The sequence below is a fragment of the Rhodopila sp. genome, from assembly GCF_035548095.1.
In the GTDB taxonomy this organism is placed as follows: Bacteria; Pseudomonadota; Alphaproteobacteria; order Acetobacterales; family Acetobacteraceae; genus Rhodopila.
The window spans coordinates 1-229,195 of the sequence record NZ_DASZUV010000015.1; the positions used below are offsets into that span (position 1 = coordinate 1).

Here is a 229,195-nt window from a genome sequence, read left to right on the forward strand (position 1 = left end):
CGACTGGCCCGAGCGTACCCCCGTCACAGACGCCGAGGTGGACGTATTCGAGGCATGGTTCGGCGATCTATTCGACGAGTTCTTCGGACCGTGCCGATGATCTGACGAGGAGACACCTGCCATGATCGTGCCGCTGCGCGCCGCCCTTTATCTGCGCGTCTCGACGGCGCGTCAGGCCGAGCACGATGTCTCTATCCCCGACCAGCGCCGCCAGGGCGAGGCCTACTGCCAGGCGCGCGGCTATCAGCTCGTCGAGACTTACGTTGAGCCCGGCGCAACGGCCACCAACGACAGGCGCCCCGAGTTCCAGCGAATGATGGAGGCCGGCACGGCCAAGCCGCCGCTGTTCGACGTGGTGATCGTCCACTCCTTCAGCCGCTTCTTCCGCGACCACTTCGAGCTGGAGTTCTACGTCCGGAAGCTGGCGAAGAATGGCGTTAGGCTCGTATCGATCACGCAAGAGATGGGCGACGATCCGATGCACGTCATGATGCGGCAGATCATGGCGCTGTTCGACGAGTACCAGTCGAAGGAGAACGCCAAGCACGTCTTGCGCGCGTTGAAGGAGAACGCGCGGCAGGGCTTCTGGAATGGCTCACTGCCACCGATCGGTTACCGCGTCGTCGCGGCCGAGCAGCGGGGCGCGAAGGTCAAGAAGAAGCTCGAAATCGATCCGTTGCACGCCGACACCATCCGGCTGATCTATCGGCTCGCTTTGGAAGGCGACGGCACGAGCGGCCCGATGGATGTCAAGAACATCGCGGCGTATCTGAACCAGCACCGCATCTTCACCCGCGACGGCGGGCACTGGGGCATCGGCCAGGTTCACCGCATCCTGACGCGGACGACCTATATCGGCCGCCACGAGTTTAACAAGCGCGCCAAGAACAAGACGCTTAAGCCCGTCAGTGAGATCGTCACCGTCGAAGTGCCGCCACTGATCGATCAGATAACGTTCGATGCGGCGCAAGCGCATCTGCACGCGCGCAATCCGAAGGTCACGCCGGCGCGCGTGGTGAGCGGCCCCACCCTCCTTACCGGCATTTGCTTCTGCGCCGATTGCGGCGGCGCGATGACACTCAGGACCGGGAAGGGAGGGCGATATCGCTACTACACTTGCTCGATCAAGGCGCGGCAGGGCGAGACCGGCTGCAAGGGCCGGTCGATCCCGATGGAGAGGCTGGACAACCTTGTTGCCGAGCACATCGCCGATCGCTTGCTCCAGCCGGAGCGGCTCGAGGAGGTGCTGGCGTCAGTCCTCGACCGCCGGCAGGAACGCGCCGAGCGCCGCCGCGAACACATTGCCGAACTGAACAAGCGCGCAGCCGAAACAGACCTGCGGCTCAAGCGGCTCTATGACGCCATCGAGGCCGGCGTCGCCGATCTTGACGACCCGGCGCTAAGAGAGCGCGTCGTGAGCCTGAAGGCGATCCGCGACCAGGCGCAAGCCGACGCCGCGCGTGCTGCCGCGATGCTGGAGTCGTCGGGTCAGCAGGCGATCACGCCACAGATGGTCCAGAAGTTCGCCAGGACGGCACGCGAGCGGATCAGGATCGACGGCGGCGGCTACCGTCGCGACCACCTCCGGGCGCTCGCCCAGCGGGTCGAGGTCGCCGACCGCGAGGTCCGCATCATCGGCTCGAAAAGCAATCTGCTTCATACGCTGACCGCCGCGGCCGGCGTAAAGCCGGCTGCTTCCGGCGTTCGCAGTTCTGTTCTGAAATGGCGGAGAGAGAGGGATTCGAACCCTCGGTACGCTTGCACGTACACACGCTTTCCAAGCGTGCGCCTTAAGCCGCTCGGCCATCTCTCCGCGGCGGACACGTCCAATAGCAGCACTGCGCCATCCATGGAACCCCGCAATCTCGTGGCGCCCGCACCGCGTCACGCTCCAGCCGGTGAGTCGATGATCCGCCGGAACAGTGACAGCTGCCCGGCCGTCGTGTCGTCCCAGCTGAATGGCTCCGCATACATACGCGTGGCCGCGCGGGCGGGCAGGGCGGCGAACAGCCGGCGCACGCCCTCGGCGATGCCCTCCGGCGTGTTCGGCTCATAGATCACCCCGGCCGCCGGCTCCCGCACGACCTCCGGATTGCCCCAGATATGCGCGGCGACCACCGGCGTGCCGCAGGCCATCGACTCCAGCAGCACGTTCGCCCAGCCTTCGCGCGACGAGGCCAGCACCGACGCATCTGCCGCGCCATACAGCGCCGGCAGCTCCCGATGCGGCCGCGACCCCAGCAGGCGCACCCGTTCCCGCAGCCCATGTGTCGTGATCAGCGCTTCCAGCCGGGGTCGTTCCGGTCCCTCGCCGGCGATCAGCAGGGTGAAGTCCGGCAGCCGGGTCATTGCCTCGATGGTGCGGTGGTGGCCCTTGCGCTCGATCAAGCCGCCGACCGAAATCAGGGTCGGTCCGGTCAGGCCCAGAGTGGCGCGCGCGGCGGCGCGGTCCACCGGCGGCCGGAACAGCTGGGTCTCAACGCCATTGCGTAGCACCGTCACCTTATCGTCCGGCGCGCCCAGCTCCACCAGCACCTGCTTCAACGAGCCGCTGACCGCGATCAGCGCCGAGGCTCTGCGGATCGCGTCCCGGATCAGGCGGCGGGGCAGGGGGTAGCGGGGAATCAGGTTGACGTCGGTGCCGCGCGCCGTGATGACCACCGGCAGGCCGACCTTGGCACCGATCCAGGCGGCGGCAACGCCGTCGGGATAGACATAATGGGCGTCGATCGCATCGAACCGGTGCCCCTCCGCCAGCAGGCGCCGCACCACCGGCAGCACCGCGCGATACAGCAGCCAAGGCGCAGCCGACATGCCGACCTTTGGGATCACCGGATAGCGCGGGTGCAGGATGTCGATGCCGTGCCGGCTCTCGGCGGCCGGCACGCGCGCATGCACCGCCCAGTCGCCGAAGCGGTCATGCCGGCTGGGAAACCAGGGGACGGGCGCCACCACCAGGCTGGAGGCGCCGCCGCTGGCCAGCAGATGGCGCAGCCGGTTCTCCACGAAAATGCCGTGGTTCGGCCGAGCCGCGTTGGGAAACAGAGTGGAAAAGGTCAGCAGGCGGACCGGCTTGAGGTCCGCCGCCGCCCGTTTGGTCCGGTCGATGGATCAGGAACCTTTGGCGATGGCGTCCAGAAGCTTCTGCGCCTCTTGCTTCTCCTTGAAGTCACCCTTGGCGTTGGTGACCGTTTCCAGCTGTTTTTTGGCCTCGTCCCTGTTGCCGGTGTCCTTCAGGGCAACGCCATAGTGGTAAACGATGCGCGGATCGCCGGGGCTTTCGATCGCCGCCTGCCGCAGCAGCGGCAACGCCTCTCCGGATTTGCCGCCGGTGGCCAGGATCCAGCCCAAGGTATCCGCCGTTTGCGGACTGGGCGCCAGAACATAGGCCTTGTGCGCCATCGTCTGGGCTTTCGCGTCCTGACCCAGCTGCTGATAGACCCAGGCGAGGTTGTTCAGCGCGACCGCGTCATAGGCCTTCTGCGCCAGCAACTGCTCCAGCAGCTTTGCCGCGTCTGGGTATTGTTGCGAGGCGATATAGATTTCGGACAGCTGCTGCTTGGCCAGCGTGTCGTCCGGGTGGCTGCCGATCCAGTCCTGCAGGAACTTCGTAACGTCCGCGGTCTTGCCGGCCCGCAGCATCGCAACCGCCAGACGCTGCGCCATCGCCGGGCTCGGTGCCGCCTTCAGCGCGTCCTGATAGGCCTGAATGGCGTCGACCGGGCGATTGGCGGCCATGTAGATATCGCCCTTCAAGCTGCGCAGGTCCTTGAACTGCTGATCCTGGGCGACCAGACGATCCGCCGTCGCCAGCGCCGCGTCCACACCGGTCGCCTTCAGGTCGATCATCACCAGATCCTGGTAGAGCTGGTAGTTGCGCGGGTTCGCCGCGATCCCCGCGTTGATCACGTTGCGGGCGCTGTCGAAGTCGCCGGCTTCCAGCATCAGCGCGACCAGCTGCCGCCGCGCGCCGACAATATTCGGATCCTGCTTCAGGATCTGCTCATAGGCTTCGCGCGCCGCCTTTTTCTGGCCCAGGCCCAGCAGGGCGGCCGCCTTCATGCTGCGCACCTCCACCGAGTCCGACTGCGGCGGCTTCTCGGCATTGGCCAGGTCGAGTGCCTTCTGCGGATCGTTGGCGCGCAGATACGCATCCGCCAAGGCGGCGGTGACGCGCAGATTGGTGGGATCGGAGGCGTGTGCTTTCTCCAGCAGGGTGATGGCTTCTTTCGGCCGGCCGGTCTGGTGGTACACGCCTGTCATGATTCCCAGCGCGGGCTCCGCCGTTGGCTGCTTGTCCAGGATGTCGTTCAGGATCTTTTCGGCCGTGGCCTGGTCGCCCATCATCAGGTCGGTCCGCGCCAGGTTGACCTTGGCCGGGATGAAGTCGGGCGACTTCTGCAGGATATCGGAAAAGATCTTGTGGGCGCTCGCGTAATCCAGCTGTGACAGCTTGAACAGGCCGTCCAGGTTGGCGACCACGTCGGTATCGCCCTCGGCCTTGCGGATCTTGTCCAGCGCGTCCTGGACCTTGGCCGCGTCACCCGTCGCGAGAGCGGCAAAGAACAGGGCCTCGCTGACCGCCGGCAACTTGGGCGCCAGCGAAAGCGTGTGCTCCAGATCGCCCATCGCAGCGACCGGATCGCCCATGCCCATGCGCACCGAGGCGAGGCGAGTCTGCAGGCCAATATCGTTCGGCGCCATTGTCTGCGCCTTCTGGAACATCTGCAGCGCCTCGGACTCGCGGCCGGCGGTGGCATAGGCGCGGCCCAGAAGGTCGTAGGTCTCGACATCGGCCTTGCCGGATTCGGCGACTTTCGACAGCGTATCGATCACCTGGTCCGGACGGTGCTTGGCCAGTTGCAGCCGAGCCAGCACCTTGTAGGCGGCAAGATCGTTGGGGGAGCGGGCGAGGTATTTCCGCGCCGCATCCTCGGCCTGCTCCGTCTGGCCAAGCTGCTCCTTCACCAGGGCCAGCAGGTAATAGGCGCGCTGGATGCGGCCCAGATAGCCGCTGATGCGGTCCAATGTCGCATCGGCCGCCTTGAAGTTCTTGCCCTGCGCCTGCAGCACTGCCAGCAGGTACAGCGCCTGCACGTTGCCGGGCGTAGCCTTCAGCACGACTTCGATATCCGCCTGTGCGGCATCCGCCTTGCCGGTGGCGAGCTCCAGCGCCGCTCGATCGAGCCGCGCCTGGATGACACTGGGCTGGTCCTTCACCAGCCCGTCCAGCAGTGCCAGCGCGCCGGCGGTATCGCCTTTGGCGCGCAGGAACTGCGCCTTGGTCAGCAGTGCCTCGGCCGATTTGGGCTGGGCGGCAAGCGCCCTGTCGATCTTCGCCATCGCGGCGGTCAGGTCGCCGCGCGCCGCGGCGAACCGGGCGTCGGCCAGCAGCGGCTCGACCGCGTTCGGGGCCGCCTGTTCGGCCTCGGCAAAGGCGCGCTGGGCGTCATCGTTGCGATGCAGGCCGATCAGCGCATAGCCCCGGCTGGTGAGGACCGCGGCATCCAGCTGCGGGTCCTTGCCGTCGGGCTTCAGCGTGTCCAGCACTTGCTGGAACTTGCCCTGCGTCAGCATCGCCTGGGCCAGCAGCGGCACCACCTGGCGCGGATCGAAGCCGCGGTCGCGCGCCGCCATGGCCTCGCGCTCCGCGGCCACGGGATCGCCGAGCTCCAGCGACACGCGCGCCAGCCAGTAATGCGCCTCAGCGTTTTGCGGATCGGAACGAACGGCGTTGCGCAAATCGATCTGGGCCGATTTCAGGTCGCCCTTCTTCATCGAATCGCGTGCGCTGGACAGATAGTCCGCGTGGGCGGCAATGGGCCACGCGGCCAGCCACGCGCCCATCATGATCCAGCCGAGTGACCTGAAACGCATCTTCTTGTTCACCCTTGAACGGTTCCTACAGGGTCGAGTCATCCGATACCGTGCCGGTCTCCGGCACGCCAGAGGCGTCGGTGAGCAGGCCGTGAGCCTCCATCAGCCCGTACAGTGTCGGCCGGCTGACCCCCAGAAGGCGGGCCGCCACGGCCATCGTGTTGTTGCTGCGGGCCAGCGCGTTCTGGATCACCTCGCGCTCCGCCCGCAGTCGCGCGGTGCGCAGATCCAGGTCCGGCAGCTCCGGCTCCTCGGCCTCCAATTCCAGATCGGCGGCGTCGATCATGCGGTTTTCGGCCATCACCACCGCACGCTTCACCCGGTTCTCCAGCTCCCGCACATTGCCGGGCCAGTCATGCGCGTTCATCGCGACGACGGCGCGTTCGGTGAAGCCGCGGATGCCCCGATTGAATTCGCGATTGAAGCGATTGAGGAAGTAGCTGGCCAGCAGGCTGATATCGCTGCCACGCTCCCGCAACGGCGGGATGCGCACCGTCAGGGCGTTCATGCGGTACAGCAGGTCGCCGCGGAACAGCCCCTGCTCGATCTTCTCGTCCAGGTCGGCGTTGGTGGCCGAGACGATGCGCACGTCCACCTGGATCTTCTGCCGGCCGCCGATCCGCTCGACGATCTGGTCCTGCAGGAAGCGCAGCAGCTTGACCTGCAGCGGGTACGGCAGGTCGCCGATTTCGTCCAGGAACAGCGTGCCCTTGTTGGCGCTCTCGATCTTGCCGATGGTCTGTTTCACGGCGCCGGTGAACGCGCCGCGCTCATGGCCGAACAATTCGCTTTCCAGCAGGTTCTCGGGGATCGCGCCGCAGTTGATCGCGACGAACGGGTGCTTGGCGCGCGGACCCAGATCGTGCACCGCGCGCGCCAGCGCCTCCTTGCCGGTGCCGCTTTCGCCCAGCAGCAGGACGGGGACATTCGCGCTCGCCACCTTCTCGATATCGCGGCAGACCTTCAGCATGGCCGGATGGGCGGTGATGATATTGGTGACCGGCGAACTGGCGGGCATCGCGCTCAGGCGCCGGTTCTCCTCCTCCAGGCGGAACAGGTGGATGCCGCGCTCGACGATCGTGCGCAACGTATCCAGCTCGATCGGTTTTTCACAGAAATCATACGCACCCAGCGCAATGGCGCGCAGCGCGTGCTTCCGGTCGCCGTTGCCGGTGACCACGATCACCTTGGTGCGCGGCGCCAGGCGCAGAATCTCCTCCAGCGTCGCGAATCCCTCGCTGACGCCATCCGGATCGGGCGGCAGCCCCAGATCCATGATCGCCAGCGGCGGCGCATCGCGCTTGACGGCGGCGACCGCCTGCGGCCGGGCATGCGTGATCAGCACGTCATAGCCGGGGAAGGCCCAGCGGTATTGCGAGGTCAGCCCCTCATCGTCCTCGACGATCAGCAGCTTGGGCTTGTTGGTCCGGCTGCCGCTCATGCTTCGACCGCCGCCTGCGTGGTGGCGCCTGGCTGCACCAGGGGGATGATGACCCGCATCGTCGTACCCTGGCCGGGCCGGCTGATCACCTGCAGGTCGCCGCCGACCCCCCGCAGCAATTCGCGGGACTGGTAGGCACCGATCCCATGCCCGCCCTTGGTGGTGCGAAATGGCCTGAACAGCGAATCGCGCACGAATTCGGCCGTCATCCCCGGGCCTTGATCGACGATGTCGATGACCAGCGTCAGTCCCTCCCGCCGGATGCCGATGTCGATCGCGGTCCCGGGCCGCGTGGCCTCGACCGCGTTGTCGAGCAGGTGGTCGATAACGGCATCAAAACTGTCCGGGTCGATCGCGGCGCCGGCGCCGTCGCTGTCATCCAGCAGCCGAACTTCGCAGTGCGCGGTGGCACGACGCAGCGCGACCACCTGCCGCAGGCGCGCGCCGGGTGTGATCAGTGAATGGTCGCGTTCCTGCCGTTCCACCTGCAGGCGCGACAGCAGGCGTGAGATCTTGCCGACGGACGCCCTGACCGTCGCCAGCATGTCGCGCTGGAACTCCGGGTTGTCAGCATGAATCTCCGCATTGGTCAGAAGCATGGAAAGCTGGCCGGACACGTTCTTGATATCGTGGATGACAAACGCAAAACGCTGGCTGTAATCCCGCAGTTGTTGTGTCTGCGTCAGGACTTGCGTGGCACGTTGCTCCGCCACACGGCTGGCGATTTCGCGGCCAACCACTCGTAGCAAATCGAAGGCTTCGCGGTCTAGTTTGAAGTGTGCACGCGACCGCGCCAGGATGATGAAACCGATCAACGCGCCCGCATGATTTAGCGGCACCGCCAGCCAGGCCCGCGGCAGTTCCGCGACCGTCAGCGCCTTGCCATCATCGGTATCCAGCCGGACGATCGTATCGCCATCACCGAATGCGGCGACCAGCGCGTGGCCGGGCGGCACCGGCGCGACCACGGCAGGCATGTTCCAGCTCCCCGCCCATTCGAACGCCACGTTCTGCGGCGCCCGTACAAATAGCGCGCCGGCCGGGCTATCCACCACCTCGGCCGCCGCCTTGATGGCGCGCCGGGGCAGGGAGACAAACGCTTCGGGCGCCGTCAGCGTGTCGATGCAGCGCATCCACTCCTTTCGATAATCGTAGCGGTGGCTGTAGAAATTATCGAGCACGATCGAGCGCATGCGGGAGCGTGCGGATCCCGAGGTCAGCAGCACGCCGACAATCAGCACGGCGGCGAAAATCAGCGAGATCTCCAGCACCCGGCCCCATTCGTTGCCGCCCCGGCGGAACGCCTCGCCGATGATCGCGACGGCAACGAGGAAGATGCCGCTGGCGACCAGCGTGAAGCTGTGGAAGGCGACGTCGCGTGACACGTGGATGTCGATGGCCCAGCGCCGGTTGCGCGCCGCGGCCATGACCAGCAGCGGGGCCGCCATGATGGTGACCGGCGCGCGCGCCTCCAGCATATCCAGCGACAGCTGGCGGAACAGGACGGCATCGGCGTAGAGCATGATGTCGTAGACCGCCATGCCGCCCACGGCGATGCACAGCAGGTTCACGTGCCAGCGCGAGTCCGGCGGGGTGTTGAGATAGAGGTTCTCCAGCAGCAGGATCGTCGCGACCGCCAGCCCCAGATGCAGCGCGGTCACCAATGAAGTCAGGCTGGCGGCGGAATTCCCGGCTAGCAGGTCCAGCAGCGGCGTGCCGCACACCACGATCAGCGCCAGCAGGCCCATCGTGGTGAAGGCCCTGGTCAGTTGCTCACCGGCCTGGATGGTCCGTCGATAGAGGTGCAGGACGAAGCCGTACCAAGCCGCGGCCTTGGCGATCTCCATCCAGCCGGCGAGGCGGAACAGCTCGGTATTCCAGGCAGCGGCGAGCGTCAGCGCCCATACCGCGGTACACAGGCAAGCCAGCGCCATCCATGCCCCGGTGCGGCCCAGCGGCGGGCGCAACAGCAGCAGCACGGTGACCAGCGCGTATACCAACGCGCAAATGGCGTGCAGCATCACCATTGCGGGGGGAAATAAGGTCATGGTCCCAGCGGCAATCGCACCCCAGGGTGCAGCAGGTCCAGAGAATTCGGGTGGCCGTCGCGCCAGGTAGGCGTCGCGCCAGTGGTTGGGCAAGACGTCCGGAGAAGCATCTGACCGGATCAGCCCGGCGCCATCAGCCGCGTTCGGCGATCAGTGCCGCGATCAGCGTGCACCCTCGCGGAACAGCACGACACGGATGGTGTCGATCAGGATGTACAGGTCCAGCAGGATACCGCGGTTTTTAACATAATAGAGGTCATAGGCCAGCTTTTCCCACGCGTCCTCGACCGACGCGCCATAGGGGTAATTGACCTGCGCCCATCCCGTGACGCCGGGCTTCACATAGCTGCGCTCATGGTAGAACGGGATCGCCGCGGTCAGCTGCTCCACGAAGTGCGGACGTTCCGGGCGCGGCCCGACCAGGCTCATGTGCCCGAGCAGGACATTTACCAGCTGCGGCAGCTCGTCGATGCGGGAGGCGCGGATGAACCGGCCGACGCGGGTGACGCGTGGATCCGCCTGCTGCGCCCATTTCGGGCCGGCTGCTTCGGCATCCACGGTCATCGAGCGGAATTTGCACAGCGTGAACAGGCGTCCGTGCTGCCCGACGCGCTGCTGGCGATAGAATACCGGACCTGGCGTGTCAGCCTTGATGGCGATGGCGGTGACGACCATCAGCGGCAGGGCGAGGATCAGCAGGATCAGGGCGAAAGCGATGTCGAAGCCCCGCTTCACCACACGGCCCAGCCGGGAGTCGGCGAAGCCGGTGCCGAAGGCAAGATCCTCGGCGCGGAGGGAGCCAGGCTCGAGCCGGCCGAGCAGACGTTCCTGCGCGGTGAGGTCGTTCAGGATGGCGATGCCGCGCAGCTTGCAGTCGATCAGGGTCGGCAAGGCGGCCACGGGCGCGGCGCCGGTGACGACGACGGTGGTGATATCCTGCTCGCGCAGTCGGTCGAAGGACAATTGATCGGTGTCGCCGATCACCACCTCGAACCGGCCGCGACCGAGGCGGGACAGGCGGCTGCCGGTCGCCGCCAGCTGTTCGGGCTGGCCCAGCAGCAGGATGCGACGGACGGGGGCGGAGTGCCGCGCGAGCACGCCGAGAACGGTGCGCGACGAGGTCAGGACGCCGACCCAGATCGCCCAGACCACGAGGGTGGTGCCCAGGTCATAGCGCGGGCCGCCCAGCACCGTGGACACCGCCGAGACCAGCGGCAGCGCCAGCAGGCCCGCCGCAAGGGCGGTGATCAGCAGGCTTCGGCAGCTCAGCACCGGCTCCCCGGAATGGCCGTGCGGCACCAGGGTCGTAGCGCCGATGGCGAAACAGAAAGTTGCCGCGAGCGCATTGCATAGAGCGACCGGGGCCTGCGGTCCTTTGGCTGAAAGAGCCAGGAGCAGATACACAAGCAGAAATGTCAGGAGACACTCGGTCAGCACCAGTGCGGATTTGGCTCGGGGAAGGTAGTGCAAGATTGCCCGCCCCATTGGAAGGTTAACCTCCTGCGTTCCCCACAATAATTCTTTCCTGGAAATCGAAACGAATCAGCCATCCCCGAAGGGTGTGTCTGCCTCGATATCGAAATCCCGACGGAGAGAATAGCTGCATCCAAATGAATGCCTCTGAAACTTTTCAGAGCATGGAACGGGACGACAGGTCAATCAAATTGCGACGCTGATTGCCTGAATGGGCATTTTTGTCGCTTTTTGCAGGCGTATCGCAAATTTGATGCGTACCGAAGGTAATATTGCGATATGTATCAGGCACTTTGGGGCGCAAGGAATGGAAATATACAATCAGAAGTGGTATCCAGCTGGTGTCTGGCCTGGCAGGCGGGTTTTCCCGCATTACAATTGATGTCTTCGTTGAACTGGCTTAGGCAGGATGTTATAGGCCGCAGCAATATCGGAACAGCCGGTCCGCAACGCGTGGGCCACTCCAATAGGGTCTGTGTAAAGCAGTGCGCCGGGGAGCGTGACGCGGAAGCGGCCCGGCCGGGACTCAAAATAACCGGGGGCGACGTCGCGGACCGTGCACGGACTATCGTGGAACCTGCCGCATCGGGCGTTGATCCAGGCCTGTGGAACGTTAGTGCAATTCTCGAGGTTCGCTTGACGGATATGGTTAAAGACGCGCCGAAAGGTCTGGCCAGCTTGGTCCTTCGCTGCCTTCTCGGGACATTTCTGGTGACGGTCGCGGCCTGCGACCGTCCGCTGGGCGGCACCGCGCCGCCACCCAGGATCGATCCGGCCGAGGCGAAGGTCCCCGACAACTACATCATCGGATCCGGGGATCAGCTGTCGATCTTCGTATACCGCAACCCGGACCTGAGCGAGGGTGGGGTGGCGGTGCGGCCGGACGGCAAGATCTCCACCCCGCTGATCGAGGATATCCAGGCCGCCGGCAAGACGCCGACCCAGCTGGCGCGGGAGATCGAGCAGCGATTGAGCAAGTACGTGCAGGAGCCCAACGTTACGGTGATCGTGCGCAGCTTCATCGGCCCGTATGACCGTCAGGTGAAGGTGATCGGGGAAGCAACGGATCCGATGGCCATCGCCTATCGCGATCACATGACCCTGCTGGACGTGATGATCGCCACCAAGGGCCTGACGAAATATGCCGCTGGCAACCGCGCCGTGGTGGTGCGGACGGAGCCTGACGGCACCCAGAAGATCATCCATGTCCGCCTGTCGGACCTGGTGAAATACGGCGATATCGACCAGAACATCGAGATGGCGCCCGGCGATACGCTGATCATTCCGCAATCGTGGTTCTGAGGACCGGCGGTTCATGGACTCGGTACGTCTTCTTGTATCCCAGTATCTCCGCGCCGCATGGCGCCGGCGTTGGCTCGGCGTCATGGTCGCCTGGCTGGTGTGCGGTGTCGGCTGGGTCGGGGTCTATCTGATCCCGAACCAGTACGAGGCATCGGCACGTCTGTTCGTCGATGCGGATGCGGTGCTCACGCCGTTGCTGCGTGGCCTGGCGGCCGATACCGCTGCCACCTCGCAGCTGGACATCCTGCAGCGCACGCTGCTCAGCCGGCCGAACATGGAGAAGCTGATCTCCAAGACGGATCTGGATCTGACGTTGAGCAAGCCGTCGGACCGGGAGCGGATGATCACGCGCCTCAGCAACGAGATCCGGGTGACCCCGCAGACCAAGAACCTGTTCACTATCGCGTACCGTGATACGAGCCCGAAGCTGGCCTACGACGTGGTGCAGACGCTGCTGACCATCTTCGTCGAAAGTGCCACCGGCGGGTCGCGCGTAGATATGGAAAACGCCAAACGCTTCCTGGAGCGTCAGGTGCAGTCATATGAGCAGCAGCTGCGCGCGGCCGAGAGGCGTCGAGCGGATTTCCGCAGCCGGTATATCGATATTCTGCCGGGCGACGGAAATATGCCTGCGCTGGAAGGGGCGCGGGCGGCGGTCTCCCAGACCGATGGGAAGCTGCAGGACGCGATCCTGGCACGCGACGCGCTGAAGCAGGAGCTGGAGCATACGTCACCGCTGATCACCGTCGACGCCGGAATGGCGGCCCCCGGCGGCGGCCCGGCGCCGCGCACCCGCCTGCAGGAGGCTGAGGAGCAGCTGGCCCTGCTGCTGCTGAAGGATACCGAGAACCACCCGGACGTCATCGCCCAGCGCCGGCTGATCGAGCAGCTGAAGAAGACCGGCGGCGGCAAGACGGCGGATGGCGGCAAGACCCTGGCCAATGGCCAGCGGCAGATACCCAACCAGGTCTATGACCAGCTGAAGGTCAAGATGGTCGATGCGGACACGCAGGTGATCTCGCTGCAGCGGCAGCGCGACGAGGCGGTGCGTACCCGGGATAAGCTGGAGAAGATCCAGCGCGAGCAGCCTGGCCTGCTTGCCGAATACGAAAGCATGGACCGCGACTACTCGGTGCTGCGCAAGAACTACGAGGAGCTGCTGAGCCGCCTGCAGGCGGCCAATATCGCCCAGGCGGCGGACACCCAGGCCGACAAGGTCAAGCTGCAGATCATCGATCCGCCGGAAGTGCCGCGTATTCCGGTGGCGCCAAACCGCATCCTGCTGGTCACCGCCGTGCTGATCGGCGGCCTGGCGGTCGGGCTCGGGGTTACCATCCTGCTCAGCCAGTTCGACACCTCCTACTCCACGGTAGATGAGCTGCGCGGGCTGGGGCTGCCGGTGCTGGGCGGCATTTCCGTCCTGGGACTGGCCCCGCTGCGCAACCGGCTGATGATGGTGGCGCGCTTCGGGGCCGCCGTGGCGGTTCTGGTCTGTATTTATGGAGGACTGCTGATTCACATTCTACGAACCACGGCATTCATCTAGTGTCGCGGAACCCTGACCAGCCGCTTGGTTTCGTGTGTGGACATAGTCGCGTGTGGCCGTGGCGCGGTGCCCTTGTGGGGCGCCAGCCGGCACCGTCATCGCGACGGCAAGGAATTTCGATCAGATGACGACCCCGACGGGCTCACTGAAGACACCCCACCTGGTTGAGCGTGCCGCCGAAAAGTTGCTGCAATCCGGTTCGCTGGACGATTCCGCCGCGCAACTGTTGCAAGCCAAGGGCAGGGACGCCGCCCCGGCCGCCTCCCGATCGTCCCTGTTCGCCCCGCTGCCGGCTCCATCCGGCTCGCCGCGGGGGGAAACACCGGTCGAAGCGGTCGCTTACGCCGGCGACAGCGTGGCGGACCTGGCCGATCGTCCAGTGGATCGCCCGATCGATCACCCGCAGGGGCCGCTGCTGGGTCCAGCCGCGCCAGAACCGGTGACACCGGCACCGGTCAGCCCCGTGGCCGCCCCCGCTGTCACCCGCACGGTGGACCCGTCCGGCGCGCTGCAGGCGATTGCCGAGGTGGACGCACTGGCGTTGGAGCGTGCCGGGATGGTCGACTGGTCACGGACGCGCAGCCGCATCTCCGAGGAGTTCCGGCTGGTGCAGCGGCAGATTCTGCGGGCCGCGTTCGGCCCCGGCGCCGAACCCGGCTTTTCCAACCTCCTGATGGTCACCAGCGCCCGGCCGGGTGAGGGCAAGAGCTTCATGTCGGTCAACATGGCCGGCAGCATCGCCCGCCAGGGCGACAACCAGGTGTTGCTGGTCGATGCGGACTCGAAGCGCGACTCGATCTGCTACAGTCTGGGCCTTGCGCAGTCCCGCGGCCTGCTGGACCTCGCCGCCAACCCGAAGCTGGACCCGGCCAGCCTGATCATCCGCTCGCCGATCGAGAAGCTGACCATTCTGCCAGTGGGGCGGGAGCGGGAGCGCAGCGCGGAACTGTTTTCCACCAAGGAAATGACCCGGCTGATCCAAAGCCTGGGGCGCCGCTATGCCGACAGGCTGTTGATTCTGGACGCGCCGCCCTGCCTGTCCACCTCGGACCCGGCGCTGCTGGCGCAGGTGGTTGGCCAGATTCTGTTCGTGGTGGAGGCCGACCGCACCCAGCGTGATGAGATCGAGGCATCGCTGGACCTGATCCAGGCCTGCCCCACCATCACCCTGGTTCTGAACAAACAGCAGATTTCGTCCCGCTACACCTTCGGGGCCTATTCGTCCTACTATTCGTCCTAGGCGCGGCATCGGGGGGATGGGCGCCAGACCACAAGCAAGGCCGAGGATCGCGGTGGGACAAAAAAACAGCGCCAGAACGGTGCGCTCGCTAGCGCTTGGGGCCAGCATGCTGGCCCTTCCGCTAACCGAGGCAAAGGCATTTCCCTTTGTCGATCCGACCAACCAGGGTGTCGGGCCGGTGCCCGGCGGCACCGAACTGGCGGCGCCGGACGCACAGGATCTGGCGCACCAATTGCAGTTGATCAACGGACCCCTGGTGGCGCCGGCCGGCGGTTGGGCCTTCCAGCCACGGATCGACGCGCAGTTTATGCTGACCGACAACGTGTATCAGGTGAATGCACCGCGGCAGTGGGACTTCGTCACCAATTTCGCGCCGGGCTTCACGCTCGCGGGCGATATGTCCCACCTGCAGACCTATTTCACCTTTCAGCCGACGCTATCCATCTACGCCAACGCCTCCTCGCTGAACGCACTGACCCAGCAATACACCGGCACGGCACTGGCCACCCTGGCGGACGACCTGCTGTATCTGGATGTCAGGGCGGTTTCGGGCGTCAACAGCGTGTACGGCGGGCTGGGTGGGTTGGGGGGTGTCGGCTCGACCGCGGTCGCACAGACTTCGGCCGCCAATATCAATGGTGTCGGCAACACCATGGGCCTCAACAAGAACAGCCAGATCCAGAACAGCAGCCTGACGATCTCACCCTACCTGCTGCGCCGGCTGGGCGATTGGGGCACGGTCAAGCTGGGTTACTCGTTCGGACTCAGCCACTCCGACGCGCTGACCGGCTTCGTGGCCTCGCCGTTTCCGACGGGTGGGGCAAACCAGCTGACCTATGTGTCGAATGAGGAGTATTTCCATTACGACACCGGGGACGCGCTCAGCCGGCTGCAGTACGGGTTCGACGTCGATCTGACGCAGGCACGCACGATCACCGGCGATACGTTTTACGAAACGGTGACAGGCCAGCCGCAGATCGGCATCGGAACCGGCAGCTACAACAACAAGAACTACTATGTCACCAATCGGGTTTCGTACCAGGTCAACCCGACGATCCAGGTGTTCGCGACCGGCGGCTGGGAATACATCGATTACGGCAACAGCCTCTACAAGTCGATCAACGGTCCGACCTGGAGCATCGGCACCACACTGACGCCGGGGCCGGACACGTCACTGACCGCGAGCTACGGCTATATGAACGGCTATTATTCGGCCAATGTGGTCGGGTACTACAATGTCACCGCGCGGACCTCGGTGAACGCGTCCTATACCAGTCAGCTGGGCACACAGTTGCAGTACCTGCAAAGTCAACTCAATCTGGCGTCCGGTCCGAACATGACGAACGCGGCGAACGGGGGGCAGCTGTTCGTCGCCAACAACCTGTTCGGTCCGCAGCCAGGCGTCTATCGCTTCGACACATTCAATATCGGCGCCCAGACGACGCTGAACCGCGACATCATCTCGGCCAGCGTGTCCTGGAGCAAATCGACGCAACAAGGGGTCGGCGCCGCGCCACCAAGCTATGCGACGTCGTTCACCCTGCAATGGATCCACCAGCTGCAGGAGGATCTGATCATGACGATCGCGGGCGCCTTCAACACGTCGAACGTGTCAAATACGTTGACATCGTTCAACCCTGGCAACAGCCATGCGTTCATCGGCAGCGCTGCGTTGCAATATCAGATTTCTCCCACACTGGGCGCGACTTTGCGCTATTCCTTCTTCGACCGAATTTCCGATGTGAGTACCTACAGCGTGTACCAGAACCTGCTGGTGCTGGGCATCTCGAAGACATTCTGATGGCAGTCGTGCAAAGGCATCGTGTTCGCAAATTTCTACCACCTCTCCGGCCTGCCGTTCCTGCTGACACCCGATACCCGGTTCTTCTACGGGTCCAGCGGGCATAGCAGGGCGATCTCCCATCTCGTCTACGGGCTGTCGCAGCAGGAAGGCTTCATCGTCATCACCGGGGAAGTCGGGTCCGGCAAGACCACGCTGGTCGAGCAGCTATGGGCGCAGCTCGACCGCAAGACATATGTCATTGCACGTGTGGTGACGACCCAGGTTTCGGGCGATGACCTGCTGCGGCTGGTGATGGCGAATTTCGGCCTGGGCGATACTCCCGGTACCGATAAGTCGACGCTGCTGCGCCGGTTCGAGCATATGGTGCGCGACCAGCGCAAGCAGGGCCGCCGCTGCCTGCTGGTGATCGATGAGGTGCAGAACCTGTCGGTGCCGGCGTTGGAGGAATTGCGGATGCTGTCGAACCTGACGGTAGACGGCAAGGCCAGCTTGCAGACCATCCTGCTGGGCCAGCCGCAGTTCCGGCCGATCATGGCCAGCCCGGACCTCGACCAGCTTCGCCAGCGCGTCCTGGCCTCGTTCCACCTCGGTCCGCTGACGGAAGCCGAGACGCGGCATTACATCGAGCATCGGATGCGCACGGTCGACTGGCAGGGCGACCCGGCGTTCGAGGAGTCAGCCTTCGTCGCCATCCACCAGCACAGCGGCGGCATTCCGCGGCGGATCAACACGCTGTGCTCCCGCGTGCTGTTGCTGGGTGCGCTGGAGGAGAGCCACACGATCACCGCCGCCATGGTCGACACGACCGCCGAGGAGCTGAACCGCGATCTGGGCGCCGAGCTGACGCCGGGGCGCCCGCACGCTGGAGCCAACGTGGCAAATGGCTATCACCCGAATGACCGCAGCCGGGGGGACGATTCGCTGGATGAGTTGACCCGGCGGGTGGAGACGCTGGAACGCCACGCCTTCCGCCAGGACCAGGCGTTCCGCCGTGTGCTGGACCTGCTGGAAGCGAACGCGACAGGGCGCTCATGACAGCGATCCGCAACGCCATGACCGTGGATGTGGAAGATTATTTCCAGGTCCAGGCCTTTGCGCACCGTGTCAGCCGAGCGGACTGGGACGGGTTCCCCTTGCGGGTGGAGCACAGCACGCAGCGGATTCTGGACGCTTTCGCCCAGGCCGGCACGAAGGCGACCTTCTTCACCCTCGGGTGGGTGGCGGAGCGGTTCCCTGCGTTGATCCGCCGCATCGTGGCCGAGGGTCATGAACTCGCCAGCCATGGCTGGGACCATACGCGCGTCTTCACCCAGACGCCGGATGCGTTCCGCGCCGATATCCGGCGCGCCAAGGCCGTGCTGGAGGATCTGGGCGGCACCGGGATCGCCGGCTACCGTGCCGCGACCTTCTCGATCAACGCGCAGACGATGTGGGCCTATCCGATCCTGGCTGAGGAGGGGTACCGCTACAGCTCGTCCATCAACCCGATCCGCCATGACCTGTATGGCATGCCGGACGCCTCGCGGGAGCCATTCTTTCCACAGCCGGACGGCGTGATCGAAATCCCCATGACCACGGTCCGCCTGCTGGGCCGTAACTGGCCCTGCTCCGGCGGTGGCTATTTCCGGCTGCTGCCGGATGCGATCTACCGCGCTGGCCTGGGCCGGGTGAACCGCCAGGGCATGCCCGGGATCTTCTACTTCCATCCGTGGGAGATCGACGCTGATCAGCCGCGCATTCCCGATGTCGGGTTGAAGTCCCGATTGCGGCATTACACTAACTTGTCGCGGATGGAAGGCGGGCTGCGCGCCCTGCTGCGCGACTTCACCTGGGACCGGATGGATCGCGTCTATGCCGCCGTGCTGGCCGATCCCCCACGCGCCGCCGCGCCTGCCGACGTAATCCTGGCCACGACGGTCTGAGGGGTCGGTCATGTCCGTCACCATTCGCCGGCTGGAAGACGGTTCGCGCGCGGCCTGGGACCGCTTCGTGGAGGCGACGCCGGCGGCGACCTTCTTTCACCGCACCGGCTGGGCCGACGCGGTCCAGCGGGCGTTCGGCCATACCCCGCATTACATCTTCGCTGAACGTGACGGCGCCGTCACGGGTGTCCTGCCGCTGATCCGCGTGCGGACGCGGTTATTCGGCGATACGCTGATTTCCAACGCGTTCTGCGTCTATGGGGGCGTGGCGGCCGTCGATGACGACAGCGCCGCGGCTTTGGTCGCCGAGGCCGAGGCATTGCGCGAAAGCCTGGGCGTCAGCGCGGTGGAACTGCGCGATCGCGAACCGGTGACGGAAGCGGCGCGCGGCCGGGGCTGGATCGAACGGCCGGACCTGTACGTCACGTTCCGGAAACCGATCGACGCCGACAATGAGAAGAACATGAAGGCCATTCCCCGCAAGCAACGGGCGATGGTGCGCAAGGCGATTTCCCTGGGATTGACCTCGGTGGTGGGCACCGATGCCGGCGCGTTGTATCCGGTCTATGCCGAAAGCGTGCGCAACCTGGGTACCCCGGTCTTTTCCCGCCGGTGGTTCGATACGCTGATGGCTGTGTTCGGCGAGGATGCCGATATCGTCACGATCCTGAACAAGGATCGGCCGGTCGCCTCGGTGATGAACTTCTATTTCCGCGACGAGGTGCTACCCTATTATGGCGGCGGCACATCCGAAGCTCGGGCCTGCGCCGCCAATGATTTCATGTACTGGGAGGTGATGCGGCGTGCCGCCGATCGCGGCTATCGGGTGTTCGATTTCGGTCGCAGCAAGATCGATACCGGCGCCTTTGCCTTCAAGCACAACTGGGGCTTTCCGGACGCCAGGCTGCATTACCGGTTCAAGCTGGCGCCGGGGCAGGGCATTCCCGATCACAACCCGGCCAATCCGAAATATCGCCTGTTCATCAAGGGTTGGAAGAAGCTGCCCCTGCCGGTGGCCAACGCCGTCGGTCCGTTCATCGTCCGCGGTCTGGGGTAGGGCACATGGCGAACCTGCTGTATCTGACGCAGCGCCTGCCATATCCGCCGATCAAGGGTGAGAAGATCCGGCCGCTGCAGATCCTGAAATACCTGGCGCAGCGCTATGATGTGTATGTCGGCTGCCTGATCGACGATCCGTCGGATGAGCAGCACATCCCCCCCATCCAGGCGATGGCGCGGGACATCCATGTCGCGCACATGAATCGCCGCAGGGCCAGGATCACCTGCCTGACCGGCCTGCTGACCGGCGAGTCCCTCAGCGTCACCTTCTTTCGCGACGCCGGGCTGACACGCTGGGTCCGCAACGTGGTCGAAACGGTCCGGCCCGAGGTCATCTTCGTCAATTCCGGCAACATGGCGCCCTATATTCTGGACCTGCCGCGCACCGGCCTGCGCCTCGTCGATCTGGCGGACGTGGATTCCGAGAAATGGCGTGCCTATGCCGAAACCACGGCGAGGCCGATGCGCTTTGTCTATCGCCGCGAGTGGCGCAAGGTAGCGGCGCTGGAGCGCCGCATCGTTACAGAATGCGATCTGTCCAGCTTCGTGTCCGACGCCGAGGCGGACCTGTTCAAACGCCTCCATCCGGACTGCGTGGCGCGGATTCGCGGCGTCAGCAGCGGGGTCGATCATCGTTATTTTGATCCCGCACAGGATTTCGATCCGGTCTATGACGTTTCGGTACCGAACTACGTGTTCACCGGCACGATGGACTACAAGCCGAATGTCGACGCCGTGACGTGGTTCGCCCGGGACATCCTGCCGCTGATCCGCCGGCATGAGCCCGCCGCCAGGTTTCACGTCGTCGGCAACGCGCCCAGCCCCGAGGTGTGGCGCCTGGCCGAGGATCCCGCGATCTCGGTTACCGGCCGGGTTCCGGATGTGCGTCCCTATGTCGCCCATGCCACCGCCGCCGTCGCGCCGATGCTGATTGCCCGCGGCATCCAGAACAAGGTGCTGGAGGCGATGGCGTTGGCGCGCCCGGTCGTGGTCACCGCCGGCGCGCTCGAAGGCATCATCGCCACGCCGGGGCGGCACGTCGTCCTGGCCGACAGCACCGAGGATTTTGCCGCCGCCTGCATCGCGCTTGCCCGGGACGGCGACCGTGACGGCATCGGCGCGGCCGCCAGGTCTCGCATCCTGGAACGCTATGACTGGAATGCCACCCTGCATGGCTTCGATGATATGCTCCGTCCCCGTCAGGCCACGGAACTGGCCAGCGCGGTGTGATGCCGCACATTGCGCCAGGCACGACTATCCGGAAACGTGAGGAGGTCCGCACCCGATGAACGCTCCGGTCCTGGCCGATACCGCCGCGCCCCGCACCGATCCCGCGTGGCGGCCGCTCGTCGCGCCGATCGGGCTCGGCCTCCTGCTGCTGGGTGTGGTGTTCCAGCAGGAAGTGGCCGCCGCGGTCCAGACCTGGATCGATTCCACCGCCTATAATCACTGTTTTCTGGTGATCCCGATCGCCATCTATCTGTTGTGGGACCGGAAGGAGGAGCTGGCGGCGCTGCGGGCGGAGCCGATGCCGGCCGCCGTGCTACTGGCCATTCCGGTCGGCGTGTTCTGGCTGATCGCCGAGAGGCTGGGCATCATGGAGGGGCGGCAGCTCGCGGTCATCACCTTCGTTCAGGTCCTGCTTCTGGCGGTGCTGGGGCGGCGGCTGTACTGGGCTTCGTTCGGTCCGCTGCTGTATCTTTACTTTCTGGTACCATTCGGCGAGTTTCTCACGCCACGCCTGCAGGATCTGACCACGTGGTTTGTCCGTCACGGACTGGCGATCATTGGCATTCCCGCTTATATTGATGGTTACATTATCGAAATTCCGGAGGGCACCTTCTTCGTCGCGGAGGCATGCGCCGGGCTGCGTTTCCTGATCGCCTCGATTGCCTTTGGCTGCCTCTACGCGCTGCTGATGTATCGCGGCACGCTGCGGCGCGTGGTGTTCATCGCGGCTTCGATCATCATTCCGATCATTGCCAATGGTTTTCGAGCGCTGGGCATCGTGGTGCTGGGCCATGTGCTGGGCAGCGCGCAGGCCGCGGCGACCGACCACGTGCTGTATGGCTGGATCTTCTTCTCCATCGTGATCCTGCTGCTGATCGCGGTCGGACTGCCGTTCCGCCAGGACCTGCAGCCGAGGTCCGTGCCGTTGCCGTCCGAGCCGCTGCGCACCGCCGCCGAGGACAGCCGGTCATCGAGGCGGGCCTATCCCAGGGGCGTGCTGGCGGCGGTGCTGGTGGCGGTGCTGGCGGCGATCGGGCCGGTGCTGACGGCTGGCTTGTCGATGGCGGCGACGCGGGAGGCGCCGGTGCCGGCGTCGATCGCGGTGGCATCCGGCTGCGGCACCGCACCCATTCCGGGCGGGGTGCCCACCGGCACGGGTGGCCAGCGCGTCGTCTGCGACGGCCTCGCGTTCGACATGCGGTGGCGTGCCCTGTCGCCCCGTTCCACCGCGGCGGCACTGATGTCGGTGCGGCGGCAGATGATCCGTCCGGTGCTGGTGGAGAATCTGAGCGAATCCTGGCTACCGCCAGTCGATGGCCATTTGTCCGCCTGGCGGATCATGCAGGCCGACGATCCGCCCTATGCCCTGGCTGTGGCGGTGTGGGTGGACGCCGCATCCGTCCGCCCCGGCCTGGCGACCAGGGCCCGCATGGCGATCGAAAGCATGACCGGTGGGCGTTACGCGCCGATGGTGATGACTGTCACGCCCGCCGTGTCCTGGGATACGCTGACCCGGTCGGAGTTGCAGCGGACGGTGGACCAGTTACGGGCGTTCCTGCGGTCCCAGCCGGGACTGGATCACGAGGTGGGGCAGGCCTCGTTGCTGCGCTGAGCCCAAAGCGGATCGACAGGCGTTACGGGGGCCGGCACAGTTCGACCCGAGGGGCGCGCATATGGGCTCCCCAGAGAGGAATATTCCGTCAAGCGGGTGTTCTGGCGGAACGTCCCGCGCGAACACGCTGGCCAAGGGGTGTGCCGATGCGGATTCTGTTCGCCAATCCCAATACGACAGTCGCCGTAACGGATCGGATCGCCGCGGTTGCACGCGCTGCGGCCAGCCCTGGCACCGAGGTTATCGCCGTCACCGGCGCCTATGGGGTGCCATATATCGCCACCAGGGCCGAAGCGGTGATCGGGGGGCGGGTTGCCCTGGAACTGCTGGCCGAACACGCGCCGGGCTGCGATGCCGCGGTGATCGCCGCCTTCGCCGATCCGGGCATCGGCGGGGCACGGGAATTGCTGTCCATCCCCGTCATCGGCATGGCCGAGGCGGCCATGCTGACCGCCTGCATGCTGGGTCGCCGCTTCTCCATCGTCACCTTCTCCACCGCCATGGGACCCTGGTACCGCGAATGCGTCGATGCCAACGGCCTGGCCGCGCGCCTCGCCAGCATCCGCTGTGTGCCTGGCGGTTTCCGCGACATCCACACGGTCGCCGAGGAAAAAGCGGACGCGCTGGTGGCTGCCTGTCAGGCGGCGGTGGCGGATGATGAGGCGGACGTCGTCATTCTGGGTGGCGCGCCCCTGGCCGGTCTGGCGGACGTGGTCGCCGATCGGGTGCCGGTGCCCCTGGTCGATGGCGTGGCGGCGGCGATGCGCCAGGCCGAGGTGCTGGCCGCGCTGAAACCCCGCAAGGCAACGGCCGGGACGTTCCGCGCGCCGGACCCGAAACCGATCACCGGGGTTCCGGCGCCGCTGGAAAATCTGTTCGGCCGGCGTGACGTTTAATCCATCGCATGCCACATCGTACGCCCTCGGCCATGGCGGTGCAGATCTCCGCGGCCGGGTACATCGGTGACGCTTTCTCATGTCCGTCTTCAAGGTGGTAGGGCAATATTTTTCGCCGGTCGGTCCGGTTGCCGCTGTTTTCTGCATCCGCCCAAGGCAGGAGGCGAGGCACGTTTGTGCGACGGTTGATCCATCCCTGATGCGAGGGTTGGTTACCGCATGACCGTGGTTCGTCGCGGAGCTGCCTCGGTCTAGTGGCGAGCGTCGGAATGGGTCCGGCTCGTAGAGCGCTCGAGGGTCAGTTCCGGCTCTACGAGCCGAAGCGGACTCCTCTGCTCTGGACGATTTCCATGATCCGTCGTGGTGCCGTTTGATGCCGGTTGCAAGCTGATGGCCTCACGATTGTCACGAATCCAGGTATAAGCAACGGAAATCGAAGGTGAATACTCGGCGGAAAATGGAGTGGTTGCGCGCGGCATAGCGTGCGTCGGCGACGAACAGGGTACGGTGGCGTCGTAAAATGACCTGCGAAAATGCCGCACCAGTGGCTCGATGCACCTGGTCTGCAACGCGGTGATGGCGGTGCGACTGGCATAGCCTGTGCCGGCGAGCACGGTCTTGGGTAGCCCGATGGTCTGTTCCATCGCCAGGATGGTGGCGGCAAAAGAGGGCGCATCGGCGGAGAGGCTCGTCGCCTCGACCTGGATCAGTCTCACGCCCAGGGGCGAGGCAGCGTCAACGGTTGGGCTAATATGTACCTTCATGTGTAAAAGTATGAACTTGACCTGACAGACGGTTCATTCCGCCGTGGTGGTGTCCGGCGCCACGACACGCCCGGATACACTTCGGTCGCAGCGCTTCTCATCATTCTCCTTTCCGGCCCATTCTTGGCGACACCGCCAGGCCGAGGAACACCATCGCCGCTTGGTTGAGCCGGCCTAGGTCTTCGTGATCCAGCCGGCCGATCCGTTCGCCGACCTTGGCTTTCGGGACGGTGGTGATCTTGTCCACCATCAGCCGGGAGGGAGAACGCAGACCGTTGCGCTCGTTCGGTTCCACAGGAAGGCGGAACAGGGGCGCATCTGTCGGGTCCGTGGTGAAGGCGCAGATCGTGATGGAGTCCGTCGCGTCGAAGCTGTCGTCCTGCACAATGACGACGGGACGAGGCTTGCCCGCATAATTCTTGCCGCCGGAGACGATCCAAATCTCTCCGCGCCTCATTCATCGTCCCAATCAGACACCGCATCGATGAACGCCTGATCCTCGGCGGCATGGGCGCTTGCCGCCACCGCCAGCGATTGCCGGTGCGCCTCTGCCCGAAAGGACGATGCGCGCACGTCGGGCACCCAAATCTGGATTGGTCGCAGGCCCTGGGCGCGCAGTCGCTCTCGGTGCTCGTGCACCTTGATCTTGGTAGGCTTCGCGCCTCGCGCCTGCGGCATGCTCGGTCCCTCAATATGGTTACATGTAACCTACCATGCGGCGCTCGGCATGAAAAGGGGATTCGATGAGGCAGTTTGGCTATCGCCAACGGGAATGTTCAGAAAATTCTTATTATACAATAGTTTGTAGGAACAGTGGCGGAACGCGTGTCGGCATGTATGACAAGCTGGATCTGATGGCCGAGGCCTTGTCGTAGCTCGGCCCGCTTTCCAAGGCCCGGCTCCAAACATGAGCACCGTCCGGATATTGCCCATCCGGACGGTGTCCCGATTGAAAGCGGAAGGATCGCGTGAATGCTCCAGCTATACCAACCACGGAACCGACATCGCCTTCGCGGATTGTTCAGTCCTTCACGGTTGAGGCTGCATAGATCTCGTCAGTCGACTGTGCGAGCGCCGCATTGAAGGCCGCATCCGTCATCGATACCGTCAACCCCTCGGTGAAGGCGCGGGAGAAGCTCGCAATCACGCCATGCTGCGCCTTCAGACGCTTGCAGGCTTCAGCTCGGGAGTAACCGCCGGAGAGCGCGACCACCCGCATCACGCCTGGGTGGCGCACCAGGGGCGCATACAGATCCGTCTCATCCGGGAGGGTCAACTTCAGCATGACCTTCCGGCCACTCGGCAGCGCATCCAAAGCACGCGTCAACTCCGTCAGCAGGATAGCCTCCGCGCCCTTCTTGTCGGGGCTCTTGATGGATACCTCCGGCTCGATGATCGGGATCAACCCGTGGCGGGCGATCTGGGCGGCAACCTCGAACTGCTGCTTCACGATCGCCGCGATGCCCTGCGGCGATGGCAGATTGATGACGGAGCGCATCTTGGTGCCGAAAATACCCAGCTTGGTCGCCCTCTCCAGCAGCGCGTCCAGTCCCGGGATGGGTTTCATCAGGCTGACGCCGTCTTTCTCCGCCTCCAGCCCCTTGTCCACTTTCAGGAACGGGACAACGCCACGGTCCTTCCAGAGATAGGTCGGCACCGATTTACCCTGTGCCTCCCCATCCATGGTCCGTTCGAACAGGATCGCGCCGATCACCTTGCCACCGGTGAAGGCCGGCGCGGTCATGATGCGCACGCGCATCTCGTGCATCAGCCTGAACATCTCTTCGTCGCCGCTATAGGCGCTGTCCGGAATCCCGTACAGGCGCAGCGCGCCCGGGGTGGACCCGCCACTCTGGTCCAGCGCGGCGATGAAGCCGCCCTTGTTCGACATCTGAGCCGTCATCGCGTCGTCAGGCATGATCTTTATCCCTATGTGAAAATTTCGAGGCCGGGACGGATCAATCCGCCGCCTTGCACCGGGCCCATGATAGAAGGCTAGCACCCCGATTCAGAAGCCTGCAGTGATCTGCATCAGGGTCTTCGGTCTTCCAATTTGTGGAAATCTCTATAGCATATTGATTTGTTTGAAATTTACCGCTTGACACCCGCGCCATTGTCATTGCGTCGAACTGCGGGGGTCGCGCCGCCTTCGCCTGTCTCAATGGCTGGGCAATGGGGTGGGGGTGATTGTGGCAGTGCGCAGGCCGATTGGATGGCGTTTGCCATGGCCGGCGAAAAGGCCGCTATCTGATTAAAAAAACGGCGGTGCCCAAGGGCACCGCCGAAGTTTAGGGAGGAAACGTCCAAGAAAGCAGCGCGCCTCAGCGCTCTGCGAGGCAGACTTTGCCCTTCGCAGACGCAGCGGGCAAGCGGTTTTTGCTGCAATGCAGCACGCATCTTTTTGCAATGGGTGTGTCTGTTGCATTCTGGCCACAGAACACTTTCCCGCTTCCCCGCGCTTATGCCGGACCTTGCCGGTGCAGTCTGGCCAGGTGCCATGGGACAAACGGGACCCTCGACCCCTGCGGTTACCATGGGCTCCCCTGGTGCCGCGCCAGGCGTCCGGGCTCTGCGTAGCATCCATGGCAGGATACCAACCACGGCCCTGTTATGGGGATCGGACCTTCCAGCCGTCTTGCGGGATGTCGCCGGGAGGGTTGGGTGGCCTGATGGACGGGCACCCCGCGATGCCGTCTCCGTCGAGAGCGCGGCGGCCGGTTGCAATGCCGCTTCCGTTCGCTGATGCTGCGCGCAGGCGACGCTCTCATGCTCAGCCACGTCCACAACGCACGCCGCAACAGGGTTTGCCATGGCGCGGTCCAGGCGGGGGCGCGGTCCAGGCGGGGGCGCGGTCCAGGCGGGTGCGGCCGTTGCCCAGGCCTGTGGCTGCGGCTATCCGCTTTCGCCTACAATGGACTCGATGACGACGACCGCCTGGCCACGAAAGTCGCCGCGGTATTGCGGGAGAATGCATCATGACGCCGGAATTCATCGGCATGATCCACCATCGCGAGGCGTCGGAGATCATGTCGCCTCCGCCGTTGGTGATCGATCGGGCATATATCCGTGACTTCGCACAGGCCGCCGAGGCAGGCGGCTTCGACAAGCTGCTGGTCGGCTATTATGCCGACGGTCCGGACGGGTTTCTGATCGCCGCCGATGCGGCGGCGCAGACGGAACGGCTGGGCTTTCTGCTTGCCCACCGGCCGGGCTTCGTTGCCCCGCCACTGGCTGCCCGCAAGCTGGCGACACTGGATCAGATCACCGGCGGCCGGCTGTCGATGCATGTTATCAGCGGCGGCGATGATGCAGACCAGTTCCGCGACGGCGACGTTTCCACCAAGGACGAACGCTATGCTCGAACCGACGAATATCTTGATATTTTGAAACGCATCTGGACCGATCCGGCGCCCACGGTGGACCACGCGGGCCAGTTCTATCGTTTCAAGGGCGCCTACACCGCGATCCGCTGCGTCCAGCAGCCGCGTATTCCGATCTATTTCGGAGGCGCCTCCGCGGCGGCGATCGCCGTGGCGGCGAAGCATGCCGATGTCTATATGCTATGGGGCGAGACTCATGCGCAGGTGCGGGAGATCACCGCCCGCATCGACGCCGAGGCGGCAAGGCAGAACCGCATGATCCGCTACAGCCTGTCATTCCGTCCGATCCTGGCGGAGACCGAGGATGAAGCCTGGGCACGCGCCGAGCAGATCAAGCAGACGATCATCCAACGGCGGAAGGCCGCCGGACTGGGCGCACCGAACCGGACCAATGAAGGATCGAAGCGGTTGCTCGCGGCCGCGGCGCAGGGTGAGCGGCTGGACAAGCGCCTGTGGACCGGCGCTGCGCTGCTGACCGGCGCCAGCGGCAACACCACCAGCCTGGTCGGCACACCCCGGCAGGTAGCCGAGGCACTCGTGGATTATTGGGACATGGGCGTAACGACCTTCCTGGTGCGAGGCTTCAATCCATTAGCCGACAACCGCGAATATGGCCGCTCCTTGCTGCCGCTGACGAAGCAACTGATCGCGGAGCGTGAGGCGGCAAGGTCGCTCGCAAAGCCCGAAGCGGCCGAATAGGCGGCAAAGCCCGTTGCTGCGCGCGGCCGGTTTCGATAAAGCCGGCCGCATGACACGGATTCGAAACTTCACCGCCGTCCTGACGGCGTCCGCCTCGCTGCTTGCCAGCACAGGCTGCACCAACGACCAGCCGCCCCGGCAATCCTATCCCATCGCCCCGATCAGCGGGCCGGAACCGGTGGACGGCACGTACAACGGCCTGAAACAGCTGCTGCGGGGCGATGAGACGAGCTGCGGCAACACCGATGAGTTCCACCTCCAGATCAGCGGCCGCCAGTTCACCTATCGGCTTCTGCAACCGCAGGCGGATTGGCGACCGGTGATCGTATTCGGCGCCACCATCGCGCCGGACGGCACCTTCAACGCCGTCTCGGGTGACAGTTTTATGCGCGGCACCCTGAAGCAGGGCCATATCCACGGAGAAATGAGCGGCGATGTCTGCGGTTTCAGCTTCGACGCGGACCGCACCGGCACCTGGTAGCAAGCCGAACCGTCAGTAGCTCTCGGTCAGATAGGCGGCGATGGCTTTCGCATCCTCGTCGTCGATCGGGGCGTGATAGACCGCTCGCATCTTCGCCACCTCGGCCTCCCAGAACGCCTGACCCTTCTTCGGCGGCTGGGTGCTGATATAGTCAGGCGAATGGCAGCCCAGGCAGTTCCGCTTGGCCGCGTCGAGACCGGCTGCCGGGCCGGGACGCAGTGTGGCGGTCTCCGGCGGCAGCACGTACTCCATCGGTTTGGCGGCGACAATGCTGGCCATTCCGGCGCTTGCAAGGAAGGCGAGGGTGAGTGTGGCGCGCATGATCCGTCTTCTCCCGCTCAGGCTGCCTTGACGTGGACGGTCTCAACGACGTTGCGCATATAGCCGGCCGGATTCCATAGCGGCTGCATTGGCTGCGACTGGCCGATGCGATTGATCGCCCTGACCATCAGCGTGTGTTCGCCCTTCGGCAGGGTGATCGGTGCCTGCCACGCGCGGAACGAATAGCGCCCGAGGTCGTCGCCGAGCCTGGCCTCGGCCCAGGTCTCGCCACCATCCGCGGACAGCGCGGCCCCGCTGATGCCGTAGCCGCCATCGAACGCGATGCCGCGGACCATGGTTTCGGTGTTGGCCGGCACGCGCGCGCCATCGGCCAGGCTGGTGATGAAGGAGCGGACGTTGAACCGTCCGATCGGCACCGTGGTCGTGGGTGGCTTGCCGGGTTCGGTACAGGCGCAGCTATTCGCGGGAATGCGATAGGCGCTTTTCATCCAGAACCCGTCGAAGGCGTGATCCAGCACGGTGATCTCGTGCACGTGCTTCATCCAGTAGGTGCCGTAGTAGCCCGGCACCACCAGCCGCAATGGGAAACCATTCAGCCAGGGCAAGTCCTCGTTGTTCATGCTGTACGCCAGCATGACCTCCCCGTCGCGGGCATGGTCGATGTCCAGGGCCTTCACGAAATCCGGGGTTTCCGGCAGCACCGGCCCGTCCAGCCCGTCGAAGCTGACCTGCACCGCCCCCGCCTGCACACCGGCCTTGTCCAGAACGGCCTTCAGCGGGACGCCTTTCCAGCGCGCATTCCCCATTGCACCGTTGGCCAACTGGCCGCCGGCGACGCGCGGCTCGAAGAAACCCCGGCTGTTGCCCGAACATTGATTGACAGCGACGATCTCGGTCGACTCCATCGCCTTCAGATCCGCCAGGGACAGCGACAGCGGCGTATTCACCTTGCCCTTCACCTCCAGCCGGAATGTGTCCGGGTCGATCTCCAGCGGAATGTTGGCCAAATGGTAGCGGACAAAGAAGGCGTCGTTGGGGGTGATGACGCCATCGTTGAACACGGCGAAGGGGGTCTCGAGCTGTGGCGGCCGGGATGTCATCTGCAGCAGGGGGCGCTTGCCGGCATAGCGGACCAGTGGACGTTCGCCATTGCCGAACGGAAGCTGCACGGCATTCGGCGTGTCCGCCGCCCTGGCCACGCCGCTCAGTCCCGCGGCCCCGATGGCGGCGCCCGCACCACCCAGCAACGTCCGTCTGCTCAGCGATACCATTGAACCCTCCCAGCCACTCTCGCCGTCGATTTTGACGGGGTGCCATTTCGGATCGCAGGCCGCGCCAAGGCAAGGAGGTTTTTGCCATCCACAGGAAATCCACCCTCGCCGGTGGCAAGTATGCGATACAGCCATCGCGTTCAGGCTGGGAATGAGTGTCGGATGCGGATCGGCTGTGATGGGTGTGATCGGGGTGTGGCGCAGCCTGGCAAGGCAACCGGATGGCTGGTTACACGCTGATGCCTCGTCCAGGCCTGTTATTCGTCAGCCCCCGCTTCCTGTTCCCGATGGATCAGGGGGGCAAGATCCGTACCGGCAACATCCTGAAAGGCCTGAAAAATGGCGCCTTTCAAGTCACGCTCGCCTCCCCCGCGCCAGCCGACGCGGCTCGGCATCAGGTCGAGATCGATGCGGCCTGCGATCGGTTCCTGTCCTGGCCCGAAGCGCCCTATTCCCGAGTCCGCCGGCTGGCCGCCCTGGCCAGCGCCCTGCCGGTGGCCGCCGCCACCGATCGCTCCGCTTCCGGGCGCCGCGTGATCGCGGACGCGTTGGCGGAACGGCCGGCGGTGGTGGTGGCGGATTTCCCCCATGCCGATGTCCTGATGCCGAACCGGATCGAGCCGGCCAGCCTGATGTTTACCCATAACGTTGAAGCCGAGATTTTTGAGCGGCATGCCCAGCGCGCGCGTGGCATCTGGAAGCTTCTCTGGGCCGACCAGGCGCGGAAAATGGCGCGGCTGGAGCAGGCGGCGCTGGCGCGGTACGATTCGGTGATCGCGGTGTCCACCCGCGACCGGGACGTGCTGGCGAAGCGCTACGGCCTGGCCGCGGTGGCAGACATCGATACCGGCGTCGATCTGGATTTCTTTCAGGCTCATGCGCCCGGGGCCGCCGAGGATCCCGGCAGCGACGGCGGCACGCTGGTCTTCGTCGCCACCATGAGCTGGGCCGCGAATGTCGAGGGCATCCATTTCCTGCTCGACGAGGTCTGGCCGCGCCTGCTGGCGGTTCGGCCTCGGGTCAAGGCGGTGATCATCGGCCGCAACCCGCCATCGTCGCTGTCGGACAAGGTTCGGGAACGAGGGCTGGCCGTGACACTGACCGGGTTCGTGGATGACATCCGTCCCTACGTCGCCAAGGCGAACGTCTACGTGATCCCGCTGTTCGTCGGCAGCGGCACGCGCATCAAGGCATTCGAGGCGATGGCGATGGGCCGGCCGGTCGTTTCCACCACGCTGGGGATCGAGGGCCTGGATGTCACCGACGGTGAAAATTTCGTCCGCGCCGACAATGCCGAGGAATTCGCCACGGCCATTCTGGGTTTGCTGGATGATCCGGCCGCGCGGAACCGCATCGCCGGCGCAGCGCGGCGGTTGATGGAGGAGCGGTTTTCCTGGTCCACCGTCGCCCGACAGTTCGAGGCGATCTGTCTGCGCGCGCTGCAACGGAAACGGGACCACGGCTGACCGCGATCTGCCGGCAACTGGAATTGCCGCCGTTCGTCAGCGTCAGCCACCCGATGAGCCTGCCGCGTCCGGTTGCCGAAGCGCGGCAATGCTTGAACAGGATCGCGAACGGCAAGGTCGTGGCTCGAACGGCGTATCGGGGAAGTCCGGGCAGGCCAGGGCCGTGCCGTCATGGCACCGGCCCCTTGCCGGTCCTTCTTATCCAGCCTTCGTCTTCAATTCATCCAGCTGTGCCCGCGCACCGGCGATCATGCAGGACAGGTCGGATGTCAGCATGACCATGTCGAAGCCGCGCTTCACCGCCTCGGCGGCGAAGGCGGCGCCGGCACAATGCATCACGCACTTGATCCCATGCTTGTGCGCCGTCTCCCGGATCTTGTCGCACGTGTCCATGTGCAGCTTGTCCGGGTTGTCGGCACGTGGAGCGAGCCCCAGCGCGAAGGACAGGTCGGCCGGACCGATGTAAACGGCGTCGAGACCGGGTGTGGCGCAGATGGCGTCGAGGTTGGCGAGGCCTTCCTTCGTTTCGATCATCGCCATCACGACGATCTCGTCATTGGCCTGTGCCACGTAATTGTCGCCGCCGTAGAAGGAGGCGCGCACCGGCCCCGATGAGCGCATGCCGACCGGCGGGTAGCGGCAGGCGGAGACTGCTTTCGCCGCCTCGGCGGCGGTGTTGACCAGCGGCACGATGATGCCATACGCGCCCAGGTCGAGCGCCTTCATGATCGCCTGCGGCTCATTCCACGCCACGCGGACGACCGGGACCGTGTCGGTCTGCGAAATCGCCTGCAACAGGGGCGTGACATCCTTCATTTCCGCGGTGCCATGCTGCAGGTCCACGCACAGCGCATCGAAGCCCTGGCGCGCCATGACCTCGGCCGTGAAGCCGTGCGACACCGACAGCCAGCCCAGCGTCACGTATTTCCCGTCACGCCACATCTGCTTGATCTTGTTCGGACGCATGGTTTCACTCCCGGGCATTGGTTCGATCGATCCCGCAACCGGGACCGCCCGCATCAAACGCGACCCCGCGGCCGGCTTCAAGGGTGGTCCGGCGCATGTCATCCCCGCGCATGCTGTCACCGTTCGCTGCCCGCTTTCAGATGTCCGCGCGGTTGCCCACCGCCGGGGCTTCGCCTTAAATCGCCGGCGATCGGCGGACCTGCCGCCCCAACCGGAGAGACTCGTCGCATGTGGCCCATCCGTTCCGCGCTGTTTGTGCCCGCTCATCGCCGCGACTGGGTCGGCAAGGCCCTGCGTGTCGGGCCGCACGGCGTGATCCTGGATATCGAGGATTCGGTGCCGCCCCAGTTCAAGCCGCAGGCGATGGACAACCTCAAGAGCGAGATCGCCGAGTTGAAAGCTGCCGGCGTAGCCGCTTTCGTGCGAATTCAGCCGCTGTATGACGGCACGCCGGCCGAGATCGAGGCGGCGATGACCGATGGGCTGACCGCGATCGTGCCGCCAAAGGTGGCGACCCCGGACGAGGTGCGCAGGCTGCACGATCTGATCAGCTATGCCGAGGGGAAGGCCGGCGTCGAGCATGGCAGCGTCGGTCTGCTGGTGCTGCCGGAGACGGCCTTGGGCATGTACGACGCTTATAACCTGGCAAAGGCGAGCCCGCGCGTGCGCGGCATCCACGGCGCGGTGTCCGGCCCGGTTTCCGGCGACTTTGCCCGCGCGTTCGGTTTCCGCGCCACGACGGGGGGTGAGGAGCAGCACTATCTGGCGTCCAAGCTGGTGCTCGACAGCCGAGCGGCCGGAGCCATGTATCCGATGGCGGGAATTTTCGGGACGCATCAGGATGACCACAAGGCGGTCGAAGCTCTCATCCGCAAGGCCCGTGACTTTGGCTACAGCGGTGTGGCGGTGATGCACCCCACCCATGTACCGATCGCCAACGCCGTCTATCGCCCGACATCCGAGGAAGTGGATTATTTCACAGGCCTGATCGCCGCTTTCGAGGATGCCGAGAAGAAAGGCCTTGGCGCGGTCGCCTATCGCGGCGCCATGGTCGACTACGCCATGCTGCCGCTGGCTCGGGAGGTGCTGGCGGAGGCGGCGAGGAACCGGGGTTAAACCCGGGCTCTGGTTGAGCCCGGCTCTCTCGCGCGCCGTCAGGGTTTGCCGTCAGGGTTTGCGGACCACCCCTCGGCGAAACCGGGGCTCAGGCCGACCGGGCGGCCAGGCGGCGCCGCGCTTCGTCGAGGTCGGGGACGTTGCTGGATGAGGCGGCCAGCATCGGGGAATTCGTCACCTTCAGGGCCTCGGCCGCCGCGTCGTTGTCGAGGATCTTCGACATCACCGCATCCTTCGCCCGATCAAAATACTCGCGGTTGGTGGCGACGAACTCCCGCGATTCCCGCAGTTTGGTGACGTAGCCGTTGATCTCCGGCACAACGTAGCGGGCCACCATGTCCCAGCTCCGCATCGTGTCCTCGGGGTTCGCCCAGTCATGCACGAAGCCAACCACGCAGCCGAAGCCGCCGCTGGTGGCCAGCACCGACTTGATCCGTTCCACGAGGTCATCGGGGGTGCCGATCGTCGCCACGGAACCCTTGGAGAAGGCGGTCTTCTCCACCGCCTCATCCGGATCCTTGAACGGCCGGGCGCCCGGACGCTGGAGGGTGCCGGTGATGTATTCGTTGTGATGCCGCATCAGGCCCTTGCGGGCCTGCTCCGCCGCCTTTTCCCGCGTTTCGGCAATGTGCCAGTTCAGCAGCACGCGCCAGTTCGCCCGGTCGACGGTCTGGCCATGCTTCGCTGCTGCGGCTTCCGCGAAGCTCCACTGCGTCGGCAGCGCGCTCAATCCTGCCTCGGACAGCGAGCCGATGGAGATGATGCCGATCCCGTGCTTGCCGGCCAGGGTCATGCCGGATGGGCTGATCTGGGAGGCCACGGCCAGTGGCATGTCTTCCTGCAGCGGCAGCAATTGAAGCGCGGCATCCTGCATGTTGAACCAGTCAGTCTTCATGGTGACGCGCTCACCGCGGAACAGGCGGCGGATCACGCCCAGGGCCTCATCCTGCCGGTCGCGCAGCACCATCGGGTCAATGCCAAAGGTATGGGCATCGGAGGCCAGCGCGCCGGGACCGGTGCCAAAGATCACCCGGCCGCCGGTCATGTAGTCCAGCTGCACGATGCGCTGCGCCACGTTGAACGGGTGGTGGTAGGGCAGCGACACCACACCGGTTGCCAGCTTGATGCGCCTGGTCTGCTCCGCCGCCGCCGCCAGGAACATTTCCGGGGACGCGATCATCTCCCAGCCGCTGGAGTGGTGCTCGCCGCACCAGAACTCGTCGTAGCCCAGATCGTCCAGATGGCGCACCAGCGCAAGGTCGCGGCGGAACTGCAGCATCGGGTGCTCGCCGATCGGATGATGTGGGGCGAGGAAGGCGCCGAATTTCAAGCGAGGCATATGGGAACTCCCGGACGAGATATGAGGCATGGAACCACCGGACGCCTTGTATGGCAATTTTCATGTGCGGCGGGCACGGCACGGTTGCCATGCACGCAGGCGAGGCGCTAAATCCCCGGGCAAAACATTCTCCATCGGCAATCAGTTCCGCTGTGCCGGCGGGGGCGGAGATTTGTATGTGCACAACGTGTTACGGTGGCGCTCCGCCGTTGCGCCGCCGCCATTTTCTGTCAGCCGCCGCCGGACTGGCGCTGGCTGCGTCCGCTCCACTGGCTCACGCCGCCGGGGGCGCTGTCTCGCCGGATGAGGCCCTGGCAAGATTACGGGCGGGCAATCAAAAGTTCATTGCCGGCCCGCAGCTTTGTGAGGCGGATCTGGTCCAGCAGCGCGGCCGGGTTGCCAAAGGGCAGTCGCCCTGGGCCACCATCCTGACCTGCTCCGACAGCCGCGTGTCCCCAGAGCTGATCTTCGGCGGTGTCGGCCTGGGAGAGCTGTTCGTCGCCCGCAATGCCGGCAACGTGCCGGACACGGCGGTGATGGGCACGATCGAGTACGGCGCGGAACACCTCGGCTCGCCGCTGGTCGTCGTGCTGGGTCATCAGCGCTGCGGCGCCGTCGCGGCGGCATGCGAGGTGGTGACAAAGCACATGAAACTCCCCGGCTCCATCGGTCCGATGGTGGAAGCCATCGTGCCGGCCGCGCTGGCGGTGAAAGGCAAGCCCGGCGACTTCGTCGAGAATGCCGCGCATGAAAGCGCCCGCCGCTCCGCCGGAAGGATCGCCACCAGGAGCGAGATCGTCGGGCATCTGGCGCATGAGGGAAAGCTCAAGGTGGTTGCGGCTTTCTACGATCTCGACACCGGCGCGGTCGATTTCATGAGCTGATGTAGAGCACGGTCGTCGTCCCAGGCCGGCGGCCAGAAAGTGCGACCGCACTTTCCAATCAAGAGGTCGTCGAATCCGGCCGCGGCCCGCTCCGCCCCCGTGACGGCTGCGCGGGCCACGCCGTCCTATTGCATCTGGCTGGGCAGCCAGAGTGCAAGCTGGGGAAACAGTGTCAGGATGAACAGCAGCACGAACATGATGATGTGGAACGGAATGGTCCCCATCACCACGTCGCTGAGTTCGCCATCCCAGATGCTTTGAATGACGAACAGATTAATGCCGATCGGTGGCGATATCTGCCCCAGTTCGACATACATGACCAGGATGACGCCGAACCAGATCGGGTCGATACCGTAACTGCTTAGCACCGGATAGATCAGCGGCACGGTGATGACGATCATGCCGATGCTCTCCACCAGGCAGCCCAGCACGGTGTACAGCACGAACAGCGCGGCGAAGAATTCGAAATGCGATAGGTGCAGGCCGACCAGCCACGCGGTCACGCTCTCGCCCACGCCCGCCACGCCGATCGCATAGGCGTAGATATAGGCGGCATAGATGATGAACAGCAGGTTGCCGCAGATCTGCACCGTGCGGTGCATCGCCTCCTTGAAGCTGGTCCAGGTCAGGTCACCCCAGATCAGGCACAGCAGGAAAGCGAACAGGCAGCCGCCCGACGCGGCCTCGGTCGGCGTGGCCCAGCCGGCATAGATGCTGCCGATGATCGCGCCAATCAGCAGCGCGAACGGTACCACGTCGGCCAGCGCGCTGAGCCAGGACTCGGCATTGACCGCATGATGCCGTGGCACGACCCCGCCCCATTGCGCCCGCACGGCGATATAGGCCATGAACATCAGGGTCAGGACCACGCCCGGGATAACGCCGGCCATGAACAGCTTCGCCACCGACGTCTCGGTGAAGGAGCCGTAGATGATCATGGCGATGGATGGCGGCAGCAGGATGCCCAGCGTGCCGCCGGCCGCCAGGGAGCCTGCCGACAGCCGCCGGTCGTATTGCCGCTGCACGAGCTGCGGCAGGGCGACGCCGCCGATCGAGGCCGCTGTGGCGACGGATGATCCGCTGATCGAGGCGAACAGCGCGCAGCCGACAATATTCGTCTGCAGCAATCCGCCGGGCAGGCGGGAGACGATCTTTGCCAGCCCGCGATAGATGCGGAACGACAATCCGCTGCGCTGCATCAGCTCGGCCATCAGCACGAACAGCGGGATCGCAGTCAGCGTGAAGCTGTTCATGCTGCCCCAGGTGACCAGCCCGATCCCCTTCAGGGCGACAAGGCCATTCTGCATCAGCAGATAGATCACGCCGGGGACGGCGATGGCGAACGGCACCGCCATGCCGGCGGCCAGCAGCACCAGGAAGATCCCGAAGGATCCGATCAATTGCAGCGCCAGGGTCATGAATCAGACTCCGCCGGCCTGGAAGCGGCGCCAGTTGCCCCAGGCGGAGCGCAGCACGGAGATCGTCGCCGCGACCATGCCGATCGGCATGATCGCCTGCGGTATCCAGAGCGGTGTCGCCAGCAGGGTGGGCGCGACGTCCTCGGAGCGGTGGCTGGCCATGACGAAGCGCGTCAGTTGCCAGACCAGCACCACGCAGAACAGCAGCGACAGCAGGTCGAAGATCAGATGGGACAGCGCCTGCATGCGCGGTGACAGGCGCGTCTGGACGAACTGGACATGATGGTAGGATCGATAGACCTGACAGACCGGCAGCGACAGGAACGTGATCCCGACAATGATATAGCCGCCCAGTTCATCGGACATCTCGAACGAGTAGTTGAACAGGTTGCGCGTGATGATCTCCAGGATGACGATGGCGCCCATGACGACGATCGCGACCTCGCAGATCCACATGCAGGCATTCTCCAGCAGCGTCGGCGCCGGATGGAACCTGGCCTCGCCGGCCTCCGCCGCGTATTCCGGGTCCTTCACCGGCCGACCGCGGCGCGGATTTTCTGCATCGCGGCGACGGCGTCGGGCCCATGTGCCTTCGCCCACCCATCCCAATAGGATTTCATCGCCTCCGTCCCGCGCTTGATGTCTTCCTGCGTGGGATCAGCCAGCACCATGCCGTCCTTGCCCCATTGCGCGGTCAGTTCGTCCTCGACCCGATCCATCTCCGTGATCGCCCAGGCCGCCCATTTCGTCGCGGCCTCCCGCACGATTTTCTGTTCATCGGGTGGCAGCTTGCTCATCGCGTCCTTGTTGACGATGTAGGTCGAGTTCACCCACGACGTCGGATATGCGTAACGATATTTCAGCAGGTCGTGCCAGGCCATGCCGCCGCCCGAACTGGCGGTCAACGCACCTTCCACCACGCCGCGGTCGAGCGCCGCCGCCACGTCCGGCGCGCCCAAGGTCAAGGAAACACCGCCGAAGCGGCGGATGAACTCGCCCTGCTCGACGCTGGTGACGCGCAGCTTCAAGCCCTTGATGTCATCCAGGCCGGTGATTTTCTTGCGGCCCCAGATCACCTGCACCGGATAGCTGTACTGGGCCAGCACCTCGATCCCACGCTTGTTGTAGGCGGCCTGCAGATAGGGGGAGACGATCTCCATCGCCTTCTTCATCTCCGCCTCGCTCTGGATCAGCATCGGCAGGCGCAGCAGGCCGGAGATCGGGATGGTGCCGGTGGCGAAGCCGTCATCGGCGATCTGCACCACGTTGTCGGCGACCGCGGCGGTGATGTTGTCGGCCTTGATCGGCAGGCTGCCGCCGAGATGCAATGCGATGGTCAGATCGCCATGCGTTTTCTCCTTGATCTCATCGATCATCTTCGAGACGGCAGCAACCGAGGGTTGGGTGACCAGCGGGTTGTAGACGTAGCACTCCCAGGCTGTGGCGGCCTTGGCCGCGACGCTGGAGATGACCAGGGAGGCGGCCAAGGCCGCGCGGAGCAAGACGTGTCGCAAGACGGTTCCCCTTTCTCAACCGCTTCGCCGAGCGGGTTGCGTCCTGTTTAGCCTGGGGTGGCCGTATGGCAAAGGCGGCGGACCTGATCTGTCCCGAGACGCAAGCCGCGCTCCTCGCCCACTGGGACAAGCGGCATGGCCCGGTCGACCGAACAAAAGAAGAACTAATAAATTCTCGCAAATAAATCTCTCACCGTTAACGAAGTATTCGGATTTTCCGCGGACACTGCATCAGCCGGCATCCGTCAGGATCAAAACGATCCGACGCTACCGGTTCCCTGCTGTCCCGGCTCACCGGCGGCATCAATGTCTGCCGGTTCGGCTCACCGCTCAGGAATCCTATCGTGCGCCTCGCGTCATTTCTCTGCCGCGCGTCACTTGCCTCCGGTGCCGTCCTCGCACTCGGTGGCTGTGTCGCTGCCGTACCGTTGGCCCATCTTGCCTCGACGTCGGCGACCTCGTCCGTCGCGCAACCCTGTGTGCAGACGACCGGGTGCACAAATGCCGTGGCCAACCTGTCGTTCACGGACATGGCGAAGCGGTTCAATGAAACGATGCAGACCTGGACCGGGACTGCAACGGATGCGCCGGCCGGGTCGTCAGCGCAACCGGTGTCCAAGGCTGCGGGCCAGGGGCAGAACCAGACTCAGAATCAGGGTCAAGCCGCCCGATAAAGCATGACAGGGCAGGCTTGATCCTGCCACGCTTTATCAACTCTTTGATTCAAGGCCGCGATTCAGGCCCTCTCACCGCCGGCTTCAGGCGATCGCGTTCTTAGGATCAGCGCCGGCTCATATCCACCAAGGCGGCAAAGCCGGTCTCGGTGCCGAAGGCGAGGCGGCTGCCATCCGAGCTCCAGGCCAGAGCGGTCACCGGTCCGTGGTCGGGCGGCGCCACCGGCAGGATGCGGGAGGAGCCGATATCGGCCACCACTACCAACCCGTCGGCGAAACCGCCGGCCACGAATTCCTCCTTCGGGTGGCAAGCCACCTGCCGGCAGATGATGCCGTCGCCGCCGGCCAGTTCCAGCGGCGCCTTGCCCATCGGGCCGCCGCCGAAGAAGGGCCACATCACCATCGCGTCCGCGCCGGACGTCGCCAGCCATTTACCGGTGCGGGTGAAGGACAGGCTCTCGGTCTTCGCCGGATAGCCGCTCATGCGCATATGCTGCGCGTCAGGCAATTTCCAGCCATGCAGCGCGTTCTCCTGCATCGCCGTCACCACCGCCTCGCCTTCCGGGTGCATGATGACGGCGGTGTGGCTGCCCTTCCATTCCAGCTTGCGGGGCGTATCGGTCTTCGCGGCAACGAACCACAGGGTGACGCCGTTGTAGTGCGAGGCAGCGATCCGCTTGCCCTTGCCGTCGAAGGTCAGGCCCGTGACGGTTGATGGATGGGTGAAGGATTTCAGCTCCTTTCCCGCCTGGTCGAAGAGCTTCACCAGCTTGCCGGCGCTGGCGACGATCAGGCCACGAGTCTTGTCCAGCGTGTAGCCGGCGACATGTTCCACCCACTTCATCGCGCCGAGGCTGGCGATATCGGATACGGTACCATCCGCCGACACCCGCCGCACCGCGCCGTCGTCGCCGCCGGTGATGAAGCCATCGCCGGTGGGATCGGTCGCGACGTCCAGGATCGCCCCATCGTGCACGGCGGCGCTGGTCCACGCGGACGGATCGTCCAGCTTCGCCACGCGCATGCTGCCGTCACCCAGGGCGAAGCCGACGGTTCTCCCATCGCGGGAAAACCGCACACCGACCACGAACGCATCCAGATCCCGCGAAATCCCCCGCTGCTTCAGAAGGTACGAATCCTCGACGGCCTGACTCATGAATCCACCGCGCAACTCTCGAACCCGCGCCGCAGTTGCGGCCGGCTCAGGTTGCGGCCGATGAAGACCAGCCGGCTGACCCGCGGCTCACCCTCCTTCCATGGGCCGATGAAATCGCCGTCGGCGATCATGTGCACGGCCTGGAAGGCGAAGCGGCGGTCGTCGCCCGCGTAATTCAGAATGCCCTTGGTCCGCAGCAGGTCGGGGCCCTTGTCCTGCAGCAGCATCCCGATCCAGGCATTGAACTTCTCCGGATCGATCGGCTTCTCCACCTCGAAGCTCATCGAGCTCACGTCATCATTGTGCTCGTGGTCATCCTCTCCGGACAGGAAATCCGGCTGCATGGACAGGATGCGCTGCAAGTCGAAGGCACCGCGGTCCAGCACCTCGGCGATCGGCACCGCCGACCGCTGGGTGCGGTGGATCACCGCGAAACGGTTGATCTGGCGGATCATGCCCTCCACCGCCTCCAGTTCCTCGGGCGTCACCAGATCCGTCTTGTTCAGCACGATGACGTCGGCGAAGGCGATCTGATCGGCGGCCTCATGGCTGTCCTGCAGCCGCTGCGGCAGATGCTTCGCGTCGACGACCGTGACGATGGCGTCCAGGCGGGTCTTCGCCTTCACGTTGTCATCGACGAAGAAGGTTTGCGCCACCGGCGCCGGGTTGGCCAGGCCGGTCGTCTCGATGATGATGCCGTCGAATTTGTCACGCCGCTTCATCAGCCCGCCGACGATGCGGATCAGGTCGCCGCGCACCGTGCAGCAGATGCAGCCATTGTTCATCTCGAACACTTCCTCGTCGGTGTCGACGACGAGGTCATTGTCCACGCCCAGCTCCCCGAACTCATTGATCACCACCGCGTATTTGCGGCCGTGCTGTTCGGTCAGGATGCGGTTGAGCAGGGTGGTCTTGCCGGCACCGAGATAGCCGGTCAGCACGGTCACCGGAACCTGCTGGTCGGCCGTGGCCTGGGTATCCGCCATGGTCTGATCCCTCATTGATGTCGATCTCCCCAACGGCCCGGGCGGGAGGGGGAGGCTTGGGTCAGCAATATAGGCTTCCTCCCCCCGGTCAACCAGCCGGGGAGGCCCGCGCGATCAGCCCGTGGCGCAGACGGGCAAGGCGTTCGCGGACTACGCGCACGTCGAAGCGCTGAGCCCGCGTGCGGCCGGCCTCGCCGAGGGCGGCGCGCTGTGCCGGATCGTTGGCAAGCGTGACGATGGCCCTGGCGATCGTCCCCGGTTCGTCGGGCTCCGCATACAGGGCTGCGTTGCCAGCGACTTCGGGCAAACCGCCGCGCTTGGAGCAGATCAGTGGCGCCCCGTTCGCCATCGCTTCCAACGCCACCAGCCCGAACGGCTCCGCCCACCGGCTGGGCACCACCACGATGCCGGCTCGCGCCATCGCCAGCATGACCTCGGGATGATCGCGGTAACCCAGCATACCGACGCCGGCGCGTTCCGCCGCTGCGCGGACGCCCGCCACGAAGCTCGTGTCCGGGCTGTCCGCCCGAAACCGGTCGGCGCCGATGACATCGGCCCGCCAGCCGTGCAGTTCCGGCAATGCCGCCGCACAGGCGGCAATGAAAGCGTCGGGTGCCTTGTCGTCCACCACCCGGCCGGCAAACAGGATGGACTGCTCGCGCGGCTGCGGTGGCGGCAGCTCTGTCAGGTCGATGCAGTTCGGCACCACGGCCGGTGCCTTGGGGATTGCCTTCAGGCCGTCGATCAGCCTGTCGCGCAGCCAGGCCGAGGGTGTCATCACCAGCGCCATTCGCCGCAGCAGCACCGTGCGCTGCGCCGGGGTCTGCGCCAGGCGCATGGCCTGTGGATCGTTGTGCAAGACCAGTGTCACCGGCACGCCGGGCAGTCGGGCAGCCAAGGCAAGAGCGATTTCCGGCCGGTTATGGGCCTCGATCAGCGCTGGCCTCAGCGGCCGCAGCGCCCGAGCGACGGCGGCCGCATAGCGCAGGTTGCCGTTGCCCAGGACAAAGGTCGCCGGCCGGACCGGCAGGAATCGGACATCGGAGAACGCGGGTGAATCCTGTGGCCCGCCAATTACCAGGGTTTCGCACCCGGGCGTCGGCGCCAGGCGGCGCACAAGCAGGCCCACGGCGCCCGCTCGGCCGGGACCGAAGCCCTCACGCGGCGGCAGGACGACGGCGACCAGGGGAGCGGAGGCGGGGCACATCGCGGCCGCCTATACAGGGGCGGTACGGGCTGCGCCATGCCGTCCAAATGAAACGGGGCCCGCGGGCCCCGTCGAGCGTTCATATCAGAACGTGTCGTCCGTATTGCCGGAATCCCAGCTGCCGCTGTCGTCGACGCCGCCGCCCGACGAATCCCAGCCGCCGTTGTCCAGGTAATCCTGGTTCGCAGCCCCGGCACCAAAGTCCTGGCCACCGAAATCCTGGCCACCCGCGCCGGCGGCACCAGGATCCCATGCCGAATTATCGATGAACTGCTGCTGGTCCGGCACTGGAGTAGCCCATGGGCTCGCGGCGCCGGCTCCCACTCCGCCAGCTCCGAACCCGGCGGCTGAATGCCCGCCAGAGAACAGGCTGGTCAGCGCGTTCGCGGCCAGCACACCGCCGGCCACGCCTGCTGCCGTCGTCAGTGCGGAGCCGAGAAAGCCCGAGCCTTGGCGCTGAAACACGCCTGGCTGATAGCCTGGCGGGTATTGCGGCGGCGGTGGCGGCGGATAATAGCCTTGTTGCGGCCCGCGCTGCGGTCCCGTCTGGCCCCACGGTCCGCCGGGCGGCGGAGCGGCCTGAGGCTGGGACTGGCGGCCACCGCCGAACAGCCCGCTGAAGAACCCGCCGCCGGACGATCCCTGCTGTTGCGCGGCCTGCTGGGCCTGTTGCAGTGCCTGCTGCATCTGCTGCTTTTCCCACTCCAGCCGCTGGATGCGATTCTGCGCCTCGACCAACGCATGCTCCTGCACGAAAGCAAGCTGCGTGATGCGGTAGCGCGCTTCCGGGTATTGCTGAAACTGCTGCGCAATGAACTGGTCGGCCTCCCGATCCACCGGCGGCAGGGCCGGCTGGGTTTGCGGCACGGAGCCGGACGCGAACCCGCTGCTGGCCGGCGAACCACCGACACGGGCAACGAACTGGGAGATGATCTGGCGTTCTTCGTCGGTCATATGTACCCCGAATGGGTCCTGGACCCGATGCTGTCGCGCAGCAGATGTGATGCCGAATCGCCCGCCGTTCAATGGAATTCTGGAGGCGCGGATCGCCGCGGCGTGGGTGGCCTGGACGTGCCGGTTCGCGGCCCGGCGCGCCCTATGGGCCGGGCGGGATTCTGTCCGAGGTCCAGGGAAGTGCCCACAGATCCGCGTTGCACAGCTTCTCGGCCAGCGAGGAGGAGATCGCATCCAGCAGCCGTTCGCCCTTCTCGGCCGATGCCGCCTCCGGGTTGCCGATCACGCCGGAGCCGGAGCGGCTGCCGATGCTGCGCCACATATAAACGCCGCCCCCCACAAGATCGTCGAGGTTCGGCGTGTCGTTCGCCCTGGCAAGCGGAATGCGATCCTTCGCCACCAGCTCCGGCCGGACCGCCATCATCATCGACGTCTCGGCCTCGCAGGCGTGCGACAGGCCGCCCTGGGTTTCCAGGATTTTCGCGATCGGCACCGCGGCGGCATACCAGTAGGTGAATTGCACGATCGGTACTCCCAACCTTGGGGTCAGATCGTCCGCGATGGTGCGCAGCGCGTTCTCGTTGCCACCATGGGCATTCAGCAGCACGACCCGACGGAACCCGTGCCGCAGGATCGACCGCACCACACCCTCGATCACCGCTGTGAACGCCGCATTGTCCAGCGTGATGGTGCCGCCGAAGCTCATGTGATGCTCTGAGAGTCCGGTCCACAGCACCGGCAGCACCAGGATCGGCTGGCCATTGGCCAGCACCTTCTCGGCCGTACGGGCGGCGACGGCCTCCCCCAGCATCGAATCGACTTCCACCGGCAGGTGCGGGCCATGTTGCTCGATCGAGGCGATCGGCAGAACAACGATCGCGTCGCGCGCCGCCTGTTGCCGCAATTGATCCGCCCTGAGCTTCCGCCATTCGTACTGTTGCATTCCGCGCTGCCTCTCATCCGACGTCCGTCAACCGGGTCGCGGTCTATTGTGGACACATCGTGACGCGAACGGTAGAGCGATCGAACTTTTCCCTCCGGCATCCCCCGGGCAGTCCTGCGACCCCTGTTCTCGCCTGGGCCGCCCGACGGGATTGGCTTCGTATCGGTCCTGTTGTCGTTGCATGAGCACACCCTTCGCCACGTTCTCCGCCTCCATCGCGCGCCTGGTGACGGCCACGGCGCCGCTGCTGAGCGCCATCCGGACGGGTTCCAACCGGCACGTGACCGGGTTGCTGGTGTGGAATGATACGATCGTGACCACCGATCAGGCACTGCCGGTGCTCGACCTTTATTCCGTGATGCTGCCAACCGGCGGGCTGGTCGCCGCCCGGCCGGGCCCGCGCGACCAGGGCAACGACGTCGCGTCCCTGCGGCTGGACAAGCCGGTGACATGCCATCCTCTCATGCCCGGCGCGGCCGTGCTGGGCAGCCTGCTGATCGTGCTGGCCGCGGATCAGGAGGCGGCACCGACCGTCCGCCTGACGACCGTGCATAGGATGGTCCGCCATCCGGCCGGCATCCTGCCCATGGCCGACCTGGCCCCGCATCAGATCGATCCGGGCGCCGTCGCGCTGGATGCGGACGGCCGCTTCGTCGGCCTGATCGCCGAAGGGCCGGCTGGCGAGGCCCTGATCGTGCCCGCCGCCGTGGTGCGCCAAAGCTTCCAGGGGGCGTCTTCGCCGGTGCGTTCCATCCCGCCGCAGCTCGACGCGGTGCCCGAGGTGCCGCCCGAACCGGTGACCCGGTCGGCAGCGCCCTGGGGCGGCCAGACCGGCAGCGGCGGCCGCACCTCCGCGGCACGCGGCTGGCTGGGGGTCGCGCTGCAGCCGATCACGATCCCGGATGGGCTGGTCGCGCGCACCGGCCAGAAATCCGCCCGCATGGTGGTAAGCCTGACCACGGGCGGACCGGCCGAGCGCGCCGGATTGCGCATCGGCGACATCCTGCTGACGGTCAATGGCATCAGCACCTCGGGCAATCACGTGCTGCGTGGTCTCCTGTTGCCCGAAAAGATTGGCAGCGTGCTGGAGATCGGGCTGCTGCGCGACGGCAACCGGCTGTCGGCCCGGCTGGTCGTGGCTGCCCAACCGGACGCCTAGACCTGGCGCACAGACCGGCGACGCCGCGATCATCCGGCCGCCCGGTTGCGAAGGGGCGGCGTTGGGTGTTCGATCCCACCACGTAGCAGGGGCATGCCATGAACATCGATTTCACCGGTCGCAAAGCCATCATCTGCGGCGGCAGCCGCGGCATCGGCCGCGCCATCGCGCTCGGGCTGGCAGAGAGCGGAGCCGCCGTCTCGATCTGCGCTCGCGGCGCCGAGACATTGGAACAGACCCGCAAGGAAGTCGCCGCCTTCGGTCACACCGCGCATGCCGCGCCGGTCGATCTGGCCGATGCCGCGGCCATCCGCGCCTATATCACGGAGGCAGCCGCCGCGCTGGGCGGCATCGACATCCTGGTCAACAACGCCTCGGCCTTCGGCTCCACCGACGATGAGGCAGGCTGGGTCTCCAGCCTGGCGATCGACATGCTGGCGATCGTGCACGCCACGCAGGTCGCGCTGCCTTTCCTGACGGAGTCGAAGGGTTGCGTGATCAACACATCCTCGATCTCCGCGCTGCGCTCCGCCGCGCGGCAGCCGCCCTATGGTGCGATCAAAGCAGCGGTGATCCATTACACCAATACGCAGGCGGCCATGTATGCGAAGTCCGGCATCCGGGTGAACGGCATCGCCCCTGGCTCCATCGAGTTTCCAGGTGGCGTGTGGGATCGCCGCAAGAAGGAGGGTTCGCCGCTGTATAACGCCGTCCTGCGATCCATCCCCTTCGGCCGGCTGGGCCATCCCGAGGAAGTGGCCAATGTCGCGATGTTCCTGGCGTCGCCCCTTGCGAGCTGGGTGACGGGGCAGACCATCACCGTGGATGGCGGCCAATTGCTGTAGTCCGGGTCTTCGCCCATTGCCGCGGTTCGGAATCAGGGCCGCGGCGGTATGGGCCCGCCCCCCTTATCCCCCACCCCGTCATCCCCGCCCCCGTCATCCCCGCTCTCGTCATCCAATGATCGCGTCGATATCCGACGGGCTGTAGCCCAGCTCGGCCAGTACTGCGCGCGTATGCTCCCCCAACGCGGGCCAGTAGCGGTGGATATTGGGGGGCGTTTCGGAGAAGCGGGTGGGAATCGCCGGCACCACGACCGTCCCTTCGGTCGGATGCTGGTGACGTTCAAAGAAATTCGTTTCCACCAGGTAGGGATCGGTGAAGAGATCATCCAGGCCGTTGGCACGGCCACACGGGATGTCGGCTGGCCGAAGTTCCGCCAGCCACTCATCCGTGGTGCGGGATTTCATCCCCTCGGTCAGCGTCGCGTAGACCGCGTCGATATTGGCCGTCCGCGCGCTGACACTGTTGAAGCGCGGATCGTCCTTGTAATGGGGAACTCCCATTGCGTCGAACAGCTTGTTCCACTGCGCGTCGCTGTGGGCGATGACGCTGATATGGCCATCCTTCGTCTGGTACGGCCGCCGATGAGGCGTCAGCATCCGCGGGTAGCCCAGGCCGTTTTCCGGCTGATCCAATGTGCCGTGCCACAGGTGCTCGACCAGCATGAAGGACAGGATGGTCTCCATCATCGGCAGATGGATTTCCTGTCCCTGGCCCGTCCGCTCCCGATGAAACAGCGCCATCCCGATCATCGAGGCGAGATAGGACCCGGTCAGCTTGTCGACGACCACGGTGGGCAGGTAGCGTGGTGCGCCGCCCGGGCCGGCATTCAGGGCGGCGGTGCCGGAAACGCCCTGGATCAGGTCGTCGTAGGCCGGGAAATCCTGCATCGAGCTGCCTTTGCGGAACCCGCTCGCGGCCGCATAGATCAGCCTGGGGTTGCGGGCGCGCAACGTCTCGTAGTCCAGGCCGAGCCGGCTGGCGGCACCGAGGCGCATGTTGTGGACAAAGACATCGGCAGTCTCCACCAGCCGAAGCAGCGCTTCCTTGGACGCCGGTTTCTTCAGGTCCAGCACCAGGCTCCGCTTGTTGCGGTTGAGTCCGGCGAAATAGGCCGCCATCCCCGGTGAGCGGTGTGGTCCGATCTGGCGGGTGGAGTCGCCGTCCGGCGTCTCCACCTTGATGACATCCGCGCCCATGTCGCCCAATGTCTGGGAGGCGAACGGACCCAGCACCACGGTGGTCACATCGACGACGCGGATACCCTTCAGCGGGCCGGTTGGCTGCGGCACGATCCTCTCCCTTGACTGAGCAGGCGATTGAACAGGACGGGTTTTCGCGAGGCACCGGCGGCTTGGCAATCCCGCGATGCCGCCGCATTCAGTTGCCGCCGCGGTCGCGGTTCAGCAACGCCAGGGCGATGCCGACGAGTAGCAACCCCGCGCCCAGGCCAGCTCCGGCACCCCAGTATCCCCCCGCATTGCCGCCGGCATAACTGCCATAGGCCGCGCCGGCGGCCAGCAGGACGAATGGAATGAGGCAGCCGACGGCGAGCATGGATGTGTCTCCTCGCTGACAAATTGGCAACCAGTATCGCACATTCGGCGCCGGGATGGACCGTCTTGCTGTCACGTCCTGGCAGCGTGGCGTTTCGCGAAGTGGCCGGCGGGAGCCGTGCTGCGTATGGATGAGGTTTCGACGAACGGCGAGGCGAGGCAGAACGGATGGTGTCCGACGGGGCGGTTGCGGACATTGCCCAGCCGAAAGCGGCTCCGCCGCGGGCCACGCCTCGCACCGTCCTGCTGATCGTCGCCTCCGCCATGTTCATGGAACAGCTCGACGGGACGGTGCTGGCGACGGCGCTGCCGGCGATGGCGCGCAGCTTCAACGCCGATCCGTTGCACATGAACGTGGCGCTGACAGCCTATCTGCTGACGCTCGCCATGTTCATTCCCGCCAGCGGGCGGATTGCCGACCGGTTCGGCGCGCGATCCGTGTTCCGCGCGGCGATCGGGTTGTTCACGGCCGGCTCGGTCGCCTGTGCCCTGGCGCCGACGCTGTGGGCGCTGGTGCTTGCACGCATGGTGCAGGGTGCGGGCGGCGCGATGATGTCGCCGGTCGGGCGGCTGGTGATGCTGCGGGTGGTCTCGAAAGCGGAACTGGTCCGGTCGATGGCCTGGCTGATGATCCCGGCGACCATCGGCCCGATCGTCGGCCCGCCGGTCGGCGGCTTCCTGGTGACCTATCTGTCCTGGCACTGGATCTTCTACATCAACGTGCCGATCGGCGTTCTGGGCATGATCCTGGTGACCATCTTCATCGATGAGATGAAGGAGCCGGCACGCCAGAAGTTCGATCTGCGCGGGCTGGTGCTGGCCGGGTTGTCGCTGTCCTGCCTGATGTTCGGGATCGAGGTGGCCAGCCGCGGCATCGGCGCCCGATGGCTGGTTGCCGCCGTGATCGGGCTTGGGGCCGCCTCGGCGGGACTGTATGGGCTGCATGCGCGACGGGTGGAGCGGCCGATGCTGGATTTCCGGTTGCTGCGGGTCACCACGTTCCGCATGTCCTGGATGTGCGGATCGCTGTCGCGTATCGCGGTGGGGGCGATGCCGTTCCTGCTGCCGATGATGCTGCAGCTGGGCTTTGGCCTGTCTGCGGCGCAAAGCGGCATGGTCACTTTCATCGGCGCGGTCGGGTCCCTGTTGATGCGCGCTTGCGCGCCCTGGTTCCTGCGCCGGTTGGGCTTCAAGGTGGTGCTGACCTGGATCGGCGCGCTGGCGACGGTCTTGCTGGCCGCCAGCGCGGCGTTTCGGCCGTGGTGGCCGCTTCCCGTGATCTACGCCGTCTTGCTGGCCAACGGGTTCTTCCAGTCGCTGCAGTTCATGGCGTACAACACCATCGCCTATGCCGATGTGTCGCGCGAGGACATGAGCGCGGCGACCAGCTTCTATACGACGTTCCAGCAGATGGCGCTGACCTTGGGCATCGCGATATCGGCCGCGGCGCTGGCCGCATCGATGGCGGTGGCGGGCCATGGGGAGCCGCAGTTGAGTGATTTCTCGACGGCGTTCCTGTTCGTTTCGGCGGTGTCATTCCTGGCGCCGCTGTTCGCGACACGGTTGCCGCCCGAGGCGGGCGAGGAATTGTCGGGGCATCGCCGGTAGGGCACGGCGAGCCAGGGATCCGTCGGCGGTTGCGTGCTGCCGAAGGTACCGTTCAGCGCGCCGCCGCCTTTCGATGGGCAAACGAAAATGCTACTCCGCCGGGCGACGTACGCCCGCGCCTACAACCCCAGCGTCTCGACCACGTCGCCGTGCAGGCCGGCGATCTGCCCCTGCACGAAATCCAGGAACGGAGACAGCTTGTCGGCGCCGAGTTGCAGCACATTCGGATAGGTCATGGCGGCGTTCAGATCCTCCAGCCGCTCCAGCGCCTTGGACAGCCGCCGCAACCCATACCGGGTCCGCAACTGTGTCATGTGCCACCCGATCTGCCCCAGGTTCAGTCCAACGGAACGGGGGAAAGCCGTGTTCGCCAGCAGGAAGCCGGCGACTTCCATGGGTACGTAGCCGTTTGGATGCTCCCGCCGATAGGCGTGATATCCCGCCGCGGCGCGCAGCAGCGCATTCCAGTGCCCGGCATCCAGATCCGCGTCACTGGCGGTGAATTGCGGTGCCAGTGAATGAAAGCGCGTGTCCAGCAGCCGTGTTGTCTGATCGGCCCGTTCAAGCGACCGGCCGATCATGTAGAAATGCCAGGCCTGGTCGCGGTAGAACGTGCCCTCCGTCACGCCGGTATGCTCCTGCGTGCCTTCCTTCAGCGTCGCGCAGACATTGGTGAAATGATCCGCGGTGATCGAGGACGGGGTCAGCGCCTTGATGTAGCCGTGGAATACATTGATTTGCAGCCACATCTCGGTGGAGATCAATGCCCGCAGGGTCCGCGCGTTCTCGCGCGCGCAGGCGATGCAGGACTGGACGGAGCTGGGGTTCTCGCTGTCCAGCAGATAGAATTCGCCCACGCTGCGCTGTGTCGCCTGCGGATGCTTCCTGGTGAACTCCCGCAGGTCGCCGTTGATGCGCGGAATCGACAGCCAGTTCTGCGTATCGTCGGCATCGCGCGCGAAGGTATTGGTCACGTCCAGGATACGGGCCGTGTTCTCGATCCGCTCCATGTAGCGCGCCAGCCATAGCGTCGATTCCGCGTGCCGCGCGATCAGGTGGATGGCGCGCTGTTTCGGCAGGGTATCCATCAGGCCAGCACCCACGTATCCTTGGACCCGCCGCCTTGCGACGAGTTCACCACCAGCGTCCCCGCCCGCAGGGCAACGCGTGTCAACCCGCCGGGCAGTACCCAGGTGTCCTTGCCGGTGACGGCGAAGGGCCGCAGATCGATATGCCGCGGCCGCACGCCGTCCTCGGTCAGAGTGGGGGAGACCGACAGCTTCAGCGTCGGCTGGCTGATATAGTTCGACGGATCGGCCTTCAGCAGCGTCCGGAATTCCTCCAGTTGCGCCTTGCTGGCGTGCGGGCCGATCAGCAGGCCATAGCCGCCGGACTCGGCCACCGGCTTCACCACCAGTTCATGCAGATGGTCCAGCGTATAGGCCAGCGCGTCCGGTTCGGCGCAGATCCGCGTATCGACGTTCGGCAGGATCGGCTCTTCCGACAGGTAGTATTTGATGATGCGCGGCATATAGGCATAGATCGCCTTGTCGTCCGCGACGCCGGTGCCGACAGCATTGGCAATGGCCACATTGCCCTTGCGCCAGGCCTCGATCAGTCCGCGCACACCCAGCATGCTGTCCGGGTTGAACATGTCGGGGTCCAGGAAATCATCGCCGATGCGCCGGTAGATCGTGTGCACCGGCGCCTGTCCGGCGGTGGTATGCATCCAGACCTTGCCGTTCTCCACGGTCAGATCGCGGCCTTCCACCAGCGGAATGCCCATCTCCCGCGCCAGGAAAACGTGCTCGAAATAGGCCGAGTTGAAGATACCGGGCGACAGCACCACCACCTGGGGATCGGCCACGCCCGCAGGCGCGATGTCAGCCATCGCATTGTGCAGGCGCAGCCCGTACTCATCCACGCTGCGGACCCGCAGGCCGGTCATCAGGTCGGAGAATACCCGCATGCTCATGTGCCGGTTCTCGACCACATAGGCCACGCCGGAGGGGGTCCTGGCATTGTCCTCCAGCACGCGGAAGGTGCCCTCTTCGTCGCGCACGATATCGGTGCCGCAGATATGGACATAAGTATTGAACGGTACGTCGAAGCCGACCATGGCCTCGCAATAGCCGGAATTCCCCAGCACCAGCTGCTCGGGGACGATCCCGTCCTTCAGGATTGTCCGCTCGTGATAGATATCGTACAGGAACATGTTCAGCGCCCGTACACGTTGGATCACCCCGGTTTCCAGCTGTGCCCATTCCTGTGCCGTGATCACCCTGGGAATCAGGTCGAAAGGCAGGATGCGGTCGATCGCCGTCGCGTCCGAATAGACGGTGAAGGTGATGCCGCGTTCCAGCAAGTCCCGCTCCGCCTCGGTGGCGCGCTGGCGCAGCGACTCGATCGGGAGCGCGGCGAGGCGGGAGAGCAACAGGGTCAGTGACGGGTCGGGGTCGGAGCCCTGCCGCAGCATCTCACAGAAGAAGGGACCGGGATCGTATCCTTGCATCACCCCGTGCGGTTGCAGCGACGACTGGCTCTGCGACTGGCTCGCCCCGACCGCCATGCGGCTCTCCATATTGCACCGCACGATGATGACTTCAAACGATCGGCGGGGGAAGCCGATTTGTCGCCGGATTGGATGACGCGCGGTTCGCTTGTCGCGTCGGATGACGCGCGGTTCGCTTGTCGCGTCGGATGACGCGGGTTGGCGCGTCCAGGCTTTGCCCCGACCCCGCTCGGGCGCTATCCATCGCCACCCATTCGCCGGAGGCCGAAGGTGACAGACCCAGCCCACGCCGCGCCAACCCGCGCTACCTTGGCGCCCGCTCAGCAAGCCGCCATCGCCGAGGCGCGATCGGCCATCCAGCCGACCATCCGCCCGACCGTTCCGGCGCTGGAGGCGATGCTGCACCAGCCCGTCCATGTGCTGGACCATGGCTTCGTCCGGGTGATCGATTACATGGGCGACGATGCCGCGATCGTGCAGGCCGCTCGCGTGTCCTACGGCCGCGGCACGAAACGGGTGCAGGAGGATACCGGCCTGATCCGCTACCTGATGCGACACCGGCACACGACGCCGTTCGAGATGTGTGAGATCAAATTCCACGTCAAGCTGCCGATTTTCGTGGCCCGGCAATGGATCCGCCACCGTACTGCCAATGTGAACGAGTATTCGGCCCGCTACTCCATCCTGGACCGCGAGTTCTATATTCCGGAACAACAACAACTAGCCGCCCAGTCCACGGTCAACCGCCAGGGTCGCGGCGCTGTGCTGGAAGGAGAGGAAGCCGCGGGCGTGCTGGCGATGCTGCGCGACGATGCGGAGCGTTGCTACGCTCATTACGCGGCGATGCTGAATGAGGATGAGACCGATCCTGCCCGCCAGGGGCTGGCCCGCGAACTCGCGCGGATGAACCTGACCTTGAATACCTATACGCAGTGGTACTGGAAGACGAACCTGCACAACCTGTTCCACTTCCTGTCGCTGCGTGCCGATTCGCATGCGCAATATGAGATCCGCGTCTATGCCGAGGCGATGATGACGATGGTTGATGCCTGGGTGCCGGCGGCGGCGCAGGCCTTCCGGGATTACCGTCTGGGCGCAGTCACCCTGTCGGCGCAGATGCTGGCGGTGCTGCGGCGGATGCTGGCCGGCGAGACGGTGACGCAGGAGACCAGCGGCATGAGCAGGCGGGAATGGACGGAATTTTCCCAGTCGGTGCTGGACGCACGCGCCGCGGAACATCAGCACGGCCGGTGACCGCCGCTAAAGCATGGTAGCGGTCGGGCTGACCCTGTCATGTTTTGTCACTCTTTGATCCAAGAGCGTGATTCACACGCCGCAATACAATATGGGCCTGTCGGTCCGCCGCGCCGAGATGGTTGCCGCGGAGGCGGTGCGGGACGGTGTGCCGAAGCAGGAGATCCCGATCCGCGGATTCCGCGATACCCGTCTTCCGGTCCCCCGGGCCAGGCGTGCGGGGAAGCGCCGGGTGGAGATCATCGGGTGGAGATCATCGGGTGGAGATCATCTTGGGCTGACCGTTCCCTGGTTCCCGCACCCGATCCCCTGGACCGCCGCCGCCGCTGCCTTGTTCCCGGGGCAGGGGCGTCAGCGTGCTTGCTGATCCGCCCGCACCAGTCTAAGCACCCGCCGCACGCCGCGAACGATCCATGAGGTCGCCCATTTTGAGCGAGGAACCCGCGCCTGCCCATCCGAAGCCCAAAGCGGGGGTCGGCATGTTGCTGGCGGTCCTGGGTGTCGTCTACGGCGACATCGGCACCAGCCCGCTCTATGCGTTCAAGACCAGCCTGGTCCTGTTTGATCTGGCGAAAACCACGACCACCGAGATCATGGGGGTTCTGTCGCTGATCTTCTGGTCGCTGGTGATCATCGTCACGGTCAAATACGTGATGCTCGTCATGCGCGCGGATAACCGCGGCGAAGGTGGCATCCTGGCCCTGATGGCGCTGGCGCAGCGGGTGTCGGTCGGCCGCGGCATCAAGAGCGCGATCGCCTTCGTCGGCATCGTCGGCACCTGTCTGTTCTTCGGTGACGGTACCATCACGCCCGCAATCTCGGTCCTGTCGGCGCTGGAAGGGCTGGAGGTCTCGGCACCGGAGCTGCAGCCCTACGTGCTGCCTTTGGCCGTGATCGTGATCGCCTGCCTGTTTACCATGCAATATCATGGCACTGGCCGGGTCGGCCGGGTCTTCGGGCCCATCATGCTGATGTGGTTCACCTCGATCGGCCTGCTGGGGCTCGTTGAGATCCTGGGGCACCCTTACGTCCTGCTGGCGGTGTCCCCGGCCTATGCCGTCAATCTGGTCATTCACTACAAGGGAATGGCCTTCTTCGTTCTGGGTGCGGTCGTGCTGTGTGTCACCGGGGCCGAGGCGCTCTACGCGGACATGGGGCATTTCGGCGCCTGGCGGATACGCGTGGCCTGGACGTTCTTCGTGCTGCCCTGCCTGGTGCTGAACTATTTTGGCCAGGGTGCGCTGATGATCGACGACCCCGCGGCGATCGCGAACCCGTTCTTCCTACTTGGTCCGGACTGGTCGCATCTGCCGATGGTCGTCCTGGCCACGCTGGCCACGGTCATCGCCAGCCAGGCCGGAATCTCCGGCTCGTTTTCCCTCGCGCGCCAGTGCATGCAGCTGGGCTTTCTGCCGCGCCTGACCGTGCGCCACACTTCGACGATGGAAGAGGGGCAGATCTACGTGCCGCAGGTCAATGTGGCGCTCGCGGTCGGATCGATCCTGCTGATCCTGTCGTTCAAGACGTCGGACGCTCTGGCTTCGGCGTACGGCATCGCGGTGACCGGCACGTTCATGTGCACGGCTCTTTTGGCGACGGTGGTCTTCAGGCGGCAGTTCCGCTGGCCGCGGACCGCGGCAATCGGCGTGTTCGGCACGCTGTTCCTGATCGATACGGTCTTCTTCTCGGCCAACACCGTGAAGATCGTCGAGGGCGGATGGGTGCCGCTGGTCCTGGGCGTGTCCCTGACCGCGATGATGATGTCGTGGAAGGAGGGGCGGGAGATTCTGCTGTCCCGCTGGAAGCAGTCGAGCATGCCGCTGGCGCCGTTTCTGGCCCGGCTGCCGCAGTCCCGCATCATCCGTGTGCCGGGGCTCGCCGTCTTCATGACCAGCAACCCGGACTATGTGCCAACCTCGCTGCTACACAACCTGAAGCATAACAAGGTCCTGCATGAAAGTGTGCTGTTCGTCACCGTGCAGACCGAGGACGTGCCGGAGGTGCCGGCCGACCGCCGCGCCGAGGTATCGGAGCTGGCGCCGGGCATCCACCGCGTGATCCTGCGCTACGGCTTCATGGAAAGTCCGAACATTCCTCGCGAACTGGAGGATCTCACCGACCGGATCGGCGTTCGGGCATCGCAGGCGAGCTATTTCCTCGGCCGCGAGGTGCTGGTGCCGGGCCTGGCCCCCAAGCTGCCGTGGTGGCGGCGCATGCTGTTCCTGTTCATGGCCCGCAACGCCGTGCCGGCGACCGAATTCTTCCGGATTCCCAGCGACCGTGTGGTGGAACTGGGCGTACGGATCACGATCTGACCGGGTTGCCGCACCGCGGGGGTTGCGGATCCTGGCGGGCCGGTCTCAAGCCCCGAGCTCGCGCGCTGCCTTCAGCACCGCATCCACATGGCCGGTCACGCTCACCTTGCGCCAGGCCTTGGCGATCTTGCCCTCGGCGTCGATCAGGAACGTGCTGCGGTCGATGCCCATGTATTTGCGGCCATACATCGACTTCTCCACCCAGCATCCGTAGGCCTCGGCCACCGCGTGATCCGCATCGGAGGCGAGTGGAAAGCGCAGCGAGTACTTGTCGGCGAATGTCTCGATCGGCTTCATCTTGTCAGGCGACACGCCGATCACGTTCAGCCCCATCTTGCCCAGCGTCACGCCGGCCTCCTCGAAGGCGCAGGCCTCCTTGGTGCAGCCTGGCGTGTCCGCCTTGGGGTAGAAATACAGGATGAAGGGCTTCCCCTTCATCGCCGACAGGCTGACGGTCCGGCCGCCCGAGGCCGGCAGGGTGAAATCGGGGGCTGGATCCCCTTCCGCAATGCTCATCCGCCTGGCTCTCCCACATGGCGTACAAAGATCGCCCGCACCTGCCGGGCGATGGCCTCGAGTTTACGGAGCAGGTCGGGCATGTCCACACTTGGCACGCCGGCCCTGGCCACCGCTTCCCGCAGCAGGCACGCCGGCGCGGCCGGCAGTTCCGCCGTCGTCACCCGTCCGACCGTCAGGCGCAGGATTTCCTGGATCGTGCGCCAGACCAGGTTGGCCTGCAGCAAAATCGCCGTATCCTCCGGCGGCAGATAGCCGGCCTCGCGAAGCCGGGTCAGCGCGACCGCCGTGGTCTGGCTGCACAGTGCCGGATCGGCCGGCGCGTGAATGAGCTGCAGGACCTGGGCGATGAACTCCACATCCACCTGGCCGCCCGGTCGCAATTTCACATCCCACACACCATAGGCAGGATGATCGCGTCCCATCCGCGCCCGCATCGTGGCGGCGTCGGCTCGGATCGTCGCCGGATCGTCGCCGCGGCGGATCGCCTGGCCGATCGCTTCCGTGATCCGCGCACTCAGCTCCGGCGGCCCGGTGACGACGCGCGCCCGGGTCAGCGCCATCCGTTCCCAGGTCCAGGCATCCTGTGCGTGGTAGCGGATGAAACCGTTCAACGACACGGCGACCGGCCCTTTATTGCCGGACGGCCGCAGCCGCATATCGGTTGCGTACATCTGGCCTTCGGGTCCAGGCGCCGTCAGCGCGGCGATACAGGCATGCACGGCCCGCACGAACCACTGGCTTGCGGCCATCGGCCTGGCGCCGGTGCTTTCGGTAACATCGGGCGGGTGGTCGTAGATCAACAGCAGGTCGAGGTCGGAGCCTGCCATCATTTCCCGCCCCCCGGCCTTGCCCATGGCCACCACCGCCATGCCGCCGCCCGGCACGGTGCCATACCGTGTGCTGAAATCCGCCAGGACGCGGGGGATCAGTTCGGTGAGGGTTGCATCCGCCAGGGCCGACCTGGCCTGTCCGGATGCGTCGGCGTCCATGCGCCCTTCCAGGGTGGCGACGGACAACAGGAAGTCCTGTTCCATCACGGTACGGCGGATGATCTGGATGCTGTCCTGCAGGTCTACCGTCGTGCCGAGCCGCGACTGAAGCATCGGCAGCGGCGCCTGGCCGATGTCATTTGCGATCAGCCCTTCCAAGGCGCTCGGGTACCGCGCCAGGTGCTCCGCCAGGCGCGGTGCGGCGCCCAGCACGGTCGCCACACGTTCCAGCAGCATCGGGTTGTGCTGGAACAAGGACATCGGCTGTACACCGGATGGTAATGCGCCGATGAAGCGATCGAACCGGCGAAAGGTCTCGTCAGGATCGGCCTGTTGGCTCAGGCTTGAAAGGATGGTCGGCACCATGGTCGTCATCAGGGCGCGTGCGCGCTCCGACCGCAATGCCCTGACATGGCCGGCCAGCCAGGCCCGCACGCGTTCCACCACATGCTCCGCATCCCGGTAGCCCATCGCCTCCAGGGTGGCCACCGTTCCGGCCACGCCGTCCTGGCTGGGTCCGAAATCAAGCACCGGCCCGGACGCGGGCCCGTTCGGCAGATCCAGCTCGGGCACCCGGTCGAACAGGGTCTGGTAACGGGCGCGCACCGATGCGACACAAGCCAGGAACGCCCGCGCCAAAGCGGCAAGGTCCGGAAAGCCGAGGAAGACGGCCACACGCTCCAACTCATCGGCGGCTTTCGGGAAGGCATGCACCTGGCGGTCGTTGATCATCTGCAGCCGATGCTCGACGCGGCGCAGGAAGGTATAGGCGATCTTGAGCTCGTCGGCCGTCTCCTGCGTCATGTGTCCGGCCTGCACCAGGGCACCGGTCGCCGCGAATGTCGCGCGGACACGCACCGTTGGATCGCGGCCACCCCAGACGAGCTGGAGTGTCTGCACCAGGAATTCGATCTCCCGGATACCGCCTTCCCCCAGCTTCACGTCCCAGCCGGCCAGAAGCGCGACGGGGTCCTGTGCGTCGCCGAAGCCTCGCGTGCCGATCTTGGCGTCGATGCGGCGCTTCATGGCATGGATGTCGGCGATAGCGGCGAAGTCCAGCCCGCGGCGCCAGACGAACGGCCGCAGCGCATCCAGGAATTCCTGGCCGACCGCCAGGTCGCCGGCGATGGGACGGGCCTTGATCATCGCCGCCCGTTCCCAGTTCTGTGCCAGACTCTCATAGTAGGTCATCGCCGAATCGAAGGCGATCGCCAGCGGAGTCGCCGCGGGATCGGGGCGCAGCCGCAGGTCCGTCCGGAACACATAGCCCCCGGCATCACGATCGGCCATGAGCGACACGAGGTCGCGCGTCATGCGCACGGCCAGGCGGCTGATCCCGTCGGGCGGCGTCACGGAAAACGCCGGCGCCGTGGGATCATAGATCACGATCAGATCGATATCGGACGAATAATTCAGCTCCCAGGCGCCCAGTTTTCCCATGGCCAGGATGGTGATGCCGCAGCCGGTTTCCGGATCGGCGGGATCCGGCAGCCGCACCTGGCCGGCCGCATGGGCCTGCACATACAGATGACGCATCGACAGCGACAGGGCCTCCTGCGCCAGGTCGGACAACGCTCGGGTGACCCGCTCCAGCGGCCACAGGCCGCCGATATCGGCGATGCCGGTGCACAGCGCCACGATGCGCTTCGCCTGCCGCAAGGCGCTCGCGACCGCTGGGCGAGGGCTGTCGGCCGGCAGGGTTCGCAGCGCCGCCAGCGCGTTGTCGACCACCGGGTCCGGACCCACCTCCACCAGGCTTGCCACCGCGGGAAATTCGCGGATTGCCAGATCGGCGAGATACGGACTATTCCCGCCCAGCGACCGAATCATTGCCAGGAAGGCTGGATCATTCAGCAGTTCGCGATGGGCGGGTTCCAGTTCGCTGACCCGTTCCACCAACAGGTCGGCGGCTTTTGCATCGTAAGGGCCGGGCCATTGCTGTGGCAGTGTGAAGACCGTGGGTGGCATCGCGGAAGAGTCTCCAGATGATTCGTCGCACAGGCCGGGTCGTCGTCCGGCACTGTACCTGGCTGCTTCATTATCTTATCGTGGCGCTGATCGGCGTATCGTTTGCGATCGTGATCGGCCTGACCGCGCTGACGCTCCGCCTGTCCACCGGGTCGATCGACCTGACCTGGATCGCGGCGTTGTACGGCAACAGCATCCAGGTGACCCGCGGCGGCGTCCATCTGTCGTTTGACCGCGCCCTTCTGGGTTGGGAGGGTTTTCAGCACGGCGTCGGCGTGCCGCTTGATATTCGTCTGACCCAGGTCCGGGTCACGGACGCCGAAGCGCATGTGCTGGCCAGCGCGGATCATGCCTACCTTGCCGTCGCGCTGGGGCCGTTGATGCTGGGTCGATTCGTGCCGCACGCGATCGACCTGGAGGATGGGGACATCGCGCTGATCCGAGACCGCGAGGGCTCGCCGGATCTCCGCCTCTCATCCGAGCTGGATGCCGATGCGCCGGAGGTGCCGCGGCGGCTCGCGGCTGACCGGCGAAGCATTCGGGACATGCTCTTCGGGTCCGACTTGCTGAGCCAGCTGGACCATGTCCGGCTGCGGAATTTCCGGCTGGGTCTGCGCGGCGGCGCGCCCGCCACAAACTGGCATGCGGATATTCGTGACCTGCTGCTGCAGCGGCAACCCGGTGGCGAAATCGCCGGATCGGCTCATGTGCCGCTGACGCTCGGCGACCGGACCGCGGATCTGGCATTGCACGTCAACCTGCCGCGCAACGGCATAGGGGATATCGGGGCGAGCCTCGGTCCGATCGAAGCCGCCGCGGTGGCGGATATATTTCCCGCCCTGTCATTCCTGTCGGCGGTGGAGGCGCCCGCCACAACCGATGTGACCTTGCGGCTGGATCACGAGCTCGCCTTCCTCGGCGGCTCCGCGACGGTGTCGCTTGGATCGGGCCGCGTTTCGATCGCCCGGGCAAGCCTGCTGATCGGCGGCGGAATCCTGCACATCCACGCCGTGCCGGAGCGCGTGGTGATCGATGATGCCAGCCTGCGCGTCTGGGCCAGCAGGCAGAATGCCACGACCACGGTCTCGCTCAAGGGCACGATCGACCGCATGGGCGAGCGGGTCAGCGCGTCGGTCACCGCCGGCCTCGAAAATCTGGACGTCGCGGATCTTGCGGACTTCTGGCCGGGGGACGTCGCGCGTGGCGCACGCAGCTGGGTCGTTGAGAATGTAACGGCGGGCCTGGTGCCGCGCGCGACAGCGGCATTGGTGGCCGAGGGCGATGCCGACCTGAAGGACGTCACGGTGACCAAGGCGACCGCGGATGTGGACGCCACCAATGTCACGTTGACCTGGTTGGACCAGATGCCGCCGATCGAGCACGCGCAGGTGCACCTGCATCTGGCCAATCCGGACAAGCTCGTCATTACGATGCCGAGCGGGCGTCAGCGCATCCGCGGGGGCGCCGAGCTGGCGATCCGCGACGGGGAGATGGAAATCACCGGCCTGTCCGTGCCTGACCAGTCTGCGAGGATCACCCTTGGTGTCGACGGCCCGATCACCAGCTCACTGGCGCTGCTGCGCGAACCGCGGCTGAAGATCCTGAGCAAGCATCCGATCGACCTGCAGGATCCATCCGGTACGGCCTCGACGAATGTGTCGCTGGCGTTCCCGCTGGATAGCAAGCTGCAAGCAGAGCAGGTGGAGTTTCATGTCACCTCGCGTCTGGAGAAGGTGCGTGTGGCACGTCTGGTCGCCGGTCGCGATCTGACGGATGGTACCCTCGACCTCACCGCGGATCCCGGCGGGCTCACCCTTAAAGGGCAGGCCGTGCTGGCTGGCATTTCGTTGACCGCCGACGGGTTCTTTGATTTCAACAGCGGCCCGCCGACGCAAGTCCTGCAGCGCGTGAATGCGACGGCCCGACCGACCGCCGCGCAACTCGCCGCCGCCGGGTTTCCGGTCGATGCCTACGTAACCTCCGGTGACGTGCCCCTGACCGTGGCGCTGACGGAACGCCGGAATGGTGACGGCAATGTCGCCATAACCGCCGATCTGGGCAGTGCGGCGATGCAGGTCAGACCGCTGGGCTGGAGCAAGCCGGCGTCGGCGCCGGGCAAGGCATCTGCCACGCTGGTTCTGACGCACGACGTGCTGAAGGCGGTCCGGGATATCACCGCGGATTCGCGCGACCTCGCGATCGCGGCCAACGCCGACATCGTCGACGGGTCGGTCCGGACATTGACGCTCAACCGCGCGAGGATCGGTCGCACTGATACGCGGGGCACGATCCGCCTTCCCGCGCGCGGGTCGACCGAGGTGACACTGACCGGCGGAACGCTGGACCTGGCGCCGGAACTGGAACGCCCGTCGGAGCCCGGCCGGCCACGCAATACGGATGTGCCCGACCTGATCATCCGGGCGCGTCTCGACCGTGTGATCCTGGCGCGGAACATCACCGCGAACGGCGCATCCATCCAGGCCACGACCCAGGATTCCCAACTCCGCGGGCTGGATGCCTCCGCGACCTTGTCGCCCGGCGCACCCTTCCAGGCTCGGATCACACAGTCGGGCGCCAATCGGCGGTTGAGCGTACAGACCGCGGATGCCGGCAGCCTGCTGCAGGGGCTGGCGCTGACCAGTTCCGTCCGCGGCGGGCGCCTGCAAATCAACGGCGAATACGATGATCGGCTGCCCACCCGCCCGTTGAGCGGCCAGGCCCAGATCGATGACGCAAGGCTGGAGAACGTCCCGCTGCTGGGACGGATTCTCCAGGCCGCCACCCTCTACGGCGTGGCCGATCTGTTGAACGGTCCTGGCATGGGCGTATCCCGGATCATCGTGCCATTCCGATATGAACGGACGCAGCTGAGCATCAACGAGGCGCGGATGTTCTCCAGCTCGCTGGGATTGACCGCGCAGGGTGTCGTGGATATCGGCGCCGGGCGCATGAACCTGACCGGCACGGTCGTCCCCGCCTATGTGTTGAATTCAGCGCTGGGGCGCATTCCTTTCGTCGGGCGGATATTCAGCGCCGAGAAGGGCGGTGGATTGTTCGCTGTCCGCTATACGGTGGTGGGACCGTTCGGGGATGCGTCCATCTCCGTCAACCCGTTGAGCGTGCTGACCCCTGGCTTCCTGCGCGGTCTGTTCGACGGTGGCGGTTAGGCGCCCCACCAAGGTCGATCCCTGTCGCCAGACCGGCTTGTCTCCGTCCGATCGACACTCCGACCGATCGAGGGCGGTCCAGGAGACGCTACATGGTGGCACCCAGTACCCACGGCGCGAACTCGGCTGCGCCGAAGTCGAACTGCTCGCTCTTGGTCCGTTCGCCGGATGCGACCCGCAGGATCAGGTCGAAAATCCGCTGTCCGCATTCCTGCACCGTCTCGTCGCCATCCAGGATCGTGCCGCAGTTCACGTCCATGTCGTCCTCGATGTGCCGATACATGGGCGTATTGGTTGCCAGCTTGATGGAGGGGGCCGGCTTGCAGCCGAACACGCTGCCGCGGCCGGTTGTGAAGCATACCAGGTTTGCACCCCCCGCGACCTGGCCGGTCGCCGCGACGGGGTCGTAGCCAGGCGTGTCCATGAACACGAAGCCGCGCGCCTTCACCTCTTCCGCGTAGCCGACCACATCGACAAGGTTGGTGCTGCCGGCCTTCGCCATGGCACCCAGCGACTTTTCCAGGATGGTGGTCAGGCCGCCGGCCTTGTTGCCGGGTGACGGGTTGGCGTTCATTTCGGCGCCCTCGCGCCTCGTATAATCCTCCCACCACGCCATCAGGTCGACCAGCTTCCCGCCAACCGCGGGAGAGATCGCGCGCCGGGTCAGCAAATGCTCGGCGCCGTAGGTCTCCGGTGTCTCCGACAGGATCACCGTGCCGCCGTGACGCACCAGCAAATCACTGGCGGCGCCCAGGGCGGGATTGGCCGATACGCCGGAATACCCGTCGGAGCCGCCGCACTGCAATGCCACGGTCAGGTGGCTGGCGGGCACGGTCTCACGCGATGCCTGGTTGGCCTCGGCCAGTACCTCCTTTACGAAATCCACGCCGGCGGCGACGGTCTTGCGGGAGCCGCCCATCGTCTGAATGTCCATCCCGCGCAGGCGGCCGGCCAGGCGCTGCTCCTCCATCAGGCCGCCGATCTGGTTCACCTCGCACCCGAGGCCGAGGACGATCACGTGCGAGAAATTCGGATGCCGCGCGTAGCCGGCCAAGGTGCGGCGCAGAACGCGCAGCGGCTCATCCTGCGTCATGCCGCAGCCGGTCTTGTGGGTCAGCGCGACGACGCCATCGACATTCGGGTAGGCCGCCAGCGGGTCGTCGCCGGTGAACGGGTTCCGGCGAAACATGTCGGCGACGACGCTGGCGACATGGGCGGAACAATTCACGCTGGTCAGGATGCCGATATAGTTGCGCGTCGCGACCCGGCCATCGGGGCGCACAATGCCCTGGAAGGTGGCCGGTGGATCGAACATCGCCGTCGGCTTCCGGTCCACGCCGTACGCATAATCCTTGGCGAAATCCCCCATTTCACAGTTCTGCACATGTACGTGCTCACCCGGCACGATATCGGCCGAGGCAAAGCCGATGATCTGGCCATAGCGGCGGATCGGCTCCCCCTTGGCGATGTGTCGCACGGCGACCTTGTGTCCGGCGGGAATTCGCTGGGTAGCCGCCAGGTTGTCGCCGATCGGTGCGCCGGGCAGCAGGGCGGCGCGGGCGATCACCACGCTGTCGTCGGGATGGAGCCGGATCACGGGCGGCGGAGCCATGGCGGATGTCTCTCTTGCAGGTGATGTCTCTCTCTTGCAGGTACCGGCGGCGCCAGCCTCCGACGCCGCCGGTTGCCAGGTCGGTGACCTAGTTGGCGGCGTCTCCGGCTGCCTTACGGGTCGCCTGCACCGCCTCGCGAGCCGCCTTCGCCATCAGGCCGGAATCGTTGGCGATGGTCGTCAGCTGGAAGCCCATCTGGATCATCCGCGCGGCATAGGCCGCGGAGCCGTTATGCAGGCCGGCGAACTTGCCGTGCTTCCTGCAGGCCGCCAGCAGCTTTTCATAGATGCCCAGGATCACCGGCTCCTCACGGTCCAGGATCGGGATCATGCCCAGCGACAGGCCCATGTCGGACGGGCCGATATAAATGCCGCTGATCCCGGGGACCGAGAGGATCTCCTCGATATTGTCGATGCCGGCCTGGGTCTCGATCATCGGGATCACCAGGATCTCGTTGTTCGCCGTGGCCTGGTAGCTGCTGGCCTCACCATACATGGCGGCGCGGATCGGGCCGTTGGAGCGCTTGCCCAGCGGCGGGTACATGCACGCATCGGCCAGGGCCTTGGCCTCCGCGGCGTTGTTGACCATCGGGCAGATCACGCCCATGGCGCCGCCATCCAGCACCTTGCCGATGATGCCCGGCTCATTCCACGGCACGCGCACCATCGGGGTCACAGGGTGCGCCTGCATTGCCTGGAAGCACTGCACCATCGACTGGTAGTCCTGGACACCGTGCTGCATGTCGACGGTCACGCTGTCCCAGCCGCACTGCGCCATGACTTCTGCCGAAAATCCCGATGGGATCGCTAACCAGCCGTTGACGGCCGCCTTGCCCGCGGCCAGCCGCGCCTTGAGCTTGTTGGACATTTGAAGGTTTCCTCACTCTTCAGGAATCGAGGCGCGACGCTAGGCGCCGTCCCACGGGCGGTCAATGGTTCGGCAGACTGTGTCCGACCCGCCGGAACCCGCCGTGGCGGACCCGCGCGGCGTGGCTACAGACCCATCGCTCGGCGCATGAACATCCGCTTCAGCGGACGCGCGCGGTCCACCGCGGCAATGCCGACATCGCGTGCCAGCCGCAACACCGGATTGTCGTTGCTGAACAACCGGTCGAGCTGGTCTGTCAGCCCCAGCATCAGCAGGATGTCGATCTGGCGCGCGCGCTGGTAGCGCTTCAGCACATCCTCGCCGCCCAGGTCCTGTTCGGCCCTGGCCGCGGCAACCAGCAGGTCGCCCAGCGCGATGGCGTCCTGGAAGCCCAGGTTGAGCCCCTGTCCGGCGATCGGATGAATGCCGTGCGCGGCATCCCCCACCAGCACCAGGCGGGTGTCCGTGTAGCGATGGGCCAGCATGGCCGACAGTTTATAGGTCCAGCGGCGGCCGACCGGCTGAACGCGTCCCAGGTGATCGCCCAGGCGTCGCTGGATCTCGCGGGCAAACCGAGCGTCATCCAGTGCCATGATCATCGCGGCGCGGGCATCCGCCTCGCTCCAGACGATGGCGGAGACATGTGGCGCGCCGCCGGGCAGGGCATCCGCGCTGGGACCCATCGGCAGGCTGGCGAACGGGCCGGCCGGCAGGAAATGCTCCAGCGCCAGGTCATGATGCGGCCGTTCATGGGCGACGGCGCAGACGATGCCGCTCTGGCCATACGGCAGGCGCGTGACCGGAATCCCCGCCTGCTCGCGCAGCGGGGATTGCCGGCCCTCGGCCGCGACGATCAGCTCGCTATGGATTTCCGTGCCGTCCGCCAGCTGCACGGTCACCCGATCGGCCCCGCGTTCGACCGTTGCCTCGGCCGGGGCGAACAGGTGCAGCGCCGGGTGCCGCGGGAAAGCGGCGTTCAGGGCGATGCGCAGCGACCGCGCCTCGATCATCCAGCCGAACGCGGCGGCATCCTCCCCGGCGTCGCGGGAGTCGAAGTGCAGGTGCAACCGGGAGGCCGGGCGGCCGACCTTTCCGTCGGTGACCCGGATATGGCGGATCGGGTGGGGCGGGACAGGCAGGATGTCCCACAGGCCGGCATGTTCCAGCAAGGTCCGGCTGCCGGCGGCGATCGCATAGGCGCGGCCGTCGAAGGCAGGGTGCTCCATCGGCGGCAAGGCCGCCTTGTCGACCACGGCGACGGACAGGCCCGCGCTGGCCAGCCGACAGGCCAGGCTGCCGCCGACCGGGCCCGCGCCCATGATGCAGACCTGGACGCACAGCGGCGATGCCACGATCAGCCCCCGGCCTTTGCGGAACCGGCCTTGCTCCAGGCGGAGGGAGGTGGCGGCGCGCCCTCTGCCGGGTTCCACATGCCGGACTTTTTCAGCGCGTCGGCAACTTCCTTGGGCATGTAGTTCTCATCGTGCTTGGCCAGCACCTCGGAAGCCTTGAACGTGCCGTCGGGCTGCATCGCGCCCATGGCCACCACACCCTGGCCCTCCCGGAACAGGTCGGGCAGCAGGCCACGATAGGTCACCGGGACGCTCGCGGAGCCATCGGTGATGCGGAAATGTGCGGTGGGGTCGCCGGCGGACGATCGCCGCAGCGTGCCTGCTTCGACCAGGCCGCCCAGACGGACGGAGCGCGTGCCGGGGTTTTCCTTGGCCAGATCGGACGGAGTGACGAAAAAGACCAGGTTGTCGCTGAACGCGGCCAGGCTGAGCGCGGTGGCGGTACCGACGCCCAGGCCACAGACCAGCAGCAAGGCCAGGCGGCGGCTCTTGCGCGTCATTCTCCCCCTCCATGCGCCAGGCGGCGGTTCTGACGCGGGTCGATTGCGGCAAGGCGGCGCGTCGCCAAGCGTAGCCGTGCCACAGCCGCCAGGGTGAAGGCCAGCGGCACGGCAATGCCCAGGCCGTAGGCGGTTGCGACGAAGCCAAGATGGGTCACGCGAAAACGTCCTGATCGGTGGCGGCGCGCGCCATCAGTAGCGCGCGGATGCGGCGCTCCATCACCGCCGCACGCATGCGGGCGATGGACAGGGCCGCGAACAGCAATGTGTAGCCGATCGCGGTGACGAGAAGGGGCCACAGCATTGACGGCGCGATGGTCGGCGAGCCGGTCAGGCCGATCGAGGCCGGCTGGTGCAGCGTATTCCACCAGTCGACGCTGAATTTGATGATCGGCAGGTTGACCACGCCCACCAGCGCCAGGATCGCCCCCGCCTTCGCCCCGCGCGTCGGGTCATCGAAGGCGCGCACCAGGGCGATATGGCCCAGATACAGGAAGAACAGCACCAGCACGGAGGTCAGTCGCGCATCCCAGACCCACCAGGCGCCCCAGGTCGGCTTGCCCCAGAGGCTGCCGGTGGCCAGGCACAGCGCGGTGAAACCCGCCCCGACCGGCGAGATCTCGGCCGCGGCGACATCCGCCAAGGGGTGCCGCCAGACCAGTCCCATCGCGCTGCATACCGCGATCGACAGGTAACCGGCGGAGGCCAGCCACGCGGCCGGGACGTGGATATACATGATCCGCGATGTGTCGCCCTGCTGCCAGTCGGCGGGGGCGAAGGCGAAGCCCCAGACCAGGCCGGCAAGGGTGATCAGCCACCCGCCGGCCAGCAGCCAGGGAAACACGACCTTGGACAGCCGAAGGAAACGCCCGGGGTTGGCGAAACGGTGCAGCGACCGTCCCGGCCGAACCGGCGCGGCTTGCAGGGGTGTGTCCATGGTGAGTGCCATAGCGGATCGGCCAGATGGTTGAAAGCGTGCGACCATTAACGTATCGACCCTTAACGCAGCGGTCCCGGAAACGGGTTGACCCGGCGCAAAGACGGCAGAGGTGATCGTGCCCCATTACTGGCTCGTGAAATCGGAACCGGATGCCTTTTCCTGGGACCAGCAGGTTGCCAACGGTGTCGAGCCGTGGACTGGCGTTCGCAACCATGCGGCGAAACAGAATCTGAGCGCGATGAAGAAGGGCGATCTGGCGTTCTTCTACCACTCCAATATCGGCAAGCAGATCGTCGGTGTCGTGGAGGTGGTGCGGGAGGCCTATGCCGATCCGACCGCGGACTCCGGCAACTGGGTATGCGTGGATATGAAGGCCGTGCGGCCGATGCCAAGACCGGTGACCCTGGTGGAGATCAAGGCGGATCCGGCGCTGGCGGACATGGCGCTGGTGCGGCAGTCCCGCCTGTCGGTGATGCCGGTATCGAAACAGCATTGGGACCGTATCTGCCGCATGGGCGGCCTGACCCAATGACCGGAGCCGGCAGGGCGCTGACCAGCCTGGACGCCTTGGCCGATGGCGAGGCCAAGGGGTTCGAAGGGCCACCGGGCAGCTTCATCGGCCTGGTTGCCGTCCGCCAGGGCGGCACGGTCCGCGTCTATCAGAACGCCTGCCCGCATATCGGCACGCCGCTGGACTGGACGCCTGACCGCTTTCTGTCGCCCGATCGCCGCTACCTGGTCTGTGCGACGCACGGCGCTCAGTTCACAATCGACACCGGGGAGTGTATTGCCGGCCCCTGTCGTGGCGATTTCCTGGAACGGGTCGAAGCCGTCATCCGCGACGGCATCGTCTACGTTTACGACAATACTGAACCAACCAACTGAGAGGGAGCGTACCGTGGCTGATGACCAGGTAACCCAGCAGCAGGTTTTCCCCGTTCGCCCCGAGATTGCTGCATCCGCCCATCTTGACGCCGCCGGATACCGCAAGGCCTTCGAGGAGGCCAGCGCCAGCCCGGACACCTACTGGGCGCGTGAAATGAAGCGCATCGCCTGGATCAAGGAACCGACGAAAATCAAGAACACGTCGTTCAAGGGCGATGTCTCGATCAAGTGGTTCGAGGACGGCGTGCTGAACGCGACGGTCTCCTGCCTGGACCGCCACGTCGCGGCGCACGGAGACCGCACGGCGATCATCTGGGAAGGCGATGACCCCGATGTGAGCCGCCATGTCAGCTACAGGGAATTGCATGACTCGGTGTGCCGGCTGGCCAACGCGATGAAGGCGCTGGGCGTGAAGAAGGGCGATGTGGTCACCGTCTACCTTCCCATGGTTCCTGAAGCCGCCGTCGCCATGCTCGCCTGTGCCCGGATCGGTGCCATCCATTCCGTCGTGTTCGGCGGGTTCTCGGCCGAAAGCCTGGCGAACCGCATTCAGGACTGCGGGTCGCGGTTGCTGATCACCGCCGACGAAGGACGCCGCGGCGGCCGCAAGGTGGCGCTGAAGACGAATGCCGACGCCGCGCTGAAGGAATGTCCCTCGATCCAGAACGTGATCGTGGTGCCCGTCACCGGCGCGCCGGTGCCGATGCAGGAGGGGCGGGACCATGAGTATACGAAGCTGATAGCGGCGGCCTCGGCCACCTGCCCGCCGGAGCCGATGAACGCGGAAGACCCGCTGTTCATCCTGTATACCTCGGGCAGCACCGGCAAGCCAAAGGGCGTGCTGCACACGACCGGTGGCTACATGGTCTGGGCGAGCTACACGCACCAGCTGGTGTTCGACTACAAGGACGGAGACATCTACTGGTGCACCGCCGATGTCGGCTGGGTCACCGGTCATACATACATCCTGTATGGACCGCTGGCGAACGGCGCGACCACGCTGATGTTCGAGGGGATTCCGAACTACCCCGACAGCAGCCGGTTCTGGCAGGTGGTCGACAAGCACAAGGTCAACATCTTTTACACCGCGCCAACCGCGATCCGCGCGCTGATGCGGGAGGGCGAGGGGCCGGTGAAGAAGGCATCCCGCGCGTCGCTGCGCCTGCTGGGCAGCGTGGGCGAACCGATCAATCCGGAGGCATGGCTCTGGTACTACAATGTGGTGGGTGAGCGGCGCTGCCCGGTCGTCGATACCTGGTGGCAGACCGAGACCGGCGGCATCCTGATCAGCCCGCTGCCCGGGGCGACGGCGCTGAAGCCCGGGTCCGCGACGCTGCCGCTGCCGGGCGTGGCGCCGTTGCTGGTCGACGGGGACGGCAACGAGCTGCACGGCGCGACCGAGGGCAACCTGTGCATCCGTGATTCCTGGCCTGGCCAGATGCGCACCGTGTATGGCGACCATGCCCGCTTCGTGCAGACCTACTTCTCGACCTTCCATGGCCTGTATTTCACCGGTGATGGTGCCCGGCGGGATGAGGACGGGTATTACTGGATCACCGGCCGGGTCGATGACGTGATCAACGTCTCGGGTCACCGCATGGGCACCGCGGAGATCGAAAGCGCGCTGGTCGCGCATCCGAAGGTCGCCGAGGCGGCGGTGGTCGGGTTCCCGCATGATCTCAAGGGACAGGGCATCTACGCCTATGTCACGCTGAACGTCGGCGAGGAGCCGAACGAGGATCTGCGGAAGGAACTGGTGGCCTGGGTACGGAAGGAGATCGGGCCGATCGCCTCTCCGGACGCGATCCAATGGGCGCCGGGGCTGCCGAAGACCCGCAGCGGCAAGATCATGCGCCGCATCCTGCGCAAGATCGCTGCAAACGAAACGGACGGGCTGGGCGATGTCTCCACCCTGGCCGATCCCGGCGTGGTGACGGAACTGGTGGATAATCGGGTGCGCTGAAGCACGATCGCCCGGCCAGAGGTCAGACGGCTGGATCGCGTTGTGGTATCAGGCGGGATCGGCGTCGGTCGTTCCTCTTCGACGTGGCGGGTTCGACGTGGCCGGCGCAAGGCCCGCCACTCTCGTCTTTGCCGGAACGATACGGTGGCGGCCGGGGACGCGGCCGCGACGCGACCCCAGGGTTAGATCACTGGTCAGATCACCGCGACGACCTTCACCCGAGCGCGGCGATGGATCTCGGTCTGGGCCAGGACCGGAACGTTCATCCGGATGCGGTCCACCACCGCGTGTATGTGGTAGCGAATGCCTGCGCTGGTCAGGATCACCGGCTGCTCGCCCGCCTGCATCGCTTCATCGATGGCTGCCCGGGTGCGTTCGATGAACGCGTGCAGCTTGCCCTGCGGCAGCGCCAGTTGCCGGTCGTCCGGCGGCCCCACCAGGCTCTCGGCGAAGGTGTCCTCCCATTCCGCTGACAGGCTGATGATGGGCACATAGCCGTTCGGGCCGACATAGCGGTCGGTGATCTGCCGCGCCAGCCGGGAACGGACATGGCCGGCAATGGAGATAATACCCTTCGACACCATGCCGCAGGCCTCCTGGATCGCTTCCAGGATCGTCGGCAGGTCGCGGATGGAAACGTGTTCGGCCAGCAGGATCTGCAGCACGCGCTGCACGTTGCCCATGCTGATGGTTCCCGGAATGAGATCGGAGACCAGGCGCTGATGCTCCGATGGCAATTGCTGGAGCAGCTTGTCGAGTTCCGCGTGCGACAGCAGTTCCGCGACATTCTCCTTCAGGACCTGGGTCAGATGGGTGGTCAGCACGCTGGCGGCGTCCACCACCGTGCAGCCGCGGGCGCGGGCATCGTCGGCCGCGGTGGCATCGATCCACCATGCCGGCAGGCCGAAGGTCGGCTCAACGGTCCGTTCGCCTGGCAGGTCCAGCTGGCCGTCATCGGTGCTGACGGCCAGCATCATGGCCGGCCGCAACTCACCTTTCCCGGCGATGATGTCCTTGACATAGATACGGTACTCATACGGTTCCAGGTCGACATTGTCCTGGATCCGGACCGAAGGCAGAACGAAGCCCAGCTCCTGCGCCATGCTGCGCCGCATGTTGCGGATACGGTCCGATAGCTTGGGTCCGTCCCCGCTGGCCAGGGACAGCAATCCATATCCCAGCTCCACCCGCACCATGTCGATGGCAACCAGGGCCCGGCCGTTCGGCTCTCCGGCCGCGGGCGGAGGAGTGGGGGCCGCATCCTGCGCCTCTATCTGGCGGGACCGCAGGAAGGCACCCCCCGCCGCAAGCCCGGCCACGCCCAGGAAGGGCAGTGTCGGCAGGCCGGGCATCAGCGCCAGCACGGCGCCGGCGCCGGCGGTGATGGACAACGGGGTCGGCTTCAGCGTGACCTGTCTCAGCACCAGGCTGGACATGCCGCCTTCGGCCGATCCCTTGGCCACCACGATACCCGCCGCGGTTGCCACCAGCAGCGAGGGGATCTGCGACGCCAGCCCGTCGCCCACCGTCAATGTCGTGAACGCGGCGACCGAATCCGCCAGCGACATATGCGCGCGCACCAGCCCGATGATCAGGCCGCCGATGATATTGATCGTGGTGATGACGATCGCTGCCACCGCGTCACCGCGGACGAACTTCGCGGCGCCGTCCATCGCACCATAGAAGGATGCCTCGGCGTCCAGATCGGCGCGGCGTTTCCGAGCCGTCTTGTCGTCGATCGCGCCCGAGGACAGGTCGGCGTCGATCGCCATCTGCTTGCCCGGCATCGCGTCCAGGAAGAACCGCGCCGACACTTCCGCGATCCGGCTGGATCCCTTGGTGATGACGATGAAGTTGACGATCAGCAGCATGATGAACATGACGCCGCCGATGGTGACGTCATCGCCCATCAGGAAGCTGCCGAAGGCGGCAATGACATGGCCGGCGGCATAGGGACCTTCGGCGCCGTGCGACAGGATCAGCCGCGCGGTGGCGACGTTCAGCGACAGCCGCAACAGCGTCGTCAGCAGCAGCATGGTCGGAAAGCTGGAGAAATCCAGTGGCCGTTGCAGGAAGATCGCCACCACCAGCATCAGCACGGCGGTCATGAAGGAGAAGGCGAGGCCGATATCCAGCAGGAAGGTCGGCATCGGCAGGATCAGGATGCAAAGCAGCAGCAGCACGCCGCAGGCCAGCGACACGTCGCCGCCCGGCGTTCGTTGCCGCAGCCAGCCAAGCATGGGTGCCAGTGCCTGCATGCCGGAGGCGGCTATCCGCTCATTATCGGCCGCGTGTCACAGCGGCATGTCACGGTGCCGGCGACTTCGACGGCCGCGGCACCGTGATACCCGAGGCGGCGTAATCCCGCAGCTTGTTGCGCAAGGCGCGGATCGAAATTCCCAGCATCGCCGCGGCATGCGTGCGGTTGCCGGACGTATGGGCCAGGGTGCGCAGAATCAGGTCCCGCTCCATGTCCCCCAGCGACTGGGCGACGAAGCTCCGGGCCGTCGCGGCCGCCGGCGCCGGGCGTGGTGTCATGCCCGCTTCCTGGTCGGGCAGTTCCAGCACGGCGGCGTCGATCAACCCGCCGCCGGCCAGGACGACGGCGCCATGAACGATGTTCTCCAGCTCCCGCACATTGCCGGGCCAGGCGTATGACAGCAGGCGCGACCGGGCCGCCGTGGAGAAGCTGGGCGGCGGCAGGTCGTTCAGGGTCGCGTATTTGCGGGCAAAATGATCCATCAGCACGGTGATGTCCTCAGGCCGCTGGCGCAACGGGGGGATCGCCATGCGCACCACGTTCAGGCGGAAGAACAGGTCATGGCGAAACTGGTTGCGTTCCACCTCACCCCTGGGATCGCGGTTGGTCGTCGCGATCACCCGGACATCGATCTTCACCGGCGCCCTTCCGCCGAGCCGGTCCACCTCACGTTCCTGCAGCACACGCAGAAGTTTCGCCTGCAACCGAAGATCCAACTCGCTGATTTCGTCCAGCAGGATGGTCCCGCCGTTCGCGGCCTCGAATTTACCGATCCGCCGTCCGACCGCGCCGGAAAAGGCACCTTTTTCGTAGCCGAACAGCTCGGACTCCAGCAGCTGGTCGGGGATCGCCGCGCAGTTCACCGCCACGAACGGGCCGCCGGCGCGGCGGGAGCGGGCATGGATGTGCCGCGCCAGAATCTCCTTCCCGGTCCCCGACTCGCCGACGATCAGCACGGCGGCGTCGGACCCGGCGATCTGTTCGGCCCTGCGCACGACGGCGGCCATTGCGCCATCCCGCACCACCATCAGATGCCGCGTGCCGTCCGATCCGCCCGCGTGAAGGCCTGAGACGGACGGCCGTGCGGAATTCAGGCCGAACACCGGCACTCGGGTGATTGTCTCCCGTGCCGTCCGATCGATGTCAGGCCATGACCCGGACAGATCGCTGGCCATCAGGACCGTTCCGACTTCACGATTTCAGTCATCGTCACGCCCAGCCGGCTGTCATCGACCATCACGACCTCGCCGCGCGCGACCAGACGATTGTTGACATAGATGTCGATCGCTTCTCCCAGCTTGCGATCCAGCTCCACCACGGCGCCGCGGCCGAGCTTCAGGAGCTGGTTCACCTGCATCGTGGCCTTGCCCAGCACGGCGCTCACCGTGACCGGAATGTCGTACACCGCTTCCAGTTCCGTGATCGCGCCGCTATCGGTCGTTTCCGGGTTATCCGACATCGTCCACTCCTGCTGGCCGTACCACGCTGAACAGTCGCTCCGCCTCCGCCGCGGGCGGCACAAGGAAGGGCTGAAGGGCCGCGATATCCCGCCAGTTCTGTTGCGGATCGATCCGCAAGCGCCCGCTATCCCAATCGATTGTAATCGGTGCGTTGACGGCGGACTCTGATCGCCACGCGCCGACCGCCCGCCAGGCTTCCTCCAGGGAGCCGCATTCGGCCACCACCTCGTCGGCCGCCTTCACCGTTATTCCGGTGGCCTTGCTCAGCAGCCCGCTCAACCGCTGCGCCGCGACGGCGATACGGCTATCCATGGCCGCGGTTTCCAGATCCGGCAGCGCGGCGATGAACAGGTCGCCAAGCCATGCGGCCACCATCCGCGCGTTCCGTTCCGCCAGGTGCTCCAGCCGCCGGTCCATGGTTTCCGACTGGCGCAGCAGGTCGTCCAGGCCGCGCCGCGTCTCCTCCGCGATGGCGCGGAGCTGCGCGCGGCAGGCCGCGATATAGCCGTCGTTCCATCCCGTCTGGCGCGCCTCGGCCATCTGCGCGGCGGTGAAGACGGGTTCGATCGGTGGCGGCGGAGTCGGCTCTTCCGGTGGCGCACCGAAATTCTCGAACCAGCGGAGCGGCACCACCACGTTATTCGATGGTCTTGTCATCACTGCCTGCGTTGATCTCGATTTCCCCAAGAGCGGCGAGCTCCTTGGCGGTATTGGTGATGTGGGCCTGCGCTTCCTCCACGTCGCGCAGCTTGACCGCACCCAGCGCGGCCATGTCATCGCGCAGCATCTTGGCGGCGCGTTCCGACATCTGGGACATGAACAGGTTGCGAATGGGATCGGCTGTTCCCTTCAGAGCGATCGGCAGCTTGTCCTTCTGGATCGTGCGCAGCAGTGTCTGCAGGGCCTGCGGCGTCAGGCGTTGCAGGTCGTTGAAGGTGAACATCAGGGACTTCACCTTCTCCGCGGCCTCACGGTTGCGTTCCTCCAGCCCCGCCAGGAACCGGGCTTCGGCCTTGCGGTCGAAGTTGTTGAAGATCTCCGCGATCATGGCATGCGCGTCATGCTTCGATGCGCGAGCCAGGTTCGACATGAACTCCGACCGCAGGATGCGTTCGACGCCGTCCAGCACGTCCTTCTGGATCGACTCCATGCGCAGCATCCGCATCACCACCTCCATGGCGAAGGAATCGGGCAGGATCGACAGGACGCGTGCGGAATGGTCGGGCTTGATCATGGACAGCACGACCGAAACGGTCTGCGGATATTCGTTCTTCAGATAGCTTGCCAGGATCTCCTCATTCACATTGCCCAGCTTGTCCCACATCGTACGGCCGGCGGGGCCGCGGATTTCCTCCATGATCTGCGCCACGCGGTCCTTCGGCAGTGCCTTCAGCAGCATGGTCTCGGTATTCTCGTAGCTGCCCAGGATGCCGCTGCTGGCGCCGAAATTCTGGACGAAATCGGTGCAGAGCTGTTCGACGATGTCTGCGGGCACGACGCCGAGCTGGGCCATGGCACCGGAGATCATGCGGATCTCGTCCTCATGCATCATGGTGAACAGCCGCCCCGCATGTTCCGGCCCCAGCGCGAGCATCAGGATCGCGGCCTTCTGTGGACCGGTGGCGGCGAGAGGTGAGCCTTGCCGGGTCATGGCTCAGGCCCCTTCGGCTGCCAGCCACTCGCGGATGATCGCAAGCGCCGTGTCGGGATAGCGGTTGGTGAGGTCGACCAGCTTCCGGATCGAGGATGCCTTGATCTGCCCTTCGATGTTCGTCAGGCTGACGGTTCCCTCATCCGCCATGTCGGCCTCGGTGCCGCCGGATGATCCATCCGGCCCCGCCAGTGCCGGCAGCGACGCGCCATCCCCGGATACCGATGTCATGGAGACCGCGTCGCCGAGGGGCGGGTGACCCTGGCCGGCCTGGGCCACCACGGCCAGCTCCGGCGGTTTCAGCCCTTGTATGATGGAGCGGGTCATCAGGCCGATGATCGCCAGGGCGGTGATGCCGATCGCCACCGCCTCGCCCAGCATGATCAGGTCACGGCGCTGCTTGACCCCCGGCACGGCTATCTCGGTTTCAGGCGGCGCGATCTCGTTGATGAATGGCATGCTGACGACTTCCACCTGGTCGCCGCGCTTCTCATCGAAGCCGATCGCGGTCTTCGCCAGCCGCGCGATCTGGTCCAGCTCCTGCTGGGTGCGGGGGCGCCAGCCATGCTTGCCGTCGGCGGCGGTCTCATCCACGCCATCGACCATGACGGCGAGGGTGATGCGATCGACCCGCGGCTGGTCGCGCGTGCTGGTCTGCACGGTCTTGCTGATCTCGTAATTGGTGGTCTCTTCCTGCCGCCCCTCCTGGTTGCCGGTGGTCTGCGATCCGCTGTCGGCGTTCGGCAGGTTGTTCTGCAGCGAGACATTGGCGGCCCGCTCCGTCGACTTGGCGTTGGAACTGACGGTCTGCGTGCTGCGGACCACCGAGCTGTCGGGGTCGTACCGTTCCTGGGTCTCGGCGGTCTTTTCGAAATTCAAGCGCACGGACGCTTCGGCGTGTACATGTCCGACGCCCAGGGAACGGCTGAGCATGTCTTCCACGGCGCGCTCCATGCGCTGCGCCATGGCGCGGCTGAGATCCTCGGTGACCTGCGACCGTACCCGCAAATCGTCGGGATCGCCCGCTTGCGCCAGCAGGTGCAGATGAGAATCCACCAGGGTGATGTTCTGCGGCTTCAGCCCGGGCACTGCGCCGGCAACCAGGTTGACGATCGCCTGAATGCCTTCCGGTGCCAGGCTGCGCAGCCCGCCCAGGGTCAGCATCACGCTGGCCTGCGCCTCGCCGCGCTGCCGTTCGAAGGGCTGCTTGCGCGGCAGCACCAGATGCACCCGGGCGTGCTCGATGCCGCGCATGGCCTGGATGGTGCGCTCCAGCTCCCCTTCCAGGGCGCGCGTACGTTTTACGTCCTGCTCGAATTCCGTGATCGTCAGGTCATTGCCGCGGTCGAAGATTTCGTCGCCGACGATGGTGCCGGATACCGGCAACCCTTCCTTCGCCAGCGCCGCGCGCGCGGGCAGCACCTGGCCTGACGGCACCATGATGCGCCGTCCGTCCGCCTCCATCCGATACGGGATTTGCCGGTGGTCCAGCTGTTCCGCGATCCGGCTGGCGTCGTGCTGGTCCAGATCATCGTACAGCAGGGCCATCCGCGACGTATCGCCACCGACCAGGCTGAGCCAGGCGACGATGCCGATCATGCCTAGGGCAACCCCCGTCAGCGTCAGCAGCGGTGCGAGACCCAACTTCCGAAGGCTGTCGAGAAGGCCCTTCATGCATTTTGCTCAGGATCGCCGCGGGTTATCACGCCGTCGCCCGTCGGGGGCGACCGCGACCAGAGCTACAGGACAATGGTTGCGAGTTGGTTAACGGCGCCGGATCGGCATAACGCGCCGGGGTAACCTGTTTGCTTCACCACGCGGTCACCATATGCGAGGGTACCGCATTGCTCCGAGGGAAGCCGTCGACGTGTCCGATCCAATCCAAGTCACCCGCCTGCCGAACGGCCTGACCATCGTTACCGAACGGATGGAGCGGGTGGAGACAGTCTCCTTCGGCGCCTATGTCGGCACCGGCTCGCGCAGTGAGACCGCCGCCGAGAACGGCGTGTCGCATTTCCTGGAGCATATGGCGTTCAAGGGCACGGCGTCCCGCAGCGCCGCGCAGATCGCCGAGGAGGTGGAAGCCGTCGGCGGCCACATCAACGCCTACACCGCCCGGGAGCAGACCGCCTACTACATCAAGGTGCTGAAAGAGGACGCGCCGCTGGCCGCCGACATCATCGGCGACATCCTGACCCATTCGACCTTCGAGGTGCAGGAGCTGGAGCGGGAACGCGGCGTGATCCTGCAGGAAATCGGCCAGGCGAACGACACACCGGACGACATCATCTTCGACCATTTCCAGGAGGTCGCCTATCCGTCCCAGCCGCTGGGTCGGCCGATCCTGGGGTCGGAAGACGGCATCCGCCAGATGCCGCGGGCGACGCTGACCGGCTACATGCAGCGGCACTACGGTGCCAGCAACGTCGTGGTTGCCGCCGCCGGCAATCTGCACCACCAGGCCATCGTCGACCTGGTCGGCCGCCATTTCGCCGATCTGCCGACGCTGACACCGCCGCCGACCGAACCGGCCACCTATCGGGGCGGCGAGTTCCGGCAGGTACGCGACCTGGACCAGGTGCATGTCGTGCTGGGCTTCCCCTCGGTCGGCTACGGCCATCCCGACTATTATCCGACGATGCTGCTGTCGTCGCTGCTGGGCGGCGGCATGTCGTCCCGGCTGTTCCAGGAAATCCGCGAGAAGCGTGGCCTGGTCTATTCCATCTACTCCTTCAACGCCCCGTACGCGGATGGCGGCCTGTTCGGCGTCTACGCCGGTACCGGTGAGCAGGAGGTCGAGGAACTGGTTCCAGTCACATTGGAAGAACTGCGCAAGGTGCAGACCCAGGTGACCGAGGTGGAACTGGCGCGGGCACGGTCCCAGGTGAAGGCCAGCGTGCTGATGTCCCTGGAGAGCACCGGCAGCCGCTGTGAACAGCTTGCCAGGCAGATACAGATTTTCGGGCGCGTGATCCCGACGCCGGAAACCATTGCGAGGATCGAAGGGGTGACGGTCGCCGATGTCCAGCGCGCCGCCGCCGCGCAGTTCCGGGGCGCCCCGACCCTGGCGGCACTGGGGCCGATCGGACGGTTGCCGAATCTGGGCAGCGTCACCGATGCGCTGGCCGCGTGAACCCGAGGTGACACGCGATGAATGATCCGCTGTCCCTGCTCTCCGACCTGATCGCCCAGGCGCGCAAGGCCGGTGCCGATGCCGCCGATGCCGTCTTCATCTCCGGCACGTCGCTGTCCGTCTCCCGCCGGCTGGGCAAGACAGAGCACGTGGAACGATCGGAAGGCCAGGACCTGGGCCTGCGCGTGTTCCTGGGGCAGCGTGCCGCGATCGTCTCCTCCACCACCATCGATCCGGGCGCCTTTGCCGGACTGGCGGAGCGGGCGGTGGCAATGGCCAAGGTGGTGCCGGAGGATCCGTACACCGGCCTGGCCGACACCGCCGCGCCGCCGGAACCGGTGGACCTGGACATGGTGGACGGCACGGTGCCGACAGCGGAAATGCTGGTCGAACGCGCCGCCGCCGCCGAGGATGCCGCCCGGTCCGTTGCCGGGATCACCAATTCGGAAGGGGCCGATGCCGGATATGGGCGATCGGAACTGACATTGGTGACCTCGGCCGGCTTTGCCGGGCGCCGCGCCGGGACCAGCCATTCGGTGTCCGCCACGGCCATTGCCGGCAGCGGCACCGATATGCAGCGGGACTATGACTACCACAGCACGGTGCACCTGACGGATCTGGATGATCCGGTGGTGATCGGTCGCAGGGCCGGCGACAGGGCTGTCGCCCGTCTGCATCCCGCCCGTCCGAAGACGGCGCGGATTCCGGTTGTCTACGACCCGCGGGTTGCCGGCGGGTTGCTGGGGCATCTGTCGGGCGCCATCAATGGCAGCGCGGTCGCCCGCGGTACCAGCTTTCTGAAGGACAGGATGGGCCAGCGCATCTTTGCCGCCGGCATCGCCATCCATGACGATCCGCGGCGGGTGCGCGGCCTGCGCTCCCGCATCTTCGACGCCGAAGGCACGCCGACCCGGCCGCACGCCCTGATCCAGGACGGTGTATTGACCACCTGGCTGCTGGACTCCCGCGCGGCTCGGCAGCTTGGCCTGCGCTCGACCGGCCATGCCGCGCGCGGCATTGGCGGTCCGCCGTCACCCTCCGCCACCAATCTGTATCTGGCGCCCGGCACGGTGACGCCAGCCGAGCTGATGGCGGACATCAAGCTGGGGCTGTACGTGACGGAGCTGATCGGCATGGGGGTCAACGGCGTGACCGGCGATTACAGCCGGGGTGCCGCCGGGTTCATGATCCGCGACGGCGTGCTGGCCGAACCGGTCGCCGAAATCACCATCGCCGGCAACCTGTTGGCGATGTTCGCCAGCCTGACGCCGGCCAACGACCTGACCTTCCGACGGGGGACGGATTCGCCGACCGTGCGCATCGACGGCATGACCATGGCGGGGGCATAGGGCAGGGACCAGGGCGCAACCGGTTGGAGCCGATGGTCGGACGTCGTGAAGCGGGTTCCCGGATCAAAGAGGTGTCAGAGCAGCGCTTTCCCGCCTTGGGCGATCACGCTCCCGGGACCCTACCGCGGTCAGACCTCGACCTCCACGCAGACGGGGACGTGGTCCGATCCTCGCTGCCAATCGCGGGCATCCTTCAAGATGGCATGCCGCCGCAGCCCGGGCATGAGATCCGGTGTGACCCAGACATGGTCCAGGCGGCGGCCCCTGTCGGATAACCGCCAGTCCCGGTTCCGATAGGACCACCACGTGTACAGCTTCTGATCGGCTGGCACGAAGTGGCGCACTGCATCGATGAAACCGGCCTGCATCCATGCAGTCAGGCCCGCGGTTTCCGGCGGCGTGTGGCTGACCACGTCCAGCAATTGCTTGTGGCTCCAGACATCGTGCTCCAGCGGCGCGATGTTCAGATCGCCGACCAGCACCGCGCGCGACAATCCCGGACGGATGGCGAACCAATCCCTCGTTTCCCGGATGAAGGCGAGCTTATGGGCGTATTTCGGGTTTACCGCCGGGTCCGGAATGTCCCCGCCCGCGGGGACATAGAAATTGTGCAGTTCGACCGGCCCGGACGGTGTCTGCAGCGAGACCGCGACGTGGCGGCAATCGCCCTTGCTGCACCAGTCCGGAATGCCGTCCGGCTGCGGCTGCAGCGGGATGCGCGACAGGATGGCGACGCCATTATAGCCCTTCATCCCGCGGAACACCGTGTATGGGTAGTTCAGCGGCACCAGCGCGTCCGAGGGGAACAGCGCGTCGGGAACCTTGGTCTCCTGCAGGCAGATAACGTCGGGGTTCAGGGCCGCCGTCAGTTCATGCAGGAGTCCGTGGCGCAGGCGCAGCGAGTTGATGTTCCAGGTCGCGACCCGGAGAACGGGCATCAGACGATCCGGGTGCGGACGGTGCCGACGCCTTCCACCACGCCTTCCAGCAGGTCGCCGCGCTCGACGGCGGCCACATTCTCAGGCGTGCCGGTATAGATCAGATCGCCAGGGGCGAGGCGCACCAGCCCGGACAGGTAGGCGATGGTTTCCGGCACGTTCCAGATCATCTTCGACAGATCGGAGGTCTGACGGATCTTTCCATTCACCTTCAGCTCGATCAGCCCCTTCGACGGATGGCCGATCTTCGCGGCTGGCACCATCAGGCCGATCGGGGCGGAATGGTCGAAGCCCTTGCCCATGTCCCAGGGCTTGCCTTCCTTCTTGGCGGCATTCTGCAGGTCCCGGCGGGTCATATCCAGCCCGGCGGCATAGCCCCACACATGGGCCAGGGCGTCCGCCTCGGCGATGTTCGCACCGCCTTCGCCGATGGCGACGACGAGCTCCATTTCATGATGGAGTTGCTTGCTTTGCGGCGGATAGGGCATGTCCGCATCGTTCATGAGCAGGGCATCGGCCGGTTTCATGAAGAAGAAAGGCGGCTCCCGATCCGGATCGCTGCCCATTTCCCGCGCATGCTCCGCATAGTTGCGGCCGACGCAGAAGATGCGGCGGACGGGAAAGGCGCCGCCGCCGGCGACCGGAACGGCCGTGACGGCCGGAGGGGCGATGACGTAGTCGGCCATGGCGAGGCACCTCGGTGCTGGGAGGAAAGCGCGGAAATACGGGAAAGACGCCGGTGTGGCAATGCCGGCTTCGGAGCGGTGTCAAAAGAAAACGGCCCAGGGAAGCCCTGGACCGCTTGCTTCAAACCGCAGTCCGGCTGATCAGACCGGCGTATTGGGCACGTAGAGATAATGCCCGTTGAGCTGGCTCTGATCGGTCAGGTTGGTGAAGGTGATCGTCGTCGAGTCCGACAGCGTCATGGTCAGGCCGTTGGAGCTGGTGCTGAACGTCGTCGCCGTCGAGTCATAGCCGGTCAGGAACAGCGAGTCATCGGAACCGAAATCGGTGATGAAGTCCTTGCCGCCATTCGTGTTGCCCATGATGAAGGAGATCGAGTCGGCGCCCGCGCCGCCGGTCAGCGTGTCGGAGCCGCCACCCGCGAAGAAGACGTCGCCCGCGGAGCCGCCCACCATGGACACATTGGCATTGTCGGCCCCGCCGCTGAAGGTGACGGATGCCGAAGCTTGCGCGGCGGTCAATGTCTCATTGCCGGCGCTGGCCACCATGTAGCCACCGGCCAAGCTGCTGTTGAACGTGACGACGCTGCCGGATCCACCGAAGATCGTCGTGGTGCCCATGCCGCCGGTGACGGTGGAGTTGCTGCCGACATTCGCCGAGAACAAGACGCCGCCGTCGCCGCCGGTGATGTCGTTCGAGCCGCCAGCGCCGCCCAGGATCGAGGACGTACCGGCGCCGCCCACGAAGGTCAGGAAGCCGGTATTGCCGAAGACCACATCGCTGCCGGTTGCGTTCACCGTCGTCGCGGCGGTGGAGCCGACGAGCGTGTTGTTGGTGCCGGTCAGCGTGACATCCATCGGTCCGGTGCCGGGGAACACGACATTGTCGCTGCCGCCAACCGTGCCGGTCACCGACATTCCGTTCGGCATGACGGTCTCACCGGCGCCTTCGATATCCAGCGTCAGGTTGCCGGTGCCGCCGATGATCGTGCTGTTGCTGCCGAAGCCATCAACGGTGCTGTCGCCGGCCACCAGGTTGATCATGTCGCCGGTGCCGAAGGACTGGATCAGGTTGCCGGCACCGGTGCCGATCGCCACCACCGTGCTGGCCCCGATACCCGTCGCGACCGTGCCGCTGCCGTCGGCGATCACCATGTTGTCGCCCGTCCCGAAGGACAGGAGATAGGTGCCGGTGGCATTGACGGTGTTGTTGCCGCCGTTCGCGGCCACGGTGCTGTTGCCCGACACGTTGAACGTGGCGCCGACGGTGCCGGAGAGGATGCCGACGTCGGAACCCGTCAGGGTCGTCGGGCCGCTGCCGATCGGGACATAATAGGTCCAGCCGTTCGTGCCGCTGGGCAGCGTCGCGTTCAGGGGGCTCGAATTGTCAATGACCAGCTCGCTGGCCGACGGAGACCCCACACCCGGGCCATCCGGAATCGGCGCACCGGTCACGCTATCGACCGTCAGATTGCCGGCGGCCTGAACAGTGGCCAGAAGGGCGCCAATCTGTTGACTAAGCTGTAGGACGTCGCCCGTTCCCAGCGACAACGTAATGTTGGGACTTGTGGTGGAGGAGCCCCCAGGAATCGTTACCGCCACTGTCTTCTCCGATCTGTTCCGTCACCGCAAAAACACAAAGGCGTTTAGCAAGCCTTTTTTCTTTAGGCTGATTAAATCGCTCAAAACGCCGATTTCATGCGCCGCAGCATATACATCCAACCCGGGCAGGCAAGCTAAAAATGCTGGTTACAATTTGATCCAGCAGGAGATTTCAGCAGATTCCCGCCAATCCCGGTCATCCAGGCCGCTTTGTTACGGCTGATTGCTGCAATACACGCAATCGTGAGGAATTTCTTTGCAAGAAGCAAATGACCGTGCCCCGGTCAAGCCGCGCCCGCTCGCAAAGCTGATAGCCCCTGGGACAGATCGGCAATCAGGTCATCGGGATCCTCGAGACCGACATGCAGACGTACTATCGGCCCGGCAAACCCCGCGCCACCAGCGGTCCGCGTGACGAACCCCGTCGTCGGGACCGCGAGACTCTCATATCCGCCCCAGGATGCCCCGATGCCGAACAAGTCCAGTGCTTCGACAAAACGGTGTGTATCGGCCACGGAGAATGCCGGCTTGAACTCGACACCGAACAGGCTGCACGCGCCAGTGAAATCCCGCCGCCAAAGCTCGTGGCCTGGTGCACAGGGCAGCGCCGGATGCAGCACCTGCGCGACCTCCGGCCGGTTTCGCAACCAATGCGCGACGAGCAGGCCCGCTTCCATCTGAGCCTGCAGCCGCACCGCCATGGTGCGAATCCCGCGCAGCGTCAGCCAGCAATCGTCCGGGCTGGCATACTGTCCCAGGGTGCGGCCGGCGGCATGCAGAACCTGCCAGTCTTCCTCATTGTTCACCGTGATCGCACCCAGCAACACGTCGGAATGACCTGCCAGATACTTCGTCGCCGCCTGGATCGACACATCCACACCATGCCGGAACGGCTGGAAGTGGTGAATCCCCCAGGTGTTGTCCATCATCACCTTCGCCCCATGGGCATGCGCGGCCCGCGCGATCGCCGGGATATCCTGCACTTCAAAAGTGTGGCTGCCGGGGCTCTCTGTGTAGACAACTTTGGTATTCGTCCGCAATAACGCGGTGATCCCGGCCTCATCGATCTCCGGCAGGTAGAATGTCGTCTCTACGCCGAAATTCCTCAGCATGCCCGTGGCAAAGGCGCGCGCGGGACCATACACGCTATCCGGCATCAGCATGTGGTCGCCGGCCTTCAGGAACGCCAGCAGCGGTGTGGTGACCGCGGCGAGGCCGGTCGAGACGATGTAGCATCGCGTGCCGCCCTCGATCGCGGCGATCGCATCCTCCAGTGCCCAGTGCGTCGCCGACCCGCCGGTGCCATAAGTCAGCACCTGCTCGCCGCGCCGGGCCGCCAGCGCCTGGCGTTCGGCGACAGTCGGCACCAGGACCGTGGAACCCCGCAGCAGCGGCGGATTCACAAACCCATGCACCCGTTTCCCCGCTCGGCCGACATGCGACAGCGTGGTCCGAAAGCCCTGTTTGCGGGTCGTCGACTCCGTCGTCATCGGCTAACCAACCTCCACCGGGGTATCTGGGCGACCGCCCCATTCGGTCCAGGATCCGTCATACACCGCGCCCTCCGGCAACCCGGCCAGCACCAGGCCCAGCGTCAGGATGCACGCTGTCACCCCAGAGCCGCAGCTGGTGACCACCGGCTTGCGGCCGTCGATCCCCGCGGCGGCGAAACGCTCGCGCAGCGCGGCCGTGGACCGGAACGTGCCGTCGGGATTCAGCAGCTCCGTGTAAGGCAGGCTGAGGGATCCAGGAATATGGCCACTTCGCATGCCTGCCCTCGGTTCCGGCGTCGCGCCCGTGAAGCGTCCGGCCGCCCGTGCGTCCAGCACCTGTTCGGTGCCGGATGCCAGGTTCGCCAGCAGGTCGCCGATCCCGCGCAGCCGCAGCGGCCGATAATCTGGCCTGAACGCGGCCGCGGGCCGGGGCGACGGCTCTCCCGCTTGGGTCGGACGCCCTTCCTTGATCCATTTTGGCAGGCCGCCATCCAGCACGGCGGCGGATTCGTGGCCGAACAGCCGCATCAGCCACCAGCCCCGAGCCGCCGAGGCAAGCCCTTTCTGGTCGTAGAACACGATGCGTGATGCGTTGCCGACCCCCATGCCGCCCAGCAGCTTGGCGAACCGGCCCGGGGAGGGCGCCATGTGGGGCAGCTCGGTGTCCGGGTCCGCAACGGCGTCGATATCGAAATAGCGTGCGCCAGGGATATGCGCCGCCAGGAACTCGGCCCGCCCGTCCTTGGGTTCGTTCGGCAGGTATTTGGTCGCGTCAAAGACCACGAGGTCGGGCGTCTCCAGCGCGCGCGCCAGCCACTCGGTCGAGACAAGCGGGGTCATGGTCGTTTCCATTGATGTCGGCAGCCCAAACATTCAGCGGCCCGGATACTACGATGCGCTTGCGGCGCAGCGATAGACCCGGCGGCGGTCTCGCGGCCCGATGCCCCCGCGTCCACCGATGGTCTGGGACGCCATGGAGGCCGCTCGCGACCGGCGATGGATACGCTATAAGAAAAGACAACCCGCTGTGGTGTGCCGCCGCAGGGATCGGGAGGGACGGCAGCTTCGCCGCGCATGTCGCGCAGGGGGCCGCTTCGTCACAATACGGAAGGACTCGAGTACCGTGAACGTCGCAGATGTCATGACCCGCAACGTGATCTCCATCCCCCCCGATGCCTCGGTGGAGGAGGCCGCGCAGTTGATGCTGGATCGCCGGATTTCCGGGCTGTTCGTCGTCGACGCATCGGGAGACATGGTGGGAATCATCACCGAGGGCGACCTGTTGCGCCGCGATGAACTCGGAACCGAGCGGCATCGCTCATGGTGGTTGCGGCTGTTCGTGTCGCCGGCTCAGCAGGCGCAGGATTTCACCCTGGCGCACAGCCGGCGGGTCCGCGATGTCATGACGGCCGATGTCATCTCGGTCGCCGCCGATGCCTCGCTGGAAGCGGTGGTGTCCGTCATGGAATCCCACCACGTGAAGCGCGTGCCGGTGACGCGGGACGGGCGCGTCGTCGGCGTGGTCAGCCGCGCGGACCTGCTGCGTGCCCTGGTCGGCCATGCCCGTCACGCCACACCGACGCAGGCAACCGATCCCGAGATTCGGACAGCCATACTGGATGCGCTGGAAGCCCAGTCCTGGGCGCCGACGACCACCCTGAATGTTGTGGTCAACCACGGGATCGTCGATCTATGGGGCACGATCACCAGCGAAAGCGAACGCAACGCGATCCGAGTCATTGCCGAGAACACGGCCGGCGTGACCGGCGTGCACGACCATCTGGTCTATATCGAGCCTTATACCGGGACGGTCATCGACGCTCCCGGTGACCAGACGCTTCCAACGGTCAAGAATAGCGAACGCGGATAACCGGCGAGGCAGAGGGCGCCGGCAATATCCGGCGCGAGACTGCGAGCTTACTGTGTCGTACCTTTCTATATCGTACAGAAAGCCGCACCACGCGGCCGAGGCCAACGGCCGGAAGGCGACAGTCGCAAGTCGTGCTTCGGCGGGAGCGCGGCGGCCGCGCGTCCGTGGTCTCAGTGTGCAAGGGGCGTCGGGCTGCCTTCCAGCAGGCTGGTGATCCTGTCGACGAGTTGGACGCCGGTGACCGGTTTGCGCAAAAGCGAGAACGTGCCGCTGATGGCACCGCCGATCGCCAGCGCCGCCCCGTCGCCCGCATAGCCGGTCAGCAGTACGGCGGGCAGGCCCGGGCGCAGCGCCTGGACTTCCCGAATCAGCGTCAACCCATCCATGCCCGGCATCGTCAGGTCGGTCACCAGCGCGTCCAGGCGCGGTTGCCGGCGCAAGAGGTCCAGGGCCGCCTGCCCGCTCTCGGCCACCAGCACGGTGAAGCCCGCGTCCTCGAGGGAGTCCGCCAGAACGGTCCGCACGATCGGGTCGTCGTCCGCCAGCAAGACGAGCGGTACCAGGCTTCTGGACTCGGTGGACGTCTTCTGGTGGGCCAATCCGCTGGCGCCGCGCGGTGCCTGTGGCAGCCACAGATGGACCGTCGTTCCCTTCCCTTCGGTGCTGTCGATGGCCAGCCGTCCGCCGCTCTGTTCGACGAACCCCTTCGCCATTGCAAGACCAAGACCGGTGCCCTTCCCCGGCTCCTTGGTGGTGAAGAACGGCTCGGACACCCGCGCCAGCACCGAGGGACTCATGCCGGCGCCCGTGTCGGTGACGCTGATCCGCACGTAGTCGCCCGGAGGAAGGTCGGGCGGCGCGCCGGTATCCGACACATGGTCGTAACCCGCCGTCTCGCTGCGCGCGGACAGCGTCAGCGTCCCACCATTCGCCATGGCATCGCGGGCATTGGTCGCAAGGTTGACCAGCACGGTCTCCAACTGCCCCCGGTCCGCGAACAGCGGCGGCAGGCCGGATGGCGCATCCACCTGGCAGCAGACCGATCCGCCCAGCGTATGGCTCAACACGTCGGCCATGTCGGACAATAGCGCGGCCGGGTCGACGATCTCCGCCCGCAGGTCTCCCCGCCGCGCGAAGGCCAAAAGACGGCTGGTGATCGCCGCCCCCCTGCGGGCGGCGTCGGCGATCATGCGGACATGGCGCAGAACCCGATCCGGCTGGTCCAGGCGCCGTTCGATCAGCGCCGCGCCGCCGGTGACCGCTTGTAGCACGTTATTGAAATCGTGGGCGATTCCGCCCGCGATCTGGCCCAGAGCCTGCACCCGTTCGGCCTGCGCGGCGCGCTGTTGCGCGGCTTCCCTGGCCGAAACCTCCTCCCGCACGCGCTGCTCCAGCCGCGCATTGGCACGCCGTTCCAGATCGACCAGCCGGCGTTCGGCATCGATGTTCTGCAAGACCAGCAGCACTTCCTGAATCGTGCCGCCGCCAATTCCATCCGCCGGCCGCAATGGCAGGCAGGCGACGCGAAACCAGGTCGTAACCCCGTCAGCCGCCGTATGGAGGAATTCCTGACCGGGCAGCGTCGCCTCCCCGCGCAATGCCTTGGCGACCGGATACTCATCCGCGGGCAGCGGGTTGCCGCCGGCATCCCGGCCCGTCCAGCAGGCCCGCTCCGGGCTGCTGGCGTCGGGCGCCTGCGGGCCCAGATAGCGGCGCATCAGCGCATTGCTGAGGGTAAAGCGCCTCGAAGGTCCGACGATGCCGACGCCGACCGGCAGCGCCTCGATGATCTCGCTCAGACGGCCTCGCTCTTCCTGCAGCAGCCCGATCAGGCGGTCGCGAGCCTTTTCGGCTTCGAACCGTGCTGTCACATCCAGGGTGATGCCGACGACGCGGAGCACGGTTCCCTGCTGGTCGCGGATCGCTTGCCCGCGGCTCAGCAGGCGGCGCGCACGGCCATCGGCCGGGCGCACCGTGTATTCCGCGGCGAAGCGATGCTCCGGCTCCTTCAGGGTGCGGCGGAATTCGGCCCGGACCGCGCCGCGATCCGCGGGGTCGATCAACGCGCGGATCTCCGCCAGCTGCGGGCCGGTCCCGGATGGCGCCAACCCGTGCAGGGCATAGGCGTGGTCGCTCCAGATCACCTCGCCGCTGACGAGGTCCCAGTCCCAGATGCCAAGGTTCGCACCTTCCCGGGCCAGGTCCAGCCGCTCCCGGTTCAGTCGCAGGTCATCCTCGGCGCGGCGCAGCTCGGTCACATCGATCTGGCTGACCAGCAGGACGGTGCGGCCGGCGACGCGGATTGGGCCAACCGCGACGAACAGGTCGCGCGGGCCCGCGCGACCGCGTACGCGGGCTTCGTAGCGCATCACCTCGCCGGAGACGACGGCGCGGGAGATCTCCCGCAGCCGCTGCTCGCTGGATGAAAGGCGGAGGTCCATCAGCGAGGAGCCGAGGAATTCGCCGCGACTCAAGCCCAGGAAGCCGGCGGCGGTGTCATTGCAGTCGATCACCCGCCATGTGTCCGGGTCGACGAGCATGACGCCGCTGGGCGAGCGTTCGAACAGGGCACGAAACCGCTGTTCGCTTTCCGCCAGGGCTTCAGCGGCGGCCTTGCGATCGGCGGCGGCGGTGACCAGTGCGCGCGCCACCGTGTCGGTCTCGGGAAGGCCGGTATGGAGTGCGGCCGCGGCCGACGGGTCATCGCTTTCGGCCAATTGACGCAGACGGGAAATCGGTTCCGTGATCCGCCGCGCGGCGAAGGCGGCCAGAACCAGCCCCAGGCCCAGCAGGATGGTCGCATCCAGGGCGATGCGAAGGATTCCATCGCGCAAGGGAGCCAGCACCAGGGCTTGCGGAGCGCCGATGGCCACGGCCCAGTTCGCCGGCGGCAGACGGGTGAACGCCACGATAACCGGCGTTCCTTCCAGGGTGCGGCCCTGGGTCAGGCCCTCGATCCGCGTTTTAACAAGCGCCCAGAGCGCGGGCACCATCGAGCGTCCGACGAACGCCTCCGGATGCGGTGTGCGCGCGACGATGGCGCCCTGGGTGTCGACGATGGCGATCGTGCGATCGGGTGGCACGTGCTGCTGGGTCAACAGATCCTGCAGGGAGCTGGGATGCAGCCGAAGAAACAGCGCCAGGACGACGTGACCCTCGTGGAAGACCGGTACCTCGATGGTAAATCCGAGGTTGCCGGACAATTGGCCGACATGCAGGTCGGTGATCACGGGTGTTCCGCGCCGGAACACGTTGTCTCCGTCGCCGGTCGCCTTGTGCAGCACGCCGACGGCACCGGCTGGCGCGCCGTAGGCTTTGATGATCCGGTCATCCGGTCCGACGACCGCCAGCATGGCCGATGGCGGCTGGCGCGCCAGGAACAGGCGCGCTTCCGTGTCGAAGGCGGACTGGTTCTCCGACCGCAGGGCGGGTGACATGGCAAGCGCTTCCAGCGCGGTGGTGCGCAGCAGCAAGTCGCGCTCCACCGCCACGGTGATGCCCCGTGCCGTGGTCAGCAGGCTTTGGTAGACGTTGTTCGCCTCGCTGCGATATTGGGCATATTCCCGAGCGGCCCCCATGCCGATCAGCGGCAAGGCGCTGGCGGTGACCAGCAGCAGAAGCCGCGCGCGAAGCGGCAGCCGGGATAACCGTTCTGAGAGGAAGCCCGCCATTGAACCCTTATGCCACGCGCCAGTACTGAGCATAACCACCGGGAAAAGCGCAATCCAGCCCGCCTGTCCCGACGGCCTTCAACGGCCTTCATCGGTGCCGCTCGGCATTACGTACCGGCCCGGCGCCGGGACAGGCAGGGCCCGCCCGGGTCACTCCGGCCCTCGGGTCACTCTGGCCCTGGTGTCTCGTGCCGTGCGAGAATGCCCTACATTGCCCCTACCCATACAAGCCGCTAAGGGAGCAGGCTTCGCCCAACCCGCCGGACCCTGTGCCGGCGGCTTCATGGAGAAAGAAATGGCCAAGGCGATCCGCATTCATGCCAATGGCGGTCCGGAAGTGATGGTTTGGGAGACTATCCCGATGCCCGAACCCGGCCCGAATGAGGTGCTGCTGGAGCAACGGGCCGTCGGGCTCAACTACATCGACGTCTATTTCCGCACCGGGCTCTACAAGGCGCCCAGCATGCCGCTGGTGATCGGTCAGGAAGGCGCGGGGACGATCACGGCGGTCGGATCGGCGGTGACCGGCCTGAAACCGGGCGACCGGGTCGCCTATGCCGGAGCGATCGGCGGCTACGCGACGCACCGCGTGATTGCGGCCGACCGCGTGGTGAAGGTGCCGGACGCGATCGATTTCCAGACGGCGGCGGCGATGATGCTGCAAGGGATGACCGCGCAGTACCTGCTGCGCCGGACCCATCGTGTGCAGGCCGGCGAAACCATCGTCGTGCATGCCGCTGCCGGCGGTGTCGGGCTGATCATGTGCCAATGGGCGAAGCATCTTGGCGCCACGGTGATCGGTGTCGTCTCGACCGAGGCGAAGGCGGAGATGGCCAGGGCGAATGGCGCGGCGCATGTCCTGGTCGGGCATGAGAACCTGGCCACGCAGGTGAAGAAGATCACCGGCGGTGCCGGCGTGCCGGTCGTCTATGATAGCGTTGGCAAGGAGACCTTCGGTGCCAGTCTCGACTGCCTCGCGCCGCTGGGGCTGATGGTCAGTTTCGGCAATGCGTCTGGCCCGGTGCCACCGGTGGATATCTCCATTCTGGCCGCCAAGGGCAGCCTGTTCCTGACCCGGCCGTCACTGGCGACCTACATCGCCAAGCGCGCCGATCTGGAAACGGTGGCGAACGATCTGTTCGACGTGGTCGCCAAGGGCGCGGTGAAGATCCATGTCAACCAGACCTTTCCGCTGCAGGACGCGGCACGGGCGCATATCGCGCTGGAAGCCCGCAAGACCACGGGCAGCACCGTCCTGATCCCGTAAAATCGGCAGCGGGGCGGCCGATGATGCCGCCCCGCCGGTTCATTCTTCTACCGGTTCATTCTCCGCCCAGGCTCATTCTCCGCCAAGCGGCTTCATGTCCCGTTCCGCCGCCCGCCGCAGCAGGGCGGCGGCGCGATACAGCCCGTGCACCATCTTCGAGTATGGCAGCACCAGGAAGAACGCCAGCACGAAGCCCAGGTGGATGGACAGCGCCAGCCCCATCGCGCCGGTGGCGCGGACCATCAGCAGTACCAGTCCGGTGACGGCGATCAGTGCCAGCAGCAGCAGCATAGCGACGTCGCCGCCCAGCAGGCGGCGCACCGCCGGCATCGGATCGTCGACCAGTTTCATCGCGAACAACCCGACCGTGCCGATGGTCAGCAGGATGCCGCCGGCCGTGCCCAGCAGCACGGGCAGGCTGAAGAACGGGTAGGGCGCGGGCCAGCCCAGGAAGCTGTGATAGATGAAGCCGACGCATGTCGCCGCGAAGCACAGCATGAAGCCGTAGAACATGGCATGGTGCAGGCGGCGCCGGCGCATGGAGAACGCCTCGGAATTGTCGTTGCAGCCGTTACCGCCGCCGCCCAGGTATTTCAGGCTGAACATGTCGTGCAGCGCGATACCGATCACCGGGAACGTGATCTTTTCCCGCGTGCCGGCCTCCCGCCAGAAATTCCGCAATCCCATCAGCATGGCGAAGATCGCGAACCCGAAAGTCAGGATGCCCATCACCTGCATCACCGCCAGCGGAATGACCTTGTAGAACGAGTTCGGCGCCACGCCGTGCGCGCCCCAGAATGTCTGGCTTTCGTTCAGCACCGTGGCCAGGAACAGCACCAGGGCGATCGCGCCCGCGGTGATCAGCGAAACCACCGTGCCGTTGCGCTCGAACGCCTGGGCCAGGGCGGGCGGCCACGCATATTCGGCGTAGCTTTGTGCCCGCACCTCGGCCAGCGTGCGAGGCACGTTGATGCCCCATTCGTGCGGCGGAGCGTATTGGCAGGCGTAGTAGCAGCCGCGGCAGTTGTGGCACAGGTTGGCCAGGTAGCTCAGGTCGCCGCCGGAAAATTCCCGCCGCAGCTCCACCGCCGGGAAGACCGCGCAAAACCCTTCACAATAGCGGCACGCATTGCAGATCTCCATCTCCCGCCGAGCGGTGAGGACGGCGTCAGTTTCTTGCACGTTGGGCGGCCTCCTGTCCGGCGATCCGGCCGAAGACGGTGCCGATGGTCATTCCGAAACCGGCAAGATAGCCCTTGCCGAGGATGTTGCCGGCCATGATCTCGCCGGAGGCGAACAGGTTGCCGGCGGGCTGTCCGTTGTCCATGAGGACCTGCGCCTTATCGTTCACGCGGACGCCCAGATAGGTGAAGGTGATGCCGGGCCGCAGCGGGTAGCCATAGAAGGGCGGCCGATCGACCGCGCGGGCCCAGTTGGTCTTCTCCGGCGTCAGGCCTTCCGTGCGGTTGCCGTCCAGCTTCAGGTTGTCGAATACCTGGCCGGGCTTCACCGCCTTGTTGAAGGTGTCGATGGTGGCACGGACCTTCGCCGGGTCCAGCTTCATCCTGACGGCCAGCTCCTCCAGCGTATTCGCCCTGATCGCCGGGTAGACCGACGGCATGAACAGCGGGAAGGCCTTCGAATCGCAGATCGAATAGGCGATCTGACCCGGCTGCTGGGCAATCAGCCGGCCCCAGATGGCATAGCGTTTCGGCCAGACATCCTCGCCTTCGTCATAGAAGCGGTCGCCGTTGCGGTTGACCACGACGCTGTAGGGCACGCTGTCCAGGCGCGTGGTGATGCCGCCATCGAATTTCGGGGCACGCGCGTCCAATGCCACGGCATGGCACTGCGTCGGATCACCGATCGCCGCGACGCCCTGGTCCAGCAGGTTCTTCAAGACGCGGCCCTTGTTATAGGGCGTGCCGCGGATGACGAAATTATCCACCGCGTCGCCCCAGTACTCGCGCATCCAGTCCAGGTTGGCCTGGAAGCCGCCGGCCGACGCCACCACGCAACGCGCGTGCAGGGTTTCCGGAAACCCCTTGTAGGTGATGTCGATGGACCGGACGCTGCCGTCCTCCATGTTCAGCGAAATCACCTCGGTATCATACAGGATTTCGACCCCGAGACGTTCGGCGGTGAGGTAGTAGGCGTTGACCAGCGCCTTGCCGCCGCCCAGGAAGAAGGCGTTGGTGCGTCCCAGGTTCAGCGTGCCGGTCAGGGATGGCTGGAAGCGTACGCCGCATTGCTGCATCCACCCGAATACCCCCGATGACGCCCTGATGGTCATCCGCGCCAGCGCCTCGTCGGTCTGGCCGCCGGTGACGCGCAGCAGGTCGTCCCAATACTCGTCTTCCTTGTAGGCATCGGTCAGGACATCGTTCGGCGCGTCGTGCATGGCGCGCAAGTTCCGGGTATGGCGGCTGTTCCCGCCACGAAACGCCTTCGGCGCCCCTTCCAGCAGAAGCACGCTGGCGCCGGCCTGGCGCGCGGTGATGGCGGCACACAGCGCGGCATTGCCGCCGCCGGCAACCAGCACATCGTAGGTCTTTGTCCGATCAGGCATCCGTCCCCTCCAGGCCCGGTTTTGTCTAATCGATCCCGGTCCCAGCGCAAGTGGGTGCGTCCCGGGCACCGCCCCCCGGGCACCGCCCCCCGGGCGCCGGCGGCCGCTGCCTGCGCCATTGCCGCGGCGCGGATTTCATGACACACGGCACCGTCCCATGCGTGGGAGGGGAGCCGATGAACGCCGACACCGACGGGCGCGCCTGGTACGAAATCGTCCGGGACGTCCTGAAACGCCACAATGTCAGCCTGGTGGTGTATGTGCCCGACAACGTCCTGCGGCCGCTGATCAGTGCCATCGAGGCCGACCCGTTCTTCACGTCCTTTGCCGTGACGCGGGAGGAGGAAGGCCTTGGCATCACCGCCGGCGCCTGGATGGGCGGCACGCGCGGCATCCTGCTGATGCAGACCTCCGGCTTCGCCACGCTGCCGAACGTGATTGCCTCGCTGTCCGTGCCGTTCCAGATCCCGACCCTGATGATGGTGTCGGAACGCGGCACGCTGGGCGAGTTCAACATCGGCCAGATGCTGGTGGCTCGGACGATGCGCCCGGTGCTGGACGCCCTTGCGATCGAGCATCACACCATGACCCGGCTCGACGAGGTCGAGTTCATCGTCGATCGCAGCATCACCCAGGCCGTCGCGACGCTGGGGCCGGTCTGCTTCATCCTGTCGCCGCTGCTGACCGGCGGCAAAGTCTTCGCGAAGTAGGAGCGTGTGATGGCGAACCTCGCGAACCACCCGGCAACCCGGGATCAGGCCAAGGTGATGAACCGGTTCGAGATCACCAGGCGGCTGGTCAGCCTGCTGAAGCAGGATGAGGCGGTGATCGGCGGCATCGGCTACACCAATTTCGACCTGTGGGCGGCCTCCGAGACCCCGTCCGGCCGGCGCCAGCAGAATTTCTACATGCTGGGCAGCATGGGCCTGGCGGTGCCGATCGCCCTGGGCGTCGCCATCGCCCAGCCGACGCGCAAGACCTTCGCCCTGGAAGGCGATGGCTCCATCCTGATGCAGCTCGGCGCCCTGTCCACAGTGGCGGCGCGCGCGCCGAAAAATCTGTGCATCGTCATCATGGACAACGGAACCTACCAGATTACCGGCGGCCAGATGACCATGACGGCGCGGGGCGCCGACATTGTCGGCATCGCCCGGGCATCCGGCCTCGCGCAGAGCGCCTGGGCGGCGGATGAGGATGCCTTCGCGGAGCTGGTCGGGCGCGCGTTGAAGGAAGATGGTCCCTGGCTGATCGGCTGCCGGATCGACACCGGCAAGCCGGTCGATACGACGGAGCGCGATCCGTCCCGTATCCGCGATCAGTTCATGCGCGGCCTGGGCGTCCGCAAGTAGCGGCACAGGCTGGCGGCGGAGTCCGCCGCCGGCTTCCGGTCCCTCAGGGCGCCTGCCCGCGACGTCCCGTTGATCAAGGCATGCCTGCGCGTGCCTGCCCGCTCATGGGCGCCGGCCCGACCGCAGGCCGTTGGCTTGATCCTCACCAGCTCCATCTTCACCGGCGCCGGCGGCGTCGCAAAAAAGCGACTCACCTCTCTCGCACGGCTCGGCCGGATTGAGCCCGCAGGCCCGAAGGCCAGGGTCCGCACAGACCAGAGTCCGCACAGACCAGAGTCCGCACAGACCAGGGTCCACGCAGGCCCCCACGCAGGCCCGATTCCGCGCGCTTCATAGCACTACAATTCATTGCAATTTTGTTGCAACGGCAATAATTTGCCTTTAGGCCAATCGGGTAATCCAAAAATCAGTCCTTTGACTAAAAATATCAAGTTCTGTATCTGCTCGACGGTACCAGCGCCCTGGTCGACCGGTCGCGTAAGGGGAATGAGCAACCGCATGCTGACGGCTCCCGGGGATCGTGGGACGGCGCCGCCACCGCGGCGCGAGCCGAGCGAAGGTCACGGGTCGCGATCTTCGGTGCGCAGCCCCAGTTCGGTGCGTGGCCCCAGGTTGTGCAATCTGCTCATCATCGCATTTCTGATTGTGGTCGCCCTGCCGATCGCCGCCTTAGCGTTTTGGGGGAGCCGGTCGAGCTTTCGGCTCGAAATGGAGTCGGTGCCTGAGCGGCATCTTCTGATCGCGCGCAATCTGGCCGCGGCGATGGGACGGTATGGCGAGGACATCAAGGCCGCCTTCGGCGTCGCCGTCGACGGCAATGGACTGGCCGCGCCGGCACCGGCGCTGGTCGATCTGCTGACGTCGCTGGACTTCCTGCATGTGTGCATCCTGGATCCCGATGGCCTCCCCGAGACCGGGTTGAAGGGATTGGACGGCCGCTCGCACCCGCCGGGCGCGCCGGTTCTGGCCCGGCTGCGCGACCTCGTGGCCGCCAATCCGGGCCAGGTGGCGATCAGCGCCGTCTATCATGACGACGATGGTCGCCCGGTCTTCTACCTCGTCCGGGCACTGCCGAACGGACGCATGGGCCTCGGCGTCGTCAGCACGGCCTATCTGGTGTCGCTGCAGCGCTCCGTCATGTTCGGCGACAAGGGGTACGCGATGATCGTCGACGGCAAGGGCCATGTGATCGCGCACCCGCTTCCCCAGTGGGTCGCCACCGGCCGCGACCTGTCCGGCGAACCTCTGGTGGCCGCCATCCTGAAGGGACAGACCGGCGTCGGCTCGTTCCATTCCACCGCCTATGGAACGGACATGGTCGCCGGCTACGCGGCCGTGCCGAGCGTCGGATGGGGCGTGCTGGTTTCCCAGCCCATCACCGAATTGAGGGAGCACTCCGATGAGGTGAGGACGCTCGCCGTGATGATCGCCGCATCCTCCTTCATTGGCGTGCTCTGTCTGACCTGGATGTTCGCGCTGTCCCTGACCCGCCCGCTTCGCCAGGTCGCCGCGATCGCCGAGGCGGTGCTGGCCGGCAATGACGAGGTATCGGTTCCCCGGTTCCGCGGGCTGGTGCCGCAGGAGATCCGCCGGCTGGGCGCCGCGTTCAATCAGATGCTGGCCGGCCTGCGCCGAACCGCCGCGGAGACCCGCCAGGCATTGCACCAGGCCGAGATGTCGAGCCAGGCCAAGACTCAGTTCCTGGCGAATATGAGTCACGAGTTGCGGACACCGCTGAACGAGGTGATCGGCAGCATCGAATTGATGCGCCTCACGGACCTCACGCAGCCGCAACGGCGCTATCTCGACAGCGCCCTCGCCTCGAGCAAGGCATTGCTGCGTGTGGTCGACGACATCCTGGACCTGTCGAAGATCGAGACCGGCAAGCTGGAGCTGGAAATGGCGCCGTTCCACCTGCCGACCCTGGTGCACGATGTGCGCCTGCTGCTGGCGGATCAGGCCCGCGCCAAGGGACTGACCCTGGCGGCGGTGGTGCCGGACTCGCTCAACATCGTCGTGCTGGGCGATTCGCATCGGCTGCTGCAGATCCTCAGCAACCTGGTCGGCAATGCGGTGAAGTTCACCGCCAGCGGCAGCGTGACCATCCGTGTCGCGCTGGAACAGGAGCTGGGTTCGGGCCTGCGCCTGCGCTTCGAGGTGTCGGATACCGGCATCGGCATCGCCGCCGGCCAGCAGGCGACGATCTTCGAGGCGTTCGCGCAGTCGGACAATTCCATGACCCGCCGGTACGGCGGCACCGGCCTGGGATTGTCGATCGCCCGCCAGCTCTGCCACATGATGGATGGCGACATCGGTGTGCGCAGCGAGCCGGGTCTTGGCTCCACCTTCTGGTTTACCGTCTATGTGCAGCGATCCACGGCACTGCCGCCAGAGGTGCAGGCGATCGCTGCGGAACCCGGTCCTGAACATTCGTCTCCGGCGGCGCCCGTGTCTGGCCCGACCATTGCCGCGCCCGCCCCGTCCTCCCCGCCGCCGGCGGTGTCCACGCCGGCGGGTCGCGCCTTCCAATCGGCACTGCGACAGCTGGGGCTGTCCGCCCCATCGATCCTGCTGGTGGAGGACAATCCCGCGAATATGCGGGTGACCGTTGCATTGCTGGAGACCCTGGGCTGCACGGTGTCCACCGCCACGGATGGGCTTCAGGCGGTGGCCGCGTACCGGTCCCGGCGCTTCGACCTGGTGCTGATGGACTGTCAGATGCCGGAAATGGACGGCTATGAAGCGACGAGGGCGATGCGCCAGTTGGAACACCTCACCGGCCGGCGAACACCGATCATCGCGGTGACGGCTCACGCCATGCCCGGCAGCCGGGAAGCCAGCCTGGCGGCGGGGATGGACGACCAGCTGACCAAGCCGCTGACGCTGTCGGCGCTGACCGATATGCTGCTGGCACATCTCGTCCCGGCGGAGACGGAAAGGTCGGCGGAACGATGATCCCCGCCTGACAGCGACCTGCGTCGCCCGGACGGCAGGTCCCGCGCCGGCCTGCCGTGGCCGCCGCTTTGATTCAGCGCATGGCTGGCCCGGCGGCTTGGTGCCCCCATATCATTCCAGCCTCCGCGGCGACGCGGTTGCCTCCTCGCCCGCGCTGTGGCATCCGCAGCGCGCCTCGCTCGGCCATACGCGGCCCGCCAAATCGCGGTCCGGCATTTGCCGCCGGCCCGCCAACAACAGATGGTTCTCTGCCGTGACCTTCATGGAGTCCCCCCGGGAATTTACCCGGCTCGGATTTGGCTTTTCCTTCGCCGATCTTGCGACACGCGATGGGCTGATCCGCCTGGACCAACGCTTCCTGCGGGAACTGGAAGCCCAGGCGCCCGACCTGCATCAACGGCTGCTGGCGGCCAGAGCGGCGCCGGAGGCGGTGGCGAAACGGGACGAGTCCGACCTGGTGGTGGCGCTGGGGCCGGTGCTCGACCGGTTCCTCGCCGCCCTGTTCGGCGTGGAGACGGAAGCCCAGGCGCTGATGGACGCCACGCTGGCGCTGGACCCGATCCATGCCTGCAAGCGCCTGTTCGTGCAGCGCCAGGCGGTGAAGAAATATCCCGATCCCGCCGGTTTCGATGGCGCCGCCTTGCGCGCGGAGCTGGAAGCGGCCCTGGCTGGCTCCCTGGCCGGCCCCCTGGCCGACCCCCTGACCGAGGCCGGCTTCGCCCAGGCGGTCACGGCCTGGGAAGGCGATGCCGAGAAGCTCGACCTGGCGATGCGCTATGCCGCCTGGGCAACGCTGACCGAGGCGGGCCAGCACGCGCATCCCGGCTGGACGCTGTTCGGCGTGCCGAAAAAGATCGATCCGCACCATTTGGTGCCGATCGAGACGGTCGTGCGTGACGGCGTGACGATGATGCGCCTGCCGGAACATGACTGGCGGCACCGCGAGGGCTTTGCGCTGACCGATGCCGGGATGACGCCGCAGCAGGCGCTGGACCAGATGAACTACTGCATCTGGTGCCACACGCAGGGGAAGGATTCCTGCTCGACCGGGCTGCGCGACCGCAAGACCGGCCAGTTCCAGAAATCCGTGTTCGGCGTGACCCTGAACGGCTGTCCGCTGGACGAGAAGATTTCCGAAATGCACACGCTGCGCGCCGGCGGGCATGTGCTGGGCGCCTTCGCGACGATCGCCATCGACAACCCGATGATGGCCGCGACCGGGCATCGCATCTGCAACGACTGCATGAAGGCCTGCATCTACCAGCGCCAGACCCCGGTGGACATCCCGCAGGCCGAAACCTCGGTGCTGAAGGACGTGCTGCGCCTGCCCTGGGGGTTCGAGATCTATGCGCTGATGACGCGCTGGAACCCGCTGAACATCCATCGGCCGCTGCCGCGGTCGGACAGCGGGCGGAAGGTGCTGATCGTCGGCCTGGGTCCGGCCGGTTTCACCCTGGCGCACCACCTGATGAATGACGGGCACACCGTCGTCGCGGTGGACGGGCTGAAAATCGAGCCGCTGGGAATCGACCTGACCAAGCCGATCCGCGATGCCGAGACGCTATTTGAGAACCTGGACGACCGCGTCATGGCTGGGTTCGGCGGCGTCGCCGAGTACGGCATCACGGTACGCTGGAACAAGAACTACCTGAAGCTGATCCGCGTGCTGCTGGAGCGGCGGGCGGCGTTCGCCATGTTCGGTGGCGTGCGCTTCGGCGGCGGCGCCACGCTGGGGATCGACGACGCCTGGGCGATGGGGTTCGACCACATCGCGCTGTGCATGGGCGCCGGCAAGCCGACGGTGCTGGACATCCCGAACGGCCTGGCGCGCGGCGTGCGGCAGGCTTCCGACTTCCTGATGGCGCTGCAATTGACCGGCGCGGCGAAGATGTCCTCGATCGCCAACCTGCAGATCCGCCTGCCGGTGGTGGTGATCGGCGGCGGCCTGACCGCGATCGACACCGCCACGGAAAGCCTGGCCTATTATGTCCGGCAGGTGGAGAAATTTGCCCTGCGCTACCACGCGCTGGTCGCGGAGAAGGGCGAGGCGGCGGTGCGGGCGTGCTGGAACGCGGAGGAGACGGCCACGGCCGACGCGTTCCTGGTCCACGCGGCCGCCATCGCGGCGGAACGCGCGGCGGCGAGGGCCGAGGGACGGGAACCGGCGCTGGCAAGGCTGCTGAGCGAATGGGGCGGGGCGACCATCGCCTATCGCCGCCGCCTGGTGGACTCGCCGTCCTACACGCTGAACCACGAGGAAGTGGAAAAGGCGATGGAGGAGGCGGTGAACTTTGCCGAGGGATTGACCCCCGCCGCGGTCGAGATCGACGAATATGGCCACGCCGCCGGCCTGCGCGTGAAGCGCGCCGATGGATCGGACGTGGTGTTGCCGGCGCGGGCGATCCTGGTGGCCGCCGGTACGCAGCCGAACACGGTGCTGGCGCGCGAGGACCGGCGTATCCGCCTGGACGGCCGGTATTTCGAGGCCATCGATGAGACCGGCGCGAAAGTGGAGCCGCAGCGCGGCCTCGCCAAGCCCGATATCGTGCGCGTGCTGATGCACCGCGCCGAAAACGGCCGCTTCATCAGCTTCTTCGGCGATCTGCACCCCAGCTTCTTCGGCAATGTCGTGAAGGCGATGGGCGGGGCGAAGCAAGGCTACCCGGCCGTGTCGCGCATCCTGGAGGCGCATGCGGCCACGCCGGTCAACGGTGCCGAGGTGATCGAGGCCGCGCGCGACGCGCTGACCGCCCGCGTTCATGCGGTGAACCGCCTGACCCCCACCATCGTGGAGGTCGTCGTCAAGGCGCCCGCCGCCGCGCGGGCATTCCGTCCGGGCCAGTTCTATCGTCTGCAGAACTACGAAGTCCTGGCGCCGCGCTTCGATGAGCCCGGCATCGGCCGCACCGTCCTGAACATGGAAGGCCTGGCGATGACCGGCGCCTGGACCGACCCCGAGGCCGGCCTGGTCAGCGTCATCGCCCTGGAGATGGGCGGCAGCTCCGACCTGTGCGCGCTGCTGAAGCCGGGGGAACCGGTGGTGCTGATGGGCCCGACCGGCACGCCGACCGAGATCCACTCCGACACCACCGTCGCCCTGGTCGGCGGCGGCCTGGGCAACGCGGTACTGTTCTCCATTGGCGCGGCATTGCGCGCGGCCGGCACCAAGGTGATCTACTTCGCCGGCTACAAGGCGATGCGCGACCGTTACAAGGTGGATGAGATCGAACGTGCCGCCGATGTCATCGTCTGGTGTTGTGACGAAGCGCCCGGCTTCATCCCCAACCCCGCGCGGCCGCAGGACCGCAGCTTCGTCGGCAACATCGTGCAGGCGATGGCCGCCTACGGCGCCGGACGGCTGGGCGCGCAGGCCGTGCCGCTGAAGGACGCGGAGCATATCATCGCCATCGGCTCCGACCGGATGATGCAGGCGGTCGGCGTCGCTCGGCACGGCGTGCTGGCGCCGTATCTGAAGCCGGGGCATTCCGCGATCGGCTCCATCAACTCGCCGATGCAGTGCATGATGAAGGAAGTCTGCGCCCAGTGTCTGCAGCTGCATGTCGATCCCGCGACCGGGGCGAAATCCGTGGTGTTCTCCTGCTTCAACCAGGACCAGGCGCTGGACTGGGTGGACTTTCCGACCTTGCATGAGCGGCTGATGCAGAACGGCACGCAGGAGAAGCTGACGGCGCAATGGATCGACCGGACGCTGCGGCGGATGGGGATGCGGGCGGCGGCATAGGGGCAGGCGCCGGCGGTGGCTATGCCGGCCAGAAGACCGGCACCACGACTATGGCGATGAAGAAGAACCACAGCATCAGGGGCCAGCCCAGCTTGGCATAGTCGCCGAACCGGTAGCCGCCCGGTCCCTGAACCATCATGTTCGCCCCGCCGGCGATCGGCGTCAGGAAGGATGCCGCCGCCGCGACCGCAACGGTCATCAGGGCGGTACGCGGCGAGAATCCGATTTCGGTTGCCGCGGCCGTCGCGACCGGGATCATCATCAGCGCCGTTGCCGTGCTGCTGAGCAACTGCGCCAGGCCGGCGGTCAGGATGAACAGCGCCGCCAGCAGCGAATACTGGCTGCGATCGCCGCACAGACTGACCAGCGCGTCCGCCATCCGGCCCGCCGCGCCGGTCTGGTACATGGCCGTCGCCAGCGGCATCAGCGAGGCGATCATCACGATCGCGGTCCAGTTGATCGCCCTGAATGCCTGCTCGACCGTCAGCACGCGCAGCAGGATGACCGCGCAGGCGCACAGCAGTCCCGCAAAAACGGGCGGTGCCGCACCGGTTGCCAGCATCACCACCAGCGCCGCCAGTACGAACACGGCGCGTTTCGATCCGGCGCCCATCGGCACCGCCTGGCGGCGTACCAGGTCCGGACTGTTCACCACCAGCACGTCCGGATCCTGCAGGTGCTTGTCCAGCGCTTTCCAGTTGCCTTGCAGCAGCAGCGTGTCCCCGGCGGCCAGCACGGTCTCCCCTGATCGCAAGGTTTCGCCGCGGCGCTGGATCGCCAGCACGATCAGGTCGCCGCTGGAGGTCACCATGCCCGGGAACATGGATTCGCCGATCAGCCCGGAGCGTGGCGGGATGACCACCTCCGCCAGCCCGGCCGTCGTATTGAACAATGCCCCGTCGATCACGCCCGAGGTGTCGCGTTCGCGGACCTGCAGGCGCATCGCCGCCGCCAGATGGTCGACCTGCTTCGCATCGCCGCGCACCAGCAGCAGGTCGCCGGCCGCCAGTACCGGCTGACGCGGCGGGCCGCTGCCGTCCGGCCCCTGAACGGCGACGAGGCTCAGTCCGGGAAAGTCCTCCAGCCAGATGGCGCCTTGCGGTTGTCCGACATACGGCGAACGAGGCCTGATCTCCAGCCGGAACAATCCATCCGACAGGTCATACTGCTCCACCAGCGTCTTGTAGTGACGGCTGAGATCATCCGGGATCATGCGGCCATGCCGGACCGGCAGCAGCCGCTCACCCAGGAGGACGACGATCACGATGGTTCCGGCCACCAGCGGAATTCCGACGAGCGTGGGTTCGAAGAAGCCCAGGGGTGGCAGGCCGATCCGGGTGGCGGCATCCGAAATCACCAGGTTTACCAGGCTGGATGTCAGCACCAGCATCGATCCCGCATGGGCGGCGAAGACCATCGGCAGCAGCAGCTGAGACGGCGGCCGGCCCAGCCGGACCGAGACCAGGATGGCCACCGGCAGCAGGGCGGCGACGGCGCCGCTGACCCCGACCAGGGCGGTGAAGAAGGCGGCCGCCACGGTCGTCAGCGCGACCAGCATCAACCGGCTGCTTCCCGTCCGTGTGATCAGTGCCTGCCCCGCCCAGGCGGTCACCCCGGTGGCATCGAGGCTGGCACTGATCACCAGCAGCGATGCAATGAACAGGACGGTGGGATCGCCGAAGCCGCGCAAGGCCTGGCCGAGGTCGAGGATGCCCGTGGCATACAGGGCCAGGGTGACGAGCACCGCCGTGACCGCGGTCGGGATCAGGTTGGTGACGAACAGAACCACCATCGTTGCGATGATGATATAGGTAATGAGGCTGGGGCTCATGCCGTCTCCCGCATATCCTCGGCGGTCAACGCCTCCGGCTTGTAGGCCGGCAACCAACCGGCCGGCAGGATCGCCAGCAGCGCAACCCCCGTCAGCGCCAGCAGCCCGATCTTCAGCGCGCGCAGGCGGGCGTCGATATTGATCCGGGTGACTTCCCGCACCTGATCCGGCGTGGCCGCCGTGCGGCTCATGATGTCGGCAAGCTTGTCGTTGCTGATGAAATTGATTGCGCTCAGATCGAACTCGCCCCGTGCGGCCCACTGCGTCACCGGCGGCAGATGCGGGTTATCCGCCAGCTCGCGCATGACCGCGCCGCCCAGCACGGCGACCACCAGCGCGCCGATCACGGCGGTTCCGACGGCGGTTGCCAGATTCCCGGTGGTGCCGCGCAACGAGCCGACATCGCCCGCCAGTTGCTTCGGGGAAGCGGAAACGAGCACATTGAACAGCAGCGTGACCAGCATCCCCTGGCCGATGCCGAACAGACACAGGCCGGCGATGACGGGCAGCGTCTCCCAGTCGTTGCCTATAGAAAACGACAGCCAGAGCAGGGCGACCGCGCACAGGGCGAACCCGCATTGGCCGATCCGCCGGGGTGTCATCCTGCCGTATAGCCGCACCACCAGGGTCGCCGTGAAGAACACCGTCAGGTTGAACGGCATCATGGCAACTGCGGTCGCCAGTGCCGAACCGCCCTGCACGATCTGGATATACAGCGGCACCAGGAAGTTGAGCGCCGCCTCCAGCGCGCCAATCGAGAACATCGCATAGACCGCGGCGCGTTCCTGCCGCGACTCGATCACCGACAGCGCCAGCAGCGGGGTCTTCCCCGCCGCCTCCCGCCGTCTGGTCCAGGCGAGAAAGCACTGCCCGAGGAAGCCGCCCAGCAGGATCATCGGCGCGGCCGGGGACAGGCCGAACAGGCTGAATGGCGCGGCGGGACGCGCGATGCCCAGGCCCCATCCGTTCAGGTTGTTGAAGCCAATGCTGATCAGCATGATCGCGGCCGCTGCCAGCGCGGCACCGACGCCGTCGATCCGCACATCCGGCCGCCCGTGATCCGGCCGCAAGCTGCGGCTGAGGACCAGCACCACGGCTGACAACACGACCAGCAGGGCGAAGGCCACGCGCCAGCCGACATAGGTGCCCAGGAAGCCGCCAACCAGGAATGCCATCAAGGCAGCGCCTGCCGCGGCGGAACCGAGTGCCCCCAGGGCGGTTTCCTGCTGGCGTCCGCGATAGTTCTCCGCGATCAGCGCGACCAGCCCCGGTACCAGCAGCGCGGCGGCCAGCCCGCATAGAAGTTGCGATATCAACATGATGGTGGCGGTCGGGCTGACGGTCATGACCACTTCGACAATGCCGAACGCCGCCACGCCAAACCGGAACATCCGCAGGGCGCCGAATCGCTGGTTCAGCTTCGCGCCCAGCATCACGAACGCGGCGACCGCGAGCGAGTAGACGACGATGCTCGTAGCTATGGTCGTCGGCGGAACCTGGAACGATTCGACCATGCCGCCCAGCGCCACCGGCAGCGATACGACGTTGAAGGCCAGCAGGACCTGGGCGAGAACGACGGTCAGCAAGGGTTTCCACGATGTCCGCGTCCCGGACGCGATCGATACGGCCGTCATGGATCAGGATGGTTATTGATAAGGACCGAACGCGGCTTGAACCGCGCCGACCTCACCGGGGGGAAGTGGTCTTCGCAAGGCCAGTCCGAGCAGCAGGCGGGCCTTCAGGCCGGACAACATGCCGGCCGGGACCGCGCCGCGCTGAAGAAGATCGACCTCGGACCCCGGATAGGCATAGGTGCGGGTGAACACCGGTCCCGCGATCACGCGGCTGGCCAGCACCACCGGCAATCTTGCGGCCAGGGCGCCAACCGCCGGGGCGGCGCCGGCCGGGACATGGCCGGCGCCCATGCCTTCGATCACCACGCCACGGTAGCCGAGGTCCGGCAGCGCGGCGAGCATGCGACCATCGTCTCCCATGGCCCATTTTATCAGCGCAACGGGTGGCGGCGCGCCGTCTCCGGCCGGCCAGGCCGGCAGCCGCGATACGCGCGCATGAAACCGTGGCCGACCTTCCGCCACCACGCCCAGCGGCCCGCAACCCGGTGAATCGAATGCCGAAGGCAGGGTGGTGTGGGATTTCTGCACGAAGCGTGCGGCGTGGATGTCGTAGTTCAGCACGACCAGGGTTCCCTGGCCTCGGGCGTCCGGGCACGCGGCGACCCGGGCGGCGGCCAGCAGGTTGGCCGGTCCGTCCGCCCCCGGCGCGTCGGCGCCGCGCATCGCGCCGACCACCACCACGGGCTTGTCGCCGGCGACCAGCAGATCGAGCAGAAACGCCGTCTCCTCGATCGTGTCGGTGCCCTGGATGACCACCGCGCCGTCGGTTCCGGATGCGAAACCGGCCTCGACCCCGCGTGCCACCTCCAGGACATCGGCAATCGCCAGCGACGGGCTGGGCAGGCGGAACAGGGAGCGCGCCTCGATCTCCGCGACCTCGGCCAATGCCGGCACCGACGCAACCAGGTCCGATGCGCCCAGCGTCGGCGTCAGCCCGCCGGCATCGCCGGGCAGCATGGTGATCGTTCCGCCCAAGGACAGGATCAGCAGCCTTGGCTTGGTCATCGCGTTCTCCGCCGTGGCCTCACGTCTTCCTGGTATTCAGGTCGGGCGGCATCTCTCCCGGCCTGTAGCCTGGCAGGCGTCCGGCCGGCAGGATGGTCAGCAATGCCAGCCCCGCCATCGTCAGCAAGCCGATCTTCAGCGCCCGCAGCCTGGCCTCGGTATTGACGCGGATGGCTTCCTGGACCTGCTCCGGCGTCGCCGTGGTCTGGCTCATGATCGTCGCCAGGCGTTCGTTGCTGACGAAATTGATGGTGTCGAGATCGACCTGGGCCTGGACCTCGGCCGGCAGGCGCGGATTGTCGGCGATGCCGCGCAGGACGGCCCCGCTCAGCAGGCTGACGACCAGCGCTCCGGCCACGGCGGTGCCGACCGCCGCCGCCAGGTTCTGCGTCGTGCCGCGCAGCGAACCCACGTCACTGGCCAGCTCCTTCGGTGAGGAGGTGACCAGCACGTTGAACACCAGCGTGACGAGCGAACCCTGGCCCACGCCGAAGACGAACAGTCCCAGGATGACGGGAAGGGTTTCCCAGTCATTGCGGACAACCAATGACAGCCACAGCAGGGCGGCGGCGCACAATACGAAGCCGCATCGAGCGATCTGCCGTGGCGAGAGCGTGTTGTAGAGCTTCACCACCAGCATCGCGGCGAAGAAGACCGTCAGGTTGAACGGCATCATGGCAATCGCCGTGTCCAGCGGTGTGCGGCCTTGCACGATCTGGATATACAGCGGCACCATGAAGTTCAACGCCGCCTCCAGCGCGACGACCGAGAACATCGCGTATACCGCGGCGCGTTCCTCCTTCGACTCGATCACCGACAGCGCCAGCAATGGTGTCTTGCCGGCTTTCTCCCGCCGCCTCGTCCAGGACAGGAACACCTGGCCCAGCACGACGCCGATGACGATCATCGGCACGGCCGGCGACAGTCCGAACAGGGAGAATGGCGCGGCCGGGCGGGCGATGCCCATGCCCCAGCGGTTGAGGTTGTTGAAACCGAAACTGATCAGGATGATCGCGGCGGCGGCCAGCACGACGCCGACCATGTCGATATGGACATCCGGCCTTCCCTGGTCGCGCTTCAGCTGTCTGCTCAGCACCAGCACGATCACCGACAGGACGATCAGGATGCCGAAGGATGGCCGCCAGCCGACGAACGTGCCCAATATGCCGCCGACCGTGAATGCCGCCACGCCGGCACCGGCGCGCGCGGATCCCAGCGCGCCGACAGCGGTGGCCTGCTGCACGCCGCGATAATTCTCCGCGATCAATGCCACCAGCGATGGCACCAGGGCGGCGGCGGCCAGCCCGCACAGCAACTGTGCGGTCAGCATCAGGCTCGCCGTCGGGCTGAACGTCATCACCACCTGCGCCAGGCCGAACAGCGCCACGACGCAACGGAACACGATCAGCGCGCCGAAACGCTGGTTCAGTTTCGCGCCCAGCATGACGAAGCCGGCGACGGCCAGCGAATACATGACGATCCCCGTCGCCACCGTCGTCGGCGGCACCCCGAACGAGGCGACCATGCCGCCCAGGGCGACGGGCAACGAAGCGACATTGAACGACATCAGCACCTGGCCCAGCGCGATGGCGATCATCGGGACCCAGGAATTCGTCACGTCCTGGTCCGTGAGGGTGGAAGAGCCCGATGGGAGAGTGGAAGAGCCCGATGGCACGGCGTCTTGACTCCTGCAGCGAGAGGATCCCGGCAAGCCGGCTTCAGTGGTCGGGTTTTGAGGCGAACAGGTTCAGGCCCAGCCGACGCGACAGGAAACGGGTCGCCAGCTGGCCGCGGATGCTGTTCCCGGCATGATCCAGCGGCGGCGAGAAGGTGGCGAGGCCGCATTTGCCGGGGGAGATGGTGACGATGCCGCCGCTGACGCCGCTCTTTCCCGGCAGGCCGACATCGTACAGCCAGTCGCCGGACAACTCGTACAACCCCGCCGTTGCCAGCGCCGCCAGCACCCGCTTGCAATGGGCGGCATCGATGACGCGTTCCTCGGTGATCGGATTGATGCCACCATCGGCCAGGGTGGCGCCCATCACCGCCAGGTCGCGGGCCGTCACGCTCAAGGAACATTGCCTGGTGTAGATGTCGGTCGCTTCCAGCGCGTCGAAATACATCCGGCCGTAACCTTCGAGCAGTTTCGCGATGCCCCGGTTACGGAAGTTCGTTTCCGCCTCCGACTCGTAAACCTCCTGGTCCAGTTCCAGCCGGCGGCCGGCGAAGCGGGACAGGCCGTCCTGGATGAAGGCCCATTTCGCCTCGGCGGACTGGCCGGGCGCCAGGCTTGTCGTGGCGATCGCGCCCGCATTGACCATCGGGTTCATGGTTCGGTGCGCATTCAGTTCGATCGCCATGACCGAGTTGAACGGCAGGCCGGTGCTGTTGACGCCGATCCTGTCGCGCGCCGCGTCGGCGCCAATCGCCTGACAGATCAGTGCGAAGACAAAAGGCTTGGACACGCTTTGAATGGAAAAACCATAGTCCGTGTCGCCCACTCCATGGACCGTTCCGTTCGGCTCGACGATCGAGATGCCGAACAACGTGCGCGGCACCCGCGCCAGCGCGGGGATGTAATCGGCGACGTCGCCATCATCGACAGCGCCATAGCGGGCCAGGGCTTCACCCAGCAGCGCATCGACATCGCTCGGCGGCGGAAGGTGGCCGGTCGAAACATACGAAACATCCGCGGCTTCATCGTCGACAGACGGACACACGGGACCCTCACTGCATCATGGCTTCCGCGGGCGGGCGGCAAGCAACGGCGATCTTAGCACAACATAACATGCTATGGCGTTCGCCGCCCCGTGCGATCCGTCTCACGGCCACCCCGGGTATCCCGTACCGTCCACGAGACGGAGCGGCTCCGTCGGGCTGCCGATCAGACCTTGCGGCCGGTAGCCGGATTTCTGGCAGCCGGCGATGGCGGGGGCGGGCCGCAACCGGGATGTGCGGATATCGGCACGACGCATGCGCGGCCACGGCCGCCGCTCACCCGCGATGAACCGGTCCGCCCGCGCCGCCGCTCCGGCCACCGTAGACCGCGCCGCGCCGACGCGGTTAGCATGGGTGCCAACCATCAAGGCAGCCGGGGAAACCCGAGGAGGCATCCATGATAGACCTGCATTACTGGCCGACACCGAACGGCAAGAAGGTGACGATCCTGCTGGAGGAGGCGGCGATCCCGTACCGGATCGTGCCAGTGAATATCGGCCGCGGCGACCAGTTCTCGCCCGAATTCCTGGCGATGAACCCGAACCACCGCATGCCGGTGATGGTGGATACAAGCCCGGCCGGCGGCGGCGACCCGATCGTGGTGTTCGAATCCGGGGCGATCATGCTGTACCTGGCCGAGAAGGTCGGCCGCTTCTACCCGCAGGACATTCGCGGCAAATACGCGGTGACCGAGTGGCTGATCTGGCAGATGGCCAACCAGGGTCCGAAGCTGGGCGAATGCGGCCATTTCCGCCGCCTGGGCGACAAGCAGGGCGACCAGTCCTATGCGGTGCGCCGTTTCACGGACGAAGCGAACAGGCTCTACGGCGTGCTGAACAACCGGCTATATCAAAGCCGCTACCTGGCCGGCGACGACTACACGATCGCCGACATGATCTGCTACCCCTGGACCGTGAACTGGAAAATGCAAGGCCAGGACATCGAGGAATTTCCCCACTTCAAACGATGGCAGCAGGAACTCGCCGCTCGGCCCGGCGTGCAGCGCGGCATGGCGGTCGGCAGTGATCTGTCCGAAGACGTGACGAAACTGCCGCCCGAGGAGCAGGAGCGGCGTGCCAGGATTCTCTACAACCAGCGCGCTCGCCCCGTGCCGGCTTCCGTGCCGGCCGCGTAACCAGACTCCCGGAAAGGACACGCCATCATGGCCGAAGTGGAATGCTTCTTCGATCTCTCCAGCCCCTGGACCTATTTCGCCGTCCACAGCCTGCACGAGATGCAGAAGGAGATCGGCGTCACCGTTGACTGGCGTCCGCACCTGGTCGGCGGCGTGTTCAACGCCGTCAATCCCAGCGTGCACAACTCTCGGGAGAAACCGGTCATCCCGAAACAGGCTTATGGCAAGAAGGACCAGATGGACTGGGCCCGCTTCCTGGGCATCCGCATGCACTATCGCCCCACCGTCTTTCCGGTAAACAGCGTCAAGGTGATGCGCATCTGCTGCCTGCTGGAAGGCTCCGACAAGCTGGTGCCGTTCATGATGGCAACGTTCGAGGCGTACTGGGGCGACGACAAGGATATCTCCCAGGTGCCGGTGATCGCCGAGATCTGTGAAAAAGTCGGCCTCGACCCGAAAGCGATGCTGGAGGGGATCGAGCAGCAATCCGTCAAGGACAAGCTGCGCAACAACACGCAGGAACTGATCGATCGCGGCGGCTTCGGCTCGCCCACCATGTTCGTCGGCGGCGACGACATGTATTTCGGCAATGACCGCATGCCATTGGTCAAGGATGCGGTGCTGCGCCGCCGCCAGAATGATTGAAGCCGCGCGCGACGATCGCGGCGTCGTCACGATCACGGTGAACAACCCGGCCCAGCGCAATGCGCTGGGCAATGGCGGCAAGCGCGAACTGGCCGAAACGATCGAACGGGTCGCACGCGACCCGGACCTGCGGGTGGTGATCCTGACCGGCGCCGGCGACACATCCTTCATCGGTGGCGCCAACATCTCGGAAATGTCCACCTTCGTGCGGCACGAATCCGATGAGGGACCGAGCCTGACGCATCGTGTCTGTGAGGCGGTCCGCCGCACGCCCGTGCCGGTCATCGCCCGCGTCAACGGCTGGTGCCTGGGCGCCGGGCTGGAAATCGCCGCGTCCTGCGATATGCGCGCCGCCGCCGATACCGCCCGGTTTGGCATGCCGGAGGTGCTGTTCGGGCTGCCTTCGGGGATGGAGGCGTGCCTGCTGCCGCAACTCATTGGCTGGGGGAAGAGCCGCGAGCTGGTGTTTACCGGCCGGCACATCGACTGTGCCGAAGCGGCCAGCTGCGGCCTTGTCGAGCGGGTCGCCGCACCCGCCGACCTGGATCAGGCGGTGGAGGCCTGGGTCACCGACATCCTCCGCGCCGGTCCCAATGCGATCCGCGCGCAGAAGGAGCTGATCCGTGACTGGGAGAGGATGTCCATCGCGGATGCCGTGCAACAGGGCATCCGCGCCGTCGCCGCCGCGCACGGGACCGAGGAGGCGAAGCGCCTGATGGGCGCCTTCATGGCACGCAAGAAGACGCGCGCCCCGGGTTGAAGCCGGGCGCCGGCCGGCTGGGCGGCGTCAGGCCGCGTCGGCGGAAAGCCGCCGAGGCGCCACGCAGCAGGCACACCCGCCGGGATGCGCCCGAGCGGGCACGGCGGCGCCGGGTTCGGCTGTCCCGCCACCGATTGCGGTGCAGGCCAGCAGGCGCGGCGCCAGCGCGCCGCAATCCGGACATGGCTGCGGCTGATCGTATTCGGACATCGGCCGAACATCGGTGAACGGGCCGCAATCCGCGCACTCATACTCATAGGTCGGCATCAACGCCCTCCTGTTCTTGCCGCAGATATGGCATTTTCCATGCCCTCCCGCCACCCCGGGACGAGCGACGCCGAGACGAGGAACCCCGTTCCCTTGGCCGGTGGAAGGGCCGTTTCTCCGCGCTGGCGCGGCGCGCGCGTTACGTCCCGCGCCGGCGGAATGTCACCACCAGGACGTCCCGATGCGCCGGCTGTGCCGGTTCCACCGGCTCGACCGGCGTGACGCCGTGCATCACGCGCTGGTCGTCCACCAGGGCCGCGTCGAACGGCTCCGTCAGGGTGAACTCGCCCAGCATCCGCCCGGACAGGTCATGGACTGATGTCACCCCGCTGGCGATGTTGCGCCGCCCGATCAGCAGCACCAGCACATAATCCACGCCATCCCGGTGCATCCCCTCGGGGGTCGGGCGCCCGGCCTCCCCGCTGCGTGCCTCGATCCGGAACTGGTGCACTTCCACAAACCATGCCTGCGCGCCGGCCAACCGGTCGAACAGGCGCTGACAGAAGCGCAGGACCGTGGTCAGTGTCTCGCTCTGGCCGACCGCCGGCAGCACCGGCTGGAACCAGCGTTCGATACCGCCATTCAGCGTGTTGTAGTCGCGGCTCTGATAATGCGGCTGGGCGGGCTGGCGCGCGATCCCGGTCGACGGCCCGACATGGAACACCGCGTGGCGCCGTTTCCGGTAGCGGCCGCCATCGGCCATGTAGGTGTCCTGGCCCAGGTCATCCCAGCTGGCGGCAAAAGCCGGCCAGTCCGCCAATCCGCCGATCCCTTCCAGCGCCGCGCGCATCGCGGCCGCCGTGACGAAGGCAAAGCCGTCCCGCCGGATTACCTCAGTCAGCGGCATGAGAGTGTTCATGGCCCAACCTTTTGTCCTGTCCCTGGTCCGCTCCCTGGTCCTTGGGCGGAAGTGCCGGCCGCGAGCCGGCCGTCGCGGTGCCGGCCGTCGCGGTGCTGGCCGTTGTGGTGTCGGGCGAGGGAATCATGGCGGACACCTCGATCCGCTGCAGCGGATTGACCATCCGGATGCCCTTTTCCTGGAACCGCTTCTTCATCCGTCGGTTGAACTCGCGCTGCACTGGCCAGCGACCGGAATCGGTGCAGACGATCTGCCCCAACACCGTAACGCCCGCCCCATCAACCTTGTCGACCCCCCAAAGTTGCAGGTCTCCCAGCATCTGCGCGGACAGCGTGGGCTCCTCGCGCATCTCCGCGGCGACGGCTTTCAACTCCAGCATCACCTGGTCGATGTCCTCCTGATACGCGACCGTGACGGTGACCGACGCATTGCCCAGGCCACGGTTGACGTTGGTGACGCTGGTGACGGCGCTGAACGGGATCAGGTGCACCGACCCGTCCGACGCCCGCAGCCGGATCGCCCGGACCGACAAGGCCTCGACGGTGCCGGACAGGCCGGAGACGGTGACGAAGTCGCCCACCTGCATGGCGTTCTCCAGCAGCAGGAAGATGCCATTGATCAGGTCCTGCACCAGCTTCTGCGATCCGAAGCCGATGGCAACGCCGACGATGCCGGCGCCCGCCAGCAGGGGCGCGACATTGATGCCGATCTCGCTCAGCACCGTCAGGCCGGCGAAGATGCCGATGCAGATCAGCAGCGTGGTGCGCAGCAGCGGCAGCAAGGTGCGCAGCCGGGCGGAGCGGCCGTACTGGGCCTGGACCTGCAGGCGGTCGAGATGGCGATGCACCGATGCGTTCGCCGCCTCCCAAACCACGAAGGCGGTGATCACGGTCAGCAGGATGGTCAGGCCCGCGCCCAGCATCCGCTGGCCCAGGTTGCTGGTCATCAGCCAGACGAAGGTATTCGCGCCATAGAGCTGCAGCAGCCCCAGCAGGCTCATCACCCAGATGACCGCCCGCACGGCCAGGGCGGCGACGGGATAATAGACGCTCAACCGCGCGTTCAGGCTGCCCGTGCGCTCGTCTGTCGTCTCCCGGCGCATCGTCCGTTCCAGGACGCCCAGCAGCACGACGACGGTCAGCCGCGCGCCGATCATCACCGCGCCGGTAATCACCGAATAGCGCAGCAGAACGGTGAAGCCGTGCGGGACCTCGATCGCCCAGACAAGCCAGACACCGAACAGAAGGAACAGCGCGATCCAGTGCCAGGCCGCGGCCAGGCGGTTGCGCAGAGCCGCGCCGAACCCGGTCCGCCCCGGCGGCGCGCGCAGCACCTGCCGCACCGCGCGCCGCTTCTGGATGATGATGATCGCGACCATCACGTGCAGCACGAGTCCCATCGCCTTCTGCAGCAGGTCGTGCGCATCCTGCGACAGGCCCAGCAGCAGGCCGACTTCCCCGATCGCGTAGCCGAACACCGCCACCAGGATCAGGCGGCGCACCCAGTACATCAGGTAGGCCGCGGCGGTATCCGGCAGGTGCAGAAGCCGGAGCCGCGACTTGCCGGGCGACAGCAGCATGCGTGCGATGCAGAGCAGCCCGGCGCACAAGGCGTAGGAATCGACGACCGCCAGAATGATCAACCGGCTGACCTCGTGCCCGCCGAGACGGGAGGCGGCGATCACATGGCCGGAGACGATGATGCCCAGGACCGGGATCAGCTCCAGCACCAGGCGCGCCAGCACCAGGGGCAGACGCCGCAGCAGGACCCAGGCGGGCGGACGGGGGGGCGTGTCCTCATAGGTGTCGGCATCCTCGCCGGTGCCGATCTCCTCGGCAGCGGCGGTGTCCGGGTCGGGCGCGGCAACGGCGTCGGCATCGGCCGGCGGTTCGGCGATCCCCGGCTGCGCCGGCAAAGGCGGGTCCGGCAGCGTGACGTCGATGCAGTCGGGGGCGGCCGCATCAGCCGGCGGCGGCGGATACTGTGCCGGCTCCGCCGCCGGGGCGATCACCTCCAGCGACCGGATGGGCCGGCGCATCGCCCAGCGGAGCGTCATGTGCACGGCCACGGCCAGCGCGACGGCCAGGGCGAGGCGCCAGACCACGTCCTCCAGCAGGTCCCGCGCGGTGGGATTGGTCGCCATCACCACCGCCCAGCCCCATAGCAGGGGCAGGCTTTGCGCCGCGTTCAGCGCGTCCATCGCCTCATCGCCCAGATGCGTGGCGAAGTTGGACGCGGACACCAGCACCTGCGCGCCCAGGCTGTCAGGGGCCAGCGGGATGGAGATTCCCTCGACCTTGGTCTGGGTGGCGTCGGCCGGAGGGGGGGCCGCGGCCGCGCCGCCGGCCTTCAGCAACGCGGTCAACGTGGCGGTGAAGGCGGCCCGTTTCGCCGGGTCGTTCAGGACCTCCAGCGCCGCCTTCGCCTGCTCCGGCGTGATGCCGTTGAGCGCGGCATTATTGGCCGCGACACTGTTGGGGGCGGGTCTCGCGGCCGGTTTCGCCGCCGCGCCACTGGCTGGCCTGTCGGCTGCGGACTTGTCGGGCGCGGGTCGGTCCGCATGGGACTTCTCCGGCGCGCCGGAATCCTGCGGGGCGGCGGCCGGGGGCCGAAGGCCGCCGGGCCCGTTGTCCGGGTTGGCGTCGGGCGCCGCGGCGAAGGAGCCGGTCACCAGGGCGCCCAGCCAGGCCGCGACCCAGACCAGGACAAGGACGGTGCGCATCATACCCGGCGTACGATCACGGATGGCGGACCATCGTCAACGACTATTGCGGCCGGTGGGGGCGGGGCGTACTGAGAAGGCATAACGCCGGCGATCCTGAGCCATATGCATACCTTCTTTTCGTTCCTGCTGGGTCTCATGTTGTTGGCGGTGCTCGGGGTCCTCGCCGCGGGCATGATCGGCATGGTGCGCGAAGGCGATCCACGCCGCTCCAACCGGCTGATGCGCTGGCGGGTCCTGCTGCAGGCCCTGGCCTTGCTGTTGTTCGCCGCAATGATGTCCTTGATGCGGCCGTAGCCGGGATGCGGCCGTGGCGGTTCACCGCCGAGAGCCGACCCCGACGAACCGGCCTTATGAACCGGCGAAGGCGCCCGCGGTTCCCCCGACGGGCAGGGCTGGCCGGTGTGGGCCGGCCGATTGTCGAGGCGCATGGCTACTCACCGGTTTGACACACGGAAACCGCGTCAATATGGTCCGCCGCCTCTATCGCAGATGCGAGACAGGCAGGCATGTGGAGCGACGCGGGGCAACCGTGCGTCGTCATGAACGTTGCGCCCGGTCTGCCGGCTCGTGAGGGTATCCCTTCAACTCGTCCCAGGAAGCGGTCTGGTTCCCCATGAAAATACTCGTCCCCGTCAAGCGGGTGGTTGACTACAACGTCAAGGTGCGCGTGAAAGCCGACGGGTCGGGCATCGAGACGAACGGCGTCAAGATGTCGATGAACCCGTTCGACGAAATCGCCGTCGAGGAAGCGGTCCGCCTGAAGGAAAAGGGCGTGGCGACCGAGATCGTCGCCGTCTCGCTGGGCGTCGCCCAGTGCCAGGAGACGATCCGCACCGCGCTGGCGATGGGCGCCGATCGCGGCATCCTGGTGGAGACCGATGCCGACCTGCAGCCGCTGGCGGTGGCCAAGCTGCTGAAGGCGATCGCGGAGCAGGAGCAGCCGAAGCTGATCATCCTGGGCAAGCAGGCGATCGACGACGACATGAGCGCGACCGGCCAGATGCTGGCGGCGCTGCTGGGCTGGTCCCAGGGCACCTTCGCCAGCAAGGTCGAGGTATCGGGTGAGACGCTGACCGTGACCCGCGAGGTCGATGGCGGGCTGGAGACGGTGGCGCTGCAGTTGCCGTCCATCATCACCACCGACCTGCGGCTGAATGAGCCACGCTATGCCTCGCTGCCCAACATCATGAAGGCGCGCAAGAAGCCGATCGACACCAAGAAGCCGGCTGATCTGGGCGTGGATGTCACGCCGCGGCTGACGGTGCTGAAGGTGGAGGAGCCGCCGAAGCGGAAGGCCGGCGTGAAGGTCGGGTCCGTCGCCGAACTGGTGGCCAAACTGAAGAACGAAGCGAAGGTGATCTGACCATGACGAGCCTGGTCCTGTTGGAATTCGACGACGCCGGCATCAAGCAGCCGTCGCGCAGCGCCGTCGCCGCCGCCGAGAAGCTGGGTGAGGTGCATGTGCTGGTCGCCGGCGCCAATCTCGGCGCCGCCTCGGCCGCCGCTGCGAAGCTGCCCGGCGTCGCCAAGGTGCTGGTGGCCGACAATCCCGCGCTGGATCACCTGCTGGCGGAACCCACCGCCGCCCTGCTGGTCGCGCTGGCGCCGAACTATTCGCACATCCTGGCCGCCACCACGGCGGTTGGGAAGAACATCCTGCCGCGCGTCGCCGCGCTGCTGGACGTGCAGCCGATCAGCGACATCGCCGCCGTGGTGGACGCCGATACCTTCGTCCGCCCGATCTATGCCGGCAACGGCATGGCGACGGTAAAATCCTCGGACGCCAAGAAGGTCATCACCGTGCGCGGCGCCAGCTTCGACCCGGTGGCGGCGGATGGCGGCAGCGCCCCGACCGAGGCGGTGAATGTCGGCGACCTGCCGGGCCTGTCGAAATTCGTCTCGGCGGAGCTGTCCAAGAGCGAGCGGCCGGAGCTGACGGCGGCCCGCGTGGTGATCTCCGGCGGCCGCGGGATGCAGGCCGGCGAAAATTTCAAGCTGCTCGACCCGATTGCTGATAAACTCGGGGCCGCGGTCGGGGCGTCCCGCGCCGCCGTGGATGCCGGCTTCGTGCCCAATGAGTTCCAGGTCGGTCAGACCGGGAAGATCGTCGCGCCTGAACTGTACGTCGCCGTCGGCATTTCCGGTGCCATCCAGCACCTTGCCGGCATGAAGGACAGCAAGGTGATCGTGGCGATCAACAAGGATGAGGAAGCGCCCATCTTCCAGGTCGCCGATTATGGCCTGGTGGCAGATCTGTTCAACGCGCTGCCGGAGCTGGCGGCGGAACTGGAGCGCTCCTGAATGAACATTGACGTCGTGTCCACGGCCGGGGTGAGCCGTGAAGGGCTCTCCGTCGCTTCCCTGAAGTCGATCGGCATTGTCGGGGCCGGACAGATGGGCAGCGGTATCGCCCATGTCTGCGCCCTCGCCGGCCTGGACGTGACGTTGGTGGACATCAAGGCCGACGCATTGACCAAGTCGCTCGACCTGATCAACCGCAACATGACGCGGCAGGTGAAGCGCACGCTGATCACCGAGGACCAGCGCGACGACGCCCTGGCGCGGATCAGAACCGCGACCGAATACACGGCGTTTGCCGAATGCGACATGGTGGTCGAGGCCGCCACCGAGAAGGAGGAGGTCAAGCGCGCCATCTTCAAGGCGATGGTGTCCCATTTGAAGGACGACTGCATCGTCGCCTCGAACACGTCGTCGATCTCCATCACCCGGCTCGCCGCGGCGACCGACCGGCCGGAGAAGTTCATCGGCATGCACTTCATGAACCCGGTGCCGGTGATGAAGCTGGTGGAGGTGATCCGCGGCATCGCCACCGATGAGCCGACCTTCCGCGCCGTGCTTGGCCTGGCGCAAAGGCTGGGCAAGGTCAGCGCCGTCGCCGAGGACTTTCCCGCCTTCATCGTCAACCGCATCCTGGTGCCGATGATCAATGAAGCGGTCTACGCCCTGTATGAGGGTGTGGGATCCGTCGATGCGATCGACACCTCGATGCGGCTGGGCGCCAATCATCCGATGGGGCCGCTGGAACTGGGTGACTTCATCGGCCTGGATACCTGCCTGTCGATCATGCAGGTGCTGCACGAGGGACTGGCCGACAGCAAATACCGCCCGTGCCCGCTTCTGGTGAAATACGTCGAGGCCGGCTGGCTCGGCCGCAAGACCGGCCGCGGCTTCTACGACTATACCCAGACCCCGCCGAAGCCGACGCGGTAGGCGAACCGGGGGTACCGTCCGCACGCCGGCGCACGGAGGACCGGACCGGTTCCCCTATGACGGGTCCGGCGGCGCTGCCCCATCCGGCTCCTATCTGTTCGGCTCGTACCTGTCCGGCTCTGACCTGTTCGGCTCGTATGCGTCCAACAATGCGTCCGGCAGCATCGAAACGGTGCCGCTGCGGGTCCAGATCAGCACGCACCGGACCGGCCGGTCGGGAAACAGCCCGCGCAGCACCGCGCGGTATGATGCCATCTGCCGCAGATATAGGACCGGCGTCTCCGCGGCCGTGACCGGCGGGCGGCGGTTGGTCTTGAAATCGGCGACCAGCACGCGGTCCGGCCGTATGACCAACCGGTCCACCAGTCCGCCGATCACGGCGTTGCCCACCAGCCCCGTCAACGGTACCTCGGCGCGGCTGCCCGGCCCGAACACCGGCGCCAGCTCGGCATGCGTCAGAATCGCCAGCACCTCCTCGGCCGCGGCCACCGCCTCGGCTTCGGACAGGCCGGTGTCGGGGCGACGCAGAAACGACAATGCCGCGTCCCGGCGTGCCGCGTCCGGCAAGTCGGGCAGGTGCTGCAGCAGCGTGTGGATCAGCTGGCCGCGCCGAAAACGGTCCGGCACCGCATCGCGATCGGCCAGCGGCGATTCCGCCGGCGGCACCGGTCCCGACGCCATGCCCTCCGGCCTGCTGGGGGCCAGCGGCACCGGACGCGGCGGTTCAGGCGGTGGCGCGGCAGGCCGCCAGTCCGGCGCCATCCCCATCCAGGGTGGCGGCGGTTCGGCGACCGTTTCATCCCGAACCGCCACGCGATCCGGCTCCGCCTGCTGTACGGAGCGCAGGCGCAGCACCTCGCCATCCCAGCGCGGATGCGCTTCCCGTTCGGCTGGCAGACCGCGAAACCCCCGCTCGACGGCGCGATACCAGCTCGTGTCCGGCGTGTCGCGCCGGTTGGCCCAGCCGCAGACCAGCAGCCGGTCCTCGGCCCGGGTCAGCGCGACATACAGCAGGCGGTTGTGCTCCTCGACCTGGCGCTGCCGCGCGGCCTGGCGCAGCCGGTCGAACGCGGCGCAGCGGAAATCGCCGTTCGGCGCCCAAAGCGGCACGGCATGGCCGGTCGCCGCGTCATCGGCCCAGAAGATGCCGCGCTCCTCCTGCGGCAGCGCTGTCGTGTCGGGTACGATCACCAGCGGGGCCTGCAGTCCCTTGGCGCCGTGCACCGTCATGATCCGCACCTGCGTGCCGACCGCCTCGGCCTCCCGCTTCACCTCGGCGCCGGATCGCCGCAGCCAGTGCAGGAAGCCTTGCAGCGACGGCGGATGCAGGCCGGCATAAGCCAGCGCGGCGTTCAGCAGCTCGTCCACCGGCTCCGCCGCTTCCGGCCCCAGCCGGGCGAACAGCCGCGCCCGTCCGCCAAGCGGCCCCAGCGCTTCGGCGAGCAGGACGAACGGCGTCACGTAATCGACCCGGCCGAGCAGACAGGCGAAGAAATCGGCGGCCTCGCGCCAGGCGGGGCGTTCGTCGGCGTGGTTGCGCAGCGCATCCCACAGCGTGCCGTGCCGTTCTGCCGCCAGGTCCAGCAGGTCTTCGTCCGAGAGCCCGCCGAGCGGGCTGGTCAGCAGGCAGGCCAGGCTGAGATCATCCCCCGGCAGCAGCAGCGCGTCGCACAGCGCCATCAGATCCTGCACCGCGGGCTGTTCCGTCAGCACCATGCGGTCGAGCCCGGCCACCGGCACGCCGCGGGCCTTCAGCGACCGCACCAGCGCCCGGGCGAACGCGTCACGCCGGCGCACCAGTACCAGCACATCACCGGCGCCTAGCGGCCGGCCCTTGCTTTCCAACAGCTCGGTCCCCGCGGTTCGGTCGCGGATCCAGTCCGCCAGCGCCTCCGCGAGCGCCGCCCGCGCCGAGGTCTGCGTCTGGTTCCGTTGCGGCACCGTCCAGGGTTCGTGCGGCGGCGGCTCCGGCTGGGGCGCCAGCGGCCACAGTTCCACCACGCCGGCATGGGCGGCGCGGTCGGCGTAATGAGTCAGCGTCTCGCCATCGGCCACGACGCCCGGCCGCGCCAGCGGATCGGCAAACACCGCGTCCACCAGCGCCAGCACCGGCGCGGTCGAACGGAACGACACATCCAGGGCGCCGTCCACCCACAGCTGGTCCGCGGTGCGGGCGCGGCGTTCCAGCAAGGTGCGGGAGCGGTCGAATTCGGCGGTGTCGGCGCCTTGGAAGGAGTAGATCGACTGCTTGCGGTCGCCCACCGCGAACACGGTGCGGACCGTGTCGCGGGCCCCGGTGCCGGCGAAGAATTCCTCGGTCAAGGCATGGGCGATGCGCCATTGCTGCGGGGCGGTGTCCTGCACCTCGTCCAGCAGCAGGTGGTCGAGGCCGCCATCCAGCTTGTACAGCACCCAGGCGGCGCCGGGATCGACCAGCAGCGCGCGGGTCCGGTCGATCAGGTCATTGTAATCCAGCAGCCCGGCCGCGTCCTTGCGCTGGGCGTAGCCCTCGGCGACCGGCCCGGCCAGTGTGGTCAGCGCGGCGGACACCGTGGCCAGCGCCAGGGCACGCCGCGCATCCTCGATACGCAGGATACGGTCGGCCTCGTTCAGGAATTGCAGGGCGAGATCGGCGTTGTCGGCGTGGAGCCTGGCGTTGACGTAAGAGGTCGGCGCCAGCGCTTCTCCCTTGGCCGACAGCAGGAGCGTGCACCAGTCGCTCCACGTGGCCCGGCGCTGGTCCGGTCCCTGGCCCAGCCAGTCCAGCATGGCGGCAGCCCGCTGAGCACGTTTGGGCGACGCTCTTGCCGCCACCATCCTGGCGGCATCGCGCAAGGCCCCCTCGCCCAGCCAGCTCACGGCCGCATCCAGCAGCTCCGTCTCCGAGTGCGCGGTGACCCCCAGCACGCGGCGCTGTGCCCGCGCCAGGTCGGGGCCCAGGCGCAAGGCACGCGCGAGACGCTCGGAGTCCTCGCCCAGCCGGCGGACCAGGGTGCCAAACCCATCCGCCGTCGTCAGCCCCGCCAGCCCGTCCAGCGCCGCCAGCACCTCGGGCGAGTCGGCGCGCGCCAGCACGGCCTCGCGCGCCTCGGTCATCGCGTCGTCGGCGTCCCGCTCATCCACCAGCTCGAAATGCGGGGAGATGGCTGCCTCCAGCGGGAAGCGGCGCAGCAGCGACTGGCTGAAGGCATGGATGGTGCCGATGCGCATGCCGCCGGGCAGGTCCAGCACCTTGGCGAACAGGGCGCGGGCGGCGTGGCAATGGGCCTCGGTCGGGGCCACGTCCAGGTCGCGCAATGCCTGTTCCAGCCGGTTCTGCGGCATGGTGACCCAGCGGCCGAGCGTGCGTTGCAGGCGCAGGGCCATCTCGGCGGCGGCGGCCTTGGTGAAGGTCAGGCACTGGATACGCGCCGGCGGCGCCCCCGCCAGCATCAGCCGCAACAGGCGGTCGGTCAGCAGCTTGGTCTTTCCCGACCCGGCCGAGGCCGCCACGAAGGCCGACACCGCCGGGTCGGAGGCACGGAGCTGTTCCTGCTGCGCACGGATTCGCGGAGCGGTCACGGCCGCCGGCCGGTCCGGCTCGCGCCTACTCATCGCCACCCCCGGCCGAGGACCACTCGGCCACGCGCGCCAATTGGGCATAATCCGTGAAGCGCGGTGCCACACCCGGATTGGGGCAGGACAGATAGGCTCGGTCCGCCGCGTCGAACGCATCGATCAGCCGATCCAGATTTTCCATCGCGCTGGCGATGGCTACCGGCAGGATGGCGGGGTTCTTGTGGAACAGCGGCGTTTCCGTGCCGGGCGCGTGGCCGCCGGACAGATGCCAGTAGACCAGCTCCGCCACCGTCCCGGCCAGCCCCTCGAACCCGCCATTCTCGGCCATCGCGGCCTCCAGCAGCAGTTGCGGCGCCAGACCGGCGTCGACCTCGGCCTGGCTGGGTGGCCGGCCGGTCTTGTAGTCCAGGATGCACAGCGTGCCGTCGCCGTAGCGCTCGATCCGGTCGGCGCGGCCGGTCAACAGAAAGGCGCCGCCGGGACGGTCCCGGATGATCTGGCCGCGCACTTCCGATTGCACGGCGACCGGAGCCTTGTCGGCACGCCGCCGCGCCTCCACCCGGGCGACCCAATCGGCGATCCGGTCCAGCCGAGGCTCCCACCACGCCCGCAGCGCCGGACGCAACGCGGCCGCGGCCAGGGCCTGGCGCATCGCCGCCCGCAGCGCCGCGCCGAGGTCGGGCGGTGCGGCGGCGCCGTGCTGCGTCAGGAACCGGTGCAGGCCCGCATGCACCAGCGTGCCGTAATCGGCGGCGTCGGCCGCTTCATCCAAGGGCTTCAGCGCCGGCAGGCGCAGGATGTGGCGGGCGTGAATGGCATAGGGGTCGCGCAGCCAGGTCTCGATCTCGGTCACGCTCAGCCGGCGCGGCCGCAGGCGGACCGGCGGCCGCGGGCGCGGCGGCGCAACCGGATGCGCGTCGCCGGCCGGCAGGTCCAGCGCCCGCGCCCAGGCCGCGGCCGGGTGCTCCGGCAAGGCCTGGGCCCGCCCGGCCAGGAACATGTCCAGGCGGGTCAGCCAGCGGGCCGGTACCGCGGGGGCGCCGTCCCGGCGGACCGGGCAGGACAGCACGACGGATGGCGCGGCACAGCAGGCGGCGGCGAAATCATGCGCAGCCTGGCCAACGGCTTCCTCGGGCGAGGGCAGCCCGACCCGTGCGCGCATCGGCCGTGACAGCCACGGGCCTGGATCGGTGGCCGGCGGCCAGACGGTCTCCGCAAGACCCCCCAGAACCAGCACGTCGGCGGTCTGCAGCCGAGCCTCCAGCAATCCCCAGATGAAGACGCGCGGATGCTCCGCGCCATGGCGGCCGCGCATCGCCCGGCGGCTGCGGATCATCGCGCCGGCCAGCACCGCGTCCAGCAGGCCGGGCAGCACGCGTCGCCGCAGCTCCGGCAGCAGGCCCAGCGCGGCGCGCACATCGGCCAGACGTGTCGCCAGGGCCTCGCCTTCCTCGCCGCCCCACAAGCGGTGCGCCCCGGCCGTGTCCGGCGTGGCCGCCAGCCGCTCCGCCGCATCCAGCAGGTCGGTGAGCGCCTGCCGCGCGTTGTAGGCCGCCGCTGAATCCATCCGCAGCACCGGTTCCAGGCATCGTTCCAGGCGCGCCAGGAAGGCTTCGACCGCCGGCTGCCTGGCGTCCAGCCGGGCCACCGCGCGGCGCAGGTTGCCGAGGCCGGGCGCCGGCCGAGGGCCGCGCAGGCAGGCGGTCTCCAATGCCCGAGCCATCGTCCTGCAGGCGGCTGGTTCCATGCCGGCGGCGGCGAGCGGGTGCTTCAGCAGCGCCAGCAGCGGCACCGGGGCCAGGTCCTCGGCCACCGCCTGGATCAACAGGCGCAGGAACACGGCGGGCGGTGTATCCGCCAGCGTCTCTCCCGCGCTGTCGTCGGCGACGATGCCATAGCGCAGCAGCGCCGCGGTGACCCGCCCCGCCAGCATGCGGTCCGGCGTGACCAGCGCCGCCGTCGCACCTGGCGTTTCCAGGGCGTCCCGCAGCACCAGCGCGATCGCCTCGGCCTCCTGCTGCTGGTCGGCGGGGGTCAGGCGGGACAGGCCGGCCGTGTCGGCCGGTGCGCGGTCCAGCCAGCGATGCAGGGCCGCGGCCGGCAGCAGCGCCCGCGACAGCAAGGGGAACCGGCCGGCGGGCACGACCGGTGTGGCGGCCGCCAGCGGCCAGGGACGCACATCACCTCGCGTCGCCCCCAGCTCGGCCAGCAGACGCGCCAGGCCGGCTTGCGGGTGCGACGGCTCCAGATCGGCCCAGGCGGCGTCCTCCATGTCCAGATCGAGCTGCGGCAGCACCACCTGGCCCAGGGGCATGCGCGTGACGACGCGCAGCAGGCGGGCAACCGCGGGGATGCCGGCGGTGGTGCCGGCGACCAGCACCGGATGCGGCGGCGAATCGGCGGTCCATGCCGCGGCCTGCGCGTCGAGCAGCGCCACCTGGCGGGCGGCGGGATTCATGACCCCGTTGTCCGCCAGCCAGGCCGGCCAGACCTCGGTGACGATGTGCAGGAATTTCAGCGTTTCGGCCCAGTGAGCGGCGAATTGCGGGTCGGCGGCGTCAGGCAGGCGCTGCTTCAGGTCGATCCCGGCCCGTTCCGCCTCGTCCATCAGCGCCGCCAGCTCCTGCGCCAGCAGCCAGGCACGGTCGGCATTGCGTGGCGCGCCGTTCGCGCCGTCCATCGCCAGGATCATGCGGCTCAGCGCGGCCAGCCGGCGCATCGGCTCCACCGCCGGCGGCAGGTCCAGCGCGCCGGCCAGCGCCAGCGGCGCCTCGTCCAGCGCCCCGATCGCGGTGATGCGCGGCAGCAGCAGCGGCTTTCCGCCGGAGGCACGCAGGAACGCGTCGGCGAGCGCGCGGGCGGAGCGGCGGGTGGGCAGCAGGATCAGCCCGTCGGCGATGGTCAACGGTTCGTCGCCGTGCGCCAGCCAGGCGGTGGCGACCGCGTCAAGGAACGGCACATGCGGCGAGATGCTGAACAGGTTCAGCATGACCATGCGCATGCCCACGCGGTCGGGGGTGATGCCGCCGTCACCGCCATGGCCAGCGGGCATCGCCGGTGATGCGTGCTTGCAGGATCTGCTCCGCTTCCGCCAGGTCGGCCGGCGTCGACAGGTGGAACCACAGCCCGTCATGCACGACGGCGCGCAGTCGCCCCGCTGCCATCGCCTTGTCCCACATGCGGTTCATGCTGAACGGTCCGTCCGGCGCACCGTCCAGCAGGCGCGGATGGATCAGCTGTACTCCCGCGTAGATATAGGGCACCACTTCCCGTTCCCGCCGTCGCCGCGGCACGCCCCACTTGTCCAGAGCGAAGTCTCCCAGCCCGACCTCGGCATGGACGTTGGAGGTCCGCTGCACCAGCAGCACGGCATCCAGCGCATCGGTCCAGGCCGCGGCGAGGCGGCGCAGGGCGGAGGTCGGGCCGTTCAGCCAGAACGCATCGCCGTTGACGACGAAGAAGGGATCCGGCCCGAGCACCGACAGCGCGGCACGCACGCCGCCGCCGGTCTCCAGCAATTCCGCCTCCCGCAGCAGAATGGTGCGGGGCGGCGGCGGACGGCTGGCCAGATGCGCCGCCACCGCGTCCGCCTGCCAATAGGCGTTGACGGCGACCGTCCGCACCCCGGCGTCGACCAGGTGGTTCAGTGCATGGTCCAGCAGCGTCCTGCCGCCCAGCCTCAGCAGCGGTTTCGCGGTCGTCTCGGTCAGCGGCCGCATCCGGGTGCCAAGACCGGCCGCCAGGACCATCGCCGTGGAAGGGGAAACGCTCATGCGGCTGGAGCATGAGCGCCGGGGGGCGGCGGATACAAGGCGCAGGTCATGCTCCAGCTCCATGCTCCAGCTCCGGCGGGTTGGCGCGGTCGGCGGGAGGCAGCCACAGGTCCAGCGCCTGTTGCAGCGGCCGCGCGGCGGGGCGGCGCAGGGCGCGGTCCAGCAGCCGCCACGTCCATGGCCCATAGGCGAGGTAGTGGGGGCGGCCGTCCCGCTTCGCCAGCCGCACCCACTGGCAGGCGACGCGCAAATGGCGCTGGGCGGCGCAGGCGTCGTAGGCGGTGGCGAACGCGGCGGCGTCCAGCTCCGGCCGCGCGGCCAGGTAGCGGGCGAAGGCCCTGGCCTGCGCGTCGGCGGGGATGTCGCGGCGGGCGTCCTGCAGCAGCGAGACCAGGTCGTAGGCCGGATGGCCCCATGCCGCGCCCTGAAAATCGATGATGCCGACGCGGCGAGGACCATCGCGATCAGGCAGGAAGAGCAGGTTGCCGACGAAGAAATCGCGGTGCACCAGGGATCGCGGGCCGGCGGCGACCGGCGCCAGCATCGCGGCCAAGGCGTCCGCCACGTCGGCCTTGGCCGCGTCGGGCGCGGGGGTGCCATAGCACGCCGGCCAGAACCAGTCGAAGAACGTGCCCATCGCGGTCTGCGCCATCAGCTCGGCGTCCCAGGGCGGCAAATCCGCCGGCGGTTCGGCGCGTTGCATCACCACAAGCGCGTCGATGGCGATATCCAGCAGCGGACCCGGGTCGTCGCCCCGATCGACCAACATGGAAAGCAGATCATCGCCCAGGTCTTCTTCCAGCACCAACCCGGCCTCGGGGTCAGCCCCGAGGATCGCCGGCACCGACAGGCCGGCCTTCTCCAGATGCGCCGCGATCTGCAGGAACCGACGGACATCCTCGGGTGGCGGCGCGTCCATCAGCACGGCCGGGCGGGGATGGCGCAGGCGCAGATAGCGGCGGAAGCTGGCGTCCTGGGCCAATGGCACCGCCTGGGCGGCGTCGAACCCGTGCCGGCGCAGGAAAGCGGCGATCATGGCGTCGCGAGTCATGTCAGGCTGTCCGTTCCGGCCAGGTGTCCAATCCGGTCCGGCCAGCCCGCCAGGGTCGCGATCCGCTCCTCGCCATGGCCGATCGCCAGCACGACCGTCAACCCGTGTTCCGGGCGCAACGGGCCCAGCCGGTCGGGCCATTCCACCAGCACGATGTCGTCGCGCGCCCCGTCCCAGTCGAGCTCCAGCACATCCCGTGCCCGTTCCAGCCGCCACAGGTCGTAATGATGAACAAGCCCGGCTGGCGTTTCATAGGACTGGACCAGCGTGAAGGACGGGCTCGGCACCTCCAGCGCCGGATCCCGCGCCGCGGCGCGCAGCAAGGCGCGCGCCAGCTCCGACTTGCCGGCTCCCAGCGGCCCTTCCAGCAGAACGGCGTCGCCGGGCCGCAGCAGCCGGGCGATGCGCCGGCCAAGGGCCTGGGTGGCGGTGAGATCGGGCAGGGACAGGGTCACGGACGGCGCCGACGGCATGGCACCAATTTGCCTCGCGGGCACGAGTCGGCACAACGGCGCTATCCAGACACAGGGGGGCGCTATCCAGACACAGGTCTGTACGGACCGAAGTCCGGTTTGTGGCGCGCGAAGTGCGTGCTACAGGACACCCCCTTCCGTCATAGCCGGGCTGATCCGATGAACCAGCAGACCATTGCCGCCAGCACACGGCGCTTCTTCTCCGCGCCGCTGGCCGAAACCGATCCCGAACTCGCTGCCGCGATCCGCGCGGAAATGGACCGTCAGCAGGACGGCATCGAACTGATCGCGTCGGAGAACATCGTCTCCGCCGCCGTGCTCGAGGCCCAGGGCTCCGTGCTGACCAACAAATACGCCGAGGGCTACCCCGGCCGCCGCTACTATGGCGGCTGCGTCCACGTCGATGTCGCCGAGACCCTGGCGATCGAGCGTGCCAAGAAGCTGTTCCACTGCGCATTCGCCAATGTGCAGCCGCATTCCGGCGCGCAGGCGAACCAGGCGGTGTTCCTGGCGCTGATCCAGCCCGGCGATACGATCCTGGGCATGAGCCTCGCCGCCGGCGGCCACCTGACGCATGGCGCGGCGCCCAACCTGTCGGGCAAATGGTTCCGCGCGATCCAGTACGGCGTCCGCCAGGAAGACGGCCTGCTGGATTATGAGGAGCTGGAGCGGCTCGCCCGTGCCGAAAAGCCCAGGCTGATCATCGCCGGCGGCTCCGCCTATCCGCGCTTCATCGACTTCCCGCGCATCCGCAAGGTGGCGGATGAGGTCGGCGCCTTCTTCATGGTCGACATGGCGCATTTCGCCGGGCTGGTGGCGGCCGACCTGTTCCCCTCGCCGCTGCCGCACGCGCATGTCGTCACCACGACGACGCACAAGACGCTGCGCGGCCCGCGCGGCGGCATGATCCTGTCGAATGACCAGGAGATCGGGAAGAAGATCAACTCCGCCGTGTTCCCCGGGCTGCAGGGCGGCCCGCTGATGCACGTGATCGCCGGCAAGGCCGCCGCGTTCAATGAGGCGCTGAAGCCGGAATTCCGCGCCTATCAGAAGGCGGTGCAGGAGAATGCGCGCGTGCTGGCGGAGACGCTGAAGCAGCGCGGGCTGGACATCGTCAGCGGCGGCACCGACAGCCATTTGATGCTGGTGGACCTGCGGCCGAAGCGGACCACCGGCAAGGCCGCCGAGGCCAGCCTCGAACGCGCGCACATGACGGCCAACAAGAACGCCATCCCGTTCGATCCGGAAAAGCCGGCGGTCACCTCGGGCATCCGCCTCGGCTCCCCCGCCGGCACCACGCGCGGCTTCGGCGCCCAGGAGTTCCGGGAGATCGGGCTGATGATCGATGAGGTGCTGGAAGGCCTGGCGCGGTCCAACGACGGCACCAACACGGCGGTCGAGCAGGCGGTCGGCGCCAAGGTGAGGGCGCTGTGCGCCCGCTTTCCGTTGTATCCGAGGGGCTGAACGCCGATGCGCTGCCCGTTCTGCGGCTCCGACGACACCCAGGTGAAGGACAGCCGGCCGACCGAGGATAACAGCGCGATCCGCCGCCGCCGCTTCTGCGGGAATTGCGGCCAGCGCTTCACCACGATCGAGCGCGTGCAGCTGCGCGAGCTGACGGTGGTGAAGTCGGACGGGCGGCGCGTGCCGTTCGACCGTGACAAGCTCGCCCGCTCGATCCGCGTCGCGCTGCGCAAGCGGCCGATCCAGGAGGAGCGGGTGGAGCGCATCGTCAACTCCATCGTCCGCCAGCTGGAGGCGTCCGGCGACAGCGACATCCCCAGCAAGCAGATCGGCGAGCTGGTGATGGACACGCTGAAGGAGCTGGACAAGGTCGCCTATGTCCGCTTCGCTAGCGTCTACCGCAATTTCCGGGAAGCCAAGGATTTCGAGGATTTCGTGGGCGGCCTGGGTAGTGCCGCGGCGGGAGAGGGCTGAGGTGACGGCGCGCCCGCTCCCGGCCGCTGCCCGCACCGCGGCCCCGGCCTTGTCCCCCGCAAGGGCCGCGGCCCGGCCGGTCCGGGCATGACGGCGGCCGACCTTCCCCATATGCGCTCGGCCCTCGCCCTGGCGCGGCGGGGATTGGGAGTCACCTGGCCAAATCCCTCGGTCGGCTGCGTCATCGTGCGCGACGGGCGCGTGGTCGGCCGCGGTACCACCGCGCCGGGCGGCCGGCCGCACGCCGAACCCGTGGCGCTGGCGATGGCCGGTGAGCAGGCCCGCGGCGCCACCGCCTATGTCACGCTGGAGCCCTGCGACCATTGGGGCCGCTCCCCGCCCTGCACCGGGGCGCTGATCGAGGCCGGCATCGCCCGCGTCGTCATCGGCGCCGTCGATCCCGATCCGCGCGTCGATGGGGCCGGCATCGCCCGCCTGCGCGCCGCCGGGATCGACGTGACCGTCGGCATCCTGGAAGCCGAGGCACGGGAGACGCTGGCCGGGTTCGCCACGCGCATCGCGCGGGGCCGGCCGCTGGTCACGCTGAAGCTCGCATCCACGCTGGACGGCAAGATCGCCACCACCACCGGCGAGAGCCAGTGGATCACCGGCGCCCCGGCCCGCCGCATGGCGCACGCGCTGCGCGGCCGGCATGACGCGGTGATGGTCGGCGTCGGCACCGTCATGGCCGACAACCCGGACCTGACCTGCCGCATCGACGGCTTCCGGCCCATGCCGACCGTGCGCGTGGTCGCCGACTCCCATTTGCGCACCCCGATGACCTCCCGCCTGGCGATGACCGCCGCGACGGTGCCGACCTGGTTCCTGACCCGGGACGGCACCGACCCGGCGCGCCGCACCGGTTTCGCGGAGCTGGGCGCGACCGTGATCCCGGTGCCGGCCTCCGACGCGGGGGTGGATATCGGGGCGGCGTTGCAGGCGCTTGGCGAGGCCGGGCTGACCCGCCTGCTGGTGGAAGGCGGCGGACAGCTTGCCGCCGCGCTGCTGCGCGCCGACCTTGTCGACCGCATCGCCTGGTTCCACGCCCCGGCCGTCATGGGCGGCGACGGCTGGCCCGCGGTGCAAGGTTTCGGCATTACCGCGCTTGACCACATGCCCCGCTTTGCCCGCACTTGCGCAACCCCGCTTGGCGACGACATGCTGACGGAATTCAGAAGGCTTTCGTGATGTTCACCGGCATCATCTCCGCTCTTGGCGCCGTGCGGCGCATCGACCCGATCGGCGCCGGCCGGGACATGCGGCTGGTCATCGCCGCTCCGCCTGCTTTCCTGGCCGATCCGCCGGTCGCGCTGGGCGCCTCCATCGCCTGCTCCGGCTGCTGCCTGACGGTGGTCGAATCCGGCCCCGACTGGTTTGCCGTGGACGCGTCCGCGGAAACGCTCGCGCACACCAAGCTGGGCGGTTGGCGGGAAGGGTCGCCCGTCAACCTGGAACGTTCGCTGCGCATGGGTGACGAACTGGGCGGCCACATCGTCTCCGGCCATGTCGACGGCGTCGGCGAAGCGGTGTCTGCGACCCCCGAAAACGCCTCCACGCGCTGGATATTCCGCGTGCCGCACCCGTTGGCGCGCTTCATCGCCGCGAAGGGCAGCATTGCGGTCGACGGCATTTCCCTGACGGTGAATGAGGTGCAGGGTGACACGTTCGGGGTGAACATCATTCCGCATACCGCCGCCGTCACCAGCCTGGGCACCACACGTCCCGGGGACAGAATCAACATCGAGATCGACATGCTGGCGCGCTACGTCGCCCGGCTGGCCGACTCTCGGGAAGCAGAAGCAGGGACCCCCTGATGCCGAGCCTGAAGGAAACCCATGTCTCCGCGAATTTGTCGCAGTACCTGTCGTCGGCCGAAGAACTGATCGAGGAGGCGCGCAACGGCCGCATGTTCATCCTGGTGGATGACGAGGACCGGGAGAATGAGGGCGACCTGGTGATCCCGGCGCAGTTCGCCACGCCGGACGCGATCAACTTCATGGCCCGCCACGCGCGCGGCCTGATCTGCCTGGCGATGACCCGTCAGCGGGTCGAGAGGCTGGGCCTGCCGCTGATGAGCCGGCAGAACGGCACGCGGCACCAGACCGCGTTCACCGTGTCGATCGAGGCGCGGGAAGGCGTCACCACCGGCATCTCGGCGGCGGACCGCGCGCGCACCATCGCGGTGGCGATCAGCCCGGACACCACGCGCGACGACATCACCACGCCAGGCCATGTGTTTCCGCTGGTCGCCCGGGAAGGCGGCACGCTGGTGCGGGCGGGCCATACCGAGGCATCGGTGGACATCGCGCGAAAAGCCGGGCTGAACCCGTCGGCGGTGATCTGCGAGATCATGAACGACGACGGCACCATGGCCCGGCTGCCGGACCTGGTGACCTTCGCGCAGAAGCACAACCTGAAACTGGGCACCATCGCCGACCTGATCCACCATCGCCGGCTGACCGAACGGCTGGTGAAACGGGTGGAGGAAGGCAGCTACGACCACCCGGCCGGCGGCACCTGGAAGGCGATCGTCTACGCCAACACGGTCGAGTACCAGGAGCATCTGGTGCTGGTGAAGGGTGACGTCTCCGGCCCGGAACCCGTGCTGGTGCGGATGCACGCCGTCGACCTGCTGGACGACATGACCGGCGCGCCGCATTGGGTGCAGATGCACAATGCCATGAACACCATCGCCAAGGCCGGCCGCGGCGTCGTCGTGCTGGTGCGGGAACACAGGCCGACCGCCCTGGCGGAACGCGTGCGCCTGCTGGCCGCCGGCGCCAAGCGCGCCTCGCGGGAACTGCGGGACTATGGCATCGGCGCGCAGATCCTGCTGGACCTGGGCGTGCAGAACATGGTGCTGCTGACCAACACGCCGCTGAACATCATCGGCCTGGAAGGCTACGGGCTGAACATCGTCGAGCAGCGGCCGATCCCGGCCATCACCGGATAATCAGGACAGCATGAGCACGCAGGACGCCGAACTCCCCAGCGCCCCCCCGATCCAGGGGCCGCCGCCGCACGTCCTGATCGTGCGCGCGCCCTATTACCGCACCGTGGTGGACGGGCTGACCGAAGGCGCCGTCCGCATCCTGCGCGAGGTCGGAGCGACGCATGAGGTACTGGACGTCGCCGGCGCCTTCGAACTGCCGCAGGTGCTGCGGCTGGCGATGCGCGGCACGCGGCGGTACGACGGGTTCGTCGCGCTGGGCTGCGTGGTGCGCGGCGAGACCGATCATTACGATTTCATCTGCCAGGCGACGATGCAGGGCATCCTGTCGGTATCGCTGCAGTTCGGCATGTGCCTGGGCACCGGCCTGCTGACCTGCGACACCGTCGCGCAGGCCGAGGCCCGCTCCGGCCAGGATGGCCACAACAAGGGGGCCGAGGCGGCGGCGGCCGCGCTGATCCAGATCAACGCCGCCCGCACCCTCGGCGCCGGCTGATGGCGAAGCCGCCGAAACCCCGGGCGCGCACCGCGTCCCGGGTGGCCGCCGTGCAGGCGCTGTTCCAAAGCGAGCAGGCCGGCGATTCGGCCGAAACGGTGATCGACCAGTTCATCCGCCACCGCCTGGGCGAGCTGCCGGGCACCGGCGGGTTCGAGGATGGCCGCGTTCCCGACGCCGAGGTGCCGCTGTTCCAGCGCATCGTCCGGGCGGCGGTGCTGCAGCAGTCGGAGATCGACGCGCTGCTGGCGGAGACGCTGCCGGCGGACTGGCCGCTGGGCCGGCTCGACCCGGTGCTGCGCGCGCTGTTGCGGGCCGGCGCGGCGGAGTTGCGCATGACGGACGAGGCGCCGCCGGCCAAGGTGGTGATCAATGAGTATCTGGACATCGCGCGCGGCTTCTTCACCGGCGCCGAACCCGGCCTGGCCAACGCGGTGCTGGACCGGCTGGCCCGATCGCTGCGGGCTCGGGAGTTCTGACGCGCGTCCAGCCGCGCGCGACAATCCCCTTTCCCCCCTTTGCAGCCTTGGCCAGTTAGGGCATGGTGCCGCATCCCAAGCACCGGCGCGGGAGAGAGCATGTGCCCCACACATGCCGCCGAAGGCGCAACCGGCCCCCGGAAACGCTCAGGCAACAGGACCGCGTCGGTTCAGGATCTCTGGAAAGCCGGACCGCGCCCAGGCGTGGCCCGCACCGACGGAGTAAGGGGCCGACGACCCCGAATCTCTCAGGTACCGCGACAGAGGGGGGTCGTCCTTGCCGGCATGGCCGGCCGATGACGTTGTTGCGGGGTTTGCGTGGCACAGACAGGCTTGCCGGTTGAACCGGCCTCGACCGGGCTCAGGACGACACCCCTGACCGACTGGCACCGCCGGCACGGCGCGCGGCTGGTGCCGTTTGCCGGGTATACGATGCCGGTCCAGTACGATTTCTCCGGCGACCTGACGGAACGGTGCCGTGGCGGCGTGCTGGCGGAGCATCTGCACACCCGCGCCAAGGCGGGGCTGTTCGACGTGTCGCACATGGGCCAGGCGCTGTTGCGTGGCGGCGGCGCGGCGGCGGCGCTGGAGCGCCTGGTGCCAGGCGATATCCTGGGCCTGAAACCCGGCCGCCAGCGCTATACCCTGCTGCTGAACGACGCGGGCGGCATCGTCGACGACCTGATGGTCGCGCGGCTGGACGACGCCACGCTGTTTCTGGTGGTGAATGCCGGGCGCAAGCACATCGACCTGCCGCTGATCGCCGCCGACCTGCCCGCCGGCGTCGCCCTGCTGCCGCAGCCGGACCGCGCGCTGCTCGCCCTGCAAGGTCCCGCGGCCGTCACCGTGATGGCACGCCTGGCGCCCGCCGCGGCCGGCTTGCCGTTCATGGGGATCGCCGTCCTGGCGGTCGACGGGATCGACTGCATCGTCTCCCGCTCCGGCTACACCGGGGAGGACGGGTTCGAGGTCTCCGTTCCGGCCGCCGACGCGGTCCGCCTCGCCGACCGCCTGGTCGCCGAGCCCGAGGTGGTGCCGATCGGCCTGGGCGCGCGCGATTCGCTGCGGCTGGAAGCGGGGCTGTGCCTCTATGGGAACGACCTGGATGAAACCACCTCGCCCGTCGAGGCCGGCCTGACCTGGGTGATCGGCAAGCGCCGCCGCATAGACTGGGATTTCCCCGGCGCCGTCGTCGTGCGGGACCATCTGGACAATGGCCCACCGCGCCGCCGCGTCGGCATCCGCCCCGACGGACGCGCCCCGGCACGGGCGCACACGGATATCGTCGCCGGGGATGGCAGCCAGGCGGGCGTGGTGACCTCCGGCGGCTTCGGCCCCTCGGTGAACGCGCCCGTCGCCATGGGCTATGTCCGCCGTGACCTGGCCGCTGACGGCACACGACTGACCCTGACGGTCCGCGGCAAGGCGCTGCCGGCCGCGGTTGCCCCGCTTCCGTTCGTCCCCCACCGCTACATCCGCTGAGAAGGACCGATGCCCATGGCCGCCAAGAATGCCGACCGCCGCTTCACCAAGGACCATGAATGGATCGTCCTGGACGGCGACATCGCCACGGTCGGCATCACCGAGCACGCCCAGGAGCAGCTGGGCGACCTCGTGCATGTCGAGCTGCCGGAGCTGGAGCGCGTGGTGACGGAGGGCGAATCCTGCGCCGTCGTCGAAAGCGTCAAGGCCGCCTCCGACATCTTCGCGCCGGTGGCCGGCAAGGTGGTCGAGGTGAATGAGACGATCGTCGAGGACCCGTCGATCGTGAACAGCGATGCCGAGGGCGAGGGCTGGTTCTTCCGCATCGAGGTCGAGGACCCGGCGGTGGTCGAGCAGCTGATGGACCAGGACGCCTACGACGAATATCTGGAGACGCTGTAACCATGGATATGGCGGCGGCAGACCCCGGTGGAGACCCCTGGGACGCGCTGAAGGCGCTGGAAGACGCCTCCGGTTTCGCGCGGCGCCATATCGGCCCGACCGAGGCGGAACGTGCCGCCATGCTGGCGGCAGTGGGCGCGGCCTCGCTGGACGATCTGGCGCGGCTGACCGTGCCGGCCTCGATCCGTGCCGGGACGAGGCTGCCGCTGCCCGAGCCGCTGGACGAGGCAGGGACGCTCGCGGAGCTGCGCGCGCTCGCGGCGCGGAACGTGGTGAAGACGTCGCTGATCGGCATGGGCTATCACGGCACCGTCACGCCGCCGGTGATCCTTCGCAACGTGCTGGAAAATCCCGGCTGGTACACCGCCTACACGCCGTATCAGGCGGAGATCGCGCAGGGCCGGCTGGAGGCGCTGCTGAACTTCCAGACCATGATCTGCGACCTGACCGGCATGCAGATCGCCAATGCCTCGCTGCTGGACGAAGCGACCGCCGCCGCCGAGGCGATGGCCATGGCGCATCACGCCGGCAAGGCAAGATCCAACATCGTCGCCGTCGCCGCCGACCTGCACCCGCAGACGCTGGCCGTGCTGGCCACCCGGGCGAAGCCGCTGGGCATCGAGCTGGCGCTGGTCGGACCCGGTGATCCCGCCGCCATCACCGCCGTCAAGCCGTTCGCCGTGCTGCTGCAATACCCCGGCACCACCGGCGAGGTGCGGGACCTGACCGCCGAGATCGCCGCCGCGCATGCCGCCGGCGGGTTGGCGATCGTCGCCGCAGACATCCTGTCGCTGGTGCTGCTGAAGCCGCCCGGGGAAATGGACGCCGATATCGTTGTCGGCTCCGCCCAGCGGTTTGGCGTGCCGATGGGCTTCGGCGGCCCGCACGCCGCCTTCTTCGCCACCCGCGACGCGCTGAAGCGCGCCATGCCGGGCCGCCTGGTCGGGGTATCGCTGGATGCGGCGGGGCAGCCGGCGATGCGTCTGGCGCTGCAGACCCGCGAGCAGCATATCCGGCGGGAGAAGGCGACGTCGAACATCTGCACCGCGCAGGTGCTGCTGGCGGTGATGGCCTCCTTCTACGCGGTGTGGCATGGGCCCGAAGGGCTGCGTGCCATCGCCCGCCGGGTCGCGCTGCAGGCCGGCATCCTCGCGGCCAGCGCGCGCCGGGCGGGCCTCCGGCTGCGGCATGCGTCGTTCTTCGACACCATCGTGGTGGAGAATGCCGCCGGGCTGTTCGATCGCGCGGCCGCGGCCGGCTTCAACCTGCGGCGGGTCGGCGATTCGGCGGTGGGCATCGCCCTGGACGAGACCGTCACCACCGACATGCTGCGGCGGCTCTGTGCACTGCTGGGCGGCGACGCGGCCGGCGCGGATTCGGGGCTTCCCGACCGCCTGCGCCGGGAGACGCCGTTCCTGCGCAACCCGGTGTTCAACCGGTACCACACCGAGCACGAGATGCTGCGCTATCTGAAGCGGCTGGAGGACAAGGACGTTGCGTTGAACCGCAGCATGATCCCGCTGGGATCGTGCACGATGAAGCTGAACGCCGCGGCCGAGATGATGCCGCTCTCCCTGCCCGGCTTCGCCGATCTGCACCCGTTCGCGCCCGCCGATCAGACCCGGGGCTATACGGCGCTGGTGCGCACGCTGGAATCCTGGCTGTGCGCGATCACCGGCTTCGCCGCCGTGTCACTGCAGCCGAATGCCGGTTCCCAGGGCGAGTATGCCGGCCTGCTGGTGATCCGCGCCTGGCACGAAGCGCGCGGCGAGGCGTATCGTGACGTCTGCCTGATTCCGTCCTCGGCGCACGGCACCAACCCCGCCAGCGCGGCGATGGCCGGGCTGAAGGTGGTGGTGGTGGCCTGCGACAAGGACGGCAACATCGATCTGGGCGATCTGCGGGCGAAGGCGGAGACGCATGCCGAGAGGCTGGCGGCGCTGATGGTGACCTACCCGTCGACGCATGGCGTGTTCGAGGGCACGATCCGCGATATCTGCGCCGCGGTGCATCGGCATGGCGGGCAGGTCTACATGGACGGGGCCAACATGAATGCCCAGGTCGGGCTGACCTCGCCGGCGTCGATCGGCGCCGATGTCTGCCATCTGAACCTGCACAAGACGTTCTGCATCCCGCATGGCGGCGGCGGCCCGGGTGTCGGGCCGATCGGCGTGGCGGCGCATCTGGCGCCGTTCCTGCCGAACCACCCGCTGCGCGCCGATGCCGGACCCGCGACCGGGATCGGTCCGGTCGCCGCCGCCCCGTTCGGCAGCGCGCTGATCCTGCCGATCCCGTACGCTTATGTCCGCATGATGGGTCCGGACGGGCTGCGGCGGGCGACCCAGGTGGCGATCCTGTCGGCCAACTACATCGCCAGCCGGCTGCGCGGCGCCTATCCGGTGCTGTATTCCGGTCCTGGCGGCTGGGTGGCGCACGAGTGCATCATCGACTGCCGCGCCTTCGGCGCCGAGGCGGATGTGCAGGTCGAGGATATCGCCAAGCGGCTGCAGGATTTCGGCTACCACGCGCCGACCATGTCCTGGCCGGTGCCCGGCACGCTGATGATCGAGCCGACGGAAAGCGAATCGAAGGCGGAGCTGGACCGGTTCTGCGAGGCGATGATCGCGATCCGGGCGGAAATCGCGGCGATCGGCCGCGGCGAGCTGGACCGGACCGACAACCCGCTGAAGAACGCCCCGCACACCGCGGCGGAGGCGGCCGCGACGGCATGGCCGCACGCCTATCCGCGGGAGCAGGCGGTGTTCCCGCTGCCCTGGGTCGCGGCGGCGAAATACTGGCCGCCGGTCAAGCGCGTGGACAACGTGTACGGCGATCGCAACCTGATGTGCACCTGCGCCACGCCGCTGGAAATGGCCAACGACATCCCGGCCTGACGCGATCCGGCAGGACGCCCGCCCCGCCATCCCCGCCCCACGCCTTGGACAACAGCGTCGGGGATTATCGGCGGCCGAACATCTGCTCGATATCCGCCTTCGACAGTTTCAGCACCGTGGGCCGCCCGTGCGAGCAGGTGGCGGCGCGCGGCGTGGCCTCCATCTGTCGCAGCAGCGCGGCCATCTCCGCGGCATTGAGCTTGCGTCCGGCGCGGATGGACCCGTGACAGGCCATGCGCGCGATCACCGCGTCCAGCCGCGCGGACAGCACCGTCTGTTCGTCCATCTCGGCGAGCTCGTCGGCCAGATCGCGCAGCAACGGCCCTGGATCCGGTGCCCCCAGCGCCGCCGGCAGCGCCCGGACCATCACCGCGCCGGGGCCGAATTCCTCCAGCTCCAGCCCCAGCCGCGCCAGGTCGGGCGCCCGGGCGGACAGCCGGGCGACATCGGCGGGCGGCAGGTCGACGATCGCCGGCAGCAGCAGCGCCTGGCTGCGCACCGCGCCGGCGCGCAGGGCGGCGCTGAGCGCCTCATGCGTCAGGCGTTCATGCGCGGCGTGCTGGTCCACCAGCACCAGTGAGCCGTCGCCGGCGACCGCGATGATATAGGTGTCCAGGACCTGCGCCACCGGCGCGCCCAACGGATAGGCCTGGCCGGAATGATCCCGCTCGGGCTGGTCCTGGCCAGGATGGTGCTGATGAGGATGGTCCTGATGAGAATGGTCCTGGTAGGAGAGGGCCGCGTGGTGCCGCCCCGGCGGGTCGATCAGCCGGGCCGCCGGCACCGCCCGCAGCGGCAACTGGGTCTCGGCCATGCCAGGTCCGGGGACTGCCGCGGTCGGCCCGGTCCCGGTCGGTGGATGCAGGGCCAGCGCCGCGGCGGTGGAGGCCGGCGGGTAGGCGGTCCGGACGGGGTGGGACCAGGATGTGGGGCGGGACCAGGATGTGAGGGCACGCTGCATCGGCGCGACCTGGCCGGCGCCGCCGCCGAGCGCACGGCGGATGGCGCCGATCACCAGGCCGCGCACGGCGGTTGCATCGCGGAACCGCAGCTTGGCCTTGGCGGGATGGACGTTGACGTCCAGCGCCTCGGGCGGCAGGTCCAGGTACAACGCCACCACGGCGTGGCGGCCGGCGGCGATCACGTCGCGAAACGCCACTTTCACCGCCGTACGCAGCACCGGATCGGCTACCGGCCGGCCATTCACCACCACGGTCTGCGCCGCCGCCGTGGCGCGGCTGACCGATGGCGCGCAGACATAGCCGCCCAGCCGCAGCTCCCCGCGTTCCTCGGCGACCGGCAGCAGGACCGCGGCGGCGTCCGGTCCCACCAGCGCGGCGACGCGGGCGATCCGGTCCTGTGCCGGCACCTCGAACACGCCGCGGCCATCCAGCTCCAGCCGGAACGCGACCCGCGGCGCGGCCAGCGCCAGCCGGCGGACCGCGGCCTCCGCATGCTCCGCCTCCAGCCGCGGCGTTTTCAGGAATTTCCGCCGCGCCGGGGTGGCGAAGAACAGGTCGCGGACCACCACCCGGGTCCCGGTCCCACCCGCGGCCGGCGCGACGGCGGAGACGGCGCCGCCTTCGACCGAGATCGTCCAAGCATGTTGCGCGTCGCTCGGGGCATGTTGCGCGTCGCCCGGGGCGTGCTGGGCGTCGCGCGGGCGCGAGGTGATCGACAGGCGCGCCGCGGCGCCGATCGACGGCAGCGCCTCGCCGCGGAACCCCAGCGTGGTGATGCGGATCAGCGCGTCATCGGTCAGCTTGGAGGTGGCATGGCGCTGCACCGCCAGGGCCAGCTCCGCCGCGTTCATGCCGATGCCGTTATCGGTGACCTCGATCCGGTCGATGCCGCCGCCATCCAGCGCCACGGCGATCCGCGTCGCGCCGGCATCCAATGCGTTCTCGACCAGTTCCTTGACCGCCGCCGCCGGCCGCTCGATCACCTCCCCGGCGGCGATGCGGTTGACGAGGGTCTCCGGCAGCATCCGGATACGCGACGCGCACCCGGACGCATTCTCCGGCGGGAGCGTGGGAAACCGGCTCGAGACTCGAGGGGCGGCGGGGTCCATGCGGCAGTATAAGGTCGTCCGCGGCGGGGAGACCAGAACGCAGCGGGGCCGCGGAACGATGCGCGGGAACGAAGCTGGGAAACGAGGCTGGGGAAACGAGGCGGGTGAGCCAGTCGGGGTGAGCCAGTCGGGGTGAGCCAGTCGGGGTGAACCGGGCGGGGTGAATCGGGCGGGGTGAACCGGGCGGCGCGGCGGCCGCGTCCTCAACGGGGCGTATCCGGCACCGCCGTGTCCGGATCGGGGCGGATTCCTCATGCCCGACCGCCATCTCGGCTCTTTGACGACGGCCCGTCCCGTTTTATATCAGGCAAACGAGCCGAGAGGGCACGCAACGCGGATGGACGACGACCAGAAGCAGCAGCCGGAAAGCCTGCTGCCCTATGAGAAGTGGATCGAGCAGGCCCTGCGCCACGTCGTGGCCCAGGCGGTCGAGCACGTCGCGCAGCATGGGCTGCCGGGCGGCCACCATTTCTACATCACCTTCCGCACCAGCGATCCGGACGTGGAATTGCCGCAGCGGGTGCGGATGCAATATCCGCAGCAGATGACCATCGTCCTGCAGCACCAGTTCTGGGAGCTGTCCTATGACCGGGAGGCGGAGGCGATCCATGTCGGCCTGTCATTCGGCGGCGTGCCGGCGAAGCTGACGATCCCGTTGTCTTCGGTGGTGGAGTTCGCCGACCCGCATATCCGCTACGGTCTGCGCTTCCACGCCGAGGCGGCGCCGGAGGCGGGGGAGGGCGAGGTTTCGCAGCCCGGGCCCGAGGAAGCGCCGTCGTCGGCGGAGCCGCCGTCCGAGCCGGCGCAGGTGGTCAGCCTGGATGCGTTCCGCCGGCGCTCGCCGCAGACCTGATCGCCCTCGGCGCAGAGCCGTTTAGCGCGGCGCAGGCCGCGGACTGATGACCCCACCGGCGCAGCGCCGGCCCGCCGCCTGGGCGGTTGCCGCGCCTGCGCGTCGCAGAAGGACCGACGCCGTGGACTCACCTGCCCACCGCCCCGATACGTTCCAGTTCTCCACCATGTTCCCGCTGGGCGAGGACGGTACACCCTGGCGCAAGCTGCCGATCGAGGGCGTGCGCACGATCAGCGTCGAGGGCAGGACGGTGCTGCGCATCGCCCCCGACACGCTGTCCGAACTGGCCTTCCGTGCCTTCCACGAGGTGTCGCACCTGCTGCGCCCGGCGCATCTCGCGTCGCTGCGGGCGATCCTGGACGACCCCGAGGCCAGCGACAATGACCGCTTCGTCGCGCTGGACCTGCTGAAGAACGCCAATATCGCCGCCGGCGGCGTGCTGCCGATGTGCCAGGACACCGGCACCGCCATCGTCTTCGGCAAGAAGGGCCAGCGGGTCTGGGTCGACGGCGACGAGGAGGAGGCGCTGTCCTGGGGCGTGCATCGCACCTATACCGAGACCAACCTGCGCTATTCGCAGATGGCGCCGCTGACCATGTTCGAGGAGGTCAACACCGGCAACAACCTGCCGGTGCAGTTCGACATCTATGCCGCGCCGGGCGAGCACCACGCCGACGAATTCCATCTGATGTTCGTCGCCAAGGGGGGCGGATCGGCCAACAAGACCTTCCTGTTCCAGGAGACCCGGGCGATCCTGTCGCCGGCCAGCATCGCGAAATTCCTGGAAACCAAGATGAGGACGCTGGGGACCTCGGCCTGTCCGCCCTATCACCTGGCGATCGTGATCGGCGGCACCTCCGCCGAAACCACCTTGAAGACGGTGAAGCTCGCCTCCACCAAATGGCTGGACGCGCTGCCGACGCAGGGCGGCCGGTCCGGCCACGCCTTCCGCGACCTGGCGATGGAACGGCAGGTGCTGGAGATCTCCCGCCAGACCGGCATCGGCGCGCAGTTCGGCGGGAAATATTTCTGCCATGACGTGCGGGTGGTGCGGCTGCCGCGGCATGGCGCCTCCCTGCCGGTCGGCATCGGCGTGTCCTGCAGCGCCGACCGGCAGATCAAGGCGAAGATCACCCCCGAGGGCGTGTTCCTGGAGCAGCTGGAGACCGATCCGGCCAAATACCTGCCGGAGACGACCGATGAGCACCTGGGCGGCGAGGCGGTCGCCATCGACCTGAACCAGCCCATGGACCGGATTCGCGCGACCCTGTCGAAACTGCCCGTGAGGACACGCGTCATGCTGACCGGCACGATGGTGGTGGCGCGCGACATCGCCCATGCCAGGCTGCAGGAGCGGCTGGACAACGGCCAGCCCTTGCCGGACTACATCAAGAACCACCCGGTCTACTACGCCGGCCCGGCCAAGACGCCGGCCGGCATGCCGACGGGCAGTTTCGGCCCGACCACGGCCGGTCGCATGGACTCCTATGTGGAGGCGTTCCAGGCCGCCGGCGGCTCCCTGGTCATGCTGGCCAAGGGCAACCGGTCCAAGGCGGTGCGCGATGCCTGCCGGAAATATGGCGGCTTCTACCTCGGTTCCGTCGGTGGCCCGGCGGCGCGGCTGGCGCAGGACTGCATCCGGAAGGTCGAGGTGCTGGAATTCCCCGAACTGGGGATGGAGGCGGTCTGGCGGATCGAGGTGGAGGATTTCCCCGCCTTCATCGTCGTCGACGACAAGGGCCATGATTTCTACGACGGGCTGGGCTGAGACGATGCGCTTCACCGTCGACCGCATCGACCACATCGTCCTGAACGTGAAGGACGTGGAGATCGCCGCCGCCTGGTATCAGCGCGTCCTGGGCGTGGAGCGGGAGGATTTCGGTCCCGGCAACGCCCGCGTGGCGCTGAAATTCGGCGGCCAGAAGATCAATCTGCGGCCGATGGACGCCGATGAACGCTCCTGGCCGACCGGCCTCTGCACCCAGGCGGGGGCCGGTGATGTCTGCTTCATCACCGCGGTGCCGCCGGACGAGGTGGTCGGTCATCTGCACGACCATGGCGTGCAGATCGTCCAGGGCCCCGTCGAGCGGGCCGGCGCGCTGGGACCGATCCTGTCGGTCTATTGCCGTGATCCGGACGGCAACCTGGTGGAGATCTCCTCCTATCAGACCGCGTAAGCGCCGGCCTGGCGTCCGGTGGCCGGCATGACCGGCCTGACGCTCGCCGATTTCGACTACGAGCTTCCGCCGGACCGCATCGCGCATCATCCGGCGCGGCCGCGCGATTCGGCGCGGCTGCTGCATGTACGCCAGGCGGGCGTGGCGGGCGGGCTGGCGGACCGCACCATCCGTGACCTGCCCGGCCTGCTGCGGCGGGGCGACATCCTGGTCGTCAACGACACCCGCGTCTTTCCGGCCCAGCTCACCGCTCGCCGGGGCAACGCGGTGATCGGCCTGACGCTGGACCGGCCGCGCCCCGACGGGGCGTGGAAGGCGCTGGCCCGCAACGCCCGCCGCGTGCGTCCCGGCGACATCCTGTCGGTCATCGGCGCCGCCCCCCGCGGGGCCGAGGGGGCCGGCCGCCCGGTTGCCCGCGTGGCCGCCGAGGAGAGCGCCATGGAAGAGGCTGCCACCCACGGGATTGCCACCCAGGGGGCCGCCACCCAGGGGGCTGCCACCCAGGGGGCTGCCACCCAGGGGGCCGCCAACCAGGGGACGACCGGGGAGGTGGTCATGACCGCCACCGTCGTCGAGAAGGCACCGGATGGCAGCCTCGGCCTGCGCTTCAGCCTGGATGGCGAGGCGCTGATGGACGCCTTCCGCCAGGCCGGCGTCCTTGCCCTGCCGCCCTATATCGACCGCCCATCCGGTCCCCTCCCCAGTGACGCCCAGGACTACCAGACCGTCTTTGCCCGCCAGGAAGGTGCCGTCGCCGCGCCCACCGCCGGCCTGCATTTCACCCCGCGCCTGCTGGCCGAACTGGACGCCGCCGGCATCCGGCGTGCCACTGTCACCCTGCATGTCGGCATCGGCACCTTCCTGCCGGTGCGCGTCGACCAGGTGGCCGACCATCGCATGCACGCCGAACGCGGCGTCATCACCGCCGAGGCCGCCGCCGCCATCAACGCGGCCAGGGCGGCGGGGGGACGCGTGGTCGCGGTCGGCACCACCAGCCTGCGCCTGCTGGAAAGCGCCGCCGCCGCGGACGGAACGCTGTCAGCCTGGAGCGGCGAGACCGACCTGTTCATCCTGCCGGGCTACCGGTTCAAGGCGGTGGACCGGCTGGTGACCAATTTCCACCTGCCGCGCTCCACCCTGCTGATGCTGGTTTCCGCCTTCGCCGGCCGCGAACGCATGCTGGCCGCCTATGCCCACGCCGTGTCGGCGGGGTACCGCTTCCACTCCTATGGCGATGCCTGCCTGCTGGAGCCGGCCGCGCCGATCCGCCGCTGAGGTGACGGCGCCCACCGCTTGGCACCCCGCCGCTCGGCACCCGGCTGCAGCCCGCGGCGTGACCGCGCCGCCTGCACGATCTCGGCGAGGCAGGGGCGGATGGCCGACGGATCGGCGGCGCGGCGCTCCACGTCGCGGACCGCGAAATGCACCCGTGCCATCTCCTGGTAATAGTCGATAAACGCATAGTTCAGCGTCGCGCCCATCACGCCGCCGATCACCGGCACCGCCTGCGCCAGCAGCTTGTCCGACACGGCGATCCCGAAGCGGGAGGCGGCGACGCGGATGAACCGCTGCACCGTGGCGTCGGTGATGCGGCTGAGCCCCGCGCGGGCGGCCCAGTAGCCGAAATCGGCCTCGTCATCCTCCTGCAGCGGACTCCCCATGGCGAACACCTCGATGCAGGCGCGCCTGGTGTCGTCGGCGGTGATGTCCTCGCCCGGGAAGGACCGGGCGATATCGGCGACGGAGCGCATGATCATGGTGGTGGTGACGGGGATGTCCCAGATCAGTCCGGGCAGCCCGGCGAGCCCGCCGGTCGCGCCGCTGACCAGGCCCAGCGTCTTGTGCAGCCAGCCCCAGCGGTCGCCCTGGGCATCCTTGTCCAGGCCGGCCATGGCACCGGACTGGAAGTCCCACAGCATGTCGTACAGGATTGCCTCGACCTTGCTGGAAATCGCCCGCGGCAGCATCCGTCCCGCCCAGGCGGCCACCCCGCCGATCTGTTCGGCCACCTTGATGGTGATGCCCTTGGCATCGAGCAGCCGGGTTGCCGCCTGCGCCAGGATCTGGCGATCGGCCTCGTCGAGCGCGGCGCAGGCATTGGATGGGGTCCAGGCGGTGTCGTCCACGAAATCCTCCGGCATCTCCGGCCGAGCGGAGATGTGGGCAGGACGGGACGGGTTTGAAAGAGTCGGGGACGCGGGCGGCTGGTGATGTGTGCTTGCGGCGCGCGGCTGGCGGTGGGACCGTGCGGGCGGAACAGGAGGCGATGAGATGCAGCAGGATGCGCGCCTGGCGGCGCTGATCGAGGCGGAGGGACAGGCGATGGCCCTGCTGGATGCGATCGAGGCGGATGGCCTGATCGCCGCCGGCCGCAGCGAGCACGATGTCGAGCGGGACATCTTCGCGCTGGCACGGGATCGTTTCGGTGTACGCCAGCACTGGCACAAGCGCATCGTCCGCTCGGGCCCCAACACGCTGCGCATCGCGGCGGAGGATCCGCCGGTGCGGACGATCGGCGCCGACGATACCGTGTTCCTGGATCTGGGGCCGGTGTTCGAGGCGTGGGAGGCCGATGTCGGCCGCAGCTACGCGATCGGGCCGGACCCGGAAAAGCACCGCCTGTGCCAGGACCTGCCGGTCATGTTCGACCGGCTGAAAGCCAGGTTCGACGAGGACCCGGACCTGACCGGTGCGCAGTTGTACCAGTTTGCCCAGCGCTGCGCCGAGGCATCCGGCTGGCTGTTCGGCGGCAGGATCGCCGGGCACATCGTGGGCGAATTCCCGCATGCGCGCCTGCCCGGTGACCGCGACCATTATCGCATCAGCGCCGACAACCCCACCAGGCTGCGTGATCCGGATGCGACCGGCGGGACGAAATACTGGATTCTGGAGGTGCACCTGATCGACCGGGCACGGACGTTCGGCGGATTTTACGAACGCCTGCTGGTGCCGGGCTGAACCGCGCGCGGCATCCGCCCGACGCCGCGCACACCCCGTTCGACGGTGATCAGCTATCCAGCTCGCTATCCCAGTACAGATAATCGCGCCAGCTCTCATGCAGGTAGTTCGGCGGGAAGGCCCGCCCGTTATCCTGCAGCTCCCATGTCGTCGGCTGGCGCGGGGTGGTGCGCGGGAACATCCGGATCTCCCGCGGCAGGTGCGAGCCCTTGCGCAGGTTGCACGCGCCGCACGCGGTCACGACATTCTCCCATGTCGTGCGGCCGCCGCGGCAGCGCGGGATGACGTGGTCGAAGGTCAGGTCGGGTGTCGGGAACCGGTCCCCGCAATACTGGCAGTGGAACGCGTCGCGCAGGAACACGTTGAACCGTGTGAAGGCCGGGCGCCGCGCCGAGGGGATATAGTCCTTCAACGCGATCACGCTGGGCAGGCGCATCGTGCGCGACGGCGAATGCACCTCGGTCTCATATTCGCTCAGCACCGAGACGCGGTCCATGAACACCGCCTTGACGGCGTCCTGCCAGGACCAGATGGACAGCGGAAAGTAGGACAGCGGACGGAAGTCCGCGTTCAGAACGAGAGCCGGGAAATGCGATCCGCCGTCAGGCAAAAGCTACTCCCTACCGATCGGGAGCGCATCGCCTGGGCGTCCGGGTATCCTCGAATCGCCACATGCAGCGCCGCCGAAGTCCGGGCGCCTCTATGGCAGAGCGCACGCCGGGCCGCAACCCACCCTTCGCGCGACCGCGGCGACGTCATTGATTCGTCACGAAAATCCGCGCTGCAGCGCCAGCGCCCCCAAGGCAATGCCGGTATCGTCGATGCCGTGTCCCAGGCCCGGAATGAAGTGCGCCTCCACCGTCACGCCGGCGGCGCGCAGCATTGTCTCGGCGTCGCGGGAGCGGATGGCGGGCACGACGTCGTCCGCCTCGCCATGCACCAGCAGGACAGGCGGGGACGGCGCCGTCTTTTCGGCCGACAGCGACCCGGGGGCCACCAGGGCGCCGGAAAAGGCCAGGATGGCGCGCGGCGGGACAGGGCGGCGCAGCCCGGCGAACAGCACCATCATCGCGCCTTGGCTGAACCCCATCAGCGCATAGGCATCGGGCGGCAGGCCCAGCCGCGCCAGCTCCGCATCCAGGAAGCCGTGCAGATAGGGCGCCGCGGCCCGGACCCCGGCCTCCATGACGGCGGGCGTGCGGTCGGCGACGCTCCACCACTGGCGGCCCATGCCGAAATCGCAGACGAAGGGCGCGTCCACCGCCGCGAACAGCGCGTCCGGGCAGGCCTGCGCCCAGGCATGGCCCAGGTCGATCAGGTCATGCGCATCCGCGCCCAGCCCGTGGCACAACACGACGAGCTGCCGTGATGCCGCCTTGGAAGCCGGACCGAAATGGATGGCATCGAGCGTCGGCATCGTGCTGTCTCCTGTTTCTCCGCCAGCCGAGGTAAGCTCGCCCAGCCTGCCTGTCCATCATCCGTGATGTCCGTCACCACCCGCTTCGCCCCCAGCCCGACCGGTTTCCTGCATCTGGGCCACGCCGCGTCGGCGCTGTTCGCGTGGCGCCAGGCGCGCGCGGTCCCGGACGGACGGTTCCTGCTGCGGCTGGAGGATATCGACCCGACCCGCTGCCGTCCGGCCTATGCCGAAGCCATCCGGCACGACCTCACCTGGCTCGGCCTGACCTGGGATGGTCCGGTGCGGGTGCAGTCGGAGCATCTGGAGGCCTACCGGGCCGCGCTGGACCGGCTGGCCGCCGAAGGGCTGCTGTATCCCTGCTTCTGCACCCGCGCCGATATCTTGCGGGAGGTGGCGGACAGTGCCACCGCCCCCCACGCGCCGGATGGCAGCCTGGTCTATCCCGGCACGTGCCGCGCGCTGTCGCCGGCCGCGCGCGGGGACCGGATCGCGGCGGGCGAGCGCTTCGCCCTGCGCCTGGACATGGTGGCGGCGCTGGTTCGGGCCGGGAGGCTGACGTTCCGCGAACTGGGGCAGGGGACGATCGCCTGCGATCCCGAGCGTTTCGGCGACGTCGTTCTGGGCCGCAAGGACGCCCCCGCTTCCTACCACCTGTGCGTGACGCATGATGACGCATTGCAGGGCGTGACCCTGGTGACGCGAGGCGCGGATCTGCGGCCGGCGACCGATATCCACCGCCTGCTGCAGGTGCTGATGGGCTGGCCGGAGCCGGTCTACGCGCATCACGGGTTGCTGCTCGACGCCGAGGGGCGCCGCCTGGCCAAGCGGGACAAGGCCGCGACGCTGCGGTCGATGCGGGAGGCCGGGATGACGGCGGCTTCGGTCCTGGCGCTGGCCTCGGCGGGGCTCGGTATGGGCTGAGGCCGGGAACGGTGCCACATCGCCCCTGTCTGGTCTCTCGTCACGGCAGGCGAACGGTGGCGGCGGCATCGCAGGAGCTGCTCGCCTTCCAGGCCGCCGCCAGGCCGGTCGGCGCCAAATACATCAGCCACGCCTCGAGAGCCACGCCTCGAGCCAGCAGCCGTCGGAGCGCTTCCGGCGAAACCATTTCGATGGAGGTGTGGACGTCGTTCGCGGCATGGAGGTCGTCGCCGCCTGCGCCGGGGCGGTGCCGCTGACAGCGGCCGTCAAGGCCACGCGGGCGTGCTGACGGCATGGAACCTGCCGCGGCTTTCAGTCCCCCGATCCCATCCGCTACCGGATCGTGAAGGTGCTGGTCATCGCGCCGTTCATGTGCACGGCCACGGTGCCGGGCGCCGGCCCCGCGGGCGCGCCGGCATCCGCCGAGGGCCGTTGATCGGAACATGCGGCCGGCAGGCTCGCCACAGCCACCATGGCCATCAGGCCGATGACGCGGCGCAGCCCCTGGCGCACCCGAGGCCCGGCCTCGGGTTCCATGCGTCCTGGCGTGTGCGCCGCGATCAGGTCCGCGTGCGCCGGCGGCCGGTTACTGGCAGGCCAGGCATTCCTCATAATCCGTGCTCGTTTCCGCGGATGCCGCCGCCAGCGGCATCTCCGGCGCCAGGTCGCGGCTCTTTGCCAGCAGGAAGGCCTGCGGCGCCACCGCCTTCTCGCTGACCGTATCGGCCCGCGCCAGCGACAGGCTGCGGCAGTAGTACAGCGATTTCAGGCCCTTCTTCCAGGCCTGGAAATGGATCTGGTGCAGGTCCCGCTTGTGCACGTTCGCCGGCAGGAACACGTTCACCGACTGGCTCTGGCAGATGAACGGCGCGCGATCGGCCGCATGCTCCACCACCCAGCGCTGATCCAGCTCGAACGCGGTCTTGAACACCGCCTTCTCGTGCTCATCCAGGAAATCCAGGTGCTGCACGCTGCCCTGCGTCGTCGTGATCGACGACCAGACCTCGTCCGTGTCCCGGCCCTTTTCCGCCAGCAGCTTCTGCAGATGCCGGTTGCGCACGGAAAAGCTGCCCGACAGCGTCTTCTGCAGGAACACATTGGCGGCGATCGGCTCGATCCCCGGCGAGGAGTTGCCGGCAATGATGGAGATCGATGCCGTCGGCGCGATCGACAGCTTGTGGCTGAACCGCTCTGTCACGCCATATTCCTCGGCGTCCGGACAGGCGCCGCGTTCCTCCGCCAGCTTGACCGACGCCGCATCCGCCTTGTCGCGGATATGCTTGAAGATGCGCTTGTTCCACACCTTGGCGACGACGCTTTCCCACGGCACGCCATTGGCTTGCAGGAATGAGTGGAAGCCCATCACGCCCAGGCCGACCGACCGCTCCCGTATCGCCGCGTAGCGCGCCTTCTCCATGCCGGGCGGCGCGCGGTCGATGAAGTCCTGCAGCACGTTGTCCAGGAAACGCATCACGTCCTCGATGAAGGTCGGATGGTTTTCCCACTCGAACCAGTTCTCCAGGTTCAGGCTGGACAGGCAGCAGACGGCGGTCCGCTCCCTGCCCAGGTGGTCAAGCCCGGTCGGCAGCGTGATCTCGCTGCACAGGTTGGAGGTCTTCACCTCCAGCCCGGCCAGCTTGTGATGCTCCGGCCGCGCATTGTTCACGTGGTCGGAGAAGACCAGGTAGGGTTCGCCCGTCTCGATCCGAGCGGTGAGGATGCGGATCCACAGCGCCCTGGCGGAGATGGTGCGGACCGGGCTGTTGTCCTTGGGGGACCGGAGCGTCCACTGGCCGTCCGTCTCCACCGCGCGCATGAACGCGTCGGGGATCTGGATGCCGTGATGCAGGTTCAGCGCCTTGCGGTTCGGATCGCCGCCGGTGGGGCGGCGGATCTCGATGAACTCCTCGATCTCGGGGTGCCACACCGGCAGGTATACCGCCGCCGATCCGCGCCGCAGCGAACCCTGGGAGATCGCCAGTGTCAGCGAATCCATCACCCGGATGAACGGGATCACGCCCGAGGTCTTGCCGACCGCACCCACCTTCTCCCCGATCGAGCGGAGATTGCCCCAATAGGAGCCGATGCCGCCGCCCTTCGAGGCGAGCCAGACATTCTCATTCCACAGCCCGACGATGCCTTCCAGGCTGTCCGACGCCTCGTTCAGGAAGCAGGAGATCGGCAGGCCGCGATTGGTGCCGCCATTCGACAGCACGGGGGTGGCCGGCATGAACCACAGCCTGCTCATGTAGTCATAGATGCGCTGGGCGTGCGCCTGGTCGTCGCCGTACTGGGAGGCGACGCGGGCGAACAGGTCCTGGAACTCCTCCCCCGGCATCAGGTAGCGGTCGGTCAGGGTGGCCTTGCCGAACTCGGTCAGCAGCACGTCGCGGGAACGGTCGACCCGCACCATGGTGCGCCCGGGCATTTGAACCGCGTCGAGAACGGCGGCTTCCAACAGAGTATCCATGGTGTCGGGTTCCCTCGGCGGCATCATTCGCGTGGCATTCTCCTGACAGGACCGATCGAGTCGGCTCAAACCAGATATAGCAAGCGACGGGTGCTGACGGCACTAAATCCTGACTCTGTTGCGTTGCCGCCACGGTTCTCCTGTTGTTCATGCGATGTTCGGCCGATCGAGGATCGAACGCAAGCAGAAGCGTGGCGGCGGTGTCCGGAGTGGCGGAACGGTGCACGCCCCCCGGCCCTGGACGGGCTCAGAATCCGTCGAACCGCATGAACAGGCGGGCGGGCGCCCGTTCGGTCACCAGGTGGTTCTCCGGCGCATCCGGGTCGGCGTAGCCCAGCGCCATGCCGCAGACCACGACGTCCTCGGGCGGCAGGTCCAGCACCGGGCGGATCGCCTTGTGGTAGTGCGACCACGCGGCCTGCGCGCAGGTGTCCAGGCCGCGGGCGCGGGCGGCGGTCATGACGTTCTGCAGGAACATGCCGTAATCCAGCCAGGACCCGGTCGCCAGCCGCCGGTCGATGGTGAAGATCATGCCCACCGGCGCATCGAAGAACTGGAAGTTGCGCCGGTGCTGCGCCCGCATCCCGGCCGCGTCGCCCCTGGTGATCCCCAGCAGGCCGTACAGCCCCCAGCCGACGGTACGGCGCCGGCCAAGATAGGGTTCGAAGAATGCGTCCGGATAGTATTGCACCTCCTGCGTGTGCCCCGGCTCGGCCGCGTCGAACGCCGCCTGCACGGCGTCCACCAGGCGCTGCCTCGCCGCCCCCGCCAAGACGTAGCCCCGCCAGGGCTGCATGTTGGTGCCGCTGGGCGCGCGGGCCGCGACGTCCAGGATCGCCTCCACGGTCGCGGCCGGCACCGGCGTATCCAGAAAGCGCCGGATCGAGCGGCGGGAAGTGATCGCGTCGTCAGCCATGGTCATGCGGAAGCAACCCTTTTGCGGCACTGCCGTGCCGGTCTCGCGGCGTCGTGCTCAAGGTGTCGTGCTCAAGGTGTCGTGCGCAAAGTGCCGTGCTCAACGCGTCATCCCCGTGGTTCCAGCCTCGCCATGAACGCCCGCAGCGCCGGCGCCCATTTATCGGCATCCGCCCCCGATGCCAGGTGGCCGTGGTCGCTGTCGATCTCCTCATACACGGCATCGACCCCCGCTTTCGCCAGACCCTCCATCACCACCGGCGCCAGGCTCGGCGGGAACAGCGCGTCGGTCCGCGACAGCACATACAGCACCGGCACCTTGATCCGCCCGTAGTCGCGCGTGACGTCATAGGCGTGCATCGCGCGCCCCAGGATGAACAGCGAGTTGGCGTCGAACACCTCGGCCCAGGCCGAGGCGATCCGCCGCAGTTCCGCGTCCGGATCGTCGAACGTCCTGGCCAGGCTGTCGCGCAGGCCATAGCGGGTCAGCGTGTCGATCCGCAGCCGGGTCAGCGTCTCCTTCACCCCGCCCGTCTCATAATAGTCGCCGTTGTTCCAGTTCGGGTCGGGCTGGAACCACGCCAGCAGCCCCTCGACCCGGTCCGATTGCGGCGGCAGCGGCGAAGTGACGACCGGCACCACGCCATCCATGAAGTCCGGATAGGTCACCGCCCACTGGAACGCCTGGAACCCGCCATAGGACGGCCCCACCACGGCGCGCAGATGCGTCACCCCCAGGTGCTCCAGCAGCCGCATCTGCGCCCGGACGATGTCCTGCACGGTGATCGCCGGGAAGGCGGAGCCGTACGGTTTCCCGGTCCGTGGATCGATCGACGCCGCGTTGGTCGATCCGTAGCTGGATCCCAGCATGTTGGAGGACACGACGAAGGTGCGGTCCGTATCGATCGGCGCGCCGGGGCCGACCAGCGTGCTCCAGGCCCCTTCCGAGGAGCCGGCGCCCGGCTCGATCATCTGCGGTCCGCTGGTGTAGCCGTGCGTGACCAGGACCGCATTGCGGCCATCCGGCGCCAGCCGTCCGCGCGTCACATAGGCCAGGGTGACCGAGGGAAGCACCGCCCCGCTGTCCAGCCGGAAATCGGCAAAGGTGAACTGATCTCGCACGATATCGGCCATGGCGATCCCTCTTTCGCTGCACCCGCAGGTTGCCACTGACCGGCGCGGCATGCGAATCAGCCGGTTCGGCTTTCGGTCGCCGATCCATGCCACGCCGCGCGGATCGGATAGACTTTCGTGATCACAGGAGATCCAGACGATGCGAACGATCGGACGTACCCTGCTCGCCGCCCTGGCGTTATCCGCCGCCGTGTCGGGCGCCATGCCGGGCGCCATGCCAGGCGCCGCGTGGGCCGCGGATGCCATCACCGTGCCGATGTTCAAGGCCACGCCGGAGGGGGTCGGCGAACCGGTCGGCAGCATCACCATCACCGGATCGCCGCAGGGCGCCCAGTTCAAGCTGGCCCTGCACGGCCTGCCGCCCGGTCCGCACGGGTTCCACGTCCACCAGAACGGCAGCTGCATGCCCACCTTGGCCAATGGCGTGCGGATTCCGGCCGGCGCCGCCGGCGGCCATTGGGATCCGGCGATGACGGGCAAGCATGCCGGGCCGGAGGGTGAGGGCCACAAGGGCGACCTGCCGGTGCTGGACGTGGGGGCCGACGGCACCGCGAACCAGACCCTGGGCGCGCCGCACATCAAGTCGATCGATGATCTGCACGGCCGCTCCCTGATGATCCATGTCGGCGGCGACAACTACAGCGACCAGCCCGCGCCGCTGGGCGGCGGGGGCCTGCGCCTCGCCTGCGGCGTGATACCGAAATAGTCCGGTAGCCGGATAGTCTGATAACAAAGGAAACGATCATGCAATTCGGTATCGCCGTCGCGACCGCCGCGGATAGCTGGAAGGTGGTGAAACGGGCCGAGGAACTGGGGTTCTCCCATGCCTGGTTCTACGACACGCAGATGCTGTGCGCGGACTGCTTCGTCGCCATGGGCGCGGCGGCGATCCAGACCTCCAGGATCCGCCTTGGCACCGGGGTGCTGATCCCGTCCAACCGCATCGCACCGGTGGCGGCGAATGCCTTCGCCTCCTTGAACCTGCTGGCACAAGGCAGGATCGATTTCGGCGTCGGCACCGGCTTCACCGGCCGCCGCACCATGGGCCTGGGGGCGATGAAGCTGTCCGACATGGAGGAGTATATCCGTGTCGTCATGGCGTTGCTGCGGGGTGAGACCGTTGACTACACGGTGGAAGGCAGGCGGCGGAGGATCGCCTTCCTGAATCCCGAATTGCGGCTGATCAACCTGGCCGACCCGGTGGCGCTGCACGTGTCGGCCTATGGGCCGCGCGCGCAGGCGCTGACCGCGAAGCTGGGTGCCGGCTGGCTGAACTTCGTCGGCGACGTGGCCGGCGGCAACAAGGCGCTGGCGGCGATGCAGGAAAGCTGGCGCAAGGCCGGGCGTGGCGATCAGCCCTTGTCGGCGGTCGCCTTCGCCCTGGGCTGCGTGCTGCGGCCGGACGAAGCGGCCGATGGCGAGCGGGCGATGGCGCAGGCCGGTCCGCGCGCGGCCGTGCTGCTGCATCGCGCGGCGGATGAGGCGCTGTCCGGCCTGCCGAACACCTCCCCCATCCCGCCATCCTTGGCCGAACCGGTCGCCAGATATGTCGAGCTGGCGCGGGGTTCCCATGATCCCGAGGCTCGTTACCTCGGCAACCATCGCGGCCACCTGATGGCGGTGCGCGACAATGAGCGGCCCTTCGTCACGGCCGACATGATCCGGCAGACCACGTTCACCGCGCCGGAAGCCGAGATCGTCAGCCGCGTGCGGGCGCTGCGCGACGCCGGCTACACGCAGTTCACCGTCCAGTTGACCCCCGGCCAGGAAGCCGCCGTCGAGGACTGGGCGCGGATCAAGGCGGCGGTGTCGGCGTCATGACCGATCCGTTTGCCGCGTTCCGCCTGACCGGCCGCACCGCCCTGGTGACCGGCGCGCGGCGGGAGATCGGGCGGGCCATCGCCCTGGGCCTTGCCGGGGCGGGCGCTCGCCTGGCCATCCACCACGCCGGCACGCCGGAGGAGGCCGATGACGCCGCCGCCGTGGTCGCCGAGATCGAGGCCATGGGCGGCACAGCCGTCGCCTTCGCACAGGACTTCGTCCGCGACGATGCCGGCCATCATCTGGCCGCGGCGGTCACCGCCTGGGCGCCGGTGGACATCCTGGTGCTGAACGCCTCCATCGAGTTGCCCGAGGATTTCGTCACTATCACCCGTGAACGGTTCGACCGGCAGATCGCCGTCAACCTGCGCACGACGATGGAACTGCTGCAGGACCTGGTGCCGCCGATGGCGGATCGCGGCTGGGGCCGGGTGGTGACGATCGGCAGCGTGCAGCAGGAGCGTCCGCATCCCGCCATGCTGGTCTATGCCGGCAGCAAGGCCGCCCAGCTCAACTGGGCGCGCAGCCTGGCCCGCCAGTTCGGCGGACGCGGCGTCACCGTGAACAACCTGGCGCCGGGCGCGATCCTCACCGCGCGCAACCGCGTGCAGATGCGGACCGAGGCCGCGGCCCTGGTGCAGCGCATTCCGGCCGGGCGCCTGGGCACGCCCGACGACCTGGTCGGCGCGGCGATGCTGCTGTGCTCCGACGCCGGGCGCTATATCAACGGCGCCAACCTGTTCGTCGATGGCGGCCGCGCGGCGGTGTGAACCGCCGGCGTCCTGGCCCAAGAGCGCGATCGCCTGAAGCCGGCGGTTGGAAGGCGTGAATCGCGCTCTCGAATCAGAGAATTGGTAAAGCAGGGCAGGGTCAACCCGACCCTGTCCTGCTTTCGTCAGTCCCGCTTGTAACGATAATGGAACCGGTCGCCGTCCGCCGTCACCAGCCCCACGGTCGGCGCCGGGAAGTGGATCGGCAGCAGCAGCGTGTCCGTCCCGGCGACGGTGGACAGAAAGCGCCGGCGTGACGCGGCCGCCTGTTTCGGGTCCCAGTCGACACCGGGGCACCAGTCGGGCTCCCGGCACTGGATCGCGTGATGCATCATGTCCCCCGTCACCACCGCCCGCTGGCCGCGTGAGGTGATATCGACGCAGCAATGGCACGGCGAGTGGCCCGGTGTCGGGATCAGCGTGATCAGGTCGTCCAGCGCGTAACCGTCATCGACCAGCAGGGCCTGCCCGGCCTCCACGATCGGCAGGCAGTTGTCGCGGAACACGGTGCCCGGCGGGTTGGCGCCCTTGGCATGCTCCGCTTCCCACGCCGCATATTCACCTTTGTGGAAAATATATTTCGCGTTCGGAAATGTCGGCACCCAGCGCCCATCCCGCAGGGTGGTATTCCAGCCCGTGTGGTCGATGTGCAGATGCGTGCAGAACACGTAGTCGACCATCTCATAGGTCACGCCCAGCGCGAACAATTCCTTCCGCCAGCGTTCCTTGCCGGGGAAGTCGAACGGCGGCGGATGGCCCTTGTCCTCCCCGGTGCAGGTATCCACCAGGATCGTATGGCGCGGCGACCGCACCACGAAGCTCTGATAGGTCACGTTCATCATGCCGAGCTCGGCGTTGAACACCTCGGGCTCCATTTCCGGCAGGGCCCGGTTCCACGCCGCCGCGTCGTACATCGGAAAGAATTGTTCCGGCCGCCGCCACGGTCCCTCGCGCTCGATCACCGCGTCGATGGTGACGTCGCCGATCCTGATCTGCCGCATGCTCTCCTCCCTCGCGTTCCGTCGGGCAGGACTATGACCCGACACGCGCCCGGCCGGAAGATCAGGGGCGGGCTGCTCGGCCGGACCGCTGTCGTGCTACGGCGGCAGCGGCGCAATGCCGCCGAACACCTCGTCACGCGGATAGCATGACAGGCGCGGAATGTGCCGGTCGGCGGCTCGTCAACCATCAGGCCCGCGCGGCGGTCGGGGCGACCCGGCGGACCTGGCGGCGGCCGCGCGGCTTTTTCCCGGCTCGTTCCTTGTGCCTATACTCGTGGCCGGATGGGGGAGTGCGGATATGGCGTGGCGGATCGGCGTGGACTCGGGCGGCACCTTCACCGATGTGTGCCTGTTCGACGACACGACCGGGACGGTCATGGTGTGGAAGGTGCCCTCCACGCCGGACGATCCGTCGCGCGGCATCGCCGGGGGCGTCGCGGAAGGCATGGATCGCGTCGGCGCCTCGCCGGCCGAGCTGGCCTATTTCGGCCACGGCACGACGGTGGCGACCAACGCGCTGATCCAGCATCGCGGCGCGCGCACCGGCTTGATCACCACCGACGGGTTTCGCGACCTGCTGGAGATCGGGCGGCAGAAGCGGCCCGACCTGTACGACATGCAGGCGGACAAGCCGCCGGTGCTGGTCGGCCGCGACCTGCGCCTGGCGGTGCCGGAACGGCTGCGCCATGACGGTTCGGTGGAAACGCCGCTGGACCGCGCGGCCCTGCGCCAGGCGGTGGAACGCTTGCGCGATGCGGGGGTGGAGGCGGTTGCCGTCTGCTTCCTGTACGGCTTCGTGCGGCCGGCGCACGAGGAGGCCGCCGCCGCCCTGCTGGCGGAGCTGCTGCCCGCCGCGTTCCACAGCATCGCCCACCGCGTGGCGCCTGAATTCCGGGAATTCGAGCGTCTGTCGACCACGGTGGTGAACGCCTGTCTCGGCCCCGTCATGCGCCGCTATATCGGCCGCCTGAGCGGGCGCCTGGCCGAACTGGGGATGACCGCCGCGCCGCATATGACGCAATCCAATGGCGGGGTCATCAGCTTCGAGCAGGCCGCCACCCTGCCGGTCCGCACCGTGCTGTCCGGCCCGTCCACCGGCGTGGTGGGCGCCGCCGAGGTCGGCCGCCAGGCCGGCCTTGCCGACCTGATCACCTTCGACATGGGCGGCACCAGCACCGATGTCGCGCTGCTGGAGGGCGGCGCCTGCCGCCTGTCCAGCGAGGCAATGGTGCATGGCTATCCGATCAAGGCGCCGATGCTGGACATTCATACTGTCGGCGCCGGCGGCGGCTCGATTGCCCATGTTGATGCCGGCGGCCTGCTGAAGGTCGGTCCCGACAGTGCCGGCGCCGATCCGGGCCCGGCCTGTTACGACCGCGGCGCGACCCAGGCCACCGTGACCGATGCCAATGTCGTGCTGGGCACGCTGAACCGGACCGCGCTGCTGGGCGGGCGCATGCCGATCCGGCACGACCTGTCGCTGGCGGCGATCCAGCGCCTGGCCGACCGGCTGGGGCTGGACGTGATGCGTACGGCGCAGGGGATCATCTCGGTCGTCACCGCCAACATGGCCCGCGCCATCCGTGTGATCTCGGTGCAGCGTGGCTACGACCCGCGCGACTACACGCTGGTGGCGTTCGGCGGTGCCGGCCCGCTGCACGCCGCGCGCCTGGCGCAGGAGCTGGAGATTTCCCGCGTGCTGGTGCCCGTGTCGCCCGGCATCCTGTGCGCCATGGGCCTGCTGCTGACCGACCTGCGCACCGATTTCGCGCTGACCCGGCTGACGCCATCGACCGGGACCGCCACCGCCGTCCTGACCGACGCCTTCGCCACGCTGGAGGCCCGCGCGCTGGCCTGGTTCGACAGGGAAGGCATCGCGGAGGAGGACCGCCGCATCACCCGCACCGTGGACATGCGCTACGCCGGGCAGAACTACGAACTGCCGATCCCGTGCCCGTCCGCCCTGGCGGGGGAAGGCGCGCCGTCCACGTCTGCCTCAGCCGCCGTCATCGACGCCCTTGCCGCCGCGTTCACCGCCGCGCATCAGCGCCTGTATGGCTTCGCCGCCGAGGACGAGCCGATCCAGCTGGTCACCTTCCGCGTGGAGGCGTCGGCGATCGTACCGAAGGCAACCTTTGCGGCGGAGCCGGATGGCGGCCCCGACGCCAGTGCCGCCCTTGTCGGCACGCGGTCCGTCTGGCTGCCGGAAACCGGCGGCGCCGCCGATTGCCCGGTCTATGACCGCGCGAAGCTGCGTGCCGGCAACCGGCTGCGCGGCCCCGCGATCATCGAGCAGATGGACGCCACCACCGTCGTCCTGCCCGGCATGACCGCGCGCGTCGAACCATTCCGGAACCTGATCCTGGAGGCAGAATGATCGATCCCGTCACCGTCGAAGTGATCGGCAGCGCCCTGTCCTCCATCGTCGAGGAAATGGGCGAGGCGCTCATCAAGGCCTCCTACTCCACCAACATCAAGGAACGCCGGGACTGCTCCACCGCGCTGTTCGACCTGCGGGGCCGGACTCTGTGCCAGGCGGAGCACATCCCGATGCACCTGGGCAGCTTCCTCGACCTGATCCCGCACATCATGAAGCGGCATCCGATCCAGGAGATGCGGCCGGGCGACGTGTTCGTCGGCAACGACGCCTATGAGGGCGGCGGCACCCATCTGCCGGACATCGTGCTGGCCGAACCGGTCTTCGTCGACGGCGAGATGATCGCCTGGGTCGTGAATCTGGCGCATCACGCCGACTTCGCCGATCGCGGCCACGCGCATATCTACCAGGAAGGATTGCGAATCCCCCCGATCCGGCTGTACCGCGCTGGCGAGCTGCAGCGCGACGTGATGGAGCTGATCCTGCTGAACTGCCAGGTGCCGCGCGAACGCCTGTCGGATTTTCGGGCGCAGATGGCGGCAAACCGCCTGGGCGTGCAGCGGCTGCGGGGGCTGTGCGCCAAATACGGCCGCGCAACGGTCTTGCAGGCGGGTGACGCGCTGCTGGACTATGCGGAACGGAAAATGCGCGCCGGCATCGCCGCTATCCCGGACGGCACGTATCGTTTCGAGGACAGGTACGATTGCCCCGAGATCGAGGGCGAGCTCGACCTGTCCTGCGCCATCACCGTGCGCGGCGATTCGATGCACCTGGATTTCGATGCGCCGCCGCAGGTGCGCGCCGGGCTGAACATGACGATGACCGCGCTGCTGTCCACCGTCTATTATGCCATCAAGACGGTCGTCGATCCCACCATCCTCCCGAACGCCGGTCTCGCTCGGCCGCTCAGCGTGTCGGCGCCGGAAGGCAGCGTGGTCCACTGCGTCCATCCGGCGGCGATCAACGGGCGGCTATCGCTGTGCCAGCGCGTGGTCGACCTCATCTTCGGCGCCCTGGCGCGGGCGGTGCCGCACCAGGTCATTGCGGCATCGAACGGTGCCTGCTTTTCCATCACCTTTGCCGGCGCGCAGCCGGCGGATGGCGCATTGTGGGTGTATCTGGAAACGATCGGCGGCGGATCCGGCGCGCGCTGGAACAAGGATGGGCTGGACGGGGTGCATGTGCACATGACCAACACCTCCAACCTGCCGGTGGAGGCGCTGGAGCTGGAATATCCGCTGACCCTGATGCGCTATGAGCTGGTCGACGGCTCCGGCGGGCCCGGTACATTTCGCGGCGGCATGGCGATCCGGCGCGTCTACAGAGCGGACCACGACTGCCATGTCCGGGTCGATGGCGCGCGCATCCTGTCGGCGCCGTGGGGGCTGCGGGGCGGGCTGGAGGGCGGCCGCGCCGCCATCGACTGTTCCGCCACGCTGGTCCGCGGATCGGGGATGCTGCGCAAGGGCGACCTGATTTCGGTGGTCACCGGCGGCTCCGGCGGCTTCGGTCCGCCGGCGCTGCGCGCGCCGGACGCGGTGGCCCGCGACCTGCGCGAGGAACGGATTGACGCCGCCACCGCGCAGCGTGTCTATGGACCGGCCGTGGCCGCCGCGAATGAGCGCGCGGCCTGACCGCCAATATCCGGGGAAACGATCCATGCGCCGAACCGTCGCGGCCCTTCTTGCCGCTCTGTCCATGACCTGCGCCGGGACCTGCGCCGGCGTTACCGCGCGCGCCGAAGTGCCGGAAGTGCGGATCGCCCGCCAGTTTTCCATGGGCTATCTGCAGTTCAACGTGATCGACCATGAGAAGCTGATCCAGAAGCACGCCGCCGCGCTGGGCATTCCCGACGTGAAGGTCTCCTTGCTGCGCTTCAACGGTCCGTCGGTGATGAATGACGGCCTGCTGTCCGATACCGTCGATCTGGTGGGCGGCAGCCCGAACGGCATGTTCTCCCTGTGGGCCAAGGCCCGCAACACGCCGCAGGAAGTGCGGGCGATCACCGCGCTGGTGACCCTGCCCTTCGCGCTGACCACCAATGACCCCGAGGTCAAGTCGCTGGCCGATATCGGCAAGTGCAAGAAGATCCCGGTCCCGTCGCTGAAAGTGTCCTCCCCGGCCGTGTTCGTGCAGCTCGCCGCGGCGAAGCTCTATGGCATCAAGGAGTTCGCCCGGTTCGACCCGGCCACGGTCGTGATGTCGCCGGCGGACGCGACGATCGCGCTGCTGACCGGCAGCGGCGATATCAACTGCGTCGTCGCCCTGCCGCCCTACCTGCAGCAGCAATTGCAGGATCCGAAGATCCGTGCCGTGGCCAGCAGCTTCGAGCTGACCGGACCGACGACCTATACAGTCGCCTACACGACCAGGAAGTTCCATGACCGCAACCCGAAGCTGTTCCAGGCCGTGTTCGACGCGCTGACCGAGGCGACGGATCGCGTGCGCGCCGACATCCGCACCGCCTCCCGCTACTGGATCGAGGACAGCGATTCCAAGCTCAGCGTCGATTTCGTCGCCGACGCCGGGACGAAGAACACGGAATGGACCACGGTGCCGATGAACACGCTGAAGCAGGCGGAGTTCATGGCCGAAATCGGCACGCTGAAGGTCAAGCCGACGTCGTGGAAGGACTATTTCTTCCCCGAGGCATACGGCCTGCCGGGGAGTTGATTTTTCATCGTCGTGCCATGACGGCCTGAGGCTGCCGATCCCGTCATCGCCGCCGCCACGACCCGGCGGCGATGGACCCCGCGACGGTGCAGCCGAACACCGCCAGCGCGACGCCGATCATCAGGAACACGGTGGACAGCCCGCTGCCCAGCCGCAGCGCCAGCCAGCTGCCGCCCACCGCCGTCAGCAGGCGCAGGAATTGCGCCAGCACCGGCCAGATCAGCCGCCCGGCGCCCTGGGAGGCGAAATACAGCACCAATCCCAGGCCGAGGAACCCGTAGAACGGACCGACGATTTGCAGATACAGGCTGCCGGTCGCCAGCATCGCCGGATCGGTATCGAACAGCGACAGCCAGGCGTGCGGGAACAGCGCGGCGGCGAGGCCCACCGCCTCGGTGATCACGAAGCCGAACACGCCGCCGACCCAGGCCGCCCGCAAGGCGCGATGCACGTTGCCGGCGCCGATATTGGTGCCGACGATCGCCACCAGCGGGCCGCCGATGCCGAAAGCCAGCGGCACCATCAGGTATTCCAGCCGCGAGCCGGTGCCGAACCCGGCCAGCGCCGCGGCGCCGAAGCCGCCGACCATGCCGGTGGTCAGCATGATCGTCAGGTTGGTCTGGATCGAGGTGGTGGAGGCCAGCGCGCCGACCCGCAGGATGGCCCAGAACAGGTGCCGGCGCAGGCGCGACGGCCAGCCCGGACGCAGGACGCCATGGCCGCCCCATAGATAGGTGGCCTGCAGGAGGATCCCCAGCACGTAATAGAGCAGCAGGGCCGTCGCGCCGCCGGCGATGCCCATCCGGGGAAACGGTCCCAGGCCGAAGATCAGCGACGGCGACAGCGGGATCAGCAACAGCGCGCCGCCGCAGATCACGCCGCCCGGCACCAGCATGTTGCCGGTGCCGCGGATCACGCTGGCCAGGGCGTTCATCGCCCATAGCAGCACCGCGCCGGCGTACAGGATATTGGAGTAGGCCAGCGCGGCCTGCAGTGACGCATCATGTCCGCCCATCGCCCGGTACAGCGACGGCCCGAAGGCCAGCATCCCGACGGTGCAGACGAGGCCCAGCGCGCCGTTGATCACCAGCGCGTGCCACACCAGCGCCTGCGCATCCTCCCGCCGCCCGCCGCCCAGCGCCCTGGCGACCGCCGAGGAGATGCCGCCGCCCATCGAGCCGGCGGAGATCATCTGCATCAGCATGATCCCGGGAAACACCAGCGACGCGCCCGCCAGCGCATCGGTGCCCAGCTTGCCGATGAAATAGGTCTCGATCAGCCCGGTCGCCGACTGCGCCAGCATCAGCAGGACATTCGGCGCCGCCAGCCGCAGCAGCAGCGCGGCCAGCGGTGCTTCCAGCAGCGCTCGGGTGCGGCGATCCATGGCCGGGGCGGCCTGTCCCGGAGACATATCCGACCGGTCGGTCGGAACCGCGATAATGGTGGCGCTCATGCCGCGGCCTTTTCGACGAGGATGGTGGTGAAGACGACCTCTCGCAGGCGGCGCAGCGCCGTGGGGTCGCGGTCGACCTTGGAGCGCAGGACGGACCCCTCGAACGCGTCGACCAGGAAGGCGGCGACGGTCTCGGGCGGCAGGGCGATGGTGATCTGGCCCGCCGCGACGGCCTCCCGGATCGTGGCGGCCAGCAGCGTGGTCCAGGCGGCGAAGATGGAGGCCAGCCGGTCGCGCACCAGCCGGCTGTCGACCGCCAGCTCCGCCGCGAAGTTGCCGATCATGCAGCCGGGATGGACCTTGCGGTCCTCCCGTTCCGTGACCTTGGCGTCGAACCACGCCTTCAGCCGCGCCAGCGGCGGCCGGGTCTCATCACCGAGCACCGCGATGGTGCGGGCGGCGCGCTGTTCCCAGAAGCGGCCCAGCACCTCCGCGCCGAACTGCTCCTTGGACTCGAAATGCGTATAGAACGTGCCTTTCGGCACGCCGGCCGCCTGGATGATGTCCTGCACGCCGGAGGCATGAAAGCCCCGCGTGTGCAGGAGCTGCAGCCCCGTGGTGATCAGGTGGTCGCGTGTGCCGGTCTGTCGCATGCCGTTAACATGACCGATCGGTCGGGTTATGGCAAGGAGGCGGCTGACCGCAGCCGCGGTCAGGGCGGGGCGCCGCGGCCATGCTCAGGGCGGGACGCCGTCGCAGCCATGTTTAGGACGGCGCGCCCTCGCAGCCATGTTTAGGACGGCGCGCCCTCGCACCCATGTTTAGGACGGCGCACCCTCGCACCAGGCCCGCCAGGTGGTCCGCAGCGCCGCGCCCAGCGACCGGCCGAAGCGCGGTGCGTCGCATAGCGGGCTTTGCCGCACCTGCCGCCGCAAGCCGGTCCGCAACCCGGTCAGGCCGCCGATATCGGCGGCGCGGGCCACCGCCAGCGCCACATAGTCTTCCAGCGACCCCGCGACCCAGTCCGCGAGCCCGGCATTGCAGAGATGGCTGGCGGAGTGCCGCGCGGCGAACAGCAGACCCGGCACGGTCACGGTCGGCACGCCCATCCACAGTGCCTCACACGTCGTCAGCCCGCCGCTATACGGAAACGGGTCCAGCGCGATGTCGAGCTCGGCCAGCTCGCGCAGGAAGGCGCGATGCCCCGAGGCGCCGCGCAAGGCGATCCGCCCGGCATCGATACCCTGCGCGGCGAAGGCATCCAGCACGCGCCGGGCCACCGCCGGATCGGTCAGCGGGTGCGATTTCAGCAGCAGGCGCGACCCTGGCACCTGGCGCAGGATCGCGCCCCAGGTCTCGATCACGAGCGGCGTGACCTTCGCCAGGTTGTTGAAGCAGCCGAAGGTGATGAAGCCGTTGGCGAGCGCGGGCAGGGGCGTCGTGTCGGGCGCGTGCGACGGTGGACTGTAGCAGACGTAACCATCCGGCAGGCGCAGCAGCTTTTCAGTGTAGTATCGATCAAAACCGTCCGGTGTCTCCCAGCGATCGGTCAGGAACCAGTCCATCTCCGGCAGGCCGGTGCTGTGGTTCTGCATGCCGACCCATTTGATCTGCACGGGCGCCAGCCGGTTGGCGCAGGCGCTCATGCGCCCGCCCTCGCCATAGCCGCCCAGGTCGATCAGCACGTCGATGCCGCGCGCGCGCACGACATCGGTCAAGGCCGCGTCGTCCAGCCGGTCCACCTCCACCCAGGCGCCGGCGGCGGTCCGGAACCGCCGCGTCAGCGGGTCGTCCCCCGCCATCGTCCGGGTGAAGCAGGTGATGTCGAACCGGTCCGGGTCCAGCTGCTCGATCCCCGCCACTGTCAGCCACCCCACCGGATGCGCCCGGAACGATCCCGACAGCAATCCAAGCCGCAAACGCCGCTCGGGGTCGCGGGCATTGGTCAGCGGCAGCCGCGGTCCGCGCGGCAGGATGGCGGAGCAATCGGCCAGCGCCGCCAGCAGCATGTCTGGCGTTGTGTCCTGGCAATAGGGCAGCACGTTGCACAAGGCGCGGCGCGGCAGCGACGCCTCGGGCGCCAGCGCGATCGCCTGCCGCGCCACCGCCACCGCGTCCTCCTGCAAGCCCAGGCACACCGTGGCGTTCGCCAGATTGCATAGCGGCGCCGGATGCGGACCGGACCGGTCCAGCACCGATCGCAGGATGCGCCGTGCCTCGGCATGGCGGTGCAGCCGCATCAGGACCGCCGCGTGATCGTTCGCCACCCGCGGATCGTCCGGCGCCAGCTCCGCCGCTCGGCGCAGCACGCTTTCGGCCCGAGCGGCCTGGGTGGTGCGGGCGAGCAGACCCCCCAGCAGCCGCCATGGCTCCGGTGCATCCGGGGCCAGGATCGTTGCGGCTTCCAGCAGATCGATCGCCTCCGCCGGACGGTCCAGCTTGTCCAGCAACACCGCGCGGCCGGTGAGCGGCACGTGGTTCAGCGGCTGGTCGGCGCAGCGCCGCGTCAGCCGCGCCAGCTCCGCCTCGGCCTCATCGGCGCGCAGGGCGGCGTCGAGGCCGCACAGCACATATGTCAGGTTGTCGGGCGCCAGCGCCTGGGCGCGCATGAAGGCCGACAGCGCCTGCGACGGCGCGTCCGTCATCTGCAGGGCGAGGCCGAGGACGAACCACGCCTCGGGATTGCCGGGGGCGCTGCCGCAGGCACGCAGCAGCAGGTCGCGTGCCTCCTTGGCCGCGTTGCGCGCCACCAGCAGGCCACCGAGCGCGATCAGCGCGGCGGGCCGGTTGGGCCGCAAGGTCAGGACGTGGCGATAGGCTTCCTCGGCGCCGGCCGGATCGTTATCCGCGCGCAGGCTTTCGGCCAGGCGCAGGAACGGCTCATCCCAATCCGGCAGGCGGATGGCGATTTGCCGCATCAGCGTCCGGGCCTTGGCGCGATCGCCGGCCTTGTCCTCGGCGATGGCGAGGTTGAGCAGGGTGACCGCCGATGGTCCGCTTGGCGATGGTCCGCTTGGCGATGATCCGTCCGGTGACGGTCCCTCCGGTGACGGCCCATCGGTCGGCGGCCTGCCTGGTGACGCCGCCCGGCGCAGGATGGCCAGCGCGTCGGCAAAGCGTCCTTCGGCGAGGGCCGCCACGCCGGCCGAGGCCAGCGCCTCGCGGTCCGGCGGGTCCAGTTCGAGGCCGTCCGGCCAGGGTACGCGTGCGGTCATGCGCCGGGACGCTCCGCGACGACCAGCAGGCCGGGGACAAGGGTGTCCGCCTCCCGCCGCATCGGCAGGGCGTCACAGCGCAGCAGGCACAGCCCGGCCTCGGTCAGCGCGTGCCGCACATAGGCTTCCGCATGCGCGTAGCGGCCCAGGCGATGCAGCGCCCAACCCGCCTCGCCGGGCGGCCGGGCTTCCAGCGAGAAGGCGAACCAGCCGCCGGGCGCCAGCCGCGCCTGGACGGCGGTGAACACATCCTCCAGGGCGCCGAAATAGACCAGGACGTCGGCCGCGGTGATCAGGCGCCATTGCCCTTCCTCTTGCAGCACGGCGAGGATATCGGCCTCGCGCAGATCCGCGTACAGACCCTTGGCGCGTGCCTGCGCCAGCATGCGAGGCGAGAGGTCCACGCCGGTGATCGGGCCCACCGGCAGGTCGCTCAGGACCAGGCCCATGAGCCCGGTGCCGCAGCCCAGGTCCAGCGCCGGCCCCAGCGCCGGCCCTAGGGGACAGCCCGCCTGCATGGCCGGATGCCGTGCCACCGCGTCGCGGATGCGCGCCGGCACGCTGTATCCCAGGGTGATCAGGTGGGATTCGAAACGGTCGGCATAGCCGTCGAACACCGTGGTGACGTATTCCGCCGGCGCACGCCAGGTGCCGGACATGCAGCCGGATGCCGCGGCCAGGTGGCGGACATAGGGGTCGTGCGGTCCCAGCTTCAGCGCTTCCTCATAGGCCAGGGCGGCGGCATCGTGCGCGCCCAGGCTGGTGAGGGCGTGGCCCTGCATGCCGAAGGTGCAGGCATCGGCGATGCCGATCGCGCGCGCCTCCTCCGCCAGGTGGATGGCGGCGTGGAAGTCACGCTGGCGGATGCAGATCAGCATGGCGGCGTTGCGCAGCCCGATATGGGACGGTGCCAGGGACACCCCGCGGGCCAGGACGTCGAGGGCGGCCTCGGGCTGGCCGCCGGCTTCCAGCGCCGTGGCCAGCGCCTCCCGCCACGCCAGGGTCCGCGGTGCCGCCGCGACCGCCTCCCCCACCGCGTCCTCCACTGCCTCCCCCAGGCATGCGGCGGCCTCGGCCGTTCGGCCGAGTGCCAGCAGCGCGTTGCCCAGCAGCGCCTTTGCCTCGGTGTCGGACCGGTCCAGCGTCACGGCTTCGGCGGCGTCCCGCGCGGCGGCCTCGGCATCCCGGCGGCTCAGATGCGCTTCCGCCCGGGCCTTGTGCAGCGGGGCGTGACCGGGTGCCTGGGCGATGGCGTCGTCCAGGCCGCGCAGCGCGGCCTCCGCGTCGCCGTCGCGCAACGCCAGGCGAGCGCTCAGCACTGCCAGTTCCGGCGATCCGTCCGGTGCGAGGGCCCGCGCCGCCGCCAGCAGCGGACGCGCGGCACCGGTGCGGCCGGCCTCGATCAGGGATGCCACGCGCCGGCACAGCGTCACGGCCTCGGGGGAAACGCAGACAGTATCCACGGCGGGGCTCCTTTTGAGCCGGTTACGGAACGGTCAGGCCAGCACGCCCCCCGCCTGCACGGCGAGTGACATGAGGTCGGTGCTGGACGAGGATGAAGTGCTGCTGCTATCGGCGTTGGCGATCAGGTAGCGCTGGGCGAAACCTTCGACGAATGTCGGGTCCTGCAGCTTGCTGATGTCCAGGCGGCTGGTGATCGCCTTTTCCTGTGCTTCCAGCGGCTGATAGGCGATTTCCTCGGGGATGCCCAACGCGGTGGTCACCACGGTCCGCAGCGTGGTGTTGCTCAGGATCTGGTCCACCGAGGTGACCGACGATGCGAGGGACTTGAATGCCAGCGCGTTGGCCAGGCCGGGCGTCGTCTGATCCTCCTGCTGTTCCCACACCGTCTGGGCGTAGGCCTGGGCGACCGCGGCGATGGCGGTGGGGGACTGGATCGTCGACAGGCCCTTGGTCGCGAAATTGTAGGTTTCCGCCATCGTCTTCCAGCGCGTATCGGTCAACTGGTTGACCAGCGAGCTGGAATCACTGACGTTCGACGTCAGCGCCGCCTTGGCCAGGGCGGTATAGCCGGTTTCATCGCTCAGCCCGTTGGCGGTCAGCAGCACATCCATCGCGGTCTTGTTGGACAGCAGCTGATCGACGCTGGTGGCGCTTTCGACCGCGCTGGTGAAGGCGGCGACGGCGCGCTGCACCTCCGGCTCCTGGGCGGTGGCGGCGACGTCCTGGGTCTGGTTCTTCTCGGCGTTCGACAAGGCCTGCAGCGCGTCCTGCGCGCTCTGTCCCGTCGTGGTGCCGCCATAGATCGCCTCCAGCAACGAGTCCGTCGTGCTATTGCTGCCGGACAATCCGCTGTAGAGCGTGAGCAGGTAGCTTTGGTCGGAGCTCATGGCCGGTGGCGCCTCCGGGCTAGGGCTGGCCGGACAGGCCGGCGGCGAAATTCTCGTTGATGCCGATCAGGAAATCGAAATCCGGCGATTCCTGGTCCATCTCCCGCTGCACGGTCAGGCCGACGGAAACGATCTGGGCGCGCATCGGCAGCGGCAGGCTGTTCGACGGGTCATGCATCAGGTCGTGCACCGTCATCCACAGCCGTCGGTTATCGGCCAGGGCGCGAATCCGCGCGATGGTGCCGCCATCGCGGGCGGCTTTCAGGGCGGCGGTCGCTCGACGGAAGACATCCGCCTCCTGATCGCGCTGGGAGCGGTGGCGCGACGCGGCCTCATAGGCTTGCACAGCCTGTCTGGACATCGACATGGTGGTCGGGTTTCCCTGACGAGATGGGGGCTGGAGTGGTCTTGCCGAGGACGGCGTCCTCGTACTGGATCACGCGGCGGACCAGTTTCAGGGCCGCGTAGCAATCATCCTCTTCGGCGGCGACCAGCGCCTGATCCAGCAGCATGCGCACCAGCTCCACCGTCGTGGCCTGCTGAAATTCGGTGATGAAGTGGCGGGCGGCGTCGAGGCCGGCCTCCCGCTCCGCCTCGGAGCCGATATAGGCGGACTGGATCGCGAAATAGATCCGCCGAGCGGGGCTGACGGCCTGATCCGGGGCCATGATCTGCTTGCCGAAGAGAAACCGCGCCTTCGCCGTCAGCTCGATGCGAGAGCGTGTGCGGAAGCGGATCGGCGCGCCATTGACGATCATGACCTCGCCTTGGCGCAATTCCAGAACGAGATTGGACATGGTGGCCTTCCGCGCAGCAATACCCTGTTATCCTGTCGAACCGGCCCGACCGGCGGCTGCCTGCCCCGTCATCCGGCCGGTTCGTCCGGAACGCCGATTACTTGAACAGGCTCAGCAGGGTCTGCGGCGCCGAATTGGCCAGCGACAACGCCTGGGTGCCCAGCTGCTGCCTGATCTGCAGGGCGGTCAGCTGTGCCGACTCCTTTGCCAGATCGGCATCCACCAGCGCGCCCAGGCCGCTGTTCAGCGCGTCGATCTTGTCACTGTTGTAGGTGATCTGGTTGTTCACATAGTTGATCTCGGCGCCCACCGTGTTCAGCGCGGAGCCCAGCGAGTTCTGCGTGTTCAGGAAGGTTCCCGTGGCGGTGAGGAACGCCTGCACCGAGGTCGCGGAGTTCAGCTGGCTGGCGGTGAAGGCGATCGAGGTGTACAGCGCCGATCCGCTGAAGGTGGAGATGCCGTAGGTCGATCCGGATTCGTTGCGGACGACCGCGATGCGGGCGAAGACGCCGTTGCTGCCGCTGATGTTGCCGACCAGGCTCTTGCCGTTGTAGTTCGCGTCCTGGATGAAGGTCTTCACCTGCGCGAGATAGGATGTGTATTGCGCGGCGTATTGCGTCCGCTCATTCCCGCTGACGTTCTGATCGGCCAGCTTCAGCAGCACGTCGCGCATGCTGGCCATGGTGTTGGAGACGTCGTTCAGGCCGGATTGCGTCGTCGACAGCAGGCCCTGCACGCCCCCCAGCTGCTGGTTGGCGCTGGTCAGCGATCCCACCGTGGACCGCACGCTCTGCGCAATGGCATAGGCCGCGCCATCGTCGGTGGCATCCGCGACGCGATAGCCGGTGGAGATCTGCTTCTGGGTCGCGGAGAGCTGGCTCTGCGTGACGTTCAGCGACTGCAGCGCGATCATCGCGCCCATGTTGGTGTTGACGGAGTTCAGGGACATAACGCCGTACCCTTTGGGTCTGGATTGCCAATGCCGCCTTTTTGCGGCTCATTCCGAACCTGCGCCCTGTCTGGTTAACAGACAGTAAACCGCGGCGGGATTTTTCATGACGACAGAAATTTTACCAGTGTCAGGCTGCTTTCGGTCGATAACAACTGATACGATGCCTGCAGCCGCGTGTTCGTCTGCGTCAGCTCGGACAGCACCTTGGCCATGTCCACGTCCTGTACATTGGAGATCTGGCCGGTCAGCGCCGTCTGCGTATCCGCAAGCTGCGTCTGGATCGTCGTCAGGCTGGTCTGGCGGTCGCCCATCACGCCGGCATCCGTTGCCATCGCGGTGACGGCACCGCTCAGGCTGCTGCGCGTGTCCTCCACCAGGTCCGCGAAGCCGGCGTCGTTCACCTGGGAACTGCTGAGCGAGCCCAGCGTGGCCAGCCCGCGCATCAGGTCCCGGATATAGGATCCGGTGGTGGAGCTGCCGGTGGACACCGCGGCGCTGTTGGCGCTGGCCAGCATGCCATAGGCGACGGTCTGCTGCGCGCCGACCTGGACCACCGGTGCGCTGAGCGATGCCGCGGCCTGCGACAGATAGGCCGAGAACGGCGAGGTGCCGCTGGCATTGGACGACGCGACCGCCAGGGTGCTGGCCGCCGTCGCCGCCGCGCCATTGGCCGACAGGGAGGTGACGGCGGTATTGATCTGCGTATAGAAACCCGAGGACAGGATGCCGTCCGGGTTCGGCACCGGCGGGTTAGCGCTGTCCTGCCCGGCGAAGACGTAGACATCCCCGTACTTGGTATCCAGCAGCCCGGCGAGCTGCTGCAGCGCGGAGCGGGCATCCGCCGCCACGCTGTCGATCTCGGTCGGGTAGGTCTGGCTGAGCTTCGCCGTGTCCGCCAGGAAGGTGGCGGCGATCGACTGGATCTGCGTCATCGCGGTCTGCGTCACCGTCATCATGCCGGTCGCCTGGTCGATATTGGTCTGCCAGGTCTGCAGGCTGGCGACCTGCGGGTTCAGGCTCAGCGCCGTCGCCGCGCCCTCGCCCAGCCCGGCGTAGCTGCGCGCGATCAGCCCGGAGCTGGCCTGGTCCGTCAGCGTGTCCACCTGCGAGCGGATCTTGCCGCCATCCGCGACCAGTTGCTGCACCAGGCTGGAGCCGCCGCCCAGGACGCTGCCGACGCTGACGCTCATTCCGTGGCCTGCAGGATGGTATTGAACATCGATTGCGCCACCGTGATGACGCGGGCATTGGCGCTGTAGGCGTTCTGGAGCGTGATCATCTTCGACATCTCGGTATCGACGTTCACGCCGCTGACCGAGGCGACCTGGTTCTGCAACGCCGTCTGCACCGACTGTTCCGTCGATAGCTGGCTGGTGACGGTGTTGCTTTGCGCCGAGAGTGTGGAGGTGATGCCCGAGGCATAGCTGGCGAGCGTGGCCGCGCCACTGAACTGTGCCGTCAGCGTGCCGCCTGGACCCAGCCCGGTGGTGTTGAAACCCGGCTGCGGGACGCCGGCCTGCGCGTCGCTGCCCAGCGCATAGCTCAGCACGCGGGAGATCAGCGTGCTGAAACCGGACGGGCCGGTGGCGGGATTGGGCGTGAAGGCGCTGGCGCCGGTGGCGCTGCCGGCGATCGTATCGGTGCCGTCGCGCACCAGGGAGGGCTGTGCCTGCACCGCGGGGTTAACCTGGATGCTGGCGGCATAGCCCACATAGCCGGCCTGCACCGGCGGCCCGCCCAGGGTCGGCACGGACCCGGATCCATCGGTGAACAGGGTCAGCCCCTGCGCGGCGAACCGGCTGGTCAGGTTCACCGAGAACTCGTCCAGCTCCGCCTGCGCCGTCGGGATCGTCTGGTCCCGCAGGGCAAGGTTGGCGCCGATTTCTCCGCCGGTCATGCCGGCGGTCACATCCTGTCCGTTCAGCAGGATGCCCGACAAGCCGCCGCCGGGGTAATAGGATGCCGGCTGCGTCGAACCGCCGGCGATGGAGAATGGCGCGCTGGTGCCGTGGATCGGCAGTTGCGTGCCGCTGCTGGTGTAGACCAGCAGATCGCCGTTCGCCTGCTGGATCGTCTTCACGCCGACCAGGCTGGACAGGGTCTGCACCGCGGCGTCGCGCTGATTCTCCAGATCCGCGGTCGCGTGACCGACGGCGGTCGCGGCCATGATCTTGTCGCTGAGCTGGCCGATCGTGCCGAGTGTCTGGTTCAGCGTGTCGACCTCGGATTGCAGGGTCTGCTGCGCCGTCGTCCGTTGCTGGGTCAGGGAGGCGCTGAGCGTATTGATGTCGCCGGCGAGCGTGCCGGCGGCGGAGACGACCGCGCTTTGCGCCGCCTGGCTGCCGGGGTCGGTCAGCAAGGTGGAAAACGAATCCTGCAAGGCGCCGACAAGGCTGCCCAGGTCATTGCCATCGCCGACCGTGCCCAGCACGGAATCGATCGCCTGCAGGGCGGTCTGCGTCGTCGCCAGATTGCTGACGGTGGCGTTCTGCACCGTCAGCGAGTCGGTCAGCGCCTGGTCGATCTGCCGCTGCGCCACGCCGGTGCGCACGCCGAAGCCGACGCCGTCGCCGACGATGCTACTCTGCGTCGACACCTCGGTCGCGTAGCCGGCGGTACCGGCGTTGGCGACGTTCTGCGAGATCAGCGCCAGTTGCGTGTTGATGTTGGCGATGCCGCCGGTGGCGATCGACAACGCGCTGGTGAGGTTCATCCGCCGGGTCCCGCCCTGTCCGCGCCCGCGGGTCCGGTCAGCCCAGCATGTTGATGGTGGTCTGCATCATCTGGTTGCCGGTGGTGACCACCTTGGCGTTCGCCGAGTACGCCTGCTGCGCCACGATCAGGTCGGAGAACTCGGTGGCGATGTCGACGTTCGATCCCTCGACGGAGCTGGTCACCAGCGTACCCGCGCCGTTCTCTCCGGCCGCGTTGGCCAGGGGCGTGCCGCTGGCCAAGGTGGCGGTGAAGGCCTGGCCGTTCTGCCGCTGCAACTGGTCGGGGGCGTTGAAGGTGACGATCGGGATCTGCGCGATGGTGCGCGTCTGCCCGTTGTCGTAATTCACGATGACATTGCCGTTATCCTGCATCGTGACGCTGGAGAAGCTGCCCGGCGGCACGCCGTCCTGGGTCAGACCCTCCAGCTTGTAGGTGGTACCCGCATACTGGGTGACACCCTGAGAGCTGCCATAGGTCCCGAGATTGAGCGCGATGGTCTGCGCACCGGAGCCGAAATTGGCCGAGAAATTCAGCGTTGCCGGCTGGCCGGCGGCGTAGCCGGTGGTGGTGACGGTTCCTGGGTCGGTTGTCGAGGCGGCGATGTTGCCGATCGTTCCCTCGGACACGCTGTTGCCGCTGGCGCTGCCGAACGACACGTCCGCCGTGCCGGCATCGACCGTCGAGCCGCTGGACGGGTCCGCATAGCTGAGCTGGACGCTCCAGTCATTCGTTGCGGTCTGCGTCCAGTTCAGCGTCACCATGTGCGCGGTGCCCAGCGCGTCGTAGACGGTGATCTGCGATGACAGCGGAGAGGTGGCGGTGGCCGTGCCGCTGGCGGGCGTCGCGGGGAGGTTGGCCGACAGCGTCACGGAGGTGGTGGCGACGGGGTTGTAGCTGAGCTGGGTCACCTGGATCGGCGACAGCTGGTTCTGGTCGACCACGCCGGTGGTGCCATTCACCGTCCAGCCGTTCAGGTACTGGCCGACATCGTTGACCAGGTAGCCCTGCTTGTTCAGCGAGAAATTGCCATCCCTGGTATAGTATTGCTGCGGATCGAAGGTGGGCGTGCTGGCCGTGCTGGTGGTCTGCCCGGTTGCCTGGGACACCGCGAAGAAGCCCTGGCCGGCGATCGCCAGCGCCAGGGTGTTGTCGGTCTGGCTGACCGATCCCTGGATCGAGTTGATGTAGTCGGGCCGAGCGACGACGGCGCCGGAATCGTTGCGCGTGGCGGAGCTTTGCGTGAGGTAGTCGGCGAATGTCGTGTCGACGCGCTTGTAGCCGGTGCTCTGGCTGTTTGCGACGTCGTCGCTGATGTTGCCGAACGCGGCCGACTGGGCACTCAGGCCGCTGATCGCAGTGTTGATGGCACCGAAGAGTGACATTCTGCCGTACTCCGAACGAGGGTCTCCGGGTTTGGGACTGCGAAATGCGTGCCATGCGCGGAGGCGGGCGGGGCGGGTCGGGGCGGGCGGTCGCGCCGGCGCGGCGCGGCGCTGGAAAAGCCGGGCATTCTTGCCGTCCGGGCGGGACTCCGGCGTCCGCCGTCCGGGGCCATGTGCTGCGGCCGGGCGGCTTGGCCGGATGGGCTGATGGCCGCCCACCGGCAGGTTCGGCCGGGCAGATTCTGCCGCGTGTCCGTCGAGAAGGGCGGTCTTCCGCGGGGTTGGGCGTGGCCCGGCATTTGCTGTGTGGATGCGAACCATGGTTCCGATCGCAACCAGCCTGCAAGCCGAGGCTCCGACTGCCACGTTGCCGCCGCCCACCACGGCATTGGCGGCTGCGCCCAGTGTCGCGGTATCTGGTGTCGCGGTATCCGGTGTCGCGGTATCCGGTGTCGCGGTATCCGGTGCCGCCGGCACAACGATGACGGCCTGCAACGACTTCCGGGCGCATCTGGACACGGCGGTGCGGCGTGGCGCGGTGCAGAATGCCGTGAGGCCGGCGTCCGCCGCCACGCCCGGTGCCGGCGCGGCGGATGATGCGGCCGGGGCAGGGGAGCCCGACGAACGGACCGCCGCCGCACCAGCCTCCACCAGGTCGGCCTTGCTGACGGCCGCCATGCGGACCGACGCCGCGCCTTCCTCACCGGCACCGGTCACGCCATCGGGTCAGGAGGCCGATGCGCCCGTCCAACCGGCGGCACCGGCCGGTCCGCCGAGGACCGCCATCGGCCTGTCGAAATCCGGCGCCAGACCGGGCGGCGACCGCAAATCGGGTGGCGCGGGCGTCCTCCGGGCCGATGGTGCGTCCACGCCGGCGCTGATCCCGTCGTCGGTTCCGTCGCCGGTTCCGTCGCCGGTTCCGTCGCCGACGCCGCCGCCCCAGCCGGCCGGTTCGGTGTCCGCCGGGGCGGTTGCGGATGGCGAGGCGGCGGCCGATGCGGCACGTCCCGCCGCCGGCCGGGGCTGGGCGGCGGATGGCCAGGCCGATGCCATGGCCCGGGGCGCAGACAGCCAGGCCGGGACGGCCGCGCCGGCGCCGCCAACGCCTCCGTCGGGCGCCGACGGTCCGCCGGCATCGACCACCGCGGCATCGGCCACCACGGCATCGGCCACCACGGCCGCGCCGCCGTCGTCGGCACCGGTCCCGGCCCGGGCTGCGGACCCTCCGCCGGCCGACTCCCCCGCATCCGATCCTGCATCCGGTTCCGCGTCGTCCGCCAGCCCGGCCATCGTCTCGCCGGCCATCGTCTCGCCGGCCATCGTCTCGCCAGCCCGGCCGGCCACCGGATCCCGGCCAGCCCAGGCCGGAAACGCGGATACCGCCTCCGATACAAGGACGTCCCAAACCTCGGCATCCCAGACCTCGGCATCCCAGACCCCGGCATCCCAGGCCCCGGTGTCCCTGACCCTCGCCTCCCTCGCACCGGCGTCCGCGGCCGCGATGTCGGCAGCACCGGCCTCGCCGGGCGGTTCGTCCGCGGCAACACCGTCATTCAGCCTGTCCGGCGCCGGGCATGACGACCCGCCCACCCGGCAGGTCGCCTCCGTCCTGATGTCGGTCTCCCAGACCGCGTCCGGCGCCGATCGCGTCACCGTGCGTCTGCATCCGGCGGAGCTGGGCATGGTGCAGGTCCGGATCGAGCGCGGCCAGGACGGCGCGACCCAGGTGACGGTCACCGCCGAGAAGCCGGGGACCCTGACCCTGCTGCAACGCGACCACGCCGATCTGCATCGAGCGCTGGACCAGGCCGGGATTCCGGCCGATGGGCGCACGCTGTCCTTCCACGCCGCCGCCGTCACGGCCGATGCCGGGACCAACCAGGGCGCGGGAAGCCAGGGCGCGGGAAGTCAGGGCGGCGACGCATCCCACGCGCGGACGGCCGCACCGCACGGCGACACCGCCGACGCCGATGGCCGGGGCAACGCGGCGTCGCAGGATCTCCAGGGCGGGGGTTCCCGGCATGGCGGCCAGGGCAACGGCTCCGGATCACCCAACCAGGCGCGCCGCCACCTCCCGCTCGGCCGCCTCGCTGCCGGCGACGCGGACGCCACCGCGTGGCGTCGCGTCGGCCTGGATATCACCGCGTGACGATCAAAAAGGATCGCGATCATGAGCACCACCACCACAACCGGCAGCGCGACCTCGGCGGCCAGCTCGGCGTCCAGCGCCATCACCCAGACGGGCACCACGGCGCTGACCAGCCTGACCAGCAATTTCAATGATTTCCTGACCATGCTGATGACCCAGCTGCAGCACCAGGACCCAACGCAACCGATGGATGCCAGCCAGTTCACCAGCGAACTGGTGCAGTTCTCCAGCGTCGAGCAGCAGATCGCGACCAATACCAACCTGACGCAGCTGATCACCCTGACCCAGGCGAGCCAGATCGAGCAATCGTCCGATATGATTGGCAAGAAGGCGACCGTCAGCAGTAGCCAGCTCGTATTGCAGAACGGGTCGGCGCAGGTGAACTTCACCACCCCATCGGCTACCCCGGTCGTCGTGTCGGTGTACAATTCCGCGGGAACGCAGATCCAAAGCAGCAGCTTCACCAGCAACGCCGGCGCCAATACCTGGACCTGGGACGGCAAGGCGGCGAATGGCGTCACGCAGCCCGATGGCGCCTACAAGGTCGCGGTCAGCTCGGTGGGCAGCGATGGCTCGACCTCGGCGGTCAGCTACACGGTCACCGGTACCGTCACCTCGGTGCAGAATAATGACGGTACCGTGACCCTGCAGATGGGCGGGTTGTCGGTGCCATTCAGCAGCGTGCAGTCGGTGGATGGCTGACAAGCGCCGGTCCGGTTCCTATATGCGGGACTGGTTGCCCTGATGGCGGTCGAACGCTGTGACACTGGACGAACTCGCTGACTTCCTGACATCGGACAAGGCGCCGCCCGGGTGCATGGACCTGTCGGAGCTGGACGGTTTCCTGGCCGGCCTCGCCGCGGGTCCCGAACGGGTGCCGCCCGAGGAATGGTTGCCGATCGTGTGGGACACGGACACGCCGGATTTCGCCGACGCGGCGGAAGAGGCGGAGGTCGTCGACACCATCACCGGGCTCTACGCCGCGATCGAGAAGGCGCTGGACACCTCGCCGCTGACCTATGCGGCGATCCTCTGGCAGGATCCGGCCGGCAACACCGTCGCCGAGGACTGGGCGGCCGGCTTCATGCAGGCCGTCAGCCTGCGCGCGGACGCCTGGCAAGCCGCGCTGGCGGATGAGGAAGCGTCGCCGCTGCTGATCCCGATCGCCACGCTGGCACAGTCGGCGCTGCCCGAGTCCGAGCGGGGTGTGTCGTTGCCGGATGACGCGCTGGACACGCTGACGGAGGAGGCCGAACAGGTGCTGCCCGTCTGTGTCGCCGGCCTGCGCCGTTTCTGGGCGGCGCGCGCGGCCGATGCCGGCGCGACCCGGCACTGAATGCGGTTGCCTCGGGCCGGCGACAAATTATGATTCTGACTCAGATCGTTGCGGTGCCATCGCAGGGCCGGTCCGCGCGTCGCGCCACAGGCCGGGTCTGCCGCCGTGTCCCGACCGGTTCGGGATGTCAGGTGAAATCGACGATCCCCAGGCCGAGAAACTGGCGCCCGGTGCGGTCGTTCACATCGCTGTACTGGTCCAGCCGGGTGAACAGCCGGTTGGCGGGCATCACGCCCTCGATCAGCTTCCATACCTGCACGACCCCGCCGCAGGCATCGTTACCGATGTCGTGCAGGGCGATCCGCCGCGCCGTGTTCTTCACCGCCGCATAGTCATGCAGGCAGCCGGACAGCGAATGGTCGCCGTCGATCAGCACGAGGTCCCACATCGTTTCGTTCAGATAGGCAAGGACGGGGGGTGACTGGCTGGAATCCACCAGGTAGTCGAAGTCCTGCAAGGCCGCGTAGTCGCGCAGCGTGGCGCTGTCCTGCAGGTCGATCGCCGCTGCCCGCCGCAGATCGCCGAACCGTTTCAGATATTCCACGGTGATGATGAACGTGCCGCCATGGCGGCAGCCGACCTCGGCATAGGTCGCGATCCCCAGTGTCGACAGATGCACCAGGTAATGGCTGAACTGGATCGGATACTGCCATGATTTCAGGCCATGGCCACACCACGGATAAAGATCGCGGGGGAATTCGTGCAGCATCTCATCGTTCAGCCCCAGGAACGGCAGCAGGCAGGATTCCAGCCAGCCGGCGTCCCGTAGATTGTCGAGCGGAACGGTCCGGATGGTATGGACGGCCTGCGGCATGTCGGCGCAGCGTGGAACGGCGATGTGGTCCATTCTGGTCCTCTTCCTCGCCGCATCGCGCGGCAGCTTGATGGAGCCCCGGTCAGCGGGAGCACGCCGTCGTATGGGGGTCATGAAATGCTTAATAAATACCTAACGAATCGAGGGATGGTCCGGCATTTATGATCTGACAGCGGAAATATTCCGCTTGTCCGGAGAGCCGCCGCCGGCCAATCTGATCCCGATCCCTGCGGATACCGGCGCCAGGCATGACATGACCCCCGTCTTCGAAACGATCGAGGTGGAACCCGCACTGCCCTGGCCGCGGGGTGGCGACATTATCGTCGGTGCGGGGATTCCGCCGCAGATCGCGCAACGCTACGCGGCGCATCATTTTTCGTTGCCGGTCCAGCACGTGACCGCACGGCACGTCGTGCTCGATGCGGATACGGGTCTGGTCTTCCACCGCAACGTGCCGCTGCCGTGGTCCTGCTTCTTCGGGCCGCATGACCATCGCATGCAGGCCGATTGCGCCGCTGCCCGAACCCGCCACCAGGCCGGCAGCCTGTCAGTGACCGGACGGCGCGTCTTCTGCGGCTTCAACCGGCATTATCGCAACTACGCGCATTGGGTGACCCAATGCATCCCCGCCATCGCCGGTTACGCCGCCGCCGATCCCGGCTTCATGGACGGGATCCTGCTGCTGCCGCCGCTGCCCGAGGCCTATGAACAAGCTCTTTCCCTGGCCGGGCTCACGCTCCCCGAGGTGCTGCGTGTCGATCCATCGCGTACGGTGTCGGCTGAGACCCTGGTCTGGTCGTCGCTGCTGGGCCACCATCATGCGCCATCGCATCTCGGCAGGGGGGTCTTCGGCCGCATGGCCGACGCTGCCGGCGACGATCCCGCCCCCCATACCCGTATCTACGTCAGCCGCTCGGATTCCGCCGCGCGTCCGCTGGTGAACGAAGCGGACCTGGCCGGCCGGCTGCAGGACCTCGGCATCGTCACGATCGTGCCCGGCACGCTGCCGATCGAGCAGCAGATCCGGCATTTCAAGGCGGCCCGGCTGATCGTCGGCGCGCACGGCGCCGGCCTCGGCAATGTCGTCTTCTGCCGTCCCCGCTCGATACTCTACGAACTGATGCCGGACCACTGGAGCGGGTCCTTCGTCGGTCCCAGCATCAACGTGTTCGCCCAGACCGCCGGCATGCACTACGTCATCGACGCCTATCGCGCCCTGGGGACCTGGGCGCGGGACGGTCATCAGGTGCCATGGGCGGTGGATGTGGACGCCGTGCTCGACCGGGTGCGGGCGATCCTGGCGCATCAGGATTGCTGATGCCGCCGCCCGGGTACGAAGGCCGGCCGCCGGTCGCAGGTCGCCGGTCGCCGGTCGGCGGTATCCGGCTGCCCGGCCGAGACGTCAGCCGACCGGTGAACGGGTCGTTCATGGGCCGCCGGCGAGCCCCTCCATTGCGCGGCGGCGCGCGACATGGCTTGCTGCGGCCAGGCAGACCAGGCGGAGGAAGCGACATGGCATTCTATGAGCTGCGTCAATACAAGGTGTTGCCCGGCAAGATGGCGGGCTGGGTCGAGATGATGGAGAAGGAGATCATCCCGTTCCAGGTCTCCAAGGGCATGGTGATCTGCGGCAGCTTCCGTGGTGAGACGGATGACTCCATCTATGTCTGGCTGCGCCGCTTCGAGTCCGAGGAAGAGCGGGTGCGGCTGTACAAGGACGTGTATGAGTCGACGTTCTGGAAGACGAAGATCGCGCCGCTTGTCCCCGAGTATCTGGACCGGTCCGCGGCTATCATCACCCGTATCGTGCCCACCGGACGCTCAACGGTTCAGTAGCCATGGGCGTTCGGTGACCGTGGCGGTGCGGTAGCCGCGAGAACGAACCGGCCCGGTGCGGTGCCCCCGGCGGACGTCCCGCCGGGCTCCTCCGCCTGCGGCCCCTCCGACTGCGGCCCCTCCGACTGCGGCCCCTGGGGACATTTCAAAGAAGGGGCGCGGCACGCAGGGCGTCCCGATGGTCGCGTCACTTGATCGCCGGGTCCGTCCCTGCGAAAACCCCGGCTTCATCGCAGAGAACGCCTGTGTCGACGAAAAAGACCCTGACCGAAGGCCAACGGGCCTATGAGGCGAAACGCGCCGCCAAGGCGGGCATGAGCCTGGAAAAATGGCTCGCCGCCAAGGAGAAGGACCGCGAGGCCGAGGAGAAGGCGCGCCGCAAGGCCGAGGCGGCCGCCAAGCCGCCCAAGCCCCCTGGCTTCTTCGCCCGCCTGATCGAGAAGGCCCACAAGCCCCTCGGTTCCTGACCGCCATGCCTGCTCTGGTGGCACATGCCGACTGGAGCATGGATGCCCGCAAGCGCTGGATCACGGTGCTGCGCCGCGCCGGTCCGGGCTGGACGCTGACCGCGCCGCGCCTGGTGGGGGATGTCCGCAGCCTGCCCGCACGCCTGATGGCCGAGGCCGCGGGCGGGGCGGTGGCGCTGGGCGCCGACCTGCCGATCGGGCTGCCCCGCGCCTACGCGGCAACCCGGCCGGAGCCGGATTTCCGCGCGTTTCTGCGCAGCCTGGGCAGCCTGGGCAGCATGCCACGCTTCTTCGATGTCTGCGCGGTCCTGGAGGATGTGCGGCCCGACCGTCCGTTCTATCCGGCCCGCGGCCTCGCCGGCATGACGCGGCTGTCGCATGCGCTCGCCCTGGGTCTGCCCGACGCGGCGGCGCTCAGCCGCCTGTGCGACCGGGCGACGGCGGAGCGGCCGGCCGGCGCGCCGCTGTTCTGGACGCTGGGGGCCAACCAGTCGGGGAAGGCGGCGATCGCCGCGTGGCGGGACCTGATCCTGCCCAACCTGGATGCCGCCCCCGCCGATGCCGCGCCCGCTGATGCCGCGCCCAGGCTGGCCTTGTGGCCGTTCGACGGGCCGTTCAGAGCGTTGTTGCGGCCGGGCACCGTCGTCCTGGCCGAGACCTACCCGGCCGAGGCGCTGCGGCATCTGCGCCTGCGGCTGTCCGGCAGCAAGCGCCGCCAGGCGGACCGGGCGGCCATCGCCGCGCCGCTGCTGCGGGCCGCGCGTGCCTTGGGAGCCGAGCCGGACGACGCCATGCGCGCGCTTGCCGAAAACGGCTTTGGTGCCGATGCGGCCGGCGAGGACCGGTTCGACAGCACGCTGGGCGCCCTGTGCGTGCTGAACGTGGTGCTGGGCCGGCGGCCGGACCACGTGCCGGACGATGCGTGGCTGGCACGCTGGGAGGGCTGGGTGCTGGGGCAGACGGCACTGCCGTCGCCGCGCGCGTGAAGGCCCGGCGGGCGGCAGGGATTTCGGAGCCGGGATTTCACGCCGAGGACCGCATGCCAGGGGGACTGCGCCAAGTCTCGCGTCAAAGGTTTACGGCCAGCGCGCCTCGGGCGGCATGCTCATGAGGATGGCGTCCACATTGCCGCCGGTCTTCAGGCCGAACAATGTGCCGCGATCGTGGATCAGGTTGAACTCCACATACCGGCCGCGGCGGACCAGCTGGTGGTCGCGGTCCGCCTGCGTCCAGGGTTCGGCCATCCGCCGGCGCACGATCCGCGGATAGACGTCCAGGAACGCCTCCCCCACATCGCGGACGAAGGCGAAGTCGGCGGTGGCGTCGCCGCTGAAGTGGTGATCGAAGAAGATGCCGCCGGCGCCGCGCGGTTCCCGCCGGTGCGGCAGGTAGAAGTAGCGGTCGCACCAATCCTTGAAGCGCGTGTAGTAGTCGGGACCGTGGCGGTCGCAGGCCTGCCTGAACCGGGCGTGGAAGTCCGCCGCATCGGCGCGGGACGGGCCGGTGTCCAGGCGCATCGGTGTCAGGTCGCCGCCGCCGCCGAACCAGCCGCGTGTCGTCACCAGCATGCGCGTGTTGAAATGCGCGGCGGGCACCGCGGGACTGCGCATGTGCGCCACCAGGCTGATGCCGCTGGCCCAGAAACGCGGGTCGTCCTCGGCGCCGGGGATCTGGGTGCGGAAGTCCTGGCTGAATGCGCCCCAGACCGTGGAGACGTTCACGCCCACCTTCTCGAACACCCGGCCCCGCATCACGCTCATGACGCCACCGCCGCCGTCGCCGCCATCCTCGGTCGGCCGCTGCCAGGCGGACCGCTCGAACCGGCCGGGCGGCAGCTCGGCGTGCCGGGAATCGGCGGGCAGCGCATCCTCGATCGCCTCGAATGCGGCGCAGATACGGTCGCGCAGTGACTCAAACCAGTCACGCACATCCGATTTCAACAGGACATGCGGCGGCTGGTGTGTGATTTCGGCCATCGGGGGCTTGTTCCAGCAATACAGTGGGGGTAACCCCAGGGCACCCACGTTGCAGGTGGCAATGCGGGTCTGTAAAGAGCGTCAGCCCCTGTGTCCCACGATAGCCCGGGACGCAAAGGGCGGCGTGCTGGCAGGCCGGCAAGGTGGGCCGTCCAACCCCAGGGTGCTGACCGCGCCTTGGCTGAACTGATCGAGGGAATGATGGCTGATACACACGGCGCCGCGGTCTCTGGTCATGGACCGGGCGGGGGACCGGGCGGCGAAGTGACGAAGCGGGACATGATCAAGCTGATCGCCACGGCCGGCGCCGCCATCGGCGTGGGCGCCATCGCCTGGCCCTTCATCGATTCCATGAACCCGTCGGCCGACGTGCTGGCCCTGTCCTCGGTCGAGACCGATCTGACCCCGATCGCCGAAGGCAGCGGCATCACCATCGTCTGGCAGGGCAAGCCGATCTTCGTCCGCCACCGCACCCCCACCGAGATCAAGGAGGCCGAGGACGTCAAGCTGTCGCAACTCATCGATCCGACCCTGGGCCTGGACAAGGAGCGGGTGAAGGAGGGTCATGCGCAATGGATCGTCGTCGTGGGCATCTGCACGCATCTGGGGTGCGTCCCGCTGGGCAACAAGCCCACCGATCCGCGCGGTGACTGGGGTGGCTGGTTCTGCCCTTGCCATGGCAGCCAGTACGATACGTCCGGACGCGTCCGCCACGGGCCAGCGCCGCTCAACCTGCCGGTGCCGCCGTACGCCTTCATGACGGACACGAAAATCAAGGTCGGCTGAGTCCGTCACCGCGTCGGGCCCGCAATAGGGAAACATCATGGCTGGATTACATAAGAGCGAGTTCGCCAATCCGGTGATCAACTGGATCGACACCCGTCTGCCCGTCTTCACGATGATGCAGAAGGAGTACGGGGTTTTTCCGACGCCAAGGAATTTCAACTACTTCTGGAATTTCGGTGCGCTGGCGATGGTCAACCTGGTGATCATGATTGTCACCGGCATCTTCCTGGCGATGAACTATCAGCCGAACACCGAGCTGGCGTTTGCCTCCGTCCAGCGCATCATGCGCGACGTGAACTACGGCTGGCTGCTGCGCTACGTGCACCAGAACGGCGCGTCGATGTTCTTCATCGTCACCTATATCCATATCGCCCGCGGGCTCTACTACGGCTCTTACAAGAAGCCGCGGGAGCTGCTGTGGATGATCGGCGTGGTCATCTTCCTGCTGATGATGGCGACCGCGTTCATGGGCTACGTGCTGCCCTGGGGCCAGATGTCCTACTGGGGCGCCACCGTGATCACCAACCTGTTCTCGGCCTTCCCCTATGTCGGGCCGAAGATCGTGACGCTGCTGTGGGGCGGCTTCTCGGTCGACCAGCCGACGCTGAACCGGTTCTTCTCCCTGCACTACCTGCTGCCGTTCGTCCTGACGGCGGTGATCTTCCTGCATGTCGCGGCCCTGCATATCTGCGGGTCCAACAACCCGCTGGGCATCGACGTGAAGACCCCGCAGGACACGCTGCCCTTCCATCCGTACTACACGATCAAGGACAGCGTCGGCATCTGCGTCTACCTGATCGTATTCGCCGCGCTGGTGTTCTTCGCCCCGAACTACCTGGGCGACCCGAACAACTTCATTCCGGCCAACCCGCTGGTCACGCCGGCCGATATCGTGCCGGAATGGTACTTCCTGCCATTCTACGCCATCCTGCGCTCGGTTCCCAACAAGCTGCTGGGCGTGTGCATGATGTTCGGCTCCATCCTGCTGCTGTTCGTGCTGCCGTGGCTGGATACCTCACCGGTCCGCAGCGCCCGGTTCCGTCCGATCTACCGGGTCATGTTCTGGGTGCTGATCCTGTCGGTCGTGGTGCTGGGCCTGTGCGGCGCGCATAAGCCGGAAGGCATCTGGGTGACCCTGAGCCGCCTGGGCGCCCTCTATTACTTCTTCCACTTCCTGGTCCTGCTTCCGGTGCTCGGCAAGATCGAGAAGCCGCTGCCGCTCCCCGAGAGCATCAGCAAGTCCGTTCTGGGCGGGCGTGGCGGTGGCCCGCTGCCATCCGGCGCCGCTGCCAAGCCGATGGAGAAAGCATGATGCGGACCCCGCGTTCCCTTCTGGGCGGCCTGGTCGCCCTGCTGCACGCCGCGGCCCCGCTGGCTGTCGCTCCCGTGGCTGTGGTTTCCCTGGCCATCGCTCCTTTGGCCATCGCCCCTTTGGCCATCGCCCCCTCGGCCGCGCAGGCGGCGGAAGAGTCCGTGACCCTGCCGAATGAGCGCTGGAGCTTCGAGGGGCCGCTGGGTGCCTTCGACCTCGCGGCGGCACAGCGCGGCTTCCAGGTCTATTCGCAGGTCTGCTCGAACTGCCATTCGATGCAGTACATGCACTTCCGCATGCTGTCCGGCATCGGGCTGAACCCGGAGCAGATCAAGGCGGTCGCGGCCACCTTCACGGTGCCGCTGGGCCTGAATGACGAAGGGCAGCCGAAGGAGGGGCCGGGCCTGCCGTCCAGCCAGTTCCGCTCGCCATTCCCGAACGCCATCGCCGCGGCGGCGGCCAACAATGGCGCGGTCCCGCCCGACCTGTCGTTGATCGTGAACGCGCGGGAAGGCGGCCCGAACTACGTGTACGGCATCCTGACCGGCTACACCAACCCGCCGGCGGGCGTCACGGTGGCCGACGGCACGTTCTACAACCGCGTCTTCCCGGGCCATCAGATCAAGATGCCGCAACCGCTGCAGGATGGCACGGTGACCTACACGGACGGCACGCCGAACAACCTGAACCAGGAAGCGCATGACGTCGTCACCTTCCTGAGCTGGGCGGCCAATCCCGAAATAGTCGAGCGCAAGCAGATGGGCGTGAAGGCCATCCTGTTCCTGCTGTTCATGACCGGCGTGACCTACGCGGTGAAGCGTAAGGTCTGGTCCGACGTTCACTGACCGGGCAGGGTCGGTTGACCCTGGCCGGCTGAGCAACGCCTTGCGGCCGAGAGCGTGATCCCATGCTCTCCGCCGCGGGCCTCAGGCAACCGCGCACAACGGAAGGAGAACCTGCCGATGATCCAGCCTGTCATCGGGATCATTGGCGGCTCCGGCCTGTACGACATCGACGGGCTGGAAGAGAAGACCTGGCGGCGGGTCGAAACCCCGTGGGGCGATCCGTCCGATGAATTGCTGTTCGGCCGCCTGGCCGGGGTTCCGTGCGTGTTCCTGCCGCGCCACGGCCGCGGCCATCCGACATCCCCCACTCATCTGAACTATCGCGCCAATATCGACGCGCTGAAGCGCTCCGGGGTCACCGACGTGATCTCCCTGTCCGCCGTCGGCAGCCTGAAGGCGGCGCTGCCACCCGGCCATTTCGTCGTCGTCGACCAGTTCATCGACCGCAGCTTCGCGCGTGAAAAGAGCTTCTTCGGCGACGGCATCGTCGCCCATGTCTCGATGGCGCATCCGGTCTGCGCGCGGCTGGGCGATTCCCTGTTCGCCGCCGCCCGGCAGATCGGCCTGCCGGTCACCCGTGGCGGCACCTACCTTGTCATGGAGGGTCCGCAATTCTCCACCAAGGCGGAGAGCGAGCTGTACCGCTCCTGGGGCTGCAGCGTGATCGGCATGACCAACATGCCGGAAGCCAAGCTCGCGCGGGAGGCGGAGCTTTGCTACGCCACCGTCGCCATGGTCACCGACTTCGATTGCTGGCATCCCGACCACGACCACGTCACCGTCGAAGCCGTCGTCCGTGTCCTGCTGGCCAACGCCGACCATGCGCGGACCCTCGTCCGGACGGTGGTCCCGTCCCTGGGCCAGCCCCGCGATCTCTGTCCGCACGGCTGCGACCGCGCGCTGGACAACGCCATCATCACCGCGCCGTTCCAACGCGACGCCGACCTGCTGGCGCGGCTGGACGCCGTGGCCGGGCGCGTGCTGACGGGCTGACGCCGGCCCTGGCGCGGCGATCGCGCGCCCCGCTTACGGCCGTAGCGAATTCTGCTAGATGATCGAACGGCGACCGATCGGGAACCGCCTCCATGCGACGTGCCATGCCTTGCCTCATTGTCCTCGGCATCACGCTGTCGGGCCAGCAGCCGGCCCTGGCGCAACATGACCCGGCGCAACATGACATGTCGTCCGGCCAGGCCGCCGCGGCACCTTCATCCGGCGATGCCGGCGCGGCCATGATGGCGGCGATGGCACGGATGAACCAGGCGATGAACGGCGCGCCGATGACCGGCGACATCGATCGGGACTTCGTCGCCATGATGATCCCCCACCACCAGGGCGCGATCGACATGTGCAAGGTCGAGCAGCGGCACGGGAAGGACCCGGTCCTGCTGAAGATGTGCCGTGGCATCGTCGCCGACCAGGCGAAGGACATTGCGCTGATGCGGCGGTGGCAGCAGCAGCACGAGCGGCTACCTTGACCGGCTTGGCACCGCCTCGCCCGGCCGGTGACTGCGCGCGGCGGTCTGGAGCATACCCTCGGAACAGGCCCCGCGCAGGAGGCGCTTGCGATGCAACCGGCGATCCTCGTCATCCTGGAGAAAGTCGAGACGGCCTGGGCCACGCTGGCAACCGCCGCCTTGCTGCGGCAGCGCCTGGCACCGGCCGCGTCCGTCACCGTGCTGCATATTCGCCATGACCCGATGGAAGGCTTCATGCCGTCGGAGGAGGTGATGACGTCGCGGCATCGCCACCTCTTGCAGCAGGCGGCGGACGCCGGATCGGTTGCGATCAGGGCCGTGTTCGATCACTGGCAGGCCAGCCATCCGGACGCGCGCTGGACGGAGCGGACGGGAGAGACGGCAGCCGTCGTCCGCGCGGCGGTGGCGGCGTCCGACCTCGTCGTGCTCTCTCGCCCGGTGGCCGGGCAGACGCGCCAGGCCTTGCACATATTGCTGTTTGCGGCGCGGACGCTGACGCTGGTCGCGCCCGGTTCGCCGCCGCCGAGCATGGGGCGGCACGCGGTGGTTGCCTGGAAGGACGATGAGCCGGCACGGCGTGTGCTGCACCAGGCACTTCCGTTGCTGCGCCGCTCGGGCGCGGTGACGCTGCTGATCGGCCAGGAGAGTCCGGCGGATCTGACCGAGGAACCGGCCTGGCTCGTCCAGGCCCTGACCGCGGCCGATATCCCTGTCGATATTCGCGTGGTTCCGCTGCACGGCCAGCCGATCGGCGATGTGTTGCGGGAGCAGGTCCGTGCGATCGGCGCCGATCTGCTGGTCATGGGCGCCTATGGCCATAGCCGGCTGCGGGAGCTGATCCTGGGCGGGGCGACACGGTCGGTGCTGCTGGATGCCGCGGTGCCGGTGCTGTTGCAGCACTGACTGCCTGCCATTGTCGGCGGCGTTAACCGGACATTAGGGCTTTGGTGCCACTCTGTTCGCCGCGAGGGGCATATGAAGCGAAACAGGGTAGCGGCGTGGGCGATCGCCGGGATGATGACCGGCGTCCTGGCTGGAACGTGGGGCCTGCGCGGGGCCGGTGCGTCACCGACCGATCCGGCGGCGGTCGAGATTCTGGGGCTGCGCCTGGGCATGACGGAACCCGCCGTCACTGCCGTCTTGCGCGCCCAGCGTATCCGGACGGACCAGATCCGCCACCAGCCCGAGGCATGCCAAGGGGAGATGTGCCCGGGGGAGGTGTGCCAAGGGGAGATGTGCCAGAGGGAGGTGTGCCAAGGGGAGATGTGCCACGGGGAGGTGTGCCAGGGGGACGGGCCGTGCCGGCTGACGCTGACCACGCCGACGCCGGATGGGGAGCTGTCCATCGACCTTGCCGGGACACCGCTGCGCGTGGACCGCATCACGTACCGGCTGCACGGCCGTGGCCCCGGGGAGCCGGCCATCATCGCGGATGCGGTGCTGGAGCGTTTCGGCCGGCCGGACGAGCAGGCGCCGATGACCTGGTGCCGCCATCCGGGCACCGATCTCCGCTGTGTCCCCGGCGACCCGGTGCTGCGCTTCTACCGGGACACGCTGACGCTGGTGCTGGCAGCGGGCCGTCCGCGCGACGCCCGATGAGGCGGCACCGGTCAGCCGGCGCCGATGGGCCAAGCGCCGATGAACCGGACCGACGGACCGGCGCCAATGGACCAGCGCCGATGGACCGGCGCCAATGGACCAGCGCCGATGGACCGGCGCCGATGAACCGGAAACAGTCAGCGCGCAGCCGGTAAACCATTCGTTCATTTTTCGCCGCTATGGCGTGGCGCATGACGCGGCGCCTGTTGCCTTCCGTGCTGGGACTTCTCGCAGCGGCACTTGCGGCAGCCTTCCTGGGCGCGCCGGCCCGCGCCGACCTGCCGGCGATCGGGGCCACGCCCGCCAACCGGCTCTGCCGTCCGGCGATCCTGGCGGCCGAGCGGGCGTTCGGAATTCCCGATCACCTGCTGGCGGCGATCGCTCGGGTCGAGAGTGGCCGGCGGGATTCCGCGTCCGGCACGTTCGACCCCTGGCCCTGGACGGTCAACGCCGATGGCGAGGGCTCGTTCTATGAAACGAAGGCCGAGGCGATCGCCGCCGTGCGGACGATGCGCGCGCGGGGTGTGCGGTCCATCGATGTGGGCTGCATGCAGATCAGCCTGCTGCATCACCCGGATGCGTTCGCCAGCCTGGAACAGGCCTTCGACCCGACCGCCAATGCCACGTACGGCGCTCGTTTCCTCAGCGAGCTGCACGCCAGGACCAACGCGTGGCCGCGGGCGGTGGAGATGTACCACTCGGCGACGCCGGAACTGGGCCAGCCCTATGGACGGCTGGTCTATGCGGCGCAGCCGGCGGAGCAGCGCCTGGCGGGCGGTCCCGGCCTGATGCAGACCCTGTCCGCGGCCTGGGCGGCGACGATGAACCGCGCATCGGTCGCCGCCGCGTTTCGGCCGTCGCCGATGCGGATCATTCCGCTGGCCGGCGCGCCGGCCGCGCCGTCTCCGGCCGCGGCGGGCGCTGTGCGAGCGGGGGTGCCAGGAGGGGGTATGCCAGGAGGTGTGGCAACGGGCTGGCGTACGCTCGACTCCTACCGTGCCCTGCCGGTCCGCATGGCGTTTCGCGCGCCCTGACCGCCCGGCTCGCAACCCGGGCCGGTCCCGCCGCGCGTTGACCGGGTGCGCGCGCGGGTCTAATCACCCGCACAAAGATCGACGCCGCAGAATTGGCCCGGAAAATTGGCCCGAAGAATTGGCCAGGAGAATTGGCCAGGAGAATTGGAGTGAGCGCGTGAGAGATGTACGCGACGCGCTGATGGTAGCGCGTAATACCGATGGCAAGCTGGTTCGTCGACCGCTGTCTCCGCACCTGCAGGTGTATCGTTGGCCGCTCAGCATGGCGCTGTCCATCCTGCACCGCGCCTCGGGCGTCGCGCTGGCGGTCGGCACGCTGCTGATGACGTGGTGGCTGGCGGCGGCGGCCGTTTCGGATGAGGCCTTCGCGACCGCGCAATGGTTCATGGGCTCCGCCATCGGCCTGCTGTGCCTGTTCGGCTGGACCGTCGCCCTGGTGTTCCATTTCTTCAGCGGCATCCGCCACCTGGCCTGGGACCTGGGCTATGGGTTCGAGGCGCCGCACTACGACACCTCCGGCTGGGCGGTCGTCATCGCCACCGGGGTCGCCACGCTGCTGATCTGGATCGTCGGCCTGGTGGTTTGGTGAGGGATCGGCATGTCGGACACATCGAAAGCGCCTCATATCGACATCATGCGCTCGCCGCTGGGCCGGGCGGTGGGGATGGGCGCGACCCATAGCGGGTCGGGGCATTGGTGGCTGCAGCGGATCACCGCGGTCGCGCTGGTGCCGCTGGGCATCTGGTTCGTCGTCTCGGTGATCGGCCTGCTGGGCGCCCCGCGGGAGGCGATGATGGCGTGGATCGCCTCGCCCGTGCCGTTGTCGCTGATGCTGGCGCTGATCGCCGCCACCTTCTACCACATGTGGATCGGCCTGCAGGTCGTGATCGAGGACTATGTCCATAACGATCTGCTGAAGATGGCCGCCGTGGTGGCGGTCAAGGGGCTGTGCACCCTGCTGGCGCTGGTCTGTTTCGTGTCGGCGCTGAAGATCGGTCTTTGATGCATCACGGCATGAGGGGGCTGTCGGGCGTTCCGTCCGGCGAACAGAAGCTGGGCCGGCGGCCCGAAGGAAAGAACTGATGAACGCGATCACGATGCCTTCATCGCGGGCCTATACGATCATCGACCACACCTATGACGTCGTGGTTGTCGGCGCCGGCGGCTCCGGCCTGCGGGCGACCTTCGGCATGGGCGCCGCCGGCCTGAAGACGGCCTGCATCACCAAGGTCTTCCCCACCCGCAGCCACACCGTGGCGGCCCAGGGCGGCATCGGCGCCGCGCTGGGCAACATGGGCGAGGATGACTGGCGCTGGCACATGTACGACACCGTCAAGGGATCCGACTGGCTCGGTGACCAGGACGCCATCGAATATATGTGCCGCGAGGCGATCCCGGCCGTCTACGAACTGGAACATTACGGCGTGCCGTTCAGCCGCACCGAGGATGGACGGATCTATCAGCGCCCCTTCGGCGGTCACATGAAGGATTACGGCAAGGAGCCGGCGATGCGCGCCTGCGCCGCCGCCGACCGCACCGGCCACGCCATCCTGCACACGCTGTATCAGCAAAGCCTGAAGCACGACGCCGAGTTCTTCATCGAGTATTTCGCCCTCGACCTGATCATGGACGAGGAAGGCGCCTGCCGCGGGGTGATGGCCTGGTGCCTGGAGGACGGCTCGATCCATCGTTTCCGTGCCCAAACGGTGGTGTTGGCGACCGGCGGTTACGGCCGTGCCTATCTGTCCTGCACCTCGGCCCATACCTGCACCGGTGACGGCACCGGCATGGTGCTGCGCGCCGGCCTGCCCTGCCAGGACATGGAATTCGTCCAGTTCCACCCGACCGGCATCTTCCCCGCCGGCTGCCTGATCACCGAGGGCGCCCGCGGCGAGGGCGGTTACCTGACCAACTCCGAGGGCGAGCGCTTCATGGAGCGGTACGCCCCCACGGCGAAGGACCTGGCCAGCCGCGACGTCGTGTCGCGGTCCATGACCATGGAGATCAACGAAGGGCGCGGCTGCGGTCCCAACAAGGACCACATCATGCTGCACCTGGAGCATCTGGGCGCCGACCTGCTGCATGAGCGTCTGCCCGGCATTTCGGAGACCGCGAAGGTCTTCGCTGGCGTCGACGTGACCAAGGAGCCGATCCCGGTGCTGCCGACCGTGCACTACAACATGGGCGGCATCCCGACGAATGTGCATACAGAGGTACTGCGTCCGACCAAGGACGACCCGGACGCCACGATCCCCGGCCTGATGGCGGTGGGCGAGGCGGCCTGCGTGTCCGTGCACGGTGCCAACCGGCTGGGCACCAACTCGCTGCTGGACCTCGTGGTGTTCGGCCGCGCCGCCGCGCATCGCGCCGCCGACACGATCAAGCCGAACGCGGCGCAGGCATCACTGCCGCCGAAGGCCGGCGAGGCAAGCCTGGATCGCTTCGACCGCACCCGCTACGCCAAGGGCGGCACCCGCGTGGCCGACTTGCGCCTGGCCATGCAGCGCACCATGCAGGGCCACGCCGCCGTGTTCCGTACGTCGGAAAGCCTGACCGAGGGCGTGGAACGGATGAAGAAGGTCTGGAGCGGCCTGACCGACATGTCGGTGTCCGACCGCAGCCTGATCTGGAACAGCGATCTGGTTGAGGCGTTGGAACTGCAGAACCTGATGGGCAGCGCCATGACCACCATGGTCGGCGCCGAGGCGCGGCACGAAAGCCGCGGCGCCCACGCGCATGACGACTATCCGGAGCGGGACGATGAGCACTGGATGAAGCACACCCTGGCCTGGTGCGGCGATGACGGCGAAGTCCGCCTGGACTACCGTCCGGTGCGCATGCAGACGATGACGAACGAGGTGTCGGTGTTCCCGCCGAAGAAGCGGGTCTATTGAGTTGAGGTAACCCCGGATGGCGGCACACCTAGCCACCGCAACGCGCCCCGAGACCGCAATCCGGCCCCCTGTCGGCATCGGTCACAACACAGGATTTCGCCGGTCGATGTACGCGGTCACCTTCGACAGGGATACAACCGCCCTTCGGGCGCGTGACCACAACGCCTCCTCGCGGAACGCTTACGACGGCATGGGCAAGATGCCGCGCGGTCACGGCGTCGACCGCCGGCAAGGCGGCGTGTATTTCGGGGACGAGACGGTTGATCCGGTCCGCCGCGTCCTGGCGGTTCAGGCGCTGGCCCGCACCTATGGCTGGTTCCCTCCATCAGTCCGCGACATTCGGACGTTGCGGATCGAGGATAACAACGACCTGATGCCGGCGGTCGCCGCGGTCACGTCGTAGCTCGCAGGAAAACGATGGTCGCTTTCAATCTTCCGCTGAACAGCCGCATCACCAAGGGCCAGACCTTCAAGGCGCCCGCCGGTGCCAAGCGCGTGCGCGAATTCAAAATCTATCGGTGGAATCCCGATGACGGGAAGAACCCTCGTACCGATACGTACGAAATCGACCTGGATGACTGCGGTCCGATGGTCCTGGACGCGCTGATCAAGATCAAGAACGAGGTTGACCCGACGCTGACCTTCCGCCGTTCCTGCCGTGAGGGCATCTGCGGCTCCTGCGCGATGAACATCGACGGCGGCAACACGCTGGCCTGCCTGAAGCCGATCGAAGAGGTGAAGGGCGCGGTCGCCATCAATCCGCTGCCGCATATGCCGGTGGTCAAGGACCTCGTGCCGGACCTGTCGCAGGTCTATGCCCAGTACCGCTCGATCAAGCCCTGGATGCAGGCCGAAACCCCGGCGCCGCCCGACGCCGAGCGGCTGCAAAGCAAGGAGGAGCGGGCGAAGCTGGATGGCATGTGGGAGTGCATCCTGTGCTTCTGCTGCTCGACCGCCTGCCCCAGCTACTGGTGGAACGGCGATCGCTATCTGGGGCCGGCGGTGCTGCTGGCGGCCTATCGCTGGATTGCCGATTCGCGCGATGAGGCGACCGGTTCCCGGCTGGATGATCTGGAGGATCCGTTCAAGCTGTATCGCTGCCACACGATCATGAACTGCACGGACACCTGCCCGAAGGGGCTGAACCCGGCCAAGGCCATCGGCACCATCAAGCAGATGATCCTCGAGCGCCAGGGGTAGCCAGGAGCAGGGTTAGCCAAGGGCAGGGTAGCCGAGGATAGGATAGCCAGCACATGGGCAGGGTTGGCCGGTAGCCAGCCAACGCCGGAAGGGGGTGCCGATGATCGAGGTCTGGAGCTGGCCCACCCCCAATGGCCACAAGGTGCATATCGCACTGGAGGAGCTGGAGCTTCCCTACAAGGTCGTGCCGGTGAACATCGGCAAGGGCGATCAGTTCAAGGCCGAATTCCTGGCGATCAACCCGAACCACCGCATCCCCGCCATCGTCGATCTCGACGGGCCGGGAGGCCGGCCCTTGAAGCTGTTCGAGTCCGGCGCGATCCTGATCTATCTGTCGGAAAAGACCGGCGGCCGGCTGATCCCGGCGGACCCGGAAGGCCGCTACACCTGCCTGCAATGGATGATGTTCCAGGCCGGCGGGGTCGGGCCGATGTTCGGCCAGTACAACCATTTCGCCAATTACGCGGTCGAACGGCTGCCCTACGCCGTCGAGCGCTATGCCAGCGAGGTGAAGCGGCTGCACCGCGTGTTGAACAAGCGGCTGGCCGAGGCGGAATACCTCGCCGGCGCCGCCTTCTCCATGGCCGACATCATGACATTTCCGTGGATCCGCAATCCGGAACGGCGGAATATCGATCTGCGTGACTACCCCAACGTCAAGCGCTGGCACGACGCCATCGCCGCCCGGCCGGGCGTGCGGCGCGGCGTCGCGGTGATGGACGACAAGAAGCGCACCGGCCCGCTGAGCGACGCCGAGAGGGACGTGATGTTCGGCCACACCCAGTTCGCGCCCCGCTGACCGGCGGACAGCCGTTGCCGGCGGGGCGGCGCTTGCCGCTACTGGTCAGAAGGCGTGAACCGTGCCCCTGAATCAAGGAGTTGATGAAGCATGATCGGGCCAGCCTGACCCTGTCATGCTTGGGCTGGTCCTTGCCCTGGCCTTGCATGGAAAACGGTCTGCATGGAAAACGGTCTTGTCCGCGGCGCAAAAATCTGCCGCACTTCGATGCCAGACGCGTATTCCTTTGATAGAGCCCGGTTAAGGCGATAAAACAGGTGCGCCTACAAGCTCAGATTGCTCCTAGGTCGAAGACTGACACCAGCACCGCATGACCGCTCGTATCCTGATCGTCGATGATGTGCCGGCTAATGCGCGCTTGCTGGAAGCCAAGCTGAAGGCTGAATATTACCAGGTTGCGACGGCTCGGGACGGCTTCGAGACCCTGACCATCGCCCGGTCGTGGCAGCCGGACCTGATCCTGCTGGATATCATGATGCCGGGGATGGACGGGTTCGAGTGCTGCCGGCTGCTGAAGGACGACCTGAGCACGCTTCACATTCCGGTCATGATGATCACGACGCTCGGCGAACCGGGAGAGCGGCTGCACGGCCTGACGGTGGGCGCGGACGACTTCCTGACCAAGCCGGTGGAATACGATACATTGATGGCCCGGGTACGCAGCCTGGTTCGCCTGAAACGCCTGCTGGACGAATGGCGCGCCCGTGGGGAGACCGCGCGGGCCCTGGGACTTGGCGGGGAAAATGGCGGGCTGGCGCCCGTGGCAGGGGCTCATGTCCTGGTGGTCGACGATTGGGAACCCAGCGCCCGGTCCATCCAGGAGGCCCTGAATGACGACGGCGTGGTCAGCGCCTGCGCCCGCACCAGCGCCCAGGCCGTGGCGATGACCACCGCCACCGCGTTCGACCTGATCATCATCAACCTGGGCCTCGCGCAGGAGGACCCGCTGCATCTGGTGTCGGAGCTCCGCGCCTCGGACGCCGCGCATGAGACGCCGCTGATGCTGATCGCCGAACCGGCCGAAAAGGACCGGCTGCTGCGCGGTTTCGATCTGGGGGCCAGCGACTGGGTCGCGCAGCCGATTGACGCCAATGAGCTGCGGGCGAGGGCGCGCAACCAGATCCGGCGCAAATTCTACCAGGACCGGCTGCGCAGCGACCTGGGCACCGCGCTGGAAATGGCGCTGACCGACCCTCTGACGGCGCTGTACAACCAGCGCTACCTGCGCCGCCACCTGGGCGGGCTGATGGCGAACCCGAATGTCGGGAACCTGGCGATCGTGATCCTGGACGCGGACCACTTCAAGGCGGTCAATGACCGCTACGGCCACCCCGCCGGGGACCAGGCGCTGCGGCTGATCTCCGACACGCTGCGGGCCAACACCCGGGTCTTCGACACGCTGGCGCGGTATGGCGGTGAGGAATTCGTCATCCTGATGCCCGGCATGAGCGAGGCGCAGGCCGAGGCGGCGGCGGAGCGGCTGCGCGCCGCCGTCGAAAGCGCGCCGTTCCGACCCGTCGGACAGGATAGCGCGCAGCTGACGGTCAGCATCGGCGTGGCGTGCAGCGGGATTCACGCCAATGACGCCGAAGCGCTGCTGCGTGCTGCCGACGCCGCATTGTATCGGGCCAAGCAGAAAGGCCGGAACCGGGTGGAGATGGCGGAGCCGCTGCGGCAGTTTCAGCACGAGCCATCCGGCTGACGCGGCGCCCGGTCATCCGGGCCGGACAGGGCGACCCTGTCGGCGGGCAAGCCCGCCAGAGGAAAAACCGGCCAGAGGAAAAACGGCCGGAGGAAAAATGGCCAGAGGAAAATCAGGCAGAGGGAAACCGGCCAGAGACCAAGCCCGCAGGAAACCAGCGAGAGGCAGGCCAGGCAGACGGAAACCACCCAGAGGGCACGCACGCCAGGCAAAGGCTGACCCGCCGCCGGGGGGCAACGAGCCAGGGGGATCAGTCAGGCCAAGCCAGGAGAATCAGTCCAGGGGAATCAGTGAGGCACCGGCCGGCCGGGCGCGGCCGGATTACTTGATCTTGGCTTCCTTGAACGGCACGTGCTTGCGCACGACGGGGTCGTATTTGTTGAATTCCAGCTTGTTGGTCTGGGCCCGCGCGTTCTTTTTCGTCACGTAGAAGAAGCCCGTGTCCGCCGTCGACACCAGCTTGATCTGAACGGTGTTGCTCTTCGCCATCTGCGTGTTCCTGAAAACCGTGATCCGGCCTCGCGGCGCGGAAAGCCGGGAAAATGGTCAAACCGCTCGCGCAGGTCAAGTATTCGCTGCGGGATGGTCGGGCGCGGCCGCCGCTTGGGTCGTGGCATCGCCGGTCTGGAAACGCTCCCCCCAGAAACGCTCCCCCCAGAAACGCTCCCCCCGGAAACGCTCCCGATCCCCCTCAGGGATGCTCCGCCTGGGCGCGATCCCCTTGGGAACGATCCCCTTGGGAACGCGCCGTCGGGGATCGGCCCAGCACGGCGCCGCCGGCAAAGCGGGCCTTGCGGCCGAGCGCTTCCTCGATCCGCAGCATCTCGTTCCATTTCGCCATGCGCTCGCCGCGGCTGAAGCTGCCCACCTTGAACTGTCCGGCGCTCCAGCCCACCGCCAGGTGGGCGATGGTGATGTCCTCGGTCTCCCCGGACCGGGCGGAGATGATGCGGGCGTAGCCGCTCGCCACGGCGGCGCGGCTGGCATCCAGTGTCTCGGTCAGGGTGCCCCGCTGGTTCGGCTTCAGCAGCACGCAGTTGCCGCCGCCTTTCACGGCCGCGTCCTGCAGCCGGTCGGCGTCGGTCACGAACAGGTCGTCGCCGACGATCTGCACGCGGTCGCCCACGGCCCGCGAGAACGCCACCAGCCCGTCCAGATCGTCCTCGGCGACGGGATCCTCGACCGACAGGATCGGATAGCGGCCGATCCAGCCGGTCAGCAGGCCGATCATCTCATCCGTCGACAGCCTGGCGCCGTCCAGCGCCAGCGTATAGACGCCGTCGCGGCCGAATTCGGACGCCGCGATGTCCAGCGCGATCCCGACCTGTTCGCCGGGCAGGAACCCCGCCTTCTCGATCGCCCGCACCAGCGTGTCCAGCGCCTGCTCATTGGTCGCGAAGGCCGGCCACCAGCCGCCCTCATCCGCGACGCCGGCCAGCTGCCCGGCCTCCGCCATCAGCGTGCCGGCGGCGCGATAGACCTCGGCGGTCCAGTCCAGCGCCTGCGCGAAGCTGGCTGCGGCGGGGCACATGATCATGAAGTCCTGGATGTCCACGCGCCGGCCGGCATGGGCGCCGCCGCCGAAAATCTGGATCTGCGGCAGGGGGATCAGCGTGGCGTCGGCGCCGCCCAGATAGGCGTAGAGCGGCTGTCCCGCCGCCGCCGCCGCGGCGTGCGCCGCCGCCATCGACACCGCCAGCAGCGCGTTCGCGCCCAGCCGGGACTTGTTGCGGGTGCCGTCCAGCTCGATCAGCCGCTCGTCCAGCGCCTCCTGGTCGGCGGCGTCCATGCCCCGCACGGCGCGGGCGATCACGTCGTTGACATGGCCGACCGCCTTGCTGACGTCATAGCCGCCGAACGCGGCCCCGCCATCGCGCAGGTCCACCGCCTCGTGCGAGCCGGTCGAGGCGCCGGCCGGGGCGGTCGCGCGTCCAACGGCGCCGCTTTCCAGCAGCACGTCGGCCTCGACGGTGGGACGGCCGCGGCTGTCCCAGACGCGGCGGGCATGAACGAAGGCGATGCGTGTGTCCGTCATGATCCAGTCTCTCGTTCCCAGGCCCGTGCCACCGCCTCCAACCGATCCGGCGGGTCCAGCAGCAGGCGGCGCGCAACCCGGCGCACCGTATCCCGCGGGGCGTCGGAGGTGATGTACTCGACCGGCGACTTGCCGTCGACGCGGGCCAGCAGCAGGGCCGGCAGCAGGTGCGCCGCGCGGGCCTCCAGCGTCGCCGCCGGCTCCCACGACACCAGCGGCAGATAGGCGCCGGCCAGCGATCGGAAACAGCGCATGAAGTCCGGCGCGTGCCGCGGCACCCACAGGCATTTCAGCAGCAGGTGGTTCAGGCAGAAGGCCAGATCGAAGGCGGGATCGCCCCACCAGGCGCATTCCGCGTCCAGGATGACCGGCCCGTCCGGCCCGGCCAGGATGTTCTTCGGGCTGACATCGCCGTGCACCAGCGCGAGATGCGTGCCGGCGGTCCGCGCCACCAGCACCGCCAGGCGACCGGCGAGGTCCGGGTGCGCGCGGCCGGTGGCCACCAGGTATGGCTCCAGCCGGATGTCATGGAAGATCGCATCGGTCGGGAACGCCGAGGCCACCGACGGGTCGGCGGCGGTCGCGGCATGGATGCGGCCAATGGTTTCGGCAACGCGCGCGGCGAAGGCCGCGTCGGCGAGGCCGTCGCGCAACAGGGTTTTCCAGACCGGGTAGCGTTCGGCGGGCAGATAGCGCATCGCCAGCAGACCGGCCGCCGCGTCCTGGCCCAGCAACGCCGGTACCGCGCCCGGGACCGCCTGCCCCGCGATGCGCATCCAGGCGGCTTCGTAGACGTTCCGCTCCACCGGGGCGCGCCAGTCCGCCGCGACCTTCAGCTTCGCCAGCGCCCGTTTGACGCAGATCGGGCCGGTCGGCAGGTCGATCCGCCAGATATCGGACGACACCCCACCCGTCAGGCGCTCACCGGTGGCCGAGCCGCCGTCCAGCAACTGCAGGCGGCGCAAGGCCAGCAGGATCTCCGCCGGCACGGCTGCTTCCACGTCTCCCTCCGTGACTCTGTCGGCGGCTCCATCGGCGGCTCCATCGGCGACTCTGGCGGCGCTCCCGGACCAGCCGCGCCCACGCGGCACCGATCGCGGCACTGATACAGTAGCGTCCGAGCGGCGGGATGGGAAAGCGGGGAGGCGGCCGGAGGTGGCATGGGCGTTTGCGCCGGCCGGGTCCCTGCCCGGGTGCGGAGCCTCGCGGCAGGCCTGCCCCATGCAAGATTGCCGATGGGGTCCGGGCGGCGTCGGTATATACGGCATCTGTCAATGGACCAGACCGTTCCGCCCCGTCCCCCTGTCATCGTGCTCCGCCCGGATGGACGGCCGCGGCGGCGGGCGACGACGCGTTCCGCCATGCCCTGGGTCGTCGTCGTGGCGGTGTCGGTCGTGCTGCACCTGCTGCTGGGCGGCGCGACGCTGATCGGGTTGCACCTGCGCCGCCCGGTACCGCCGCCACCGGCGGAGGGCACGGTCGAGCTGCTGATGGTGGAGCGCAAGGGCGATGCCGCAACGGCCCCGGCCTCGCCGGCGGATGCGCGGCCACCGCCCGCGCCGGCCGAATCCCCGCCGACGCCACGGGTCGCCAAGCCGGATGCCGCGCCATCCGGGCGCCCGGCGGAGCCCACCACGCCATCGGCCGAACCGGTGCCGCCGCCCGCGCCGGCTCCCGCGCCGCAGGCCCCGGGCCACGTCGCGGAGCATGCGCCGGACAAGCCCGACCCGGACCGCCAGGCGGAGGCGCCGCGCCCCCCGGCACCGGACCAGCCGTCCGGCAAGCCGCGGGAGGCGTTGACCTTCGACCTGAACGGAACCGACAGCCTGAGCAATGCCGAGGCGTCGGGGGATCACATCATCCCGGCGTCGCCCGATGACCGGTTTCGCAACCGTCCCCCCGTCTACCCGCGGGAGGCGGCGATGCGCGGCGATGCCGGCGCCGTCGTGCTGATGATCCATGTGGCCGCGGATGGCCGGCCATCGGGGATCGACGTCGTCCGTGGTTCCGGACATGCGACGCTGGACCAGGCGGCGATCGAGGCGGTACGCAAATGGCGGTTCCGGCCAGCGCTGCAGGATGGCCGGGTGGTGCCGTTCGACATGCCGATGCGGTTCATTTTCGAGGTAGAGTAGCATCATGGTGCGGATCGATCGCGTGACGACGCGTGGCGGCGATGGCGGCGAGACATCGCTGGGGGACGGCACCCGCATCGCGAAGACCGACCCGCGCATCGCCGCCCTTGGCGCGGTCGATGAGGTCAATGCCGTAATCGGCGTGCTGCGTACGCATACCCGCCACGATGCGGACGCCGATGCCATGCTGGCACGTATCCAAAACGATCTGTTCGATCTGGGCGCCGATCTCTGTGTCCCTGGCCAGAACGGCGACAGGTTGCGCATGACGGAGGGTCCGATCCTGCGGCTGGAAGCCGAGATCGAGGCGATGCGGGCTCTGGTGCCGCCGCTGCGCAGCTTCGTGCTGCCCGGCGGCACCGATGCCGCCGCGCATGCGCATCTGGCCCGCGTCGTTGCACGGCGCGCGGAACGCGATACGCTGGCGGTCGAGGCGGTCAATCCTGCAGCCGCCATCTATCTGAATCGCCTGTCGGACCACTTGTTTCTGCTTGCTCGGCTGATGAACGATTGCGGTGCGGCCGACATCGTGTGGATACCCGGTGCCAACCGGTGACTGCATGGCTGGCGGCATAATTTGTCATGCGATAAATTACAGTCCGCGATAAAAGTCACAAACAGAAGTCATTGGAAACGTTTGACGTGTTTCTGTTAACAAACTAACATTCCGCAAATGTTGCTTTGGCCAGCATCTCATTTTTGCTCGGATACGGATTCTGCATGATGGGGAGAGAGACAATTCAACACGCAAACCGAGGATCGGGCGCCGGAGGCGTTGCTTTCGCGATTCCGGGCCCTGAGGACGAGCCGATGAATCGCGGTCTGGAAAAGAAACGACTTCTCGTGGTGGACGACCAGGTCAGCCTGACGAAGATCGTGAGTACTATTGCGACAGAAGTGGGGCTTGACGTCAAAAGTGTGAACGATCCAAATCGGGCCTTGGACGAATTTTTAGATTTCAGGCCTGATATTCTTATTCTCGATATGGTCATGCCGGAAAAGGACGGTATCGACGTCTTGAACGAATTGATGCTGACAGGCATCGATACCAATGTGATCCTGACATCGGGATTCACTGAATCGTATACAAGGCTGGCCGCGAGCGTGGCGGACTTCCACAACAAGGGCCCGGTCCGCGTCCTGCGGAAGCCGTTCCGCCGCGATCAGCTGATGCACCTGCTGCGGGAAGTCATGACCGAAACGACTTCAGCCTGATGCCTGCCGCCGGTCCCTCAGCCTGATTGTTCCGCGCGCCGACAGAACGCGTCCAGGGCCGCGACCTCCTGCCGGCCATCCGCCAGATCGGCCGCGATCCGTTCGTACAGGCGGGCCGCCGCCTGGTAGAACGCGGCGCCCGCAGGGTCGTCGCCGACGAAGGCCGCGATCTCCTCCATCTCCGCCACCCAGCGATAGGCTTTCGCCGGCATCTTCGGCATCTGCGATGTCAGCCAGCGCAGCAGGGCCTGCTGGCTGACCTGCATCTCCGCCACCAGCGCATCCGCCGTCCCCGCCCGGCTGGCCGCCAGCATCATCGCCGCGCCCAGCGCGGTGAACCCCTTGGTGATCCCGGCATAGGACATTTTCATCGCCGAAGCCGCGCCGATCGGTCCCGCCTGCACCGGCGTCGACAGGCCATGCTGCTCGAGCACGGTCACCGCCTGGGCGTCCGGCCCGGACAGATACAGCCGGGTCTTGCTGGAATCCGGCTCCGGCGGCGGGCCAATGATGCCGCCGTCGACGAAGCGTGCCCCGGTTTCCTGCACCACCGAGGCGATCCGGCGCACCGTGGCCGGGCTGACGGCGTTGCAATCGACATAGACCGGCTTGCTGGCAGATCGCCGCAACGCCGGTGCCAGCCGCTCCGCCAGACCCATCGCCTGCCCGGGGGGCACGATCGACAGGATGAAATCCGATGCCGCGATACGCGGATCGGGCGCATCCGCCATGCCGCAGGCGGCTGCCCGGGCACGGGTGGCCGCTGAGCGATTGGCCAGCGATGTCAGCACCGTTACGCCGTGTTCGGACAGGCGTTTGCCGACGGCGCTGCCCATCATGCCGGGCGCGATCACGGTCACTGTTAACGGCATGTCATTCTCCCATTCGCTGATTGTGTGTATCGTCGTCTCGCCTGGCGTCCGGTGCAACGTACCGGCCATGCCTCGCGCATCGTCCGTCGCCTGCCCGCTGCATCGCTCGGGCGCAACAGCAGAGATCGCGCATGAGCCTCGATCCCCTGATTCTGTCCCGGATACAGTTCGTCTGGGTCGTTTCGTGGCATATCCTGCTACCCGCGGTGACCGTCGGACTGGCCTCCTTCATCATGGTGATGGAGGCGATGCACTTCTTCACAAGGCGCGACGTCTATCTGCGGATCTCGATGTTCTGGATCCGCGTCTTCTCGGTGACCTTCGGCATGGGCGTGGTATCCGGCATCGTCATGCCCTTCCAGTTCGGCACCAACTGGAGCCGGTTTTCGGATGTCGCCGGCGACATCATCTCCCCGCTGCTGGCGTATGAGGGCCTGACGGCGTTCTTCCTGGAAGCCGGCTTCCTGGGGGTGCTGCTGTTCGGCCGCACGCTGGTGCCGGCCTGGGCGCACATGGTGGCCGCGCTGATGGTGGCGCTGGGCACGCTGCTCTCGACCTTCTGGATTCTGGCGGTGAACAGCTGGATGCAGACCCCGGCCGGGGCGCGGCTGGTCGATGGGCGGTTTGAGCCGGTGAGCTGGCTGGACATCATCTTCAACCCATCCTTTCCGACGCGGCTGACCCATACCGTCACCGGCTTCTATATCACGACCGGCTTCGTGGTGCTGAGCGTGGCCGCGTTCTATCTGCGGCATAACCGTTTCGCCCAGGAATCGCGGCTGATGCTGTCGGTCACGCTGTGGCTGCTGCTGGTGCTGGTGCCGCTGCAGATCTTCCTGGGCGACGCGTCCGGCCTGGTGACGCTGGAGCATCAGCCGGCGAAGCTGGCCGCGATCGAGGCACGGTGGGACACCGAATCCCGCTTCCCGCTGACGCTGTTCGCGATACCGGACGAAGCCGCCGCAACCAATCATTACGCCATCGATGTGCCGCTGCTGGGCAGCCTGATCCTGACCCACAGCGTCGATGGCAGCGTGAAGGGGCTGAAGGATTTCCCACGTGACCAGTGGCCGCCGGTGGCGCCGCCCTTCTTTGCCTTCCGGATCATGGTGGGCGTCGGCTTCCTGATGCTGGCGATCGTGCTGGCGGGCAACCTGCTGCGCCGCGGCGAGCGCGTGTTCCAGGCGGAGTGGTTCCTGCGCGTCTGCCAGTACGGCGCCCCGCTGGGCTTCATCGCGATCCTGTCGGGCTGGGTCGTCACCGAGGTGGGACGCCAGCCCTGGACCGTGTACGGCCTGCTGCGCACCGCCGATTCCGTATCGCCATCGCTGACCGGATGGAACGTCGCGCTGTCGCTCCTCGGCTATATCGTGACATACGCGATCATCTTCGGCGGCGGCTATGTGGTGCTGGCGCGGATCATCCACAGCGGTCCGGCGGCGGAAGAGGCGCACGAGGAGGTGGAGAGCGGCCGGCCCGCCGCTCCGGTTCGGCCCATTCCGGAGGCATGACGGCGATGTTCGACCTGGTTCCGATCTGGACGGTGATCCTGGGCGTCGGGGTGTTCCTTTACGTCCTGCTGGACGGGTTCGACCTTGGCGTCGGCATCCTGTACCGGTTCGCCGACGATACGACGCAGCGCAACCTGATGATGAACTCCATCGCGCCGGTCTGGGACGGCAACGAAACCTGGCTGATCCTGGGAATCGTCGGCCTGCTCGCGGCATTCCCGCTGGCCTTCGCGATCCTGATGCCGGCGCTGTATTTCCCGTTCCTGATCATGCTGCTGTCGCTGATCTTCCGTGGCGTCGCGTTCGAGTTCCGCTTCCGCGACAGTCCGAACCGCACCTTCTGGGACCATGGCTTCGCCAACGGTTCGCTGCTGGCCGCGCTGGCGCAGGGCATCGCGCTGGGCGCCTTCATCCAGGGCTTCCAGGTAGACGGCCGCGTCTTCAGCGGCAGCAGCCTGGACTGCTTCACGCCGTTCTCCATCCTGATCGGCATCTGCCTGGTGTTCGGCTACGCGCTGCTGGGCGCCGGCTGGCTGATCCTGAAGACCGAGGGCCTGCTGCAGCAGCGCGCCCGCACCTGGGCGCTGACCGCGCTGGTGGGCGTTGGCCTGGCGGTGGTGCTGGTCAGCGTCTGGACGCCGGTCATGAGCGAGCAGATCCGGCAGCGCTGGTTCTCCTGGCCCAACCTGCTGTTCCTGGCGCCCGTGCCGATCATCACCGTCGTGATCGGTGGATGGACATGGCGGTCGATCCGTGACCAGGCGTCCCATGCCGGGCCCTTTGCCGGATCGGTGCTGCTGTTCGTGATGTCCTATATCGGGATCGCGATCAGCCTGTTCCCGATGATCGTGCCGCATCAGTTCACCTTGTGGCAGGCGGCCTCATCGCCGTCGACCCAGGCCTTCCTGCTGGTCGGTACGCTGGTCCTGCTGCCTATCATCCTGATGTATACGGCGTGGTCGTACTGGGTGTTCCGCGGCAAGGTGCGCGGCGATATCGGGTATCACTGACCGCGCGTGCCCGGCCGCGCCGCGTCGCCGGCCAAGGCCGGCGAGGCCTGCCGGCTGCGGAACGGCTACAGCACCAGCGCGCCCAGCAGCGCGTCCAGGCGCAGCCGGCCTTCCGGCAGGGCGATCAGGTGGGTGTCCGTAAGCCGGAGATAGCCTTCGGCGCGGGCGGTTTCCAGGATGCCGGCGTCCACGGCCTCATCCAGGCAGCACCCGGTGCGCGCCTGGAACCGTTCCAGGTCGATGCCCTCGGCCAGCCGCAGGCCCATCAGCAAGGCTTCGCGCGCGCGTTCCACGGCGGGCACCGCGGCGTCGTCGGTCATCGCGTGGCCGTCGCGTTCCACCCGCTCCAGCCAGATCTCGGGCGCGCGGTGGCGACGGGTTGCGCGCAGCACCCCCCCGACGCTGACGCGCCCATGTGCCCCGGCGCCGATGCCGGCATAGTCCTGGTAGCGCCAATAGGCCAGGTTGTGCCGGCTTTCGCCCCCCGGCACGGCGTAATTCGACACTTCGTACGCCAGCAGCCCGGCGCGGGCGCATTCTTCGCCGGTCGCTTCATACAGGGCCGCCGCGAGATCGGGCTCCGGCAACACCAGGCCGCCGGCGCGATGCCGGACCTCGAACTGCGTGCCGGGCTCGATGGTGAGCTGATACAGCGACAGGTGATCGGCGGCGATCGCCAGCGCCGCCCGCAGCTCCGCCCGCCACGCGGCCAGGGTCTGGTGCGGCCGAGCGTAGATGAGGTCGAAGGAGAGACGGGGGAAGAGGCGGCGGGCGAGGTCGAGGGCGGCGACCGCCTCGGCCGCTGAATGCCGCCGGCCCAGCATCCGCAGCGCCGGCTCCTCCAGGCTTTGGATGCCGATCGAGACCCGGTTCACGCCCGCCGCGCGGAAGTCCCGCAGCCGCCCGGCCTCGATGCTGGTCGGGTTGGCCTCCAGCGTGATCTCGATGCCGGGGTCGAGGTCGAAGCAGCCGGCGGCTTCGTCCAGCAACCCGGCGACCGTCCCGGGTTCCATCAGGCTGGGGGTGCCGCCGCCGAAGAACACCGACAGCAGGCGGCGGCGGCCCAGCCGGGCGCTCTCGAAGGCCAGCTCGCGGCGCAGGGCGGCGGCGAAGCGCGGCTGGTCGATACGGTCCCGTACATGGGAGTTGAAGTCGCAATACGGACATTTCGCCAGGCAGAACGGCCAATGCACGTACAGCGCGAGCGGCTCGCCCGGCGCCGCCGCCACGTCCGCGTCCCGGTCAGGCCACAGCCCGGTCAAGGCCATAGCCCGGTCAAGGCCATAGTCCGGTCACAGCCGTATCCCGGTCGGGCCATAGCCTGGTCACAGCCGCAGCTCGGGCGGGATGGCGAGGCCCAGATGGTTGGGCACCGCCCAGACCTCCCGCACCCGCCGGGTGATCTGGAAGCCGACGCGCAGATAGGTCGGCAGTGCCCTGGGGTGGTCGGCATTGCAGGTGTTCACGGTCATGCCGCCGGCGCCGCTGTCCCACACCTGGTCGACGGCCTGGCGCAGGAAGGCCAGGCCGACATGGTGGCCGACCATGTGCGGCATCAGGCCGAAATAGCTCAGGTTGACGTCCGGCCAGTTGCGAGCATCCAGCTCGAAGAAGCCGCCCGGCTCGCCGCCGCTATACAGGGTATGGATGCTGATGGCGGGATCGGCCAGCAGGTCCGCGAGTTCCCGGTCCGGCAGGGTCCGGCGCAGCCACCAGACATACTCGGCGCCGACGGTATTATAGAGATAGCGATAGAATCCGACGGTCGGGGCTTCGGCCCGCACCACGCGCATGCCGGATGGCAGGGGCGGCGCCGGGTGCCGAGGCGCCTGCTCCATGCGAAGAAATGTAACCATGACCCCGACCCGTGTTACGGGACTCATTCTGTGCCCTTTGCCTGGACCCGGCCAGGGTCCTGTTGGATCATCCGATCAAATTGCCATAGGCGATCGATCGGAGACAGGCCAGAGCCCGCATGGTGCCGCGGCGCCGGAATTTTGCCCTGGCGCAAGGCGGGGAATTCCCCGATAGTTCATATTTATAGACTTGTCTGATGAGTTGCGTCTGATCGGTGCCGGCTCGGTTGTGGTCCCTGCCGGTACCATGGGCAGGCGCGGCCCGTTCGGTGTGCCGGCATTCTACGGAGTGAAATCGTCATGAGAGTCATTGGCCTGGACAGGTCGATGCGTCTTGCAGCGCTGTGCGCTGGCCTGGTGCTGGCATGTCCGGCCGTCCTGGCGCCGGCCCTGGCACCGGCCCTGGCGGCCGATGCGCCGGCCTCCTCCGGCATACCGGTCACGGTGGCGAAGACGCAGCGGCAGGACGTGCCGGTCTGGCTGCACGGCCTGGGTACGGTGCAGGCGAACTACGTGGTGGCGATCCGCCCGCGGGTCGACGGCACCCTGACCGACGTCCCGGTCAAGGAAGGGCAGGATGTCACCAAGGGCCAGTTGCTGGCGATCATCGATCCGCGGCCCTATCAGGCGATCCTGGACGCGGCGATCGCGAAGAAGCAGCAGGATGAGGCGCAGCTTGCCAACGCCAAGGCCGACCTGGACCGGTATGCGTCGCTGGCCCGCAATGATTTCGCGTCCCGTCAGCAGCTCGACACCCAGAAGTCCTCGGTGAAGCAGCTGACCGCCGCCATGGCGGCCGATCAGGCGCAGATCGAGGCGGCCCAGCTCAATCTGAGCTTCGCATACATCACCGCCCCGTTCGACGGCCGGGTCGGGCTCCGCTCGGTCGATCCCGGCAATGTCGTCCACGCCAGTGAGCAGACACAGATCATGTCGGTCGCCCAGGTGCAGCCGATCTCGGTCACCTTCACCCTGCCGCAGGATGTGCTGCCGCGCGTCACCGCGGCGATGGCGGAGGGGACGCTGCCGGTGGTCGCCTTCGCCTCGGACGACAAGACGGAGCTGGATCGCGGCACCCTGCTGACGGTCGACAACGCGATCGACACGTCGACCGGCACGATCAAGCTGAAAGCCACGTTCCCCAATGCCCACCGGACGCTGTGGCCGGGCCAGTTCGTGCGGGTCAGGCTGCTGCTGGGAACCGACCGCGACGTGGTGACGGCGCCGACGATCGCGGTGCAACGCGGGCCGAGCGGGCTGTATGTCTACCAGGTCAAGCCGGATGACACGGTGGCGGTGCAGCCGGTGACGGTGGCGCGCGAGGAGGGCGGGCTGTCGGTGATCGCCCAGGGGCTGGCGCCGGGCGTGCCGGTGGTGACGGGCGGGCAGTCGCGGTTGCAGGTCGGGACCCGCGTCGCGGTGCGGGACGCGGCGCAACCGGCCGCGGCGAAAGCGGGAAGCTGAGGGCAGAACCGCGCGATGAGCATCTCCACCCCGTTCATTCGTCGGCCGATCGCGACCTCGCTGCTGACCGCGGCGCTGGTCCTGGTGGGGCTGGCGGCCTATCCGTTCCTGCCGGTGGCACCCCTGCCGCGGGTGGATTTCCCGACCATCAACGTGATCGGCAAATATCCCGGCGCGAGCCCGGAGACGATGGCATCCACGGTCGCGCAGCCGCTGGAACGGCAGTTCGCGCAGATCCCCGGCGTCGCGCAGATGACGTCGATCAGCGTGCTGGGACAGACACAGATCACCCTGCAATTCGACCTGGACCGCAATATCGACGGCGCGGCCGGCGATGTGCAGGCGATGATCAACGCAGCCAGCGGCCAGTTGCCGAAGGACATGCCGTCTGCCCCATCCTACTATAAGGTCAACCCGGCCGACTCGCCGATCATGATCCTGGCGGTGCAGTCCGATGAGGTGCCGCTGATCAATGTCGACGACTACGCCGACGTCGTGCTGGCGCAGCAATTGTCGCAGCTTTCCGGCGTCTCTCAGGTGCTGATCGGCGGCGAGCAGAAGCGGGCGGTGCGGGTGCAGGTCGACCCGGCCAAGCTGGCCGCGATGAACATGACGCTGGAGGACGTCCGCGGCGCGCTGGTCAATGCCACGGTGAACTCCCCCAAAGGCACCATCGAGACCCCGGACCGCTCCTTCACCGTCTACAACAACGACCAGTTGACGAAGGCGGCGCAGTACAACGACACCATCCTGGCCTGGCGCAACGGCGCACCGATCCGCGTGCGGGATATCGGCAAGGCGATCGACGGGCCGGAAAACCAGTACCTGGCGAGCTGGCAGAACGGCAAGCGCGGCATCATCCTGATCGTGTTCAAGCAGCCCGGCGCCAACGTCATCGACACGGTGGAGCGTATCAAGGCGAAGCTGCCGCAGCTCGAGGCCTCGATCCCGCCCTCGATCAAGGTCTCGGTCATCATGGACCGGACGCAGACGATCCGGGCCTCGCTGGCGGATGTGCAGTTCACGCTGATGCTGTCGATCGGGCTGGTGGTGACGGTGATCTTCATCTTCCTGCGCAGCTTCTGGGCGACCGTCATTCCCTCCATCACCGTGCCGGTGGCGCTGATCTGTACCTTCGCGGTGATGTACCTGATGAACTACAGCCTCGATAACCTGTCGCTGATGGCGCTGACCATCGCGGTCGGGTTCGTCGTGGACGACGCCATCGTGATGCTGGAGAATATCTTCCGGCACATCGAGGAGGGGATGGGTCCGATGGAGGCGGCGCTGAAAGGCGCCGGAGAGATCGGCTTCACCATCGTGTCCATCAGCCTGTCGCTGATCGCGGTGTTCATCCCGCTGCTGCTGATGGGCGGCATCGTCGGGCGGCTGTTCCGCGAATTCGCCATGACGGTCAGCATCGCCGTGCTGGTCTCGGCCTTCGTGTCCCTGACCCTGACGCCGATGATGTGCTCGCGCTTCCTGCGGCACCACAGCGGCGGGCACAACCTGGGCTACCGGATCATCGAGGGGTTCTTCAACGGGCTGATCGGCTTCTACCGGCGCACGCTGGACGTGGTGTTGCGCCACCAGTTCATCACCCTGCTGGTGTTCTTCGGCACCCTGGCGCTGACAGGGTATCTATGGGTGATCATCCCGAAGGGCTTCTTCCCGCCGCAGGACACGGGCGTCGTTTTCGGCACCACCGAAGGCGCCCAGGACATCTCCTTCGCGCGCATGTACAAGCTGCAGGAGGAGCTGCAGAAGATCGTCGCCGACGATCCCGACACCCAGGCCTATGGCGCGACGATCGGCGCCGGCATCGGCGGGCAGACGGAGAACAACGGCCGCCTCTATATCGCGCTGAAGCCGTGGGATGAGCGGACCGGCGGGTCGGCGCAGGACTTCATCGCGCGCATGCGGCCGAAATTCGACAAGATCAGCGGCGGCGTGACGTTCCTGCAGACGGTGCCGGATGTCAGGGTCGGCGGACGCCTGGCGAAGACCGAATACCAGTATACGCTGCAGGACGCCGACCTGCGTGAACTGTTCGAGTGGGCGCCGAAGCTGGTGGACAAGTTCCGCACCCTGCCGATGCTGCGCGACGTTACCAGTGATCAGCAGGTGGGCGGCACGACGCTGACGATGGTCATCGACCGCGATAAGGCCGCCCAGTTGGGCGTGCCGGTGCAGGCGATCGACGACACGCTGTACGACGCGTTCGGCCAGCGGCAGATCACCCAGTACTTCACCCAGGTGAACACCTATCACCTGGTGCTGGAAGTGGATCCGGCGCTGTCGCAGAAGCTCGGCTCGCTGGACACGCTGTATGTCCGCTCCTCCAACGGCGCGGCCGTGCCCCTGTCGGCGGTGGCGCACTGGAGCTCCGTGCCGGTGCAGCCGCTGTCGATCAGCCATCAGAGCCAGTTCCCGGCCGTCACCATCTCCTTCAACCTGGCCAAGGGCGCGTCGCTGGGATCCGCCGTCGCGGCGATCGACGAGGCGGTGCGGGAGCTGGGGACCCCGGTGACCGTCCAAGGCTCATTCCAGGGGACCGCCCAGGCGTTCCAGGCATCGCTCAAGAGCACGCCCTATCTGGTGGCGGCGGCGATCATCACCGTCTACATCATCCTGGGCATCCTGTACGAAAGCTACATCCTGCCGCTGACCATCCTGTCGACGCTGCCATCGGCGGGAATCGGCGCGATGCTGATGCTGATGCTGTTCGGCTTCGACCTGTCGATGATCGCGCTGATCGGCATCATCCTGCTGATCGGCATCGTGAAGAAGAACGGCATCATGATGGTGGACTTCGCCATCAGCGCGGAGCGGCGGGAGGGGCTGGCACCGTTCGAGGCGATCCGCCAGGCCTGCCTGCTGCGGTTCCGGCCGATCCTGATGACGACGATGGCCGCGCTGCTGACCGGCCTGCCGCTGATGCTGGGCAACGGGGCCGGGTCGGAATTCCGCCGCCCGCTGGGCTTCGCCATGGTCGGCGGCCTGGCGGTGAGCCAGATCCTCACATTATACACCACGCCGGTGGTCTATCTGTACCTCAACCGGCTGCAGCGTTTCCTGGCGCCGCGGAGACGGCGGCTGCCGACGCTGGTGGAGAAGATGGGCGCCGAGGCGGATTGAAGGCGGAAGCAGGCTACAGGCTACGGGTCACCGCGACGCTGCCCTTCATGGTCTCTCCCGCCGCCGGCCAATTCAAGGCCGCCGGCTGCGCCGGCCCGCTGCGCGGCAAGGGCCTTGAGTTGGCCGGCGGCGGGAGATTCCTGCTCGGCATGCGTTTGACGGCGGCGTGTGCGCGCGGTCCGTGAGACGTCGAGGATCGTGGCGACGAGGGTCGTGGCGGCAGGGCCGGTGACCGGCGGCTGGGACTGAGACGGGGCCCGGGCCTGGGCGCTGCAATGTCGACCGGATTGGCCGACCGGATCGGATTGACAGTCCGGGAAATCGATCGCTTGAGTGGGAGGCGCTTGAGCCGGTGGCCGGGTGGTGGGCGCGACAGGGATTGAACCTGTGACCCCTACCGTGTCAAGGTAGTGCTCTCCCGCTGAGCTACGCGCCCCGCCGAACCGGGAGCAGGTGTTTAGCCCGCTCCGCCGATCTTCCGCAAGGGTGCAGGATGAAATCTCTGCCGTGCATCTGATTGCCATCGGCCGCCTGCGCGACGGGCCCGAGGCGGCGCTGTTCAGCCGCTACACGGAGCGCCTGCGTCCGCGCCTGATCCTGACGGAGCTGCCCGAGGCGCGCGGTGCTCCGGCCGAGGTGAAGCGGCGCGAGGGAGAGGCGCTGCTGGACGCCTTGCCGCGCGGCGCCTTCGTCATCGCGCTGGACCTGGACGGCAAGGCGCTGGACAGCGAGGCCCTGGCGGCGCGGCTGGAGCAATGGCTGGCCAGCGGACAGACGCCGTGCTTCCTGATCGGCGGCGCCGAGGGACTGGATGCCGCCGTCCTCCGCCGCGCCGATTTCACCCTCTCCCTTGGCCCGATGACCTGGCCGCATTTCCTGGTGCGCGGCATGCTGGCGGAGCAACTCTATCGCGCGCGGTCCATCGCCGCCGGACATCCGTATCATCGAGCCGGCAGGCCGTGGAGCTGATCGAGCCGGCAGGCCGTGGAGCTGATCGAGCCGGCAGGCCCTGGCCGCTCAGGACCGTGTCAACGCGGCCGCCGCCGTATGGCGTTGGCGGACCTGTTCGGCCCTCAGCCGTGCCGCGTTCACGACACGCAGCTGTGCCTGGATCTGCTGGGCCGCCTGCGAATGCGGCGGTGGCGCGCCCTTGTAGCGCGATTGCATGACGGCCAGCCGAGCGGCGGCGTCGGCATAGGTTGCTCTGGCTTCGTCCAGCTCCGTGGCGCTGGCGGCCACCGGGCCGGCGGGGCGGTCGGCTTCCGTCTCAGGTCCCGGCTTCGCCGCCATGCAAGGCGGCGTGCCTGATCCCGATTCACCCACGGATGGCCCGTCCGAAGACGGCGTGTCCGAGGGGCCCGGGTTCGAATGGGGTGTGTCAGAAGGGGGCGTGGCCGAAAAGGACGCCTCTGAAGGCGCCGTCTCCGCGGCCGGTGAGGACCGCCTCGTCGCGTCCGCGTCCGGCGCCGTCCGGGGCGCGTCGGCCAAGCCGGTGGTGTCCTGCTCTGTGGCCCGCTGGCGTTGCAGATCCCCATAATAGCGCTGCGCCTGAATCTCCGCCCGGATCAGCCCACAGGTCTGGCGATGGCCGCCGGTGCGCCGCGCCTCTGCGGGGGTGCTGCCGCCGATGTCGGCCAGCACGCCCAGATTGCTGAGCTGGAGGCCGATGATCTCGCCGGCGAGGCCGAGCTCCCGCAGGGTCTGTGGGCGGTATTCCTCGAGCATCCGGGTGATGAGGGACCAGGCAGAGGCGGTATTGGTGTCCAGCGGCGGGCGCATCAGCGGCATCAGTGTGCCGATGACCATGTTCACGGCGCCCTCGGGAAGATGCGGCGTCAGGGAAAAGGACATCGGGACCCCTTGTTGCTGATATGTTCGTGCTCTCTATAGCCACATAGTCCTATGTAATCAAGCTAATTTTCTTATCCGTGCGGCGCGCCCGGACTGCCGGTCCGCGCCGGCGGGTCTCTCCCGCGCCATTTCACGCGCCGCCGCCTGCCGGCTGGCAGGTGGAGTGGCGCGCCGCCAGATTGCCAGATCGTCAGTAAACTCCGCTTGCATCGCTCTGCGTCTCGGGCCATGTGCATAGCCCGGAGCAGGCCGGCCGCCGCATGGGGTGCCGGCGTCAAGTCGCGACAACCGAAGCGAAGACACGTCGCCAGAGGGTGGTGGAGGATCAATGGGTAGTTTCAGCATTTGGCACTGGCTGGTCGTGTTGGCCGTCATCCTGGTGCTTTTCGGCGGCGGCAACAAAATCAGCGGTCTGATGGGCGACTTCGCCAAGGGCATCAAGTCGTTCAAGAAGAACATGGCGGAAGAGGACGACGCCTCGATGGAGGAGGCGGGCAAGCCGCAAAGCACGATCAAGGGGCCGGAGAACCGTGCCGCCTCGACCACATCCACGCGGGAACCGACGACGACGTCCTGAATTCCGCGTTAGCGTGGGTTGCGGAACGATTGGAAGCCGCTACCGTGAGACAAGACCGGATAACGGCGAATCACCCGAAATGCCTTTCCCCAAGCCGTAAGGATGTGACGGCCCGCTCGGCCGGCAGAGCCACGACTGGGGGATGCGGCGTCGAAGTGGCGGCAGGAATTCGATGGACAGAACAATCGCGAAACAGGATGCGGCAGCCGGTTCCGCGCAATTCGGCAGCGCCTCGGCCCTGGATACGGCGTCGATCCTGGACGCGTACCGCCGGTGGGCGGGTGTGTACGACACCGTGTTCGGCGGGGTGTCCTCACGCGGGCGGCTGAAGGCGGTCGACCTCGTCAACCGGCTGCCCGGGCGCGACGTGTTGGAAGTCGGGGTCGGTACCGGCCTCGCTTTGCCGCATTACGCGCGCGACAAGCGCATCACCGGGATCGACCTGTCGGTGGAGATGCTGCGCAAGGCGCGCGAGCGGACGCGGCGGGAGCATCTGTCGCATGTCCAGGCGCTGCTGGAGATGGATGCCGAGGCAACCACCTTCGCCGATGCCTCCTTCGACATCGCGGTGGCAATGTTCGTTGCCTCGGTGGTGCCGAATCCGAAGGCATTGCTGCAGGAGATGCGGCGGCTGGTGCGGCCGGGCGGCGACATCCTGTTCATCAACCATTTCGCTGCCGACAAGGGTCCGCGCTGGTGGCTGGAGCGGACGATGGCCCCGGCGTCGCGGGCGCTGGGCTGGCACCCGGATTTCGCCATGAATGACATTTTCTCCGCCGAGGACTTGGCGCAGATCGAGGCCGAGGCGGTGCGGCCGCTGGGCCTGTTCACGCTGGTCCGCCTGCGGGCCTGAGCCGCAAGCCGCTTTTCCGCCGCCCAGGAGAAGATGCCCGGACGAGGTGATGCCTGGACGAGGTGATGCCTCGACCGGCGGCCGCCGCCATCCGGCGGGGGCGCGTGGCCGGGCGCGGCAAGATGGTCCGGCGGGGTCTCGGCCACGCGTCCGGCGCTGCGCCCGGCGCTGCGCGGGGACTGTGCCGCACCGGTTGCAATCGCTGGAAAATGCCGTGCGGGGACCTTGATCTTCCCCCTTGCCTCGGCTACGCGACGTGCTACCGGCGGGTTTGCAAAGTGACAGCCTCCTCCCCCGCCGCGGCTATCGAATTGGGGAAGTCGGCTTATGCGGATTTTGAAGCGCCTCGCGGCGCTGACGGCGGGGATCGCCGCAACGCTCCTGACAAGTCCTTACGCATTGGCCGACGGGGCGGCCAACGGGGCAGTCGGCGCGCCGCGCCCGTGGGAAATGGGCATGCAGGCCGCTTTCGGGCCGCTGAAGGACCGCATCCTGGAACTGCACCATCTGGTGCTGGTGATCATTACGCTGATCACACTGCTCGTCGCCTTCCTGCTGATATGGGTGATGCTGCGGTTCAACAGCCGCCGCAACCCGGTCGCCAGCATGAACAGCCACAACACGGTGCTGGAAATCGCCTGGACGGTGATCCCGGTGCTGATCCTGGTGATCATCGCCATCCCGTCCTTCCGCCTGATCTACTACCAGGATCGCACGCCGGATCCGGACATGACCGTGAAGGTGACCGGGCATCAGTGGTACTGGGAATATACCTATCCGGACCAGGGTGGCGTGGACATCAACAGCCACTATATCATGGACGAGGATCTGAAGCCCGGTCAGCTCCGCCTGCTGGACGTGGACGAACAGATGGTCATTCCGGTTGGTAAACGCATTCGCATCCTGACCAACAGCACCGACGTGATCCACAGCTTCTTCGTGCCTTCGCTCGGCGTGCAGCGCTACGCGATCCCCGGCCGCACGATCGAGACGTGGCTGGAAGCCTCGGTGCCCGGCGTGTTCTATGGCCAGTGCAACCAGATCTGCGGTGAGAATCACAGCCGCATGCCGATCGTGATCCGGGCCGTGCCGCAGGCCGAGTTCGACGCCTGGGTGCAGCAGCAGAAGAAGGCGGCCGAGGGTGTCGCCAAGCTGCCGAAGATCGCATTGCAGTAACCGCCAGGGCACATTGCATGAGCGGCATGACGACGACCCGGACTGGCCTGCAGGAAAGCGTGTTGCCCGCCGGCGACATGTTCGCCGGCGACATGGTCATCGAGGCCGATTACCGCGACTGGATCATGCTGCTGAAGCCGCGGGTGATGACGCTGGTGGTGTTCACCGGTGCCATCGGCCTGCTGGTGGCGCCGGGGCATCTGAACGTGGTGCTGGCATTGACCGCGGTGCTGTGCATCGCGGTGGGCGCCGGCGCCTGCGGCGCCATCAACATGTGGTATGATCGCGACATCGACGCGGTGATGCGGCGCACCTGCAAGCGGCCGATCCCGGCCGGCCGGATCGAACCCGGCGCCGCGCTGGGCTTCGGCATCGTGCTGGCGGCGGGGTCGGTCATCATGATGGGCCTGGCGCTGAACATCGCCGCGGCCTGCGCGCTGGCCCTGTCGATCGTCTTCTATGTCTTCGTCTATACGATCTGGCTGAAGCGGCGGACGCCGCAGAATATCGTCATCGGTGGCGCCGCCGGGGCGTTTCCCCCGGTCATCGGCTGGGCGGCCGTCACCGGCTCGATCGATACGGTGCCGCTGATCCTGTTCGCCATCATCTTCATCTGGACGCCGCCGCATTTCTGGTCGCTGGCGCTGTGGGCGAATGACGATTACCGCCGCGCCGGCGTGCCGATGCTGCCTGTCACCAATGGCGCGCGGGAGACGCGGCGGCAGATCTTCGCCTATACGCTGATCCTGGTGCCGCTGACGCTGGCGCCCTGGCTGGTCGGGTTCAGCGGAACGCCATACGCTGTCGCCGCCTTCCTGCTGGGGGCCGTGTTCATCCAGCGCATGTGGGCGGTGCTGCGGGACCGGCAGGACGCGGACGGCGTCAGCCAGACCGGGGACGCGCCGGCCAGGGCGGCGTTCAAATACTCGGTCTACTACCTGTTCGTGCTGTTCGCGGCGCTCGCCATCGATCGGCTGGCCGGATGATGCTGGTGGTCAACGAAGGCGCCGCTCGTGGCGGCCGAGCGCGGCGGTCGGGCTATGATGGCAATGTCGTGTCGGTGGAAGGCAGCCTGGATCGGGAGACGTCGGCGCGCGTGAACAAGCGGCGCCGGGCGCGCAGCCTGGCCATGCTGATCGTGCTGCTGGCGCTGGCCACCCTGTTCTTCGCGATCACCATCGTGAAGATGGGTCATCTGTGATGGGCGGGAACCGCCGCAACGCCATGCTGGCGGGCGTGACCGTCCTGGTCATGGTCGGCATGCTGGGCATGTCCTTCGCGGCGATCCCCCTCTACAAGCTGTTCTGCGCCGTCACCGGATTCGGCGGCACCCCGGCGATCGGACTGGCGCAGGCACCCGGCGCCGCCGGTGGAACGATCCGGATTCGCTTCAACGCCGATACCAACCCGAAACTGCCGTGGCGCTTCCTGCCCGACAGGAACGAGGTCACGGTCACGATCGGTGAGGAGCAGGTGGCGTTCTACCGGGCCACCAATCTGGCGCGGCAGCCGGAAACCGGCATGGCGCTGTACAACATCACGCCCGAGAAGGCGGCGAAGTATTTCCACAAGACGGCCTGCTTCTGCTTCAACAAGCAGACGCTGCAGGCTGGCCAGACCATGGAGTTCCCGGTCAGCTTCTGGGTGGACCCGGCGATCCGCGACGACCCCAGCGCCGCCGACATCAAGACGATCACGCTGTCGTACACGTTCTTCCGCTCGCTCGAGGATGCCGAGAAGACCGGTGCCCTGGCCAGGGCCGGGCCGCATGTCGGCCCGATGTCGGAGCAGGAGCGCGACCAGTTGCTGCATGAGCGGGACCGGTCGCCGAAGGTGAATTGAATGAGCGTCCCGATACTTGAAACGTCTCGGGAATGGGCGATGATGCGCCAGCCGTGTCCGGGCGGTTTCCCGGGCGTGTTGACGATGGATTTGGCATGAGCAGCGACGCGCACGGCGCACAGGCGGTGGTCAGCTCCGGGCTGAAGGCACCCTACCATCTTCCGAATCCCAGCCCATGGCCACTGCTGGGATCGCTCGGCGGCTTCCTGACGGTCTTCGGGATCATCCTGGCGGCGCATTTCGCCAGCTATGCCGTCCTGGTGCTGGGCGTGCTGGTGGTGCTGACCACCATGTTCTTCTGGTGGCGCGACGTGATCCACGAAAGCGCCACGCCGGGCGCCCACAGCGCCATCGTGCGGCTGGGCATGCGTTACGGCATGATGCTGTTCATCGCCAGTGAGGTGATGTTCTTCGTCGGCTTCTTCTGGGCCTATTTCAACTTCCTGTTCTACCCGGCCAACCAGGGTGACGGCCAGACCGTGTGGCCGCCGTCGCACATCTACACCTTCGATCCGTTCCACCTGCCGTTCCTGAACACGATGATCCTGCTGCTGTCCGGCACGACCATCACCTGGGCGCATCACTGCCTTCTGGAAGGCGACCGCAAGGGCATGCTGACCGGCCTGGGCCTGACCATCCTGCTGGGCCTCAGCTTCACCAGCTTCCAGGCGCTGGAATACTCCAACGCGCCGTTCAAGTTCGTCGGCGGCGGTGTCTATCCGTCGGTGTTCTTCCTGGCCACCGGCTTCCACGGCTTCCACGTGATCGTCGGCACCTGCTTCCTGATCGTGTGCTGGTTCCGCGCGCGAAACGGGGCGTTCACGCCGAGGCAGCATTTCGGCTTCGAGGCAGCCGCCTGGTACTGGCACTTCGTCGACGTGGTGTGGCTGTTCCTGTTCATCTTCATCTACTGGTACGGCGCCGGCAATATCGCCGCCGAGTAGGGACCCGTGGTGGCCCTCCCGCACGCCCCCCTGCAGCAGGCGCCGTTCCTGCCGACGGCCCTGCGGTGCAGATGCCCCCGCTGCGGTGAGGGTGCCTTGTTCCAGAACCTGCTGGAGGTCCGGCCAGCCTGCACCCGGTGTGGGCTTGACCTCACCAGGGTGGACACCGGGGATGGCGCCGTCGTCCCCGTTCTGCTCGTTCTGGGGGCGCTGATCGTCGGGCTCGCCTTCTGGGTGGAATTCACCTTCAGCCCGCCTCTCTGGGTGCATGCGATCCTCTGGCTGGTGGTGGCCATACCCCTCGCCGTGGTGATGATCCGCTTCGCCAAGGCCGCGCTGATCATCCAGCAATACCGCCACCGTTCCTCCGAGATGGGATTGTGACCGGCGGGCCCGGATCGGGCGTGACCCCGCCGCCTCGCCGCGTCAACCGAGGACGCGCAGCCCGGCCCCGGCTGCCGCGCGTCGGCGATGCCTGACGGCAGGCGGCTCAGCAGACGGCTTCTGGGACCCGCCGTGACCACCGCCGTCATGGTGCTGGTCCTGCTGGGACTGGGCACGTGGCAGGTCTATCGGCTGCAATGGAAGCTGGGGTTGCTGGCACAGATCGCCGCCGGGGAGCAGGCGCCTCCGGTCCCGCTGGGCGCCAACCCGCGCCCCTTCACCAAGGTGTCGGTCGTCGGGCGCTTCCGGTTCGAAAAGACCGCCGCCTATGGCGTCGAGGTCCGCGACACGCCCGCCGGTCCGCTGATGGGCGCGCAGCAGATCGTGCCGCTGGAACGCCAGGGCGCGCCGCCGATCCTGGTGGATCGCGGCTGGGTTCCGCAGCCAGCGCCTCCATCGGTCTCCGCGCCGCGGGGAGAGGTCACCGTCACCGGGTATATCCGCCCGTCGGAACCGGCGCATTGGTTCAGCCCGGCACCGGATCTGGAAGAGCCGCATTTCTATGCCCTGGATGCGGCGCCGATCGCCACCGCCCTGGGCCTGCCGGCGCCCGAACCCTATGTGCTGGTGGCCCTGGGCACGCCCGAACCGGACGTCTATCCCCAGCCGGCGCAGCATCTGCCGCGCCCGCCGAACAACCATCTGTCCTATGCCATCACCTGGTACGGCCTCGCGGTGGCGGGCATCGTCATCTTCATTGTATGGGCAAGGAAGCGGCCGGCCGCATGAATGAAGCCTATGCATGCCTGACGGAGCGGTTCCGCCGCATCGCCACCATCGGTGAATGTTCAGCCATGCTGGGCTGGGATTCCGCGGCGATGATGCCGCCCGGCGGGGCCGCCGCGCGCGCCGACCAGCTCGCGCTGCTGGCGGGCCTTGGCCACCAGGCGCTGACCGCGCCCGAGGTCGAGGCGGACCTGCATCAGGCGGTCGCATCGGACGCCGCGTCGGACCCCGCACTGGACGCTTGGGATGCCGCCAATCTGCGGCTGATGCGCCATGCCTGGCGCCGCGCCAATGCGGTTCCCGAGGAACTCGTGGTGGCGCTGGCAAAGGCCGGCTCGACCTGTGAGAAGGTGTGGCGGACGGCGCGGGAAACCGCGGACTTCGCCCTGGTGCGCGACCACCTGGCCGAGGTGGTGAGCCTGACGCGGCAGACCGCCGCCGCGCTGTCCTCGGCCCTGGGGCTCGCGCCGTATGACGCGCTGATGGACGGCTATCAGCCGGGAATCGGTGCCGACGACGTGGCCCCGGTCTTCGCCGCGTACGAGACCTTCCTGGCCGACGCGCTGCCGCGCGCGGAGGAACGGCAGGCCGCCGCGGCCCAGCCGGTGCGCCCGGCCGGCCCGTTCCCCGTCGCCGCGCAGGAGACCTTGTGCCGCGGCGTCGCGCTGCGCCTGGGCCTCGATTTCGCCCATGCGCGGCTCGACCAGTCGGCGCACCCGTTCTCGGGCGGGACGCCGACCGATGTGCGGATCACCACCCGCTATGACGAAACGGATTTCGCCAGCGCGCTGATGGCGGTGATTCACGAAACCGGCCATGCGCTCTACGAGCAGGGCCTGCCGTCCGCCCATGCGCGGCTGCCGGTGGGTGAAGCGGCCGGCATGGCCATGCACGAAAGCCAGTCCCTCATCCTCGAGATGCAGGCCGCTCGGTCCGACGCCTTCCTGGGCTGGCTGGGATCGGCCTGCCACACCGCCTTCGGCGGCGAGGCGGCGCCATGGCGCGCCGGCAACCTGGCGCGCCTGCTGCGCCGCGTGCAGCGCAGCTTCATCCGCGTCGAAGCCGATGAGATGACTTACCCGGCGCATGTCATCCTGCGCTTCCGGCTGGAGCGGGCGATGATCGACGGGTCCCTGCGCGTGGCGGACCTGCCCGGTGCCTGGAACGAGGGGATGCACGGCCTGCTGGGCATCATCCCGCCGGACGATGCGCGGGGATGCCTGCAGGACATTCACTGGTATGACGGCGCGTTCGGCTATTTCCCGAGCTACACGCTGGGCGCGATGGCGGCGGCGCAACTGATGGCGGCGGCGCGGGAGCAGGTCGCCGGCCTGGACGCCGCGCTGGGACAGGGCGATGTCGCGCCGCTGCTGGGCTGGCTGCGGCAGGCGGTGCATGGCGTGGGGAGCCGGCTGACCTTCAACGAAATCCTGCGCGAGGCCACCGGCCGCACCCTGGACCCGGCGGCATTCCAGGCGCATCTGCGGGCGCGGTATCTGGCGTAGCGCCCGCCGGCCGGTGTCATACCGGCGGCGCGCTGCCGCCGGCCATTGTCATCCCCGCTGCTTTTCCTTCGTCGCTCCCATCTTGCCCAGCGACAGCGGCACATATTGCACGCCGCCCTCCCGCTGGATCAGCATCAGGACGAACTTGCGGTCCGCGCCCTTGGCGGCTTCGACCTGCTTCTGCACATCGGCGGGCGAGGTCACCTCCCCCTGCTGCACTTCCATGATGACGTCGCCGGGCTTCAGCCCCTTGTCGGCGGCTGCCGAGTTCGGTGCCACATCGGTGATCACGACGCCCTTCTGGTCGTCACGCAGCTGGAACTTGTCCTTCAGGTCCGACGAGATCGGCGCCACTTTCAGGCCCAGGCCGGCGATGTCGGTGGGCTTCGTCACATCCGGTGCCTTGCCTGCATCCGCCGAGGCAAGCTGGGTGTCCGTCGGCCGTTCCGCCAGCGTCGCCTCCAGCGTGATCTGCTTGCCGTCACGCCAGATGGTCATCGGCACTTCCTTGCCGACCGCCGTATCCGCGACCAGCCGTGGCAGAATGTGCATCTCCTTCACCGGCTGGCCGTTGAACGACAGGATGATGTCGCCGTTCTTCAGCTTCGCCTTTTCCGCTGGCCCGCCATCGGTGATGCCGGCGATCATCGCCCCCGAGGCATCCTTCAGCCCCAGGCTCTCGGCGATGTCCGGCGTCACCTGCTGGATCTTCACGCCCAGCCAGCCGCGCCGCGGCCGGCCGTACTCCTTCAGTTGCGCGACGATGTTCTTCGCCATGTTCGACGGGATGGAAAAGCCGATGCCGATCGACCCGCCGGACGGCGAGAAGATCGCCGTGTTGATGCCGATCACCTGGCCATCCATGTTGAAGAGCGGCCCGCCCGAGTTGCCGCGGTTGATCGCCGCGTCGGTCTGGATGAAATCGTCATACTGGCCCTGATGGATGTCACGGCCACGCGCCGACACGATGCCCGCCGTCACGGTGCCGCCCAATCCGAACGGGTTGCCGATCGCCAGCACCCAGTCGCCGACCCGCATGGTGCTGGAGTCGCCGAACTCCACCGTCGGAAGCGGCTTGTCGGTCTTGACCTTCAGCAGCGCGATGTCGCCGCTTTCGTCCCGTCCGACCACCGTCGCCTTCAGCGTCGTGTTGTCCTGCAGGATCACCGAGATCTCGTCCGCGCCGTCGATCACGTGGTTGTTGGTCACCACATAGCCGGACGGATCAATGATGAAGCCCGACCCCAGGCTTTGCGCCCGCCGCTCGGGCGCCGGCTGCTGGTCGTCATTGCCGCCGCGCTTCCCGGGCTTCTGGCGATTGAGGAAATCCTTGAAGAACTGCTCGAACGGCGAGCCGGGTGGAAAGACCGGCATCTCCGGCCCGGCGGGTCCGTTCTTCGCGGTGATCGTCTGGCTGGATGAGACATTCACCACCGCCGGCAGCAGCCGAGCGGCGAGGTCCGCGAAACTGTCGGGTGCCGGCCGGGCGATCGCCGGCTCCGACAGGCGTCCCGTCGGCAGCGGGGCAACCAGGGCGAAGCTCACTCCAAGCAGGGCGGCTCTGGCAACTTGGGTGCGGAGCAGACGCATGATCGTGGTTCCTGAAGGTCTCGTCAGCAGATAAAGGGACATCCCAGCCTAGCAAGATATCGGGCAAAAGACAGCGGTCTGTCGTGACGGCCGCGCCGACATGTCCGGACGGTGTGCCGGCGGCGGCGGGCATCCGCCACCGTCCTTCATTGCATCATTTGTCGGGTATGGTTGGCTGCGTCTGCAACAACTTCAGGTAGTCGTTGTCGGGTGTCACCACGATCCGGCCGCCACCGCGCTCGAAGATGTCGCGATAGCCCTGCAGCGTCCGCCAGATGGAGAAGAAGCCGGGATCCTGGCCGAAGGCCTGGGCGTAGGTGTGGGTGGCCTCCGCCTCGCCCTCGCCGCGCAGCTTGTCGGCGGTGGCATGGGCATCGGCCAGCAGCACGGTCCGCTCACGGTCCGCGTCGGCCTTGATCCTGGCCGAGGCCTCGGCGCCCTCGGCGCGTGCCTGGGCGGCGACCCGCTGACGTTCCGACTGCATGCGGGCCAGGATCGCCTGCGTGTTCTCTTCCGGCAGGTCGGCGCGCCGGATGCGGACATCGACGACATTCACGCCGAAATTGCGCATCTCATTGTTCACCTGCGTGCGGATCGTCGACATGATCCGCTCCCGATCCGCCGACAGCACGTCCAGCAGGGTGTTGGTGCCCAGGACGCGGCGCAGCGAACCGGTGACGATGGAGTTCAGGCGGCCGCGGATATTGTCCGCCAGCGGCCCGACGGCCTGGTAGAACTTCAGCGGGTCGGTGATCCGGAACACGGTGAACGTATCGACGATCAGCCGGCGCTGGTCGCCCAGGATCACTTCCTCGTTCGGCAGGTCGACCAGCAGCAGGCGCCGGTCGAACGGCACCACGTTCTGGATGAACGGTGCCTTCACGTGCAGGCCGGGCTTGTCGATCTGGTGCACGATCTCACCGAACTGCAGCACCAGCACCTGTTCCGTCTGGCGCACGATGAACAGGGTGCTGCTCAGCAGCACCGCCGCCACCGCCAGGATGGCGATCACGGCAACGCTCAGGCGGCTCATTGTGCACCTCCCGCCGCCGGGGCGGGCGTGAGGGCGGGCGTCGGGGACGGGACGTGCGGGGCCGCCGGTATCTGCAACGGCAGGAAAGGCACCAGGCCCTTCAGGTTGCCGTCCACCACCAGCGGATGGCTGCGCGTCATCACATCCTGCATCGTATCCAGGTACATCCGGGTCAGCGTGACCTGCTTGGCCGCCTGGTAGGCTTTCAGCACGCTGTCGAAGCGCTGTGCCTCACCCGTGGCCTGGGCGATCGCCGCCATCTTGGCGCCCTGCGCCTCGGCGGTGATGCGCGCCGCCTCACCGCGGGCTCGCGGCACGATGTCATTCCGGTACGCCTCGGCCTCATTGCGCATCCGTTCCGCATCGGTATTGGCCCGCTGCACGTCGCGGAAGCTTTCGATCACCGCGGCGGGCGGATCGACCTTCTGCAGCTGCACCTGCGTGATCTCCACGCCGGTGCCGTAGCGGTTCAGGATCTCCTGCGTCTGCCGCAGCACGTCCTGCTCGATCTGACCGCGCAGCGGACCCAGCGCCGGCTGGATCGGCGTGCGGCCCATGACCTCCCGGATCGAGCTTTCCGCGACCGCGCGCACCAGCCCCTCGGGCGTCGCGGTGTTGAACAGGAAGTCCGAGGCGTTGGCGACACGCCAGAACACCGAGATGTCGATGTCGATGATGTTCTCATCGCCGGTCAGCATCAGGCTTTCGGCCAGGATGTCGCGGTCGCTGGTCCCCCGTGAGCCGTCCATCGACCCACCGGAGGAGGAGCGGTAGCCGATCTCGGTGCGGTTGATCCGGGTGACCGTCGGCAGCAGCACCGATTCGATCGGCCAGGGCAGGTGCCAGTGCAGGCCCGGCGGGGTCCAGTAGCTATAGGCGCCGAAGCGCAGCACGACGCCTTGCTGGTCGGGCTGCACCCGATAGAAGCCGCTGCCCATCCAGATGACCACGACGATGAGTCCCAGGAAGGCCAGCGCCCGCGATGATGTCAGCACCGCCCAGGACCCGCCGCCGCTGCCGCCACCGCCGTTGCGGCCGGAGCCGCGGCCATTCCCGCCGCCGCCACTGCCCCCCAGCAGGCCGCGGATGAAGGCCTGCGCCTGCTCGATCAGCCGGTCGATGTCATTGCCGGGGCCGCCCGATCCGCCCCCGAAGGGGCCGCCGCCAAACGGTCCGCCACCGCCGCCGAACGGATTGTTCGGCCGGCGTGGCCCACGCTCCCCGTCCGGCCTGCCGTCATTCGGCCGCCCGCCCGGTGTCCCGTTCGGGTTCCCCCCGCCCGGATTGCCGCCTGGAGTCCCGCCCGGGTTCCCCCAGGGGCTTTGCGGCCGGTCGTTGCCGTCATTCGAGCTTGAGGCGTTGCCCCTTGGTCCAGGGCCACCGTTGTTCCATGGCATGCGGGCAGAAAGGCTCCTGTCTTCCCGTCCGACCGCGCCACCCTTGTTGGCGGACCTGGCGCCATGCGCCATATCGATCTGGACAAGCGGTTTCAGCCGGTCGCTTATCCATGGGCCGCACCGGCTTTGCAAGCAAGGGATTGAACGACGATGACCGATGCCTCGGCTGACGCGCTGCTGGATGCCTTGAGGACGGCGCTGCGGGCGGTGCGGGACCCGGCGAGCGGGCGAGACATCGTCAGCGCCGGCATACTGGAAGGGATCGAGGTGCGCGACGGCCTCGTGCAGGTGACATTGCTGACCGATCGCGCCCATGCCGCGGCGATGGAGCCGGTGCGCCGCGAGGTGGAGGCCGTGCTCTCCCGCCAGCCCGGCGTTGCCAATGCCACGGCCGTGCTGACCGCCCACCGCGCCGGCCCGCCATCCCGTCCGGCGGCACCGGCCGCCGGGCGTGGCGGCCAAGGTGCGGGCCACCAGGGGGGCCACCAGGGGGGGGGCCACCAGGGGGGAGGGCACCAGGGAGGCCATCGCCACGGCCCCGCGGCGCAACGCCAGACGCTGCTGCTGGAGAACGTGAAGGCGATCATCGCGGTCGCCTCCGGCAAGGGCGGCGTCGGCAAGTCCACCGTCGCGGTCAACCTGGCGGTCAGCCTCGCCCGGCGCGGCCTGAAGGTCGGGCTGCTGGACGCCGATGTCTACGGCCCCAGCCTGCCGCAGATGGTCGGTCTGCACCGCAAGCCGGAGATCAGCGGAGAGAAGATGCTGCCGCTGGAAGCCTGGGGCCTGGCCTGCATGTCGATCGGCTTCCTGGTGAACGAGGAGCAGGCGATGATCTGGCGCGGTCCGATGGTGATGGGCGCGCTGGAGCAGATGATGGCGCAGGTCGCCTGGCCGGCGCTGGACGTGCTGGTGGTGGACATGCCGCCCGGCACCGGCGACGCGCAGCTGACCATGGCGCAGCGCGTGGCGCTGACCGGCGCGGTGATCGTCTCGACCCCGCAGGACATCGCCCTGATCGATGCCCGCCGCGGCGTGAAGATGTTCGAGAAGGTGAACGTCCCTGTCCTGGGCCTGATCGAAAACATGAGCTATTTCTGCTGTCCCGATTGCGGCCATCGCACCGATATCTTCGGCCATGGCGGCGCCCGGGCCGAGGCTGTCCGCAGCGGCATCGACTTCCTGGGGGAGGTGCCGCTGCTGCTGGATATCCGCACCGCCTCCGATGCCGGGACGCCGATCGCGGCGGCCGCGCCGGACAGCGACGCGGCGAAGGCTTTCGCCGCGCTGGCCGACCAGGTCTGGGCGAAGGTGGCCGGCGCCGCCGCGCCGAAGGCGCCGCGCATCGTGATCGAGTAGCCGGTCGCGGCGCCCGCCTGCGCGCCGGGCGGCGTGCCCGTCGGCCGGCTGCCCGGGGTGGCTGACCGGGGGCGGCCGCCCCGAGGTGGCTGACCGGGGGCGGCTGCCCCGGGGTGGCTGACCGGGGATCGCCGCCGCCGCCGTCCCGTCGCATCGCCGCCGGCGCGCGCCCATCGAGGACAGCGCGTGCCGGCGTGCCAGCCGCTCCGCCGCCGCGGCATCGGCGGACGCGGACGCCCGCAGGATCCGCTCATGCTCGTCCCAGAACGGTCCCAGCCTGGTCGGCGTCCTGGCCAGCAGCATGATCGCGCACATGGTGCCAGTTGCCGCGTGCCGTGGCGGCGATCAGCGGGTTGCCGCCCCGCCGAGGGCGCGCTGGCAGGGCGTGTTGCCGCCCCGCCGGGGCTCCGTCCGGGCTGTTCCGGTTATCCGCCGGGTGGCTTTTCGTGTTCCTGATGGGGCGCCTCATGGTGTGGGGCCTCGTGGTTCGGCGGCGGCTCCGCATGACGCGGCGGCGCGGCGTGCCCAACCGCGGGTGCCGCCGGCCGTGGCTGCGGCCTGGCCTCGGGCGTGGGATGCGGCGCCGGTGGCGGACCATGCGGCGCGGCCGGGGCCGCGGCATGAGGGGCGGCGGTGGGGGCTTCGGCATGCGGCGCGGCCGCGGCCGGCGCATGCCGTTCCGCCGGCATCGCATGCGGGGTCGCCGGGCCTTCCTGCGCGTGCGTCGGTGCACGCCCCGCCGGACCTTGCTGGTCCGCCGGTGCCGGCACGCCGCTCGGCCGCGTCTCACCGGGTGGCGGCAAGGCCGGATGGG

The 229,195-nt window shown here is 67.5% G+C and carries 196 protein-coding genes, 2 tRNA genes, 1 pseudogene and 1 riboswitch; of the genes and pseudogenes, 103 read left to right on the plus strand and 96 right to left on the minus strand.

Annotated elements, in window-relative coordinates:
• Window positions 1-121: 121 nt before the first annotated feature.
• Window positions 122-1,195, plus strand: a pseudogene (locus VHC04_RS23050) (recombinase family protein); the annotation flags it as partial.
• A gap of 204 nt (window positions 1,196-1,399) precedes the next feature.
• Here VHC04_RS23050 and VHC04_RS11850 read toward each other — a convergent pair.
• The 7 genes from VHC04_RS11850 to VHC04_RS11880 form a co-directional block, all read right to left on the minus strand.
• The gene (locus VHC04_RS11850; RefSeq protein ID WP_325681373.1) at window positions 1,400-1,660 is read right to left on the minus strand and encodes a hypothetical protein; all 261 of its coding nucleotides are present in this window, start codon (window positions 1,658-1,660) and stop codon (window positions 1,400-1,402) included.
• A 63-nt stretch (window positions 1,661-1,723) separates the two neighbouring features.
• Window positions 1,724-1,813, minus strand: a tRNA-Ser gene (locus VHC04_RS11855).
• A 71-nt stretch (window positions 1,814-1,884) separates the two neighbouring features.
• On the minus strand, window positions 1,885-3,006 hold the full coding sequence (locus VHC04_RS11860) for a glycosyltransferase (RefSeq protein WP_325681375.1): 1,122 nt from the start codon (window positions 3,004-3,006) through the stop codon (window positions 1,885-1,887).
• Between the two features lie 105 nt (window positions 3,007-3,111).
• Window positions 3,112-5,889, minus strand: coding sequence for an XrtA/PEP-CTERM system TPR-repeat protein PrsT (gene prsT, locus VHC04_RS11865; RefSeq protein ID WP_325681377.1), 2,778 nt, complete (start codon window positions 5,887-5,889; stop codon window positions 3,112-3,114).
• Between the two features lie 13 nt (window positions 5,890-5,902).
• Window positions 5,903-7,318, minus strand: coding sequence for a PEP-CTERM-box response regulator transcription factor (prsR, locus tag VHC04_RS11870; protein ID WP_325681379.1), 1,416 nt, complete (start codon window positions 7,316-7,318; stop codon window positions 5,903-5,905).
• Window positions 7,315-9,366: an XrtA/PEP-CTERM system histidine kinase PrsK gene (gene prsK, locus VHC04_RS11875; protein ID WP_325681381.1), complete on the minus strand. Its 2,052-nt coding sequence runs from the start codon at window positions 9,364-9,366 to the stop codon at window positions 7,315-7,317. The genes prsR and prsK overlap by 4 nt, the downstream gene beginning before the upstream one ends.
• Before the next feature lie 162 nt (window positions 9,367-9,528).
• The gene (locus tag VHC04_RS11880) at window positions 9,529-10,851 is read right to left on the minus strand and encodes an exopolysaccharide biosynthesis polyprenyl glycosylphosphotransferase (RefSeq protein WP_325681383.1); all 1,323 of its coding nucleotides are present in this window, start codon (window positions 10,849-10,851) and stop codon (window positions 9,529-9,531) included.
• 699 nt (window positions 10,852-11,550) lie between these two features.
• Between VHC04_RS11880 and VHC04_RS11885 the strand changes: the two genes are divergently transcribed.
• From VHC04_RS11885 to VHC04_RS11930, 10 genes are all read left to right on the plus strand, one after another.
• The gene (locus VHC04_RS11885) at window positions 11,551-12,141 is read left to right on the plus strand and encodes an XrtA/PEP-CTERM system exopolysaccharide export protein (RefSeq protein ID WP_325681385.1); all 591 of its coding nucleotides are present in this window, start codon (window positions 11,551-11,553) and stop codon (window positions 12,139-12,141) included.
• Between the two features lie 13 nt (window positions 12,142-12,154).
• Entirely contained in the window at window positions 12,155-13,687 is a 1,533-nt protein-coding gene (locus VHC04_RS11890) for an XrtA system polysaccharide chain length determinant (RefSeq protein ID WP_325681387.1), read from the plus strand.
• 124 nt (window positions 13,688-13,811) lie between these two features.
• Window positions 13,812-14,927, plus strand: a complete 1,116-nt coding sequence (locus VHC04_RS11895) for a hypothetical protein (RefSeq protein ID WP_325681389.1) — start codon at window positions 13,812-13,814, stop codon at window positions 14,925-14,927.
• Window positions 14,928-15,033: 106 nt separating this feature from the next.
• Window positions 15,034-16,728, plus strand: a complete 1,695-nt coding sequence (locus VHC04_RS11900) for a hypothetical protein (protein WP_325681391.1) — start codon at window positions 15,034-15,036, stop codon at window positions 16,726-16,728.
• Window positions 16,729-16,749: 21 nt separating this feature from the next.
• On the plus strand, window positions 16,750-17,766 hold the full coding sequence (locus tag VHC04_RS11905; RefSeq protein ID WP_325681393.1) for an XrtA/PEP-CTERM system-associated ATPase: 1,017 nt from the start codon (window positions 16,750-16,752) through the stop codon (window positions 17,764-17,766).
• A complete protein-coding gene (locus VHC04_RS11910) occupies window positions 17,763-18,653 on the plus strand; it encodes an XrtA system polysaccharide deacetylase (protein WP_325681395.1) in 891 nt (296 codons plus the stop codon). Before VHC04_RS11905 ends, VHC04_RS11910 begins: the two co-directional genes overlap by 4 nt.
• A 10-nt stretch (window positions 18,654-18,663) precedes the next feature.
• A complete protein-coding gene (locus VHC04_RS11915; protein ID WP_325681397.1) occupies window positions 18,664-19,710 on the plus strand; it encodes a FemAB family XrtA/PEP-CTERM system-associated protein in 1,047 nt (348 codons plus the stop codon).
• A gap of 5 nt (window positions 19,711-19,715) precedes the next feature.
• The gene (locus VHC04_RS11920) at window positions 19,716-20,942 is read left to right on the plus strand and encodes a TIGR03087 family PEP-CTERM/XrtA system glycosyltransferase (RefSeq protein ID WP_325681399.1); all 1,227 of its coding nucleotides are present in this window, start codon (window positions 19,716-19,718) and stop codon (window positions 20,940-20,942) included.
• Between the two features lie 55 nt (window positions 20,943-20,997).
• Window positions 20,998-22,554: an exosortase A gene (gene xrtA / locus VHC04_RS11925; protein WP_325681400.1), complete on the plus strand. Its 1,557-nt coding sequence runs from the start codon at window positions 20,998-21,000 to the stop codon at window positions 22,552-22,554.
• 146 nt (window positions 22,555-22,700) lie between these two features.
• A complete protein-coding gene (locus tag VHC04_RS11930) occupies window positions 22,701-23,450 on the plus strand; it encodes an aspartate/glutamate racemase family protein (RefSeq protein ID WP_325681402.1) in 750 nt (249 codons plus the stop codon).
• A 251-nt stretch (window positions 23,451-23,701) separates the two neighbouring features.
• On the opposite strand, the gene VHC04_RS23055 is transcribed toward VHC04_RS11930, so the two are convergent.
• From VHC04_RS23055 to VHC04_RS11950, 4 genes are all read right to left on the minus strand, one after another.
• A complete protein-coding gene (locus VHC04_RS23055) occupies window positions 23,702-24,166 on the minus strand; it encodes a hypothetical protein (protein WP_408903803.1) in 465 nt (154 codons plus the stop codon).
• A gap of 148 nt (window positions 24,167-24,314) precedes the next feature.
• Window positions 24,315-24,671, minus strand: a complete 357-nt coding sequence (locus tag VHC04_RS11940) for a type II toxin-antitoxin system PemK/MazF family toxin (protein ID WP_325681404.1) — start codon at window positions 24,669-24,671, stop codon at window positions 24,315-24,317.
• On the minus strand, window positions 24,668-24,892 hold the full coding sequence (locus tag VHC04_RS11945; protein WP_325681406.1) for an antitoxin MazE family protein: 225 nt from the start codon (window positions 24,890-24,892) through the stop codon (window positions 24,668-24,670). The genes VHC04_RS11940 and VHC04_RS11945 overlap by 4 nt, the downstream gene beginning before the upstream one ends.
• A gap of 343 nt (window positions 24,893-25,235) precedes the next feature.
• Window positions 25,236-26,132 carry a fructose bisphosphate aldolase gene (locus tag VHC04_RS11950; protein ID WP_325681408.1) on the minus strand — a complete coding sequence of 299 codons (897 nt, stop codon included), beginning with the start codon at window positions 26,130-26,132 and terminating at the stop codon, window positions 25,236-25,238.
• A 1,057-nt stretch (window positions 26,133-27,189) separates the two neighbouring features.
• Between VHC04_RS11950 and VHC04_RS11955 the strand changes: the two genes are divergently transcribed.
• Together VHC04_RS11955 and VHC04_RS11960 are read left to right on the plus strand one after the other, a co-directional pair.
• Window positions 27,190-28,293, plus strand: a complete 1,104-nt coding sequence (locus VHC04_RS11955) for an LLM class flavin-dependent oxidoreductase (RefSeq protein WP_325681410.1) — start codon at window positions 27,190-27,192, stop codon at window positions 28,291-28,293.
• 49 nt (window positions 28,294-28,342) lie between these two features.
• Window positions 28,343-28,774, plus strand: coding sequence for a hypothetical protein (locus VHC04_RS11960; protein ID WP_325681411.1), 432 nt, complete (start codon window positions 28,343-28,345; stop codon window positions 28,772-28,774).
• 12 nt (window positions 28,775-28,786) lie between these two features.
• Here the strand turns inward: VHC04_RS11960 and VHC04_RS11965 are convergent, their stop codons facing one another.
• A complete protein-coding gene (locus tag VHC04_RS11965) occupies window positions 28,787-29,095 on the minus strand; it encodes a cytochrome c (protein WP_325681412.1) in 309 nt (102 codons plus the stop codon).
• 17 nt (window positions 29,096-29,112) lie between these two features.
• Window positions 29,113-30,327 (minus strand): molybdopterin-dependent oxidoreductase, encoded by a 1,215-nt coding sequence (locus VHC04_RS11970; RefSeq protein ID WP_325681414.1) that lies wholly within the window; start codon window positions 30,325-30,327, stop codon window positions 29,113-29,115.
• A gap of 239 nt (window positions 30,328-30,566) precedes the next feature.
• On the opposite strand from VHC04_RS11970, the gene VHC04_RS11975 reads away from it, so the two are divergent.
• On the plus strand, window positions 30,567-31,793 hold the full coding sequence (locus VHC04_RS11975) for a glycosyltransferase (RefSeq protein WP_325681416.1): 1,227 nt from the start codon (window positions 30,567-30,569) through the stop codon (window positions 31,791-31,793).
• A 198-nt stretch (window positions 31,794-31,991) separates the two neighbouring features.
• On the opposite strand, the gene VHC04_RS11980 is transcribed toward VHC04_RS11975, so the two are convergent.
• Window positions 31,992-32,759, minus strand: coding sequence for an HpcH/HpaI aldolase family protein (locus tag VHC04_RS11980; RefSeq protein WP_325681418.1), 768 nt, complete (start codon window positions 32,757-32,759; stop codon window positions 31,992-31,994).
• Window positions 32,760-32,987: 228 nt separating this feature from the next.
• On the opposite strand from VHC04_RS11980, the gene VHC04_RS11985 reads away from it, so the two are divergent.
• Complete coding sequence (locus tag VHC04_RS11985; RefSeq protein WP_325681420.1) at window positions 32,988-33,875, plus strand: HpcH/HpaI aldolase/citrate lyase family protein; 888 nt, start codon at window positions 32,988-32,990, stop codon at window positions 33,873-33,875.
• Between the two features lie 88 nt (window positions 33,876-33,963).
• On the opposite strand, the gene VHC04_RS11990 is transcribed toward VHC04_RS11985, so the two are convergent.
• A complete protein-coding gene (locus VHC04_RS11990; protein ID WP_325681422.1) occupies window positions 33,964-35,214 on the minus strand; it encodes an LLM class flavin-dependent oxidoreductase in 1,251 nt (416 codons plus the stop codon).
• A gap of 176 nt (window positions 35,215-35,390) precedes the next feature.
• Between VHC04_RS11990 and VHC04_RS11995 the strand changes: the two genes are divergently transcribed.
• Window positions 35,391-36,098 carry a carbonic anhydrase gene (locus VHC04_RS11995; RefSeq protein WP_325681424.1) on the plus strand — a complete coding sequence of 236 codons (708 nt, stop codon included), beginning with the start codon at window positions 35,391-35,393 and terminating at the stop codon, window positions 36,096-36,098.
• 125 nt (window positions 36,099-36,223) lie between these two features.
• On the opposite strand, the gene VHC04_RS12000 is transcribed toward VHC04_RS11995, so the two are convergent.
• The 8 genes from VHC04_RS12000 to VHC04_RS12035 form a co-directional block, all read right to left on the minus strand.
• A complete protein-coding gene (locus VHC04_RS12000) occupies window positions 36,224-37,516 on the minus strand; it encodes a TRAP transporter large permease (protein ID WP_325681426.1) in 1,293 nt (430 codons plus the stop codon).
• 3 nt (window positions 37,517-37,519) lie between these two features.
• Window positions 37,520-38,050 (minus strand): TRAP transporter small permease, encoded by a 531-nt coding sequence (locus tag VHC04_RS12005; protein ID WP_325681428.1) that lies wholly within the window; start codon window positions 38,048-38,050, stop codon window positions 37,520-37,522.
• Window positions 38,047-39,030, minus strand: coding sequence for a TRAP transporter substrate-binding protein DctP (gene dctP / locus VHC04_RS12010; RefSeq protein ID WP_325681430.1), 984 nt, complete (start codon window positions 39,028-39,030; stop codon window positions 38,047-38,049). The genes VHC04_RS12005 and dctP overlap by 4 nt, the downstream gene beginning before the upstream one ends.
• Window positions 39,031-39,810: 780 nt before the next feature.
• A complete protein-coding gene (locus tag VHC04_RS12015) occupies window positions 39,811-40,860 on the minus strand; it encodes a WD40 repeat domain-containing protein (RefSeq protein WP_325681432.1) in 1,050 nt (349 codons plus the stop codon).
• Window positions 40,857-41,861: a CobW family GTP-binding protein gene (locus tag VHC04_RS12020; RefSeq protein WP_325681434.1), complete on the minus strand. Its 1,005-nt coding sequence runs from the start codon at window positions 41,859-41,861 to the stop codon at window positions 40,857-40,859. Before VHC04_RS12020 ends, VHC04_RS12015 begins: the two co-directional genes overlap by 4 nt.
• 73 nt (window positions 41,862-41,934) lie before the next feature.
• A complete protein-coding gene (locus tag VHC04_RS12025; protein ID WP_325681439.1) occupies window positions 41,935-43,053 on the minus strand; it encodes a glycosyltransferase family 4 protein in 1,119 nt (372 codons plus the stop codon).
• Between the two features lie 84 nt (window positions 43,054-43,137).
• Window positions 43,138-44,007: a DUF2076 domain-containing protein gene (locus VHC04_RS12030; protein ID WP_325681441.1), complete on the minus strand. Its 870-nt coding sequence runs from the start codon at window positions 44,005-44,007 to the stop codon at window positions 43,138-43,140.
• Between the two features lie 142 nt (window positions 44,008-44,149).
• Entirely contained in the window at window positions 44,150-44,950 is an 801-nt protein-coding gene (locus VHC04_RS12035; protein WP_325681443.1) for a creatininase family protein, read from the minus strand.
• 181 nt (window positions 44,951-45,131) lie between these two features.
• Between VHC04_RS12035 and VHC04_RS12040 the strand changes: the two genes are divergently transcribed.
• Together VHC04_RS12040 and VHC04_RS12045 are read left to right on the plus strand one after the other, a co-directional pair.
• The gene (locus VHC04_RS12040; protein ID WP_325681445.1) at window positions 45,132-46,109 is read left to right on the plus strand and encodes a PDZ domain-containing protein; all 978 of its coding nucleotides are present in this window, start codon (window positions 45,132-45,134) and stop codon (window positions 46,107-46,109) included.
• A gap of 98 nt (window positions 46,110-46,207) precedes the next feature.
• Complete coding sequence (locus VHC04_RS12045; protein WP_325681447.1) at window positions 46,208-46,954, plus strand: SDR family NAD(P)-dependent oxidoreductase; 747 nt, start codon at window positions 46,208-46,210, stop codon at window positions 46,952-46,954.
• Window positions 46,955-47,062: 108 nt separating this feature from the next.
• Here the strand turns inward: VHC04_RS12045 and VHC04_RS12050 are convergent, their stop codons facing one another.
• On the minus strand, window positions 47,063-48,244 hold the full coding sequence (locus VHC04_RS12050; RefSeq protein ID WP_325681449.1) for a CaiB/BaiF CoA transferase family protein: 1,182 nt from the start codon (window positions 48,242-48,244) through the stop codon (window positions 47,063-47,065).
• An 88-nt stretch (window positions 48,245-48,332) separates the two neighbouring features.
• Window positions 48,333-48,509, minus strand: a complete 177-nt coding sequence (locus VHC04_RS12055; RefSeq protein ID WP_325681451.1) for a hypothetical protein — start codon at window positions 48,507-48,509, stop codon at window positions 48,333-48,335.
• Between the two features lie 167 nt (window positions 48,510-48,676).
• On the opposite strand from VHC04_RS12055, the gene VHC04_RS12060 reads away from it, so the two are divergent.
• Window positions 48,677-50,116 carry an MFS transporter gene (locus tag VHC04_RS12060; RefSeq protein ID WP_325681453.1) on the plus strand — a complete coding sequence of 480 codons (1,440 nt, stop codon included), beginning with the start codon at window positions 48,677-48,679 and terminating at the stop codon, window positions 50,114-50,116.
• Window positions 50,117-50,235: 119 nt separating this feature from the next.
• Here the strand turns inward: VHC04_RS12060 and VHC04_RS12065 are convergent, their stop codons facing one another.
• A complete protein-coding gene (locus VHC04_RS12065; RefSeq protein ID WP_325681455.1) occupies window positions 50,236-51,204 on the minus strand; it encodes an alpha-E domain-containing protein in 969 nt (322 codons plus the stop codon).
• Window positions 51,204-52,685 carry a circularly permuted type 2 ATP-grasp protein gene (locus VHC04_RS12070; protein WP_408903804.1) on the minus strand — a complete coding sequence of 494 codons (1,482 nt, stop codon included), beginning with the start codon at window positions 52,683-52,685 and terminating at the stop codon, window positions 51,204-51,206. Before VHC04_RS12070 ends, VHC04_RS12065 begins: the two co-directional genes overlap by 1 nt.
• Window positions 52,686-52,937: 252 nt before the next feature.
• Between VHC04_RS12070 and thyX the strand changes: the two genes are divergently transcribed.
• Together thyX and VHC04_RS12080 are read left to right on the plus strand one after the other, a co-directional pair.
• Window positions 52,938-53,882: an FAD-dependent thymidylate synthase gene (gene thyX, locus VHC04_RS12075; RefSeq protein WP_408903810.1), complete on the plus strand. Its 945-nt coding sequence runs from the start codon at window positions 52,938-52,940 to the stop codon at window positions 53,880-53,882.
• Window positions 53,883-54,295: 413 nt separating this feature from the next.
• Window positions 54,296-56,197: a potassium transporter Kup gene (locus VHC04_RS12080; RefSeq protein ID WP_408903805.1), complete on the plus strand. Its 1,902-nt coding sequence runs from the start codon at window positions 54,296-54,298 to the stop codon at window positions 56,195-56,197.
• A 45-nt stretch (window positions 56,198-56,242) separates the two neighbouring features.
• Here VHC04_RS12080 and bcp read toward each other — a convergent pair whose 3' ends face one another.
• Together bcp and VHC04_RS12090 are read right to left on the minus strand one after the other, a co-directional pair.
• Window positions 56,243-56,713: a thioredoxin-dependent thiol peroxidase gene (gene bcp, locus VHC04_RS12085; protein ID WP_325681457.1), complete on the minus strand. Its 471-nt coding sequence runs from the start codon at window positions 56,711-56,713 to the stop codon at window positions 56,243-56,245.
• Window positions 56,710-59,673: a bifunctional [glutamine synthetase] adenylyltransferase/[glutamine synthetase]-adenylyl-L-tyrosine phosphorylase gene (locus VHC04_RS12090; protein WP_325681459.1), complete on the minus strand. Its 2,964-nt coding sequence runs from the start codon at window positions 59,671-59,673 to the stop codon at window positions 56,710-56,712. Before VHC04_RS12090 ends, bcp begins: the two co-directional genes overlap by 4 nt.
• Window positions 59,674-59,690: 17 nt before the next feature.
• Between VHC04_RS12090 and VHC04_RS12095 the strand changes: the two genes are divergently transcribed.
• Entirely contained in the window at window positions 59,691-62,840 is a 3,150-nt protein-coding gene (locus VHC04_RS12095) for an AsmA-like C-terminal region-containing protein (protein ID WP_325681461.1), read from the plus strand.
• 88 nt (window positions 62,841-62,928) lie between these two features.
• Here VHC04_RS12095 and VHC04_RS12100 read toward each other — a convergent pair whose 3' ends face one another.
• From VHC04_RS12100 to VHC04_RS12125, 6 genes are all read right to left on the minus strand, one after another.
• Complete coding sequence (locus VHC04_RS12100; RefSeq protein ID WP_325681463.1) at window positions 62,929-64,452, minus strand: UxaA family hydrolase; 1,524 nt, start codon at window positions 64,450-64,452, stop codon at window positions 62,929-62,931.
• Window positions 64,453-64,540: 88 nt separating this feature from the next.
• On the minus strand, window positions 64,541-65,320 hold the full coding sequence (locus VHC04_RS12105; RefSeq protein ID WP_325681465.1) for an HpcH/HpaI aldolase family protein: 780 nt from the start codon (window positions 65,318-65,320) through the stop codon (window positions 64,541-64,543).
• A 125-nt stretch (window positions 65,321-65,445) separates the two neighbouring features.
• Window positions 65,446-66,672 carry a UbiH/UbiF/VisC/COQ6 family ubiquinone biosynthesis hydroxylase gene (locus VHC04_RS12110; RefSeq protein WP_325681467.1) on the minus strand — a complete coding sequence of 409 codons (1,227 nt, stop codon included), beginning with the start codon at window positions 66,670-66,672 and terminating at the stop codon, window positions 65,446-65,448.
• Between the two features lie 2 nt (window positions 66,673-66,674).
• Complete coding sequence (gene ccmE, locus VHC04_RS12115; RefSeq protein ID WP_325681469.1) at window positions 66,675-67,172, minus strand: cytochrome c maturation protein CcmE; 498 nt, start codon at window positions 67,170-67,172, stop codon at window positions 66,675-66,677.
• Entirely contained in the window at window positions 67,169-67,330 is a 162-nt protein-coding gene (locus VHC04_RS12120) for a hypothetical protein (RefSeq protein WP_325681471.1), read from the minus strand. The genes ccmE and VHC04_RS12120 overlap by 4 nt, the downstream gene beginning before the upstream one ends.
• Window positions 67,327-68,097: a heme ABC transporter permease gene (locus VHC04_RS12125; RefSeq protein ID WP_408903811.1), complete on the minus strand. Its 771-nt coding sequence runs from the start codon at window positions 68,095-68,097 to the stop codon at window positions 67,327-67,329. The genes VHC04_RS12120 and VHC04_RS12125 overlap by 4 nt, the downstream gene beginning before the upstream one ends.
• Window positions 68,098-68,227: 130 nt before the next feature.
• On the opposite strand from VHC04_RS12125, the gene VHC04_RS12130 reads away from it, so the two are divergent.
• The 3 genes from VHC04_RS12130 to acs are packed head-to-tail and all read left to right on the plus strand — an operon-like array spanning window position 68,228 to window position 70,960.
• Window positions 68,228-68,644: an EVE domain-containing protein gene (locus tag VHC04_RS12130; RefSeq protein WP_408903806.1), complete on the plus strand. Its 417-nt coding sequence runs from the start codon at window positions 68,228-68,230 to the stop codon at window positions 68,642-68,644.
• Window positions 68,641-68,997 carry a Rieske (2Fe-2S) protein gene (locus VHC04_RS12135; protein WP_325681475.1) on the plus strand — a complete coding sequence of 119 codons (357 nt, stop codon included), beginning with the start codon at window positions 68,641-68,643 and terminating at the stop codon, window positions 68,995-68,997. The genes VHC04_RS12130 and VHC04_RS12135 overlap by 4 nt, the downstream gene beginning before the upstream one ends.
• Before the next feature lie 13 nt (window positions 68,998-69,010).
• On the plus strand, window positions 69,011-70,960 hold the full coding sequence (acs, locus tag VHC04_RS12140; protein ID WP_325681478.1) for an acetate--CoA ligase: 1,950 nt from the start codon (window positions 69,011-69,013) through the stop codon (window positions 70,958-70,960).
• 194 nt (window positions 70,961-71,154) lie between these two features.
• Here the strand turns inward: acs and flhA are convergent, their stop codons facing one another.
• From flhA to fliF, 6 genes are read right to left on the minus strand one after another with little or no spacing between them, the layout of a single operon-like run.
• On the minus strand, window positions 71,155-73,218 hold the full coding sequence (gene flhA, locus VHC04_RS12145) for a flagellar biosynthesis protein FlhA (RefSeq protein ID WP_325681480.1): 2,064 nt from the start codon (window positions 73,216-73,218) through the stop codon (window positions 71,155-71,157).
• Window positions 73,219-73,267: 49 nt separating this feature from the next.
• Complete coding sequence (locus tag VHC04_RS12150; protein ID WP_325681482.1) at window positions 73,268-74,395, minus strand: sigma-54 interaction domain-containing protein; 1,128 nt, start codon at window positions 74,393-74,395, stop codon at window positions 73,268-73,270.
• Window positions 74,395-74,679, minus strand: coding sequence for a flagellar motor switch protein FliN (gene fliN, locus VHC04_RS12155; protein WP_325681485.1), 285 nt, complete (start codon window positions 74,677-74,679; stop codon window positions 74,395-74,397). The genes VHC04_RS12150 and fliN overlap by 1 nt, the downstream gene beginning before the upstream one ends.
• A complete protein-coding gene (locus VHC04_RS12160; protein ID WP_325681487.1) occupies window positions 74,669-75,337 on the minus strand; it encodes a hypothetical protein in 669 nt (222 codons plus the stop codon). Before VHC04_RS12160 ends, fliN begins: the two co-directional genes overlap by 11 nt.
• Window positions 75,318-76,331 carry a flagellar motor switch protein FliG gene (gene fliG / locus VHC04_RS12165; protein WP_325681489.1) on the minus strand — a complete coding sequence of 338 codons (1,014 nt, stop codon included), beginning with the start codon at window positions 76,329-76,331 and terminating at the stop codon, window positions 75,318-75,320. The genes VHC04_RS12160 and fliG overlap by 20 nt, the downstream gene beginning before the upstream one ends.
• 3 nt (window positions 76,332-76,334) lie before the next feature.
• Window positions 76,335-78,005, minus strand: coding sequence for a flagellar basal-body MS-ring/collar protein FliF (gene fliF / locus VHC04_RS12170; RefSeq protein WP_325681491.1), 1,671 nt, complete (start codon window positions 78,003-78,005; stop codon window positions 76,335-76,337).
• Window positions 78,006-78,198: 193 nt separating this feature from the next.
• Here fliF and VHC04_RS12175 point away from each other — a divergent pair, with 193 nt between their 5' ends.
• Window positions 78,199-79,464: a M16 family metallopeptidase gene (locus VHC04_RS12175; RefSeq protein WP_325681493.1), complete on the plus strand. Its 1,266-nt coding sequence runs from the start codon at window positions 78,199-78,201 to the stop codon at window positions 79,462-79,464.
• Between the two features lie 17 nt (window positions 79,465-79,481).
• On the plus strand, window positions 79,482-80,813 hold the full coding sequence (locus tag VHC04_RS12180) for a TldD/PmbA family protein (RefSeq protein ID WP_325681495.1): 1,332 nt from the start codon (window positions 79,482-79,484) through the stop codon (window positions 80,811-80,813).
• A gap of 128 nt (window positions 80,814-80,941) precedes the next feature.
• Here the strand turns inward: VHC04_RS12180 and VHC04_RS12185 are convergent, their stop codons facing one another.
• From VHC04_RS12185 to sseA, 5 genes are all read right to left on the minus strand, one after another.
• Window positions 80,942-81,751 (minus strand): exodeoxyribonuclease III, encoded by an 810-nt coding sequence (locus VHC04_RS12185; protein ID WP_325681497.1) that lies wholly within the window; start codon window positions 81,749-81,751, stop codon window positions 80,942-80,944.
• Complete coding sequence (locus tag VHC04_RS12190) at window positions 81,751-82,437, minus strand: fumarylacetoacetate hydrolase family protein (RefSeq protein WP_325681499.1); 687 nt, start codon at window positions 82,435-82,437, stop codon at window positions 81,751-81,753. Before VHC04_RS12190 ends, VHC04_RS12185 begins: the two co-directional genes overlap by 1 nt.
• A 141-nt stretch (window positions 82,438-82,578) precedes the next feature.
• Window positions 82,579-83,856 (minus strand): beta strand repeat-containing protein, encoded by a 1,278-nt coding sequence (locus tag VHC04_RS12195; RefSeq protein WP_325681501.1) that lies wholly within the window; start codon window positions 83,854-83,856, stop codon window positions 82,579-82,581.
• Window positions 83,857-84,320: 464 nt separating this feature from the next.
• Entirely contained in the window at window positions 84,321-85,526 is a 1,206-nt protein-coding gene (gene metC, locus VHC04_RS12200; RefSeq protein ID WP_325681503.1) for a cystathionine beta-lyase, read from the minus strand.
• A gap of 3 nt (window positions 85,527-85,529) precedes the next feature.
• Window positions 85,530-86,369 carry a 3-mercaptopyruvate sulfurtransferase gene (gene sseA, locus VHC04_RS12205; protein WP_325681505.1) on the minus strand — a complete coding sequence of 280 codons (840 nt, stop codon included), beginning with the start codon at window positions 86,367-86,369 and terminating at the stop codon, window positions 85,530-85,532.
• Between the two features lie 283 nt (window positions 86,370-86,652).
• On the opposite strand from sseA, the gene VHC04_RS12210 reads away from it, so the two are divergent.
• A complete protein-coding gene (locus VHC04_RS12210) occupies window positions 86,653-87,399 on the plus strand; it encodes a CBS domain-containing protein (protein ID WP_325681507.1) in 747 nt (248 codons plus the stop codon).
• Window positions 87,400-87,569: 170 nt separating this feature from the next.
• On the opposite strand, the gene VHC04_RS12215 is transcribed toward VHC04_RS12210, so the two are convergent.
• Window positions 87,570-91,070: a PAS domain S-box protein gene (locus VHC04_RS12215; RefSeq protein ID WP_325681509.1), complete on the minus strand. Its 3,501-nt coding sequence runs from the start codon at window positions 91,068-91,070 to the stop codon at window positions 87,570-87,572.
• A gap of 295 nt (window positions 91,071-91,365) precedes the next feature.
• Here VHC04_RS12215 and VHC04_RS12220 point away from each other — a divergent pair, with 295 nt between their 5' ends.
• A complete protein-coding gene (locus VHC04_RS12220) occupies window positions 91,366-92,337 on the plus strand; it encodes a quinone oxidoreductase family protein (protein WP_325681511.1) in 972 nt (323 codons plus the stop codon).
• A 72-nt stretch (window positions 92,338-92,409) separates the two neighbouring features.
• On the opposite strand, the gene tcuB is transcribed toward VHC04_RS12220, so the two are convergent.
• A complete protein-coding gene (tcuB, locus tag VHC04_RS12225) occupies window positions 92,410-93,519 on the minus strand; it encodes a tricarballylate utilization 4Fe-4S protein TcuB (RefSeq protein ID WP_325681513.1) in 1,110 nt (369 codons plus the stop codon).
• Window positions 93,506-94,906 carry an FAD-dependent tricarballylate dehydrogenase TcuA gene (gene tcuA, locus VHC04_RS12230; RefSeq protein WP_325681516.1) on the minus strand — a complete coding sequence of 467 codons (1,401 nt, stop codon included), beginning with the start codon at window positions 94,904-94,906 and terminating at the stop codon, window positions 93,506-93,508. The genes tcuB and tcuA overlap by 14 nt, the downstream gene beginning before the upstream one ends.
• A gap of 176 nt (window positions 94,907-95,082) precedes the next feature.
• Here tcuA and VHC04_RS12235 point away from each other — a divergent pair, with 176 nt between their 5' ends.
• From VHC04_RS12235 to VHC04_RS12250, 4 genes are all read left to right on the plus strand, one after another.
• Window positions 95,083-95,616, plus strand: coding sequence for a decarboxylase (locus VHC04_RS12235; RefSeq protein WP_325681518.1), 534 nt, complete (start codon window positions 95,083-95,085; stop codon window positions 95,614-95,616).
• Window positions 95,617-95,625: 9 nt separating this feature from the next.
• Window positions 95,626-96,255, plus strand: a complete 630-nt coding sequence (locus tag VHC04_RS12240; RefSeq protein ID WP_325681520.1) for a thiamine pyrophosphate-dependent enzyme — start codon at window positions 95,626-95,628, stop codon at window positions 96,253-96,255.
• A 717-nt stretch (window positions 96,256-96,972) separates the two neighbouring features.
• Window positions 96,973-99,210: an ATP-binding protein gene (locus VHC04_RS12245; protein ID WP_325681522.1), complete on the plus strand. Its 2,238-nt coding sequence runs from the start codon at window positions 96,973-96,975 to the stop codon at window positions 99,208-99,210.
• Between the two features lie 262 nt (window positions 99,211-99,472).
• Window positions 99,473-102,952 carry an FAD-dependent oxidoreductase gene (locus VHC04_RS12250; protein WP_325681758.1) on the plus strand — a complete coding sequence of 1,160 codons (3,480 nt, stop codon included), beginning with the start codon at window positions 99,473-99,475 and terminating at the stop codon, window positions 102,950-102,952.
• 19 nt (window positions 102,953-102,971) lie between these two features.
• Here the strand turns inward: VHC04_RS12250 and VHC04_RS12255 are convergent, their stop codons facing one another.
• The 5 genes from VHC04_RS12255 to glsA form a co-directional block, all read right to left on the minus strand.
• Window positions 102,972-104,783 carry an SLC13 family permease gene (locus VHC04_RS12255; protein WP_325681524.1) on the minus strand — a complete coding sequence of 604 codons (1,812 nt, stop codon included), beginning with the start codon at window positions 104,781-104,783 and terminating at the stop codon, window positions 102,972-102,974.
• Complete coding sequence (locus tag VHC04_RS12260; RefSeq protein ID WP_325681526.1) at window positions 104,780-106,369, minus strand: MFS transporter; 1,590 nt, start codon at window positions 106,367-106,369, stop codon at window positions 104,780-104,782. The genes VHC04_RS12255 and VHC04_RS12260 overlap by 4 nt, the downstream gene beginning before the upstream one ends.
• 60 nt (window positions 106,370-106,429) lie before the next feature.
• The gene (locus VHC04_RS12265; protein ID WP_325681528.1) at window positions 106,430-107,422 is read right to left on the minus strand and encodes an asparaginase; all 993 of its coding nucleotides are present in this window, start codon (window positions 107,420-107,422) and stop codon (window positions 106,430-106,432) included.
• A gap of 19 nt (window positions 107,423-107,441) precedes the next feature.
• On the minus strand, window positions 107,442-109,040 hold the full coding sequence (locus VHC04_RS12270; RefSeq protein WP_325681530.1) for an MFS transporter: 1,599 nt from the start codon (window positions 109,038-109,040) through the stop codon (window positions 107,442-107,444).
• 100 nt (window positions 109,041-109,140) lie between these two features.
• On the minus strand, window positions 109,141-110,142 hold the full coding sequence (gene glsA / locus VHC04_RS12275) for a glutaminase A (protein ID WP_325681532.1): 1,002 nt from the start codon (window positions 110,140-110,142) through the stop codon (window positions 109,141-109,143).
• Between the two features lie 395 nt (window positions 110,143-110,537).
• Here glsA and VHC04_RS12280 point away from each other — a divergent pair, with 395 nt between their 5' ends.
• The 3 genes from VHC04_RS12280 to VHC04_RS12290 are packed head-to-tail and all read left to right on the plus strand — an operon-like array spanning window position 110,538 to window position 112,680.
• Window positions 110,538-111,275, plus strand: coding sequence for a glutathione S-transferase N-terminal domain-containing protein (locus tag VHC04_RS12280; RefSeq protein ID WP_325681534.1), 738 nt, complete (start codon window positions 110,538-110,540; stop codon window positions 111,273-111,275).
• A gap of 27 nt (window positions 111,276-111,302) precedes the next feature.
• A complete protein-coding gene (locus VHC04_RS12285) occupies window positions 111,303-111,920 on the plus strand; it encodes a 2-hydroxychromene-2-carboxylate isomerase (protein ID WP_325681536.1) in 618 nt (205 codons plus the stop codon).
• Complete coding sequence (locus VHC04_RS12290) at window positions 111,913-112,680, plus strand: enoyl-CoA hydratase-related protein (protein ID WP_325681538.1); 768 nt, start codon at window positions 111,913-111,915, stop codon at window positions 112,678-112,680. The genes VHC04_RS12285 and VHC04_RS12290 overlap by 8 nt, the downstream gene beginning before the upstream one ends.
• Window positions 112,681-112,707: 27 nt before the next feature.
• Here VHC04_RS12290 and VHC04_RS12295 read toward each other — a convergent pair whose 3' ends face one another.
• The 3 genes from VHC04_RS12295 to VHC04_RS12305 form a co-directional block, all read right to left on the minus strand.
• Complete coding sequence (locus VHC04_RS12295; RefSeq protein ID WP_325681540.1) at window positions 112,708-112,947, minus strand: FmdB family zinc ribbon protein; 240 nt, start codon at window positions 112,945-112,947, stop codon at window positions 112,708-112,710.
• A 139-nt stretch (window positions 112,948-113,086) separates the two neighbouring features.
• On the minus strand, window positions 113,087-113,806 hold the full coding sequence (locus tag VHC04_RS12300; RefSeq protein ID WP_325681542.1) for a 2OG-Fe dioxygenase family protein: 720 nt from the start codon (window positions 113,804-113,806) through the stop codon (window positions 113,087-113,089).
• Entirely contained in the window at window positions 113,781-116,531 is a 2,751-nt protein-coding gene (locus VHC04_RS12305) for a mechanosensitive ion channel family protein (RefSeq protein ID WP_325681544.1), read from the minus strand. The genes VHC04_RS12300 and VHC04_RS12305 overlap by 26 nt, the downstream gene beginning before the upstream one ends.
• Before the next feature lie 102 nt (window positions 116,532-116,633).
• Here VHC04_RS12305 and VHC04_RS12310 point away from each other — a divergent pair, with 102 nt between their 5' ends.
• The 4 genes from VHC04_RS12310 to VHC04_RS12325 all read left to right on the plus strand — a co-directional run bounded on the left by VHC04_RS12310 (window position 116,634) and on the right by VHC04_RS12325 (window position 119,762).
• Window positions 116,634-116,825 (plus strand): twin transmembrane helix small protein, encoded by a 192-nt coding sequence (locus tag VHC04_RS12310; RefSeq protein WP_325681546.1) that lies wholly within the window; start codon window positions 116,634-116,636, stop codon window positions 116,823-116,825.
• 319 nt (window positions 116,826-117,144) lie between these two features.
• Entirely contained in the window at window positions 117,145-117,894 is a 750-nt protein-coding gene (locus VHC04_RS12315) for an electron transfer flavoprotein subunit beta/FixA family protein (protein WP_325681548.1), read from the plus strand.
• A 2-nt stretch (window positions 117,895-117,896) separates the two neighbouring features.
• Complete coding sequence (locus tag VHC04_RS12320; protein ID WP_325681550.1) at window positions 117,897-118,832, plus strand: FAD-binding protein; 936 nt, start codon at window positions 117,897-117,899, stop codon at window positions 118,830-118,832.
• Window positions 118,833-119,762 carry a 3-hydroxybutyryl-CoA dehydrogenase gene (locus VHC04_RS12325; RefSeq protein WP_325681552.1) on the plus strand — a complete coding sequence of 310 codons (930 nt, stop codon included), beginning with the start codon at window positions 118,833-118,835 and terminating at the stop codon, window positions 119,760-119,762.
• A 90-nt stretch (window positions 119,763-119,852) separates the two neighbouring features.
• On the opposite strand, the gene addA is transcribed toward VHC04_RS12325, so the two are convergent.
• From addA to tsaE, 5 genes are read right to left on the minus strand one after another with little or no spacing between them, the layout of a single operon-like run.
• The gene (gene addA, locus VHC04_RS12330; protein ID WP_325681554.1) at window positions 119,853-123,323 is read right to left on the minus strand and encodes a double-strand break repair helicase AddA; all 3,471 of its coding nucleotides are present in this window, start codon (window positions 123,321-123,323) and stop codon (window positions 119,853-119,855) included.
• Window positions 123,324-123,348: 25 nt separating this feature from the next.
• A complete protein-coding gene (addB, locus tag VHC04_RS12335) occupies window positions 123,349-126,309 on the minus strand; it encodes a double-strand break repair protein AddB (protein WP_325681760.1) in 2,961 nt (986 codons plus the stop codon).
• A 40-nt stretch (window positions 126,310-126,349) separates the two neighbouring features.
• Window positions 126,350-127,093: a nucleotidyltransferase family protein gene (locus VHC04_RS12340; RefSeq protein ID WP_325681556.1), complete on the minus strand. Its 744-nt coding sequence runs from the start codon at window positions 127,091-127,093 to the stop codon at window positions 126,350-126,352.
• 46 nt (window positions 127,094-127,139) lie between these two features.
• Window positions 127,140-128,144, minus strand: a complete 1,005-nt coding sequence (locus VHC04_RS12345; protein WP_325681558.1) for an aminoglycoside phosphotransferase family protein — start codon at window positions 128,142-128,144, stop codon at window positions 127,140-127,142.
• Window positions 128,141-128,617 (minus strand): tRNA (adenosine(37)-N6)-threonylcarbamoyltransferase complex ATPase subunit type 1 TsaE, encoded by a 477-nt coding sequence (gene tsaE, locus VHC04_RS12350; RefSeq protein ID WP_408903808.1) that lies wholly within the window; start codon window positions 128,615-128,617, stop codon window positions 128,141-128,143. The genes VHC04_RS12345 and tsaE overlap by 4 nt, the downstream gene beginning before the upstream one ends.
• Window positions 128,618-128,776: 159 nt before the next feature.
• Here tsaE and glyA point away from each other — a divergent pair, with 159 nt between their 5' ends.
• From glyA to gcvP, 10 genes are all read left to right on the plus strand, one after another.
• A complete protein-coding gene (gene glyA / locus VHC04_RS12355; RefSeq protein ID WP_325681562.1) occupies window positions 128,777-130,081 on the plus strand; it encodes a serine hydroxymethyltransferase in 1,305 nt (434 codons plus the stop codon).
• A gap of 6 nt (window positions 130,082-130,087) precedes the next feature.
• Window positions 130,088-130,555, plus strand: coding sequence for a transcriptional regulator NrdR (gene nrdR / locus VHC04_RS12360; protein WP_325681564.1), 468 nt, complete (start codon window positions 130,088-130,090; stop codon window positions 130,553-130,555).
• 87 nt (window positions 130,556-130,642) lie between these two features.
• Window positions 130,643-131,743: a bifunctional diaminohydroxyphosphoribosylaminopyrimidine deaminase/5-amino-6-(5-phosphoribosylamino)uracil reductase RibD gene (gene ribD, locus VHC04_RS12365; RefSeq protein ID WP_325681566.1), complete on the plus strand. Its 1,101-nt coding sequence runs from the start codon at window positions 130,643-130,645 to the stop codon at window positions 131,741-131,743.
• Window positions 131,743-132,369 carry a riboflavin synthase gene (locus tag VHC04_RS12370; RefSeq protein WP_325681568.1) on the plus strand — a complete coding sequence of 209 codons (627 nt, stop codon included), beginning with the start codon at window positions 131,743-131,745 and terminating at the stop codon, window positions 132,367-132,369. The genes ribD and VHC04_RS12370 overlap by 1 nt, the downstream gene beginning before the upstream one ends.
• Window positions 132,369-133,508 carry a 3,4-dihydroxy-2-butanone-4-phosphate synthase gene (gene ribB / locus VHC04_RS12375; protein WP_325681570.1) on the plus strand — a complete coding sequence of 380 codons (1,140 nt, stop codon included), beginning with the start codon at window positions 132,369-132,371 and terminating at the stop codon, window positions 133,506-133,508. Before VHC04_RS12370 ends, ribB begins: the two co-directional genes overlap by 1 nt.
• 10 nt (window positions 133,509-133,518) lie before the next feature.
• On the plus strand, window positions 133,519-134,001 hold the full coding sequence (ribH, locus tag VHC04_RS12380; protein WP_325681572.1) for a 6,7-dimethyl-8-ribityllumazine synthase: 483 nt from the start codon (window positions 133,519-133,521) through the stop codon (window positions 133,999-134,001).
• A complete protein-coding gene (gene nusB, locus VHC04_RS12385) occupies window positions 134,001-134,480 on the plus strand; it encodes a transcription antitermination factor NusB (protein ID WP_325681574.1) in 480 nt (159 codons plus the stop codon). Before ribH ends, nusB begins: the two co-directional genes overlap by 1 nt.
• Window positions 134,481-134,558: 78 nt before the next feature.
• Window positions 134,559-134,653, plus strand: a riboswitch (glycine riboswitch).
• Window positions 134,654-134,813: 160 nt separating this feature from the next.
• Window positions 134,814-135,962, plus strand: coding sequence for a glycine cleavage system aminomethyltransferase GcvT (gene gcvT, locus VHC04_RS12390; protein ID WP_325681576.1), 1,149 nt, complete (start codon window positions 134,814-134,816; stop codon window positions 135,960-135,962).
• 15 nt (window positions 135,963-135,977) lie between these two features.
• Window positions 135,978-136,364: a glycine cleavage system protein GcvH gene (gcvH, locus tag VHC04_RS12395; RefSeq protein ID WP_325681578.1), complete on the plus strand. Its 387-nt coding sequence runs from the start codon at window positions 135,978-135,980 to the stop codon at window positions 136,362-136,364.
• Between the two features lie 2 nt (window positions 136,365-136,366).
• On the plus strand, window positions 136,367-139,258 hold the full coding sequence (gene gcvP / locus VHC04_RS12400; protein WP_325681580.1) for an aminomethyl-transferring glycine dehydrogenase: 2,892 nt from the start codon (window positions 136,367-136,369) through the stop codon (window positions 139,256-139,258).
• A 64-nt stretch (window positions 139,259-139,322) separates the two neighbouring features.
• On the opposite strand, the gene mutL is transcribed toward gcvP, so the two are convergent.
• Window positions 139,323-141,245 carry a DNA mismatch repair endonuclease MutL gene (mutL, locus tag VHC04_RS12405; RefSeq protein ID WP_325681582.1) on the minus strand — a complete coding sequence of 641 codons (1,923 nt, stop codon included), beginning with the start codon at window positions 141,243-141,245 and terminating at the stop codon, window positions 139,323-139,325.
• A gap of 421 nt (window positions 141,246-141,666) precedes the next feature.
• On the opposite strand from mutL, the gene VHC04_RS12410 reads away from it, so the two are divergent.
• From VHC04_RS12410 to queA, 4 genes are all read left to right on the plus strand, one after another.
• Window positions 141,667-142,182 (plus strand): SspB family protein, encoded by a 516-nt coding sequence (locus tag VHC04_RS12410; RefSeq protein WP_325681584.1) that lies wholly within the window; start codon window positions 141,667-141,669, stop codon window positions 142,180-142,182.
• A gap of 166 nt (window positions 142,183-142,348) precedes the next feature.
• Window positions 142,349-143,950, plus strand: a complete 1,602-nt coding sequence (locus VHC04_RS12415; protein WP_325681762.1) for a fumarate hydratase — start codon at window positions 142,349-142,351, stop codon at window positions 143,948-143,950.
• Window positions 143,951-143,954: 4 nt separating this feature from the next.
• Window positions 143,955-144,359 carry a VOC family protein gene (locus tag VHC04_RS12420; RefSeq protein ID WP_325681764.1) on the plus strand — a complete coding sequence of 135 codons (405 nt, stop codon included), beginning with the start codon at window positions 143,955-143,957 and terminating at the stop codon, window positions 144,357-144,359.
• Between the two features lie 27 nt (window positions 144,360-144,386).
• Entirely contained in the window at window positions 144,387-145,634 is a 1,248-nt protein-coding gene (queA, locus tag VHC04_RS12425; RefSeq protein ID WP_408903809.1) for a tRNA preQ1(34) S-adenosylmethionine ribosyltransferase-isomerase QueA, read from the plus strand.
• Here the strand turns inward: queA and VHC04_RS12430 are convergent.
• On the minus strand, window positions 145,586-146,485 hold the full coding sequence (locus VHC04_RS12430; RefSeq protein WP_325681586.1) for an EcsC family protein: 900 nt from the start codon (window positions 146,483-146,485) through the stop codon (window positions 145,586-145,588). The two genes, queA and VHC04_RS12430, sit on opposite strands and share 49 nt — an antisense overlap.
• Window positions 146,486-146,630: 145 nt before the next feature.
• Here VHC04_RS12430 and VHC04_RS12435 point away from each other — a divergent pair, with 145 nt between their 5' ends.
• Window positions 146,631-147,317 (plus strand): M24 family metallopeptidase, encoded by a 687-nt coding sequence (locus tag VHC04_RS12435; protein WP_325681588.1) that lies wholly within the window; start codon window positions 146,631-146,633, stop codon window positions 147,315-147,317.
• Window positions 147,318-147,366: 49 nt separating this feature from the next.
• Here the strand turns inward: VHC04_RS12435 and VHC04_RS12440 are convergent, their stop codons facing one another.
• Complete coding sequence (locus tag VHC04_RS12440; protein ID WP_325681590.1) at window positions 147,367-147,927, minus strand: HNH endonuclease; 561 nt, start codon at window positions 147,925-147,927, stop codon at window positions 147,367-147,369.
• A 156-nt stretch (window positions 147,928-148,083) separates the two neighbouring features.
• Window positions 148,084-148,734, minus strand: a complete 651-nt coding sequence (locus tag VHC04_RS12445) for an alpha/beta hydrolase (RefSeq protein ID WP_325681592.1) — start codon at window positions 148,732-148,734, stop codon at window positions 148,084-148,086.
• Between the two features lie 66 nt (window positions 148,735-148,800).
• Here VHC04_RS12445 and gluQRS point away from each other — a divergent pair, with 66 nt between their 5' ends.
• Window positions 148,801-149,658, plus strand: coding sequence for a tRNA glutamyl-Q(34) synthetase GluQRS (gluQRS, locus tag VHC04_RS12450; RefSeq protein WP_325681594.1), 858 nt, complete (start codon window positions 148,801-148,803; stop codon window positions 149,656-149,658).
• Window positions 149,659-149,991: 333 nt separating this feature from the next.
• On the opposite strand, the gene VHC04_RS12455 is transcribed toward gluQRS, so the two are convergent.
• The 4 genes from VHC04_RS12455 to VHC04_RS12470 form a co-directional block, all read right to left on the minus strand.
• Window positions 149,992-150,195 carry a hypothetical protein gene (locus tag VHC04_RS12455; protein ID WP_325681596.1) on the minus strand — a complete coding sequence of 68 codons (204 nt, stop codon included), beginning with the start codon at window positions 150,193-150,195 and terminating at the stop codon, window positions 149,992-149,994.
• A 49-nt stretch (window positions 150,196-150,244) separates the two neighbouring features.
• Window positions 150,245-152,128, minus strand: a complete 1,884-nt coding sequence (locus VHC04_RS12460) for a ribonucleoside-diphosphate reductase subunit alpha (protein ID WP_325681598.1) — start codon at window positions 152,126-152,128, stop codon at window positions 150,245-150,247.
• Window positions 152,129-152,375: 247 nt separating this feature from the next.
• Window positions 152,376-153,050: a nitroreductase gene (locus tag VHC04_RS12465; protein ID WP_325681600.1), complete on the minus strand. Its 675-nt coding sequence runs from the start codon at window positions 153,048-153,050 to the stop codon at window positions 152,376-152,378.
• A gap of 101 nt (window positions 153,051-153,151) precedes the next feature.
• Window positions 153,152-154,177 (minus strand): homoserine O-acetyltransferase family protein, encoded by a 1,026-nt coding sequence (locus VHC04_RS12470; RefSeq protein WP_325681602.1) that lies wholly within the window; start codon window positions 154,175-154,177, stop codon window positions 153,152-153,154.
• Window positions 154,178-154,316: 139 nt separating this feature from the next.
• Between VHC04_RS12470 and sodC the strand changes: the two genes are divergently transcribed.
• From sodC to VHC04_RS12485, 3 genes are read left to right on the plus strand one after another with little or no spacing between them, the layout of a single operon-like run.
• Complete coding sequence (gene sodC, locus VHC04_RS12475; RefSeq protein WP_325681604.1) at window positions 154,317-154,883, plus strand: superoxide dismutase [Cu-Zn] SodC; 567 nt, start codon at window positions 154,317-154,319, stop codon at window positions 154,881-154,883.
• Window positions 154,884-154,921: 38 nt separating this feature from the next.
• Window positions 154,922-155,998 (plus strand): LLM class flavin-dependent oxidoreductase, encoded by a 1,077-nt coding sequence (locus VHC04_RS12480; protein WP_325681606.1) that lies wholly within the window; start codon window positions 154,922-154,924, stop codon window positions 155,996-155,998.
• Complete coding sequence (locus VHC04_RS12485) at window positions 155,995-156,768, plus strand: SDR family NAD(P)-dependent oxidoreductase (RefSeq protein ID WP_325681608.1); 774 nt, start codon at window positions 155,995-155,997, stop codon at window positions 156,766-156,768. Before VHC04_RS12480 ends, VHC04_RS12485 begins: the two co-directional genes overlap by 4 nt.
• Window positions 156,769-156,893: 125 nt before the next feature.
• Here the strand turns inward: VHC04_RS12485 and VHC04_RS12490 are convergent, their stop codons facing one another.
• Window positions 156,894-157,769 carry an MBL fold metallo-hydrolase gene (locus VHC04_RS12490; RefSeq protein WP_325681610.1) on the minus strand — a complete coding sequence of 292 codons (876 nt, stop codon included), beginning with the start codon at window positions 157,767-157,769 and terminating at the stop codon, window positions 156,894-156,896.
• A 298-nt stretch (window positions 157,770-158,067) separates the two neighbouring features.
• Here VHC04_RS12490 and VHC04_RS12495 point away from each other — a divergent pair, with 298 nt between their 5' ends.
• The 3 genes from VHC04_RS12495 to VHC04_RS12505 are packed head-to-tail and all read left to right on the plus strand — an operon-like array spanning window position 158,068 to window position 162,819.
• Entirely contained in the window at window positions 158,068-160,146 is a 2,079-nt protein-coding gene (locus VHC04_RS12495; RefSeq protein ID WP_325681612.1) for a hydantoinase/oxoprolinase family protein, read from the plus strand.
• Window positions 160,143-161,780, plus strand: a complete 1,638-nt coding sequence (locus VHC04_RS12500; RefSeq protein ID WP_325681614.1) for a hydantoinase B/oxoprolinase family protein — start codon at window positions 160,143-160,145, stop codon at window positions 161,778-161,780. Before VHC04_RS12495 ends, VHC04_RS12500 begins: the two co-directional genes overlap by 4 nt.
• A 25-nt stretch (window positions 161,781-161,805) precedes the next feature.
• Complete coding sequence (locus VHC04_RS12505) at window positions 161,806-162,819, plus strand: ABC transporter substrate-binding protein (RefSeq protein WP_325681616.1); 1,014 nt, start codon at window positions 161,806-161,808, stop codon at window positions 162,817-162,819.
• Window positions 162,820-162,862: 43 nt separating this feature from the next.
• Here the strand turns inward: VHC04_RS12505 and VHC04_RS12510 are convergent, their stop codons facing one another.
• The 12 genes from VHC04_RS12510 to VHC04_RS12565 form a co-directional block, all read right to left on the minus strand.
• On the minus strand, window positions 162,863-164,272 hold the full coding sequence (locus tag VHC04_RS12510) for an MATE family efflux transporter (RefSeq protein WP_325681618.1): 1,410 nt from the start codon (window positions 164,270-164,272) through the stop codon (window positions 162,863-162,865).
• Window positions 164,269-164,865 (minus strand): TetR family transcriptional regulator C-terminal domain-containing protein, encoded by a 597-nt coding sequence (locus VHC04_RS12515; RefSeq protein WP_325681620.1) that lies wholly within the window; start codon window positions 164,863-164,865, stop codon window positions 164,269-164,271. The genes VHC04_RS12510 and VHC04_RS12515 overlap by 4 nt, the downstream gene beginning before the upstream one ends.
• A 168-nt stretch (window positions 164,866-165,033) precedes the next feature.
• Window positions 165,034-167,427: a tetratricopeptide repeat protein gene (locus VHC04_RS12520; protein WP_325681622.1), complete on the minus strand. Its 2,394-nt coding sequence runs from the start codon at window positions 167,425-167,427 to the stop codon at window positions 165,034-165,036.
• Window positions 167,424-168,890 carry a methyltransferase domain-containing protein gene (locus VHC04_RS12525; protein WP_325681625.1) on the minus strand — a complete coding sequence of 489 codons (1,467 nt, stop codon included), beginning with the start codon at window positions 168,888-168,890 and terminating at the stop codon, window positions 167,424-167,426. The genes VHC04_RS12520 and VHC04_RS12525 overlap by 4 nt, the downstream gene beginning before the upstream one ends.
• 33 nt (window positions 168,891-168,923) lie before the next feature.
• Window positions 168,924-169,778, minus strand: coding sequence for a DUF1217 domain-containing protein (locus tag VHC04_RS12530; protein ID WP_325681627.1), 855 nt, complete (start codon window positions 169,776-169,778; stop codon window positions 168,924-168,926).
• A gap of 19 nt (window positions 169,779-169,797) precedes the next feature.
• Window positions 169,798-170,145 carry a flagellar biosynthesis regulator FlaF gene (locus VHC04_RS12535; protein ID WP_325681631.1) on the minus strand — a complete coding sequence of 116 codons (348 nt, stop codon included), beginning with the start codon at window positions 170,143-170,145 and terminating at the stop codon, window positions 169,798-169,800.
• Window positions 170,111-170,575 (minus strand): flagellar biosynthesis repressor FlbT, encoded by a 465-nt coding sequence (locus VHC04_RS12540; RefSeq protein WP_325681633.1) that lies wholly within the window; start codon window positions 170,573-170,575, stop codon window positions 170,111-170,113. Before VHC04_RS12540 ends, VHC04_RS12535 begins: the two co-directional genes overlap by 35 nt.
• A gap of 97 nt (window positions 170,576-170,672) precedes the next feature.
• Complete coding sequence (locus VHC04_RS12545; RefSeq protein ID WP_325681635.1) at window positions 170,673-171,524, minus strand: flagellin; 852 nt, start codon at window positions 171,522-171,524, stop codon at window positions 170,673-170,675.
• A gap of 104 nt (window positions 171,525-171,628) precedes the next feature.
• Window positions 171,629-172,717, minus strand: coding sequence for a flagellin (locus tag VHC04_RS12550; protein WP_325681637.1), 1,089 nt, complete (start codon window positions 172,715-172,717; stop codon window positions 171,629-171,631).
• Window positions 172,714-174,240: a flagellar hook-associated protein FlgK gene (gene flgK / locus VHC04_RS12555; RefSeq protein ID WP_325681639.1), complete on the minus strand. Its 1,527-nt coding sequence runs from the start codon at window positions 174,238-174,240 to the stop codon at window positions 172,714-172,716. Before flgK ends, VHC04_RS12550 begins: the two co-directional genes overlap by 4 nt.
• A gap of 37 nt (window positions 174,241-174,277) precedes the next feature.
• Window positions 174,278-175,624, minus strand: coding sequence for a flagellar hook protein FlgE (flgE, locus tag VHC04_RS12560; RefSeq protein WP_325681641.1), 1,347 nt, complete (start codon window positions 175,622-175,624; stop codon window positions 174,278-174,280).
• 726 nt (window positions 175,625-176,350) lie between these two features.
• On the minus strand, window positions 176,351-177,214 hold the full coding sequence (locus tag VHC04_RS12565) for a hypothetical protein (RefSeq protein WP_325681643.1): 864 nt from the start codon (window positions 177,212-177,214) through the stop codon (window positions 176,351-176,353).
• A 22-nt stretch (window positions 177,215-177,236) separates the two neighbouring features.
• Here VHC04_RS12565 and VHC04_RS12570 point away from each other — a divergent pair, with 22 nt between their 5' ends.
• The 3 genes from VHC04_RS12570 to VHC04_RS12580 are packed head-to-tail and all read left to right on the plus strand — an operon-like array spanning window position 177,237 to window position 179,109.
• Complete coding sequence (locus tag VHC04_RS12570; RefSeq protein WP_325681645.1) at window positions 177,237-177,773, plus strand: flagellar hook-length control protein FliK; 537 nt, start codon at window positions 177,237-177,239, stop codon at window positions 177,771-177,773.
• 21 nt (window positions 177,774-177,794) lie between these two features.
• Complete coding sequence (locus tag VHC04_RS12575; protein WP_325681647.1) at window positions 177,795-178,475, plus strand: flagellar hook assembly protein FlgD; 681 nt, start codon at window positions 177,795-177,797, stop codon at window positions 178,473-178,475.
• 58 nt (window positions 178,476-178,533) lie between these two features.
• Window positions 178,534-179,109 carry a UPF0149 family protein gene (locus VHC04_RS12580; protein WP_325681649.1) on the plus strand — a complete coding sequence of 192 codons (576 nt, stop codon included), beginning with the start codon at window positions 178,534-178,536 and terminating at the stop codon, window positions 179,107-179,109.
• A gap of 127 nt (window positions 179,110-179,236) precedes the next feature.
• Here VHC04_RS12580 and VHC04_RS12585 read toward each other — a convergent pair whose 3' ends face one another.
• Complete coding sequence (locus tag VHC04_RS12585; RefSeq protein ID WP_325681651.1) at window positions 179,237-179,956, minus strand: class I SAM-dependent methyltransferase; 720 nt, start codon at window positions 179,954-179,956, stop codon at window positions 179,237-179,239.
• 154 nt (window positions 179,957-180,110) lie between these two features.
• Between VHC04_RS12585 and VHC04_RS12590 the strand changes: the two genes are divergently transcribed.
• From VHC04_RS12590 to VHC04_RS12605, 4 genes are all read left to right on the plus strand, one after another.
• Window positions 180,111-181,241 carry a glycosyltransferase family 61 protein gene (locus VHC04_RS12590; protein ID WP_325681653.1) on the plus strand — a complete coding sequence of 377 codons (1,131 nt, stop codon included), beginning with the start codon at window positions 180,111-180,113 and terminating at the stop codon, window positions 181,239-181,241.
• 194 nt (window positions 181,242-181,435) lie between these two features.
• On the plus strand, window positions 181,436-181,759 hold the full coding sequence (locus tag VHC04_RS12595) for an NIPSNAP family protein (protein WP_325681655.1): 324 nt from the start codon (window positions 181,436-181,438) through the stop codon (window positions 181,757-181,759).
• A 245-nt stretch (window positions 181,760-182,004) separates the two neighbouring features.
• Window positions 182,005-182,226: a hypothetical protein gene (locus VHC04_RS12600; RefSeq protein ID WP_325681657.1), complete on the plus strand. Its 222-nt coding sequence runs from the start codon at window positions 182,005-182,007 to the stop codon at window positions 182,224-182,226.
• A gap of 5 nt (window positions 182,227-182,231) precedes the next feature.
• Window positions 182,232-183,212 (plus strand): hypothetical protein, encoded by a 981-nt coding sequence (locus tag VHC04_RS12605; RefSeq protein WP_325681659.1) that lies wholly within the window; start codon window positions 182,232-182,234, stop codon window positions 183,210-183,212.
• A 90-nt stretch (window positions 183,213-183,302) separates the two neighbouring features.
• Here VHC04_RS12605 and hemF read toward each other — a convergent pair whose 3' ends face one another.
• Window positions 183,303-184,202: an oxygen-dependent coproporphyrinogen oxidase gene (hemF, locus tag VHC04_RS12610; RefSeq protein ID WP_325681661.1), complete on the minus strand. Its 900-nt coding sequence runs from the start codon at window positions 184,200-184,202 to the stop codon at window positions 183,303-183,305.
• A 201-nt stretch (window positions 184,203-184,403) separates the two neighbouring features.
• Between hemF and petA the strand changes: the two genes are divergently transcribed.
• The 15 genes from petA (at window position 184,404) to VHC04_RS12685 (ending at window position 197,851) form a co-directional block, all read left to right on the plus strand.
• Complete coding sequence (gene petA / locus VHC04_RS12615) at window positions 184,404-184,988, plus strand: ubiquinol-cytochrome c reductase iron-sulfur subunit (protein WP_325681663.1); 585 nt, start codon at window positions 184,404-184,406, stop codon at window positions 184,986-184,988.
• A gap of 37 nt (window positions 184,989-185,025) precedes the next feature.
• Complete coding sequence (locus VHC04_RS12620) at window positions 185,026-186,300, plus strand: cytochrome b (protein WP_325681665.1); 1,275 nt, start codon at window positions 185,026-185,028, stop codon at window positions 186,298-186,300.
• Complete coding sequence (locus tag VHC04_RS12625) at window positions 186,297-187,145, plus strand: cytochrome c1 (RefSeq protein WP_325681668.1); 849 nt, start codon at window positions 186,297-186,299, stop codon at window positions 187,143-187,145. Before VHC04_RS12620 ends, VHC04_RS12625 begins: the two co-directional genes overlap by 4 nt.
• Window positions 187,146-187,262: 117 nt before the next feature.
• On the plus strand, window positions 187,263-188,138 hold the full coding sequence (locus VHC04_RS12630; protein ID WP_325681670.1) for an S-methyl-5'-thioadenosine phosphorylase: 876 nt from the start codon (window positions 187,263-187,265) through the stop codon (window positions 188,136-188,138).
• Window positions 188,139-188,242: 104 nt separating this feature from the next.
• Entirely contained in the window at window positions 188,243-188,623 is a 381-nt protein-coding gene (locus VHC04_RS12635) for a DUF305 domain-containing protein (RefSeq protein WP_325681672.1), read from the plus strand.
• 90 nt (window positions 188,624-188,713) lie between these two features.
• Window positions 188,714-189,526, plus strand: coding sequence for a universal stress protein (locus VHC04_RS12640; protein WP_325681674.1), 813 nt, complete (start codon window positions 188,714-188,716; stop codon window positions 189,524-189,526).
• 72 nt (window positions 189,527-189,598) lie between these two features.
• Window positions 189,599-190,222: a hypothetical protein gene (locus tag VHC04_RS12645; RefSeq protein WP_325681676.1), complete on the plus strand. Its 624-nt coding sequence runs from the start codon at window positions 189,599-189,601 to the stop codon at window positions 190,220-190,222.
• A gap of 191 nt (window positions 190,223-190,413) precedes the next feature.
• Window positions 190,414-191,256 (plus strand): lytic transglycosylase domain-containing protein, encoded by an 843-nt coding sequence (locus tag VHC04_RS12650; protein ID WP_325681678.1) that lies wholly within the window; start codon window positions 190,414-190,416, stop codon window positions 191,254-191,256.
• A 157-nt stretch (window positions 191,257-191,413) separates the two neighbouring features.
• Complete coding sequence (gene sdhC, locus VHC04_RS12655; protein ID WP_325681680.1) at window positions 191,414-191,845, plus strand: succinate dehydrogenase, cytochrome b556 subunit; 432 nt, start codon at window positions 191,414-191,416, stop codon at window positions 191,843-191,845.
• Window positions 191,846-191,854: 9 nt separating this feature from the next.
• Window positions 191,855-192,259 carry a succinate dehydrogenase, hydrophobic membrane anchor protein gene (gene sdhD, locus VHC04_RS12660; protein WP_325681682.1) on the plus strand — a complete coding sequence of 135 codons (405 nt, stop codon included), beginning with the start codon at window positions 191,855-191,857 and terminating at the stop codon, window positions 192,257-192,259.
• Window positions 192,260-192,338: 79 nt separating this feature from the next.
• Complete coding sequence (gene sdhA / locus VHC04_RS12665) at window positions 192,339-194,150, plus strand: succinate dehydrogenase flavoprotein subunit (protein WP_325681684.1); 1,812 nt, start codon at window positions 192,339-192,341, stop codon at window positions 194,148-194,150.
• Between the two features lie 106 nt (window positions 194,151-194,256).
• Window positions 194,257-194,553, plus strand: coding sequence for a hypothetical protein (locus tag VHC04_RS12670; protein ID WP_325681686.1), 297 nt, complete (start codon window positions 194,257-194,259; stop codon window positions 194,551-194,553).
• Between the two features lie 14 nt (window positions 194,554-194,567).
• The gene (locus VHC04_RS12675; RefSeq protein ID WP_325681688.1) at window positions 194,568-195,350 is read left to right on the plus strand and encodes a succinate dehydrogenase iron-sulfur subunit; all 783 of its coding nucleotides are present in this window, start codon (window positions 194,568-194,570) and stop codon (window positions 195,348-195,350) included.
• A gap of 100 nt (window positions 195,351-195,450) precedes the next feature.
• A complete protein-coding gene (locus VHC04_RS12680; protein ID WP_325681690.1) occupies window positions 195,451-196,149 on the plus strand; it encodes a glutathione S-transferase family protein in 699 nt (232 codons plus the stop codon).
• 310 nt (window positions 196,150-196,459) lie between these two features.
• A complete protein-coding gene (locus VHC04_RS12685) occupies window positions 196,460-197,851 on the plus strand; it encodes a PleD family two-component system response regulator (RefSeq protein WP_325681692.1) in 1,392 nt (463 codons plus the stop codon).
• Between the two features lie 321 nt (window positions 197,852-198,172).
• On the opposite strand, the gene rpmG is transcribed toward VHC04_RS12685, so the two are convergent.
• The 3 genes from rpmG to VHC04_RS12700 all read right to left on the minus strand — a co-directional run bounded on the left by rpmG (window position 198,173) and on the right by VHC04_RS12700 (window position 200,887).
• On the minus strand, window positions 198,173-198,340 hold the full coding sequence (rpmG, locus tag VHC04_RS12690) for a 50S ribosomal protein L33 (RefSeq protein ID WP_325681694.1): 168 nt from the start codon (window positions 198,338-198,340) through the stop codon (window positions 198,173-198,175).
• A gap of 202 nt (window positions 198,341-198,542) precedes the next feature.
• Window positions 198,543-199,886, minus strand: a complete 1,344-nt coding sequence (gene eno / locus VHC04_RS12695) for a phosphopyruvate hydratase (RefSeq protein ID WP_325681696.1) — start codon at window positions 199,884-199,886, stop codon at window positions 198,543-198,545.
• Window positions 199,883-200,887: a phosphotransferase family protein gene (locus VHC04_RS12700; protein WP_325681698.1), complete on the minus strand. Its 1,005-nt coding sequence runs from the start codon at window positions 200,885-200,887 to the stop codon at window positions 199,883-199,885. Before VHC04_RS12700 ends, eno begins: the two co-directional genes overlap by 4 nt.
• A 360-nt stretch (window positions 200,888-201,247) precedes the next feature.
• On the opposite strand from VHC04_RS12700, the gene VHC04_RS12705 reads away from it, so the two are divergent.
• From VHC04_RS12705 to VHC04_RS12715, 3 genes are all read left to right on the plus strand, one after another.
• Complete coding sequence (locus tag VHC04_RS12705; protein WP_325681700.1) at window positions 201,248-202,021, plus strand: energy transducer TonB; 774 nt, start codon at window positions 201,248-201,250, stop codon at window positions 202,019-202,021.
• A 4-nt stretch (window positions 202,022-202,025) separates the two neighbouring features.
• Window positions 202,026-202,577 (plus strand): cob(I)yrinic acid a,c-diamide adenosyltransferase, encoded by a 552-nt coding sequence (locus VHC04_RS12710; protein WP_325681703.1) that lies wholly within the window; start codon window positions 202,026-202,028, stop codon window positions 202,575-202,577.
• Between the two features lie 254 nt (window positions 202,578-202,831).
• Window positions 202,832-203,236: a response regulator gene (locus VHC04_RS12715; protein ID WP_325681705.1), complete on the plus strand. Its 405-nt coding sequence runs from the start codon at window positions 202,832-202,834 to the stop codon at window positions 203,234-203,236.
• Between the two features lie 17 nt (window positions 203,237-203,253).
• On the opposite strand, the gene VHC04_RS12720 is transcribed toward VHC04_RS12715, so the two are convergent.
• Complete coding sequence (locus VHC04_RS12720; protein WP_325681707.1) at window positions 203,254-204,108, minus strand: NAD(P)-dependent oxidoreductase; 855 nt, start codon at window positions 204,106-204,108, stop codon at window positions 203,254-203,256.
• A gap of 131 nt (window positions 204,109-204,239) precedes the next feature.
• Between VHC04_RS12720 and VHC04_RS12725 the strand changes: the two genes are divergently transcribed.
• Both VHC04_RS12725 and cydB read left to right on the plus strand, forming a co-directional pair.
• Window positions 204,240-205,619: a cytochrome ubiquinol oxidase subunit I gene (locus VHC04_RS12725; RefSeq protein WP_325681709.1), complete on the plus strand. Its 1,380-nt coding sequence runs from the start codon at window positions 204,240-204,242 to the stop codon at window positions 205,617-205,619.
• A gap of 5 nt (window positions 205,620-205,624) precedes the next feature.
• Window positions 205,625-206,629 carry a cytochrome d ubiquinol oxidase subunit II gene (gene cydB, locus VHC04_RS12730; RefSeq protein WP_325681710.1) on the plus strand — a complete coding sequence of 335 codons (1,005 nt, stop codon included), beginning with the start codon at window positions 205,625-205,627 and terminating at the stop codon, window positions 206,627-206,629.
• Between the two features lie 65 nt (window positions 206,630-206,694).
• Here the strand turns inward: cydB and hemW are convergent, their stop codons facing one another.
• Window positions 206,695-207,897 carry a radical SAM family heme chaperone HemW gene (gene hemW, locus VHC04_RS12735; protein ID WP_325681712.1) on the minus strand — a complete coding sequence of 401 codons (1,203 nt, stop codon included), beginning with the start codon at window positions 207,895-207,897 and terminating at the stop codon, window positions 206,695-206,697.
• Between the two features lie 57 nt (window positions 207,898-207,954).
• Window positions 207,955-208,485: a GNAT family N-acetyltransferase gene (locus VHC04_RS12740; RefSeq protein ID WP_325681714.1), complete on the minus strand. Its 531-nt coding sequence runs from the start codon at window positions 208,483-208,485 to the stop codon at window positions 207,955-207,957.
• Window positions 208,486-208,785: 300 nt separating this feature from the next.
• On the opposite strand from VHC04_RS12740, the gene VHC04_RS12745 reads away from it, so the two are divergent.
• Together VHC04_RS12745 and VHC04_RS12750 are read left to right on the plus strand one after the other, a co-directional pair.
• Window positions 208,786-209,949: an efflux RND transporter periplasmic adaptor subunit gene (locus tag VHC04_RS12745; RefSeq protein WP_325681716.1), complete on the plus strand. Its 1,164-nt coding sequence runs from the start codon at window positions 208,786-208,788 to the stop codon at window positions 209,947-209,949.
• 15 nt (window positions 209,950-209,964) lie between these two features.
• Window positions 209,965-213,087, plus strand: coding sequence for a multidrug efflux RND transporter permease subunit (locus tag VHC04_RS12750; RefSeq protein ID WP_325681718.1), 3,123 nt, complete (start codon window positions 209,965-209,967; stop codon window positions 213,085-213,087).
• Between the two features lie 361 nt (window positions 213,088-213,448).
• Here the strand turns inward: VHC04_RS12750 and VHC04_RS12755 are convergent.
• A tRNA-Val gene (locus VHC04_RS12755) sits at window positions 213,449-213,523 on the minus strand.
• Window positions 213,524-213,594: 71 nt separating this feature from the next.
• Between VHC04_RS12755 and VHC04_RS12760 the strand changes: the two genes are divergently transcribed.
• Window positions 213,595-214,056 (plus strand): 23S rRNA (pseudouridine(1915)-N(3))-methyltransferase RlmH, encoded by a 462-nt coding sequence (locus VHC04_RS12760; protein ID WP_325681720.1) that lies wholly within the window; start codon window positions 213,595-213,597, stop codon window positions 214,054-214,056.
• Window positions 214,057-214,104: 48 nt separating this feature from the next.
• Here VHC04_RS12760 and VHC04_RS12765 read toward each other — a convergent pair whose 3' ends face one another.
• Window positions 214,105-214,938 (minus strand): hypothetical protein, encoded by an 834-nt coding sequence (locus VHC04_RS12765; RefSeq protein ID WP_325681722.1) that lies wholly within the window; start codon window positions 214,936-214,938, stop codon window positions 214,105-214,107.
• Between the two features lie 328 nt (window positions 214,939-215,266).
• Between VHC04_RS12765 and VHC04_RS12770 the strand changes: the two genes are divergently transcribed.
• The 10 genes from VHC04_RS12770 to VHC04_RS12815 all read left to right on the plus strand — a co-directional run bounded on the left by VHC04_RS12770 (window position 215,267) and on the right by VHC04_RS12815 (window position 223,005).
• Complete coding sequence (locus tag VHC04_RS12770) at window positions 215,267-215,515, plus strand: twin-arginine translocase TatA/TatE family subunit (protein WP_325681724.1); 249 nt, start codon at window positions 215,267-215,269, stop codon at window positions 215,513-215,515.
• A gap of 172 nt (window positions 215,516-215,687) precedes the next feature.
• Complete coding sequence (locus VHC04_RS12775) at window positions 215,688-216,368, plus strand: class I SAM-dependent methyltransferase (RefSeq protein WP_325681726.1); 681 nt, start codon at window positions 215,688-215,690, stop codon at window positions 216,366-216,368.
• Window positions 216,369-216,695: 327 nt separating this feature from the next.
• Complete coding sequence (gene coxB, locus VHC04_RS12780) at window positions 216,696-217,544, plus strand: cytochrome c oxidase subunit II (protein WP_325681728.1); 849 nt, start codon at window positions 216,696-216,698, stop codon at window positions 217,542-217,544.
• A 77-nt stretch (window positions 217,545-217,621) separates the two neighbouring features.
• Entirely contained in the window at window positions 217,622-218,530 is a 909-nt protein-coding gene (locus tag VHC04_RS12785; RefSeq protein ID WP_325681768.1) for a heme o synthase, read from the plus strand.
• Window positions 218,527-218,745: a hypothetical protein gene (locus VHC04_RS12790; protein ID WP_325681730.1), complete on the plus strand. Its 219-nt coding sequence runs from the start codon at window positions 218,527-218,529 to the stop codon at window positions 218,743-218,745. The genes VHC04_RS12785 and VHC04_RS12790 overlap by 4 nt, the downstream gene beginning before the upstream one ends.
• Window positions 218,745-219,386: a cytochrome c oxidase assembly protein gene (locus tag VHC04_RS12795; protein ID WP_325681732.1), complete on the plus strand. Its 642-nt coding sequence runs from the start codon at window positions 218,745-218,747 to the stop codon at window positions 219,384-219,386. Before VHC04_RS12790 ends, VHC04_RS12795 begins: the two co-directional genes overlap by 1 nt.
• A 95-nt stretch (window positions 219,387-219,481) precedes the next feature.
• Window positions 219,482-220,330, plus strand: a complete 849-nt coding sequence (locus VHC04_RS12800) for a cytochrome c oxidase subunit 3 (protein ID WP_325681734.1) — start codon at window positions 219,482-219,484, stop codon at window positions 220,328-220,330.
• 96 nt (window positions 220,331-220,426) lie between these two features.
• The gene (locus VHC04_RS12805) at window positions 220,427-220,714 is read left to right on the plus strand and encodes a DUF983 domain-containing protein (RefSeq protein ID WP_325681736.1); all 288 of its coding nucleotides are present in this window, start codon (window positions 220,427-220,429) and stop codon (window positions 220,712-220,714) included.
• Window positions 220,715-220,846: 132 nt separating this feature from the next.
• The gene (locus tag VHC04_RS12810) at window positions 220,847-221,503 is read left to right on the plus strand and encodes an SURF1 family protein (RefSeq protein WP_325681738.1); all 657 of its coding nucleotides are present in this window, start codon (window positions 220,847-220,849) and stop codon (window positions 221,501-221,503) included.
• On the plus strand, window positions 221,500-223,005 hold the full coding sequence (locus VHC04_RS12815) for a carboxypeptidase M32 (RefSeq protein ID WP_325681740.1): 1,506 nt from the start codon (window positions 221,500-221,502) through the stop codon (window positions 223,003-223,005). The genes VHC04_RS12810 and VHC04_RS12815 overlap by 4 nt, the downstream gene beginning before the upstream one ends.
• Window positions 223,006-223,053: 48 nt before the next feature.
• On the opposite strand, the gene VHC04_RS12820 is transcribed toward VHC04_RS12815, so the two are convergent.
• The 3 genes from VHC04_RS12820 to hflK all read right to left on the minus strand — a co-directional run bounded on the left by VHC04_RS12820 (window position 223,054) and on the right by hflK (window position 227,025).
• Window positions 223,054-224,595 carry a DegQ family serine endoprotease gene (locus VHC04_RS12820; RefSeq protein WP_325681742.1) on the minus strand — a complete coding sequence of 514 codons (1,542 nt, stop codon included), beginning with the start codon at window positions 224,593-224,595 and terminating at the stop codon, window positions 223,054-223,056.
• 154 nt (window positions 224,596-224,749) lie between these two features.
• Window positions 224,750-225,628 carry a protease modulator HflC gene (gene hflC, locus VHC04_RS12825; protein ID WP_325681744.1) on the minus strand — a complete coding sequence of 293 codons (879 nt, stop codon included), beginning with the start codon at window positions 225,626-225,628 and terminating at the stop codon, window positions 224,750-224,752.
• Entirely contained in the window at window positions 225,625-227,025 is a 1,401-nt protein-coding gene (gene hflK, locus VHC04_RS12830; RefSeq protein WP_325681746.1) for an FtsH protease activity modulator HflK, read from the minus strand. Before hflK ends, hflC begins: the two co-directional genes overlap by 4 nt.
• A 150-nt stretch (window positions 227,026-227,175) precedes the next feature.
• Here hflK and VHC04_RS12835 point away from each other — a divergent pair, with 150 nt between their 5' ends.
• Window positions 227,176-228,381 (plus strand): Mrp/NBP35 family ATP-binding protein, encoded by a 1,206-nt coding sequence (locus tag VHC04_RS12835; protein WP_325681748.1) that lies wholly within the window; start codon window positions 227,176-227,178, stop codon window positions 228,379-228,381.
• Window positions 228,382-229,195: the final 814 nt, after the last annotated feature.

Coding starts and splice junctions, on each gene's coding strand:
- tcuA (WP_325681516.1), bottom strand. CDS start 94,906: ATGCCTGATCGGACAAAGACCTACGATGTGCTGGTTGCCGGCGGCGGC.
- VHC04_RS12060 (WP_325681453.1), top strand. CDS start 48,677: ATGGTGTCCGACGGGGCGGTTGCGGACATTGCCCAGCCGAAAGCGGCT.
- nusB (WP_325681574.1), top strand. CDS start 134,001: ATGGCGAAGCCGCCGAAACCCCGGGCGCGCACCGCGTCCCGGGTGGCC.
- VHC04_RS11915 (WP_325681397.1), top strand. CDS start 18,664: ATGTCCGTCACCATTCGCCGGCTGGAAGACGGTTCGCGCGCGGCCTGG.
- VHC04_RS11995 (WP_325681424.1), top strand. CDS start 35,391: ATGTGCACAACGTGTTACGGTGGCGCTCCGCCGTTGCGCCGCCGCCAT.
- VHC04_RS12080 (WP_408903805.1), top strand. CDS start 54,296: ATGAGGTCGCCCATTTTGAGCGAGGAACCCGCGCCTGCCCATCCGAAG.
- VHC04_RS12540 (WP_325681633.1), bottom strand. CDS start 170,575: ATGTCCAATCTCGTTCTGGAATTGCGCCAAGGCGAGGTCATGATCGTC.
- hflC (WP_325681744.1), bottom strand. CDS start 225,628: ATGAGCCGCCTGAGCGTTGCCGTGATCGCCATCCTGGCGGTGGCGGCG.
- VHC04_RS12770 (WP_325681724.1), top strand. CDS start 215,267: ATGGGTAGTTTCAGCATTTGGCACTGGCTGGTCGTGTTGGCCGTCATC.
- VHC04_RS12295 (WP_325681540.1), bottom strand. CDS start 112,947: ATGCCGACCTATGAGTATGAGTGCGCGGATTGCGGCCCGTTCACCGAT.
- VHC04_RS12305 (WP_325681544.1), bottom strand. CDS start 116,531: ATGATGCGCACCGTCCTTGTCCTGGTCTGGGTCGCGGCCTGGCTGGGC.
- VHC04_RS12150 (WP_325681482.1), bottom strand. CDS start 74,395: ATGGCCAGCGATCTGTCCGGGTCATGGCCTGACATCGATCGGACGGCA.
- VHC04_RS12575 (WP_325681647.1), top strand. CDS start 177,795: ATGAGCACCACCACCACAACCGGCAGCGCGACCTCGGCGGCCAGCTCG.
- gcvH (WP_325681578.1), top strand. CDS start 135,978: ATGGCCGCCAAGAATGCCGACCGCCGCTTCACCAAGGACCATGAATGG.
- VHC04_RS12290 (WP_325681538.1), top strand. CDS start 111,913: ATGATTGAAGCCGCGCGCGACGATCGCGGCGTCGTCACGATCACGGTG.
- VHC04_RS11920 (WP_325681399.1), top strand. CDS start 19,716: ATGGCGAACCTGCTGTATCTGACGCAGCGCCTGCCATATCCGCCGATC.
- VHC04_RS12470 (WP_325681602.1), bottom strand. CDS start 154,177: ATGGCCGATATCGTGCGAGATCAGTTCACCTTTGCCGATTTCCGGCTG.
- VHC04_RS12775 (WP_325681726.1), top strand. CDS start 215,688: ATGGACAGAACAATCGCGAAACAGGATGCGGCAGCCGGTTCCGCGCAA.
- VHC04_RS11895 (WP_325681389.1), top strand. CDS start 13,812: ATGACGACCCCGACGGGCTCACTGAAGACACCCCACCTGGTTGAGCGT.
- VHC04_RS12705 (WP_325681700.1), top strand. CDS start 201,248: ATGCCCTGGGTCGTCGTCGTGGCGGTGTCGGTCGTGCTGCACCTGCTG.
- VHC04_RS12180 (WP_325681495.1), top strand. CDS start 79,482: ATGAATGATCCGCTGTCCCTGCTCTCCGACCTGATCGCCCAGGCGCGC.
- VHC04_RS11965 (WP_325681412.1), bottom strand. CDS start 29,095: ATGCGCGCCACACTCACCCTCGCCTTCCTTGCAAGCGCCGGAATGGCC.
- VHC04_RS12585 (WP_325681651.1), bottom strand. CDS start 179,956: ATGGACCACATCGCCGTTCCACGCTGCGCCGACATGCCGCAGGCCGTC.
- VHC04_RS12620 (WP_325681665.1), top strand. CDS start 185,026: ATGGCTGGATTACATAAGAGCGAGTTCGCCAATCCGGTGATCAACTGG.
- VHC04_RS12100 (WP_325681463.1), bottom strand. CDS start 64,452: ATGGCTCCGCCGCCCGTGATCCGGCTCCATCCCGACGACAGCGTGGTG.
- VHC04_RS12710 (WP_325681703.1), top strand. CDS start 202,026: ATGGTGCGGATCGATCGCGTGACGACGCGTGGCGGCGATGGCGGCGAG.
- fliG (WP_325681489.1), bottom strand. CDS start 76,331: ATGACCCGGCAAGGCTCACCTCTCGCCGCCACCGGTCCACAGAAGGCC.
- VHC04_RS12020 (WP_325681434.1), bottom strand. CDS start 41,861: ATGAGGGATCAGACCATGGCGGATACCCAGGCCACGGCCGACCAGCAG.
- addB (WP_325681760.1), bottom strand. CDS start 126,309: ATGCTGAACCTGTTCAGCATCTCGCCGCATGTGCCGTTCCTTGACGCG.
- VHC04_RS12025 (WP_325681439.1), bottom strand. CDS start 43,053: ATGTGCCCCGCCTCCGCTCCCCTGGTCGCCGTCGTCCTGCCGCCGCGT.
- VHC04_RS11980 (WP_325681418.1), bottom strand. CDS start 32,759: ATGCGTCCGAACAAGATCAAGCAGATGTGGCGTGACGGGAAATACGTG.
- fliN (WP_325681485.1), bottom strand. CDS start 74,679: ATGTCGGATAACCCGGAAACGACCGATAGCGGCGCGATCACGGAACTG.
- VHC04_RS12090 (WP_325681459.1), bottom strand. CDS start 59,673: ATGCCACCCACGGTCTTCACACTGCCACAGCAATGGCCCGGCCCTTAC.
- VHC04_RS12185 (WP_325681497.1), bottom strand. CDS start 81,751: ATGCCCGTTCTCCGGGTCGCGACCTGGAACATCAACTCGCTGCGCCTG.
- VHC04_RS12240 (WP_325681520.1), top strand. CDS start 95,626: ATGGCGAACCTCGCGAACCACCCGGCAACCCGGGATCAGGCCAAGGTG.
- VHC04_RS12635 (WP_325681672.1), top strand. CDS start 188,243: ATGCCTTGCCTCATTGTCCTCGGCATCACGCTGTCGGGCCAGCAGCCG.
- VHC04_RS12680 (WP_325681690.1), top strand. CDS start 195,451: ATGATCGAGGTCTGGAGCTGGCCCACCCCCAATGGCCACAAGGTGCAT.
- VHC04_RS12340 (WP_325681556.1), bottom strand. CDS start 127,093: ATGAGCGTTTCCCCTTCCACGGCGATGGTCCTGGCGGCCGGTCTTGGC.
- VHC04_RS11970 (WP_325681414.1), bottom strand. CDS start 30,327: ATGGTATCGCTGAGCAGACGGACGTTGCTGGGTGGTGCGGGCGCCGCC.
- VHC04_RS11950 (WP_325681408.1), bottom strand. CDS start 26,132: ATGCCTGACGACGCGATGACGGCTCAGATGTCGAACAAGGGCGGCTTC.
- mutL (WP_325681582.1), bottom strand. CDS start 141,245: ATGCTGCCGGAGACCCTCGTCAACCGCATCGCCGCCGGGGAGGTGATC.
- VHC04_RS11985 (WP_325681420.1), top strand. CDS start 32,988: ATGTGGCCCATCCGTTCCGCGCTGTTTGTGCCCGCTCATCGCCGCGAC.
- rpmG (WP_325681694.1), bottom strand. CDS start 198,340: ATGGCGAAGAGCAACACCGTTCAGATCAAGCTGGTGTCGACGGCGGAC.
- flgE (WP_325681641.1), bottom strand. CDS start 175,624: ATGTCACTCTTCGGTGCCATCAACACTGCGATCAGCGGCCTGAGTGCC.
- gcvP (WP_325681580.1), top strand. CDS start 136,367: ATGGATATGGCGGCGGCAGACCCCGGTGGAGACCCCTGGGACGCGCTG.
- VHC04_RS12790 (WP_325681730.1), top strand. CDS start 218,527: ATGATGCTGGTGGTCAACGAAGGCGCCGCTCGTGGCGGCCGAGCGCGG.
- sdhD (WP_325681682.1), top strand. CDS start 191,855: ATGTCGGACACATCGAAAGCGCCTCATATCGACATCATGCGCTCGCCG.
- VHC04_RS12570 (WP_325681645.1), top strand. CDS start 177,237: ATGTCGGTCTCCCAGACCGCGTCCGGCGCCGATCGCGTCACCGTGCGT.
- VHC04_RS12490 (WP_325681610.1), bottom strand. CDS start 157,769: ATGCGGCAGATCAGGATCGGCGACGTCACCATCGACGCGGTGATCGAG.
- VHC04_RS12500 (WP_325681614.1), top strand. CDS start 160,143: ATGATCGATCCCGTCACCGTCGAAGTGATCGGCAGCGCCCTGTCCTCC.
- VHC04_RS12520 (WP_325681622.1), bottom strand. CDS start 167,427: ATGACCGCACGCGTACCCTGGCCGGACGGCCTCGAACTGGACCCGCCG.
- VHC04_RS12190 (WP_325681499.1), bottom strand. CDS start 82,437: ATGGCCGACTACGTCATCGCCCCTCCGGCCGTCACGGCCGTTCCGGTC.
- VHC04_RS12650 (WP_325681678.1), top strand. CDS start 190,414: ATGACGCGGCGCCTGTTGCCTTCCGTGCTGGGACTTCTCGCAGCGGCA.
- VHC04_RS12255 (WP_325681524.1), bottom strand. CDS start 104,783: ATGAGCCCCAGCCTCATTACCTATATCATCATCGCAACGATGGTGGTT.
- VHC04_RS12720 (WP_325681707.1), bottom strand. CDS start 204,108: ATGCCGTTAACAGTGACCGTGATCGCGCCCGGCATGATGGGCAGCGCC.
- VHC04_RS12265 (WP_325681528.1), bottom strand. CDS start 107,422: ATGACCAAGCCAAGGCTGCTGATCCTGTCCTTGGGCGGAACGATCACC.
- VHC04_RS12750 (WP_325681718.1), top strand. CDS start 209,965: ATGAGCATCTCCACCCCGTTCATTCGTCGGCCGATCGCGACCTCGCTG.
- VHC04_RS11890 (WP_325681387.1), top strand. CDS start 12,155: ATGGACTCGGTACGTCTTCTTGTATCCCAGTATCTCCGCGCCGCATGG.
- VHC04_RS11880 (WP_325681383.1), bottom strand. CDS start 10,851: ATGGGGCGGGCAATCTTGCACTACCTTCCCCGAGCCAAATCCGCACTG.
- nrdR (WP_325681564.1), top strand. CDS start 130,088: ATGCGCTGCCCGTTCTGCGGCTCCGACGACACCCAGGTGAAGGACAGC.
- VHC04_RS12485 (WP_325681608.1), top strand. CDS start 155,995: ATGACCGATCCGTTTGCCGCGTTCCGCCTGACCGGCCGCACCGCCCTG.
- sseA (WP_325681505.1), bottom strand. CDS start 86,369: ATGACCCCGCTTGTCTCGACCGAGTGGCTGGCGCGCGCGCTGGAGACG.
- VHC04_RS12670 (WP_325681686.1), top strand. CDS start 194,257: ATGTACGCGGTCACCTTCGACAGGGATACAACCGCCCTTCGGGCGCGT.
- VHC04_RS12095 (WP_325681461.1), top strand. CDS start 59,691: ATGATTCGTCGCACAGGCCGGGTCGTCGTCCGGCACTGTACCTGGCTG.
- VHC04_RS12675 (WP_325681688.1), top strand. CDS start 194,568: ATGGTCGCTTTCAATCTTCCGCTGAACAGCCGCATCACCAAGGGCCAG.
- prsK (WP_325681381.1), bottom strand. CDS start 9,366: ATGACCTTATTTCCCCCCGCAATGGTGATGCTGCACGCCATTTGCGCG.
- VHC04_RS12535 (WP_325681631.1), bottom strand. CDS start 170,145: ATGTCGATGTCCAGACAGGCTGTGCAAGCCTATGAGGCCGCGTCGCGC.
- VHC04_RS12280 (WP_325681534.1), top strand. CDS start 110,538: ATGATAGACCTGCATTACTGGCCGACACCGAACGGCAAGAAGGTGACG.
- VHC04_RS11955 (WP_325681410.1), top strand. CDS start 27,190: ATGACGCCGGAATTCATCGGCATGATCCACCATCGCGAGGCGTCGGAG.
- VHC04_RS12545 (WP_325681635.1), bottom strand. CDS start 171,524: ATGTCCCTGAACTCCGTCAACACCAACATGGGCGCGATGATCGCGCTG.
- VHC04_RS12800 (WP_325681734.1), top strand. CDS start 219,482: ATGAGCAGCGACGCGCACGGCGCACAGGCGGTGGTCAGCTCCGGGCTG.
- prsR (WP_325681379.1), bottom strand. CDS start 7,318: ATGAGCGGCAGCCGGACCAACAAGCCCAAGCTGCTGATCGTCGAGGAC.
- VHC04_RS12065 (WP_325681455.1), bottom strand. CDS start 51,204: ATGGATACCCTGCCGAAACAGCGCGCCATCCACCTGATCGCGCGGCAC.
- eno (WP_325681696.1), bottom strand. CDS start 199,886: ATGACGGACACACGCATCGCCTTCGTTCATGCCCGCCGCGTCTGGGAC.
- VHC04_RS12685 (WP_325681692.1), top strand. CDS start 196,460: ATGACCGCTCGTATCCTGATCGTCGATGATGTGCCGGCTAATGCGCGC.
- VHC04_RS11850 (WP_325681373.1), bottom strand. CDS start 1,660: ATGAAGCAGATTGCTTTTCGAGCCGATGATGCGGACCTCGCGGTCGGC.
- VHC04_RS12160 (WP_325681487.1), bottom strand. CDS start 75,337: ATGACAAGACCATCGAATAACGTGGTGGTGCCGCTCCGCTGGTTCGAG.
- VHC04_RS11930 (WP_325681402.1), top strand. CDS start 22,701: ATGCGGATTCTGTTCGCCAATCCCAATACGACAGTCGCCGTAACGGAT.
- hemF (WP_325681661.1), bottom strand. CDS start 184,202: ATGGCCGAAATCACACACCAGCCGCCGCATGTCCTGTTGAAATCGGAT.
- hflK (WP_325681746.1), bottom strand. CDS start 227,025: ATGCCATGGAACAACGGTGGCCCTGGACCAAGGGGCAACGCCTCAAGC.
- queA (WP_408903809.1), top strand. CDS start 144,387: ATGACCGGCCTGACGCTCGCCGATTTCGACTACGAGCTTCCGCCGGAC.
- ribB (WP_325681570.1), top strand. CDS start 132,369: ATGCCGAGCCTGAAGGAAACCCATGTCTCCGCGAATTTGTCGCAGTAC.
- VHC04_RS12785 (WP_325681768.1), top strand. CDS start 217,622: ATGTTCGCCGGCGACATGGTCATCGAGGCCGATTACCGCGACTGGATC.
- VHC04_RS12015 (WP_325681432.1), bottom strand. CDS start 40,860: ATGAGTCAGGCCGTCGAGGATTCGTACCTTCTGAAGCAGCGGGGGATT.
- VHC04_RS12820 (WP_325681742.1), bottom strand. CDS start 224,595: ATGCGTCTGCTCCGCACCCAAGTTGCCAGAGCCGCCCTGCTTGGAGTG.
- VHC04_RS11900 (WP_325681391.1), top strand. CDS start 15,034: ATGCTGGCCCTTCCGCTAACCGAGGCAAAGGCATTTCCCTTTGTCGAT.
- gluQRS (WP_325681594.1), top strand. CDS start 148,801: ATGTCCGTCACCACCCGCTTCGCCCCCAGCCCGACCGGTTTCCTGCAT.
- VHC04_RS12000 (WP_325681426.1), bottom strand. CDS start 37,516: ATGACCCTGGCGCTGCAATTGATCGGATCCTTCGGGATCTTCCTGGTG.
- ccmE (WP_325681469.1), bottom strand. CDS start 67,172: ATGACGCGCAAGAGCCGCCGCCTGGCCTTGCTGCTGGTCTGTGGCCTG.
- VHC04_RS12505 (WP_325681616.1), top strand. CDS start 161,806: ATGCGCCGAACCGTCGCGGCCCTTCTTGCCGCTCTGTCCATGACCTGC.
- VHC04_RS11945 (WP_325681406.1), bottom strand. CDS start 24,892: ATGCCGCAGGCGCGAGGCGCGAAGCCTACCAAGATCAAGGTGCACGAG.
- VHC04_RS12515 (WP_325681620.1), bottom strand. CDS start 164,865: ATGCGACAGACCGGCACACGCGACCACCTGATCACCACGGGGCTGCAG.
- VHC04_RS12465 (WP_325681600.1), bottom strand. CDS start 153,050: ATGACCATGGCTGACGACGCGATCACTTCCCGCCGCTCGATCCGGCGC.
- VHC04_RS12410 (WP_325681584.1), top strand. CDS start 141,667: ATGGACGACGACCAGAAGCAGCAGCCGGAAAGCCTGCTGCCCTATGAG.
- VHC04_RS12605 (WP_325681659.1), top strand. CDS start 182,232: ATGCCTGCTCTGGTGGCACATGCCGACTGGAGCATGGATGCCCGCAAG.
- ribD (WP_325681566.1), top strand. CDS start 130,643: ATGACGGCGGCCGACCTTCCCCATATGCGCTCGGCCCTCGCCCTGGCG.
- VHC04_RS12105 (WP_325681465.1), bottom strand. CDS start 65,320: ATGTCCAACAAGCTCAAGGCGCGGCTGGCCGCGGGCAAGGCGGCCGTC.
- VHC04_RS12630 (WP_325681670.1), top strand. CDS start 187,263: ATGATCCAGCCTGTCATCGGGATCATTGGCGGCTCCGGCCTGTACGAC.
- VHC04_RS12070 (WP_408903804.1), bottom strand. CDS start 52,685: ATGGCGGTCGGGGCGAGCCAGTCGCAGAGCCAGTCGTCGCTGCAACCG.
- VHC04_RS12135 (WP_325681475.1), top strand. CDS start 68,641: ATGACCGGAGCCGGCAGGGCGCTGACCAGCCTGGACGCCTTGGCCGAT.
- VHC04_RS12835 (WP_325681748.1), top strand. CDS start 227,176: ATGACCGATGCCTCGGCTGACGCGCTGCTGGATGCCTTGAGGACGGCG.
- VHC04_RS12740 (WP_325681714.1), bottom strand. CDS start 208,485: ATGGTTACATTTCTTCGCATGGAGCAGGCGCCTCGGCACCCGGCGCCG.
- VHC04_RS12310 (WP_325681546.1), top strand. CDS start 116,634: ATGCATACCTTCTTTTCGTTCCTGCTGGGTCTCATGTTGTTGGCGGTG.
- VHC04_RS12325 (WP_325681552.1), top strand. CDS start 118,833: ATGAACATTGACGTCGTGTCCACGGCCGGGGTGAGCCGTGAAGGGCTC.
- VHC04_RS12315 (WP_325681548.1), top strand. CDS start 117,145: ATGAAAATACTCGTCCCCGTCAAGCGGGTGGTTGACTACAACGTCAAG.
- VHC04_RS11960 (WP_325681411.1), top strand. CDS start 28,343: ATGACACGGATTCGAAACTTCACCGCCGTCCTGACGGCGTCCGCCTCG.
- VHC04_RS12345 (WP_325681558.1), bottom strand. CDS start 128,144: ATGACTCGCGACGCCATGATCGCCGCTTTCCTGCGCCGGCACGGGTTC.
- VHC04_RS12040 (WP_325681445.1), top strand. CDS start 45,132: ATGAGCACACCCTTCGCCACGTTCTCCGCCTCCATCGCGCGCCTGGTG.
- VHC04_RS12595 (WP_325681655.1), top strand. CDS start 181,436: ATGGCATTCTATGAGCTGCGTCAATACAAGGTGTTGCCCGGCAAGATG.
- VHC04_RS12035 (WP_325681443.1), bottom strand. CDS start 44,950: ATGCAACAGTACGAATGGCGGAAGCTCAGGGCGGATCAATTGCGGCAA.
- sdhA (WP_325681684.1), top strand. CDS start 192,339: ATGAACGCGATCACGATGCCTTCATCGCGGGCCTATACGATCATCGAC.
- flgK (WP_325681639.1), bottom strand. CDS start 174,240: ATGAACCTCACCAGCGCGTTGTCGATCGCCACCGGCGGCATCGCCAAC.
- VHC04_RS12815 (WP_325681740.1), top strand. CDS start 221,500: ATGAATGAAGCCTATGCATGCCTGACGGAGCGGTTCCGCCGCATCGCC.
- bcp (WP_325681457.1), bottom strand. CDS start 56,713: ATGAGCATTGCGGAAGGGGATCCAGCCCCCGATTTCACCCTGCCGGCC.
- tsaE (WP_408903808.1), bottom strand. CDS start 128,617: ATGCCGTCGGCGCCGTCCGTGACCCTGTCCCTGCCCGATCTCACCGCC.
- VHC04_RS12445 (WP_325681592.1), bottom strand. CDS start 148,734: ATGCCGACGCTCGATGCCATCCATTTCGGTCCGGCTTCCAAGGCGGCA.
- flhA (WP_325681480.1), bottom strand. CDS start 73,218: ATGCAGGCACTGGCACCCATGCTTGGCTGGCTGCGGCAACGAACGCCG.
- hemW (WP_325681712.1), bottom strand. CDS start 207,897: ATGGCCTTGACCGGGCTGTGGCCTGACCGGGACGCGGACGTGGCGGCG.
- VHC04_RS12030 (WP_325681441.1), bottom strand. CDS start 44,007: ATGACCGACGAAGAACGCCAGATCATCTCCCAGTTCGTTGCCCGTGTC.
- VHC04_RS12460 (WP_325681598.1), bottom strand. CDS start 152,128: ATGGATACTCTGTTGGAAGCCGCCGTTCTCGACGCGGTTCAAATGCCC.
- VHC04_RS12455 (WP_325681596.1), bottom strand. CDS start 150,195: ATGGAACCCGAGGCCGGGCCTCGGGTGCGCCAGGGGCTGCGCCGCGTC.
- VHC04_RS12530 (WP_325681627.1), bottom strand. CDS start 169,778: ATGAGCTCCGACCAAAGCTACCTGCTCACGCTCTACAGCGGATTGTCC.
- petA (WP_325681663.1), top strand. CDS start 184,404: ATGGCTGATACACACGGCGCCGCGGTCTCTGGTCATGGACCGGGCGGG.
- VHC04_RS12795 (WP_325681732.1), top strand. CDS start 218,745: ATGGGCGGGAACCGCCGCAACGCCATGCTGGCGGGCGTGACCGTCCTG.
- VHC04_RS12415 (WP_325681762.1), top strand. CDS start 142,349: ATGTTCCCGCTGGGCGAGGACGGTACACCCTGGCGCAAGCTGCCGATC.
- VHC04_RS12510 (WP_325681618.1), bottom strand. CDS start 164,272: ATGAGCGCCACCATTATCGCGGTTCCGACCGACCGGTCGGATATGTCT.
- VHC04_RS12045 (WP_325681447.1), top strand. CDS start 46,208: ATGAACATCGATTTCACCGGTCGCAAAGCCATCATCTGCGGCGGCAGC.
- VHC04_RS12215 (WP_325681509.1), bottom strand. CDS start 91,070: ATGGCGGGCTTCCTCTCAGAACGGTTATCCCGGCTGCCGCTTCGCGCG.
- fliF (WP_325681491.1), bottom strand. CDS start 78,005: ATGAAGGGCCTTCTCGACAGCCTTCGGAAGTTGGGTCTCGCACCGCTG.
- glyA (WP_325681562.1), top strand. CDS start 128,777: ATGAACCAGCAGACCATTGCCGCCAGCACACGGCGCTTCTTCTCCGCG.
- VHC04_RS12300 (WP_325681542.1), bottom strand. CDS start 113,806: ATGAACACTCTCATGCCGCTGACTGAGGTAATCCGGCGGGACGGCTTT.
- VHC04_RS12435 (WP_325681588.1), top strand. CDS start 146,631: ATGCAGCAGGATGCGCGCCTGGCGGCGCTGATCGAGGCGGAGGGACAG.
- coxB (WP_325681728.1), top strand. CDS start 216,696: ATGCGGATTTTGAAGCGCCTCGCGGCGCTGACGGCGGGGATCGCCGCA.
- VHC04_RS12645 (WP_325681676.1), top strand. CDS start 189,599: ATGAAGCGAAACAGGGTAGCGGCGTGGGCGATCGCCGGGATGATGACC.
- sodC (WP_325681604.1), top strand. CDS start 154,317: ATGCGAACGATCGGACGTACCCTGCTCGCCGCCCTGGCGTTATCCGCC.
- VHC04_RS12370 (WP_325681568.1), top strand. CDS start 131,743: ATGTTCACCGGCATCATCTCCGCTCTTGGCGCCGTGCGGCGCATCGAC.
- VHC04_RS12765 (WP_325681722.1), bottom strand. CDS start 214,938: ATGTCCTTTTCCCTGACGCCGCATCTTCCCGAGGGCGCCGTGAACATG.
- VHC04_RS12715 (WP_325681705.1), top strand. CDS start 202,832: ATGAATCGCGGTCTGGAAAAGAAACGACTTCTCGTGGTGGACGACCAG.
- VHC04_RS12745 (WP_325681716.1), top strand. CDS start 208,786: ATGAGAGTCATTGGCCTGGACAGGTCGATGCGTCTTGCAGCGCTGTGC.
- VHC04_RS12625 (WP_325681668.1), top strand. CDS start 186,297: ATGATGCGGACCCCGCGTTCCCTTCTGGGCGGCCTGGTCGCCCTGCTG.
- VHC04_RS12725 (WP_325681709.1), top strand. CDS start 204,240: ATGAGCCTCGATCCCCTGATTCTGTCCCGGATACAGTTCGTCTGGGTC.
- VHC04_RS12235 (WP_325681518.1), top strand. CDS start 95,083: ATGAACGCCGACACCGACGGGCGCGCCTGGTACGAAATCGTCCGGGAC.
- VHC04_RS12220 (WP_325681511.1), top strand. CDS start 91,366: ATGGCCAAGGCGATCCGCATTCATGCCAATGGCGGTCCGGAAGTGATG.
- VHC04_RS12320 (WP_325681550.1), top strand. CDS start 117,897: ATGACGAGCCTGGTCCTGTTGGAATTCGACGACGCCGGCATCAAGCAG.
- VHC04_RS12420 (WP_325681764.1), top strand. CDS start 143,955: ATGCGCTTCACCGTCGACCGCATCGACCACATCGTCCTGAACGTGAAG.
- VHC04_RS12285 (WP_325681536.1), top strand. CDS start 111,303: ATGGCCGAAGTGGAATGCTTCTTCGATCTCTCCAGCCCCTGGACCTAT.
- VHC04_RS12055 (WP_325681451.1), bottom strand. CDS start 48,509: ATGCTCGCCGTCGGCTGCCTCATTCCATTCGTCCTGCTGGCCGCCGGC.
- VHC04_RS12495 (WP_325681612.1), top strand. CDS start 158,068: ATGGCGTGGCGGATCGGCGTGGACTCGGGCGGCACCTTCACCGATGTG.
- metC (WP_325681503.1), bottom strand. CDS start 85,526: ATGACGACGGAGTCGACGACCCGCAAACAGGGCTTTCGGACCACGCTG.
- xrtA (WP_325681400.1), top strand. CDS start 20,998: ATGAACGCTCCGGTCCTGGCCGATACCGCCGCGCCCCGCACCGATCCC.
- VHC04_RS11990 (WP_325681422.1), bottom strand. CDS start 35,214: ATGCCTCGCTTGAAATTCGGCGCCTTCCTCGCCCCACATCATCCGATC.
- VHC04_RS12640 (WP_325681674.1), top strand. CDS start 188,714: ATGCAACCGGCGATCCTCGTCATCCTGGAGAAAGTCGAGACGGCCTGG.
- VHC04_RS11940 (WP_325681404.1), bottom strand. CDS start 24,671: ATGAGGCGCGGAGAGATTTGGATCGTCTCCGGCGGCAAGAATTATGCG.
- VHC04_RS12550 (WP_325681637.1), bottom strand. CDS start 172,717: ATGAGCGTCAGCGTCGGCAGCGTCCTGGGCGGCGGCTCCAGCCTGGTG.
- VHC04_RS11910 (WP_325681395.1), top strand. CDS start 17,763: ATGACAGCGATCCGCAACGCCATGACCGTGGATGTGGAAGATTATTTC.
- VHC04_RS12250 (WP_325681758.1), top strand. CDS start 99,473: ATGGAGTCCCCCCGGGAATTTACCCGGCTCGGATTTGGCTTTTCCTTC.
- ribH (WP_325681572.1), top strand. CDS start 133,519: ATGAGCACGCAGGACGCCGAACTCCCCAGCGCCCCCCCGATCCAGGGG.
- VHC04_RS11975 (WP_325681416.1), top strand. CDS start 30,567: ATGCCTCGTCCAGGCCTGTTATTCGTCAGCCCCCGCTTCCTGTTCCCG.
- cydB (WP_325681710.1), top strand. CDS start 205,625: ATGTTCGACCTGGTTCCGATCTGGACGGTGATCCTGGGCGTCGGGGTG.
- VHC04_RS12480 (WP_325681606.1), top strand. CDS start 154,922: ATGCAATTCGGTATCGCCGTCGCGACCGCCGCGGATAGCTGGAAGGTG.